Source organism: Mesorhizobium sp. ES1-4 (assembly GCF_020164745.1).
Classification (GTDB): Bacteria; Pseudomonadota; Alphaproteobacteria; order Rhizobiales; family Rhizobiaceae; genus Mesorhizobium.
In genome coordinates, this window is sequence record NZ_JAIUGV010000006.1 from 229,838 (window position 1) to 393,624 (window position 163,787).

Here is a 163,787-nt window from a genome sequence, read left to right on the forward strand (position 1 = left end):
CTGGCTTGGGCAGCCGCTCCTTGGCATCCCACAGCACCGGTACCTGCGGCTCCGCCGCGCACGCCCCTCGAACCGATGAGAGCGCCGCGATCAGCGCCACTGCCAGGATCTGGAACCTCCATTGGAACGCCAAGATAGAACTCCGCACCCGTGCTCGCGCCGGTTCTGGTACGAAAACGGTGCAGGCACAATGCTTTTTGATTTCAACGCGCCGATTTCAGGATATGGTTTGGTGGGTTGCAAACAGCGGTGGCTGCCCTGGTGGGGGTACCAGGGTCGAGAACCACAACCGGAAGCGGGCGCTTTGCAATTCGTGGTCGGTGGCGAAGTGCCGGCAAGGCGCGGATCATGGACTTCAATGCGTGAGGCAACATGGGGTTGATGTTGCGATGGGTCAGTTCGATCGGACGCTGGAATACATAGACCAAGTGCAGCACGCCGGAACGGCGGCCGCGGTCTGCGAGAAACTGTTGGGCGTAACGTCGGAGTTCGGCCTGACCGCGCTGATGGCCGGAACCGTTCCGCAGCCGGGCACGCCGACGGGTCAGCAAAAGCAGCATGTGCTGCTTTGCGACTGGCCGGTCGAATGGCTCGAGCGCTATGTGACGCGCAACTATGTCGATCACGATCCGGTCGTCAGTCACATGAAACAGCTGCAGGCGCCGTTCCAGTGGCGGGAAGCCGCTCAGGGCATTCGCATCGACAAGAGCAGCGGCGAAGTGATGGGTGACGCCGGCGCCTTCAAGCTGCGCGACGGGCTGGCCTTCCCGCTGATCACGCTCGACGGCGAAATCGTCATGGTGTCGCTGGGCGGCGAGGCCGTGGAACTGTCGGCGGCCGAATTCGGCCTGGTCTCGCTGGTCTCGACCTATGCCGTCGGCCGCGCCATGCAACTCCACACCATGGCTGCCACGACCATCGATCACATCGAGCTGACACCCCGCGAACGCGAGTGCCTGCAATGGGCCGCGGTCGGCAAGTCCGAATGGGAGATTTCGCAGATCCTCGGCATCTCCGAGCACACGTCGGAGAAACATCTTCTTAACGCCAAAAGCAAACTCGGTGCCGTCAACCGGGTGCAGGCAGTCGCCGAGGCGATAAGGCGCGGCTACATTAGCTAGGTCGGCCGTGCAGGCCTAGAACTTCTTGCCTACGTGATCACGCAATTTTCGCATCAAAGCACGGCCGTATCTTCCCTGAAACACAGGAGACTACGGAATGCTTTTTTGTCTTTCGACCAAAGAATTGATGGAACGCACCGACCTCTGGGAGGCCGTCCATCGGCTGCGCTACAGGATATTCGTCGAGGAAATGGGATGGGAGGACCTGCGGCGCCCGGACGGGTTTGAGGTCGACCAGTTCGATCACGACGAGGCGGTGCATCAGATCGTCATCAGGGGCAATGAAGTCGCGGGCTATCAGAGGATGCTGCCGACCACACGACCGCATCTGTTGACCGAGGTGTTGACCGATCTGTCCGAAGGAACGCCACCGGCGGGTCCTGACGTCTGGGAACTGACCCGCTATGCAGTGGCTCCGGGCTTTCGCGATGGCCGGCGCGGCGTTTCGACCGTCGGCACGGAATTGATAGCCGGTTTCGTGGAGTGGGGTCTGAAGCGCGGCGTCGACAAGGTGATCATCGAGTTCGAGCCGATGTGGGTGCTGCGCGCATTGCAACTGCATTTCCTGGCGACGCCGCTGGGCTATCAGCGCACCTATGGCAACCAGCAGGTCGTGGCGACGCTGCTCACTTTCAACGAGCACACGCTGGACGTCGTGCGTTCGCGCCGCAATCATCATGCACCCGTCCTGGCCAGGGGATATCCCGACCTGTTCGGCCAAAGGAGGGCGTCATGAACGCGCACCCCCAGCCAGAACTGCGCAACCACGCGCTGATCGTCACCGTGTCATCGAATGACGGCCGGCCTGTGCTCGACAGGAGAGCCTATGAGAGCCTTGCCAGGACGTTCCACGAAGCCGTCGGGAATGACGAGGTGCGGGTCGTCGTGTTGCGCGGCCTTGCGGGCTGCTTCTGCCTTGGCGGCGATTTCTCCGAATTCCTGGATGCCACCAAGCATCAGAAGCTGATCGCCGCCGTCACCGACATGTTCCGCATGCTGGCGACATTTCCAAAGCCGATACTTGCCTGTGTCGACGGCGATGCCGTCGGCGTCGGCTGCACCATCCTGTTCCATTGCGACATGGTGATCGCCTCCGGCAGAAGCACGTTCCGGGTGCCGTTCGTGGATTTCGGCCTGGTGCCGGACGCGGCGACCAGCATCCTGGCGCCGCAGAAGCTCGGCTATGCCGGTGCTTTCCGCTTCTTCTGCCTCGGCGACACGCTTCATGCCGAAGACGCCAGGGCGCTCGGCCTCGTCGCCGAGCTCGTCCCGGAAGGCAGCGTCGAGGAAGCGGCGCTTGGCCGGGCAAGGCAGTTGGCCAAGAAGCCAGTTGCCGCCTTGCTGCAGACGCGTGGGCTGCTCAAGGGCAACACCACGGCACTTTGCGAGCGCATCGATGAGGAGATATCGCTGTTCCAGCAGGCGCTGCAGGACGACGCTACGCTGCGACGGTTGCAGCGGATCGCGCGCCTGGCGGCATAGATCAGGATGATTTCACGCTTCTCGGCATGACGCTTTGGCCGCCAGGCCGAAGGTGAAGGGCGTCAAAAATCAATTGCGCCGCGCTGCCTTTGGCTGCGCGGCGCCAACAAGCGTCAGTCGTGCCTGCCCAGGAATGATGGGCCTTCGCCGATGATCTTCTTGTCTTCCTTGCCGATCATGTCGAGATCGCGTCCATCATAGGGCAGCGACAAGAGGATGCGACGCATCACCGCCAGCCGCGCGCGGCGCTTGTCGTTGGCCCGCACGATGATCCATGGCGCGAACTCCTTGTGGGTCCGCTCGAACATGGTGTCGCGCGCCTTGGTGTAGTCGTCCCATTTGGTGATGCCGGCTACGTCCATCGGCGAGAATTTCCAGCTCTTCAGCGGGCTGTGGCGGCGATCGTGAAAACGTTCGAGCTGCGTTTCCTGGCCTATGTTCAGCCAGAATTTGAAGAAGTGGATGCCGTCGTTGACGATCATCCGTTCGAAATGTGGCGTCTCGTCGAGAAACTTCTCGTGCTGTTCCGGTGTGCAAAAACCCATCACCGGCTCGACACCGGCGCGGTTGTACCACGAACGGTCGAAAGTGACGAACTCGCCGGCGGTCGGGAAGTGGTCGACATAACGTTGGTAGTACCATTGCCCCAACTCGGTCGGGGTTGGCTTGGTCAGCGCCACATTGCGTGCCGTGCGCGGGTTGAGGTACTGGCGCACCACGAAGATCGTCCCGCCCTTGCCGGCAGCGTCACGGCCCTCGAAAAGCGCCATCACACGCTTGCCGGTCGCCTGTAGCCATGCCTGCGCCTTGACCAGCTCGACCTGCAATTTCTCGAGCGTCTCGTCATACTCCTCGCCTTTCATCTTCTTGTCGTAAGGATACCCGCCCGCGCTCAGCTTGTTCTCCTCGACCCAGTCCGGAAGCTCCGGGTTTTCAATATCGAACTCCCGTTCCTTGCCGCCGATCCTGATCTTCAGCGGACCTGAAGTTGGCGTGACGGAATTTTCCTTGGCTTTTTTCATGCAGGCGAACCCTTTTAAGTGTCTGGACTCATGCTATTGGGAGCCACTACAGCGCCGCGCGTTCGTTCGGACGCGCAAAGGACGCTGTAGAACTTTTGATTTTGCGCATGATCCTTTCCGAAAATCGATTCCCGATTTTCGGGATTATGCGCAGTAGCGGCCGGCGGAGGTTTCCGTCGCCGTGTGACCGGTGGGAGGTTGGGCGTGGGGCGCGCGAATGACTGACCTGAACGCTGAACAGAAAGGTACGGCGCAAGCGATCGCCGCCCGGCTGTGGAACAGCCGCCGGCTGCTGGCGGCCGGGGTCGTGGCGGTTCTGATCACCTTTGGCTTCGCGGGTATTTCCGCCTATGCCCTGGTACCGGCGCTGCTCCTGCTGCTGGCGGCGGCAATATTGCCGGTAACCGGTGCGCGCCATGCCGCCGAGAGCGCCGGGGCAATCGAGGCGATGGGGTTGCAGCGCCTGTCCGGCGAATATCTCGCCGCCGCCGTCGCCGACCCACTCATCATCTTCGACCAGGCTGCCACCATCGTCCACGCCAACGCCGCCGCCTTTGCCGCCTTTGGCGGCATCGCACCCGGCATATCCCTGCCGCTGAAATTCCGGGCGCCGGAAATGCAGGCGCTGCTGGACAGTGTGCTGTCGGGCACCGTCGCCTCGGATGTTGTCGACTACACCGAGAAACTGCCCGTCGAGCGGGCTTACCGGGTCAGCGCGTCCTCGGTCGGTCATGGCACCGACCTCTACGTGCTGGTCTTCAAGGACCAGAGCGAGGCACGGCGCATCGACCGCATGCGCGCCGACTTCATTGCCAATGCCAGTCACGAGTTGCGCACTCCGCTGGCCTCGATCGCCGGCTTCATCGAAACGCTGCGCGGACCGGCCCGCAACGATCCGGCGGCGCGCGAGCAGTTCCTCCAGATCATGCAGAACCAGACCGGCCGCATGGCGCGCCTGATCGATGATCTCCTGTCGCTGTCGCGGTTGGAGATGAAGCCCTACCTGAAGCCGGGAACCGAAGTCGATCTGCGCCAGACTGTCGACAGCGTCATCGATTCGCTCGGACCGCTCGCCCGGGAAAACAATGTCGCCATCGAGCGCGATTTCGCCAACGGGCCGCTTGACGTGCCAGGCGATCGTGATGAGCTGTTCCAGGTCTTCGAGAACCTTTTGGAAAATGCCTGCAAATACGGCCAGTCGGGCGGGCGCGTCGTGGTGTCGATCGCGCGCGACGATGACGGTTCCGAACCCGGCATCGACGTGACGATCAGGGATTTTGGCCCCGGCATTCCCGAGGAGCATATCCCGCGCATCACCGAGCGTTTCTACCGCATCGACGTCGAGACCAGCCGGACCCAGAAAGGCACGGGACTTGGCCTGTCGATCGTCAAGCACATCCTGACGCGTCACAACGCCAGACTGACAATCAAGTCCGAGGTCGGCAATGGCGCTGCTTTCTCGGTCCATTTGCCGGCGCACTGATGCCGCCCTTGTTTTCCACGGGGCGGTTTCTTTTTTCTGTCATCCGGTTAGCGTATCAGCGGGGATTCGAGGAAACGACTCAAAACAAGACACACCGTGGGAAGGCATTTCGTCCATGCAGTCCGTTCACATAATGAGCGCCTACGACGAGGAACTGAAGTATCTCTCCAAGCGCATCGCTGCGATGGGCGGCCACGCCGAGCGCATGGTCGAGCAGGCGGTCGCCGCCCTGGTCAATGCCGATCCGGGACTGGCCCAGAAGGTCATTCGCGATGATGTCGTGCTGGATGAGGGGCAGCGTGAGATCGACGACAAGTCGATCATCATCATCGCCAAGCGCCAGCCGATGGCGACGGATCTGCGCGAAATCGTCGGCGCCATCCGCATTTCGGCCGACCTCGAGCGGGTCGGCGATCTCGGCAAGAATGTCGCCAAGCGGGTGGTTGCGGTGACCGACGGCCGTCAGCCGACCAGCCTTTTCCGCGGCCTGGAGGCCCTGGCCGACCTGGCGCTGACCCAGCTGAAGGAAGTTCTCGACGTCTACGCGTCGCGTTCGGTCGACAAGATCGGCTTCGTGCGCGACCGTGACGACCAGATCGATGCCATGTACACGTCGCTGTTTCGCGAATTGCTGACCTACATGATGGAAGATCCGCGTAACATCACGCCCTGTACGCATCTGCTGTTCTGCGCCAAGAACATCGAGCGTATCGGCGATCACGCCACCAACATCGCCGAGACCATCTACTACATCGTCACCGGCGAGCAGATGCCGACCGAGCGACCGAAGAGCGACAAGACGGACAAGATCGGCCTCTCCGCGGCGCTGCCGAGCAAGTGAACGCACGCCTCTCGAACGCTTGATCATATTGCGCTAGACTATCCCGAGATAAGCTTGCTGGCTCCCCGGGGGAGGCAACGCTTTCGGGAGGCCGCGATGGAATATGTCCGCGAGTTCAAGCCCGCGCCGCCGACATCGGGTATCATCGCCTGTGGCGTCTATACAACTGGGCGCCGTATCGCCGATATTTCGATCGAGGAAGCCGGCGACTGGGCCAAGAAATCGGGACACGTCGTCTGGATCGGGCTGCTTGAACCCGACCGCGAACTTCTGCTGCGCGTCCAGGCGCAGTTTCATCTGCATGAGCTGGCGATCGAGGATGCCGAGCATCCGCACCAGCGGCCAAAAATCGAGCAATATGGCGACGCGCTGTTCATCGTCGCCCGCACGGCGCAACTGATCGACGGGCGCGTCACCTTTGGCGAAACACATCTGTTCGTCGGTTCAGGCTACATCGTCAGTGTCAGGCACGGTCCTTCGACATCCTATGCCGCCGTGCGCCAGCACTGGGAAAGCTGCCCGCATTCGCTGGCCAAGGGCGAGGATTTCGTCCTCTACGCCATTCTCGATTTCATCGTCGACAACTACATGCCCGTGCTCGAGCAGATCGAGGACGAGGTCGAGGCGATCGAGGACAAGGTCCTGCTGAAGCCGATGACAGGCCCCGACATTGAACGCCTTTACATGCTGCGCCGCGACCTCCTGCGCCTGCGCAACGCGGCGTTGCCCCTGGTGGAAGTTTGCCGCCGGCTGACCAGCGCCGACCTGCCGCAGATCCATTCGGCCATGCACCCGCTGTTCCGCGACGTGACGGATCATATCCGCACCGTCCAGGAGAAGATCGACAGTTTGCGCGAGGTCTTGGCGTTCGCCTTCGAGGCCAGTCTCCTGGTTGGCCAAAGCCAGGAGACGGCGATCTCGAAGAAACTCGCCTCATGGGCGGCCATCCTGGCGGTGCCGACCGCATTCGCCGGCATCTACGGCATGAACTTTACCGACATGCCGGAGCTGAAGATGGAATATGGCTACCCGATCGTGCTGGCCGTCATCGCGCTGATCTGCTGCTTCCTGTATTGGCGGTTCAGGAAGAACGGCTGGCTGTGAAAAAGGGAGTAGCGAACAGGCCATAGCGGGCAGCGCAAAACCCCTTGCCTCCTATCGGAGCGTTCAAGCCTATTCGCTATTCGCTATTCGCTATTCGCTATTCGCCTATCGGCTCCTGCGCCGCTCCGCCGCTGGCTGGAACGCCACGCGGGCATGGTACTTGCAGTAAGGACCGGTCTCGGCGGCTTCGTTGCCGCAGAAATTGAAATCCTCCGAAAGCGGGTCGCCGTTCGGCCATTTGCAGGTGCGCTCGGTCAGTTCGACGAGCTGCAGATGCCGCGAGATCGGCACCACGACGTTCTCGACCGGGCGTATGTGATGTCTTGCCACGGGTTCGGCATCGAATTGCGTCTGAAGAGCCGTCGCGCCGATCGAAGTCGTGACGTGGCGTGCCGTGCTTGCGGCGCGCGCCACCGACTTCTGGACGGTCGAGCCTTGCGACGCCTTCTTCTGGCGTGCCGGCGTCGCCGTCGCACGGCCGCGGCCCGACAGCTTCAGCCGGTGCACCTTGCCGATCACCGCGTTGCGGCTGACGCCTCCAAGCTGCGCGGCAATCTGGCTTGCGCTCAGACCCTCCGACCACAGTTTTTTCAAGAGTTCTACCCGCTCGTCAGTCCAGTTCATGAGACCGCGCTCCTCATCAGCGTGCGGCAATCAGAATCCTTTCCCGACCCAGCACCACTGCTGGGGCAGACACCACATATATCTGGTGATTAGGTCCGCCGCACGAAATCTAGTTATTTCTCGTCTACAACTACTCTATGCGCTGACTCGGTGACAAGAGTCCCAAGTGCAACACGAATCGGTTTTTTCGGTTTTCCCCAACTTGCCCGCTCGCTCATGAGCCGGCGTCGCGTCGGAGGCTTGCCGCGCGCCACTGCGCGACGTTTTCGTTGACTTCATGACCGAAAAACACGATAAGCCGCAGAAGGCCGCCGCTTTGGCGGCTTTTTTGATTTTCCGGTACCGGAGACGCATATAATGAGCGGTTCGGCGCTTTACGAGACCTTTGCTCGCGCACCCTTGGCCTTCGACCACGGGGAAGGGACCTGGCTGGTCACCGACAAAGGCGAGCGATATCTCGATTTTGCTGGCGGCATCGCCGTCAATTCGCTGGGCCACAGCCATCCGCACCTGGTCGCGGCCCTCACCGAGCAGGCGGCAAAACTCTGGCACGTCTCGAATCTCTACGAGATTCCGGGACAGAGCCGGCTTGGCGAGCGGCTGGCCGATGCCACCTTCGCCGACAAGGTGTTCTTCACCAATTCCGGTGCCGAGGCACTGGAATGCGCGATCAAGACGGCGCGGCGCTACCACTTCGTCAAGGGACATCCCGAGCGCTTCCGCATCATCACCTTCGAAGGCGCCTTCCATGGCCGCACGCTGGCAACCATCGCCGCGGGCGGGCAGTACAAATATCTCGAAGGCTTCGGACCCAAGGTCGAAGGCTTCGACCAGGTCGGCTTCGACGACATCGACGCCGCTGAAAGGGCGATCACGCCCGAGACCGCCGCGATCCTGATCGAGCCGGTGCAAGGCGAAGGCGGCATCCGCCCGGTGCCGGCGCAGTCGTTGAAGCGGCTGCGGCAACTCTGCGAGCAGCACGGCCTGCTTCTGATCTACGACGAGGTCCAGTGCGGCATTGGCCGCACCGGCAAGCTGTTCGCGCACGAATGGTCTGGCGTGACGCCCGACATCATGGCAATCGCCAAGGGCATTGGCGGCGGCTTTCCGATGGGCGCCTGCCTTGCCACCGACGAGGCGGCCGTTGGCATGACCGCCGGCGTGCACGGCACCACATTCGGCGGCAATCCGCTGGCAATGGCGGTTGGCAACGCCGTGCTCGACGTCGTGCTGGAGGACGGTTTCCTGGAGGAAGTCCAGCGCAAGGCGCTGCTGATGAAGCAAGGGCTGGCGTCAATAGCCGATGAATTCCCCGAAATCGTCGAAGACATCAGGGGCGCCGGTCTGATGCTGGGCCTCAAATGCGCGATGCCCAATGCCAAGGTGAACCTGGCATTGCGTGACCAGCATTTGCTGGCGGTCCCTGCCGGCGACAACGTTATCCGCCTGTTGCCGCCGCTTACCGTCACCGATGCCGAGATTCACGACGCGCTCGGCCGCATCCGCGCCGGCGCCAAGGGCTTGTCCGAGGCGATCGCTGCCGCCGCCGCGAAGTAATCCGGAACCATTCCTGATGTCAGTTCGCCACTTTACCGATCTTTCCACCGTTTCCGCAGGCGATTTGCGCTTCATGCTGGACGACGCGGTGACGCGCAAGGCGCGTCTCAAGGCCGGCGAGCGGACCAAGCCGCTCGAAGGCAAGGTGCTGGCCATGATCTTCGACAAGCCGTCGACGCGCACGCGCGTTTCTTTCGACGTCGGCATGCGCCAGCTTGGCGGCGAGACCATCATGCTGACCGGCACCGAGATGCAGCTCGGCCGCTCCGAAACCATCGCCGACACCGCCAAGGTGCTGTCGCGCTATGTCGACGCCATCATGATCCGCACCACCTCGCATGAGCGGCTGCTGGAGCTTACCGAGAACGCCACCGTTCCGGTAATCAACGGCCTGACCGACGACACCCACCCTTGCCAGCTGATGGCCGACATCATGACTTTCGAGGAGCATCGCGGCCCGGTGGCAGGCAAGACGATTGCCTGGACAGGCGACGGCAACAATGTGCTGCACTCGCTGCTCGAGGCCTCGGCACGGTTCCGCTTCAACCTCAATGTCGCCGTGCCCGAAGGCAGCGAACCGGCGCAGAAGCATGTCGACTGGTCCAGGGCGCATGGCGGCAAGCTGCATTTCACCCGCTCGCCGGAGGAGGCCGTCGATCAGGCCGACTGCATCGTCACCGACTGCTGGGTGTCGATGGGCCAGGAGCATCGTGCGCGCGGCCATAATGTGTTCTCGCCCTATCAGGTCAACGCGGCGCTGATGGCCAGGGCAAAGCCAGACGCATTGTTCATGCACTGCCTGCCTGCGCATCGCGGTGAGGAAGTCACCGACGACGTCATCGACGGGCCGCATTCGGTGGTGTTCGACGAGGCCGAGAACCGGCTCCACGCCCAGAAGGCCGTGCTTGCCTGGTGTCTCGGTGCTTGATGTGTCTCGGTGCTTGATTTGCCTTGGGCGCTTGCAATGCCTTGGCGCCTGAAATGCCCAGGCGCTTGATCCGCGAGGGTGCGATGCCTATCTGCGCCGCATCACGCAAATCAAGCGCGTTTGGACGCATGTGCCCATCAGGGCCGCATGGCCGCGCCCTGGAGCTTTGTCATGTTGGAAAGCCATCAAGTGACTGAACATCACCCCAAACTCGGCGAGTTCGGCTACGCCGGCGACGATCACGTCGTTCCGTTCGAAGTCGGGCCGCTCGACGTGCGTGGCCGCACGGTCCAACTCGGGCCGATGCTCGACGCCATTCTTGGCCGCCACGACTATCCCGAGCCGGTCGCCCGCCTGCTGGCGGAAGCCTGCGTGCTGACGGTGCTGCTCGGCACCTCGCTCAAGTTCGAAGGCAAGTTCATCCTGCAGACCCGAACCGACGGGCCTGTCGACATGCTGGTCGCGGACTTTTCCACGCCCTCGGCGCTGCGTGCCTATGCACGTTTCGACGCCGATCGGCTGGAGGCGCTGATTGCGGCGGGTGAGACCTCGCAGCAAACGCTGCTTGGTAGCGGCGTGCTGGCGCTGACCATCGACCAGGGTGCCCATACCCAGCGCTATCAGGGCATCGTCCAACTCGACGGCGAGACGCTGGAAGAGGCGGCGCGCACCTATTTCCGGCAGTCGGAACAGATTCCGACCGACATCAGGCTCTCGGTCGCCAAGCTGCTGACGCCCGGCCCCGGTGGCGCGCGCGAGCAGTGGCGCGCCGGCGGTATCCTGGCGCAGTTCCTGCCGCAGGCCTCCGAGCGCATGCGCGTTCCGGACCTTCCCGGTGGCGACGGCGATCCCCGCGAGGAGATCCATGATCCCGTGGACAATTCCTGGCAGGAGTTGCTGGCTCTGCTCGGCACCATCGAGCCCACCGAATTGATCGACCCGACCATTGGCGCCGAGCGGCTTCTCTATCGCTTGTTCCACGAGCACGGCGTGCGCGTTTTTGGCGGCGTCCCCGTAGCCGACCAGTGCTCATGCTCCCGGGAAAAGATCCGTGGCATCCTCGAGGGCTTCTCCGCACAGGAGATCGAGGACAGCACCGAGGATGGTGGCATCCACGTCGCTTGCGAGTTCTGCTCCACGCAGTACGACTTCGATCCGGCCGAGTTTGCGGCTCAATGATTGGTTCCTTCTCCCCGTGTAGTGACGGGGAGAAGGAAGCTAATTCACGGTGCGCCTTGTCCCCGGCAGATCGAGCGAGAAGGCGGGGATGGCGATATCGAACGTCTCGCCGCGCTTGTTGCGCATCGTGTAGCGTCCGACCATGATCCCGGACGGTGTCGAGAGCGGGCAGCCGGACGTGTACTGATAGCTGTCGCCGGGATTGAGTTCCGGCTGGTCGCCGACAACGCCGGGCCCGCGCACTTCTTCGATCCGGCCGGCACCATCGGTGATGTGCCAGTAGCGCGACAACAGCTGCACGAATTCGTCCGACTGATTGTCGATTGTTATCTGATAGCCCCAGACATAGCGGTTCTCCGAGGGATCCGAACGGTCCTCGAGATAGAACGGCCTGACCTGCACTTCGATGTTGCGCGTCACGGCGCGATACATTGAGCGGCTCCAAAACAATCCGATGACTTTCGGCGCTCCCGGCGAGCAGGTCAACGTGCGCGTCTTGTCGCGCCCGACCTTGAACCGCGGGTGACGGCAAAGAATGTCATTTAAGTGACACATGACAATGGTGGTGTGCGCGAACCGGGCGACTCGGCGCTCTGTCGAACTGTTGAAAACGGCCGCGACGCGGGCCGCCTTTCCGGAGTGACCAGATCTCGATGGAACTCACCTTCATAGCCGCCTCGCTTTCGACCGCACTCATCCTTTCAAACGCCGTCAGCATTTCGCTCGCCGCTTCACAGTTGAAACGGCGCACCACGATCGCCCCGCCAGCCGGCAAGTCGCAACCGGTCTCGATCGTCGTCCCGTCGCGCGGCGTCGAGCCGTTCACGCATGAGACGCTGGAACGTGCCTTCGCGCTCGACTGGCCGCGCTATGAACTGATCTTCTGCGTAGCCCATGCCGACGACCCGGTGGTCAAGCTGATCGGCGCGGCCATTGGCCGCTTTCCAAAGATTCCAGCCCGCCTTTTGATCGGCGATGACCGTGTCAGCGCCAATCCCAAGCTCAACAATTGCGTCAAGGGCTGGGAAGCGGCGCGCCACAACTGGGTCATCCTTGCCGATTCCAACGTCTTGATGCCGAGAGACTATGTCCAGCACATGATGGCGGCATGGCGGCCCGACACCGGCCTTGTCTGCTCGACGCCGATCGGCTCGCGACCCGAGGGATTCTGGGCCGAAGTCGAATGCGCCTTCCTCAACACCCTGCAGGCCCGCTGGCAGTATGCCGCCGGGGCGCTCGGCCTCGGCTTCGCCCAGGGTAAGAGCATGTTGTGGAACAAGCCGATGCTGGACGCCAATGACGGCATCCGCGCGCTGGCGGCCGAGATCGCCGAGGACGCCGCCGCGACCAAGCTCGTGAACGGCCTCGGCCTGCGCGTCAATCTCGTTGCAGCACCCTTCGAGCAGCCGCTCGGCCAGCGCACGCTTGGCGAGATCTGGTCGCGCCAGGCCCGCTGGGCACGCCTGCGCCGCGTCACCTTCCCGCGGTTCTTCGCGCCCGAAATCCTGACCGGCGCGGCGGTGCCCCTCGCGCTTGCGCTGGTTGCGGCGGCGAGCGCGGGCGTGAGCCTCTGGGCAACCGCGATTGCCGTATTGTCGGCCTTCTATCTTCCGGAATGCGCGCTCGCCTTGTTCAACGGCTGGTACCTGTCGCCGCGCATGGTCGCTGCGATGATCGCGCGCGACGTGATGCTCCCCACCATCTGGGCGCGCGGCTGGCTCGGCGGCCCCGTCGACTGGCGCGGCAACGCCATGACCATCCGCACCAAGGCAGCCGAATTGGAAGAGACGCCCTCTGGCGCCTGAGGCGCCGCCGCCGAGGCTGCCTGGACGAACCCTATTTGGTCGCCTTCAGCGCCTGTGCAATGTCTTCCAGCAAGTCGTCGGCGTCCTCCAGGCCGACAGACAGCCTGAGCGTACCAGGCCCGATGCCAAGTTCGGCGCGTGCCTCGTCGCTCAGGTTCTTGTGCGTCGTCGTTGCCGGATGCGTGATCAGGCTCTTGGCATCGCCGAGGTTGTTCGAGATCAGCACGATGTCGAGCGCGTTCTGCAGGGCGAAGGCCGCCGGCTTGCCGCCCTTGACATCGAGGCAGATCAGTGTCGAACCGCCCGACATCTGCTTCTTGACGATATCAGCCTGCGGGTGGTCGGCGCGGCCGGGATAGATGACGCGGGCGATCTGCGGCTGCTCGGCCAGGAAATCGGCGATCTTGCCGGCGCTTTCCGTCTGCTGGCGCACGCGCAGCGGCAGCGTCTCCAGGCCCTTTAGCAAGGTCCAGGCATTGAACGGTGACAGGCTGGGGCCGGTGTGGCGGAAATAATCGTGCAGGTTCTCGTCGATCCACTTCTTGTCCGAGAGGATGACGCCGCCCAGACAGCGGCCCTGGCCGTCAATGTGCTTGGTGGCCGAATAGACGACGATGTGCGCGCCAAGTTGCAACGGCTTCTGCTGCAGCGGCGTGGCGAAGACATTGTCGACGACAAGCCGCGCACCGATCGAATTGGCAAGCGAGGCAACGGCGGCGATGTCGACGACTTCCAGCGTCGGATTGGTCGGGCTTTCCAGGAAGAACAGCTTGGTGTTCGGCCTGACCGCCTTTTCCCAATTGGCGATATCGGTGCCGTCGACCAAGGTCGCCTCGATGCCGTAGCGCGGCGCCAGTGTCTCGACCACCCAGCGGCAGGAGCCGAACAGGGCGCGCGCCGCCACGATATGGTCGCCGGCCTTGACGCTGCACAGAAGGGCCGCCGTCACCGCCGCCATGCCCGACGCCGTGGCGCGCGCGTCTTCGGCACCTTCGAGAGCGCACATGCGCTTTTCGAACATGTCGACGGTCGGGTTGGCGTAGCGCGAATAGATGAAGCCCGGCTCTTCGCCCTTGAAACGGGCTTCCGCCGCCTGGGCGGTCTTGTAGACATAGCCCTGCGTCAGATACATCGCCTCGGAGGTTTCGCCGAAGCCGGAACGCAAGGTTCCTCCATGTACGAGTGCGGTTTGAGGCTTCCAGTTGCGCGTCTTGCTCGTCATCGTCCTATCCAAACACAAAAAAACCGGCCGCGAAAAGTCGCAACCGGTCCATACGGCCTTGCGGCCCGACGGTCCTTTAGCGACTTGTTTAACGTGGCTGCAAGCCGACCGGCCAAATCACCACGGGATAACGACCCTTTAGACCCGCGCCACGCTTGCGTCAATTGGCGGCTTGATTAAGAGGTTTGTACCAACGGCCCAGGAGCGGAGCTTTGCGGCAGACAGGCATCCTTCCCGATCAGGACATCTCGGCGCTGTTCCAGTCCGGCGCGCTGAAGTCGCCGCGTGCGCTCGACGCGGATCAGATCCAGCCGGCGAGCCTCGATCTCAGATTGGGTGAGAAGGCCTGGCGGGTGCGCGCTTCGTTCCTGCCCGGTCCCAACCACAAGGTCTCGGAAAAGCTCGATCGGCTGCAACTGCACGAGATCAATCTGAGCGAAGGCGCGGTTCTTGAAACCGGCTGCGTCTATATCGTGCCGCTGCTCGAAAGCCTGGCCCTGCCGGCTGATATTTCGGCCTCGGCCAATCCCAAGAGCTCGACCGGGCGCCTCGACATCTTTACCCGCGTCATGACCGACCGTGGCCACGAGTTCGACAAGATCGCCGCTGGCTATCACGGTCCGCTCTATCTCGAAGTCAGCCCGCGCACCTTCCCGATCATTGCGCGCACCGGTTCGCGCCTGTCTCAAATCCGCTTTCGTACCGGCAACGCGCTGCTTTCGGAAGCCGAACTGCACGAGTTGCACCGTGCCGAGATGCTGGTCGCCACCGATCCGCCGAACATTTCGGGCGGCGGCATCGCGCTGTCCATCGATCTCAACGGCGACAGTGACGGGCTGGTCGGCTATCGCGGCAAGCACCACACGGGGCTGGTCGATGTCGACAAGCGTGCGGCCCAGGATGTCCTCGACTTCTGGGAGCCGATCCACAAGAGCGGCGCCGGCGAACTGGTGCTCGATCCCGACGAATTCTACATCCTGGTCAGCCAGGAGGCGGTGCATGTGCCGCCGCTCTACGCCGCCGAGATGACGCCGTTCGATCCGCTTGTCGGCGAGTTCCGCGTCCACTATGCCGGCTTCTTCGATCCGGGGTTCGGCCATTCGGCCGCCGGCGGAACCGGCAGCCGAGCGGTGCTCGAAGTGCGCAGCCACGAAGTGCCCTTCATCCTCGACCATGGCCAGATCGTCGGCCGGCTGGTCTACGAGCACATGCTGAAGCGGCCGCAGGCGCTTTACGGGACCGACCTCGGCTCGAACTATCAGGCGCAGGGCCTGAAGTTGTCGAAGCATTTTCGCCCGCGCTGAGATCGAATCTCCCCCCGCAGGGGAGATCACGCGATCATGACGTCACAGCGCCTTCACCACCACCTTCACCGGCTTCTCGATCTCGAGCGGGTTGCGCAGCGGCAGCCCGAAATCCCCGGCCTCGATCTCGAAGACGTCGCCGGCTTCGGTCTTGACGCCGTCGGCGAAGGATAGCGTCGCGGTCCCGAACATATGCACATGTACATCGCCCGGCTGGCGGAACGCCGAATATTTGAAGTGATGATGTTCGAGATTGGCGATGGTGTGGGACATGTTGGCCTCTCCCGACAGGAACGGCTTTTCCCACAGCGTCTTGCCGTCGCGCACGATGCGCGACGTGCCGCGGATGTCGGAAGGCAGGTCGCCGATCAGGATTTCGGGCCCGAACGAGGCGTTGCGCAGCTTGGAATGGGCGAGGAAGAGATAATTCACGCGCTCCGTCACATGGTCGGAAAACTCGTTCGACAGCGTGAAGCCGACGCGGAAAGGCGCGCCGTCGTCGCCGATGACATAGATGCCGGCCACCTCGGGTTCCTCGCCGGCATCCTTGGCGAAGGCCGGTGACAGGAGCGCGGCACCTGGCGCCACGGCCATCGTGCCGTTGCCTTTGTAGAACCATTCCGGTTGCACGCCGACCTGGCCTTTCGCCGGCTTGCCGCCCTCCAGCCCCATGCGGAACATCTTCATGGAATCGGTGAGCTGCTCCTCGCCGTCGGTGCTGAGTTTCTTGTGCATGGAATCGCGTGTCGCCGCCGAGCCGAGATGCGTCAGGCCCGTGCCCGTGAGATGCAGGTGCGCAGGATCGGGGTGATTGATCGGGGACAGGAGCCGCCCCTTCTTGTAGGCCGCGTCGAGATCGACTGTCTCGCCGAGCCCCTTGCGCTCGATGAGGGTGGCAAGGCCGACGCCGGTGCGGGCAGCCTCCATCGCCAGTGAATAGACACTGCGCGCCCCGTTGATGATCCGGGTCTTGCCGCCGCTGCGGGCAACGACACGGATGGTCTCGGCGTCGTCGAGAATCTGCGAGATCAGCATGATCAATCCTCTCTCATTCATCTGTGTCCGGCTGCCAACGGGCCAACCCCAGCCGGCGCGGCGCGGGAACACGCCACGGTTGAAACGCTTCGTCCGGATTGCGTTCGCGAGCCTGGTCCTTCCCCCGGACTTCTTGGCGCCGGCGGGCTGCCGCAGCTTCGCGATCTAGAACCCGTATGCCTCCTAGTCCTCGCCCGGCCTTAAGCCTTGTTCTTGTTGTAGACGTCGAAGATGACGGCGCCGAGCAGCACCAGCCCCTTGACCACCTGCTGCCAGTCGACATTGACGCCCATGATCGACATGCCGTTGTTCATCACGCCCATGATGAAGCCGCCGACCACGGCGCCGATGACCTGGCCGACGCCGCCCATCGCCGAGGCGCCGCCGATGAAGACGGCGGCGATGACGTCGAGCTCGCTGCCGAGGCCCGCCGCCGGCACGGCCTGGCCGAGGCGGGCAGCGATGATCAGGCCGCCGAGCGCCGACAGGACGCCCATATTGACGAACACCAGAAGCGTCAGCCGCTCGGTGTTGATGCCCGACAGCTGCGCCGCCTTGGGATTGCCGCCCATTGCGTAGATGCGGCGGCCGACGGTCATGCGCTTGGTGACGAAGACGAACAGCGAGATCAGCACGCCCATGACGAGCAGCACCACCGGCAGGCCCCTGTAGCTGGCGAATTCATAGACCAGGAACAGCGCCAGCGCGCTGGCGACCAGCGTCTTGATCACGAACAGGGTGAAGGGTTCGGCCTCATAGCCATGGCGCTCGCGCTTGCGCCGGGTGCGGAGCCCGAAATAGGCATAGGCCAGCACGGCGACCAGGCCGAGCACGACCGTCGTCATGTGCAACGTCAGGCCGCTGCCCAGGATGGTCTTGCCGGCCGCGTTCACCGTCGGCGGGATCAGCGTCAGCGGGCCGATGACATCCGGGATGAAGCCGGAGCTCAGCGCCTTGAAGTCGTCCGGAAGCGGCCCTACCGAGGACCCGCCGCCCAGCAGCGCCTGGCAGATGCCGCGGAAGATCAGCATGCCCGCCAGCGTGACGATAAAACTCGGTATCCGGTGATAGGCGATCCAATAGCCTTGCGCCGCGCCGATCAGGCCGCCCACGATGAGGCAGACAATCGAAACCACCAGCGGATTGCTGAGCGGTCCAAGCTGCCAGATCACCATCATGTTTGCCGCCAGCGCGCCGATGAAGCCGGCGACCGATCCGACGCTGAGGTCAATATAGCCGGAAACGATGACCAGCAGCATGCCCAGCGCCATCACGATGATGAACGAGTTCTGCTGTACCAGGTTGCTGAGGTTGACCGGCTTGAACAGCGTACCCGACGTGGTGAACTGGAAGAACAGCATGATGACGATCAGCGCGATAATCAGACCGTATTCGCGCAGGTTCGTCGTCAGTGCCGAGACGGCGATGCGTGGACGTTGTTCTTCCGCGACGTTGCCCTGCGGGGCGGGTGCGCTTTCGGTGCTCATGCTGCTTTTCCTTCTCCCCGAACGATGGCGCGCATTATTTTTTCCTGGCTCGCGTCAGCCGCCGGCATTTCGCCCACCATGCGCCCTTCGTTCATGACATAGATACGGTCGGTGATGCCGAGCAATTCCGGCATTTCCGACGAGATCACCACGATGGCCTTACCCTCGGCGGCGAGCCGCGCGATGATCGTGTAGATCTCGTACTTGGCGCCGACATCGATGCCGCGCGTCGGCTCGTCGAGGATCAGCACTTCAGGGTCGGCGAACAGCCATTTCGACAGCACCACCTTCTGCTGGTTGCCGCCCGAAAGATTGCCGGTCATCTGGTAGACGCTCGAAGCGCGGATATTGGTCTTCTTACGATAGTCGTTGGCAACGGCGAGCTCGCGCAGGTCGTCGATCACGCTGTGGCGCGATACGCCGCCGAGATTGGCCAGCGTGATGTTGTGCTTGATATGATCGATGAGGTTGAGACCATAGGTCTTGCGGTCCTCGGTCACGTAGGCGATGCCGTGCTGGACCGCCTTGCTCACCGAGGAGACATCGACCGGCTTGCCCTTGAGCAGCACCTCGCCGGTGATGCGGCGGCCATAGGAGCGGCCGAACAGGCTCATGGCGAATTCGGTTCGGCCGGCTCCCATCAGCCCGGCAATGCCGACCACCTCGCCCTTGCGCACGTTGATGTCGATACCCTTGATCACCTGCCGCTCGGCATGGATCGGGTGATAGACCGACCAGTTCTTCACTTCGAACACGACCTCGCCGATGGCGGGCTCGCGCGGCGGATAGCGGTCGTCGAGCGAGCGGCCGACCATCGACGTGATGATGCGGTCCTCTGAAATGTCCCGCCTGGCCAGCGTCTCGATGGTGCGCCCGTCGCGGATGACGGTAACCTTGTCGGCGACCCGGTTCACCTCGTTGAGCTTATGCGAGATAAGGATCGAGGTCATGCCTTGCCGCTTGAATTCGAGCAGCAGGTCGAGCAGCGCCTGGCTGTCCTTTTCACTGAGCGACGCGGTCGGCTCGTCGAGGATCAGCAGCTTGACTTCCTTGCTCAGCGCCTTGGCGATCTCGACCAGCTGCTGCTTGCCGACGCCGATATTGGTGATCAGCGTCTTGGGGTCCTCCCTGAGGCCCACCTTCTTCAGCAGGGCGCTGGTGCGCGCCTCGTTCTCGTCCCAGTCGATCACGCCGTATCTGGCGTGTTCGTTGCCGAGGAAGATGTTTTCGGCAATCGACAGCATCGGCACCAGGGCGAGCTCCTGGTGGATGATGACGATGCCCTTGTGTTCGCTGTCATGGATGCCTTTGAAATGGCATTCCTGGCCCTGAAAAATGATCTGGCCGTCATAGGTGCCCGCGGGATAGACGCCCGACAGGACTTTCATCAGTGTCGACTTGCCGGCGCCGTTCTCGCCGACCACGGCGTGGATATCGCCTTCCTCTACGCTGAGGTTGACGTTCGACAGCGCCTTCACGCCGGGGAACGTCTTGGTGATGTCGCGCATCTCCAAAATCGTCGAGGTCATCAGGGCAAGCTCCTCCGAGGCCGGCAGAAACAATACCGGGGTCGCTTGTGAACGAAAAGGGGCCCTGCGTTGCGCAGGACCCCTGACTCTGTAACCGGAATTACTTCAGGTCTTCGGCCTTGATGTAGCCGGAGTCGACGACCAACTTCTGGTAGTTCGACTTGTCGACTTCATGCGGCGTCAACAGGATCGAGGGGACGACCTTGACGTCGTTGTTGTAGGTCTTTTCATCGAGGCCTTCCGGCTTGCCGCCCGAGAGCACCTTGTCGACCAGTTGCACCGTGGCCTTGGCGAGTTCGCGGGTGTCCTTGAACACGGTCGAATACTGCTCGCCCGAGATGATCAGCTTGACCGAGGCGGTCTCGGCATCCTGGCCGGTCACGATCGGCCAGGGCTGAGCGGCCGTGCCGTAGCCGACCGCGCGCAGCGATGCGGTGATGCCGCGCGACAGGCCGTCATAGGGCGACAGAACGCCATCGACGCGGCTGCCGTCGGAGTAGTTGGCCGACAGAAGATTGTCCATGCGGGCCTGGGCGGTTGCCGCCAGCCAGCGCAGCGTGCCGACCTTGTCCATGCCCATCTGGCCGGACTTGATCTTGATCGAGCCGTCGTCGATCATCGGCTGCAGCACGGAGATCGCGCCGTTGTAGAAGAAAAAGGCGTTGTTGTCGTCGGGCGAACCGCCGAACAGTTCGACGTTCCACGGCTTGGTGTTCGGGAATCGCTCCTTGAGGCCCTTGACCAGGGAGTTCGCCTGGATAACGCCGACGCCGAAATTGTCGAAGGTGGTGTAATAGTCGACATTGGGGGTCTTCTTGATGAGGCGGTCATAGGCGACGACGACGACGCCTGCGTCATTGGCCTTCTGCAGCGCATCCGACAAGGTGGTGCCGTCGATCGAGGCGATGATCAGCGCCTTCGGACCCTTGGTGATTTCGTTTTCCAGCTGGCTGAGCTGGTTGGGGATGTCGTCCTGCGCATACTGCAGATCGACAGTGTAACCGAGAGCCTCGAGCTGGGATTTGACGGCGTCGCCGTCATTGATCCAGCGCTGCGAGGTCTTGGTCGGCATCAGCACGCCGACAAGACCCTTGTCGGCCGCATGCGCCTGATAGCTGATGGCAGCGATGCCAAGGGCCGCGACGGCGGCCAGTGTCTTGATGATCTTCACATTACTCTCCCTGGTTGATGGACGCGACACCTCGGGGCTTCGCGGGCCGCGCAGCCAAGCAGGAGCGCAGGACGCGCCGCTGTCGGCCTTATCGATCTCCGGTATCCTCCCAATCGGCTCCGCGGCGCGGTTTCAATCGATACGATTTTTGCTCGTTACCGACCCTTGCGCCTCGAAACGCGCGAAGGGTCGGTCTCTTTGACATAACTGTCAAATGCGATCTTTGGTGGTTGCTATACCGAAACCGGTATGATCTAGCATGTGGAAGGGACTGGCGGAAAGGCGGGACGATGATGGCGGCATTGCGTGATCCTGATGCGATTCCAGTAAGTTACGAGAAGCTCCCGGGAGATGGGGAGGCAATCCTGCGCAGCGGATTGAGCCTTCGCCACATGCGCATGATCGCCGCCCTCGACGATCACGGACGGGTGAGCGCCGCCGCCCAGGTCATGAACATCTCCCAGCCGGCCGCTTCGCGCATGATCGCCGAGATGGAGGCGGTGCTCGACGTTAAGCTGTGCGAACGGCTGCCGCGCGGCGTGACGCTCACCCCTTATGGCCAGGCGCTCGCCAGGCGGGCTCGCTCGATCCTGCTCGAGATGCGCGAAGCCGACCGCGAGATTGCCGAACTCAAGGCCGGCAAGGGCGGCTCGGTGTTCCTCGGCGCCGTGACCGCGCCGGCGATCGAATTGGCCGTGCCGGCTATTCGCGAGATCCGCCGTATCTATCCGCGCATCGAGATCACCATGCAGGTCGAGACGTCGAACGTGCTCGCCCGCGAGCTGATCGCCTCGCGTCACGACTTCATCATCGCCCGCATTCCCGATGACCTCAATCCGCGGCTGTTCGAATCTCGCGTGATCGGCGTCGAGAAGGCCTGCCTGATCGTGCGCAGCGGCCACCCGCTCGCGAGGGGCAATGTGGTGCGGCTGGAAGACACCGCCGCATACGACTGGGTCTTCCAATCTGGCGGTTCGCCCTTGCGCCAGGCGATGGAGAGCAACTTCCTGAATCGCAACATCGCGCTGCCGGACCGGATTCTCAACACCAGTTCGCTGCTCCTCACGCTGGTCATGGTCGCGCAGTCCGACGCCATAGCGCCGGTCTCGGTGCAGGTGGCGAAGTTCATCCAGAATCCGGACGGGCTTGCCGGCGCCATCGACGTCGTCCAGACCGAATTCGATATCGAGGTCAGGCCCTACAGCCTGATCACGGTCAGGAATCGTGTGCTGTCGCCGGCTGCCAAGATGCTGCATGATTTCATCCTGCGCGAAGTGGGGTGATGGAACGAGAACCGCTGCGGCGCGTTCAGGCCTATCGGCATGCGCGCTGCAGCCTTTTTTGGGCGAGGGAACGAGGTGTCGGTGGTCAACAACTCGGGAGGTTTTTATGGAACGTCGGTTGTTTCTTACTGGAATGCTTGGCATTGCGGGTGCGGTGGCGCTTGCGGGCGTGGCCGGATCCGGCCGCGCTGTTGCCGGTGTTCCCCAGGGCAACGGAATTCTCGACCAGCTGGACAATCCGGATCCGGCCCTCTTCGAAGGGGATGACGGAGCGGAACTGGAGCAGGTCTCCGATCGAAGCGGGCATCACTGGCGCCATTACGGCCACCGTGGCCACTGGCGGCGTCGCCATGGGCGCCGCCGCGTCTGGCGCAGGGTTTGCCGCCGGTACTGGCGCCACGGTCGCCGCCATGTCCGCTGCTGGCGCGAGCGTGTATGGGTCCGGGTATGGCTGTAACGAACCCTTTACGAAAGGCCAGCAACCCGACGTCGCCGGTATCGCCGCGATAGCTCCGGGCAGATCTGCGGGGTCCAATCCTTGCAGTTGCGATCGGTGCCAAATTGGCGCCGATCGCGCACCTCTGACGGAATCGTCCGCCCCACTTGGCCCAAGAACGACGCCACTCAGCCTAGACGAATTGACGAAGTCGTATTAGGAATTACTAATGGAATCCTGTCAGGCAGAGGTGTGACAGCGCCAAGGGGCGATGAAGGAGCAGAACCATATCCTCCAACACGGGCTATACGTTTGCAGACCCAGGGCAATCGGCACAAATGAAAGGTGTGGCGATATTAACCGAAGCCCGAAGTGGCTCCGAATGGCTTGGCAGCCTGGCAAACAGCACCGGAACATTGGGGCAGTCGGGCGAATGGCTCGACCCCAGCAGGCTGGGGTTCAAGCCAAAATCCTTCGACGAACTTCTTTCCGCGGTGATTGATCGGGGCAAGACCCCGAATGGCAGGTTCGCTGTGAAGATCTTTTCGCGGCACCTTGAGGGTACGCAGGCGAAGTACGGCGTCGATTTCCTCACCGAATGCATCAGGCGCCATAGCATCGGATTGGTCTTGCTGGAACGGAGAGACCGACTTCGTCAAGCAATTTCCTATTGTCGGGCGAAAGCGACAGGCCGTTGGCAGAGCACGACGAGTGGTACTGATCTGGTCCCGGAATACGACTTCGCCAGCATCTGCCAGGTCTACTTCCGGATCGAGCAGAGCCATGCCTTCTGGGGTGCCTACCTGCGCATGGCCGATCTGCCCTATGACCATTTCTTCTATGAAGATCTGGTGAGCGATCCCCGTCCGTATGTCGCCTCGTTGGCGCGCCAGTTATCGGTTGAAATGCCGGATTGCGAGTTCAAGACGAATTTGCGATTGCAGCGGGACGCCTACACCGAGGAATGGGTGGAGCGGTACCGCAATGACGCCAGGTCGAAGAATTTGCTGGCTCATCTCCCCGAAAAGATGGCGCCGCGCAACGTCGACAATCTCGCTCGGTTCCTTCTGAAGAAGCAGATGCGAATTAGTCAACTCTAGGCAGTGGTGAGAATTTTGATTTCTATCTCAGGGACTGGATGGCGGCGAGTCGGGGTTCGTACCCTGAATATCAGGCGTAGCATCCTGTTGGAGCGGGTAGCGGGAATCGAACCCGCGCGTTCAGCTTGGGAAGCTGACAGGCTACCATTACATCATACCCGCGCAGCAGCCTCGTTATCATGACGGCATGGCCTCGGGCAATCGCAAACCGGTCTCACAATGCGGGCTCCGCCAACTCATCTGGTGACGGTCGGCGTTTGCTGCCTGGCCTTTGCGGCTTCGCCGGCCGTGGCGAAGCCTGGCCAGTATTTCGAGGTGGCCAGCGTCGCGCCGGCGGAAGAGAAATGGCTACTGTCGAATAGAGGAACTGCTTGCTGGCGGCATCCGGAACAGCGGGTGTCGTCGTACGGCTATGTGAGCGGATCCATGAAGGTCGCTCCCTTCGCACGCAGGCCACGCCGGTTTTGGGAATCAGGTGCCGGGCAGGTAGATCACGGCATACTCGTCCGCATAGGCCCGCTTCCAGCCCAGTTCAGTGAAGAACGGGATGCGGGTGTCGTCGGCCGTAAGCAGCGCCCAGCCGATGGCGTATTTCTTCAACTGGGCCTCCAGCAGCGGTTTCCCGTCGCTGTGCCCCGTTGCGTCGTCGGTTTTCGTGAACCCGGCCAGGAACAACTGGTCCGTTCTTCCGTCGATATAGGTCTTGATGTCGTGGAAAATCAGCGTGCCGCCGAAATTGTAGGAATTCAGCACATTGCCGGACAGGTGGTGATCCCTGGCGAAGGCGAGCGCGCCGCTGGCTGATGTTTTCGGGCTTGGCGTGAGCTGGTAGGCACCGCTCAGGATCAAGGCCATGCCGACCAGCAGGACGGCCGCCGCGCCACTGATCGCGTAAATCCGCCTGGCGAAGAACTTTTCCACCCTGTCGCGTTTTTCCCACAGCCAGGCCACGGCTGAAAGCGAAGGATATTGCTCTGCGATCTCGACCGCGATCACGATGGGGACCAGCAGGAAGAAAAGGTACGCGAAACGCATATGGGCGAGGAGCATGTGTACGGTGAAGACGATGAAGAGTGCCTTGGGCCAGCCAAGCCGCAGCCGCGACACCAGCAGCCCGAAAAGCGCCGCCAGCATTGCGATTTCCTGTGAAGGCTGCTCAGGCGCGTTGAAGGGTAGCCACTCCAGGATCAGGGGCACCGCCTCATTGCCGCTGGCGACGCTGAACGTGGCCAGAATGGCCTTCACCCCATAGGGATGGATCAGGCCAGCCAGCGGACAGAGCAGGCCGAACGCAATCCATTTTGCCAGAAGCGCTGGTTTCGACAGGCCGATCCGAGCCAGCAGGTCCAGACCGGCAAAGCCTGCAATAACGAAGCTCAAGGTGAAGGTGGCATGCAGGTTCGCCCACAAGACAACCAGCGCAAGCAGCCACCATGGCGGAACCCGTTCCTCGGCCGATGCACGAAACAACAGGGCCGTCCAGGTGACCATGATCGGCAAGGTGAAGACGTGAGGGCGCGCCGTGTAGATCGGGGCGATCAGGAAGGCCGCAAGGAGGGTCAGTCCTACCGACAGGATCGGCCTTAGCCACGCGCTGAGGAACCACGCCATCAGGAAGACTGCCAGGCCGATCGCGGCGATGATCAGTGTGACGACGCCATCCCAGCCGCCTACGCGGTAGGCAAGGGCCAGAAATATCTGTCCCAGCCATTCCTTGGCGATCCAGGGTTGTCCGGCGAAGGTATGAGAATAGGGGTCGACGGTCGGAAATGTCCGGTTTGCCAGGAAATCGAGCCCGGCTCTCACTTGCCACCAGCTGTCGGGATCCTGGAGGGTTGAGCCGGCGAAGGCAGCCAGTGTGGCGGCCGTGATACAGGCAGCGAGCAGGCAGAATATCAGCCTCGTCCGCTCGGCGTTTGCAGCCGTCTCCACGCTTGCCTGGGCGTTGTCCATGTAGCGCTGCCTCTCATTGTTCCCGATGGCAATTCGGTTCAAGGAACTGGACGGGGGGCACCCGCCGAGGTCCATCGGTCAGGTCCCGAGCGGTACGTTCGTTGCCACGGCCCTCGTGTCCTACGAATACGAAGTGCGCTGAACCGAGGTAGAACACCACCGAGTAGACGCAGATTCCCGCAAGGTGGGTCAGAGGGCTTTCGATCAAGCCTGCCGAACGGGCGGCGATTACGATCGCCAGATTGATGCCGTAGGCAATCAGGAAGACGCAGCCGTATCGCAGCGCGGTTCCGGGCCGGAAGCCTTCCCGCCGGGTGAAGGTCCAGCGGCGGTTGAGGAAGAACCCCAGCACAAGACCCACGGCATATCCGGTGGCGTTGGCAAGGATGTCGCCGAGGCCGAGTGCAAGCCCGGCCAGAATGACCGCGTATCCCAGTGCCGTGTTCACCAGACCGACGGCGCCGAATCGCAGCATCCTGCGATAGTCAAACGGCAGGCTTGACCACGTGCGCAAAATATTGGGCTCCTACAGGAATCTTGGTCAGGAAACGCTCGAGCGGCCGCAGCCATGAAAACAGTTTGGGAAAGAAAATCCGGTAGATGATCCGGGTGCCGGGAATACCCGCCGCAGCCATCCGCCTGCGCATCTCGGGCGCCGATATCAGGACCGCGTTCTCGTCGAAGGCGCAGTTTCTGACCGCGTGGGTGGTCAGCGGATTCCACGGATTGTGCTCGAAGAGAAAGAAACTGCCGCCATCGGCCAGCACCCTGCCGATCTCCGCGAGCAGTCCGATCTGGAGGTCTTCGGGAATGTGGTGGAAGACGCAAGCCGCGAAGGCCAGGTCGAAGCTGCCATCTGCAAAAGGGATTGTCTGGCCGTCGAATTGCGTGAACGCGGCTTGGTCGGGAAAGCGTTTGCTGGCGATGTCGAGCGATTCCCGCGAAGGATCGAGCAGGACGATCTCGCTGTCGGGAAACGCGTCACGCATATGGCCGAGGGAATTGCCGACGCCGGCACCAAAGTCGAGTATGCGCCGCGGCTTCACGCCGGCCCGCCCCAGCGTCGCCGCCACGTCATCGATCTTGTATTTTGCGAAGAAGTCGGGCGTCTCGCCGCTCAGCCTTATGCTCGCGGCATGCTGCTCCTGATATGCGCGCGCAAACTGGTCGAATTCGGCCTCAAGCACGGGCGGCCCTCTTCGCCATATCCCGCAGGCGATGAACGGCCGGATCCCGGTCCCTAGCTGACTCGCCGCGCGAAACGATCTCGTTGACGAAGTACAGCGGCCGCCGCTTCGTCTCCATGTACATACGGCCGAGATACTCGCCGAAGATGCCGAGAACGAGAAGTTGCACGCTGCCGAGAATAAGCATGATCGCGGCAAGGCTCGTCCAGCCAGGCAACACGTTGCCGATTGACCATTCGAACAGCGTATAGCCAAGCACGACCAGGCCGAGCAGGCCGAACATCATCCCCAGCAACGAGGCAAAACGCAAAGGCACGATCGAAAAACTGGTCATCGCGTCGACCGCCAGAAGAACCATCTTCTTCAGCGGATAATGGGTGGTGCCGGCAAAGCGCCGATGCCGCTCATAGGGGAAGGCGACCTGCTTCAACCCGATCCAGCTCACCATGCCGCGAATGAACCTGTAGCGTTCGGGCATCGCGTTCAGGTGGTCCAGCGCCCGGCGGCTCATCAGCCGGAAATCGCCGGAGTTCGGCGCGATCTCCACGTCGACCATCCGGCCCAGCAAGCGGTAGAACATCGAGGCGGACGCCAGCTTGAACCAGCTCTCGCCGTCACGCTTCACTCTCTGGCCGTAGACGACGTCGTAGCCTTCATCCATCTTCGCCATCATTGCGCCCAACAGTTCGGGCGGATCCTGGAGATCGGCATCGAGGATCAGAACGCGTTCGCCGCGGCAAAACTCCAGGCCCGCGCTCAAGGCGATCTGGTGGCCGTAGTTGCGAGCCAGGTCTATGGCGACCACATGGTCATCCTTCTCAGCCAGCTCGAAAATGGCCTCACGGGTGCCGTCGGTCGCCCCGTCGATGACGAGCACGATTTCGTAGGAAGGGCTTTGCTCGAGGCATACGGTGCTGATGCGCCGGTGCAGTTCAGCCACGCCGTCGCGCTCGTTGTAGCACGGCACGACGACCGACAGCATGACTGCCCGGCGCGTGTCGATTTTTCCCGTTCCCACCAAAAGTCTGGCTCCCGCTCCTGGAATGGCATAGGCTCGATTGGTTAGAAAACAAATAAACCCGACGATCTGGCCGTTGGCTTGCCGTCCGCCATTCGTGCGGCCGCCAGCCCAGTCACAAACGGCCCGGCAACTCCATCCGGATGCGGGCGCCGCGCCATGATCCTGTCAGGATCCGGATCGTTCCATCATGCAGCAGGGCGATCTGCCGGGCAAGGTTCAGTCCCAGCCCCGCCCCGCGCGACTGCGGCTGCAAGCGGTAGAAGGGCTCGAAGACATTCTCGCGCTCTTCCGCGGGAATGCCCGGGCCTTCATCGCGCACTTCGATGCCCCCAGCCTCGTCGACGGCTATCGTAATCGTGCCGCTGCCGCCGCCATGCTCGATGGCGTTGCGGACTAGGTTGGCGAGCGCCCGCTCGATCTGCAACACGTTGACCTCGACATGCGCCTTGTTCGCCGAAGGCTCGAAGGCAAGGTCATAGCCGGCCTCGATGGCGAGTGGCGCGAAGTCGGCCGCCACCCGGCTGACGAGATGGTCGAGATCGACGATCTCGCGCTGGTCCGATGGGCGGTCGAGCAACTGATGGTCGAGCAGTTGCTGGGCAAGATGCGACAGGCGCTCGATGTCATGCAGCAGCCGCATGCTTTGCGGCTCCTGCCGCAGCAGTTCGGCGCGCGTGCGCAGGATGGCGATCGGAGTGCGCAATTCGTGCGCGGCGTCGGTGAGGAAACGGTTGTGCCGGTCGTATCCCTGCGCGAGCCGGGCCAGAGCCTCGTTGAAGGCATGCACCAGCGGCGCGATCTCCTGCGGCACGTGCTTGACGGGTAGCTGCATCGCCCGGGTACCGATATCGATACGGGCAGCCTGTCGGACGGTTTCGACAAGGCCGGCAAAAGAGCGGCGGACCACGGCCGGCGTCGTGACCAGTGTCGTCGCGCCCATGACGAGGATGATGGGTAAAAGCAGGATTGCGATGACGAGCCCGAGCGCCGGCAGGGCGCGCTCCCAGTTCCTGCTGCCGTCCGGGTACCGCGCGACTTCGACGGTGGCCGAGATGTTGATTTCGAGGCCGTCGGTCTGCTGGCGCGACGACTGCGTTGCCGCGATGATCCGCACCATGCCAGCCTTGGTCGAAGCGTTTTCCAGATAGGCTTCCGGCCACATGTCCTTGTCGGAGAAGCCGATCGTCGCGTGGTCTGCTTCGCCGAGCAGGTCGCCGAAGTCTTTGGTATAGACGTCCGGTACGGTGCCGGAGCGAAGGCTGTCGCCGCTGCCGTCGCGAACGACGTACCAGACATTGGGAAAGCTTTCGCGAAACGCGGTGAGTTCTTCCGTCTCACGCACGACGAGCCTGCCGTCTTTGTCCCGGTCGACGGCATCCTTGACGGCCGCGACGGCGGCCTCGTTGTCGATCAGCAGCCGCGGATTGGCGATCCAAAGCGCTGCCGCGCAAAGTACGATGAAGATGAGCAGCGTCGCCGCCTGCAGCAGGATCAGCCGGCGGACCAGGATCCATTGCAGCGAGCGCGCGCGTGCCTTCTTCACGAGGCTGCCCGCAGGAGGTAGCCAAGATTGCGGATCGCTCGTATCTCGATGCCGGCGGCGACATCGTCGAGCTTGCGGCGCAACCGCGAGACATGCGCGTCGAGCGCATTCGAGCCGATCTCGTCGTCCAGGGCGTAGACGGCCTCCTCGAGAGCGCCGCGCATGATCGTTCGCCCCGGCCGCCGGATGAGCGTTTCAAGCACCAGCCTTTCACGCCGCGGCAAGTCGAGTGCCTGATCCTCGACCAGCGCCTCGCGATGGCGGAAATCATAGGTGAGACGGCCGACCATCGTCTGGTTCGCGCGTGAGGTGAACGAGCGGCGGTGCAGGGCGTGGAGCCGCGCGACGAGTTCGACCGTGGCGAAAGGCTTGACCATGTAATCATCGGCGCCGGCGTCGAGCCCGGCAACCCGGTCGTCCAACCCGCTCATCGCCGTCAGCGCGATCACCGGCACATCCAGATGCAAGGCGCGCAGGCGCGGGATCAGGCTGAGGCCGTCGCCATCGGGTAGCCGGCGATCCAGCACCACGGCGTCGTGATGCCCGAGACGGGCCACCGCCTCGGCGTCGGCCAAGGTCGCTGCATGGTCGACGATGATGTCCACACGCTCCAGAGCGGCCTTCAGGACCGAGGCCATTTCCGGTTCGTCCTCGATCAGCAGGACGCGCATCGACGTTCTCCCTCATCCGCGGCCGCAGGATTTGCGGCGCGGCTGTTCATTCGCATTCGAGCTTTGGCTGGCGGAAATTGGTGATGAACCAGCGGCCGCCGGAAGCGCGGGCGTAAAATGTGTAGAAGCATTCCTGCCGCTCGATATAGCCGGGCGTTTCGGTCTCTTCATAGACGGTTCCGTGCTTTGTGTGGCGAACCTCGCCGCTGGATGTCCCCGAAACCGCTGACGTCGAGACCTGGCGCCACTGATAGGCGCGCTCTCCCTGGCCGAGTTCGACGATGGCCGTCGGCGGACCGTAATCCAGAACGACCGATTCGACCGGTTGGCCAACATAGTTCTTCATGATGTCGGAGGCGCAGCCCGCCATTGCGAGTGCGATCGCAACCAACAATAGCCTGGACGTCCGTCGGCCGGGGTGATGCGTGGACATTGCTGATTCCCATGGTGAAATTCACCCGGGGGACCTAGATCGCGAAGATTACATCCACATTGCGACCAGCATGGAATGCTCTTTGCATCGAGGCGCCGCCTGCGTCCGGGCAGCGAGGGCATCAACAACAAGGTCGCGCGATGCCGTTGCGGCCATCGCGCGACCGAGGTCGCCTACTTGCTGTTTCTAGAACCGGTAGTTGATGCCGGCTTTCAGCTCATGGCTGCCGATCGTCTCCTTGGAACCGCCAAGGGCCGATGTCGTCTCCACGCCGGGGGTGCGGACATAGTCGTACTCGACCTTGGCCGAGAGGCCGCCGGCGAAGCCCTGCTCGATGCCCGCGCCGACGAGGTAACCGGCCTTCCATCCGTCGCTGCTCCTCACACCGTCACCCTTTTCGAATCTGGTCATAGCCACGCCACCGGTTCCGAACAGCAGCGTCTGGTCGAAGCTCACGCCGGCCTTCGCCTTGGCCGCGCCACGCCATTTCTCTTTGATCTTGCCGCCCCGGACGTCGTGTTCGGCACCACCCAGATAGGAACCTTCGATCTCGGCGCCGAGGACCGCCGGACCCATCTGCTGGTTGTAGCCGGCCTGCACGCCGGCGTTGAAGCCGTTCCGGCCGGCGAACGGGTTCGGCATCCCGGTGAATGCCGTGCCGCCATGGATGCCGACATAGGCGCCGCTCCACTGGAAGGCGGGGGGATCATTGTAGGCAGGTGCGAGGTCGGCGGCCATCGCTGGCCCGAGAAGGCACAGAGCGAGGGCACTCGCCGTCAGGACGATCTTTGCTTGAGAGGGCACGAGCATTACTCCAACACAAACGCGCATCCGACAAATCGATACGCGGGTTAATTCCCCAGGAGCATGACCGTTGGGTCGGTCATCCTCCGATTGGCGTCTTTCAGGGATGGTCGCGCGGTTCTGGGGACCGGCTTTCGCCGGCGGTGGTAGGGTCAGAGCGCCGCGGACCGTCACCTGAAAGACGCCTGATGTCTCGCAGGTGAAAATTGCACGCACATTGCGCAAAACTGAAAAGTGACGATTTTGTGCTTTATTTTCAATACATTAAAACGAACTTGTTTACCGCTTTTTAAGAATTCTGCTCTTGGGGAGCGGGAAGCTCGATCACTTGTTCGAGAAAAAAGCCTCCCCAGTTGCCGTTGTGGCTTTCCGCGGCAGCCCGGCGCTAGCAAGGCGCCTTGGCGCGTGCTGGCTTGATGGACGATCACCAAGCACGTATCTCTGGGCGGTGCCCGTGAGTCCCGGGCATCTCAATCGGGAGACGGCCTTGTCCGCACTGACGCGCTTTCTCGGCGACTCGCCGCTCAGGGTTGTCCTGAAGCTGCTGGTGGTATCCTTTCTCGTCGGTCTGGTCATGAACGCCTTCGGCTGGTCGCCGATGGATGTGTTCTACGGCATCCAGAAGTTCTTCATCGACCTTTGGAATCTCGGCTTCCATGCCATCGACCGCTTCCTCGGCTACATCCTGCTCGGGGCCGCGATCGTCGTGCCGGCGTTCATCCTGCTCAGGATCGCCAACTACCGCAGGTGACCTTCAGGCATAATCCGACGCCACCTCGAACAGGATGGCGTGACGCGCGGCGAGCGCCGGCACATCGGTGGAATAGCCGCCGCCGATGACACCGCAGACAGGAATGCCGAGCGCCCGAAAATGGCCGATGACCATCTCGTCGCGGGCGCGCAGGCCGCTGTCGGAAAGCGCCAGCCTGCCGAGCCGGTCCTCGGCATGGACGTCGACGCCGGCATTGTAGAAGACGATGTCCCAATGCGCGCGGCTGGAGAGTTCCGGCAGGATGGTGGCAAGTCTTTCCACGTAGGCGGCGTCGCCCGTGCCGTCGGGCAGCGCAACGTCGAGGTCGGAGGCAATCTTGCGTACGGGGTAGTTGCGCTCGCCATGCATGGAGAAGGTGAAGGCGCGCGGTTCATCGCCCAGAACGTCCGCCGTGCCGTCGCCCTGATGCACGTCGAGGTCGACCACCAGGATGTTGTGCGCGGCGCCCTCTTCGAGCAGGACCAGCGAGGCGACGGCGACATCGTTGAAGGTGCAGAAGCCGGCGCCTTGCAAGCGTCGCGCATGATGGCTGCCGCCGGCGGCGTTGCAGGCAATGCCGTGGCGCAAGGCAAGCCGCGCCGCCGCCACCGTGCCGCCGGTGGCAAGCTGCGCGCGCAGCGAGACGCGCGGGCCAACCGGAAAGCCGATCTCACGCTCGATTTTTTCCGGCACCGAACAACGGATGACCTGCTCGACATACTCCGCCGCATGAGCGAGCTTCAGCCACGACGCCGGCGCGGGTTCGGCGGTGTTGAGCGCCCCGGGTCTGGCTAGGCCGCGTGCCCGCAAGGTCTCCATCAGCAGCGGATATTTGCTCATCGGAAAGCGATGGCTGGCGGCGAAGCCGGCGTCGTAGTCGGGGTGATGGACGATCTGCAGGGGCATGAACTGGGTCGGACGATTTCGCGCCAGAGCGGAATTTCGGTTGGCCGTAGCGGAAGGGCGATTGCGCGGTGGCCGGAAAATGGGGCACATCGGTTCCCCGATCAAGCCGCAATCAGCAAGGCAGCAATCCTTGGACAAGGGTGCCATCCCAGCCGACGCCAGAGCCTTTTCCGTCACCAACCGCTCTGTGCTTGCCATCGCCGTGCCGATGACGCTCGCCTATCTGACGACGCCGCTGCTTGGCTTGGTCGATACGGCTGTGGTCGGACAGTTCGGTGATGCCGCCTTGCTTGGCGGACTGGCCGCCGGCGCGCTGGCTTTCGACGTCGTCTTCACCACCTTCAACTTCCTGCGTTCAGGCACCACCGGCCTCGTCGCCCAGGCTTTCGGGCGTGGCGATGCGCTCGGGGAACAGGCGGTGTTCTGGCGCGCAGTGCTGATCGCGGTCGTTGCCGGCATCGTGCTGGCAGCGCTTTCGCCGCTCATTGCCGTTGGCGGCCAGTGGTTCATGGATGCCGGACCGCGCGTCAGCGAGGCGATGGGCGTTTATGTCAGGATCAGGCTGCTCGCCGCGCCGTTCTCGCTGATCAACTACGCCGTCCTCGGTTACGTGCTGGGACGCGGCGAGGGAGGGCTCGGGCTCGTCCTGCAACTGGTGCTCAACGGCATCAACATCGCGCTCTGCTTCCTGCTCGGCCTCGAACTTGGCTGGGGCGTTTCCGGCGTCGCCTGGGCAACCGTCACCGGTGAATTCCTCGCCATGCTGCTTGGTCTCGCGATCGTGGTGCGCCGGTTCCGATCCAGCCCGCCCTTGCCTCGCCACCGCCTGCTCGACATGAGCGCCTTCCTGCGCATGCTGTCGCTCAACCGCGACATCATGATCCGCTCGTTCTCGCTGCTTGCCGCCTTCGCGCTGTTCACCCGCCAGGGCGCGCAGTTCGGCACGGTGACGCTCGCCGCCAATGCCGTGCTGATGAATTTCTTCCTTGTCGCCGGCTATTTCCTCGACGGTTTCGCCACCGCCGCCGAACAGCTCGCCGGCCGCGCCATCGGCGCGCGTGCGGTGCAACCTTTCCGGCAGGCGGTCCGCCTGACCCTGTTCTGGGGATTCGGCTTGGCCGGTGGCGCGACATTGGTGCTGTTGCTGGCGGGCACCAATCTGGTCGCCGTCGTCACGACATCGCAGGAGGTCCGCGCGGCGGCCGACGTATATCTGCCCTGGGCGGCGTTCACCGCGCTGAGCGGTGTGCTTGCCTTCCAGATGGATGGCGTTTTCATCGGCGCGACATGGTCGCGCGACATGCGCAACATGATGCTCTTGTCGTTCCTCGTCTTTACCGCCGCGCTGATGACGCTGGCACCCGCCTTCGGCAATCACGGCCTGTGGGCCGCGCTGCACGTTTTCCTGCTGGTGCGGGGATTGAGCCTGCTGACGATCTTGCGGCTGCGGATTCAAACCGCGTTCAGCTGAGCGGCTTCGACGCCCAGCGATCGAGATGACTGTCGCGCAACTCGCGCATCGACCTGAGTTTCTCCGTTTCGGCAAAGCGTGCCATCCCGGCGACGATCCGGCCCGGCAGCGCCGGTCCGGCATAGATCATGCCGGTGTAGAGTTGGACGAGATCGGCGCCGGCACGGATTTTTTCCAGGGCCGTCTCCGCCGAATCGACACCGCCGACACCGATGATGGCCATGTCCGGCCCAAGCAGCTTGCGCATCTTGGCCAGTGCGATGGTCGAACGCTCGAACAGCGGCTTTCCGGAAAGCCCGCCGGTCTCCCGCGCGGCATCGCCGCTGCGCAGCGCCGGCCGTGAAATTGTGGTGTTGGAAACGATGATGCCGTCGATCCGCTTTTCCATGACCTCGGCGGCGATATCCTCCAGCTCGGCCTCGACCAGATCCGGTGCGATCTTGAGGAAAACCGGTGGCTGCGCGAGCGCCGCGGCACGCGCTGCCATTACGCGTGACAAAAGTTCGCCGAGCTGTTCGCGCGCCTGCATGGTGCGCAGACCCGGCGTGTTGGGGGAGGAAATGTTGACGGTGAGATAGCTGGCATGGGGCGCGAAGCGGGCGACGCCGCGCTCGTAGTCGCCGACGCGGTCGGCGCTGTCCTTGTTCGCGCCGATGTTGACGCCGACAATACCGCCGCGCCCCTTGCGCGCCACCAGGCGCTTTTCGGCCGCGGCGTGACCTTCATTGTTGAAACCCAACCGGTTGATGACGGCTTCATCCGATGTCAGCCGGAAGATGCGCGGCTTCGGGTTGCCGGATTGCGGCAGGGGTGTGATGGTGCCGACCTCGGCGAAGCCGAAGCCCAGCCCAAGCAGCGCGTCGGGCACCTCGGCGTTCTTGTCATAGCCGGCGGCCATGCCCAGCGGATTGGGGAAGTCGAGACCGCAAAGGTCGACTTTCAGTCGTGCATCGGGCGCCATGCGGGCACCGATCGGCAGGCCGCAGCGCAGTGCCGCGATCGACAGGCCGTGCGCGGTTTCCGGATCGAAGGTGAACAGCAGCTTCTGGCCGATCCGGTCGAGCACGCTCATTGCCCCTCCAGGGCCGGGAACTGGTGGATGCCGTCGGCATCAAGCGGCAGCGGCTTGACCCAGAGCACCGCATTCAGGTCGAGCACGCCGTAGAGGTGCGGAAACAGCGCACCGCCGCGCGAGACCTCGTATTTCAGCGCATCGCCCAGCCTGCTCCCGTCGATGGCAACCAGCAAAAGGTCTGTCTGGCCCGAGAAATGCTTTGCCGCGGTTTCCCCGGCCTGAGCTGCCGTCGAAAAATGGATGAAGCCGTCGGCGATGTCGATCGGCGCTCCGGTGAAGCGGCCATTGGCTTCGGCCTCGCGCCAAGGCGCTTGCGGGGTTATCTTGTAGATAATCTGTGACATGGTTGCGCTATAGTCCGAACCAGTCGCGCGGGGAAGTCCACGCCAAGGGTCGTCCCCATTTCCGGCGCAAACATGCGATATTCAGTCCTTGGCCAAGGAGGACAACATGCGTCTGCAGCACATCTTGATCCCCGCCGCGCTCGTTTCGCTGGTCGCGGCTTCTGCTTATTCGGAAGGAACCGACCGCTACCGGCTGGAAAAGTCGGCCACCGGTTATATCCGCATGGACACCCAGACCGGCGCGATGTCGATCTGCGAGGAGCGTTCGGGTCAGCTCGTTTGCAAGATGGCTGCCGATGAACGCGCCGCTTTCCAGGACGAGGTCGATCGCTTGCAGACCTCGATGAAGGCAATGGACGAGCGCGTCACCAGACTGGAGAATTCGCTCTCCGCCCGCCTCGAATCGAAACTGCCGAGCGAGGAGGATTTCAACAAGACGATGAGCTACATGGAGCGCTTCCTGAAGGGTTTCATGGGCATCGTCAAGGATATGGAAAAGGACAACGGCGGCGGCGCCCAGCTCAACTCGCAGAAGACCTGAGCGCCGTAGACGAGGGAAAACGCGGCGCGTTGGCTTTGCTGCTTGAAAACAGCGCGCGGCCCCTCATAATCGTCCGACTGATCCCGCAAAAAAGCAGTAAATCGGGGATTCGGGGAGGAACATTTGCCGTCAGGCTATTCTTTCGTCATCGCCGACGATCACCCGCTGTTCCGTGGCGCCTTGCGCGAGGCGCTTGCCGGCATCGGCAATGTCATCGCCATCCACGAGGCCGGCGATTTCGAAAGCGCCAAGGCGCTGGTCGTTGCCAATGAAGACGTCGATCTGGTGCTGCTCGACCTGTCGATGCCTGGCGCCAGCGGGCTCTCCGGCCTGATTTCGCTGCGCGGCATCCATCCGGCGGTGCCGCTGATCGTGGTGTCGGCGCATGACGATCCGGCGACCATCCGGCGCGCTCTCGATCTCGGCGCCTCCGGTTTCATCTCCAAGTCGGCCAGCATGGAAGAAATTCGCGCCGCCGTGCAGTCGGTGCTCGCCGGCGATATCGCGGCACCTGTCGGCGTCGATCTCGGTGTCGAACGCGATCCCGAGATATCGGACCTGATCAAGCGGCTGCAGGCGTTGACCCCGCAGCAGACACGCGTGCTCGGCATGCTGGCCGAAGGCCTGCTGAACAAGCAGATCGCCTATGAGCTCGGCGTCTCCGAAGCCACGATCAAGGCGCACGTCTCGGCCATATTGCAGAAGCTCGGCGTTGACAGCCGCACCCAGGCGGTAATCCTGCTGTCCCGGATCGGCAGCGACCCGCTGCAGCCGGCGGGCTGAGCCCATCTGCCTGGTGCTCGACTATTCCCGCTGAGGCAGGTGAGGGCCTGGTCTGGCGGCTTATTCGGCGGCCGATGCCAGCGGCCTGACCCTGGCCATCATCGAGCGCAGCGCCGCCGGCTTGAGTGGCTTGTTGATCACCGCAATCTCCAGCCCGCCCGCCGCCGCCCGCACCTCGTTGGAGCGGTCGGCAGTGATCAGCATGGCCGCAAGGCTGTCGCCATGGATCGCACGCAGCGCGGCGATGATGTCAAGACCGGTTTCGCCGTCGAGATGATAGTCGGCAAGCACGATGTCGGGGCGGCGCAGCCCGGCGTTCTGCAGATCCCGTGAGCCGGACGCCGTGTCGACGTTGCACCCCCAGCCTTCGAGCAGCAGCCGCATGCCCTCGAGGATGCGGGGGTCATTGTCGATGCATAGCACATGCAGCCCGGATAGCGAGGCCGCCGCGCGGGCCGGCGTCCTGGTCTCGACCTCACGTCGCGGCTCCTGAACCGCCGCGACTGGCAAGATGACGGAAAAGCGCGTGCCCTTGCCCGGGTTGGAGAAGATGCGGATTTCGAGCCTGAGCACTCGTGCGATGCGGTCGACGATGGAAAGGCCGAGCCCAAGACCTTCGGCTTCGCGTGCGCCCTCGTCCAGTCGGGTGAATTCATGGAAGACGGTGTTGAGCTTGTCGCCTGCAATGCCGATGCCGGTGTCGATGACCTGGATCTCCGCCAATTCGCCACGGCGCCGAACACCGACAAGGATGCGGCCCCGGCGGGTGTATTTGATGGCGTTGGAAACAAGATTCTGGATCAGGCGGCGCAGCAGGTTGCGGTCCGTCGTCACGGTCAGTGAGCACGGAATGATGGTCAGCTCGAGCTTTTTCTCCGCCGCCATCGGCCGAAAATCATTGCCGATCTGGCGCAGCAATCCGTCGAGATTGAAGGCGGTGTCATCAGGCTTCATCGCGCCGGCATCGAGGCGCGAGATGTCGAGCACCGCGCCCAGGATGGTCTCGACCGATTCCAGCGAGGATTCGATGTTGATGGCAGCCTTGCCAGCCGGCCCCTTGCCGGCCTTCTCGATCAGCGAGGAGCAATAGAGCCGGGCGGCATTCAAGGGCTGCAGGATGTCGTGGCCGGCGGCGGCGAGGAATCGCGTCTTGCCGAGATTGGCTTCCTCGGCGAGCATCTGCGCCTGCGCCAGTTCCTCGTTGACCCGGGTCAGCTCGATGGTGCGGGTCTTGACGCGCTGCTCCAGCGATTCATTGGCGCGCTTCAACGCCAGGTCCTGCTCGACGCGTCCGGATATGTCGGCATAGGTGGCGACGATGCCGCCATCGGGCATCGGGTTGGAGCGCAGTTCCAGGATGCGGCCACTTGTCTTCAGTTCCATCTGCCAAGGGCTGACGAAACTGGTCAGCCGGTTGAGCATCGTCACGCGCTGGTCGCCTGGAATGTCGCCGCGCTCGGCGAGATGGCCAAGGATCTGGTCGAGCGAAACGCCGACCTGGCCCATCTCGTCGGGCAGGTCGAACAGTGCGCGGTACTGGCGGTTCCAGCAGATCAGCCGGAAATCGCGGTCGAAGACGGTGATGCCTTGCTCCATCTGGTCGAGCGCGATCTGCAGCAAGTCGCGGTTGTGCTGCAGCGCTTCCGTGGCATCGTCGAGCAGGCGGAAGGCGTCGCGGGATTCGCGGTCGCGGCGGCGGAACAGCAGCGACAGGATCAGCCGCGCCGAGGAGGAGCCGACGGCGCTGGCCAATAGCTGCTCGGAAAAGCGGATGACATCCATGCTGGCCTGCTCATTGCCGTACAGGGAGGTGCCGTTGCTCTTCTCGAAGGACTGAAAGGATCGCTCGGTGCGTTCGACGCCGAGATAGCGTGCGATCGTGTCCTTGACATCGTTGACGGTGATGGCGGTGCGGAAGCGGCGCAGGCTCGGCATCGGGCCGGCTTCGCGCGGCACGAAGATCGATGCCTGGATGCGCTCCAGCGGCACCGATGCGCGCGAGAGCGACCCGAAGACGAAGAACAGCGCGTTGACCGACAGGCTCCAAAGCACGCCATGGTTAAGCGGTTCGGCGACCGTGCCGAAAAGTGCCTGCGGCCGCAGCGCCTCGAAGCCGAACAGTCCATGCACGATGATGCCGGTATCGGGCGCGACGAGCGACGGCACCAGCAGCGTGTAGCCCCAGACCAGGATGCCGGCGACCATCCCGAGTGCCGCGCCGCGGCCGTTGGCGCCGCGCCAGATCAATCCGCCGATCAGGGCCGGCGCGAATTGCGCGATCGCCGCGAAGGACATCAGGCCGATCGAGGACAGCCGGGCGCTGTTGGTGCTCTCGCGATAGTAGAGAAAGGCGATGAACAGAAGAATGAAGATCGACGCCCGCCGCACGTTGAGGATGAGCGTCGACCAATCCTCGCTCTCGGAAGTGGTCGTTCGCAACAGCCGGCGCACGAACAGCGGAATGATCAGGTCGTTGGAGATCATGATCGACAGCGCCACGCTTTCAACGATGACCATGGCGGTAGCGGCCGACAGGCCGCCGATAAAGGCCGCCATGGCCAGGAAATCGTGGCCGCTGAACAACGGCAGCGACAACACATACAGGTCGCTGCTCGTCCTTGTGCCGACCAGCGTCAGGCCGGCAAAGGCGATCGGCAGCACGAACAGGTTGATGGCCACGAGGTAGAGCGGGAACAGCCATGTCGCGGTTCGCAGTTCGGCCTCGCCGCGGTTCTCGACGATAGTGACGTAGAACTGCCGCGGCAGGAGGATGATGGCGAAGCCGCTCAGGCAGGTCAGCACCAGCCAGGTGGCGAGCGACGTCGAATAGCCCATCGCCTGCCGGACCTGGCCATTCTCCGCCAGGCGGTCGAACATGTCGCCGGGACCGCCGAAGATCAGGAAGGTGACCATCAGGCCGATGGCCAGGAAGGCGGCGAGCTTGACCACGGTCTCGACCGCCACCGCCAGCACCAGCCCGTCCTGGTGTTCGGTGGCGTCGGCATGGCGTGTGCCGAACAGGACCGCAAACAGCGCAAGCAGCATGGCGACGACCAGCGAGATGTCGCTGACGAAGGGATCGAAGGAGGGCGGCGAGCCCGTATAGTGCTCGACCATAAGGCTGACCGAGCCGGAGATCGCCTTCAATTGCAGCGCGATATAGGGCACGGCGCCGATGGTGGCGATCAGCGTGGCGATCGCGGCCACGGTGAAGCTTTTGCCGTAACGCGCGCCGAGGAAGTCGGCGACCGAGGTGATCTTCTCGGTCTTGGCCAGCCTGACGAGGCGGTTGAGCAAGGGAAAGCCGAACACGAACACCAGTACCGGGCCGGTATAGATGCCGAGGAATTCGAGGCCGCGTTCAGAGGAAAGGCCGACCGATCCGAAGAAGGTCCAGGACGTGCAGTAAATGGCAAGACTGAGCGCATAGATGAAAGGCCGTGCCCGGCCAGGCCCTGAAACCGCCGAGCGGCGGTCGCCCAGGCTGGCGATGGCGAACAGCAGCGTCACATAGGCGATCGCAATGATGACGATGAACAGGCCCTGCACGCCGGCAACTTCCTCCCGGTGCCGAATTTCAATCCGGCTTGTCCAGACGCAATCACAGCTTGGCGTTCGAGTCCATCACGGCTTTGGGCGCATGAAGCGCCTGATTTCAAAGGGTAACGCAAGGTAAGGGGAAACCGGCTGTTTTTTCCCTTTTGTCCATGTTGCAACTTCCGGTTTTTGTTATGTTGGATTTGGGCCGGAGCCGGGAAGGTGGGAGCGGCAGCGCGGCCGGTCATAAGGAGGGACGAATGCTGAAAGAATTCCAGGAATTCATCTCCAAGGGCAATGTGATGGACTTGGCCGTCGGCGTCATCATCGGCGCTGCCTTCGGCAAGATCGTCGATTCCCTGGTCAACGACATCATCATGCCGATCGTCGGAGCTATCTTCGGCGGATTGGACTTCAACAATTACTTCATTGGGCTTTCCTCGGCCGTCAACGCCACCTCATTGGCGGACGCCAAAAAGCAGGGCGCCGTTTTTGCCTATGGCAGCTTCATCACCGTCGTGCTGAACTTCCTCATCCTCGCCTTCATCATCTTCCTCATGGTCAAGGCCGTGAACAACATGCGCAGGCGCCTGGAGACGGAAAAACCCGCGCCAGCGGCAGCCCCTCCGCCCGCTGACGTGCAGCTTTTGACCGAAATCCGCGATTTGCTGGCCAGGCGATAGACGGGACAGGGTTCTCTGGACCAAAACCCCGGTCGTTCGCGGCCGGGGTTTTCTGTTCTCGTATCTGGTAAGCAGCGCCTACGAATGCCTAAGACACGGACATGCCGATGACCCTGATCCAGACCCTGCGCCCCGAAGCTCTGGCCGCGCCTGAAAGCGGTATCGTCGCCGTCGTCAACTACGGCAGGTTGCGCGAAGGCCTGATCCCGCTCTGGGCCGGCGAGGGCGACCTGCCGACGCCGTCCTTCATCACCGATGCCGCGTCGAAGGCGCTGGCCGGCGGCGAGACGTTCTACACCTGGCAGAGGGGCATCCCCGATCTCAGGCAGGCGCTCGCCCGCTACTATGCCAGGCACTTCGGCAAGACCTTCCCCGAGGAGCAATTCATCGTCACCGGCTCCGGCATGCATGCCATCCAGCTGGCGCTCGATGCGCTTGCGGGAGCTGGCGACGAAGTGATCTACCTGTCGCCCGCCTGGCCGAATTTCGACGCCGCCGCCGCCATCGCGGGTGCCGTGCCGGTGCCGGTCACGCTCGACCATTCCGGAAATGGCTGGTCATGCGACGTCGAGAAGATCGCGGCGGCGGTCACGCCGCGCACGAAGGCGTTGTTCATCAACACGCCGTCCAATCCGACCGGCTGGACCGCCGACCACGAGGCCTTGCGGGCGATCCTCGATCTCGCGCGTGCGAAAAACCTGTGGATCATCGCCGACGAGATCTATTCGCTGTTTCACTATGGTCATGGCCGCGCGCCATCCTTCCTCGACATCGCGGAGGCGGAAGACCGCATCCTGTTCGTCAACAGTTTCTCCAAGAACTGGGCAATGACCGGCTGGCGCGTCGGCTGGATCAAGACGCATCCAAGCCTGCAGCAGGTGTTCGAGAACCTGATCCAGTATTCGAACTCGGGCGTCGCCCAGTTCATGCAGCGCGGCGCGGTCGCGGCGCTCGACGAAGGCGATGCCTTCGTCGCCGAACAGGTGGAGCGGGCACGCAAAGCGCGCGACTTGGTCTGCGGCATTCTCGGCGCCACCGGCAAGGCGCGCTTCACCGTGCCGCAGGGTGCCTTCTACCTGTTCTTCACGGTCGACGGCATCACCGATTCCCGCAGCGCGGCCTTCGACATTGTCGACAAGGCCAATGTCGGCCTGGCGCCCGGCACCGCCTTTGGCCCTGGAGGCGAAGCGTTCCTGCGGCTGTGCTTCCATCGCCGCCTCGACCAGCTCGAGGAAGCGGCAAACCGGCTGGCAGAGTGGATGAAGACTGTCTGAACAGGCGGCGGCACCCGCCGCCTGAGTTCCGCCGCTTCGCCTAGCCGCCCGACTTTGGCACCAGAAGCGGAATGATGCGGTCGCTTTTGGCCACCGAAGGGCGTCCGGCCGAGCCATAGGGAATGCCGAGCGCGTCCCAGGTTTCGACCAGCGCGTCCTGCAGTTCGGCGATCAGCGCGTCGGAGTGGAACGGCGTCGGCGTGATGCGCAGCCGCTCCGTGCCGCGCGGCACGGTCGGGTAGTTGATCGGCTGGATATAGATGCCGTGCACGCCAAGCAGGCGGTCGCTGGCCATCTTGCACAGTTCGGGATCGCCAACCAGCACCGGCACGATATGGGTCGCAGAGTCCATCACCGGCAGGCCGGCGGCCGACAGGATCTGCTTGGTCCGGCTCGCCTGCCGTTGCTGGGCGTCACGCTCGGCCTGCGAGCGCTTGAGATGGCGGATCGACGTCGTGGCCGCGGCCGCGACCGCCGGCGGCAGCGCGGTGGTGAAGATGAAGCCCGGCGCGTAGGAGCGCACCGCGTCGATGACGGCGCTGGTGCCGGTGATGTAGCCGCCCAGCGTGCCGAAGGCCTTGGCCAGCGTGCCTTCGATGATGTCGATGCGGCCGGCCAGGCCTTCGCGCTCGGTGATGCCGCCGCCGCGCGGCCCGTACATGCCCACCGCATGGACCTCGTCGATATAGGTCATGGCGTTGTAGCGCTCGGCGAGTTCGACGATCTCGCTGATCGGCGCGATGTCGCCGTCCATCGAATAGACGCTCTCGAAGACGATCAGCTTGGCGCGTTCGCGGCCCGCCGCCTGCAGCAGGCTTTCCAGATGCGCGACGTCATTGTGGCGGAAGATCTTCTTCTCGGCGCCCGAGCGCCGCACGCCCTCGATCATGGAGGCATGGTTCAGTTCGTCCGAGATGATCAGGCAATTGGGCAAAAGCCGCGCGATGGTCGAGATCGAGGCTTCGTTGGAGACGAAACCGGAGGTGAAGACGAGCGCCGCTTCCTTGCCGTGCAGATCGGCGAGCTCATGCTCGAGCTCGACCAGCGGGTTGGACGTGCCGGAGATGTTGCGGGTGCCGCCGGCGCCGGAGCCCATCTTGCCGGCCGCGTCCTGGAACGCGGCGATGACGTCGGCGTGCTGGCCCATGCCGAGATAGTCGTTGGAGCACCAGACGGTGATTTCCTCGGCGCGGCCGTTGCAACGCCAGATGGCGCGCGGAAACTTGCCCGCGATGCGCTCCAGGTCGGCGAAGACGCGGTAGCGACGCTCGGCATGGAGCTGGTCGATCGCTTCCTCGAAGAAACGCTGGTAATTCATGTCGACTTCCCAATTTTGCGCGGGATCATAATCATTGCCCGATTGGTCGTCCACCGGGCCATTTTGGTCAAAATGCCACGCCCCGCAGCTGTTCCTAACGATGGCGGATCGTGGCCTATTCCCACTTCACGGCACGCTCAGTGGATCACTTTTGTTTCAGCACGATGCCACATCAAGTGAACAAAGGTTACCAAGAGTTCTAATGGCCATCCGCCAGGCTTTCCAGTAAGGCGGTCGTTGAGACAGTTTCCGATAAATCTTGGGTAAGCGAGGATTTGGGATGACGGTTTTGGTGACAGGCGGCGCCGGCTATATCGGCAGCCACATGGTCTGGGAATTGCTGGATGCGGGCGAGAGCGTGGTCGTTCTCGACCGGCTTTCCACCGGTTTCGAATGGGCGGTGGCGCCCGAGGCAAAACTGGTCGTTGGCGATGTCGCCGACAAGGAATTGGTGGGCTCGGTAATCAGGGAGAACAAGGTCGACGCGATCATCCATTTCGCCGGTTCCATCGTCGTTCCGGAATCTGTCGCCGATCCCCTCGGCTATTATGAGAACAACACCTGCAAGACGCGCACGCTGATCGAGACCGCAGTGCGCGAAGGCGTGCCGAATTTCATCTTCTCCTCGACAGCCGCCGTCTATGGGGGCGCCGGGCTGGAGCCGGTGCGCGAGGATGCCCGCCTTGCGCCGGAATCGCCCTATGGCCTCTCCAAGCTGATGAGCGAGTGGATGCTGCGCGATGCTGCGATCGCGCACGGCCTGCGCTATACGGCGCTGCGCTATTTCAACGTCGCGGGCGCCGACCCGAAGGGCCGCACCGGGCAGTCGACGCCGGGGGCCACCCACTTGATCAAGGTCGCTTGCGAAACCGCGCTCGGCAAGCGTCCTTTCATGCAGGTGTTCGGTACCGATTATCCGACGCCCGACGGCACCTGCATGCGCGACTATATCCATGTCAGCGATCTGGCCGCCGCGCATCGCCTTGCCCTGCAGCGGCTGCGCGCGGGCGGCGCCAGCCTCGTCGCCAATTGCGGCTACAGCCACGGCTATTCGGTGCTCGAGGTCATCGACAGCGTGCGCCGCGCCTTCGGCCATGATTTCGAGGTCAGGATGGGCGACCGGCGTCCCGGTGATGCCGCGGCGGTGGTTGCGAATTCCGATCTCGCCCGGTCCGAGCTTGGCTGGATTCCGCAGCGCGACGATCTCGACCGGATCGTCAACGACGCGCTGGCCTGGGAGCGCATTCTGACCGGCAAGAACTCCGCGCGGGGCTGAGACCGCGCTGCTTCCAAGGGCTCGCAAGGCCTGCGGCGACGCGCTATGGAAGCATTCGCGACACGGCGTGGAGGCGCCGTGCGCGAGAGCCTTTGGGGGATGACATGAAGATAACAGTGCTTGGGGCCGGCGTTGTCGGTACGGCGGCGGCCTATTACCTTGCCGCCGACGGTCACGAGGTCACCGTGATCGAGCGCCATCCGGCTCCGGCGCGGGGTACCAGTCAGTCGAATGCCGGGCTGGTGTCTCCGGGCGATGCCACCGCCTGGGCCTCGCCGGCTGCACTTAAGACGTTCCTGCGCGGGCTCTACAATCATGATCTCGGCATCAAGGTGCGGCTGCGCTTCGATCCCTATTTCCTTGCCTGGAGCCTGCGCTTCCTGCGCCAGTGCACGGTGGCCCGCCTGCGTGCAAACAGCCAGGTCAAGCTGCGGCTCGCGCTCTATTCGCGCGACTGCATCAATGCCATCTCCAGCGACACCGGCATCCACTACGACGAGCGCAAGAAGGGCATCCTCTATTTCTTCCGTTCGCAGCACAGCCTCGACACCGGCACCGAGAATTATCGCTATCTGGCCGAGCATGGCCTGCCGATCGAGATCGTCGGCCGCGACCGGCTGGTCGAGCTGGAACCAGGTCTTGCCGGCGTGAAGGAGAAGATCGCCGGCGGCGTCTATTCGCCGATCGACCAGACCGGCGATTCCCGGCAGTTCGTGGAAAATCTGGCCGCCTACGCCGCCGAAAAGCTCGGCGTGACGTTTCGCTACGGCACCACGGTCGAGGGCTTCGACATAGAGGGCGACCGGGTGCGCGCGGTGATGACCTCGGCCGGGCCGGTCACCGGTGACGCCGTCGTCATATCGATGGGTCCCGAAAGCGGTCTGCTCGGCCGCCGCTACGGCATCGACCTGCCAATCTATCCGGTGAAGGGCTATACGGCGACGATACCGCTGGAGGATGAGAGCAAGGGCCCGACCATGGGCGGTGCCGACGAGGATCAGCTGATGGCCTATTCGCGCCTTGGCAATCGATTGCGGTTGGCTTCGACCGCCGAATTCACCGGTTTCGACCGCACCCATAAACCCAGCGACTTTGCAACCATGTTCAGGACCGGCAAGGACCTGTTCCCCGGTGCCTTCGACGAGAAGAAGGCGGAGCTGTGGGCAGGTTTGCGGCCAATGATGCCGAACTCTGTGCCGGTCATCGGACAGGCGAAATACCGAAACCTCTACCTCGACACCGGCCACGGTCATGTCGGCTGGACCATGGCCTGCGGCTCGGGAAAATTCCTCGCCGACCTCGTTGCCGGGCGCAAGCCGGAGATCGATCCAGAGGGATTGGTCTATAGGCGATAAACATGTCGGGACCGCAAGTCGCCATCGACCTCGGCCGCATCGAGCGCAACGCCCGCGCCATCGTGGACCGTTGCGTGCTTTCGGGCATCAAGGTGTTCGGCGTCACCAAGGGCACTTGCGGCATGCCGCAAGTGGCGCGCGCCATGCTGCGCGGCGGCGTTGCCGGCATTGCCGAATCGCGCTTCGAAAACATCCGCCGGCTACGCGACAGCGGCATATCAGCACCGATCATGCTCTTGCGCAGCCCGCCGATGGCACGTGTAGAAGAGGTGGTGCGCACCGTCGACGTCAGCCTGCAGTCGGAGCTGACGATCATCCGCGAGATATCGCGCATCGCCGAGCGCATGGGCCGTGTCCACGACATCATGCTGATGATCGACCTTGGCGATCTCAGGGAAGGCATCTGGCCGAACGACCTTATTCTCACCGTCGAGCAGATTCTCGGCATGAGGGGCGTGCGCATTGCCGGCATAGGCACCAATCTCGGTTGCTTCGGCGCCATAATGCCGACGGAGGAAAACCTCGGCCAACTCGTCGCCCACGCCTATAAGACCGAGCGTCTGTCCGGCAACAGCCTGGACTTCATCTCCGGCGGCGCCTCTTCGTCGCTGCCGCTGTTGCTTGCAGGCAAATTGCCGGCCGGCATCAACAATCTGCGCGTCGGCGAGGCGATCCTGCAGGGCGGCGTGGAAACCTTCCGCGATGTGCCATGGGCGGAACTCGAACCCGACGCCTGCCGGCTGACCAGCGACGTCATCGAAGTCAAGCTGAAGCCGTCGCGGCCGATCGGGGAGTCCGGCTACGATGCGTTCGGCAACCAGCCGGTTTTCCCCGACGAAGGCGACAGGCTGCGCGCCATCGCCAATATCGGCCGCGAGGACGTGCTGGTCGAAGGGCTGACCCCGATCGCCAACGGGATAAGAGTGCTTGGCGCCTCCAGTGACCATCTGCTGCTCGATGTGCAGGACGCCGATCCGCCGCCTGCCGTTGGCGATCGCGTCGCCTTTCGCATGAGCTATGGCGCGATGCTTTTGGCGATGACCTCGGAATATGTCGAAAAGGCCCCGATGCATGACGTCGCCGACTTTTCCGGCCGCAAGATGGTGCAGATCACGGCCGAAGCGGAAGCCTCTCGCATCCTGGCGCGCGAAGCGACCGGCGCCCGGCTGGAAGCGATGAATTTCGACGTCGTCGAACTGGCCGACATGGACCGGCCGCCCTCGGGCCTGATCCGCCTCGCTGCGGGCGCCGATCGTCGCATCGCGCACAAGGCGCTGACCGCAACGGCCCGCGCGACGCACTCCTTCGGCCTGATCTGGATCGATTCCATCGCCGCCCTGATGCCCGAGGACGAGGATGGCATCGACCTGCCGGAAGCATCAGTGCTGGCGCGCTCGCTCGGCCTCGACCACAAGGCCGGCGCGCTGCAGCCGCAGCTGTCGCCGGAAAACGTCGTCATCATCGGGCTGCGCCATGCCGACCCGGCGGAAGTGCGGGTGCTGAAGGATTCGCGCGTCTCGGCCTTCACCATGACCGATATCGACGCCATGGGCATGCGCGACCTGATGCACGAGGCGATCCGCATCGCCACATCGGGCACGCAAGGTTTTCACGTCAGCTATTCGCCCGATGTGACCGAATTCGCCGGCTGGGCGGCTGGTTCCGGCGGCCTCACCGTGCGCGAGACGCATCAGGCGATGGAGGCGATCGCGCTTTCCGGCGGGCTGCTGTCGATGAATGTCTCGGGCCTGACCGCCGATCTGGAGGCCAGGATCGGTAGCGACGCGGTCAACTTCGTCATGTCGGCCTTCGGCAAACGGATCCTCTGATCAGCCAACAGGCCCGACGGCCGTCCGCCACGCACGCGCATAGTCCGCCCAGGCCGGATCTGCCGGCGGTTCTTGTGTCTGGCCCTTGCCATGAACGCTTGCCTGATCAGATGCCAGCAGGGCGGCTCCGATGCTGGTGCCGGTAGCGGCTTCCGATGCGATGACCGCGCGGCCGGTGCCCGCGGCAAGCATCCGCGTGAACAACTGATTGCGCGCGAAGGGTCCCTCGACCGTCGTTGGGCCATCGCCGCCGATCAGGTCGAGGCATGTGGCGGTCATCAGCGCCAGGTAGAAGGAGATGGCGGCAAAGCGCTGGCCGGGAGGGATCGCCTCGCCCTTGCGCCATGCGGCGGTGTGATGCGGAAACGGCCCCGAGCCTTGCTGGATCGAAGGCAACAGCAATGTCTTGCGCGCCAGCACCGCGGCGAAATCGCTATCGTTCCAGTCCTGCGCCGAGCCTTCGGTCAGCAATGCGAATTCGCGGCCGCCCATGAACCGCGCCGAGGGCACGGGGTCGCCGAGGGCATTGACATTGACCAGCGTATCCCTTGCCGGATCGAGCGCCACCGTCTTGCCAGCGACCGCCATCGACACCACCCAGGTGCCGGTCGAGATCACCGAGAAGGGCGGCGCATCGGACAGGAGATGCGGCAGCAGGGAGGCGTTGGAATCATGCAGGCCGCAAAAGACGGGCGTTTGTGGGTCGAGCCCGGTCCGCTCCGCAAGTGCTGGCAGGATCGAGCCAAGACGCTCCCTGGCCAGCCGCACGGGCGCCATCAGGCCGCGCCAGCCCAGGCGGTCGACCAGCGAGGAAAAATCCCCCGTCCAGGGGTTCCACAGATCGGTGTGGCAGCCGAGCGACGTCACCTCGTTGGCGGCGACGCCGGTCAGGCGCAGCGCCCAGTATTGCGGGTACATCAGCATCGCGACGGCGTTCGCGAACTCCGACGGGAAGCTTTGCTGCTGCCAGAAGAACTGCGCCCCGAGATTGAGGCCGAGCGGCAGGCGCGGCGAGCCGGTCTCGGAGAAGGGCGGGCGGATCGCGTCATAGTCCGCAGCGAGTTCATCGGGGCCGTCGAATTCGTAATCGAGAACCGGCAGCACGAGTTCGCCGGACGCATCGACCAGCGCGCCGGTCGCGCCGTGGGTCGTGATCGAAATGGCGTCGACGAGCCGTTCGCGATTGAGTTCGGCGAGCCCATCGAGGACGAACGCCCACAGCGCATCGACATCGTGATGCGGGTAGGGCGCGCGCCGCACGGGCGCGTTGGCCATGCGGCGCAGCGCAACCTCGCTCAATGTGGCGAGATCCACGAGCGCCACCTTGGCATTGGTCTTGCCGATATCGATGACGGCGACGTGGCGGATCGCGCTCATTTCATATGGAACATTGTTTCCAGGGGCACCGCCACCGGTTCGTTGTCAGGCCTGGTTTCCATGATGTCGGCCATTTCAGCCCACCAGCGCTGCATCACCGGATGCTTCGGCAGATCGTCCATGCCATGACCGTCGCGACGCCACAGCACGCCGAACAGGATATTGGTCTCTTCGTCGAGATGGATGGAGTAGTCGGAAACGCCAGCCTGCTTCAGCAACGCGACCAGCGACGGCCAGATTTCATCGTGGCGCTTTTTGTATTCAGCCTTCATGTCGGGTTTGAGCGTCATCCTGAATGCGTATTTCTCGGACATCAGGTCAGGCGTCCCCCGTTCAACCGCCGCCAGACGATCGGCAGCGCGATGACGACGATCAACAGCAGGCCGATGAAGATCGACATGACGATGCCGGGCACGTTGAGCAGGCCAAGCCCGAAGGTCACCAGCCCCATGATGAAAGCGGCGAGCACGACGCCCAGGATGCTGCCGGCGCCGCCGAGGATGCTGACGCCGCCGAGCACCACCATGGTGATCACCTCGAGTTCGTAGCCTTGTGCGATCGACGGCCGCGTCGAACCGAGCCGCGAGGTGATCAGCACCGAGGCGATGCCCGACATCAACCCGGTCAAGCAGAACAGGATGAATTTTATGCGGCCGACGCGCACGCCGGAAAATTGCGCCGCGACCGGGTTGTTGCCGATCGCGAAGACGCGGCGGCCGAAACTCGTGCGGTGCAGCACAAACCAGTAGACGATGGCCGCTACAAGGAAGAGCACCAGTTCGAAAGACACCACCCACCAGACGTAACCCTGGCCGAAGAAGGCGAAGCTTTCGGGGTAACCCTTGTAGGCCTGGTCGCCGAGGATGATGAAGGCGATGCCGCGAAACAGGCTCATCGTGCCGATGGTGACGACGATGGAAGGCAGACCGAGGCGCGTGACCAGCAGTCCGTTGAAGGCTCCACAGCCGAGCCCGACGACGATGCCGATCAGGACAAGCACGGGCGTGCCGGCGCCGGCCTGCACCGCCATGCCCATCATGGTCGAGGCGAGTGCGATGATGGCGGCCACCGACAGATCGATCTCGCCCGAAATGATCAGCAGCGCCATGGCAAATGCGATCAGCCCCTTCTCGGTGAAATTGAAGGTCAGGTCCGACAGCGAATAGGGGTCGAGGAAATAGGGCGAGGCGAAGCTGTTGATGGTGAAGATGGCAACCGCCACCATGATCAGCAGCGCTTCCCAGGAAAAGATCGCCGAACTGAACGGCTTGTCCAGCCGGTCGGGAATGTGGCGCGGGGCAGGAACGTCGCTCATACCGCCTCCGCCTTCCTCAGGATGATACGGCCCTGCTGGCGTTCGCCGCGCGCGTTGAGCATGACGGCCAGGATGATGGCGCTGCCTGAAATCGCCATCTGCCAGAAGGGCGAGATGTTGATGACCGGCAACGCATTGGAGATGATGCCGAGGAACAGCGCGCCGAGCACCGCGCCGCCGACAGAGCCGATGCCGCCGGCGATCGAGATGCCGCCGATGACGCAGGCGGCGATGATGTTCAACTCATAGCCGTTGGCGACCTCGACCGAGGCAATGACGTAGCGCGAAATCCAGAGATAACCGGAGAGGCCGCCGATCATACCGGAGATGCAGAAGACGACGAATTTCGTGCGGCCGACATCGATGCCGGTATAGACGGATGCGGTCGGATTGACGCCGATGGCATAGATCGAGCGGCCGAGCGCCGTGCGGGTCATAAGCAGGAAGAACAGCGCGATGACCAGGATGGCGATCCAGGATAGAACCGGAATGCCGAGGAAAGCAGCGCGCTGGAAGCCGATGAAATCCGGGCTCATCTTGTCCGCATTGACCCAGGCGCCGCCCGAGATGACGAACGTGGCGCCGCGATAGATGGTCAGCGTGCCCAGCGTCACCACGATGGAGGGGATGTTCAGGCGCCAAACCAGAAGGCCGTTGATAGCGCCCAGCACCAGACCGACGACCAGCGCGATGACGATCAGCAGCGGGATCGGGATCGCCGGATGGGCGGCGTTCAGCATGGCTACAACCATGCCGGTGAAGCACAGATTGGAGGCCATCGACAGGTCGATGGAGCGCGTCAGGACGACCACCATCTGGCCGAGCGCTAGGATCATCAGGATCGAGGTGTCGTTGAACACCTGGCGCAGATTGCCTGGATCGGCGAAGGCGGGAAAGCGCGTCGAGATCAACCCGATCAGCAAGACGATCGCCGCGAGCAGCCAGATTTCGCGGTATTTCAGCAATGCCGTCATGCCGCGATCCCCGCTGCTGTCCTTACCAGCGTCTCGGCGTCCAGCCCCTTGTTGTCGTAGACCGCCGCGACGAGACCCTCGCGCATGACGATAACACGGTCGGACATGCCGAGGATTTCGGGCAGTTCCGACGACACCATGATCACCGACAGGCCCTGTGCGACGAGTTCGGCCATGAAACCATGCACGGCGGCCTTGGAGCCGATGTCGATGCCCTTGGTCGGTTCGTCCAGGATGATTACCTTGGGCGCCGTTGCCAGCCATTTGGCGATGACCACCTTCTGCTGGTTGCCGCCCGATAGCGTGCCGACATCCTGGCTGAGCGAGGAAGCGCGCAGGTCGAGCCGCTCTGTGTAGGAGCGGGCAAGCGAAAACTCTTCCGCCAAGCGCAGCAGGCCGGTTTTCGAAGTGCGCTTGAGCGAAGGCAGCGAGACATTCTGGAAGATCGGCAGGCCGATCACCACGCCCTGCTTGCCGCGTTCTTCCGGCACATAGACAATGCCGGCCTCGATTGTCTCGGCCGCCGATTTCGGCGCGATCGTCTTGCCTTCCAAGATGATCGTGCCGGCTGATGTGCGGGTGATGCCCGATATCGCCTGCATCACTTCACTGCGTCCGGCGCCGACCAGACCATAGAAGCCGAGGATCTCGCCCTTGTGCAGTTCGAAGCCGACGTCGTTGAACTCGGTCGGATGCGACAGGCCGGAAACGGAAAGCACCGGGGCGCCGATTTCGGCCTTGCGCTGCGGAAAGATGTGGTCGACCGAACGGCCGACCATCATGCGCACGATCTGGCTCTGGCCTGCGTCCTTGATCAGGCCTTCGCCGACCATCTCGCCGTCGCGGAAGACCGTGTAGCGGTCGGCGATGCGGTAAATCTCGTCGAACTTGTGGCTGATGAACAGGATCGCCTTGCCCTGCTCCTTCAGGAACTCGATCAGAAGGAAGAGCTCCTCGATCTCTTTCATCGAAAGGGCGGCTGTCGGCTCATCCATGATGACGATCTGAGAATCGATCGACATGGCGCGCGCGACGGCAACCAGATGCTTGTTGGCGATACCGAGATCCCTGAGCCGGGCGTCGGCGTCGATATGACCGGCATGCATGATGTCGAGCACTTCTCGCGCATTTTTGCGCATCGTGCGCCAGTCGATGGTGCCGAAGCGCGAGCGCGGCGCATGGCCGAGGAAGATATTTTCGGCGACGCTGAGATCGTCGAACAGCACCGTCTCCTGATGGATGGCGGTGACGCCAATCCCGAAGGCCGCGTGCGCGCTGGGCAAGGTGACGGCCTGACCGTCGATGCTGATTGTGCCTGCATCAGGCTGGTAGATGCCGGTCATTATCTTGACCAGCGTCGACTTGCCCGCGCCGTTCTCGCCGATCAGCGCGGTCACCTGACCCGGATAAAGCGAAAGGCTGACATTGTGCAGGGCACGGACGCCGGGAAAGCTCTTGGAGATGCCAGACAAGGTCAGGCGCGGAGCTGAGGCTGGAGGCCGCTCCTTGGGCTCGCTATGTTGGGCGGTCGTGTCCATATCCGTATCAAGCCCTGAAACAAGGTCCGTTTGAAGACGCGGCGGGGTCAAGCCCCGCCGCATCAGCGTGGAAGGCGCCAGGATCAATAGATCTTGGAGAACTTCTCGATGTTGCTCTTGTCGAACTGGAAGGGCGGAGCCATCGCGGCCGAGTTGGTGTCGTCCAGCGTCACCTTGCCGACACGGCCGATCGACAGCGTGGCGCCCGGCTTGGCTTCTTCCTTCTTCACCGCCAGGTCGTGGGCGAGGTAGACCGCCGAATAGCCGAGGTCGATTGGGTTCCACAACGCAACCGCCTGGCTGGCGCCATTGTCGATGAACTTCTTGAACTCCGACGGCAGCGCGAGGCCAGTGACGTTGACCTTGCCGATCAGGTTCTCATCGGTAACGACCTGGGCGGCGGCGACGACGCCGACGGTGGTCGGCGCGATGATGGCCTTGAGGTTCGGATAGGACTTCAGCAGGCCCTTGGCCTCGTCGGTGCTCTTGGCTGAGTCGTCATCGCCATAGACCGTGGCGACGAGCTTGATCTTGGGGAACTTCTCCGGCAGCACCTTCTTCGCCGCTTCGATCCAGGCATTCTGGTTGGTCGCGGTCGAAGAGGCCGACAGGATGGCGACGTCGCCGCCTTCCGGCAGATAGTCGGCCGCGAGCTTGACGATGGTCTCGCCGATCAGGGCGGTGTCGGATGGGTTGAGGTGAAGCTGGCGGCCTTCCTTGGCGACGCCCGAGTCCCAGGAGATGACGGTGATGCCACGCTCCATGGCCTTCTTCAGCACCGGCACCAGCGCGTCGGCGTCATTGGCGGAAATCGCGATGGCGTTGACCTTCTGCGCAATCAGCGAATTGACCACTTCGATCTGCGCCTCCGCGGTCGCCTTGGTCGGGCCGGTGTAGATGATGTCGACGTCGCCGAGTTCCTTGGCGGCCTCTTCCGCACCCTTGTTGGCGGCATCGAAGAAGCCGTTGCCGAGCGACTTCACCACCAGCGCGATCTTGACGTTCTCCGCATAGGCGGCATTCACGAACATGGCGGCCGAGAACGCGGCCGTCACCATCAACTTCTTCAAAAAGCTCATCGAATTTCCTCCCTTAGCGTTGCATTCCATCGCCGCCGCGGGCGTGAGGTGTCTCAGGCCTGCAGTGAAGATTCTTCCTTTACTGATTTGCGGGCGACGATCAGCGCCACTCCCGCGGTCTCCAGCATCTTGGCTTCGCGGTCTTCGATGCCGTCGTCCGTGATGACGGTGGCGATGCGCGACAGGCCGCACAGGATCAGGCTGGAGCGTTTGCGGAACTTCGAGGAATCGACCAGCACCACCAGTTCGTCGGCCTGGTCGATCAGCTTCTGCTCCGCCTGGATGAGTAGCGGATCGCCTTCCATCAGGCCGAGCGGCCCCAGCCCTTGAGCACCCATGAACATGCGGCGCGCGTAGAAATTGCGCGTCACGTCATTGTCGAAGGGCGACAGGATGATGTTCTGCTCGCGGTAGATCGTGCCGCCCGACAGCATCACCGTGTTCTTGGAGTGTTTGAGCAGGTGCTCGGCGATCGGGAACGAATTGGTGAAGATGGGCATGCGGCGTCCGGTCAGGAAATGCACCATCTGGAAAGTGGTGGTGCCGCCATTGATGATGATCGGCTCACCATCCCCGCACAGCTCGACCGCTTCACGAGCGATCGCCCGCTTCTGCGCGGCGTTGAGCGTTTCGTTGACGGAGAACGGCCGGCCAGCCAGCCCGATGAACTGCGGCGGCGAGATCGCCTCGGCGCCGCCGCGCACGCGGCGCAGACGTTTCTGGACATGGAGAGCCGCGATATCGCGCCGGATCGTTGCCTCGGAGGACTCCGTCAGGTCGACCATTTCCTGCACCGTCACCACAGGTTTTTCCTGGACGGCGGACAGAATGATCCTGTGGCGCTCTTTTTCGTGCATGGTTCCTCCCTGCCGGACCATCTAGGCACCCAAAACGAGCAATGTCAATCATTTCCGATCATATAATTCCATTGTGCAGTGCAATATGATTGATATTGATCGTTTCTGATTGACAAGTTGGCGTCTTGCGTAGACATTCCGGGGCGAAAAAGGAGTGCATCGTCAGCACTCCAAGGGAGGATTACCTATGCTCGACAAGCGCTCCGGCTCGCGCCTCGCCAATCTGTGGGATGATGCGAAGGCCCAGGGAATGAGCGAGCCCGAGCTTCTGGTCTATCGCTCGAACACGCTCGGCTCCGACAAGCGCGTTACCAATTACGGCGGCGGCAACACGTCCTCCAAGATATGGCAGAAGGACCCGCTCACCGGCCAGGATGTGGAAGTGCTGTGGGTCAAGGGCTCGGGCGGCGACAGCGCCTCGATCAAGCTTGACGGCTTCGCTACCCTCTACATGGACAAGCTGCAGGCGCTGAAGGGGCTTTATCGCGGTGTCGAGCATGAGGACGAGATGGTGGGCTATCTGCCCCACTGCACCTTCAACCTCAATCCACGCGCGGCCTCGATCGATACGCCGCTGCATGCCTATGTGCCGAAGCCTTTCGTCGATCACATGCATCCCGATGCCATTATCGCGATTGCCGCGGCGAAAGATTCCAGGGCGCTGACCAAGGAGATCTTCGGCGATGCCATCGGCTGGCTGCCGTGGAAGCGGCCGGGCTTCGAACTTGGCCTGTGGCTGGAGAAATTCTGCCTCGAACATCCCACCGCCAAGGGCGTCATCCTTGAAAGCCACGGGCTGTTCAGCTGGGGCGATACTCCTCGGGAGTGCTACGAGACGACGATTTCTGTCATCAACCAGGCGATCGAATGGTTCGAGCGCCGCTCCGAAGGCGTGGCGATCTTCGGTGGCGAGGTGGTGAAGTCGCTCGACGCCACCCAGCGGCGTGCGATCGCCGCCAAGCTGATGCCCAGGATTCGCGGCCTGATCTCGGAAAAGGGCCACAAGCTCGGCCATTTCGACGACTCCGCCGCCGTGCTCGAATTCGTCAATTCCAGGGATTTGCGGCCGCTGGCCGCGCTCGGAACCTCGTGCCCGGATCATTTCCTGCGCACCAAGATCCGGCCGCTGGTCATCGAGTTCGATCCGGCAAAGCCCGATGTCGATGCCGTCGTCGCGCGCCTCGCCGATGATGTTGCCGAATATCGCGTCGGCTATCAGGCCTATTACGATAGTTGCAAGCATCCGGACTCGCCCGCCATCCGCGACACCAATGCCGTGGTCTACCTGATGCCCGGCGTCGGCATGTTCACTTTCGCCGGCGACAAGGCCACCGCGCGCATCTCTGGCGAATTCTATGTCAACGCCATCAACGTCATGCGCGGCGCGTCCACTGTCTCGTCCTATGTCGGCCTGCCGGCGCAGGAGGCTTTCGACATCGAATACTGGCTGCTCGAGGATTTGAAGCTGCAGCGCATGCCGAAGCCGAAGTCTCTCGCCGGCCAGATCGCGCTGGTCACCGGCGGCGCCGGCGGCATCGGCCGGGCCACCGCCAGCCGCCTGCTGCGCGAAGGCGCCTGCGTGGTGCTGGCCGATATCGACGAGGCGGCGCTCGCCAATGCCAATGAGGAACTGGCGCAAGCCCATGGCAAGGATTTCGTCCGGCCGGTCCTCATCGACGTCACCTCGGAGGACCAGGTCGTCGCCGGTTTCGTCGAGACGGCGGTCGAATTCGGCGGCGTCGACATTCTGGTTTCCAACGCGGGCCTTGCGTCCTCGGCGCCGATCGAGGAGACGACGCTGGCGCTGTGGAACAAGAACATGGACATCCTGTCGACCGGCTATTTCCTGGTCGCGCGGGAGGCATTCCGGCTGTTCCGGGCACAGAAGATCGGCGGCAACGTCGTCTTCGTCGCTTCCAAGAACGGCCTTGCCGCGTCACCCAACGCCGCTGCCTATTGCACCGCCAAGGCCGCCGAAATCCATCTCGCCCGCTGTCTCGCGCTCGAAGGCGCGGAAGCCCAGATCAGGGTCAATGTCGTCAATCCTGACGCCGTGCTGCGCGGCTCGAAAATCTGGACTGGCGAGTGGAAGGAGCAGCGCGCCGCCGCCTACAAGATGTCGACCGACGACCTGGAAGAACACTACCGCTCGCGCTCGATGCTGAAGCGCTCGGTCTTCCCGGAAGACATCGCCGAGGCGATCTATTTCCTGGCCTCCGACATGTCGGCCAAATCGACAGGCAACATCATCAACGTCGACGCCGGCAACGCACAGAGCTTTACGCGGTAACTTGTCGAAGGTGGCGCTGCCCTCACCCATACCCTTTCCCGTGAAGAACGGGGAGAGGGGGATCATCGGCGCCGGAGCGCTTCCCTTCTCCCCGTCACTATACGGGGAGAAGGTGCCGGCAGGCGGATGAGGGGCAGCGCCCACCGAACGCATTTTGGGAGGAAGAGCAGTGTCCGAATCCATCATTTCCGCCGACGTCGTCGACAAGGACAACGCCGCGCGCAAGGCCGACCTCGAGCGCGACTACGCCTCGCTCGGTGAGCGCCTCGACCGCCGAGGCATCGCGATCGACGCCATCCGCGACAAGGTGGAAAAGTTCGCGGTGGCGATCCCGTCCTGGGGGGTCGGCACCGGCGGCACGCGCTTCGCCCGTTTCCCGGGCGCCGGCGAGCCGCGCGATATCTTCGACAAGATCGAGGATTGCGCCGTCATCAAGCAGTTGACGCAGGCCACCCCGACCGTCTCCTTGCACATTCCATGGGACAAGGCCGATCCGAACCGGCTCAAGCAAGCGGCCTCCCGCTTCGGTCTCGGTTTCGATGCGATGAACTCCAACACCTTCTCGGACGCGAAGGATCAGAAATTCTCCTACAAGTTCGGCTCGCTGTCGCATGCCGATGCCGGCACCCGGCGGCAAGCCGTCGAACACAATCTCGAATGCATAGAGATCGGCAAGACGCTGGGCTCCAAGGCACTGACGGTGTGGATCGGCGACGGCTCGAATTTCCCCGGCCAGGTGAATTTCGCCAGGGCCTTCGAGCGTTACCTCGACGCCATGCGGCAGGTCTATACCGGGCTGCCTGACGACTGGAAGCTGTTCAGCGAGCACAAGATGTACGAGCCGGCCTTCTATTCCACTGTCGTCCAGGACTGGGGCACCAATTATATCATTGCCAGGGAACTCGGCGACAAGGCGTTCTGCCTCGTCGATCTCGGCCACCATGCGCCCAACGTCAACATCGAGATGATCGTGTCGCGGCTGATCCAGTTCAAAAAGCTCGGCGGCTTCCACTTCAACGATTCGAAATACGGCGACGACGACCTCGACGCCGGCTCCATCGACCCCTACCGGCTGTTCTTGGTCTTCAACGAACTGGTCGATGCCGAGCTTTCCGGCGCCGAGGGTTTCGATCCCGCCCATATGCTCGACCAGAGCCACAACGTCACTGACCCCATCGAAAGTCTCATGCTGTCGGCGGTCGAGGTGCAGCGCGCCTACACGCAGGCGCTGCTGGTCGACCGCAAGGCGCTCGAAAGTTTTCAGGACGACAATGACGCGCTGATGGCGACGCAGACGCTGAAAGCCGCCTATCGCACCGATGTCCAGCCGATCCTGGCCGTGGCGCGGCTGAACACCGGCGGCGCCATAGATCCGGTCGCCGCCTACCGGGCGGCGGGGTATCGCGCCAAGGTCGCGGCGGAACGCCCGGCGGTCGCCGGTGGCTCCGGCGGGATTGTTTAACACGCCTGACATCTGAATTGATCCGGCTGGCCCACCTCCGGCGGTGGACACGGTCGACTTCAGAGGTTCTTCTAGGTGTTCCCCGCCTTGGAGCACCCGCCATGCCCTTGACCCGTCGAACTCTGCTCGCCATCAGTTTTTCCCTGGCAATAGCCTCTTCGCCCTCGGGAGTGGCCTTTGCCGCCTCGCCCGCGCCGGCCAAGGGCGAGAACGGTATGGTCGTCACCGCCCAGCACTTGGCCTCGGAAGTTGGCGTCGAGGTGTTGAAGAAGGGCGGCAACGCGGTCGATGCGGCTGTCGCGGTCGGCTATGCCTTGGCTGTCGTCTACCCCAACGCCGGCAATATCGGCGGCGGCGGCTTCATGACCATCCGCTTCAAGGACGGCAAATCGACCTTCCTCGATTTCCGTGAGCGCGCGCCGCTTGCCGCGACCAAGACCATGTATCTCGACAAGGACGGCAACCCGGTGAAGAGGGCCAGCCTCGACGGCTATCTTGCGGTCGGCGTGCCGGGTTCCGTCGCCGGTTTCGAGGTGGCGCGCGAGAAATACGGCACCTTGCCCAGGCAGGACCTGATGGCGCCGGCGATCAATTTTGCCAAGGACGGCTTCATCCTCAATCAGGGCGATGCCGCCTCATTCGCCGGCAGTGCTGAAAGGTTGGCGAAGGACCCGGCGGCGGCGGCCATCTTCCTGAAACCGGACGGCAAGCCCTATGGCATCGGCGAGAAACTGATTCAGCCCGACCTTGCCGCGTCGCTCTCGGCCATTTCCGAGAAGGGTGCCGATGCCTTCTACAAAGGCGCCATAGCCGACGCCATCGTCAAGGCGAGCGGCGCCAAGGGCGGCATTCTTGCCAAGGGCGATTTCGAGCAATACGCGGTACGCGAACTCAAGCCGGTGACCTGCAATTACCGCGGCTACGAGATCATCTCTTCGCCGCCGCCGAGCTCGGGCGGCATCATCATCTGCGAAATCCTCAACGTGCTGGAAGGCTATCCGCTCTCTTATCTCGGCGCGGGCTCGGCCGAGACCGTGCATGTCATGGTCGAGGCGATGCGTCACGCCTATGTCGACCGCAATTCTGCGCTCGGCGATCCCGATTTCGTCGACAACCCGGTCTCCAAGCTGCTGGACAAAGCCTATGCCAAGGGAATCCGCGACAAGATCGATCCGTTCCGTGCCGGCGTGTCGCAAGACCTGATGCCGAAGGGCTTTGGCGAATCGAAGGAGACCACGCACTATTCGATCATCGACAAGGACGGCAACGCGGTCGCGGTCACCTACACGCTGAACGGCTCGTTCGGCGCTGGTGTCGTCGCCGACGGTACCGGCATCCTGCTCAACAACGAGATGGACGATTTCACCCAGAAACCCGGCGTGCCCAACCTCTACGGCCTGGTCCAGGGCGAAGCCAATGCCATCCAGCCGAAGAAGACGCCGCTGTCCTCGATGAGCCCTACCGTCGTGTCCAAGGACGGCAAACCGTTCATGGTCATCGGCAGCCCGGGCGGCTCGCGCATCATCACCATCACGCTGGAAGCGATCGTCAACGTCATCGACCACGGCATGAACATCCAGGAGGCTATCGACGCGCCGCGCATCCATCACCAATGGCTGCCCGACACGGTCTACATCGAGCCGTTCGGACTTTCGCCCGATACCGAAAGGCTGCTGGCCGGGATGGGCTATCACCTCGATCTCAGTGACCAGAACTGGGGGCAAGCGGCGGGCATTCTCGTCGGCGGCAAAAGCCTGGCGGAAATCGAGAAGGGCGGCGGCGCCCGCTACAATGGCGCCATCGACAGCCGCGCGGCATCGGGCGAAGCACTTGGATATTGACAGGCCGCAAGCCTGTTCCTTGCCGGACGAGGCCGGAGTCCGCCCATCGGGACCAGCCTCCGCTTGACACCCCGGCTGGAACCGTCAGGTCACCAGCGTGACGGTCGATGCAATCAGCATCAAGGCGGCGATGCCGACGAAGAGCGCATAGATGCGTGGCCGGTCGAGCAGCAGCGCGTTTCCCGATATCCAGGCCGACGTGGCGCCGCCCAGAGCGAAGAGGAAGCCGTTGCGATGGCCGAAAGTCATCGACGCGGCCATCAGCCCGCCGATGATCAAGGCGCCGAACACGATGATCACGGCGACCGCGTATTTCTCGAAGTCGTTGTTGCCGATCCCTGGTCCGATCGCGTTCAAATTCGGCAGGTCGTCCGGATCGAAGGGGCTCGCCGACCCGTATTCGTCTTGACCCATGGATTCTCGCATCACTTGATCTCCGCTGACCGGCAACAAACCATCAACGCCTGCCGAGCGCAACCCGATCGCGCTGTGGCGGATGCGTCCGGCACCGCCTTCGGTGTCTTTCCGGGATGGTTTGCTGAAGATTTTCGGAGCTGTTGCCGGATCGCGTCACCTGCCTTTATCGGTTTGTGGCCTCCGACCCCTGCCGGTGACGGTTAACCGTGCGGTACAGGCGGCTTTCGCGGTGCGGCAAAGGAATACCGCCCTTGCTGAACACCTGCCTCGGTAAGAAGCACCTTGCGCCATCATTCCTGTAAAGGGGAGGCGCTCAGTCGACGATAGGGGATGCCATCAAATCTTGCCGTCACAAAATCGGTGACGGACATCTTGCGCTTGCGTCCGTCGCTGCAGGCGTAAACCGGCCAACCGGCATCGCTGCATTCGCTGGCTGCGCAAATACGCGCCAGGCAGTTACCGATAGTCAACCGGAAGCCGCCTTTGCCGGCGAAGCCTTGCAACAAGCTGCCGTCCGCCGAGCGCCATGTCCGCGCACGGAATTCCGCCCGCAAAAGCAATGGTTCGAGGGGGATCGCAAGATTGGTTTCGCCGGCACGCCCTGCGAACCACAGACGGAAGCGCGCCATTGCAGTCGTGTATGCGGTCACAAGATCCGGTTCGCGAAAATAGGCGATCGGCAGGTTGGAGCGGTCAAACAGATGAGACATGCGCTCGCTTGCCTCTACCGGCGTCAGCAAGGCAACAAAGGTAAGAAAGGCGAAGCAAGCTCGCGACATTTTACAGCAGCCATTTCTATCTCGGCCTGCCGGTTTGGCCCCGGTTGCCCTCCAGCAACATCCCGCCGATCGTCGCCCTACGCAAGCCGCTTGCTGAGGCGGTCCATAAAGCGGCCGAGTGCGCAATTCGCAAGGCAGCCGAGTTAAAGCGATTGGAGCCGAAGGCGGTGACCCGCATCAACAAGTTTGCGCGGGCGGGCGAGATACAGTCGGCATTAGAGCGGTTCAGCGTTTGATAGAATCGCTGCACCGCTCTAACTCTTTGTTTCACGCAATTCCGGACGGAAAACCGCTACGCACTTTTCCTGAAATTGCTCGAGCGGCAAGGAGGAACACCCGCCGCAGCCTGAGTTCCTCAGCCGAGGCGAGCCGGCGGCAGTACGAACAGACTGGCGCCGTTCTCCCGGCCGCGCTCGACATAGCCGATGATGCCGAACCATCTGGCGACGTCGGACCCCTGGAGCCAGCTGCGCGAGCGGATGGGAAGGTTGCCGGCGAGCGCCTGGATATGCCTGATATGCCGCTTGCAGAAGCGGATGGTTGAGGCGCGGAAGAAATCCTCCTGCGCTGCAAACAGTGTATCAGCGGCCTCGCTGCTCTCGTGCCAGGCGATGATCGCCACGGCTTTCTCGCCCTCGACAAGCGCGTGCGCCCGGCCTTCCTTCAAATTCATCATCAGATTGTCATAGGCGATCTTGCTGTCCTTGCCGGCCGCCGCGTACTCGTCCGACATCCGCTTGGACAGGCTATGGAAGACATCCTCGAGATCCCCCAGCGTCGCTGCGCGTGCTCTCATTTCACCTCCTGCAGCCCCGGCAGGAAGTTTGCCCTAGGGACGGCGCATCACCAAGCAAAAGGAATCCGCTGATATGGCGATGGGAGCAAAGTCATTCCGTGCAGAAGCGCGGTGCGACATATAGAGTTAAACTCGGGAAGGCGAGCGCATCACAAAATGGCTAACGTCAACTTTTGCATCATAGTCCGTTGTCCTAACAGCATCTGTCGCAAGGATAGCTTCGGCTTGAGCGGCGTCGAGACATGAGGCCCAGCCTGATCCTTCTTTCAGCGGCGGCCATGTTGTCGGCCGGCCTTGGCGCATACGCTGCGGAAGTCAATCTGAGCACCCTGCCATGCGACAGGGCGGTCAAGCGTTACGTGGAATACCAGCCAAAAATTCCGCGCGACTATCGGGTGGAGCGACGGATCGGAACACATCGGCTCTTTATCCCATGGGCATATTTTCTGGGCCGCCCCGGGCCTTGGTCCCTTAATTGCCAGCAGCGGTACGATTGGACCTCGATTGCATTTTGGGTTCCGGATCTCCAGCCGCCCGAAAAGGATTTGTCCGGCATGTCCATGCTGCCGGCAGCGCCGGTGGAGAGCGACAGACCATCCCCCGGGCCCGACGAATGGGTACTCCGGATCATCCGCCTTGCGCCAATACGCGACGATGACACTAGCGTATCGGAAATGGTGGCGAATTCACGAAAGTTCATCTGGAGGGGACAGCGAGAGCTTCCAGACGGCATATTGACACGAGGGGGCGCGAACAACTGGTTCCGCCTCGCTGCGCAAGACGATGTTCTGATTAATTGTTTTGAGGCGTCAGGCGGATTCTGCTCTGTCACCCTCGATCTAAAGGATTTGCGATTGCGAATCTGGACGAGTTACAGAAGGTCCGGTGTTCATCAGCATGATATAATTTTGGCGGGCATAAGAACATTGCTCACCGAGTGGCAAACAAAGGAACCACGGACTTGAATGCAGAAGGCTAGAATGGTCGCGCTTGCCGATGCTCAAAAGAAATGCGATGGATCCGGCGCCCTCATTGATCTCCAAAAGATATTCTCGGTCGGCATTGTGCCTGGAATTGGGTCTGCGCCCCTCCACTCCCGTAACCGGATCGAACGAAGGCAGGGATACACGCCGGCCTTCCGATGTTTGACAGGACGGCTCATTGCAAGGACCATGTGTAACACCCGTGTGTGGCACTCGGGCAGACCTAAGCACTTAATTTTGCTAGTTTTTCAGCTAAGTCAACACCTTAGAAAGGTGCTGGTGCCCAGAGGCGGATTCGAACCACCGACACGCGGATTTTCAGTCCGCTGCTCTACCAACTGAGCTATCTGGGCCTGTTCCGGCTAACGAAAACTCGTGTTCCGGGTTTCATGGCGACGCCGTGGCGCCCCTTGAAAGCGCGTGGGTTATAGCACGGGAATCCGGCCTGTCCAGCGCCCAGATGTGGATTTTCCTGCAGGAAAACAAATGCCGCCCGACGGGCTGGTTTCCGTGCCGTGCGTCCGCCTATCTGGCGCTTGCCAGGCCTTTGCGAAAGTCGGACGGCGTCATGCCGGCCAGCTTGCGGAAGGATTTGTTGAAGGCGCTGAGCGAGCCGAAGCCACTGTCCATGGCCACGCGCAGCACATTGGCGTCCTGATGCATCAACAGCGCCTGCGCATAGCTTAGCCGCAACAGGTTGACATATTCGTTGAGCGTCATGCCGGTCGATTTCTTGAACAGGCTCATGGCGTATTTCGGGTGGATGTCGGCGGCCGCCGCTATGTTCACGCAATCGATATCGTAGAGGAAATTCTCGGCGATGAAATCGCACATGCGCCCGACATTGCGCGATGACTGCTGGTCGAAGGGGCTGCCCGCATCCTGCCCGGCGGCGTTTTCCGGAACCAGCCTGTAGGGCTCGAACCGCACCCGCTCCAGCCTGAGCAGAAGTTCATTGACGGCGTGCTCGGCTTTGGCCGGATCGCCCGAACGGGCATAGCGGTTCCATCGGGCGAAATTGTCCCTGTCGGATTGATCGGTTGCGCTGGTCACCAGCGTCGCACCGGTCATCAGTCGGTGGCGTATATCCGCCGGCAGATGCAGCCGGAAGAAATGCACCAGCGGCAGATGCGCGCCGGCATAGACGGCGTCGTCGGAGAGATCGTCCATCTGGTGCGGCAAGCCGCCCCAGAACAGGCACATCTCGCCGGCCGAAAGCGAGACTTCGTGCTCGTTCATGCGGTAGTGGACGGAGCCGCGGACGATGAAATTCACCTCGACCTGGGCATGCCAATGCGGCTTGAGCATTACCAGCGGACTGGTGTGGAACATCTGCAGCAGCAGCGGCAGGCCTTCCACGCTGCTCGCGCCGGGCTGGTAAAACGGCCTTTCAGACATCTTACTTTCCGCCAATTTCATATTCCCTCTGTCGGGGACAGGCCTTTGCCGGTGCCTAGTGTAGCCACGCTCGCAAAGAGAGCAAATGAAATGGGAGGATTTCAATGCGCATCACACTGTCCTGCGCCGCGCTCGCGCTTGCCCTGGGCTCCGCCCCGGCCTTCGCGCAATCTGGCGAAATCACGATCTGGAGCTGGAACATCGCCGCTTCTTCGCTGAAGTCGACCATTGCCGGCTTCAACAAGCTGCATCCCGACATCAAGGTCACGGTCCAGGATCTCGGCAACCAGCCGACCTATGACAAGTCCATAGCGGGCTGTGCCGCTGGTGGCGTCGGCCTGCCCGATATCGTCACCATCGAGAATGGCGAGGCCGAGAACTACTGGAGCCAGTTCCCCGATTGCTTCGTCGATTTGCACACGCTGGGCTACACGGCCGAGGACCAGAAGAAATTCCCCGATTTCAAGCGCACCGAGCTCGAAGTCGGCGACAAGGCCTATGCCATGCCGTGGGATTCCGGTCCGGTCGCCGCCTTCTATCGCCGCGACTTCTATGAGAAGGCCGGCGTTGATCCGGCATCGATCAAGACCTGGGACGATTTCATAGCCGCCGGCAAGACAATTCAGGCGGCCAATCCAGGCGTCTCGATGACCAACGCCGATTTCAACGGCGACAGCGAGTTGTTCCGCATGATCTCCAACGAGCAGGGCTGTGCCTATTTCGCCGAGGACGGCCTGTCGATCACGGTCAACCAGCCCAAATGCGTCGATGCCATGACCAAGCTCAAGGAGATGAAGGACGCCGGCATTGTCTCGTCGGCCGACTGGAGCACCAAGATCACCAACAACACCGCCGGCACCGTCGCCACCCAGGTCTATGGCGGCTGGTACGAGGGCACCATCCGCACCGAATCGCCCGGTGAAAGCGGCAAATGGGGCGTCTACCTGATGCCGAGCCTGACCGCGGACGGCCCGCGCGCCGCCAATCTCGGCGGCTCCTCGCTCGCCATCACCTCGGCGTCGAAGAACAAGGAAGCGGCCTACGAGTATTTGAAATACGCGCTCGGGACCAATGAAGGCCAGATCACCATGCTGAAGGAGTTCGGCCTCGTTCCCTCGCTGGTCTCGGCGCTGAACGACCCCTATGTCAGCCAGGGCCTGCCCTACTGGGGCGGCCAGGCGGTGTGGAAGGATATCCTGGGCACCTTGCCCAAGGTTGTTCCGAGCCGCGGCACGCAGTTCCAGAGCGATGCCGAGATCATCGTGCGCGCGGTGCAGACCAAATATCTCGCCGGCGGCTATCCCGACGCCAAGGCGGCACTCGACGATGCCGCCAGCCAGATCGCATCAGCGACTGGGCTGCCGATCAAGTCCTGAGGTGCCGACAGCTTCCCTCTCCCCGTCACTATGCGGGGGGAGGGTGCCGGCAGGCGGATGACGGACGGCGCCCAATTCGGCGATCGTGCCCGCACAAACCAGCAGAAAGGAGGAGAAGGATGCGCAACCGCAATGCCACGGCCTATCGCTTCCTCACGCCCTATCTCCTGATCTTTGCCATCTTCTGGGTGTGGCCGATCATCTCCTCGTTCCTGATCTCGTTCCAGGCGACGCGCACCGTTCCCTGGCGCTTCGCGCCCGGCTTCAACTGGGGCCGCTTGATCGGCGACCCTGCCTTCTTCAACGCGCTGAAGAATACGCTGCTTATCCTGGTCATCCAGGTCCCGGTGATGATCGCGCTGGCCATGGTGATGGCTGTTCTTCTGAATTCGCCGTTGCTCAAGGCGCGCGGTCTCTACCGCTTCGCCTTTTTCGCCCCGGTGGTGGTCGGCGAGGTCGCCTATTCGGCTGTCTTTCGGCTGATGTTCAGCCTCGATTTCGGCATCGTCAACAAGCTCCTGAACAGCATCGGTCTGCCTAAGGTCGACTGGTTCTCCAATGTCACGCCGGCCATGGCGCTGATCATGATTGCGGTCACCTGGCGCTGGGCCGGCTACAACGCCATCATCCTGCTGGCCGGCATGCAATCCATTCCCGAGGATGTCTATGAGGCGGCGACGCTCGACCGGGTGAGCAAGCTTAAGCAATTCTTCCACATCACTCTGCCGCTGTTGAAGCCGGTCATCGTCTTTTGCGCCGTGCTGTCGATCATCGGCACCATGCAATTGTTCACCGAGCCGTTCCTGATCACCGAGCGCGGCGGGCCAGGCGGCGGCACCGAGACGCTCGGCCTGCTGCTTTACCGTCAGGGCTTCCGTTCGCTCAATTTCGGTTACGCCTCGGCTGTTGCTTACACCATGGCGGGGCTGGCGATCGCGATCACGCTGGTGCAACTGTGGCTGATGAGGGAACCGAAATGACCTCGCTTTCCTCGTCCCGCCTGAGACGCAGCATCGCGCTGCACCTCTTCCTGACGCCGCTGGCGCTGATCTGGCTGTTTCCGCTGTGGATGATGGTGGTGTTCTCGACCATGCCCGACAACGGCATCTTCAGCCCCGGCATCGAACTGTTGCCGCACGGCAATTTTATCGACAATTTCAACAATCTGCAGCGCGACACCGACTTCGTCGGCGCCATCATCATCTCTGTCGGCGTTGCGGTGACCTACACCTTCCTGTCGGTGCTTTTGACCTCGATGGCCGGCTGGGCGCTGGCCCGCTATCAGTTCTTCGGCAAAAGCGTGGTCGTTGCCATCATCCTGGGCACCATCACGCTGCCCTATGCGGTGGTGCTGATCCCGCAATTCATCATGGTGGCGCGCGACTTCAAGCTCGCCAACACATGGGTGGCGCTGATCGTGCCGCCGCTGTTCAATTCGCTCGGCGTGCTGTTCATGCGCCAGAGCTTTTCGATGATGCCCGATGACCTGTTCGATGCCGCCCGTGTCGAGGGTGTCAAGGAGTGGCGCATCTTCGTCTTCATCGCCCTGCCGCTGGCGCGCCCGATGCTGGCAGCGCTCTGCATCATCCTGTTCCTCGCCTCGTGGAACAATTATCTCTGGCCGCTTTTGATCAACAGCCAGCCGGGTTCGATGACCGCGCCGGTGGCGCTCGGCACGCTGATCGGGCTGACCAAGGTGTCGTGGGGCGGCATCATGGCGGGCGCCGTGATGCTGACCGTGCCGATGCTCATCGTCTTCGTGCTGCTGCAGCGCCATTTCATCGCCGGCATCGCCGCCGGCGCGGTCAAGTAAGGGGCAGAATGGCAACCGTCACGCTCATCAATGTAGCCAAGCGCTTCGGCGCCTTCGAGGTCGTCCATGGCGCCGATATCGACATCGCCGATGGCGAGTTCGTCGTCTTCGTCGGTCCGTCGGGCTGCGGCAAGTCCACGCTGCTCAGGATGATAGCTGGGCTGGAGGACATCAGCGGCGGCGAGATCGCCATCGGCGGCAAGGTGGTCAATGATGTCGAGCCGGCCGACCGCGGCATCGCGATGGTGTTCCAGTCCTACGCGCTCTATCCGCATATGAGCGTCGAACAGAACCTCTCCTTCGGACTGCGCATGACCGGCAATCCGAAGGCTGACACCGACCGGCGGGTGAAGCGCGCGGCCGAGATCCTGCGCATCAGCGAATTGATGGACCGCCGTCCCAGGAAACTTTCAGGCGGCCAGCGCCAGCGCGTCGCCATCGGCCGCGCCATCGTGCGCGAGCCGCAGGTGTTTCTGTTCGACGAGCCGCTCTCCAATCTGGACGCCGAACTGCGTGTCCAGATGCGGGTCGAGATCTCGCGGCTGCACAAGGAACTCGGCGCGACGATGATTTACGTCACGCACGACCAGACCGAAGCGATGACGCTCGCTGACCGGATCGTCGTGCTGCGCGGCGGCCATGTCGAGCAGATCGGCCGGCCGCTCGATCTCTATGAAAATCCCGACAATATTTTCGTGGCCGGGTTCGTCGGTTCGCCGAAGATGAATTTCATAAAGGCTCACATTGTTGGGCGTGACGCCAGAGGTGTCGTCGTCGAACTGGCAGGCGAAAAGAAGACGCGGATCAGGCAACCCCTGACAGATGCCGCGCCGGAGCCCGGGCGCAAGGTCATCGTCGGCGTGCGGCCCGAACATTTCGGCGACGCGGGGGAGGGCGATGCCGATCTCGCCGTTGCCATCGACGTGGTCGAACACCTGGGCGGCACGAGTTTCCTCTACGCCAGGACGGCCAATGGCGAGGACGTGGTGATCCAGCGCGATGCGGCAAAGGTTCCCGACACGCCCGCTGTCACCGTTTCCATCCGCAAATCCTACCTGTTCGATGAAAAAGGGCTGCGGCTGCGCTGACCGGCCGCCCCTTTCCCAGCCCGCAAGGAGAATGACATGACTTCAACCACACCCATTCGCTGGGGCATTCTTGGGCCGGGCGGCATCGCCAAGGCCTTCGCCGGCGGCGTCGCCGGTTCGCGCACCGGGAAACTGGTCGCCATCGGTGCGCGCAACCCCGGCAAGCCTGGCTTGGCCGAGAGCTTCCCCGGCACCCGCATCCTCGACGGTTATGACGCTCTTCTCTCCGATCCGGAGATCGACGCGATCTATATCGCGGTCCCGCATCCCGGCCATGTGCACTGGGCGATCTGGGCGGCGGAAGCCGGAAAGCATGTGCTGTGCGAAAAGCCGCTCGCGCTGACCGCCTTCGAGGCCGACGCCATGATGCACGCCGCGCGCAAGGCAGGCACTTTTCTCGGCGAAGCTTTCATGTACCGGCTGCATCCGCAGACGTTGAAACTGGTGGACCTGGTCAAGTCGGGCGTCATCGGCGAGATCAGGATGATCAAGTCGAGCTTCGGCTTTGCCATGCCTGATTTCATGCCGGAGCACCGGCTCTATGCCAATGACCTCGCCGGCGGCGGCATTCTCGACGTCGGCGGCTATCCCGTCTCGATGGTGCGGCTGATTGCGGGTGCCGCCATCGGAGCGCCTTTCGCTGAGCCCGACAAGGTGGTCGGCGCGGCGCATCTCGGTCAATCCGGCGTCGATGAATGGGCCTCGGCCATCTTGCATTTTCCGGGCGGCATCGTCGCCGAAGTCTCCTGCAGCATCTCGCTCAACCAGGACAATGTCCTGCGTATCTTCGGCACAAAGGGGCGTATCGAGGTGCCCGACTTCTGGTTCGCCGGCGGCGACCGCGATGTCGGCCTCGGCCGGATCGACGTGATCGGTGCCGACGGCGCGCAAGAGACCATCAGCGTCAACGAGAAGCGCCATGTCTATTCCTTCGAGGTCGATGCCGCCGGCGAGGCGATCCGCGCCGGGCGGCAGGAATTCGCCTGGCCGGGCATGGGCTGGGCCGAAAGCCTCGGCACCTTGCGCGTGCTCGACAGATGGCGCGCGGCGGTGGGGCTGGAATATGAGATCGAGAAGGCGTCGCTGCGCACCAACACCATCTCCGGGCGGCCTTTGCGTTCGGGTGGCACGGCGATCGGCAAGCGCACCATTCCCGGTCTGTCGAAGCTGGCGTCGGTGGTGGCGCTCGGCTTCGAGGATTTCCGCACTTTCTCCTCGGGTTCGATCCTGCTCGACGCTTTTTTCGAGGCCGGTGGCAATCTGTTCGACACTGGCTATGTCTATGGCGGCGGCTACACCGAGACGCTGCTTGGCCAGTGGCTCAAGAACCGGGGCGTGCGCGGGCAATCGGCGATCATCGCCAAGGGAGCGCATTCGCCGCTGTGCTATCCCGACGTGATCGGCAAGCAGCTTGCCCAGTCGCTCGACCGTCTGCAGACCGACCATGTCGATATCTATTTCATGCATCGCGACAATCCGGACGTGCCGGTCGGCGAGTTCGTCGACGCGATGGATCGCGAGGTGAAGGCCGGCCGTATCCGAGGTCCGTTTGGCGGCTCGAACTGGACGATGCAGCGCATGGACGAGGCCATTGCCTACGCCGAGCGGACCGGCAAGCAGAAGCCCGGAGCCCTCTCCAACAACTTCTCGCTGGCCGAAATGCTGGAGCCGATCTGGGCCGGCTGCGTCACCTCGTCCACCGATGACTGGAAAGCCTGGCTGACAACCAGGCAGATGCCGAATTTCGCCTGGTCGAGCCAGGGACGCGGCTTCTTCACCGATCGCGCAGGACGCGACAGGCATGACAGTGACGAACTGGTGCGGGTCTGGTATTCGGAGCGGAATTTCGGTCGCCGCGACCGGGCGATCGAACTGGCCGCGAAGCTGGGCAAGAGCCCGATCCACATCGCGCTGGCCTATGTGCTCAATCAGCCCTTCCCGTCGGTGCCGCTGATCGGCCCGCGCACGCTGGGCGAACTGGACGACAGCCTGCGAGCGCTCGACATCACGCTGTCGCGCGACGACCTCGAATGGCTGGACGGCGACACCTTGCACGCTGCCTGATGCATGTCGCCCAAAACTGCGCAGCGGTTTTGCGACAACGACATGCGTAAAAGTCAAGGCCGGCGTCAGTCCCCGTCATTCGACGCTCTGACGCCGCGTCTGGCCGGAGTTCTTATGCTGGCATACATGCCGGTGGTGCGGAATTGGCCCGGACTAATGCCGTATAAGCGACGAAAGACTTTCGAAAAATAGTTCGGGTCCTCGAAGCCGCACAGAATGGCGACTTCCTTCACTGGCAGGAAGTCTGCCTTGGTCAAGAGCTTGGCCGCGCGTTGCAGACGCTGCTGCAGCACGAACTCGGCGGGCGGGATGCCTTCGCTCTCGGCGAAGCGGCGCGAGAAGTGGGCCCGGCTGAGCCCGCTGATCTCAACCAGATCCGCCACCGGCAGCGGCTTGTCGAGATTGGCGTTGATGTGATCGATGATCGGCTGCATGGCGCTCTGTTTTTCGGCGAAGGCGTGCGAGCCGAACACATCGTCATAGAGCGCCATCGCAGCCTCGTAGGCGATGGCCGAAGCAGCGCCTGGCGACGCGGCCCCCTTGATCAGGCGAAGACTGCAATCGGCGAGATGATCGACCGTCGCCGGCTGCAGCCTAAACACCGGCCCCGACACGTCGAGGATCGATTTGTGGATGCGCAACGCCTCCTCGCCGTTCATCGAGATCCAGAAATATTCCCAGCGCTCGTCCCTGGCCAGCCAGTAGCGGTGGTTGTGCGGCACCAGAACCAGCAGCGTGTCGTTCGCCTGCAGGCGGTAATCGCGGTTCTCGTAGCGCAGCCTGCCGATGCCGCTGATCGTGTGCTGGAGCACGGTGAACGGTGTCTGGCCGCGCTTTCGCCCGTCCCAGTCATAGGTCACGTCCTCACGCACCTCATAGCCCGTGCTGGTCGGCATCGCATGCAGGCGCTGGCGGCCGCGCGGCAGCGAGACCGTCCGCATCGACTGTCCATTGGCGATCAAATCCCGCAGCACAAAATTACCCCTGAAAGCATAATCCTTCTCTGGCCGCGCCCGCGAATAAGCGCATAATCCCGCCTCGAAGAACGCGCGCAACCCGTGATCGAGGAGCGGGCGGGAGGAGAGAAGGCCGGATTTCGGTTTGAATGGCCTGCATGCCAAGGCGTGTGGCGTTTTCCTCCCCTTACTGCTCCTTGCCTAACATTCGATTGGATCGAGGTGAAGGTGATGAGTTTCAAAATCGCTATTATCGGCGCCGGCAGCGTCGGCTTCACCAAGAAGTTGTTCACCGACATCCTGTGCGTGCCGGAATTCAAGGACATTGAATTCGCGCTGACCGACATCAGCGAGCACAATCTCGGGATGATCAAGGCGATCCTCGACAGGATCGTCGAGGCGAACGGATTGCCGACCAGGGTGACCGCGACAACCGCTCGCCGCAAGGCGATCGAGGGCGCGCGCTATATCATCAGCTGCGTACGGGTCGGTGGTCTCGAAGCCTATGCCGACGATATCCGCATTCCCTTGAAATACGGTATCGACCAGTGCGTCGGCGACACCATCTGCGCCGGCGGTATCCTCTACGGTCAGCGCAACATTCCGGTGATTCTCGATTTCTGCCGGGATATTCGCGAGGTCGCCGAGACGAACGCGAAATTCCTCAACTACGCCAACCCGATGGCGATGAACACCTGGGCGGCGATCGAATACGGCAAGGTCGACACGGTCGGCCTCCGCCACGGCGTCCAGCACGGCGCCGAACAGATCGCGGTGGTGCTGGGTGCGAAATCGCCGCGGGAACTCGACTACGTCTGTTCCGGCATCAACCACCAGACGTGGTTCATCGAGTTGCGGCTGAACGGCCGTGAAATCGGCAAGGACGAACTGATCGCCGCTTTCGAGGCGCACCCGGTCTATTCCCGGCAGGAGAAGCTTCGCATCGATGTGCTCAGGCGTTTCGGCGTCTATTCGACCGAAAGCAATGGCCATCTCTCCGAATACCTGCCCTGGTACCGCAAGCGCCCCGACGAGATCACGCGCTGGATCGACATGTCGGACTGGATCCATGGCGAGACCGGCGGCTACCTCCGCTATTCCACGGAAACCCGCAATTGGTTCGAGACCGAATATCCGCAATTCCTCGAAGCGGCTTCGAAGCCGATCGATCCGCAAAAGCGCTCCAACGAGCATGCCAGCCACATATTGGAGGCGCTGGAGACCAACCGCGTCTACCGTGGCCACTTCAATGTCAAGAATAACGGCGTCGTCACCAACCTGCCACCGGATGCCATCGTCGAATCGCCGGGCTTCGTCGATCGCTTCGGCATCAACATGGCCGCCGGCATCACGCTGCCGGAAGCTTGTGCCGCCACCTGCATGGCCTCGGTCAATGTCCAGCGCATGTCGGTCCATGCCGCCATATCCGGCGACATCGATCTTCTGAAGCTCGCCGTGCTGCATGACCCGCTGGTCGGCGCGGTCTCGACCCCGGAGGAGGTCTGGCAGATGGTCGACGAAATGGTCGTCGCCCAGGCGCAATGGTTGCCGCAATATGCTCATGCTGTTCCGGCGGCCAAGGAGCGGCTGTCGAAATCCTTGGTCAAGACAAGCGAATGGGCCGGCGCCGCGCGGCGCAACGTGCGCTCGATCGAGGAATTGCGCGCCGAAAAAGCCGCATTGAAACAGACCGGCTGAAAAATCGGGCGCCGCGGGGGGATCCAGGGAGGCAGGTCCACCGCAGTCAGTCGTCCTGGAGCAATTCCAGAAGAAATGCAGTGCGGTTCTCCGTCAGGACTGCGTACAGGCATGGACTAGACGAGCAGCAAACGTCTGAACACGAGGGAGGAGACAATGAGGAACCTACGCAGCATTGGCATTGCCGCCGGACTGGCGCTGAGCGTCTCCGTTTGGGCGCTCAACGCTTTCGCTTCCGAACCGACCGTCCCGCCGGTGCCGGCGACGTTTCCGGCGGAGGGCAAGATCAGGTATGTGGCGCGCGACTCCATCCTGGAGTTCAAGGCGCTGCCCGCCTATCACGAGCCCGACTGGGTTACGGAAAAATACGTCAAGACCGGCAAGCTGCCGCCGGTGAAGGACCGGCTGCCGAAAGAGCCGCTGGTCTTCAAGACCGCCAACATGCCTGACGGTACAGGCGTCTATGGCGATACGATGCGCCATGTCATCGGCGGCCGGCCGGAAGGCTGGAATTACGGCGCCGGCCAGACCCAAGGCTGGGGCGGCATCGACATCGGCCTTTCCGAATGCCTGACGCGTACCGCGCCGCTTTTCCAGGTCGAGGCCAAGGACACCGAGCCGCTGCCCAACCTGGCCAAAAGCTGGGACTGGTCGACGGACGGCCACAAGCTGACCATGCACCTGATCGAAGGTGCCAAATGGTCGGATGGCGTTCCCTTCAACGCCGACGACGTCATGTTCTACTGGGACGACGAAGTCATGGACCCCAACGTCTCGCCGCTCAATGGCGCCACTCAGGATACCTTCGGCGTCGGCACGACGCTCAAGAAGATCGACGACTACACCGTCGAGTGGACCTTCAAGGACGCCTTCCCGAAACAGCACCTCTACGCAATGGCCTATGGTACCTTCTGCCCTGGCCCCTCTCATATCTTGAAGCCGCAGCACCCGAAATATTCGAAAAACACCTACGAACAGTTCAAGAACGCCTTCCCGCCGGAATACATGAACATGCCTGTCATGGGCGCCTGGGTGCCGGTCGAATATCGGGCCGACGACATCATCGTCATGCGCCGCAACCCCTACTATTGGAAGGTGGACGAGAAGGGCAACCAACTGCCCTATCTCAACGAGCTGCATTACAAACTGTCGACCTGGGCCGACCGCGACGTCCAGGCGGTGGCTGGCTCGGGCGACTTCTCCAACCTGGAGCAACCGGAAAACTTCGTCGCTTCGCTGAAGCGCGCGGCGGAGGCGAATGCGCCGGCGCGCCTTGCCTTCGGCCCGCGTCTGATCGGCTACAACCTGCGCCTGAACTTTTCCGCGAACGGCTGGGGCAACCCGGACGAACGCGGCCAAGCGATCCGCGAGTTGAACCGCAACGAGGATTTCCGCAAGGCCGTCACCATGGCGCTTGACCGCAAGGCGCTGGGCAGTTCCCTCGTCAAGGGACCGTTCACCGCGATCTATCCGGGCGGCCTCTCCTCGGGCACCAGCTTCTACGACCGCAAATCCACCGTCTACTATCCTTTCGACCTCGAGGCCGCCAAAGCCGAACTCGCCAAGGCCGGCCTGAAGGACACCGACGGCGATGGTTTCGTCAACTTTCCATCCGGGACCGCCGGCGGCAAGAATGTCGAGATCGTGATGCTGGTCAACAACGACTACACAACTGACAAGAGCCTCGCCGAAGGCGTGGTCGCGCAGATGGAGAAGCTTGGCCTCCGGATCGTGCTTAACGGGCTTAACGGCACCCAGCGCGACGCCACGCAATATTCAGGCCGCTTCGACTGGCTGATCCGGCGCAATGAGCAGGAGCTGACCTCCGTGGTGCAGAACACCGTGCAGCTCGCTCCAGTCGGTCCCAAGACCAGCTGGGATCACCGCGCGCCGGAAAGCGGCGAGGTCGATCTGATGCCTTTCGAGAAGGATCTCGTCGACATCGTCAACAAGTTCGTCTCGTCAAAAGACAATGACCAGCGCGCCAGCCTGATGAGAGACTTCCAGAAGATTTCGACCGAGCACGTCTATAATATCGGCCTGACGGAATATCCCGGTGCCTTGATCGTCAACAAGCGTTTTTCCAACATTCCTCAGGGCACGCCGATCTTCATGTTTAACTGGGCTGAGGATTCGATCATCCGCGAACGTGTCTTCGTCGCGGCGGACAAGCAGGCGAAATATGAACTGTTCCCTGAAGAGCTTCCCGGCAAACCCGGAGACAAGGGTCCGATGTAAGTTTACCTCCCCTGACCGAGAGAGACCCGGCCGCGCCGCGGGGGGGGCCGGGACAAGCCAACCCTCCGAATGCCGCTCCAAGGGGGCGGCCGGCGAGATGAGGAAGCGGACCGTCCATGTTGCGATTCCTGCTCATGCGCATAGCGTCGGCAATACCGGTTCTCGCAATCTTGAGCCTGGTCACCTTTGCCATCATCCAGGCGCCGCCTGGCGACTATGCCGATTATATCCGCTCGCAACTGATCAACCAGGGCGGAGCCTCCTTCGCCGAGGCCGACGCACAAGCCCAGGCGTATCGTGTCGAACACGGCCTCGACAAGGCGCTGCCCGTCCAATATCTCAACTGGATCGGCGGCATCGTCACCCGCGGCGATTTCGGCTACAGCCTCTACTACAACAAGCCGGTGGCCGACGTCGTCGGCGAGCGCCTGCCGCGCACGCTGCTGCTCGCGCTGGTTTGTCATCTGCTCGCCTCGGTGCTGGGCATCACCTTCGGTATATTGGCGGCGACAAGGCAATACACCTGGATCGATACGACGCTGTCGGCCATCTCCTTCCTCGGCATGACGGTGCCGCGCTTCCTGATGGCGCTGATCATCGTCTATCTCCTGGTCTTCCAGTTCAATGTCTCGGAGATCGGCTCATTCTTCTCGCCGCAATATGGCGGCGCGCCATGGTCGTGGGCCAAGTTCGTCGACCTGGTCAAGCATGTCTGGCCCGTGGTGGCGATCGCCACCTTTGGCGGCCTCGCCTACAATATGCGGGTCATGCGCGGCAATCTGCTCGATACGCTCAACGCGCAATATGTCGAAACGGCCAAGGCCAAGGGCCTGACCGGCGGCGCCGTCGTCATGCGCCACGCCGTGCCCAACGCGCTGCACCCGCTCGTCATGTATCAGGGCGTGGTGCTGCCCTATATGCTGACCGGCGAGATCGAAACGGCGATCATCTTCGCGCTGCCGACCGTCGGTCCGGCGATCGTCGGCTCGATGGCGGTCGGCGACGTGTATGTCACCGCGACCTTCATGATGGTGCTGTCGGCGACGCTGATCGTCGGCAATATCATCGCCGACATGCTTCTCGTCCTGCTCGATCCGCGCGTGCGCCAGTTCGGGGAGGACTAGATGCTGGCACGCGACCCTTCACCATCGCCACTGCCGGACGAGCGAGCCACGGTGGCGCCCGCACGCGGCAATGAGAGCTACATGGCGCTTGTCTGGCGCCGGCTGCAGCGCTCCTGGACCGGTATGGCCGGGCTTTGGCTGGTCGTGCTGCTGCTGGTCATGGCGACGTTCGCCGAATTCCTGGCGCCGATGGACCCGAAGGCGACCGATGTCGGCTTCGCCCCGCCGCAAGTGCCCGTCTTCCACGACAAGGACGGCAATTTCACCGCGCGACCGAGGGTCTACGCGCTGGCCGATTCGGCCGACCTCGATCCTGTCACCTTCCAGCCCATCGTCGGGCCCGACTACGATCATCCGAGGCTGCTTGGCTTCTTTGTCGAAGGCGCACCCTACAAGCTCTTCGGGCTGATACCGTCGAGCCTGCATTTCTTCGCCTCGACGGACGGCCAGCCGGTGCACTTTCTCGGCACCGACAAATTCGGCCGCGATGTGCTGTCGCGCGCCATTCACGGCTCGCGCGTTTCGCTGATGATCGCGCTGACGGTCGTCTTCATCATTACCGTGATCGGCACCACCGTCGGCATGGTCTCGGGTTATTTCGGCGGCCGGTTCGACGTCTGGATGCAGCGCTTCGTCGACCTGGTGCTCGCCTTCCCGCAACTGCCGCTCTATCTGGCGCTGACGACGCTGATCCCGGTCACCGCGCCGACCAATGTGTTCCTCGCCTTCGTCATCATCGTCATGTCCGCGCTGGGCTGGGCGCAGATGTCGCGCGAGGTGCGCGGCAAGACGCTGGCGCTGGCACGCATCGAATATGTGCGCGCCGCCATGGCGGTCGGCGCCACCGACCGGCGCATCATCATGCAGCACATCTTCCCCAATGTGATGAGCCACGTGATCGTCGCCGTGACGCTGGCGATCCCGACAGTGGTTCTCTTGGAATCCTTCCTCGGTTTCCTCGGCTTCGCCGTCAAGCCGCCGCTGATCTCGTGGGGCCTCATGCTGCAGGACACCGCGACCTATTCGGTCATCGGCACCTATCCCTGGATCCTGTCGCCGGTCGGTTTCGTGCTCGTCACCGTCTTTGCCTTCAACGCACTCGGTGACGGCCTGCGCGACGCCGTCGACCCCTATTGAGGTGGCAGGGATGACCGTCGCGCTCGCCGAATCCTTCGCCCCGGTCGTCCGGCACGACCATGACGCACGCTAGGGCCAGCCCGTCATCGATGCCCGCAACATCGAGGTTGCCTTCAAGGTCGTGCATGGCACCGTCGAAGCCGTCAAGGACATCTCGTTCCAGCTCTATCGCGGCGAGACGATCGCCATCGTCGGCGAATCCGGTTCCGGCAAGTCGGTGACGGCACGCACCGTCATGGGTCTGTTGTCGCGGCGCGCCACCGTGTCGCCCAGGTCGAGCGTGGAATATGACGGGCAGGACATCCTGAAGTTTCCCGAACGCGCCCGGCGCAAACTGCGCGGCAACCGCATCTCGATGATCTTCCAGGAGCCGATGAGCTCGCTCAATCCGATCTATACGGTCGGCAGCCAGATCGTCGAGGCTATCAGGGTGCATCGCCAGGTGAGCCGCAAGCAAGCCTGGGCGCGGGCACTCGAGCTGCTGCGGCATGTGCAGATTCCTGAACCCGAAGCGCGGCTCAAGCAATATCCGCACCAGCTCTCGGGCGGACAGCGGCAGCGCGTGATGATCGCCATGGCGCTCGCCAACAATCCCGACGTACTGATCGCCGATGAGCCGACCACCGCGCTCGACGTCACGGTCCAGGCGCAGATACTCAACCTGATCCGTAACCTGCAGAAAGAACTGCGGATGGCGGTGATCCTGATCACCCACGATCTCACCGTGGTGCGCAAGTTCTCCGATTATGTCTATGTCATGCAGCATGGCGAAATGCGCGAACACAACGTCACCGAACGGCTCTTCACCGATCCGCGGCATCCGTACACCCAGCGATTGCTCGGCTCCGCGCCACGCGGTCGACCGCAACCGCTACCGGAGGGCTCCGGCACCATCCTCGAAGCGAACGGCGTGCGCGTCTGCTTCATGCTGCGCCACGGCACGTTCCTCAAACCGGACTGGCGCGAACTGGTTGCCGTCGACGATCTCGGCCTCAAGCTTTGCCGCCACGAAACGCTGGGGTTGGTCGGAGAGTCCGGGTCCGGCAAGACCACCTTCGGCCAGGCGCTGCTGAGATTGACCGATGCCAAGCGCGGCGAGATCCGTTTCGATGGCCAGCCGATCCAGAGCCTGTCGCGGGCGCAGATGCGGCCGCTGCGGTCGCGCATGCAGATCGTTTTCCAGGATCCGTTCTCCTCGCTCAATCCGCGCATGACGATCGGCCAGATCATCGAGGAAGGGTTGGTCGTCAACAGCATCGGCGCGACGCGGCGCGAGCGGGTCGAGCGGGTGCGCGAGGCGCTGGTCAGCGCCGGCATGCCTGGCGATATCCTGTCGCGGTTCCCGCACGAATTCTCCGGCGGCCAGCGGCAGCGCATCGCGATTGCCCGCGCCATCGCGCTCGAACCCGAGTTCATCCTGCTCGACGAGCCGACGTCGGCGCTCGACCTGTCGGTGCAGGCGCAGATCATCGATCTGCTGCGCAAGCTGCAGGATGAGCGCGGCTTGAGCTACCTCTTCATTTCGCACGACCTGAAAGTGGTGCGCGCCCTGTGCCACCGCGTCATCGTCATGCAGCACGGCAAGATCGTCGAGCAGGGACCGGTCGACGACGTCCTTACCAATCCCAAGACCGCCTACACCGAACGGCTCGTCAGGGCCGCTTTCGACGTGGCCTGAACACATGCCGGAGGTTAGCGTGGCAAGACATCCCAGGATCACTTTCATCGGCGCCGGATCGACGGTGTTCATGAAGAATATCGTCGGCGACGTGCTGCGGCGCCCGGCGCTTTCGGGCGCCACGATCGCGCTGATGGATATCAATCCGCAGCGGCTGGAGGAAAGCGCCGTCGTGGTCAACAAGCTGATCGCCACGCTCGGCGTGAGGGCGAGGGCCGAGACCTATTCCGACCAGCGCAAGGCGCTCGCCGGCGCCGACTTCGTCGTCGTCGCCTTCCAGATCGGCGGCTATGAACCCTGCACGGTCACGGATTTCGAGGTGCCGAAGACTTACGGCCTGCGCCAGACGATCGCTGACACGCTCGGCGTCGGCGGCATCATGCGGGGCCTGAGGACCGTGCCGCATCTTTGGAAGGTCTGCGAGGACATGCTTGCCGTCTGCCCGCAGGCGATCATGCTGCAATACGTCAACCCGATGGCGATCAACACCTGGGCGATATCAGAGAAATTTCCCGAGATCAGGCAGGTCGGTCTGTGCCACTCGGTGCAAGGCACGGCGATGGAACTGGCGCACGACCTCGACCTTCCCTACGACGAGATTCGTTACCGCTCGGCTGGTATCAACCACATGGCTTTCTACCTGAAATTCGAGCATCGCCAGCCGGATGGTTCCTATCGTGACCTCTACCCGGACCTCGTGCGCGCCTATCGAGAGGGCCGCGCGCCCAAGCCTGGCTGGAACCCGCGCTGCCCCAACAAGGTGCGCTACGAGATGCTGACCCGGCTCGGCTATTTCGTCACCGAAAGCTCGGAGCATTTCGCCGAATACACCCCCTATTTCATCAAGGACGGCCGCCCCGACCTGATCGAGAAATACGGCATTCCGCTCGACGAATATCCCAAGCGCTGCGTCGAGCAGATCGAGCGCTGGAAGGACCAGGCGCAGGCCTACCGGTCGGCCCAACGCATCGAGGTCGAGGAGTCCAGGGAGTATGCGTCCTCGATCATGAATTCGGTCTGGACCGGCGAGCCGTCGGTCATCTACGGCAATGTCCGCAACAATGGCTGCATCACCTCGCTGCCCCGCGATTGCGCCGCCGAAGTGCCGTGCCTCGTCGATGCGTCCGGCATCCAGCCGACCTATATCGGGGACCTGCCGCCGCAGCTGACGGCGCTGATCCGCACCAACATCAACGTGCAGGAACTGACGGTGCGGGCGCTGATGAGCGAAAACCGCGAACACATCTACCACGCGGCGATGATGGATCCGCACACGGCGGCCGAACTCGACCTCGACCAGATCTGGTCACTGGTCGATGATCTCCTGGCCGCTCACGGCGACTGGCTGCCTGCCTGGGCGCGCGTGAAACGCAAGAACGAGGCCGCCTGACCGGCGGCGCTCGTCTCATTTCGGCTCGTCGGCGTCCGGTTCTTCCTCGTCGTCGCGGGCGGAGATGACATAGGCGCCCTTCAGCCAGCGATTGAGGTCGATGTCCTTGCAGCGCGTCGAGCAGAACGGATAGGTCTCGCGCGCTGAGGGCTTGCCGCATTCAGGGCAAGGGCGCTTCGGCCGTAGCGGCGTGACTTTGTCGTCCACGCTCATGGTCGCGTGGACGACCAGTTTTGATGGGTCTTGAAACCTTCGCCCGACAGCAGCGCCACCGTCTCATAGAGCGGCAAGCCGACGATGTTGGTGTAGGAGCCGACGAGCTTGACGACGAAGGCGCCGGCCAACCCTTGCACGGCATAGCCTCCGGCCTTGCCGCGCCACTCGCCCGAGGCGACATAGGCGTCGATCTCCGCGCGCGGCAGCCGCTTGAAGCGCACCCGGGTCTCGACGAGCCGCTGGCGCAGTTTGCCGCCCGGCGTGATCAGGCATATGCCGGAATAGACCCGGTGCGAACGTCCGGACAAGAGCCCGAGGCAGTTGGCGGCATCGTCGAGCGTCTCGGCCTTGGGCAGGATGCGCCGCCCGACGGCGACCACCGTGTCGGCGGCCAGCACGAAGCTCGGCGCATGATCCGTCTCGGTCTTCAGCGACGCGAACGCCTTCTCGGCCTTTTCCTTCGACAGGCGTTTGGCCAGCGAGCGCGGATGCTCGGCACGCAGCGGCGTTTCGTCGACGTCGGCTGGCAGGACGCGGTCGGGTTCTATGCCGGCCTGCTGCAAGAGTTCGATACGGCGCGGCGAACCCGAGGCAAGCACCAGCTTTTGCAAAATGCTCATTGCTTTACCGGCCGGGCTTGATCTTACTTGAAGCGGTAGGTGATGCGGCCCTTGGTCAGGTCGTATGGCGTCATCTCGACCAGAACCTTGTCGCCGGTCAGCACGCGGATGCGGTTCTTGCGCATGCGGCCGGCCGTATGGGCGATGATCTCGTGTTCGTTTTCGAGCTTCACCCTGAACATCGCGTTGGGCAACAATTCCGTGACGATACCCGGAAACTCGAGGACTTCTTCCTTCGGCATTCGATACCTTTGCTTGGATGGCGGTTTCCGGCGCCTAGATCATGATGCCGAAAAGTGTGAAGCGGTTTTCGGACGACATCGTGCTCTGCTTCTTTGACCTGGAGGCGGATTCAGATTTCAGGTCGAACGGATCTGAAATCACCCGACTCCAGCCGGAATTTCGGCGGAACCTATATGATAATCGTTCGCTTGTGAACACGCTTAATCCGTTGCTTTTTTTGCTTCTGGAAGCAAGAAACGCCGGCTTATGCGCGACTTCAGCCGCTCGCGCACGTCGCGATAGCTGGCCATGATCTGTTCGCGCGTGCCGCCGGCGCCGGTCGGGTCCGCCGTCGGCCAGTATTCCACCTCGACGGCGAGAGAGCGGGTGAGTTCGAGCGCGGCATGGTGCGCCTCCGGCGCCAGTGTCACGATCAGGTCGAAATAGTCGTCCTCGAGATCGTCCAGCGTCCGTGGATGACGTTCGCCCAGCGTCAAGCCGTCCTCGGTGAGCACGGCATCGACGAACGGGTCGCGCTCGCCGGCGCGCACGCCGGCCGAGGCGACGAAAATGGTGGCGGGCAGCATCCGGCGCGCCAGTTGCTCGGCCATTGGCGAGCGCACGGCATTCATGCCGCACAGGAAGAGGATCGAGCGGGGCAGGGCGCCGGAAACCAGGATCAGCCCCGCCAGTGCAGCACGCAGACCAGCGTGAACAGCCGTCGCGCGGTGTCGAAGTCGATGTCGATCTTGCCGGACAGCCGATCCATCAGGGTCTGCGAGCCCTCATTGTGCAGGCCGCGGCGGCCCATGTCGATCGCCTCGATATGGCTCGGCGTCGAGGAGCGGATGGCGTCGTAGTAGCTCTCGCAGATCATGTAGTAATCCTTGACGATGCGCCTGAGCGGCGTCAGCGACAGGATGTGGGTGACGACGGCGTCGCCGTCCTCGCGCGCCACGGCAAAGACCAGACGGGATTCGGCCAGCGACAGCTTCAGCCGATAAGGACCCGTGCCGCTGTCGTTGACGGGCTGAAAACGGTTTTCCTCGATCAGGTCGAAGATCGCCACCGCCCGCTCATGCTCGACGTCGGGCGTCGAACGGCCGATCGATTCATCGAGTTCGACATCGATCAGTTTTGCGCGGGTTTGATCGGAGCCCGTCATATCGGCCTACATGTTCAGCCGGATCGTGACGGAGCGGCCATGCGCGTCGAGCCCTTCTGCCCGGGCCAGCGTAATGGCTGCTGGCGCCAGCATCCGCAACTGCTCCGGTCCGAGCTTGAGGATCGAGGTTCGCTTGACGAAATCGAGGACCGACAGGCCCGACGAGAAGCGCGCCGAGCGCGCCGTAGGCAGCACATGGTTGGAGCCGCCGACATAGTCGCCGATGGCTTCCGGCGTGTGGCGGCCGAGAAAGACGGCACCGGCATTGCGCATTTTCGCGAGGAAGCCCTCGGCATCGTCGATGGCCAGTTCGACATGCTCGGCCGCGATGCGGTCGACCAGCGGCAGCGATGCTTCGATCGTCGGAACAAGAATGACGGCGCCGAAATCGCGCCAGCTCCGCGCCGCCGTCTCGCCACGCGGCAGGCTCTGCAACTGGCGCTCGACCGCCCGTTCGACGGCTTTGCCGAATGCCGGATCGTCGGTGATCAGGATCGACTGCGCCGACACGTCATGTTCGGCCTGGGCCAGCAGGTCGGCGGCGATCCAGTCCGGATCGTTGTCGCCGTCCGCCACGACGAGCACTTCGGAAGGGCCGGCGATCATGTCGATGCCGACCGTGCCGAACACCTGCCGCTTGGCCGCGGCGACATAGGCATTGCCAGGACCGACGATCTTGGCGACCGGCTTTATCGTCGCGGTGCCATAGGCAAAGGCGGCGATCGCCTGCGCACCGCCGACACGGTAGATTTCGGACACGCCGGCTATGTCGGCGGCCACCAGCACCAATGGCGGTATGGCGCCGCCAGAGGCGGGCACGCAAATGGCGATGCGTTCGACGCCGGCAACCACGGCCGGTATGGCATTCATCAACACCGAGCTCGGATAGCTTGCCGTGCCGCCCGGTACGTAGAGCCCGACGGCTTCGATCGCCGTCCAGCGCCAACCGAGTTCGACCCCCGCGGCATCCGTATAACGATTGTCCTTCGGAAGCTGCCGCTCATGGTAGGCGCGAATGCGGTCGCGCGCGAATTTCAGCGCCTCGATGGTCGGCGCATCGGCGCCATCATAGGCGCTGGCGATTTCGTCCTTCGAGACGGCAATGCCGATGCTTTCGAGGTCGGCACGGTCGAATCGCCTGGAATAGTCGATCAGCGCCGCGTCGCCCTCGGCGCGCACCCGCGCGATGATCTCGCGCACCGCCGCATCGACATCGGCGGACACTTCCCGCTTGGTCGTGAGAAAGGCGGCGAAACGCTGCTCGAAATCGGCGTCGGACTGGCGAAGCGTAATGGCCATCGTGTGCTCAAGCCCTGTGGACGGGGCGCGACGTGGCTTCCCACGCGCCGCCGATATCGGCAAGGCGGGCCTCGATGCACTCGACATCGAGCATGATCGTGCCGCCGCCCGAAAAGATCAGTTCCACGATGCCGGCCGGCTTGCTGATCTCGATGAAGCTGATCGCCAGCAGGGAGAGGATCTCGGCCGGCTTGTCGCGGGCGATGCCGTTGGTCTTGGCGCCCAGCACCCGGTCGAAATGCAGCACGGCCTGCCGTCGTTCATTGTGCTGGCGGAACAGGCCGGACTTGGCCTCCCACACGAAACGGTTCATGGTCAGCACGAAACGCTTGGCCTTGGGCAGGAATTCGAGGTCCGAGACCTTCATCACCGCGTCCTGGAGATGGGCCGAGACGATGCTCAGATCCTGATCGTCGAGCGCAATGAGTTTTAGGGCCATGCGGATTTCACACCTGAAGGTTGGCAACCAGCCTTTCTGTTAGGCGGTCTTTCCGATCGGTGCAACCGCGACAGGAGTCGTGCTGGAGGCAATTGCCGCAGGTTTGCGCTGCCTATCGTCGCCCTGCCGGACGTTCTCTCCGTACAATGACGGAGAAGGACGCTTCGCGGATGATTTCGCCTAGCAACCGCGGGTCGCTAGGCTGAAATACGCTCGATCACCGCGCCGCAATTGGAAAGCTTTTCTTCCAGCCGCTCGAAGCCGCGGTCGAGATGGTAGACACGGTTGACCGTGGTCTCGCCTTCGGCCGCCAGTCCGGCGATGACCAGCGAGACGGAAGCGCGAAGATCGGTCGCCATGACAGGCGCGCCCTTCAGCTTCGTCACGCCGTCGACGATCGCCGTCTGGCCCGAAAGCGTGATGTGGGCGCCGAGCCTTGCCAGTTCCTGGACGTGCATGAAGCGGTTTTCGAAGATCGTCTCGGTGATGCGCGACTTGCCCTTGGCCATGGTCATCAGGCCCATGAACTGCGCCTGCAGGTCTGTCGGGAAAGCCGGGAAGGGCGCCGTCGTCACGTCGACCGGCGAAATGCCGGCGCCATTGCGCTTCACGCGGATGCCGGAATTGGTCTGGGTGATCTCCGCGCCTGTCTGCGAAATCACGTCGAGCGCGGTCTGCAGCAGCTCGGGACGCGCGCCTTCCAGCACGACGTCGCCGCCGGTCATCGCCACCGCCATGGCATAGGTGCCGGTCTCGATGCGGTCGGGAATGACGCGCACGCGCGCGCCTGACAGCGCTTCGACGCCGTCGATGCTGATGGTGGGCGTGCCGGCGCCGGAAATCCTGGCGCCCATGGCGTTGAGGCATTCGGCGAGATTGACGATCTCGGGCTCGCAGGCGGCGTTTTCGAGCACCGTCTCGCCCTTGGCGAGCGAGGCCGCCATCATCAGCACATGCGTGGCACCGACCGAGACCTTGGGGAAGACGTACCGGTTGCCGATGAGACGGCCGTTCCGGGTCTTGGCGATGACGTAGCCGGTGTCGACGTCGATGTCGGCGCCCAGCGCCTGCAGGCCTTCGAGGAACAGGTCGACCGGACGCGTGCCGATGGCGCAGCCGCCGGGCAGCGAGACCTTGGCCTCGCCCATCCGGGCCAGCAGCGGCCCGATCACCCAGAACGAGGCGCGCATCTTGGACACCAGTTCGTAAGGGGCGGTGGTATCGACGATGTTGCGGGCGGAAAAGTTGATGGTGCGCGAATAGCCCTCATTCTGCTTTTCACGGCGGCCATTGACCGAATAGTCGACGCCGTGATTGCCCAGGATGCGGATCAGCTGCTCGACATCGGCCAGATGCGGCACGTTTTCGAGCGTCAGCGTGTCGTCGGTCAGAAGCGAAGCGATCATCAGCGGCAGGGCGGCGTTTTTCGCGCCCGAGATCGGAATGCTTCCGGCAAGCTCGTTGCCGCCGACAATTCTGATGCGATCCATTGGAGAATGTCCCTCTCGGCCAGAAAAGGCCGCTTCAATCGTTTGAGTGTCGGCCCGTCTAGACCATCGGCCGGTTTGGTTCAAGAAATAGGATTTCGTCCACTCCGGCCCAAGAGCGACCGGTTGAGCTAATCTTTCTGCATGTCCTTTGCCGCGCCGAGCCCGTCGGGCCGCTGGTCGGCCTCACCTGTGCGGCGCGAGCGCGACTGCGCCTTGCGCTTCTGCAGATTGGCGCGCAACTGCTCGGCGAGCCTGTTCTTGCGGGTAGTTTCGCTGTTCTTCGGTGGATTTGTCTTGCCGCTCATCATCCCGCCCCGGTTGGCGACCAGCCAACCCGCCATTCAGGGATAGCCAACATTGTGGCGCCGCCATGTCCTGAAAAGCTATCCGGCAAAGCCTTCCACAGAAGCGTTGTTGTTGGCCTTGCGCTTACCGGTTCGATATGGCAGAAGCCCCGCCATCGGCGGCTGCGGTAGCTCAGTGGTAGAGCACTCCCTTGGTAAGGGAGAGGTCGAGAGTTCAATCCTCTCTCGCAGCACCAGATTTCTCCGTCCGGATGGCGCACCAGTTAGCTACGGGGCTGTTGCACCGGAACCACCGTGAGAGGGCGCTTTAGAAATCCCGGCGAAACAGACCAGCCCTTCTTAAGCTCCTCGGCCCGTTCGGTAGCGAACATCAGGACCCCAAAGGAATCCCTGAAGCTGGCAAAGTGACCCGACATGTAGCCGCTTTCGTCGGGAACCACGCTGGCCACCCGAAACTGGTCGCCCACCTGGAAATTGCCCTGGCGAAGGGTACGGCTGGGGCCGCACAACACGATGAAGTCCTTGGGCAATTCCCCGCTGTAGGCGGCAAGGTTCGAGTACCATTGGACCGCAATGGCCCCCTCTGCGGGAAGAATGCGTCCAGTCGTGGTCGCGTGTAACGCAAGCGCCAGCTTCGAGGCGAAGATAGTGAATGCCCTTGCGACTATCGGGCCATCGAGCCGGACGAAGTTCCAACTCGGAAGGCGTGACGCTACATCCTGATAGCGCTTCAAGACGCCAAGTTGGTTCCATTCGGGGTACACTTCCCTGGCGAATCCCGGAATCCTAAGCGCTGAATTGATGAGCCTCTTTACCTCTGCACGCCCGGCTGCCGTCTTCGCGTCGGGCATCATCCGGCTGAAGGTGGCGATCACGAGGTCTGCCTCGCGGGATGCCTCGTTGCACTCCCTACAGGCCCCGAACTCCATACCTTGAGGTCGATGCTTGCCGTCGAAGATGCTGCGGGGAGGGTAGTGCTCCACGGTCTCGCTCGGAGTGTGGCCGCCACAAAAGATGCAGAAGGGTTGTTCCCTTCGGATTCGCTCGGAGAACGTCTCCCGCCGTTTGGCCTCTCCCATCCTATTTTGTACCCCCGTGACAATTAGACATCACGCTGAATTCGTCATTTTCGCAACAAGGAATCGACAACTTGCAGCCAGCAACGCTAGACTTCGGCTAGGGGTAGTGCTTGGGGCCATGTTTCGCGTTTTTTCAATCCTGATTCTGTTGTGTACCGTATCGGCGTTGCTAGGTGCTTCGTCTGCTCGCGCCGGTTTGCAGTTCCAGGCTGGAGAGACTGACGGCGGGCTCCACTACATTTTGGTGTCGGGCGATTTCGCCTATCAAGATGACCTGTCGGTCTTTGAAGCACTGGCGCTGTCGAGTACTGCCAAGGCAGTTACATTTCGCTCTCCCGGCGGCAACATTCAGAAGGCAATGGAGCTGGGTCGGCTAATTCGAAGGCTGGGTTTGGGAACTGCGCAGTTTAGGGTCTCTGAGTGTGCATCCGCTTGCTCATTGGCGTTTCTGGGCGGAGTGATGCGCTTCGCCGAGGCCGGCTCCATTGGCGTCCACAAGTCGTCGTTTCAGGGTGACGTTCCCTTTAGCACTCAAGAGGCGGTGTCCGCCGTCCAGCAAATCACGGCGGACGTTATTACTTACATGATCGAGATGGGCGTGGACCCGGCTCTGCTCCAACTTTTCGCTGCAATACGACAGCAACGACATACGCTACCTCTCCATGAGCGAGATGGCGAAGTACAAGGTTGTCACCCTCACTCCCGACTCGGGGCAACCAACTGTGGCAAGTGCGGTACCATCTCCGATGCCGCCGCCACCGCCCACGCCGCCGACCTTGGCCTCAACGCCGCCGCCCTCTGCCAATCCCTCGCTCGTGATTCCTGAAGCTCATTCCGGCCGGGTAGGGCACCCTAAGGGCTCTGCACCCCTCAAGGCGTTGCCGGAGGGAAAGTCCACGAATGTCGCCATGCTGCGGAATGGGAGCCCAGTGGTGGTCCTGGGCAGTAGCGGCCGCTGGTACCGAGTCCAGGCTGGCAACCAGATCGGCTACATGCACGACACCTGGGTCCATGTTGATCAGTACGATAGCGGCCCATTTGGACGGCGGCACATCCAGGTCAAGAGCTTCAGCAACTACGCAGAGGCCGAGGCTTATGTCCGAACCTCTTCGATACCACTCTCCGCCTATCTTGCAACCAACGGGTGGTATGCGATCACCCTCGCCAACACCTTCGATGAGTCCATGGCGAAGAGCTTGGTCAGTGAGATGAAGGCAAGAGGAGCAATCCCCGACGACGCATACGCAACATTCGGTAACACCTACGTTCGCAAAGTGTGCTGCCAGTAGCCACCGCCAAGGCGGGATCATGACAGCGAGGCAACGGGTACTTTCAGGAGAAGCTTGATGCCGTCGTCCTGGTGCTCGCGCCGTCTGGTAGGGCGAGGAGCGAGCCGCGGGTACTTGCAACCTTGATGCCGCCGCCAAGGCGAACTGCACTCGGATCCCCAAAGCTCATCGCCCACCGCGACGTGCCGGATATGCAATGATGCGTAGGTTTGGGGTGTGGCAGTTGCCTTCTAGTCCCCCAGCCGGCGGACCGCGCTCGCAATCGCCTTGAGCTTTGTCATTGCATCGTCAAGCTCACGACGCGCCTTGCGGATGTCCTCCTTCTTTAGTGCACGGTCGCAATCATCGAGTTCCTGACTGACCACCCTGAGTATTCGCGAGGCGAGATTCGTTGCCGTCACTATGATTACCCCTCCCGTTCTAAACCAAATCGGACGCAGTCAGACGTACTGGGATGTGACAATCGGAATGGCCTCGGTGAAGCCGCATACTAAAGCAAATGCCTCTTGGAGATAGACACATGTTTGCGATTGTCTACTGCACGACCTGAGGGCAGACTTGTAGCCAGGAATCGAGAATCACCAATGGCCAATCTTCCATCGTCGTCCGTACCGCTAGTTCAAGAGGATGCGGCAAGCGGTCTTCGCGAGCCGGGGCATCGAACCGAATACCTTCCCGCCTTCAACAGGACAAAGTTTAGGTGCCCGAGGTGCGGCGTGGTTGCCACGCAATCTTGGTTTGGTCCGTATCTGAAGGACTTTAGAAAGACCAACACTGGATTTGCGCAAGTCGAGGAGCGCATTAGCGATCTCGGTCTTTCCAAATGCGGCGCATGCTCGGCCAAATGTCTGTGGTTTGAAGGCCAGTTGGTTTATCCGTCGCAGTTGACCAACCATGAGGTTCCGGCCGATTTGCCGCCAGAGGTGAGAAAGGATTTCGAGGAAGCGGCTGCAATAGCTGAAGCAAGTCCAAGGGCCGCTGCCGCGTTGCTACGAATGTGCATTGAAGGGCTTTGCAAGAAAGTCGGCGGCAAGCCGAAGTTCGAGGATGCCATAGTTGAACTCGAACAACAGGGCATTCCTAAAGCCATCACAGTGGCAATGGACGTGGTGCGGCTGACGGGAAATGAGGCGCTTCACGGCGGGATTCTCCACGGTTCGGACGACGCGAAGACCGTGGCGACACTGTTTCGTCTCGCCAGCCTGATCGTAAGTTGGGCTATCACTGAGAAAGACGAGCTTCAGGAACTGATATCGAGCATCGGGCCTGAGAAGTTCGCGGGCATCGAAGAACGGCGCGGAAAACCGCCGACAAAACCCCCAAGGCGAAATGAGGAACGACACCGACCGCGATGCTAGATGGTGGCTGACACATTAACATTGCGAGAAAGGTCGACTGTGAATGAATTTTTGGGGACGAGGCCCTACAGTTGCATATGTTGTGGTCCGCTGTTGTGGGGCTGGATACGTTGGCCCTGAAAGCTTTTTATTTTCAATACTGAGGTGTTGCCTCTGAGGGAACTTCAATCCTCTCTCGCAGCACCAGATTTCTCCGAATCTCGAAGTTACCTGCTTTCACGCCCGGCGTGTCGCGCAACCGCAGTTTGGCGCCGCGACATGCCCGTCTCCCTCATCGCACCGGCCATCCATGTCGTTTTCACGCCCCAACGACTTGTCGCGGGCCCGGGTCGATGGCTAAATAAACGCTCACAGGGGAAGGGACCATGGCACTTCACCTTTCGGCGGATGCCCCGGCTTCCGTCGCGGCCGCGCCGCAAAAATATCTGTTTGGGCCGTTCATCGACTTTTTCATGCTTGGCGGCAGCGCGCTTCTGATCCTGCCGGTCCTGTATTTCGTGCCGCTCAGATACGAAGCTGCGCTGACGCTGACGATGTTCTTGCTTTCCCATCTTATAAATCAGCCGCACTTCGGTCATTCGTATCAGATCTTCTACCGCGATTTCGCCCGCAAGGTGCGCGGCGACAGTTACGGCCGCAATCTTCAGATCCGTTACATCGTTGCCGGCATTGTCGTGCCGTTGGCCATGGTCGCCTTCTTCGCCTATGGCGCGGCGACGGAGAACACCCGGCTGCTCGGCTATGCGACCAACGCGATGGGCTTTTTCGTCGGCTGGCACTACGTCAAGCAGGGCTACGGCATGCTCATGGTGGACGCCGTGTTGAAGCGCAAATTCTTCAGCGATCAGGACAAGAAGGTGCTGCTGTTCAACGGCTATGCGGTGTGGCTGTTCGCATGGCTGCAGACCAATGTGGTGATCACCGAAAGACAGTTCTGGGGCCTGAACTACTACACCTTCGCGGTCCCGCCATGGCTCATCACCATCGCCATGGCGGTCGCCGCCGCCTCCTCGGCGGCTACCGCCGTGATGTTCATCAATCGCTGGCGCAGGCATGGTGGCGCGCTGCCGTATAATGGCGTCGTTGCCTATGTCGTGTCCCTCTATGCCTGGATCCTGTTCGTGACGTTGAACCCGCTCTGGCTGCTCGTCGTGCCGGCGATGCATTCCTTGCAGTACCTGGCGGTGGTGTGGCGCTATCAGACCAATGTCGAGCGCGACCGTGCCGATGCCGTCGAGAAGCCGGCATTGAAGAGCCTGTCCATTTTTGGGCCGCTATACAGGTTGCGCGTGCTGGCGTTCATCATCGTGGGCGCAATTCTGGGGGCGCTCGGTTTCTGGCTGGTGCCGATGGCGCTGGCCGACCTCATTCCTTACGACAAGGCAGTGTTCGGCTCATCGCTTTTCCTCTTCATCGCCTGGATATTCATCAACGTGCACCACTACTTCCTGGACAATGTGATGTGGCGGCGAGGCAATCCGGAAGTCTCGAAATATCTGTTCCGCTGAAGCGACCGATCGAACGCATTTCGGCGACCGCCACTTTCGGGCATCCTCGGCACGATCACGATTCGTTAACCAAGATGCTGTTCATCGACAGACGTGTCGTGGGACGGATGACCCGTCGGCCTGGTCAAGCCTGCTTGCCAGGCCGAAGGCTCCGAAAAAGGCTCCGCACCCGGCGAAGACGTCAAATCGCCCGAAACAGGAACCCCGAAACAGGAACAATGTGCAAGGCATGAACGGGATCGAAAGCGAACAGAACGGCGCCTCCCACCGTTGGACACGGTTGCCGGCCTTCATGGTCGCTTTCTTCTGCATGTGCATCACCGATGCCTTTGCCGAAACGCGCGCTCTGCGAATTCAGCATCTCCATACGGGCGAGAAGGCCGAGATCGTTTTCAAGCGCAACGGGCGTTACGATCAGGCGGGATTGAAGAAGATCAATTTCATGCTGCGCGACTGGCGCCGCAACGAGCCGACCCGGATGGATCCGCGCCTGCTCGACCTCGTCTGGCAGGCTTATCGGGCCAGCGGCTCGACGGCCTATATCCATGTTGTCAGCGCCTATCGTTCGCCGGCGACCAACGCCATGCTGCGCGGCCGCTCGAAGGGCGTGGCCCGGGAAAGCCAGCACATGGTTGGCCGCGCCATGGACTTCTTCCTGCCGGATGTGCCGCTGAAGAAGCTGCGCGACATCGGCCTCAAGATGCAGGGCGGCGGCGTCGGCTATTACCCGACCTCCGGTTCGCCCTTCATCCACCTGGACGTCGGCAATGTGCGGCATTGGCCGGGCATCAGCCGCCAGGAGCTTGCCAAGGTCTTCCCGGACGGCAACACGCTGCATGTGCCCAGCGACGGCAAGCCGCTGCCTGGCTACGAACAGGCATTTGCCGCCTACAAGTCACGCAAGGCCGCCGGCACGCCCAGCATCGAACTGGCAAGCGCCGATGGTGGCCAGCGCAGGCCGCCGCGCGGCCTGCTGGCGACACTTTTGGGTGGACGCGGCGCGGACGATGCCGACGATGTCGCGGAAGCGGCGCCGGCGCCACGCAAACCGGCCAGGCCCGTCGAACCCAAACAGACCGAACAGGGCATCGCCATCGTGCCTCCGCAGGATGCCCAGCGCGCTGATATCCAGATCGCTTCCGCCGATCAGGCCGAAGAAGCGACAGCTGGACAGAACGGGAAGTCGCCTGAAGCGATCGTCATGGCGATGGCCCCCGGCACGGTCCCGGTGCCAGCTTTCGCACCGCGCGCCGGGCTCACTGCCAGCATTCAAACCCCGCAAACCGTGCCTTTCGGCACAACCAGCGCATCCACGGCGCGTTCTGAATCGGCGGCGACGGACACCAGGATTCCCTTGGGCAAGGCGGATGCCGCTCCCGCGATTGCCGGCCCGGACATGGTGGCGCTCGACATTCCGTTGCCGACGTGGCGACCGGAAAGCCAGACAAGGCTGACGCGTCGGCCGGAGGCGGGCAAACCTGCCGATGCAATCGGCGCCTTGCTTGCCATGCGTCACGTCGATGACGGTCTCGATCGGCTGGCCGGCCAGCGGATTGCTGCCCCTGCATCGAAACTCGAAGGTCGTGTCAGGACCAGCCCCAAGGCCGACCGTGTCCAGCCACGCCTCGACTCTGAAGCCACCGCCGTCGTCGGGCCCGCGGCGTCGACCGCCCGTCCGCGTGAAAAAGGTCGCGGCATTGCCGGGGGCGCCGGGTCGACACCAGCGACCATCATTGCCGCCAATTTCATCCGCACGGCGCCGGAAAAGGTCTATCTCGATGGATTCCGGCCACGGGGACAGACATCCGATCACCGCCGCTTCACCGGCTCCGCGGTGAAATTCCTGCCCGTCGCCAGCTTCAGATAGAGCAAGAACGCATCCGTTCACTGGCACGCGAGAAACTTCGGCCTCGACCGGTATCGTTGGCAAACCGGCACCGGTTTTCCGTTGGAGCGCAACATGTCCGTATTTACACGCCGCGCACTTCTGAAAACTGCCGCGGTTGCCGGCGCGGGCGGAGCCGGGCTCGCCGCCATGGGCAGGATTGGCGGCTGGGCCGCGGCCGCGCCTGAGCCGGTGATGCTGCGGACGGCGAAAATCCAGGCAAAGCTCATGGATGTCGGCCAGACCAACAATGTGCTGACTTATGGCAATGCGGGAATGCCTCCGGTGCTGCGAATGAAAAAAGGCGAACTCTTCGCCGCGCGCCTTGTCAACGCCATCGACGATCCGACGACCATCCACTGGCACGGCATTCGCCTGCCGAACAAGATGGATGGCGTCCCCTTCCTGGTCCAGCCCTACGTCTACACCGGCGATCATTTCGACTACGCCTTCACGCCGCCCGACGCCGGCACCTTCTGGTACCACCCGCATTGCAACACGCTGGAGCAGATGGGGCACGGCCTGACCGGCGTGATCGTGGTCGAGAACCCGAACGATCCGCAATTCGACGCCGAATTTGTCCTCAACCTGCGTGACTGGCGCCTTGGCGACGATGCTCAATTCAGCGACCAGTTCCGGCCGCGCGATGCGGCGAGGACTGGCACCTACGGCACTGTGCGTACCGCCAACTGGCTCGACCAGCCGCAATATGACGCGCCGGCCGGCGGGTTGGTGCGGCTGCGGATGGCGATCACCGATGTCACCAGAATCTACGCCTTCCGCGTCGACGGCGCCGAAGCTTATGTCATCGCACTGGACGGCAACCCGGTACCGGAGCGTTTCGCGCCCGATGCGCTGCTGCTTGGACCGGGTCAGCGTCTGGAACTCGCTGTCCGCATGCCTGACGACGAGGGTGCGCTTGTGAGCTTGCGGGACGTCAGGGGCACCAAGCCGAAAGCCCTGGCGACGCTGCGCGCGGTTGGAGCCTCCCTCAAACGCGACAGCCGCGATCTCGCACCCCTGGAAATCAATCCGGTGAAAGAAGCGGATCTCGGCTCGGCCCAGCATGTTTCGCTGGCGCTCAGCGCCACGGCGGAGAACGTCCCGAGCGACAGCATATGCGGTTCACTCGGCTACAGTTTCTGGGCGATCAACAAAGTGCCATGGTCGGGCGACACGCCCGATCCGACCGCCCCCTTAGCCGAACTGAAGCTTGGCAAAAGTTACATCATCGACATGGAGAACCTGACGCCGCAATCGCATCCGATGCATCTGCACGGCATGAGCTTCAAGGTGCTTTCGTCCTCAACCCGACCGGTGCGGCCGCTGATTTCGGACACCTACCTCATGCAGCCCAACGAGAAGGTGAGCCTGGGCTTCGTCGCTGACAATCCCGGCGACTGGCTGCTGCACTGCCACATCATCGAGCACCAGAAATCCGGCATGACGAGCTACGTCAGGGTGGTCTGAAGCCAGGCCATTGAAGGCCGCGTTGCCCGCGATCTACTTGCGCAGTTGCGCCTCGATTTCGTCAAGCACTTTGTCCTTGCCGATGCCTGTGAGGAAGGCGAGCCCCTTGATCACCTTGGGCGAATACACTCCGATCCATAGTATCGATGAACATTTGCCTTTGTTAGCAAACGAATGTTTCATTCCGATCGTTCACAAAAATGTCAATTGCCAAGCCTTTGGGCCAATCGGCCAGAGTGAAGGCGTTTTTCCCGGAGCACTTTCGCCGGGAATTGCCGCTCGCGAGCGGTTTCGTTGGCACAGGGGACCTGTCCCTGCTAATCCGGCCCCAAATCAAGAAGCTGTGGACATCCCTGCATGACCAATGTCGCCTTGACCGGGCTAGCCCGCGATCTCGCCAGCCGTGCCGCCGAGGGCCGTCCGGTGCGCATCGGCGTCATCGGTTCGGGCGAAATGGGCACCGACCTTGTCACCCAAGGCATGCTGATGCCGGGCATTGCGGTCTGCGCCGTCTCCACCCGCCGGCCGCACACCGCGCGTGACGCCATCCGTATCGCCTATGGCGATGAAGCGATGGCGGTCGAAGCGGACACCGCGTCGAAAGTCACCGCGGCGATCGAGGCGGGAAAAATAGCCGTCACCTCCAATGAGATGCTGGTCACCAATCCACTGATCGACGTCGTTATCGACGCCACTGGAAAACCGGGCGTCGCCGCCGATTTCGACCTGATGGCGATGGAGCATGGCAAGCATCTGGTGATGATGAATGTCGAGGCCGACGTCACCATCGGCTGCTACCTCAAGCAGCAGGCCGACCGGCTTGGCGTCGTCTATTCTGTCGGCGCCGGCGACGAGCCGTCCAGTTGCATGGAACTGATCGAATTCGCGTCCGCACTCGGCCTGACCATCGTCTCGGCCGGCAAGGGCAAGAACAACCCGCTCAACCATGATGCCGTGCCTGACGACTATCGCGAGGAAGCGACCCGCCGCAACATGAACCCGCGCATGCTGGTCGAGTTCGTCGACGGCTCGAAGACCATGGTCGAGATGTGCGCCATCGCCAACGCCACCGGGCTGGTGCCAGACGTGCCCGGCATGCATGGCCCCAAGGCCGAACGCGACGATCTCGCCAAGGTGCTCATCCCGCGCGCGGATGGCGGCCTGTTGCTGAAAAAGGGCGTCGTCGACTACACCATCGGCAAGGGCGTGGCGCCTGGCGTCTTCGTCATCGTCGAGGCGACGCATCCGCGCATCGTCGAGCGGATGGACGACCTTCATATCGGCCATGGTCCCTACTACAGCCTGTTCAGGCCATATCACCTGACGTCGCTGGAAGTGCCGCTGACTGCGGCCCGCATCGTGCTGTTCGGCAAACCGGACATGGTGCCGTTGCCGCGGCCGGTCGCCGAGGTCTGCGCCGTTGCCAAGCGCGACCTCGCCGCCGGCGAGGCCTTCGATGCGATCGGCGAAACCTGCTATCGCTCCTGGACGATGACCGTCGGCGAAGCCCGCGCCCAGCGCGCCGTACCGGTCGGCCTGCTTGAGGGCGGCAAGGTGCTGAAGCCGGTCAGGAAAGGCGACTTGCTGACCGCCGACAATGCGGCGCCCGACCAGACGACAAGGCTGTCCGCCTTGCGCCGGCTGCAGGATGAGATGCTTTACGGAAAATAGGTCGTTGTGGCGCCGTCATGACAAATGCACTACACTGTAGTGGCAAATATCGCCGAGGATCGACCAATGAACCTCCAGATCAGAGACCCGCGTGCACGTGAACTGGCACAGCGGCTTGCCGCCAAACGCAAGATCTCGATGACCGAAGCGGTTATCGAAGCGCTTGAGTCTGAATTGAAACGGCAAAGCGGACACATTCCCCTGGCGAAACGGCTGGCCGCCATCGCCGATGACCTTAAAGCCAAAGCCGGCCACGGCGGCCGACCTGTGAGCAAGGATGAGATCGACGACATGTGGGGACATCCCTGATGTTCGTCGACACCTCCGTAATCGTCGCAATTCTTTCGGGAGAAGGGGATGCCGGCGAGTGGAGCGATCGGATCGCAGCTGCACCTCGCAAGATTACGTCCGCGCTGGTGGTGCTCGAAGCGTCGATGCGGCTTTCCACGATGCTTGCCATCGAGCCGGTGGTCGCGGAAATGGCGATAGAGGCGCTTCTGCATGAGGCTGAAATCGAGATCGTGTCGATCGACGCCGCCGATGCCAAACGCGCGATCAGGGCATTTTCAAATTATGGAAAAGGACGCGGGCATCCCGCGCAGCTCAACCTCGCCGATTGCCTTTCGTATGCTTGCGCAAAGAGCCACGGCTCAGTCTTGCTCTACAAAGGCAACGACTTTTCGCATACCGATCTCGCTTAGGGGAACTATTTCCCCAGCTCGATCGATCGCAGCCGCGCCGCCTCGACCGCCTGCGTGAGCAGGTTGGTCAGCCGGTCCTCGCCCATCAGCACGCCAAGCGCGGCCGCCGTCGTGCCGTTGGGGCTGGTCACTTGCTGGCGCAGGGCGCCAGGGTCCTCCCGGCTTTCGGCGGCAAGCGAGGCGGCACCATAGACGGTCTGCATGGCAAGCAGCCTGGCGGTCGCCGCCGGCAGGCCCGCCTTCTCCGCGGCCACCGTGAGCGCCTCGATGAAATGGAAGATGTAGGCCGGACCCGATCCGGACACGGCGGTCACCGCATCCATCAAGCCCTCGTCGTCAATGGTGGCCACTTCGCCGCTGGCCGACAAGAGGTCGGCGACGAAACGCTTGGCATCGTCGGAAACCAGGGGATTGGAAAACACCACCATCATGCCCTTGCCGATGGCAGCCGGCGTGTTGGGCATGCAACGCGCGATCGGCGCACGGTTGCCCAGGATTTCCTCGAAGGTGGCGACCGGCGTGCCGGCGGCGATGCTGACGAAAGTGGTGCGGCCGTCGCCGAAACGCTTGTAGGCGGCGGTGACCTCACGGATCACCTGCGGCTTCACGGCGATGACGACGAGATCGGGCACGGCATCGGCCGGAATGGCGCCGGCATCCGCCGCCGTGCCGCAGCCGAGTGCGGCGGCTCGATTGCGCAGGTCGGCATTGGGCTCGACCACGAAAACGGTCGAAGGTGCAAGCTTGCCGGACTTCAGCCAGCCCGAGAGCATGGCGTAACCCATATTGCCGCAGCCGGCGAGAACAAGCCTGATCGTCATCGAGAGCCTCCGTGGAAAGGCCAAGACATAGACGCTCGCGGATCGGCGGGGAAGCCCTCTCAGGACCGATGCGAAGGCGTGCGCATCGCGATCGGTCGCAGGCGGGCGGTATTGCTCATTGGCATATCCGAATGCGCTGCAATTCCAGCGCTTGAGGTCATGAAAAGCTTATGCACTGGCCTGCCGAAGTTAACGTTTTGTTTCCTATGCTTGTTTAGCGTGGCTTAACGAGTGGCCGACCGCCGCTGCCAGGTGGCCAAAGAGTGAAGCTCCAGGAAATGGTCGACAGGGAAAACCGTGAAGACTGGAGGCGCGAGCGTTCGTTGTTGGCGCTCGGCCAGGCTATACGCGGTGAGGACGGCGAGGACGCGTCCCTGCTCTCGATAGGGGATCGGGCGGATCCGGCATGGCGCGAAGACGCCGCCACGCGCCATCGCCTGGCCCGTCTACGGCGGGAGACGGGGACGGACCCGACACTGTCGACCGTCGAAACAGATTGGCTTCGGGGGGACGGACAGCTGGCAGCGACCGCACAGCACGACGACCTCGTGTCGATGCGCGAACCGGAGCATGAGGCCGCCGCCGAGCGCACCGTCCATGAACAGTTCCTGCTGGGCGCCAAGGAAACCGGCGAGCGGAAGGACATCGACACCGCCAACATGAATGTGATCTCCACGGCCCTTGCGCCGATCGAGGTGAAAGCCCCGTCAGCTGCCGTGAAAGCGCTTGCAGGCCGGCTCTTGGGTTTTGCCTCCGGTGTCGGCCTTGGCGCCATCCGTGCGCTGATGGCTAGGCTGCGCAATGCCCTGTCCCAAAAGGCATCCGACGAGGCTGACGACGGAATTTCCAGCGTGTTAGCCGCCTTTGGTGAAAACGCTCGGGCGGCGGATGCCGCCACGCCCTCCGGCCACTCGAATCCGGATTCGGTCTTCATGCCTCGGCCAGCGGTGTCGGACTATCCGCGGCCGTTGTTGCCCCCAGGCTTCGATGCGACTTATTCAAGGTCGATGGGACCGCCGTCGCGGTCACCCCTGCTGCCGCTGCAATCGGTCTATCGGGCTCCGCCGCTCTATCCCCATGCACGGCAGGCGGGGTACCCGCGGATGCGGCCGTGGCAGGCGCCATCGCCGGCAGACTACCCCTACACTCCGGCCATGGCGGCGCCCTATGCCGGGCACATACCGTATCCACCGCCGCCTCCTGCAACGCCGCAACCGTCGGCCTACCCGGTGCAGCCGCCGCTGGAACCCCCGCAAGCCGAGGAGGGTGGCGAACAATCGTCGGTCGATGAGATTCGCGCCAGCCTGCGCGAATTCCGCGAAGCGGTTCGCGAACTCACGGAAAGCCGCACCCGTCGCCGTTACTTCTGAGTCATCGGATAGGTTGGCGAGGCCGAACAAAACCGTGCCGGTTTCGCGTAAACGGCATGGGAAGGCGCTTTGACGGGATTGCGGGCCTGGATTTTCGTGACAATGCCGCGCTGCAGATCGCCGGCGCCGCTAAATGGTGTTTTCCGAAGGCGGCAGGCGGAACGAAGGTGAGGGTGGTTCATGGCCGAAGTGATTGACGGAAAGAGCGTTGCCGAAGGCGTGGTGGGAACGGTCAAGGCGCTAATCGCCGAGCTGGTCGCCATGGGCAAGGCCAAGCCTGGCCTGGCCGTGGTCATCGTCGGCGAGGATCCGGCCAGCCAGGTCTACGTCGCCTCGAAATCCCGCACGGCCAAGGAATGTGGGTTCCATTCGCTCCAGCACACGCTGCCGGCCGACATCTCGGAGAAGGCGCTGCTCGAGACCATCGGGGAACTCAACGCCGATCCGGCTATCAACGGCATCCTGGTGCAGCTCCCGCTGCCTTCCCATATCGATGCCGGCAAGATCATCCAGGCCATCGCGCCGGAAAAGGACGTCGACGGCTTCCATTTCATCAATGTCGGCAAGCTCGGCACCGGTGAACTCGACACCGCCTTCGTTCCCTGCACGCCCGCCGGCTCGATGCTTCTGATCGAGCGCGTGCGCGGCAAGGATCTGTCCGGTCTCAACGCCGTGGTCGTCGGCCGCTCCAACATCGTCGGCAAGCCGATGGCCAATCTGCTGCTTGCCGCCAACTGCACCGTCACCATCGCCCACAGCCGCACCAAGGACCTGCCGGCGCTTGCCCGCACGGCCGACATCCTTGTCGCCGCCGTCGGCCGGCCGGAAATGATCAGGGGTGACTGGGTCAAGCCTGGCGCCACTGTCATCGATGTCGGCATCAACCGCATTCCCGCGCCCGAGAAGGGCGAGGGCAAGTCGCGTCTCGTCGGCGATGTCGCCTATGCCGAAGCGGCAAAGGCCGCCGGCGCCATCACCCCGGTGCCAGGCGGTGTCGGTCCGATGACCATTGCCATGCTGATGGCCAATACGCTAGCTTCAGCCTACCTTGCGGCCGGACTGAAGCGGCCCTCCTTCTGAGCCCGGGTTGACCCTGAAAGCCGCAGCATTGCCGAACCCTACCATTTCCCCGGAACGGCCGGTCACGAATGATCCCGTTCAAGGTGGCCGGCAGTTTGCCTTCCTGCTGGTCGACAAGTTTTCCATGTTTTCGCTGGCTGCGGCGATTGACACGTTCCGATCGGCGAATCGCCTGCTTGGCCGCGATTTCTACGGCTGGACGACGGTATCCGCCGATGGCGATCCGGTCATGGCCTCCAACGGCCTGCCGCTCAAGATCGACTATGCCGTCGCCGACCTGCCGCCGGTCGACATCCTTTTCGTCTCGGTCGGCCTGACCACGGAATTTCCCGGCAAGAGCAAGGTGCTGGCGGCGTTGCGCAGCTGGGGCAGGCGCGGCAACGCGCTTGGCGCGCTTTCGGTCGGATCCTACCTGCTGGCCGAGGCCGGCCAGCTCGAAGGCTATCGCTGCACCATCCATTGGGAAAACCGCGCCGGCTTCGTCGAGCGTTTTCCCGACATCAACTGTACAGGCAACGTCTTTGAGATCGACCGCAAGCGCTACACCTGCGCCGGCGGCACCACCTCCATCGATCTGATGCTGGAGATCGTGCGTGGCGATTTCGGCTCCAACCTCGCCAACGGCGTCGCCAACCAGTTCCAGCACGAACGCATCCGCTCGGCCGGCGACCGCCAGCGCGTCGGCCCCGAGCGCGACCTGACCGGCAAGTCGGAGAAGCTGCGGCGCATCGTCGAACTGATGGCCGATCATCTCGACGAACCGCTTTCGGCGGTGCAACTCGCCAAGTCGGCGGGTCTTTCGGTGCGCCAGGTGGAGCGGCTGTTTCTGCGCCACCTCAACGTCACGCCCGGGCGCTACTACATGCGCCTGCGGCTGGAGCGGGCGCGCGAATTGCTGCGCCAGACCAACATGCCGATCCTCGACGTGGCGATCGCGACCGGCTTTACGTCGCATTCCTACTTTGCCCAGAGCTATCGGCTGCAGTTTGGCCGCCCGCCCTCCGAAGAGCGCCGCACGACGTACTGAGTGGCTTCGCTTGGTCAGGCGGCCGTGCCGCAACTGCGGGCTTGTGTCCCGGCGCCACGTCAAATAGCTTTCCTGCGCGGACGAGGTGGCTACTCAGGAGATTTCGATGGCGGGACTGGCACGGAGCGTCGCTGCGGTGATCCTCCTTTTGTCGATGACGACGTTCGGCTTCGCCGCCAACAAGGTCATCGTCATTCTCGATGCCTCCGGATCGATGTGGGCGCAGATCGACGGCAAGCCCAAGCTGGAAATCGCCCGTGAATCGCTGAGGACCGTGCTTCAATCGGTTCCCGCTGACGACGAGATCGGCTTCATGGCCTATGGCCATCGCGAGAAAGGCAGCTGCGACGACATTCAGCTCATCGTGCCGCCTCAGCCAGGCTCGGCAAGCGCCATCTCAGCCGCGGCCGACAGTCTGAAATTTCTCGGCAAGACGCCTTTGACGGCGGCCGTCAAGCAGGCGGCCGAAGCGCTGAGATACACCGAGGACAAGGCGACCGTCGTTCTCATCACCGATGGGCTCGAAACCTGCGGCGGCGACCCTTGTGCGCTAGGCAAGGAGTTGAAGGCGTCCGGCGTCGACTTCACCGCCGACGTCGTCGGCTTCGGCCTGACCGCCGACGAAGGCAAGCAGATCGCGTGTCTCGCCGAAAATACGGGCGGCAAGTACATCCAGGCCTCCGACGAGAAGGCGCTGCAGGAAGCGCTCGTCGAGACCGTCACTGCGCCCGCGCCCGAGCCGACGCCGGCCCCCGCGCCGGAGCCGGCAAAGCCCGAGTTCAATTTCATGCCGACCGTGGTGCTGGCCGAGGGCGGCGATCCCGTCACAGACGGCAACGCCTGGGAAGTCTACAAGGCCAAATCAGACGGCACGCGCGGCGACAACATCACCACCGAATACGGCAACTACAAAGCCAACCTGGAACCGGGCGACTACGTCGTCGTCGCGCGCGACGGCGAGGCCAAGGTGGAGCAAAAGATCAAGATCGAAGCAGGCCAGGTCTACAAGCCGCTTTTCATCTTGAATGCCGGCATGCTCATCCTGCACCCGCGTCCCAGCCAAGGAGCCGAGGTGGCCAGCGGGGCGGCTGTCGTGATCGCCTATCCGGGCGTCGACACTCCCCCGACCTACTATGGAGAGACGAAAGTCGTGTTGCCCGCCGGAGACGAGAAAGTGACCGTCACGATCGGGCAGGGCGTGGTCACCGAAACGATTCCGCTCACTGCCGGCAGGGTGGTCGACAAGGACATCATCGTCGGCGTCGGCCATGTCGTGGCCAACGCATATTATACAGCCGGCGGCGACAAGGCCGACGGTTCAGGAATCGGCTTCAAGGTGCTCAAGGCCAAGAAGAAGATCGATGGCACCCGCGACGAGGTCACATATGCCTATGGCCCCGACAGCAAGTTCGACGTGCCGCCCGATGACTATGTGCTGGTCGCCACGGTTGACCTCGCCGTCGCCGAACAGCCTTTCAGCGTCAAGGTCGGCGAGTTTCAGGACCTCAAGGTCGCCATGAATGCCGGCGTGCTTGCAATCACGGCGCCCGGCACCTCCAAGATCGAGATCTTCGAGGCGAAGAAGGACATCAATGGCAATCGCAAGTCGATCGGCTACGCCTATGACGAGAAGTATCAGGCCGCGCTGGCGGCCGGCGACTACACGGTGGTCTCGGAGAAATCGGACAACACCAAGAAGGAGGGCGCCGTGACCGTGAAGGCTGGAGAGCGGGTTGAACTGACGGTGCAATAAGGATCGCGACTTCGACCAGAAAAAGGGCGGCCACGAGCCGCCCTTCTTCATGCCGCATGGGGAACATGCCGCATAGAATAGGTCAGGCGGTTCCGAAGGCGCTGGCGCCGTGATCCGCGCGGCCCACCAACTGCCGGAAGCCCGCGAAAAGCTCGCGTCCGAAGCCGAATTCATTGCCGATGAGATCGGCTTCGGCGGTGCGGCGCAGCGCGAATTCCGTTCCGGGCACCAGCACCTCCAGTGTGCCGGCATCGGCATCGAGGCGGATGACGTCGCCGTCATGGATCCGCGCTATCGGTCCTTCCTCGACCGCTTCCGGCGTCACATGGATCGCCGCCGGCACCTTGCCGGAGGCACCGGACATGCGCCCGTCCGTGACCAGCGCCACGCGCTGGCCGCGATCCTGCAGGATGCCGAGCACGGTGGTCAGCTTGTGCAGTTCCGGCATGCCGTTGGCCTTCGGTCCCTGGAAGCGGATGACGGCGATGAAGTCGCCGGTGAGCGTGCCGGCCTTGAAGGCGTCGTTCAACCCCTGCTGGCTGTCGAATACCCTGGCCGGCGCCTCGATGACGCGTCGCTCAGGCTTTACGGCCGAAGTCTTGATAACGGCATGGCCAAGGTTGCCTGAAAGCACCTTGAGGCCGCCGGTCGGCTGGAATGCCTTGTTGAACGGTGCCAGCACCTTTTCATCGCCGCTCGCGCGCGGTGACGCCTCGCGCACCACGGCGCCGTCTGCGCCGAGCTTTGCCTCGACCGCATAGGGCCGCAGCCCTTCGCCCCACACCGTCTGCACATCCTCGTGCAGGACGCCTTCGTCGAGCAACTCGCGGATCAGGAAGCCGAGCCCGCCTGCGGCGTGGAAATGGTTCACGTCGGCAAGCCCGTTCGGATAGACTCGTGCCAGCAGCGGCACGGCTTCCGAGAGGTCGGAAATGTCCTGCCAGGTCAGCGCGATGCCGGCGGCCGCCGCCATGGCGATCAGGTGGATGGTGTGGTTGGTCGAGCCGCCGGTCGCATGCAGGCCGACGACCCCATTGACGAACGAACGCTCGTCGATCATCCGGCCGACCGGCGTATAGGCATTGCCGAGCGCGGTGATCGCCAGCGCCCGCTTCGTCGCTTCGCGGGTCAGGGCATCGCGCAGCGGGGTGCCTGGATTGACGAAGGACGCGCCCGGCGTGTGCAGGCCCATGATCTCCATCAGCATCTGATTCGAGTTCGCCGTGCCGTAGAAGGTGCAGGTGCCAGGCCCGTGGTAAGACTTGGACTCTGCTTCCAGGAGTTCGGCGCGGCCCGCCTTGCCCTCCGCATAGAGCTGGCGGATCTTGGCCTTTTCATCGTTGGGGAGACCTGTCGTCATTGGCCCAGCCGGAATGAACACCGCCGGCAGATGGCCGAACGTCAGCGCCGCGATCACCAGTCCCGGCACGATCTTGTCGCAGACGCCGAGATAGACGGCGGCGTCGAACATGTTGTGCGACAGGCCGATCGCCGCGGCCATGGCAATCACGTCGCGCGAGAACAGCGACAGCTCCATGCCGGGCTGCCCTTGTGTCACGCCGTCGCACATCGCCGGCACGCCGCCGGCGACCTGGGCGATGCCGCCGGCCTCGCGCGCGGCGTCCTTGATCAGGGCGGGGAAGGTCTCGAAGGGCTGATGCGCCGACAGCATGTCGTTGTAGGAGGTGATGATGCCAAGATTGGGCACCTTGTCGGCGCCGAGCGCCAGCTTTTCCGAAGGGCTGCACACCGCAAAGCCATGGGCAAGGTTGCCGCAGGACAGCACCGACCGGTTGGCGGTCTGGTTCGAGGCTTCGGCGATACGGCTGAGGTAGCGCTCTCGGCCCGGTTTGGAGCGCTGGCGAATCCGCTCCGTGATGGCTTCGATGTCGCGTCTTGCGGTCATGGCATCAGGTCCTTTCGAGCGAGGTCCCGGAAACATCCTCCCGCCGTTGCCGGGACCACTTGTAAACTTGCAATCAGGGCGCCCAGAAAACCTCCACGGGCTTGGGCGATGCGTCGAGCACGGCGCGGATCGGCTTGCGTGGTCCGGGCGCCACGGCGTTGTCGAAGGCGACGCGTTTTTCCTCGCCCTCTATGTGCAAGGCGAGGAAGTCCGCATCGATGATGCGGGCGAGCGTCAGCGTCAGCCGCGGCTCTCCGGCGCTTTTGGCATGAACGGGCAGGATCATCCTGTCGGAGGCCGGGTCGAGCAGCTTCGGCAGATCATCGGCGTCGGGAAAGAACGAGGCGGTGTGGCCGTCTGGCCCCATGCCGAGGATCACGATATCGAGCGGCCATGGCAGGGATCGCAGTGCCGCATCGTCGGATGCCGCGGCATCCTCGATGCCGGCCGCCTCGTGGTAGAGCGGAACGAAACGGGCAGCCTTGGCCGCGTTCTGCAGCAGGTTTGCGGCAACCAGCCCGGCATTGGATCGCGGCGAGGAGACCGGCACGAATCGTTCGTCGACCAGCGTCACGATCACCTTGTCCCAGGCGATCGGCGTCGCGGACAGCGCGGCGAAGAATTTTGCCGGCGTCGTGCCGCCGGAGACAGCCAGCAACGCCGTCCCGCGCCGTTTGATCGCCATCATTAAGCGATCGGCCACCTCCGCAGCCAGCGCCGAGGCCAGTTGCGAACGGTCGGGAAAGGTATTCCAGTTGTAGCTGGCGCTGTTCAATTGCTCTCGTGCCATGTCCGCCCGTCACGTTCGATCAGCGCTATCGACGCCGACGGCCCCCATGTGCCTGCCGTATAGCCCTGTGCTTCCTGCTTGGCGCCTTCCCAGGCATTCTGGATCGGGTCGATCCATTTCCACGCCGCTTCCACTTCGTCGCGACGCATGAACAGGGTCTGGTTGCCACGGATGACATCCATGATCAGCCGTTCATAGGCGTCGGGCGCGCGGCCGTCGAAAGACTGCGCGAAGCTCATGTCGAGCGAGATCTGGCGCAGCCGCATGCCACCCGGGCCTGGGTCCTTGATCATGATGAACTGCTTGACGCCTTCGTCCGGCTGCAGCCGGATGACCAACTGGTTGGCGAAGATCGGGCCGGCGCTGTCGCCGAAGATCGAATGCGGGATCGGCTTGAACTCGATGACGATTTCCGAAACCCGGGTCGCCAGCCGCTTGCCGGTTCTGAGATAGAAAGGAACGCCCGCCCAGCGCCAGGTGCCGATCTCGGCTTTGATTGCGACGAAGGTCTCGGTGTTGCTGTCCTTGCCAAGCTCCTCGACATAACCCTTCACCGGGCCGCCAGCCGACGCACCGGCGCGATACTGGCCGCGCACCGTGTGCTTCGGCGCTTCGTTGCCGTTGATGCGATTCAGCGCTCGCAGCACCTTCAGCTTCTCGTCGCGCACGGCGTCGGCGTCCATCGACGACGGCGCTTCCATGGCGACGAGGCAAAGCAGTTGCAGCATATGATTCTGCACCATGTCGCGCAGCGCACCGGCCTTGTCGTAGTAGGTGACGCGATCCTCCAGGCCCACGGTCTCGGCTACGGTGATCTGCACGTGGTCGATATGGGCGGAGTTCCAAAGCGGCTCGTAGAGCGCATTGGCAAAACGCAGCGCCATGAGGTTCTGCACCGTCTCCTTGCCGAGATAATGGTCGATGCGGAAAATCTGGCTTTCGTGGAAGTCGTCGCCGACGAGGTCGTTGAGGGCCTGCGCCGAGGCGAGATCGCGGCCGATCGGTTTCTCCAGCACGATGCGCGAATTCGGCGTGATCAGATTGTGCTCTTTGAGCTTGTGCGAGATATCGCCGAACAGCGCCGGCGCCACGGCTAGGTAGAAGGCGCGGATTTGATCGCTCTCGCCGATCGCCTTTTTAAGCTTGTCGAAGCCGGCACCGCTCGTCGCATCGGCCGAGACATAGGAAAGCCTGGCGAGGAAGGTCTTCAACTCCTTGGCATCGATGTCGGAAGGTTTGACATGGTCCGAAATCGCCTGCTTGGCGAAGGCGCGGAATTCCTCGTCGCTCATTTTCGAGCGCGACGTGCCGATGATGCGCGTCGGCTCGGAGAATTGATGGTCGCGCTGGCGATAATAGAGCGATGGCAGCAGTTTGCGCTCCGACAGGTCGCCGGTGCCGCCGAAGATGATGAAGTCGAAAGGGTCGACGGGGATGATCTGGCTGGTCATGGTCTGTCCGCTCTGACGCCGGTCGCGAGTACACGGCTGATATATTCTAATCGATTTAAATTTTCCAGTGCCATGGTGTCACATCGAGGACCAATCGCTGGACGATGATTGGGTCCACATGTGCGCTTGACACTGGTGCCAGCCGGAGGCTTGTCGACAGGCGACGACTCCCGCGAGCTTTCGCAGTTGCAGCATAGAACGTGAATGTGACGAAAGCTAAGGGAGAAATCGGCGCTGTTTCCGTGGTGGCGACGGCCGGGCTGGCCGATCTTTCGTGCAAGCCGCACGATGAACTCGAGGAGTGGTGAAAGCATGCGTCTGGAAAACAAGGTCGCCATCATCACCGGTGCGGCATCCGGGTTCGGCGAAGGCATGGCCAAGCGCTTCGCTCAAGAGGGTGCCAAGGTGGTCGTTGCCGATCTCAACGCCAAGGGGGCGGAACGCGTCGCCGGCGAGATCGGCGACGCGGCGATCTGGACGCAGACCGATGTTTCGCTGCGGTCCGAATTCGACGAGATGATCTATGCCGCGAAAAGCGCCTTCGGCCGCATCGACATCATGGTCAACAATGCAGGGTTCACCCATCGCAATGGCGACATGCTCAAGGTTGACGAGGAAACCTTCGACCTGATCACATCGGTCAACATGAAGGCGATCTATCACGCTGCCCTTGCCGTGGTACCAATCATGGAGCGGCAGGGCGGCGGCGTCATCCTGACCACGGCGTCCACCGCGGGCCTGCGGCCCCGGCCCGGCCTCACATGGTACAATGCCTCGAAAGGCTGGGCGATCACCGCCACCAAGTCGATGGCGGTGGAACTCGCGCCCAGGAATATTCGCGTCAACTGCCTCTGCCCGGTCGCCGGAGAAACCGGCATGCTGGAGAAATTCATGGGCGCCGATACACCCGAGATCCGCGAGGCATTCCGCGCTTCGATCCCGCTCGGCCGGCTGTCGACGCCGCTCGATATCGCCAATGCGGCTCTATGGCTGGTCTCGGACGAGGCCGCCTTCATCACAGGCGTGGCGCTGGAAGTCGACGGCGGGCGCTGCATCTGAAACGCATCGATCGGGGTCGGCAGCGCCCGCGACCGGGTTTGACTCGGGGTTCCCATGGCCCGATATTTCGGAGGATCACGGGGGCATAACGCGATGGGCGCGAGATTGCGTAAGCTAGGCGAAGAGCTGCGGCGCCGCGTCAGGGTACACAGAGCTAGGCGCGCCCGGGCAAGAAGCAAGGCGACCTTCATCGGCGTCACCGGCAGTTCGGGAAAATCGACCGTCACGGGGCTCCTCGGGCACGTATTGGCCGCCCATGGGCCGACCCATGCGCGCTTCCTTGCCAATACCATGCCGTCGCTGCTCAGCACGCTTTACAAGCGCATGAAGCAAGCGGGCGAGGTCGACTATGTGGTTTTCGAAGCCGGGGCCTCTGGCCTCGATACGATCCGGCCGATGGCGGAAATGCTGCAGCCTGATGTGGCGATCATCACCATGGTTCGCCTCGAGCATGTCGCCAGTTTCAGGACCCTGGAAAACGTCGCTGTCGAAAAACGTGCCTTGGTCGAGGCGCTGCGGCCGGGTGGCCTCGCGATCCTCAATGCCGACGACCCCCATGTGGCCGACATGGCCGCAAGCGCAAGGTGCCGTGTCGTTACCTTCGGTACCGCGGAACGTGCCGACTATCGTGTGACCGATATTCATGCCGCCTATCCCAGTCGGCTGGCGCTGTCGATCCACTGGCGAGGAGGCCGGCTCCAACTCGAAACGCGATTTCCCGCCGAACATTTCTGGCTGCCGACCGCCGCCGCCGTCGCGGCAGCGCTGGAACTCGGCGTTCTCCCGGACAAAGTTGCCGCTCAGGTGGCGACTTTCCAGCCATTGGCAAATCGCTGTTCCGTGATTGTCACCGAAGGCGGCCCGCACTTCATCCTCGATGCCGCCAAGGCGCCCTGGCACTCGATCAACCTCGCTCTGGAGATGATGACCAAGGCCACCGCCGGTCGCAAGCGCATCGTCCTAGGCCAGATTTCAGATTACGCCGGCTCGAGCAGGAAATATGCCCAAGCCTATCGAACCGCGCGGGAAATCGCGGATCAGGTCATCTACACCGGCGACAATGCACATCGCTCGCGAGCGAGTCAGGCTGACCGCGACGGCGGCCGGTTTGTCGAGCTTCGCACGCCGAAGGAAGTCGCGGACCACATCAAGCGAACGGCGGTGCCGGGCGAACTGATACTCGTCAAAAGCTCTTCGAACCTTCACCTGGAGCGCATCGCGCTCGCTTGGACGCATGATGTCAAATGCTGGGTCCCTGTCTGCGGCAAGCGGGAGGGCTGCAATACTTGCGGCCTTTATGAAGTACCGTTTGAGCAACATCGCGACCATGTCAGGCAAAGCAGGCGCGGCAGGAGATGGCGGCGGCTGCGGCGGGTGTTCGGCAGTCGCTCGGCATAGCCCGTCTCGGCCGCTCCACCGCGGAGGCCCATTACGCGCCGGTCTTGATATAGCTCTTGTAGATCCAGCCGGTCTTGCCGTTGTAGATGACCTGGCACCACTGCTTGCAACTCATCACCTGCACCGAGGTTCTGGCCGGCACGGTGGCGATGGCGGCCGCATTCTTCTTTGGACCGCTGCGCATGGTCACGGCCCGCAGGACACGTCCAGAGCTGGCTGCCGCCACTTTCCGGGGCTTGGCCTTGCCGCCAGCATCGTCTCTCGCCGCCGGCTGTTGGTCGGGTGACTGAGGCTGCACTTGCGGGATGGCGGCGGTCTGCGCCCCGTCCGGAATGCTGCTTGCCGCCGGCGCCGGTGCTGCGACCTTGGCAAGTTCGGTGGTGGCATCAGTACCGGTAGAGAGTTGGGCGAATGCTGCCGCTGTTTTGTCAGACGCTGGCTCACCTTGCTTCGCCACCTGACTTGGGGCAGCCACCTGGTCGGCGCCAGTTGCCCGGGCCTTCGGCTGTGTCCCGGCCCAGCGGGGATCATTGGCCGCGAGCGCCTGTACGTTGCCTTCCGCCGCCACCATGGTCGGTGAAACCTGGCTGGATTTGACCGGCTTCGGCACCACCGCCGCAGTCACCGTGGTTCCGGCGGGGACGATCTTCGTTGTCTTCACCGGAATGCTCGGAATGCTTTGGTCGGTGCTGGCGACAGCTTGCCTTTCGCTGGTCGGCAATGCCAGCCAGAGCGCCACCGCGGCAACACCAAGCAGCGCGGCGGTGCCGATCGCGGCGATGACCAGGTGCGCGTTCGAACGCACTCCCTGCCAGAATGACGGGCGCATGTCATAGCCGAACTGCATGGCAAAGCGCCGACGTTCCGGCGCACCGAAACTGAAGGGCTCTTTCACTCTTGCCACCTCCATGAGCGGGCCGGTGTTCTTCGATCAAATATCGCAAATCACGCGATCGATCAGCATCGGTCCCAAAACGCGGGCAGGCCCGCAACAATCCCCGAACAATCGCCCAGATGCGGACCTTTCGCCCGCGATTGTGGCATCACTACGCCATTGCCAACGATTCTGCGCCTTTGCCGGCAAATCCGCAATGCGTCGCCCGGGCAACAAATATTACATGGATATTACAATATTACATGAGATCGTGATCGCACGGGATGGTGGTTATCCGATCCCAGCCTAAGGGGCGTCGCGCCGAAAGGGCGTTATCCAAGGTACTTTAAGTCCTTGTTTTGATGCATCCCGCTCTCCCGAACCAAAGGTCACTTTCGGGACACCCATTAGATTCTGTCCCGCAGCGCGAACCAGTTGAGCGCGAGGAAAAGCAGCGGCGCCCGGAACCGGCGGCCGCCAGGAAATGGCGGAATCTTCAAGTCCTCTATCAGCTTCAACCGGTCGCGGTTGCCGGTGACGGTTTCGGCATAGAGTTTGCCGAAGAAATTCGACAGCATGACACCGTGACCCGAATAGCCGCCGGCCGAGATCACATTCGGCATCACTTCCCGCACAAACGGCTTTCTTGGCACCGTGATGCCGACATAGCCGCCCCAGCCATGGGTGATCTCGACATCCCCGAGCGCTGGATAGAGCTCAGCGATCTGACGGCGAATGTGGATGTGGATGTCTTTTGGATCGTTGACGCCATAGACCTCGCGTCCGCCGAACAGCAACCTGCCATCCCTGGATTTGCGGAAATAGCGCACGACGAAGCGGGAATCGTCGACCGATTCGCCTCCTGGCAACACGTTCGAATCCACCCCCAGCGGCACGGTCGCGCCGATGAACGAGCCGATCGGCATTATGTGCGCGGCACTCACCGGCTCGAGCGTTCCGCCATGGGCATTGAGCGCGATCAGGCATTTTTGCGCCGAGATCGTCCCTCTCGGCGTGGAGACCATGACCTTGCCGCCGGCGGAGACGATGCCGGTCGACGGCGTCTTTTCAAACAACTGCGCACCGGCCTGTCTCGCCACCCGCGCCGTGCCGATCACCAGTTTCATCGGATGGATATGGCCGGTGCCGGTGTCGCGCGTGCCGCCGAAATAGGCGGTCGAGCCCAGCCGCTCCGCCGTCTCCTTCACATCCATGAATGAGATGTGCGGATAGGAAAAGCGATTGGCCAGGATCTCGGCATGCGCCTTGTAGTCGTCTGCATAGCGCGGCTTGTGCGCAACCGAAAGCTGACCCGGCATGTAGTCGATATCGATCTGGTTGATGGCGGCGAAGTCAAGCAGGTGGGCCTTGGCCTCTTCGGCGAGATCGAACAGCGCCTTGGCACGAGACAAGCCGTATTCGGCCTCCAGGTCCTCGGCCCAGGCGCGCTGCCCGGTGCCGAGCTGGCCGCCATTGCGCCCGGAAGCGCCGTCGCCAAAACGATACGCTTCGATCAGGACAACGCTTGTCCCGGCCTTGGCCAAATGCGTCGCCGCCGACAGGCCGGTAAACCCGCCGCCGATGATGACGACGTCGCAGGTCCGGTCGCCGTCGAGCGCCGGATATTCGGGCCGTGGGCCGGCCGTATCCTCATACCAGGAGCGGCCGGGGGAAATTGGGGATTGGTAGTTCATGACGGGTCAGACGTTGAGCAACAAATACTCCCGCTCCCACGGACTGATCACTTCCATGAACGTCTCGAATTCCGCACGCTTGATCGCCGCGTAGGTGGCGGCGAAGGACTTGCCCAGCAGCGCGCCGAGTTCCTCGTCGGCCTCGAACAGGTCGACGGCTTCGAGCAGGCTGCGCGGCAGGTCGATCTCGTCCGCGTTGGCGGTCGTCAGCACGGGAGGCTCGGCCTTGACCTTCCTGGTCATGCCGATCAGCCCGCAGGCGAGCGAGGCCGCCAGCGCCAGGTAGGGATTGGCGTCGGAGGACGGAATGCGGTTTTCGACGCGCCGCGCCGCGGGGTCGGAACGCGGCACGCGAAACGCCGTGGTGCGGTTGTCGTAGCCCCATTTGTTGTTGACGGGAGCTGATGCCGCCTGCGTCAGCCGCCGGTAGGAGTTGACGTAGGGCGCGAACATCACCAACGCGTTCGGCACGTGCTTCTGCATGCCGCCGATGAAATGGAAGAAATCCTCGGTTTCGGAACCGTCCTCGGCCGAAAAGATGTTCCTGCCCGTTTTCTTGTCGACGATCGACTGGTGGATATGCATGGCCGAACCTGGCTGGCCCTGGATCGGCTTGGCCATGAAGGTCGCGTAGATCTCGTGCTTGAGTGCGGCCTCGCGGATGGTGCGCTTGAACATGAACACCTGGTCGGCAAGCTCGATCGGGTCGCCATGGCGCAGATTGATCTCGAGCTGGCCGGCACCCTCTTCGTGGATGAGGGTGTCGATCTCCAGGCCCTGGCTTTCGGAGAAATGGTAGATGTCGTCGATCAGTTCGTCGAACTCGTTGACGCCGGCGATCGAATAGCCGGCGCCGCCGCCGATCGCACGCCCCGAGCGGCCGACGGGCGGGGTCAACGGATAGTCCGGGTCCGGATTCTTGCGCACGAGATAGAATTCGATCTCGGGCGCCACGACCGGCTTGAGACCAAGCTTGTCGTAGGCGGCAATGACGCGTTTGAGCACGTTGCGCGGCGTGAACTCGACCGATCGGCCGTCCTGGTGGACGAGGTCGCAGATGACGGCGGCTGTCGGATCTTCTTCCCAGGGCACCACCGTCAGCGTCGAAAGATCCGGCATCAGCTTGAGGTCGCCGTCGTCTTCCGGATAGTGGAAGCCGTTGCCGTCCTCTGGATAGCCGCCGGAAATCGTCGTCATGAAGACGGCCGAAGGCAGCGCCAGCGAGGTGTTGGAGGTGAATTTCTTCGACGGCATCATCTTGCCGCGCGCCACGCCGGCCTGATCAGGCGTGATACATTCGATATCCTCGATGCCGCGCCACTCCAGCCAATCGCTGACTTCCTTCCAGTTCTTCACACCACGGAGGTTTTTCACGAAAGCAGGCGTGCGCGCCCGCCCTCCGCGGCTCGACGGACGGACTTCCTTTTTTGCAGGCGGCATCATTCACCAGATTTTGTTGCGGATTTCGGAGTATAGCCGTGCCGAGCGACCGAAGGGAAGGGGAGCCGGTGAAAGGAGCTGGGTGTGGAAGGCCGCCGTCATGCGGGCTTGCCGGGCCGGGTCTCCAGCCAGCGGCGCAAGGCGGCCGCGTAGAGCCTGCGCCATCCGCGCTGCGGCGTGGTTAGAAACCAGGATTGGCGCAGATCCCACGTTTCGCCGCACAAGTCTCTGAGCCTGGTATTGATTATGCCCTTGCCGGACAACGGATAGACGGAGAATTCGGAAAAGAAGATGTCGCCGTTCTTCTCGTAGAAATCACAGCGCATATGGTCGAATGGCGCGGTCAGCGTTTCGGCGATCTCCCGCATGCGCGCAAACGAGGCCGGCAGGTCGATACGCACCCACTGCTTGCCGCTGCCGTCAGGTGGTGGAGCATAGATGCCGTCGCGGTCGAAATGACACTTCTGTTCGTTGCCATGTTCATCCCGGCGCGCGGCATAGACATATGCCGTCGTGCCGCTCGAAACATGAAATTTGTATTCGAGACGGATCGGCTGGCCGTCCTCCAGCAGCATCTCCTCTACGAACACTTTTCGCTCGGCGCCTTTGTAGCCCCATTCGCCGAACTTCCTGCCGTAGCGGCTGCGCATCCAGCGCGATGTTCTTCGCATCAGCTTGGCTTTGTCCACGCGACCGTTGCGGATCATGATGTTCCAGCGGCAGCCGTGATTGGCCTTGACCACCACGTCACCGGCCAGCAGATCAGCCGGAATCTCTCTCGCATCGTGACCGGACCACAGGACCTTGGCGCTGCGAAGTTCAGGGCGTGTGGACAGGGCATATGCCTTCGAAGCGAGCTTGTCACACGCCGTGGCGAAGAAGGGATTGTGGTCGAAGATCTTGCGCCACAGGAATTTGTCGACGTAGGTGGCCGGCCTCGCCGGATGGGGCAACATGCCACTGTGATTGAATGTGCGCATGCAGATCGCTGGATGGCGCAGAAAGCACCATGCTCTCGCCAGGTGCAAAATCGCTTGGTCGCTCATCCGCAGCGATGGCATGCCTACCTCTGAGGTTCGTGCATGACAGTTGTGCGTCGTCTCACGAACACGTCCCTGGTCATGTTGCGCGAGATGCTGGTGCGACCGGTGACTTCGAGGCGGGGATCGAGCTCCCGTTCGGCGCTTTCCGACCAGAGCCGCGCGAGGGAACAGGGCTCCCACAGAATGATCTGCACACCATCCGGCGCGGTGTCCGCAATGCGCGACACAACGGCGGCCTTCGGTGAAACCATGCTGGCGACATAGACGATCTGCGCTGCGCTATAATCATAGTCGCAACCGTTGCAAAGCTCCACGCGCAAGCGCGTATAGTTCAGCTTCGCCGCGAGCCTGTTCGCGGTCTCCACCGCCTCGGGAACGATGTCGAGACCGACAATTTCAGGAACCGTTGTCTGGTCGTGAATGCGGAACATGGTAAACGGCCGTCCGCCGCAGCCGACCATGACAGTGCGGCGGCAGTCATCGAAATTGGCATGATCGAACACTTCATCGAGGCGTTTGTAGGCATCTCTTGAAGACAGCACGCCAATGTCGGTCTTCTCTGCCGCGATCTGTCCGAAAGACTCTCCGCTCTGCAGATCCTGTCGCAACATCTGCGCAATTTCTGCCACGTCCTGCGCATGGACCATGTCGGCGAAAATCTGGGTCAGGGCCGGTCGGTAGGCGAAGAATTCCGGATGGCTGTCGAGCAGCGCTTCGCCCGCATCGGGGCCCATGGCGATGCCGAGGTCGCGAATGCTGTTGATCACTTCGGTGGGCGTGCGGTCCCACGAGCCCTGCAAAAGCCGCTCGAGGTCAACCTTCCAGGACCTGATTTTCTGCATGTGCCCACACGCTTTATGTTCCTCTTGCTAGCAGTGCCTGATAACGACGTCCATATAGCCACCTTCATCACGCTGGAACGGTCACGATCATGCAGTCCTTGACCACGATTGGCTTCGATGCCGACGACACGCTTTGGCAGAACGAACAATTCTTCCGCATGACGGAAAAGCGCTTTGCCGCCATGCTGGCCGACCATGGCGAGGAGAAGCAGATCTCGGCGCGACTGTTGGAGGCCGAACGGCGCAACCTTGCGATCTATGGTTTCGGCATCAAGGGATTTACGCTCTCGATGATCGAAACGGCGATCGAGGTCACCGACGGGCGGGTGCCGGCCTCGGTCATATCGGAGATTCTCGACGCCGGTCGCGAGATGCTGGGCCATCCGATTGATCCCTTGCCGCATGCACGCGAGACGGTCGAGAAACTCGCCGGCACCTTCCGCCTCGTGCTCATCACCAAGGGCGATCTGTTCGATCAGGAACGCAAGCTGGCCGGCTCCGGCCTGGGCGACCTGTTCGATGCCGTCGAGATCGTCAGCGACAAGACCGCCGCGACCTATGCGCGCCTCTTCAGCCGCCATGGCGACGGTCCGGCAAGGAGCATGATGGTCGGCAATTCGCTGAAGTCGGACGTGGTGCCTGCCATCGAGGCCGGCAGCTGGGGGGTCCATGTGCCGCACGAACTGACTTGGGTGCTCGAACATGTCGAGGCGCCGGTCGCCGAACCGCGGTTCCGCCAGATATCGGATCTCGGCCAATTGCCGGACCTGATAGAAAGCATCGCCAAGATCGAAAGCATCGCGAAGCCAGGCTGACGGCGACTTCGATTATTTGCTTTCTTGCATAGTTCCGGACAGAAAAACCGCTGCACGACTTCCCGGGATTGCCTCAGCGGCTGATCAGACGATCGATCACCGGTTGCAGCCGTTCGGGCGTGATCGGCTTGGCCACAACCGCGTCGATGACATTCGACAGGCCAAGGCTCTCCGGCGTGCCATTCATGGTTGAAAGCAAGATCACGGGAGGGAGCGATTTGCCAGAAGCCCGGCGCAACGTTTCGATGCCGGGCATCAGATGGTCGCAGTCCTTGTTGTCAGGACCGCCGTCGAGCACAATCGCCCCTGGCACCAGCGTCAGCAAGGTTTTCGCCGCGATATCAGGGGGTTCCGAAATTGGTCTGAGCCCGGACCGCTCGACGATCTTCGACACGACGACCCGGTTGATCGGCGATTTCCCGACAACAAGCACCCGCGAGAGATCGCGGATCGTCTCGGTGCTTGAATCCCGGGTCAGCAGATTCACATGTCTTGCGGTCTCGCCCTCGCGATTCACTGGGCACCCAAGTTGGCCAAGAAGTTCGCCCCCATTTCAATGCAGAGTTGAAATCTGAGCGACAATTGGCGTGAGATCGCATCCTATGTCAAGTTGAAATAAAACAACCTGCTGGCATCCTCCACGACAGTCGATTCAAGCAAAAGTACTGTACTGCTCTGTCCATGCTCCGCTCTCCGTAAAGATAAAATTCACCTGCGCACACTTTGCGCAGGTGAAGGGGCGGCCTTGACGATTTCCGGTCAGCCTTGGCTCTGCTGCGTGACGATGACCGGGATCAGCAGATCGCCCCAATTGCCGTCGCCGCCATGGTGCCTTGCGGAGCGCACGAGCTCCACCGAGACGCCCGCCTCGACCGCCTTCATCACCGACTGATTGAGCCTGTGCAGATCGTTTGCCAGCATGCGGATCGTCGCCTGTTGGTCGACGCTCATCGTGGTCGATTGCTCTTCGGCCCGTTCCTTGACGCGGCTTATCGATGCCATTGGTCTTCTCCTATGTCGTTGCCCTTCTCGGGCGTTTCCTCTGTTGGCCGTCTTTTTTGGCAAGCTCATTCCGCTGCCGGCTTGAACTGCGCGTGCTCGGTTGATTCATGCATTGCGGTTGTCGACGACCGGCCCCCGGTGATCGCCATCGAGACGGCGTCGAAATAGCCGGTGCCGACCTCACGCTGGTGTTTGGTCGCGGTATAACCGTTGGCTTCCGCCGCGAATTCCGCTTCCTGCAACTCGGAATAGGCCGACATCTGCCGTGCCTTGTAGCCGCGGGCGAGTTCGAACATGCCGTAGTTGAGCTGGTGGAAGCCGGCCAGCGTGATGAACTGGAACTTGTAGCCCATGGCGCCCAGTTCCCGCTGGAACTTGGCGATCGTCGCGTCGTCGAGATTCTTCTTCCAGTTGAACGACGGCGAGCAATTATAGGCGAGCAGCTTGCCGGGATGGTGCTTGCGCACGCCCTCTGCGAACTTTTTGGCCTGTGCCAGGTCGGGCTTCGAAGTCTCACACCAGATCAGATCCGCATGGGGTGCATAGGCGACGGCCCGCGCGATGCAGGGCTCGATGCCGTTCCTCACCTGGTAAAAGCCTTCCACTGTGCGGCCGGCATCGTAGTCGACAAAGGGCTGGTCGCGCTCATCGATATCGGAGGTGAGCAGCTTCGCCGCTTCCGCGTCGGTGCGCGCCACGACCAGGGTGGGCGTGCCCATCACGTCGGCCGCGAGCCGCGCCGCGTTGAGGTTGCGGATATGCGCGGCGGTCGGGATCAGCACCTTGCCGCCGAGATGGCCGCACTTCTTCTCCGACGCCAGCTGGTCCTCATAATGGACGCCGGCGGCACCTGCCTCGATGAACGCCTTCATGATCTCGAAGGCGTTGAGCGGACCGCCGAAGCCGGCTTCGGCGTCGGCAACGATCGGCGCGAACCAGGTGTCGACCGACAGCCCCTTGCCTTCGGAGGTCTCGATCTGGTCGGCGCGCTGCAGCGTGCGGTTGATGCGCTTGACCAGTTCGGGCGCCGCATTGGCCGGATAGAGCGACTGGTCCGGATACATCGCCGAGGCGGTGTTCGCGTCGGCGGCAACCTGCCAGCCCGACAGATAGATCGCCTTCAGCCCGGCGCGCACCTGCTGCATCGCCTGGTTGCCGGACATGGCGCCCAATGCGTTGACGAAGTCCTCCTCGTGGATGAGCTTCCACAGCCGGTTGGCGCCCATTTCTGCCAGGCTCTGGCGAATCTGCACCGAACCGCGCAGCCGCCTCACATCCTCAGGAGAATAGGGACGTTCAATGCCGTCGAAGCGACCTTCAGGCGCCGAGGGGACGAGGTTGTAAAAATCAGTCATTGGGTCACTCCGAAGGGGTTCTGCACGATGTCCACGCACCAATTTTCAGGGCGCGTCTATGTGACTGAATTTACATTGCGGCGCAAAATAAGCCAGGAAAATCAGGAATTCCGGCTTTAGATAAGAGAAAATCTGTCTTGTCTTTGACCGGGAGGCGCTGTAAATTTGTTAATATTGTAAAAACAAGAGGCGGGACCTGCGGCGAGTGTCGTGTAAATTCCTGTCAAGGATAGTCGATGGCTGACCAGAAGATTTTCGCCGGGCCGCGCATTCGCCGCATCCGCAACGCCAAGGGTCTGACCCAGACGGCGATGGCCGAGGGGCTCGGCATCTCGCCGTCCTACCTCAACCTGATCGAGCGCAACCAGCGGCCGCTGACGGTGCAACTGATCCTGAGGCTGGCCTCCGTCTACAAGGTCGATCCGCATGAGCTTCAGGGCGAGGCAAGGGGATCGGTCGCTGCGCTGAAGGAGGTGTTCACCGATCCGCTGCTGGTTGGCGAACTGCCGGGAGATCAGGAATTGATCGAGCTTGCTGAGGCTGCGCCCAATGCCTCCGCCGCGGTGATAAAACTGTTTCGCGCCTATCGCGAGCAGGCCGAGCGGCTGTCGGACCTCAACGAACTCCTGGCGCGCGAGGGCCGTGCGACCGCGCTCTCCGGCGCCCGCCTGCCGATCGACGAGGTGCACGAGATTTTCGAGCGGCGGCCGAACCATTTTGCCTCCCTCGAGGAAGAAGCCGAGGCGTTCACGTCGGTGCTCGATCCTGGCGACGACCTGTCTGGCGCCTTGAAGGCGTGGCTGAAGCGCGAATACGGCATCGTGGTCAAGGTTCTGCCGGTCGCCACCATGCCGAACTGGCGCCGCCGCTACGACCGCCACTCGCAGCGGCTGTTCCTGTCCGAGCGTCTGTCGCCGTTCGACCAGTTGCGTGAAGTCGCGATGGAGGCCTGCCTGATCCGCATGACAGTCGCGGTCGCCGGCGAGATCCAGGCGCTGAGGCTGAGCACGGACGAGGCGCGCCGCCTTGCCCGCTTCGAACTCGGCCGCTACGCCGCCCATGCGCTGATGATGCCGTATCAGCCCTTTCACGCGGCGGCCGCCCGCTCACGCTACGACATCGACGTCCTGCGCTCGCGCTTTGGCGTTTCCTTCGAGCAGGCGGCAAACCGGCTGACAATGCTGCAGCGACCAGGCGCTTCTGGCGTGCCCTTCTTCATGCTGGAGGTCGACAATGCCGGAAACCGCTTTCGCAAGGCCGGCAGCCAGGGCTTTCCGCAAAGCCGGTTTGGTGGCGGCTGTCCCAAGCTTCCTGTGCATGTCGCCTTCACCCAGCCCGGCCAGATCTTCGTCGAGGCGGTTGAAATGCCCGATGGCGCCGAGTTCCTGTGCATGGCCCGCACGCTGGAGGGGCCGCAAGGCGCGTTCTCTGAACGCCCGCGCCGCACGGCACTGCTGCTCGGCTGCGACATCGGCTTTCGCGACGACATCGTCTATGGCGCTGCCCTGCCTGGCGCGGCGGGCGGCGCAAAGATTGGGGCGGGCATTGTCGCGGCGACGCCCGTCGGCCCGGCCTGCCGGCTTTGCGAGCGTGTCGGCTGCCTCGCGCGCGCCGAGCCGCCGGTGACGCGCCCTCTCGGCCTCGACGAGATGGTGACCGGCCTGAGCGCGTTCGACTTCCAGTAACGCTGCGGCGAAGGTGCCACAATCCTCGCCGGTCTCTGGATCACCCGCGGTCAGCGTCTTTGCGTTACGCGAACAGAGTATTTTTCTGTCGTCCCTTGCGCATCGTCCCGTCCACAAAAGCTCGACAGTCGCGCCCATGACACGCACGGCATCATCCCGGACCCCTGTCGAGTCGACCGCCTCGCCACGCGAGGAACGCGTCGGCATGCTATTGGTCTTCCTGTCGGCGCTGATGTGGAGTTTCGGCGGCACCATCGCCCGCTTCATCAGCGTCGGTGACAGCTGGACGGTTATTTTCTGGCGCTCGGCTTGGGCTGCCGCCTTCCTGCTCTGCTTCATGGTCTGGCGTGACGGCTGGCGCGGCATGGTGAAGTCATTTCGCGACATGGGCCTGCCAGGCATTGCGGTAGGATTCTGCTTCGCCATCGCGTCGACCTCGTTCGTCGTCGCCCTTGCCTATACCACCGTCGCGAACATCCTCTTGATGCAGGCCGGCGTGCCGCTTCTGGCGGCCCTGTTTGCCTGGGTGCTGTTTCGCGAAAGAGTGACTGTCGCAACCTGGATGGCGATTGCCGCCGTCATCGCCGGCGTCGCCATCATGATGTCTGAATCTCTTGACGGCGCCGTCTCGCCCATAGGCGATGGATTGGCACTCCTCATCGCGTTCATGTTCTCGGTCGCCACCGTCATCACCCGGCGCTTCTCCAGCGTGCGCATGACGCCGGCGACCTGTCTAGGCACGGTCCTGGCGGCGGGCTTCGCTGCCTCGCAGGCCTCGACCTTCACTGTGGCGGCCGGTGACATGGGCTTTCTCTTCGTCTTCGGCGTGGTCAATCTCGGCCTTGGCCTTGCTTTCTTCGCCACCGGCGCGCGCCTGATCCCGGCGGCGATCGCGGCATTGCTCGGCACGTTCGAGCCGATCCTGGGCCCGATATGGGTCTGGCTCATCCATTCCGAGGTGCCGTCCGGGCGCACCATCGTCGGCGGCGCGGTGGTGGTCACGGCGCTGCTTGTCCATATCGGGCTCGAATTCAAGCGCCAGGCGCGGCCGCAGCGGGCTGGTGTCACCGGCGTGCCTTCGCCTAATTGATGCTGGCGCTGAAGCTTTGCCATTGACAACGTCGCTGCCGCCCGGGCAGGCTGGGAATACGGCAACAACAAGACAGGCGTATCTTGCCAAGTCTCCCCGGCGGCCCGATCGAGACCGGACCACATTCTTGTATATCTGTCCGCGCGGCGGCGAAAGCTTCTGACGGCACCGCAATTCCTTCCCGCCCCGAACAACCGGGCGGTCGCGGGCGTGCCAGATGGCGCTTGTCGGCCTCTGGAAAGCTCAATAGTCTGAAGCAAATGCCCGGCCGCGCGAGCATATCGCGACGCGCCGGCAATGGAACACTCACCAAAGGAGAATAGCATGATCCGCAAAGCGCTCTGGCTTTCGGCAACCTCGGTATTTCTGGCGCTTTTGACGCCCGCCGGTCACGCCGAGGACCGCGTCGTCAACGTCTTCAACTGGTCGGACTATATCGACAGTTCGATCATCGATGATTTCACCAAGAAGACCGGCATCAAGGTCGTTTACGACACCTTCGATTCCAACGAAATCCTCGAAACCAAACTCCTCGCCGGCGGCAGCGGCTACGACGTCGTCGTGCCGAGCGGCAACTTCCTGGCCCGCCAGATCCAGGCGGGTGTGTTCCAGAAGCTTGACAAGTCGAAGCTGCCGAATCTCTCCAACATGTGGGATACGGTTACGGAGCGGACCGCCAAATATGACCCCGGCAACGAATACTCGGTCAATTACATGTGGGGGACCGTTGGCATCGGCTACAACATCAAGAAAGTGCAGGCGGCACTCGGCACCGACAAGATCGACAGCTGGGATACCTTCTTCAATCCGGACAGCCTCGCCAAATTGAAGGATTGCGGCGTCTATGTGCTGGATTCTCCGTCCGATATCCTGCCGGCGGCGCTGAAATATCTCGGCCTGGACCCCAACAGCACCTCGCCTGACGATATCGCCAAGGCCGAGGAAGCTCTTCTCAAGATCCGTCCCTATATCAGGAAGTTCCACTCCTCCGAATACATCAACGCCCTTGCCAATGGAGACATCTGCCTGGCGGTCGGCTGGTCGGGTGATGTGTTCCAGGCTCGCAACCGCGCGGTCGAGGCCAAGCAGGGCGTGGAAATCGGCTATTCCGTGCCGAAGGAAGGCGCCCAGATGTGGTTCGATCAGATGGCGATCCCCGCCGATGCGCCGCATGTGCCCGAGGCGCTCGAATTCATCAACTACATGATGACGCCAGAAGTGATCGCCAAATCGTCGAACTATGTCCTTTATGCCAACGGCAACAAGGCATCGCAGCAATTCGTCGACAAGACGCTGCTCGACGATCCGTCGGTCTATCCTGACGCCGCGACCTTGCAGAAGCTCTATACCGTCCAGCCTTACGATCCCAAGACCCAGCGCATCGTCACGCGCAGCTGGACCAAGATCGTCACCGGTCAGTAGTCAATCCGACGCGACCCCGGCAGCCGACTGCCGGGGTCGATTCTTTTGAGGAATAAAAGCACGGAGTGGGACAATGAAATCGCTTGGCAGCATCCGCAGGGATTTCGTGCCGTGGAACGACCCGAACGCCAAGCCGTATATCCAGTTCGACAAAGTCACCAAGAAGTTCGGTGACTTCACCGCCGTCAACAATCTGTCGCTGACCATTTTCGAGCGTGAATTCTTCGCTCTGCTTGGCGCCTCGGGTTGTGGAAAGTCGACGCTGCTCAGGATGCTTGCCGGCTTCGAGGAACCGACAGCCGGCCGCATCCTGCTCGACGGCCAGGATCTGCGTGGCATTCCCCCCTATCGCCGGCCGGTCAACATGATGTTCCAGTCCTATGCCCTGTTCCCGCATATGACGGTCGAGAACAACATCGCCTTTGGCCTCAAGCAGGAAGGCATGCCGAAGCCTGATATCGAAAAGCGCGTCGCCGACATGCTGAAGCTGGTCAAGCTCGAGCAGTTCGCCAAGCGCAAGCCGCACCAGCTCTCCGGCGGCCAGCGCCAGCGCGTCGCGCTTGCCCGCTCCGTCGCCAAGCGGCCGAAAGTGCTGCTGCTCGACGAGCCGCTCGGCGCGCTCGACAAGAAACTGCGCGAGGAAACCCAGTTCGAGCTGATGGATTTGCAGCAGGAACTGGGTCTCACCTTCGTCGTCGTCACCCATGACCAGGAAGAGGCGATGACGATGGCTGATCGCATTGCCATCATGGACAAGGGCGAGGTCATGCAGGTGGCGACGCCGGCGGAAGTCTACGAGGCCCCGACGTCGCGCTTCGTCGCCCATTTCGTCGGCAACGTGAATATGTTCGAGGGCAAGGTTGCCGAACAGTCGGCCAACACGACGCGCATTACGGGCCCAAGCGGCGCGCAGATCGTCGTCGAGAATGGTGGCGCGGCCGCAACGGCCGATGCCGATATCGTCTTCGCCATCAGGCCGGAGAAGATCAGGGTCTCGTCGAAGAAGCCGGCCGATGCCGTCAACGCGCTGGAGGGCGAGGTTTACGACATCGCCTATCTCGGCGACATGACTGTCTATCACGTGAGGCTGGACGACGGGCAGATCGTGCGGGCTAGCGCCCTGAACGCGGCCCGTGTGACCGAGGATCCGCTGACCTGGAACGACCGTGCCTGGGTGTCCTTCCGGCCCGACGCCGGCGTCGTGCTGGCGCGGTAGGGGCGGTCATGTCCAATATCGCCGTCGCCGATGCCGCCGCGCCATCGACTGCCGCCCAGCCGTTCATGACGCGCCTTGGTGCCGGCTTCGTCAGCCGGCTGGTCATCATCGTTCCCTATCTCTGGCTCCTGTTCTTCTTTCTCGTCCCCTTCATCATCGTCTTCAAGATCTCGCTGTCGCAGACGGCTATCGCGATGCCGCCCTATACACCGGTGCTCGATTTCAGGGACGGCATTTCCGGTTTCTTCGCCGGCTTTCGCGACCTCAACTTCGACAACTATGTCTGGCTGACGCAGGACGCGCTCTATTTCAGGGCTTACCTCACCAGCGTCGTCATCGCCGCCATCTCGACGGTGCTGACCTTGTTGGTTGGCTATCCCATCGCCTATGGCATGGCCCGCGCTCCGGCCACGATCCGTCCGACATTGCTGATGCTGGTCATCCTGCCGTTCTGGACGTCGTTCCTGATCCGCGTCTATGCCTGGATCGGCATCCTGAAGCCGGAGGGCCTGCTCAACCAGTTGCTCTTGTCGCTGCACATCGTCAACCAGCCGCTGGTGATCCTCAACACCTATACGGCCATCTTCATCGGCATCGTCTATTCCTACCTGCCGTTCATGGTGCTGCCGCTCTATTCGTCGCTGGAAAAGATGGACTATTCCCTGATCGAGGCAGCCAAGGATCTCGGCTGCCCGCCGACCGCTGCTTTCTGGAAGATCACCTTTCCGCTGTCGCTGCCCGGCGTCATTGCGGGTTGCCTGCTGGTGTTCATCCCGGCGGTGGGCGAGTTCGTCATCCCTGACCTGCTCGGCGGCTCGCAGACGCTGATGATCGGCAAGACGCTGTGGAACGAATTCTTCGCCAATCGTGACTGGCCGGTGTCGTCCGCGGTTGCCGTCATCCTGCTGTTGCTGCTGATCGTACCGATCGTGTTGTTCCAGCAAGCCCAGGCCCGCGCGCAGGAGCAGGACAAATGAACACCACCTGGAGCCGCTTCAACATCACCTCGATCACGCTCGGCTTTGCCTTTCTCTATTTGCCGATCGTGCTGCTCGTCGTCTTCTCCTTCAACGAGTCCAAGCTCGTCACCGTCTGGGGCGGGTTTTCCACCAAATGGTACGTATCGCTGTTCCACAATCAGGGGCTGATGGACGCCGCATGGGTGACCATCCGCGTCGGCCTGATTTCAGCGACTGTGGCCACGGTTCTCGGCACCATGGGGGCCTTGGCGCTGACCCGCTACACTCGCTTCCGGGGCAGGGTCCTGTTCTCCGGCATGATCTTTGCACCATTGGTCATGCCTGATGTCATTACCGGCCTGTCGCTGCTCCTGTTGTTTGTCGCCATCGGCATGGATCGCGGCATGACGACCGTGATCCTCGCGCATATCACCTTCACGATGTGCTTCGTCGCGGTCGTCGTGCAGTCGCGGCTTGTCAGCTTCGATCGCTCGCTGGAAGAAGCCGCCATGGATCTTGGCGCGCCGCCGGTGAAGACCTTCTTCCAGATCACGCTGCCAGTCATTCTGCCGGCGATCGTGTCGGGCTGGATGCTGGCCTTCACGCTGTCACTGGACGATCTGGTCATCGCCAGCTTTGCTTCGGGCCCTGGCGCCACCACGCTGCCGATGAAGATCTACAGCCAGGTCCGTCTCGGCGTGACGCCGGAGATCAATGCGGCCTGCACCATTCTGATCGCGATCGTCACGATCGGCGTTATCATCGCTTCGATCGCCAACAAGCGGCGTGAGGTTCAGCGGCAGCTCGACGAGCGGGCCGCGCAACGCGGTTAAACCCGGGCGCAAGGCCTTATTCGCCCGAAACGCCGCGGCTTATGGGTGAAATGAATGGCGTGCTCCACGTTCCGCCGACGAAAAACGATGACTGGTTGGGCCCCTGCTGGCCGCTCTTTTGCGTTGCGGACTGATCCGCCTGGATGACGCCGCCCGACAGTGCCAATCCGCGTCCTGCGTAAGATGCGATGCCGGAAAGCCAGATCTTGTATTTCGCCGAATTGGCCTCGGCCTTGTCGAGTCTGGCCACGCCTTTCGAAATGGTTGCCTTCACCTCGGCGCCATCGATGGGCAGCGTCCCGTTCGAGACATCGTCGAGCGCGAAGAAGCCGCCTTGTTCGGTATGCTTGAGAAAGGCCGGCAGGTTGAACTTGCTCAGCGCGCCAGGGCCGAAGGTCGCCGAGACCGAGCCGTCGGCGTTTTCAAAGATCGAATCCCAGGTCCTTCCCGGTCCCTTGAGAATGACCGAAACAGTGCCCGTGCCGACCGGCACCAGCCGGGTCATCCCGGCCGCGGTACCGAACGCGCCGCCATCGATATCGGAGGCCAACAGCCGGATCTCGACCTGGGTGCCCTCGGGTTTGCGGTCGAAACGAAGGCTGGTCTGGACGTTGCCGCCAAAAGCCGAGGCGTCGGAGATATCGAAGACGGAAAGACCATCCTTGACCTGGGCGGTGGCCGCGACGTCGGCAAGCTGGATCGTCCCCGCCGTGGCATGGGCCGCCGACAGCCTGAGATCGAGATTGACCCGGTCGGCAAAACTCGTGTTGACCTGACCCGGCTCGCCGCTGCTCGCCGGTCCAAGCGACGTGAAGGCGGATAGAAACGACCTGAGGTCGAGCGTGTCGAAAGCAAGTGTGCCCGAGATCACCGGCTGCGTCTCACCGAGTGACAGATCCAGCGCGCCCATGCCCGGGTTGTTGTCCAGCGCCAGCGCCGTGTTTTCGAATTTGACGCGCCCGGCCGAGGCCGTGACCTTGCTCGAAATGCTGACCGAGCCGATCGCCGCGGTCGGAGCGATGCCGGCCTGCGACCATTCCAGGACGCGGCGCAGCGACGGGGCCGCGAATTTCACCTGGCCGTCGAAATATGCGTTATCGGACATGCTGGCCATGCCGTCGAAGGAGAAGGTGGCGGGTGCTGCCTTGAAGGACAGCGTGAGCGGCGCCGTGCCTCCGGCAAACAGCACCAGCGGTCTCGGCGAGGCGGCATCCACGGTCACGCTTTCGCCACGCCAGATTCCGGTCGCGGACAGCGTCGCATTGCTGTTCATCGCCGCCCATGTGGCCTGACCGCTAAGACTGCTCAGGATTTCCACATCCTTGCCGTTGACGGACGCCACCATGCGGCCATCCCTGAACTCCACGGTGCCGAAAGTGTCGGCCGGCAGCTTGTCGAGATCGGGCTTGGCGGGGTTGGAGTTGACCAGGGCACGGGCCGCGTCGATGGAGCGCGCGATGCGCCCGCCGGTCGGCGCCGTGGGCAGGAACAGCCCGTCCTCCGTGCGCTGGACCCTGATCGTCGGCCGCACCAGCCGTGCCGTGGAAAACGCCACATCCCCCTGCAATGCCGCCATGGCCGAGAGGTCGATCTCGACCCGTTCGGCTTCGACGACCGGCGGCGCATCGGCGTCCGTCCACTTCGACAGCGTCACATCGGTGAGGATCGCGCGGAATTTCGGCCAGACCTCGATGCGCGGCGACCCCTCGATGGCAACCCGAAAGCCGCTCCATGCGCTCAATTCCCAAGCGATGCGGTCACGCACGATCCGCGTCGAGGCGATCAGCGGCAGGGCAGCGACCACCAGGGCGATGACGATCGCGGCAGCGCCGATCGCCCAAACTCCGCGGCGGATCAAGGATGATGGCATATAGCCCCGTATGCTTCCATTCCGATAAAAACGATCGTCCGACGGGTGTAACCCCTGTCGTCACTACGACTTAGCGCTGACGAATTTCAAGTCTTTATGGCCCGGCGATGGCATTTGCGCACAGCTGGCCGCATCGGCCCAACAAAATCTTGCTCTGCTGCGCCGCGATATGCATAAGCGATGATGACCGTGGGAGGATCGATCATGGCCGGCGAAGTACCGCTCTGGAGCCCGACTCAAGACCAGATTGATGCCTCCCCCCTGACGGCCTTCATGAAGGCCGCGGCGGCGAGTGCCGGCAGTCCATTTTCTTCCTATGCCGATCTTCATCACTGGTCGGTCGAGAACCGGGAGGCGTTCTGGGACCTCGTCTGGGATTTCTGCGGTCTTCAAGGCGACAAGGGTGAACGACTGCTGCGCGATGGCGAGAAGATGCCCGGCGCCATTTTCTTCCCGGACGCGTCGCTGAATTTCGCCCAAAACCTTCTGCAGAAGACCGGTGCCGGCGAGGCAATCGTCTTTCGCGGTGAGGACAAGGTCGAACGGCGGCTGTCGTGGAACGAATTGCATGGCCTTGTCTCGCGGCTGCAGCAGCTTTTCCTGTCGCTCAAGGTGAAGAAGGGCGACCGCATTGCCGCGATGATGCCCAACATGCCCGAAGCCGTCGCCGCCATGCTTGCCGCCGCCTCGATCGGTGCGGTGTGGTCATCCTGTTCGCCCGATTTCGGCGAGCAGGGCGTGCTCGACCGGTTCGGCCAGATCGAGCCCGTCATCTTCATCGCGCCGGACGGCTATTGGTACAATGGCAAGGCGATCGAGGTCGCCGACAAGGTCAAGGCGGTCGCGGCCAGGCTCGGCAGCGTCCGCAAGGTCCTGCTCGTCGACTATCTCGGCACCTCCGCCGATGTTGCTGATACCATCGACAAGGCGGTGGCGATGGAAGAGGCGCTGTCGCCCTTCGCAGTCAAGCCCGTCACCTTCGAGCGGCTGCCATTTTCGCATCCGCTCTATATCCTGTTTTCCTCCGGTACCACCGGCATTCCCAAATGCATCGTCCATTCGGCCGGCGGCACGCTGATCCAGCATGTCAAGGAACACCGGCTGCATGCCAGCCTCTGCGACGGCGACCGCTTCTTCTACTTCACCACCTGCGGCTGGATGATGTGGAACTGGCTGGTATCAGGCCTGGCCTCCGGCGCTACGCTGCTGCTCTACGACGGCTCTCCCTTTTATCCCGACGGCAATGTGCTGTTCGATCTCGCCGACGCCGAGAAGATGACATTCTTCGGCACCTCGGCCAAGTTCATCGATTCCGTGCGCAAGGCCGGCCTCAAGCCGATCCGCAGCCATGATCTGTCCACGGTGCGCGCCATATCCTCCACCGGGTCGCCGCTTTCGCCCGAGGATTTCCGCTTCGTCTATGACGGCATCAAGAAGGACGTGCATCTGGCCTCGGTATCCGGCGGCACCGATATCGTTTCGTGCTTCGTACTCGGCGTGCCGATCCTGCCGGTCTGGACCGGAGAGATCCAGGGGCCGGGCCTAGGCCTCGCCGTCGACGTCTGGGACGATGACGGCAGGCCGGTCAGGCAGGAGAAGGGAGAACTGGTTTGCACCAAGGCTTTCCCGTCCATGCCGATCGGCTTCTGGAACGATCCGGATGGCAAGAAATACCAGGCGGCCTATTTCGAGCGTTTCGACAATGCCTGGTGCCATGGCGATTTCGCCGAATGGACCGATCATGGCGGCATGGTCATCCACGGCCGCTCGGACGCGACGCTCAACCCGGGCGGCGTGCGCATCGGCACGGCGGAGATCTACAATCAGGTCGAGCAGATGCCCGAAATCCTGGAGGCGCTTTGCATCGGCCAGGATTTCGACAATGACGTGCGTGTCGTTCTGTTCGTGCGGCTGGCCGCGGGCATCAAGCTCGACGACGAACTGGAAAAGCGCATCCGCACCAAGATACGCACCGGCGCCAGCCCGCGCCACGTGCCGGCCAGGATCGTCGCCGTATCGGACATCCCCCGCACCAAGTCGGGCAAGATCACCGAACTCGCCGTGCGCGACGTCGTGCATGGCCGCGCCATCAAGAACAAGGAAGCGCTCGCCAACCCGGAAGCGCTGGAACTCTTCAGGAATTTGCCGCAGCTTGCCGAGTGACCGGCATGCTTAACGAAATATGTCGAGCGAATTTACCTAGATTTCACGAGTGGTACACATTCGTAAATTTTTCGGCGACCTGGTAAGGACTTGTTAAGGCCCGGCGTCGATAGTCGCACGCAACTTGAGGGAGAAATCCCGTTCCTCAGCCCCCCGAGGATCTGAATTCAGCTCAAGCCCCCGTTGTGACAGCAATCCCATCTCTTAAGGCGTCCTTTGGGCGCCTTTTCTTTTGGACGTGCTATTCCGCCAGCACCCGGGTCGACGGGAACGCAACCTCCACAAGCGTGCCTTCGCCGGGCGTCGAATTGATGGTGAACCGGGCGCGGTTGGCTTCCACCATAGCCTTGGTCAACGGCAGGCCAAGGCCAGTGCCGTCGCCGCGCCCGCGCTTCAGGGCGTTGATCTGCTTGAACGGCTTCAGCGCCTGCTCGATCTCGGCCTGGCTCATGCCGATGCCGGTGTCGCGCACCCGCATGACGACGTCTCCCGAGGTCTCATAGGCGGTCGAGACGATCACCTGGCCGCCGGCCTGCGTATAGCGCACGGCGTTGGACAGGATGTTGAGCGCGATCTGGCGCACGCTGCGCAGGTCGGCCACCACTTCCGGCAGCCGTGAGGCGAAGCTGGAGCGGATAATGACGCGTTCGCGGTTGGCCTGTGGCTGCATCATCGCCACGGTTTCGGCCAGCGTATCGTTGAGGGACACTGCCTCATAAGCCATTTCTTGCTGGCCGGCCTCGATTTTCGAGATGTCCAGCAGGTCGTTGACCAGGTCGAGCACGTGGTTGCCCGAGCGGTTGATGTCGCGCAGATAGTCGCGGTAGCGGTCATTGGCGACCGGCCCGAACTTCTCGTCGACCATCAGCTCGGAAAAGCCGATGATGGCGTTGAGCGGTGTGCGGATCTCGTGACTGATGCGGGCGAGGAAGTCGGTCTTCTGCGAGGAAGCGCGTTCGGCCACCGCACGCGCCTGGGTGAGATCCTCCTCGGCCCGCTTCCACTGCGTGATGTCGCGTACCACGGCGCAGAAGCCGCTGTCGTTGGGCAGCCGGCCGATGGTCATGAACAGCGGGATGAAGCGCCCCTGCGCTTCGCGGCCTATCACCTCGCGGCCGTCATTCAGGACGCTTGCCACACCAGGTTCCGACAGGCCGCTGAGATAGTCGCGTGCCGCGCGCTGGCTCTCGATGGCAAACAGCGAGGCGAACGGTTTGCCGGTCACCTCGTCGCTGTCGAAACCGAACAGCGCCTCGGCCGGGCGGCTGATCGAACGGATGGTGCCGTCGCTGCCGATCAGCACGACGCCGTCGGTGGCGGTATCGATGATGGTGCGCATCTCGGCGATGCGTGCCTTGAGCTCGGAAATGTCGGGCTGCGTCGGCTCCTCGCCGATCGCGTGCAGTGCTGCGGGCGCATCATCCTCGCCGGAACGGCGTACGACAAGCATCAACGCCTTGCCATCACGCCAGGGCACGGAGCGCAAGATGGCGTCTATCGGGAATTCCTGTCCATCACGCGTCTTGAGCCGCAACGCTCGGTCGCTGCCGTCGGAGGCGCTGTCATCGGCAAAAGGATCGGCAAACAAAGCCCCGAGGCCACCCGCATCCTCCAGGTCCTCCAGCGTCTCGTACCCGGTCAGATCGAGGAATTCCTCGTTGGCGTAGTGCAACTGGTCGCCCGAATGGATGATGAGCGGCACCGGCAGCTTGCTGAGCAGCGAGGTATCCGGTGTCCTGTTTTCGTTGCCGGCGGAAAAAGCCGACGGCATGAACCCTTCGCTTTTGAGTGGCGGAACTTGCAGGCGCGGTCGCTCGGCAAGTGTCTCGGCCGCCTCATGCGTGCCGCCGGTTTCGCTGGCAGCCGTGGGCGCTTCCTCGCCGGATGCAGCCGCTCCCTCGTTGGCCCAATCCTCGTTGTCCTCGGCGTCGCGAAAATCGTCTGACGTCATATCGTCGTCATCGGCCGGTGCTGCCTTGGCAGGACCTGACCGCGCCGGGGCCTCGCCATTCTCGGCCGTCGTTTCCGCCGTGATTATTTCCTGCGCCTCGGGTGCTCGCGCCTCGCCGCTGTCGTCGGCGACATCAGCAGGCTTGTCCCCTTTATCGGCGTAGTCGAGCAGGGAGCCCGAGGCCGCAGGCCGCGAGGATTCGGAGGTCGGCGCCTCTTGTTCGCCCTGGTCCGTGTGCGCACCGTCGAGCCGCGCCAGATCCTTCTGATCATCGGCATCGCTCGAAGAAGGTTCGCCTGCATCCGGCTCGGCTTCCGCACCTGTCACAGACCCGGTCGTGTCGTGCGGCTCCGGCAGAGAGCCTGTTCCGGCAGCTGGTTCAGCCTGCCTTGCGGGCTCCGCCGCTTCCGCTTCAGGCGGCTCCGCCGCGGAGCTGTCTTTCTTCAGCCGCTCGCCGATTTCGCGGAACGCGCTGCGTTCCAGTGTCGACAGCCCCTCGTTCGCCGGTTGCCTGTGTTCGGCCAGTCGGATGACCTTGTCGGCGAAGCGCCGCTCCGGTTTCGGTACGATGGTAAGCGCCGGCACTTCGCCCTTGAACGGATCCGATGCCTCGGGCTCCTCGGCCTTTGGCGCTTCAGGCACCGTCTCCACCGGTTTCGGTGTCGCCGGCGTCTCGCCATTGGGCACCAATGCCATGCCGATCGCTTCCGGATCGACGACCGCATCCCCGGTTCGCGCGACGCCGAAGCCGCGGAAGCCTTCGAAGGCGCGGCTGCGGCCATAGACAGGCAGCGCCGCCAGGTCGACCGGGATCTTCAGGTCGGTGCCGACGACCGGCCACAGCACCGACCGGCCGGACCAGGTGTCGCGCCGCTCCAACAGGCCGGCGATCTCGCCGGAGGCATCAAGGCCGAAGGCCGCCGCGACATCCCTGAAGCGTCGGCCGATCACGTCGGCGGCCGGATGGCCGACGATATCGGCGAATTCCGGCGACAGCGCGCTGAACTTGCCCTCGGCGTCGGTGCGCCAGACAAAACGCGCCGGTGCCGCCGAGCGGTCTATGGTCCGGATGGCCGCGGTTTTGGGCGGAACTGCCGGGGAGGTGGCCTCGTCCTGCTTCAAGCTGTCCACCGAAACCTCGGTGCCGATCGCCTCGGCCACGCTTTTTGGTTCCGGCGCGACCGGCGCGTTGTCTTCTCCGGCATTGAAATACCAATGATCGTGCTGTGCCGGCGTGCCCGCTGCTGGCTGATCATTGTCGGCGGCGACTGATGTCGGCGCGGCAGGCTCCTCGGTCTCTCGCAGTGCCCGTTGCGGGGTGTCGTCAGCCACGGGCTCGGGAGGGGCAGGCTCCTGTTCGGTCTCGGCAGCGGCCGGCAACCGCTCGATCCCTGTCCTTGAAACACCTGTTGTCGGCTGATTGTCTCGCCGAGACTCGGTTTCTGGCGCGGCGGTCTCCGCCGCCTCCACTGTCCCGCCAATCTCTTTGGCATGGCTTTCCGTTGCTGCGGGCTCGTCTGTCGAAGCTGCCGCGCCAGGTGCGCCGTCCCCGAGTTGATCCTCGTCGATCACCACCAGCAGGTGCCGCTCCGGCGTCAGCCGGGCGAGGCCGGCCGGGTAGGAGGTCCTGCCGCCTGGAACGAGGCGCTTGACAATGCGCTCGCCCTCGGCCGCGACGTCGGTCACCAGGGCCGCCAGTGTCGCGGGCTGGATGCCGAGCGCCGAAAATCCCTCCGAGGCCGCCTCGACATTGCCCTTGGCATCGATGAAGGCGATGAAGTGGCCGTCTTCGGTAAAGCCGCTGATCGCCCGGCCGGCGATCTCGGCGGCACCGCGTGAGCCGGTCTGCGCCGCCGGCACCGCCAGCATGATGGCATTCTCGCCATCGGGTAGCGTCACGGCACTGGCAAGAAAGCCGACGGCGCGGCTGGTCAGGCCGGTCGCCAGGCGTACCGTGATCGAGCGATCGCCGCCGATCTGGGGAAAACCGCTGGTTGCCATGATCTGGCGGCGCGCGATCAGCGGCAGCCGCGCCGAGGCGCCGATGATCGCTTCAATATCGGGATAGCCGAACGTGGCGGCGCCCGGTCCGTTGGCCCAGATGACCTGCTCGAGGTCCACCGACAGGATCGCGATTGCGTCGCCAGCGGCAAACCGCTGGCGGACCGCGTCGAGCACGGCGACGTCGAGGAAGGAATATTCGGACGGCATGCGCTTGGCGGACCCTCACGGAGCGGCGAATTTGCAGTTAACGCTTTGTTAATAAAAGCCGCAGCCACGAAGGTCCACAAGCCAGAACGTGCAAAGGTTGAATTTTGGCCGTTTGGTTAACGGCCGAAAACATTTTTTGTGCACTGCAACAAAGATATTGCAATGCACAAGATTTGCCTTTATATTGCCATCATACATGAACGAGACGGCTTTCTGTCAAAGCCGCTGCCACTGAAAAAGGATGGAAAATGTCCAGGACCAAATCTGCCGAGACGATCGAAAACGTTGAATTCCCGAGCTTCGACGCTTCCAAGGCCACCGACCAGATGCGCGCTTTCGCCGAAAAGGGCGTTGAGCAGTCGAAAGAGGCCTATGCCAAGCTCAAGACCGGCGCCGAGGACACCCAGAAGGCCCTGGAGTCGACCTACGAAACCGCCAAGACTGTTTCCAGCGACCTGTCGCTCAAGACCATCGCCGCGCTGCGTGCCAACGCCGAGGCCGGCTTCTCGCATCTCGAAGCCCTGATCGGCGCCAAGTCGCTTTCGGAAGTCGTCGAGTTGCAGACCGCCTTCCTGCGCAAGCGCGTCGAACTGACCGTCGAGCAGGCCAAGGACTTCCAGGCCGTTGCCTCCAAGGCGGCCGAGGATGTCTCGAAGCCGATCAAGACCGCCTTCGAGAAGGCGATCAAGGAAATCAAGGCCGCCTGATAATCGCGCATCGTTCGCGGATGCAACAAAACGTCGCATTTTGTCGGACAAATCGATGTGAGATGGTGACGGTCAAGTGAATACCCGGCGGGTGGAACCTCCTCCCTCCACCTCCGGGGTGACCAGCCAGCACCTCCTCCCGCTGGCTCGTAACAGGAAAAGGCCGGCACCTCCTCCCGCCGGCCTTTTTCTTTGCCCTACGAAAGCGGCACCGCTGTGGGGAAGTGGCCTTTGCTTTGCAAAAGCCTTGAATTAGAATCCATAAGCCCGTAAGGACGCATCGCCGAACGACAGAGCGGATCGCGGAGATGAACCTTCCACCTCGATCCCGCTACTGACGTTAAGACGTGCCGTTGTAGCTCAGATGGTTAGAGCGCCGGATTGTGGATCCGGAGGTCGCTGGTTCGATCCCAGCCAACGGTACCATAATTAAACAAATGATTTCAATGACTTGCAGGCTATGCCGTAGCCCAGCCGACTTAAATGTCAATGCCGTCTGTAGGCGCGTACCATTCTGGTACCATACGGCGGTAGTCCAGCCATGCCTACGACGGTCAACAGAGTTGGCGATTAGGCGGGAGAGAATCCTGCCAACGACGTCGGCACGGTTCTGCGTTGAGGTCTTTGCGCAGTCGAAAAATGCCGATGGCCACGCTAGCCCTAACTGAAATGTGGAGGTTTAACTAGGCAGTCGATGGTTGTCCTTGACGTCGCAGATGCCTGACCTGCTATAGAAGGAGCTGGCGCTGGTCGTGGCCGACACGCTGCCCACGCAGATTGACCAGATGAAGGAAGGATACTCCCTGGCCAGGTCGGTCAGCGCCCGTTTGAAATGGGCTACAAGACTATGTTCGCGCTCAAGGACATGAAGGACGGCAAGCCGGCTCCAACCGACCCGAGCTACACGGGACTTGACGTCTGCACACCGGAAACGGCCGATACCTGTATCGCGAAGTAAGCAGGAAAAGGGGCGGGAGAAAATTCCGCTCCTGACGTATCCGGAATAGCACCTTGTGAATCACGGGAAGCATGGCATTGGACAAACCTAAACTGCCGATTGGCTTGATCGGCTCAGGCTTTATGGGCAAGATCCATGTGTTCGGCTTGGCAACCGCCCAGCGAGCGTTCATGAGATCGTCCTTCACACCATCGCCCCGTGGTCGGCGCGACCGAGCCTTCCTGCTCTTCTTGGCACGGACCGGCGCCGGGTCTCCGAAGCACCGGCCTCAACGCAAACGACCTTCAGTTGGAGTGGTGGTGTGAGAGGGCGGCCTGCTAATCTCCTCGATTGCGTGGCGACTTCCGCCGAGGGCGACGGGGGTGCATTGTCGCGGCCACGCCGGCTATGACTGTGAGCGCTGATCCCGGAAGCGGTTCCAGACATGCATCCGGTTGGCGATCTGCACAGTGATCGGGTGAAACGGAACCGGCTTCATGTTCGTAACTGGCAGCGGCATCTGTTCATCCGTGCGCCGCCCTGCCGCCCAGCGGCCGATTTCCTGGCCAAGGGACATTGAAAGCGCCACGCCACGACCGGAATAGATGCCCCCGAAGACAAGACCCGGCGCAAGGCGATAGAGCCGCGGCCGGCGATCCGGCACCACGGCGAACGTTCCGTGCCAGTATTCCGTCACAGTCGGCTCGCCGCCAAACGCGGCAAAGGCTTTGCCCAGCATGCTCGATGCCTTGGCGCGGCCGCGGTCGGCCTCGTCGAACCAGAATGTATGCGTGCCGCCGCTCACCAGCCGGCCGTCGACGTCGTAGTGGAAATAGCGGATGTCGTTGCGCATGTCGGACACTGCGGGGTTGCCGACAAGGATCTTGGTGCGCAGGCCTTCCGGCAGCGGGTTTGTCGCGGCCTGGAAGACCTTGAACGGCATCAGGGTCTTCTTCAGCCCAGGCCAGAGGTCGCCGGTAAGCGCATTCGTGGCAAGCACCACTTCCGGCGCCGTGACGCTTCCCGCTGCGGTGAAGACCCGCCAGCCGCCGTCCACCTTCTCGATGCGAGACGCCGGGGCGTTCTCGAAGATGGTCACGCCTTCACGCTCAAGGGCGCCGGCAAGGCCAATGGTCATGGCGAACGGATTGATGTGACCGGAATTGTGCACCATCCAGCCGCCGAGATAGGGGCTGCCGATGCGCGCGGTGGCCTCCGCCCGGTCAAGCCAGGAGACATTGGCGCCGAAGGCTTTCCACTCCTCGTGGAACTGGCGCGCGCGGGCAAGCGTGGCCTCGGTGTGTGCGGGCTGGATCCAGCCTTCCTGAACCTGGTGGGCGTCGATGTTGAAGCGCTGCATCAGGCCGAAGGCGACGCCGGCCGCATCCGCAACCATACGATTGTAGCGCTCACCGATCGTCTTGCCGTAGACCGCCTCGAACTCCGCCGGCGAGGCCTTGGAATGGTGGGAGATGACAAGGCCGTTGTTGCGGCCCGACGCCGCCGATCCGATCTCGTTGCTCTCAAGCAGGATGACGTTGACGCCGCTGTCGCGCGCGCCGAGTGCCGCGGCCATGCCGGTGAAGCCGCCGCCGACCACCAGCACGTTCGTCTTCAGGTCGCCTTGCAGCGCCGGTGCGGCCGGGCGCCTGTTCGCGGTCTTGCGCCACAGATGCGGGGTCTTCCAGTCGACCTCAAACATGAAGGACGTCCTCGCTGGCGCCGCCGAGATAGTGTTCCCTTAGGGCCGAATGCGCGGCCATTTCCTGCGCCGGGCCATGCAGCTTCACCTTGCCGGTGTTGAGCAGGTAGGCGTAGTCGCCGCATTCGAGCGCCAGCTGAACGTTCTGCTCGACGAGCAGGATCGAAATGCCGTTGCGCGACAGGTCGAGGATGATGCGGAAGATCTGGTGGACGATCTTCGGGGCGAGACCGAGAGACGGTTCGTCCAGCATCAGAAGCTTCGGCTCGGCCATCAGCGCGCGCCCGATCGCCAGCATCTGCTGCTGGCCGCCGGACATGCGGCTTGCCATGCCGTTGCGCCGTTCCTTGAGAACCGGAAACAGCTCGAACACCTCGGCGCGCAACGCCTCGAAACTCTTCCCGCCGCGACCGATATGGGCCGCGACCATGTTTTCCTCCACCGTCAGGCGCTGGAAGATCTGGCGGCCTTCCGGGCAGTGGGTGATGCCGAGACGCACGACCTGTTCGGGGCGCATCCCGGTGATGTCGCGGCCTTCGAAGGCGATGCTGCCGGCGATCGGCCGCGCAACGCCGGAGATGGAGTTGAGCAGCGTCGTCTTGCCGGCGCCGTTCGGGCCGAGCACAATGACGATCTCGTGCGGATCGACCTCGAGGTTTATGCCCTCAAGAACGCCGACGCGTCCGTATCCCGAGCTGAGCCCGGCGATTCTGAGCAGCGGCTCGGATGTCGTCGATGTCATTGGCGGTTCCCAGATAGGCGAGTTGGACGTCGGTGCTAGCCTGCACCTCGGCGGGCGTGCCCCGGAAGAGCAGCTTTCCGTGATGCATGACGATGATGCTGTCGCAGAGCGTCATGACTAGATCCATATCGTGCTCGACGACGATCATGATCCGGTCGGGCGAACGCAACGCGGTGAGTTTTGCCGTCAGCTCCGCCGTCTCGTGGTGGTTCAATCCGGCGGCGGGCTCGTCGAGCAGCAGGACGCGCGGATTGGCGACCAGGGCGCGGGCGATTTCAAGCATGCGCTGCCGGCCATAGGGCAGGCCGCGGGCATCAACGTCGGCATAGCCCTGAAGGTCAAAAACTCGCAGGATTTCCATGCATTTTTCACGCCGGCGCCGGCGCTGGGCGTTGGCATAGGGTGGCCAGATCACTTCCCTCCAGGCGGCAGCAACCTCGGCGGGATAGAAACAGACCTCGAGGTTTTCGATAGCCGTCATCTGGTCGAAGAGGCGGATGTTCTGATAGGTGCGGGCAATTCCCGAATTGGCGATCTGGTATTTCTTGAGCTTGTCGAGACGTTTGCCGTCGAGCGTGATCGAACCGGAGGAGACGGTGTAGGAACCCGCCGTCATGTTGATGAGCGTCGACTTGCCGGCGCCGTTCGGTCCGATCACGCCGTGGATCATACCGGGGGCGAAGGCGGTCGACACGTCGTCGATGGCGACGACCTCGCCATACACCTTGCGAAGGCTCTGAAAGACCAGCGTCATTTTCCGAAAAGCCCCCGGATCAGTTTCTCCGGCCCGAAGCTGCGCGGCACGATGCCGGCCGGGCGCACGATGATCAGCGAGATCATCAAAAGACCGAGGAAGAGGATGCGCCATTCGGCGAATTCGCGCAGCAGCTCCGGCAGCAGGATCAGGATTGCCGCGCCGGCGACGATGCCGAAGATGTTGCCAATGCCGCCGACCACGATCATCAGCACGATCAGCACCGATTCCTGCAGCGTGAAGCTTTCCGGGCTCACGAAACGCTGCGATGCGGCGAAGATCGCGCCGGCGATGGAGCCGATTGTGGCCGAGGTGGCGAAAGCGGCAAGCTTGGCATTGGTGGTGTTGATGCCGATGCCGCGCGCGGCGTCCTGGTCCTCGCGGATCGCCGCCCACGCCTTGCCGAGGATGGAGCGCTCGAGCCGCCAGACCACGGTGCCGACGAGGAGCACGGTGATCAGCAGCAGCCAGAAGAAATCGATCGGCCGGGCAATCTGAATGCCGAGGATCGAGGCCTTGTCGAGGCGGGCGATGCCTTGCGGCCCTCCGGTCAGCCAGTCGAGATTGTTGATGATGATGCGGATGATCTCGCCGAAGCCAAGTGTGACGATGGCCAGATAGTCGCCGCGCAATCGCAACACCGGAATACCAAGCAATATGCCGGTGACCGCGCCAAGGCAGGCGGCGACGAGCAGGATGACCAAGAACGGCATATGCAGGCCGAGCTGGGGGCTTGCCAGCAGCCCGTAGCTGTAGGCACCGACCGCGTAGAAGGCGACGAAGCCGAGATCCAGCAGTCCCGTATAGCCGATCACGATGTTCAGGCCGATGCCGAGCAGGATGTAGATCAGCAGGCTGTTGAGGACACGCACATGGTAGTTGGGCAGGAAGGGCGTGGCCACGATCAGCGCGATCGCAATGGCTAAGACGAGCCAGGAGATGGTCCGGTTCGCACGCGGCCGGGCCGTGGCGAGGGTGTCGACGGCGGCCATCAGAATTCCCTCTTATACACGATGCTTTCCTCGGAGACGGCCTCGCCGAGTATGCCAGCGGGACGGACTAGGAGCACGAGTATGAGGATCGCAAAGGCGAGAACGTCGCGATACTCGGTGCCGAGCACGCCGTTTGTGACAATGGGCAGCAGCGCGGTTCCCCACACTTCGATGAAAGCCAGGATGAAGGCGCCGAGCATGGCGCCGGGGATCGAGCCGATACCGCCCAGGATGGCCGCGGTGAAGGCCTTCAGCCCGATGACGGCGCCCATGCTGGGCGACATGATGCCATAATAGCTGGAATAGAGGATGCCGCCGGCGGCGCCGAGCAGCGGCCCGACGAAGAACACCATCGAGATGGCGCCGTTGACGTTGATGCCCAGCAGCTGCGCGGTCGGGCGGCTTTCCGACACGGCGCGCACGATGACGCCGATACGGCTCCGGTTGACTAGGACATGCAGGCCGAACATCAGCACGAAGGCGGCGATCAGGATGCCGATCTGCATCAAGGTGATGGTGCCGCCCATCACCTGATAGCGGACGACGGGGAAGAAGCTGGGAAAGGCGACCGGCTGTGGGCCGGCCAGGATCTGCACCCCGGTGACGAGCGACAATGAGACGCCGAGCGAGGAGAGCATCGGCGCGAGCCGGGTGGAGCTTCTCAGCGGTTTGTAGGCGACCCTTTCGATGCCGACGCCGATGAGGCCGACGAGGAAGATCGCCACGAGAAAGGCCGCGGTCAGCGCGAGCGCCCCCGACATCCCGACATCGCCGACCAGCAGGCTGAGCGCCAGAAACGCGACATAGGCGCCGAGCATGAACATCTCGCCATGGGCGAAGTTGATCATGCGCAACACGCCGTAGACCATGGTGTAGCCGAGCGCGATCAGGGCGTAGATCGAGCCGATGGTCAGGGCATTTACCGTTTGTTGGATAAGGTTTCCCAGCATGGGCCGGCGTCCTGTGCCTGCAACCCCATGGACCGGTCGAACCGGGAAGGGGAATGGTCGACGAGGCCGCCCGTACTTGCGGCAGGCACGCCCGTCAACAGGTGAGGGAGCCGCTTCGCGCGTCGCGATGCGGCTCCGGCGGTCTGGCTGCTACTTCGAACCGACGAGCTTGAAGCCCGTTCCTTCCGCCTTGTAGAGGTAGGATGGGGCGACTTTGAGTTCGCCGGTGTCGTCGAATTCCAGCTCGCCGACGACCGTCTTCGCCTTGACCGCATGCAATGCCGCGTTGAGGTCCTCACGCGTCAGGCCTTTCGTCGTCTTCAGCACCTGTTCCAGGATCTGGCCCTGCACGTAGCCGTAGATCGAATACGGGCCGGCTTCCTCGCCATACTTCGCCTTGTAGAGCTTGGCGAAATCGGCGATCTCGGGGGAGGCATCCATCGGCGGCACCTGGATCGCGACAAGCGTGCCCTGGATATTGGCTTCACCGGCCTGTTTGATGAGGTCCGGCGTGTAGCCGCCGTCCGGCACCATCAGCGCGGCCGCGATGCCCTGCTCGTGCATCTGCTTGGCAAACAGCGCAAGCTGCGGCATGACGGCGCCGAGATAGATCGCATCGGGCTTCTTGGACTTGATCTGGGCCAGCACGGCGGTGAAGTCCACGTCGGACGGCGCCACGGCAATGGTATCGAGAACCTTGCCGCCGCCGGCTTCGAAGTTCTTGGCGAAGATTTCGGAAATGCCCTGGCCGAAGACCTGCTTGTCGTTGACGATCACGGCAGTCTTGGCGCCGAGCTTGCCCAGCGCATATTCGGCTGGCAGCAATGCCCCGGCCAGATCGTTGGCCACCGGGCGCACCATGAACTTGTAGCCCTGCTTGGTGAGAGACGGATTGGAGCCGAAGGTCATGGTTGGCAGCGTGCAGTCTTCATAGATCGGCAGCGTCGACTGGGCGACGCCGGAATTGAAGTTCACCAGGCCAAGCACGACCTTGTCGTTGTCGCAGAATTTCTGGGCCACGAGCGTTCCCTCGCGCGGGTCGGCCTTGTCGTCCTGCTGGTCATAGGCAATGGTGACGCCATTGACGCCGCCATCGGCGTTCAGCTTGTCGACGTAGAGCTTGAAGCCATTGTGCCAGGTGCTGCCGAAATAGGCCTGCGCGCCTGAGAGCGGCGCGGACATTCCGACGGTGATCTGCTCGGCCATGGCCGGCGCCGCAAAAAGCGAGGCGCCGAGAAGAAGTGTGGCGATAGATTTTTTCATCATGGTTCCCCTTAGCTGCTGACTACGACAGGGGAGGCCGTTCCGGTCTTCTTCCCCGTGTAAGCCCATCGAAGCAGACAAAGAGAGCGCCGTCAAGAAAGTGTCGACACTATTGCGTTCAATTTTGTGCTCAGATATCGATTATGCGTCGCGAGCCCTTCTGCGACGCTTCAACTCGGCGCCATTGTCGGGCGCGAAAACCTTGAGCAGGGCGTCCTTGAGCGCCTGCTGCGTGGCGGAGACGGTCATTTCGATATGTTCGCGCAACAGTTTCGCGCCGTTCTCGGCATCGCGCTTGACGGCGGCTTCGACGATGGCCGAATGGGAGGTGATCTGTGCCTTGTCATGCGAGGGGTGTTCGATCTGGATGCGCCGGATGAAGCGGATGCGGGCATTGATGGAGCTGAGCTGTCCGACGAGTTCGGGATTTCCGGACAGTTCGGCGATGAGCAGATGAAAGCCTTCGTCCTCGGCCAGGATGATATCTGGCGGCTGGTTCGGGTAGACATCGACGATTGCTTCCCAATACTGCCGCAAACGGTCGATCTCGCTGTCGTCCGCGCGCTCGCACATCAGCCTGAAGGCGGCGGATTCGATGATGGAGCGCAGTTCATAGAGATCGAGCAGACCCTCGGTGCTGAGGCTCCGGACGAAGAAGCCGCGATTGGGTGTGAGCGAAACGAAGCCCTCGGAGGCAAGCCGGTTCAGCGCCTCGCGGATCGGCGTGCGCGACACGCCGAGGCTGCGAGAAAGCTGGACCTCGTTGATGCGTTCGCCAGGCTTCAGCTTGAACTCGACCAGAAGCTTGCGGATGGTGAGATAAGCGCGTTCGCTGCTGTCGGCGCTGCGGCGCGTCTCGGCCTCGTTGGCGACGGACGGGCCGCTGTCGGCGCCGGTCTCGACTCGTCCGGTCATGAAGGTTCCAATCGGGTTTGTCTGCAGGCTGTGTCGACACTTTGTGGTGCATCTTTCTTTCCCAACTTCACAGGAATGGCAAGCCACAGGTTGCAACTCGGGAGACAAGTATGATCATCGGTATTCTTGGCGTCGGGCATCTGGCGGCATCCATGCTGGCCGGGTTCCTGCGTTCCGGGCTTGACCCCGCGGCATTTATCCTGTCGCCGCGCGGCAAGGCCGCGGCACTTGCCGCCCGCCATGGCTTTCAATTGGCGGTGGACAATCGCGATCTCGTCGAACGGTCCGATGTCGTCATTCTGTCCGTGCGGCCCACCCATGCGCCGGATGCGGTTCAAGGCTTGCCGTGGCGTGAAGGTCAGGTGGTGGTTTCGGTCTGCGCCGGGGTTCCGCTGTCATGGCTCGATGTCGCGCCCGCGCGCGCTGTGCGCGCCATGCCGTTCACCGCTTCGGAGATTGCCTCCAGTCCGACGGTCTATTTCCCCGATATCGAGCAGGCGCGGGCGGTCCTTGACCGGCTCGGCCCCTCGATCGCTCTTGCCAGCGAAACGGACTTCGAGGTGGCGACGGTCAGCGCCGCCGTGTACGGCTGGGCGCAGGATCTGATCCGCAACACGGCCAATTGGTCAAGCGCCAGAGGTCTCGACCCGGCAATCGCACGCCGGCTGGCGGCAATGACCTTCGTGGCGGCCGGGCGGCTGATTGCGGAGAAGAGCGAGCCGATGGACCAGATGCTCGAAGAGCTGGTGACGCCGGGCGGCATCACCGAGCGGGGGCTGCAGGTTCTTTCGGCGCGCGGCGTGCCTGAGGCCTGGGAAGAGGCCTGCGCGGCCGTGCTCGACAAATTGACCCGACCTGGCTGATGCGCGGCCTCTTTGAGGCGCGGTCACCGCTGCGGGGCTGGTGGGTAGGTGTGGCCGCCGGTGGCTTGTTCGCTGGGCGTGACGGTCAGTTCGGCAATGTCGACATGGTCCGGCATCCGCAGCGCTGCGACAAGCACGGCCGCGATATCGGCCGGGCCGAGCGGCCGCTGCTCGCTGTACATGCGCTTGCGCAGGCCCTCGCGGTCGCCGTCGAAGGCCTTCAGGTAGAAATCCGTTTTCACACGGCCGGGCGCGATCTCGGTCAGCCGCACGCCGGTGCCAGCGAGATCGAAGCGCAGGATGCGGCCGGCCTGGGAGAGACCGGCCTTGGCCGCGCCATAGGTCGTCGTGCCGGGAAACACGGCGCCGGCCGCCGTGCTGGTCAGGTTGAAGATGTGGCCACGCTTGCGCGCGATCATGCCAGGCAGCAACAGGCGGATGAGTTGCAGCGGCGCGGTGAGGTTCAGCGCCACCACCTCGGCTGTTTCCTCGGCGCCCTGGTCTTGAAGGGGACGCACCGTGGCCAGACCGCCGGCATTGTTTACCAGCACATCGATTTCCGCCGAACCGAGTGCCGAGGCGATCGCCTGATGGTCGCGCACATCGGCGACAAGCGGCTTGACGCGGGGTCCAAGCCGTTGCTGCAAGACCCGCAGCGCGTCATCGCTGCGCGCCAGCGCATGGACGGTCAATCCTTCGGCCACCAGGCTCTCGACGATCGCCGCGCCGATGCCCTTCGAGGCGCCGGTGACAAGGGCAGTGCGGTAATCCATGGTTGCTCTCCAAAGCCGCTATGATCAAAGCGCGCCGCGTTCGGTAACCGTTTTCAAAATGTCGACGAGGCCGGCCTCGCGTGCCGCCTTCAGTTCGCGCTGGCTGCGCTCTCCCACGGCTGCATCCGTCGAATCCGTGATCGCGCGGATCGTCTCGCCGTCGAGCTTGGCATCGAGCAGCGTGTCCCAGATCGCCTGATAGGTCGGGCCATATTTGTGCAGGAAATCCTCGATGCCATCGGCGTTGAGGCTGTTGGAAATGAACGAACCCTGCAGCGTCCACTTCGGTCCCGGCCCATACATGAAGGCGCGATCCACGTCCTCGACGGAGGCGATGCCGTCGCGCACCAGCGCGATCGCCTCGCGCCACATGGCGCCCATCAGGCGCAGGGCGATATGACCGGTCACTTCCCGGTTGAGCGTCACCGGCTTCTTGCCGATCGCCTCATAGAGGGCGCGCGCCCGGGCGATCGCCTGAGGATCGGTCGCCTTGCCGCCGACGATCTCGACCAGCGGCATCAGATGCGCCGGGTTGAAGGGATGACCGAGCACGATGCGGCCGGGCAGGCGGCACTCGGCCTGCATTTCGGACACCAGCAGCGCCGAGGAGGAGGAGGCGATGATGACTTCGTCACTGACATGGTCTTCGATTTCGGCGAGCAGCCGACGCTTGAGTGGGAGGTTTTCCGGGCCGTTTTCCTGCACGAAGCCGACGCTTTCGAGCGTCTCGGCGAGCGTCGGGAAAAGACGGAGCGCACCGGGCGCCGGCGACGGGCCCTTCAGCGCCTCGAGGTCGGCCATGAGGGCGGGCAGCACCTCGATGAATGCCGTCTCGCGCCGCTCCGTGGGATCGAATACGCGAACCGCATGACCGGCATGGGCAAAGCAAGCCGCCCAGCGCTGACCGATCACGCCGAAGCCGACAATGCCGATAGTCAGCTTTTCCATCAGCTGGCCTTTCTGCCATCAAGCGCGGCGCGAAAAGCCTCGTTGAGGTCGTTCCATGGGATCAGGAGATCGAGCCAGGCTCCGATCCGGCCGGCGACCAGGATTGCCTCGTCGATCAGGGCATCGAAGGAATGGCCGTCGCCCATCGCCGCCTCGAGCCGGAAAAGCAGAGCCGGCGTTTCTTCCATGTGGCAGAAGTCGCGCAGGCGGGTGCCGGTCTTGTTGAGCGCGAGCGCGGCCGTCTGCCGCCGCACGGCCTCGTCCCTGCCGCGCGCCGCGCGGATCCACCACAGTAACTCGTGCAGCACCCGCGCTTCCGACTCCGCCGTGAAAACGGGACCGGCCGGGTGCATGATCGCACGGGACGCGGTGACATTGCCGATATCGGCGGGACAAGCCGCCCACAACGCCTTGCTCGCGGCGATGATATCTTGCGGGAGCGGCGACGGCGCCGACGGCTCGGGTGCGCCGCCATCCGATTGAACCAGCGTGCCTTCCAGAATGCGTCGGCCCTGGTCCCGCTTCAGTGTCGCGGCGAGTTCGGCAATGCCTTCCACCGGTGCGTCAAGATGGCCGAGAATGGTGATCTCGGCATTCTCCGCCTGAAGCGGCGCGAAGGTGATTTCGAGGAACTGCCGCACCGGCCAGTAGATGAAGGCGCCGGCGCTCGCGGCGAGCACATGTGTGGCGCCCTCCAAATCCTCCACGAAAGGCGCATGCCAGTAGATATGGCTGCCGGCGATCTTGGGCGTATGGAGTTGCAGGCGCATCGGCAGCGCCGAAAGCAAGGCACGGCGGGTGCGGTCGGCATGGCCGCTGAGCCGCAGCGGCCAGCTTTGCCCCTCGGCCGAGAAAATCAGGTCCATCTTATTTTCCCGGATTGAAGAACGAAACGGGCTTGAGGATCTGGTTGCGCATGTCGAGCAGATAGTCGGTCTCGATTACCTTGCGCCGGTAGGCCTGCCATTCGGGATCGGCCTCCATGCGGTCGCGCCGCTCTTCCCGGTCGGCAAGGCTGTCATATTTCCACAGATGCACGGTGCGCGAGAGGTCGCCGATATGCGTCTGGAAGAAGCCGAAGGGCTCGCCCAGATAATGCCGCTGCATCGGCAGGCCGACCTCCTCGTAGAGAGTGAGGAAATGCGACAGCTTGTTCGGGCGGGCGGTATAAATGCGGTGGTCGAAGATCATCTCTGGCACTCCTTCTGGCATCTGCTCCGGCGCCCCGGCGCCGGTCAAAATGGTCTGTCTGCCTTCCGCGGCTGCCGGCTCAGCCGGCGCTTCGCACCGTCTCGGTTATCAGCCGGGCCGTGAGCGCCGGCGCCTCAATCTGCGCGACATGGCCGATGCCATCGAGAAGATGGACGGCGGCAAAGCCTGGCGCGCGGGCCGCGTGGGCGGCCGGAATGATGCGGTCGAGCCTGCCCCAGATGAGCCGCGTCGGGACGGCGAGTTCCGCGAGCGCGCCGCCAAGATCGAAGCCTTGCGTGCCGTCGGGGAACAGGCTTTCGGCCATTGCCACTAGCGTTTCGCGATTGCCGGTCTTTTCGATCTGCCGCAGCGCGGCCTGCGCGTAGCCGCCCGGCAAAGCCGAGGGGTCGCCGACCATGGCCGCCAGCCACCGCTCCAGCGCCTGGACGGTTGTTGCGCGGGCGAGCCCGGCAATGAAGCCCGCATTGATCTCGGGGCCGAGCCCGCCGGGAGCGAGAAGCGTGACGGAGCGGACCGCAAGGCGGCCAAGCCGAGTGAGCGCGAGAGCCGTGGCGCCGCCGAGCGAATGGCCGACGAGATGGGCATTGCCCACGCCCATTTCCTCCAGCCGGTCGGAAAGGAGGAAAGCGATCTCTTCGATGCTGCTCGCCGTCGTGGTGGCTTCACCGCCGTGGCCGGGCAGGTCGAGGCTGATTGTCTCGATCCCCGATCCGAGCAGCGGAACGACCTGCCGCCACACGGAGCGATCCGCCCCGAAGCCATGGATGAAAACCACCAGCATGGCTTGTCTGGCCACCATCGGCGCGGCAACAGACGATGTCCGACCCGGGGCCGGCGTCCGTTGGACCGCGGCATCCTGTTCGTTCGTGCGAGCGGCAAGGGCGGCATCGATGTCGCGTTTCTTGATGCGTCCGCGCGGCCCGCTTCCCGAAATAGCGGCAAGGTCGAGCCCGGCCGCCGCGGCAAGCCGCCGGGCAAGCGGGCTGGCGATCAGGCGGCTGCCGGGCTGCCGGATGGAGGAAGAGGCTTCGTCAGCCACAAGCTCGCGCGGATTGGCTGCCGTGGCGGCTGCTATCGCCGGCCCAGGCGAGGCCGGCTGGCCAGCCATCGGCTTCTCGTCCGCGATCGTGCCGAGCACGGCGCCCACCGGCGCTTCCTGTCCTTCGGCGAAGAAGATGTCAGCCAGCCAGCCGTCGCGGTCGGCTTCGATTTCGGTCGCGGCCTTGGCCGTCTCGACGGTGACGACCAGATCACCGGCCTTGACCGGATCGCCTGGCTTCACCGCCCAGGCGATCACGAGCACGGCTTCCATGTATTCGCCGCCGGCGCTGTCGATCGTGATCGGATGGGTTGTCATCGCTGCCTCCGTCACTTCAGCGTCTTCAGCGCGGCGGTGCGGATCTTTTCGGCATTCGGCAGCATCGCCGTTTCCAGCGGTTCGGAGTAGGGGATCGGCATGTCCGGCAGGGTGACGCGTGCGACCGGTGCATCGAGCTCGTCAAAGGCGTGGTCCATGATCGTTGCCGAAAGCTCGGCGGCGTAGCCGCAGAAGCGCCAGCCTTCGTTGACCACCACGGCATGGTGCGTTTTCGAGATGGAGGCGACGATGGCGTCGACATCGAGCGGGCGCAGCGACCGCAGGTCGACGATTTCGGCCGAAACGCCGTCAGCGGCCAAGATGTCGGCGGCCTTCAACGCCTCGACCACCATCTTGGAGGTGGCGAAGATCGAAATGTCGTTGCCCTCGCGCATGGTTGCGGCCTTGCCGAGCGGCACAGTCACATCGCCGTCCGGCACCTCGCCGCGAATGTTGTAGAGCAGCTTGTGTTCGAGGAAGACCACCGGCTGGTCGTCGCGGATCGCGGCCTTCAGCATGCCCTTGGCGTCGGCGGGCGTTGAAGGCGCGACGACCTTGATGCCGGGGATGTGGGCAAGCATGGAATCGAGCGCCTTGGAGTGCTGCGCGCCGGCACCGGCGCCGCCGCCGCCCTGCGTGCGCAGCACGAAAGGCATCTTCACCTGGCCGTTCCAGATGTAGTTGTAGATCGAGGCCTGGTTGACCAGGGCATCGAGCGTCAGCGGTATGAAGTCCGCATACATGATTTCCAGCACCGGACGGGTGCCGGTCATGGCCGCGGTCACCGCCATGGCGGTCATCGCCTGTTCGGAGATCGGCGTGTCGCGCACGCGCGTCTCGCCGAACTCCTCCATCAGCCCCTTTGTCACCTTGAAGACGCCGCCATAGCGGCCGATGTCTTCGCCGAAGAGGAAGACGGAAGGATCGGCCTGCATCTCTTCGCGCAGCGCCGCGTTGAGCGCCTCGGCGTACCGCATCATGGCCATGTCAGTGCGCTCCGCTGTAGGGATTGCAGGCTTCGTCGACGGAAAATTCCGGCAGGGGATCCGACAGCGCGGTCTCGAAGGCCTCGGCCACCTCGGCCTTGGCCGCCGCCTCGATGTCGGCGAGCTTGGTCTCGTCGACATCGCCAAGAAGTGCCTTGCGCGAAACCAGCAGCGGGTCGCGTGCCTTCCAGGCGGCTATGTCCTGCGGCTTCTGGTAGCCGCCCATGTCGGAGGTGGAAAAGCCTTCGATGCGATAGGTCTTGCATTCGACCATGCCAGGGCCTTCGCCGCGCCGGGCACGCTCGGTCATGGCTGACACGGCGCGGTAGACAGCGACAGCATCGTTGCCGTCGACGATCTCGGCCGGCATCGCGTAGCCGGCGGCGCGGATCGACAGATCTTTGACCGGCGACTGAACGTCGGACGGGACGGTCAGGCCGAACTGGTTGTGCTCAAGCACGAAGACGACGGGCAGCTTCCACAGCCCGGCCATGTTCATCGCCTCGTGGCAGATGCCGGTCTGGGCGGCGCCGTCGCCGAAGATGCACATGGCGACATTGCCGGTGCCGAGGATCTGCATGGAAAGCGCCATGCCGGTTGCCGCCGGGATGCCCGCGCCGACAATGGCATTGCCGCCGATGACGCCCTTCTCGGCATCGGCGATCAGCATGTGGCCGGCGCGCCCGCCGCAGGCGCCGGTGGCGCGGCCGAGGATTTCGGCGACCACGGGACGCATGGCCATGCCCTTGCCGATATAGACAGCGTGGCCGCGATGGGTGGTGGCGACCTTGTCACCCGCCTCCAGCACCGCCGTTGCCGCGACACCGACAGCTTCCTGGCCGTCGCAGCGATGGATCGGACCGCGCGTGCGTCCTTCCTTGTGGAGCGCGCCAAGGCTCTCTTCCAGATGCCGCACCAGCAGCATGCGGCGATAGATTTCCAGGTGCTGTTCGACGGAAGGAGTGTTTTTCACTGATATCTCCGATCTCGTGCCGAAATTAAATACAAAAGTGTCGACACTTTGCAAGGGGTTCTGCAAGATGGAGACGAAACAATCTGGAAAACAGGATCAACAATGCGTTTGAAGGACAAGATGGCGATCGTGACAGGCGCGGGAGCCGGCATCGGCGCGGCCGTGGCGGAACTGTTCGCGCAACAGGGCGCGCGTGTCCTGGTCGTTGACCGGGACGGCGCCAAAGCACGAGATGTTGCGCACAGAACGGGTCAGCTGGCGATGGAGGCCGATGTCTCGGACGAGAGTTCCGTCATGGCCATGGTGGCGTGCGCGCAGGAGGCGTTCGGGCGCATAGACGTGCTCGTCAACAATGCCGGCTACGGCATACGCGGCTCCGTCGTCACCAGCGCGGCGCAAGACTGGGACGCGCTGATGGCCGTCAACCTCAAGGGCGTTTTCCTCTGCTCCAAATATGCCGTTCCGGTCATGGCCGCGGGCGGCGGCGGCGCGATCGTGAACACCGCCTCCAACGTCGCCCATGTCGGGATTGCCGATCGCGCGGCCTATGTCGCATCGAAGGGCGGCGTCGCGGCGCTGACACGCGCCATGGCGCTCGACCACGCGGCGGAGAAGATTCGCGTCAATGCCGTGGCGCCCGGGACTACCTGGTCGAGCTATTTCGACAAGATTCTCGAAACCCATTCCGACCCCCAGGGCTTCGTTACGGCGTTGAATGCACGCGCGCCGATGAACCGCGTCGCCCAGCCGGTCGAGATCGCGCAGGCGATCCTGTGGCTTGCCAGCGACGAATCCTCCTTTGCGACCGGCTCGATCCTGACTGTCGATGGCGGCATGACGGCCTGGTGAGATGCGCGCCCGTCTGGACCATGGCGGACGTCACCGGCCGCTCGGGATGGAGCGCAGGGCACCGAGCATCGCATCGAGATCGGCGCATGGCACGCAGCCAAGCTTTGCGATGTCCTCGGTCACATCCACCGGCAGGCCGGAATTGGAGTCCTTCGGCACTTCGTTCAGCCTTCCGCCGATAAGCACCGACAGGACAAGTCCGCGCGCCGACATCGCTGCCTTCACCGCCTGCGCGTAACGAAGCGCCACGCCATTGTAGGTGCTGACGGCGATGGCATTGGCCCCGGTCTCAGCCGCGTGGGCGACAAGCGCTTCGGGATCGACGGCCACGCCGGCATCGGCAATGGCAACGCCCAGGCCAGCCAGCGCCTGCTCGACGAGATACTTGCCGTGCTCGTGCACATCGGTCGTACCGATGCAGACGATTAGGGGTTCTCGGCTTGCCAACGGTGTCTGCGTCGAAACCCAGTCTGCCGCCTTGTGGTTGAGCTCGCGGGCCCATTCGGCATGGATCAGTGGCGTGCGTCCGCGTCCGCTTGCCGCGCCCGGGCCGAAAAGATCCTCCAGGCGCTTCGGTCCCATGCGGCGGATGGCGAGCATCAGCGCGGCCGGGTCTTCGGTATCCACCCCCCGCTCGGCCAGCCCCTTCATGACGGTGTCGGCAAAACGGCGTCCGCCTTCGACCAGCACATCGGCCATTGCCTCCGCCTTGGTCCAGTCGAAGACCGGGTCGTAGAAAGGGGCGTGCAGTGTCAGCCGGTGTGCGAAGGTCTGCGCATCGATGATCTCGTCGACATCGGGAATGCGCTGATTCTCGGTCACCGGCACGGGATTGATCGCATGGCCGGACGGCCACCGACCGACCGCCAGTATGTCGGCCAGGAGATAGCTTGCCAGGCTGGCGTAGTTGCCCGCTGGGGTCGATTGGTAGGAGACGGTGTTACCGAAGATCATGGTGCCCGGCGTGTCGTTGACCCGCACCAGCGCGGCATGGAAGGCGGTGCGCGACAGCGGATCGCTGAAATGGTGGCCGTAGCAATGGGCGAGGCGCGCCCCGATCAGCCCCTCGACGATATGCTTTTCGATCAGCACCATGCCCAGCGCGCAGGCCATGTCGATAAACAGTCCGGCAAATCCGTCGTCGAGATTGGAATGCACGAGGATCTCGGCATCCTGCGCGGCGATCAGGCCGAGCGCGGTGACGGTCGTCTCGGTGGTCACCACATCGTCGTCCCAATAGGGCAGCCGGAAAGTGAAATACTGCCCCAGATTGCCGACCGCCGTCGCCCCGGCGGCGATGGCCGAGCGGGTGTTTTCCAGCGCACCCGGCAGGCCGAGCATGAAGTCGCCGAAATGCGCGGCGGCGGGTGCGGCATTGGTGATGCGCGCAAAATCCTCGGGACCGGTGAGCACGATGCCGGTGCCGCGCGCCGCCTTGGCGCGCATGGCTTGCGGATAGCCCATCGACCAGTCGAGGGTGATGCCGAAACGGTCGACCGTCACACCAGCCTTGCGGCATTGCCCGTGCACCTCCCCGATCGCCGCGATGGTGCGGTCGACGCTTCTGAAGCCGATATGGGCGTGCTGCATGACGCGCTTCTCGGTCGCTGCCTTGCGCTTCCAGGCGGCCTCCGAAGGCATTCCGGTTTCGGTGAGGAAGAGGCAGTTGCCGAGTCGCCAGTCGCGCGCCATGGCGCGCCCTTCGGCGAGGAGGTCGGCGCCCGGCTTCAGCCGCGGATCGATGAGAGCGGCGGCAATTTCAGCGGTCATGATATTTGCTCTCGGCTCCGGCGATGAACCGGCGAAGGATGACGGCAAAACCCTCGGGATCGGCGAGAGGATGAAAATGCGCGCCGGGAACAGTTACATGGTCGGCACCCGGTATTGCCCTGGCGATAGCCTGCGAAAGGGCGGGCGGCGTCAGGATATCGCAAGCGGCCGCAATCACCTGCACCGGGGCGGCGATGCGCGGCAGGTCGGCAAGGCGATCGTGGTTGAGCAGCATGCGCACGCGCGCCGCGGCCACGGCGAGTGGCGCCAGCGTATGCGGGGCGCCTGCGACCGCCGCGTCGAGTTGCCCGGCATGTGTCTCGAGGTAGGACGGTTCGTGGCACAGCACATGGCCAAGGCGCTGAAAGGTTTCGGCCATGCCGGCATCAAGCAGTTCGGCACGGGCGCCAAAGAGCGTGCGGAAGCGGACGTCGGCCCGCGCCCAGGAGCTGCTGATCGTATAGCTCAAGCCGATCTCGGCATGATCGAGCGCCAGCACCTGCGCGATGGCGCCACCGGTCGAATGCCCGACAATATGAGCGAGACCGCCCGTCTGCGCCAGCAGGCCGGCAATGTCGCTGGCGATCAGGGGAATGGAATAGAGGCTGTTCGGGCGATCGCTGCGACCCGCGCCGCGATGGTCGGTGACGATGATGCGATGGTGGGCATCGAGCAGCCGAACGACGCCGGCCCAGAACCTCCCATCACCGCCGAGCCCGGGGATGAGGATCAGGCGCGGGCCATGGCCGCCGAACGTCTCGTAGTGGATGCGGCAACCATCGGCGGCGGCGAAGAAGGGCATCAGTGATGGCCTTCCCGTTCGAGCAATTCGCGAAGGGCTGCGACGAGGCTGAGCGCGGTGAGCGCCGAAGTCTTGGGATTGTCGGGCGAGGGCGCGTTGACGAGATGGAAGGAGGCGGTGCCGGCGGCACTCTCGACTTCGATTTCGTGGGTGTTGCCGCAAGCCGCCGGATCGGCAACCACACGCACCGTCACCTTGTCGGCGCCCGCCGCCAGCGCCACGGCGAAAGCCGCATTGAGGTTTTTTGGATAGCGCCTTACCGCCTCGGTGGGCGTGCCCTCGAAGAGGGTTATGGCGCCATTGTCGGCTGAATGGCCGGCGGAAGCCAGCTCCGCCGCCCAGGCGGCCGGCGGCTTGCGCGAGGTACAGCGGACGCGCGCATCGGGAAGTACCGCTATCGCCCGCAAATAGTCTAGGCCTCCCAGGGCGCCCGACGGCAAGACCAGGCGCGCGCCTCCGATGCGTGCGGCATCAGTCAGTCGGGCGGCAAGCGCCGGATCGGACAGCGCGCCCACCGAAGCGATGATGGCCGGGATGCCGGCTTCAAGAAGCGCGGGCACGCAGGCGGCCACCGCTTGCTGGCTCGCCGCCTCCACCACCGCCGTGGGGCGTGCGTCGATCAATGCGTCAAGCCGCGTCACCGCGCTGACATGTGCCGGCAATGCCCGGCTGGCGCCTTCGCGCAACAGCACCACCCAGCGAACCGCATCCGGCGGGAAGGCGCGGACGATCTCGTGCGCGATCGCACCGTAGCCGATGAGCCCAATCATCAGCATCCTGGCCTGCTTCAGGAGGTCTGTTTCGTGGGATCGAACTTGTCGGCGAGATCAGCCCCGAACACCGTCTTGCGCTCGATCTCCAGCACGTTTTCCGGACGCGGAAAGTTGGACGGCACGCGCTCGCCTGGCTTGCGCGGTTTGCCGATCAGGCGGAAGAAGTCCTCCAGACCATTGGGCACGATCAGCCAGATCCAGCGCAGCCGCGTCTCGCCATCGTTGATGAACATGTGCCTGACATTTTTCGGCAGGAACACCACGCTGTCCGGGATCAGCGGATATTCTTTGCCGTCGATGACGGCACGGCCATGGCCTTCGATGACATAGACCGTCTCCTCGTTTCGGTCATGCGTGTGCTCGCGCACATAGCCGCCTGGCGCGACCGATTGCGTGCCCAATGCGAAAGGGTGCTCCATGCCGACGACATGCGGCGCCAACGCCACGTCGATATGGCCGTTTGCCGGTACCGGCTGCCAGTAGCTTTCGCGGGATTCAGATCCGGAAACATGGATGCCTGTCGGAGCGGGTTGAAGGCGGGTGTCGTCCATGGCTCTGCCTCTCGAAAGGAGCTGCGAAGGTCGTGCGGGGCACGCTGCTGACCAAGAGAGGGTACAGCGCAAAAAGTGTCGACACAATAGTAGACAGATTAAATTTCCTGTCTCTATAGTGCCGTGATGATCATGGCAGGGGAATGCCGATGGGCGAGTACGACGTTCTGGTGATCGGTTCAGGATCGGCGGCCTGCTCGGCGGCGCTGCGGGCCGCCAAGGGCGACCTCAAGGTGCTCGTCATCGAAAAGAGCGAATGGCTGGGCGGCACCTCGGCCATGTCCGGGGCCGGGGTCTGGATACCCGCCAATCATGTCGCGGCCGAAGTCGGCATCGCCGACAGCCGCGAGGATGCGCTCGCCTATCTGCGTGCGGTCGCGCCCGAAGGGTGGGAGCAGAAGGAAGATGCGCTCTGGAGCGCATTCGCAAAGGCCGCACCGGACATGCTGCGCTTCCTGTCAATCAACACGCCGCTCGACTTCCGCCTGATCAACGAGCCGGACCCATTTGCCGAAGCGCCGGGCGGCAAGCTCTACGGCCGCATGCTCTCGCCCAGACCGCTCAGCCGCCGGATCCTGGGCCGGTTCGCGGCCCGACTGCGCCGTTCCACCTTGCCGCACAGCTTCACCTACCAGGAAGTGGTCGACCTGGATCTCTATCACCACCCCATCCGGGCCGGCTTCAAGCTCTGGCCGAGGCTCCTTTGGCGATGGCTGACGAATTCAGGTGGACAAGGTACCGCGCTCATGACCGGGCTCATCAGGGGCTGCCTCGATGCCGGCGTCACCTTCCGGCTCGGAACACGCGCCATCACCCTGCTCCAGGACCCAGACTCGCGCATCATCGGCGCGGAAGTGGAGAGCTCAGGCCGACGGATGACGATCCTGGCACGCCGCGGCGTGGTGATCGCCACTGGTGGCTTCGAATGGGACGCCGAGATGCGTAAACGCCATTTTCCCGGTGCATTCGACCGGATCGGAAGCCCGCGCGGCAACGAAGGCGACGGCCAGAAACTCGCAGCTTCCGTTGGCGCGCACTTGGACCGCATGGATCAGGCAAACGTCTATCCCTGCCTACCGACGCGTTACCAGGGCCAGCCGCATGGCTTACCCATGACTTTCCAGGCAGAGCCGCATTCGATCGTGGTCAATCGCGAGGGAAGGCGCTTCATCAGCGAAAACGACTTTAACATCGGCGAGGCGATCGATGCGCGCGAGCCCGATGGCGCCCCCGTCAATCTGCCCTGCTATCTCGTTGGCGATCACCGGTTCATGAAGACGTCGCTGCCTTTCCGCTGGTACGCATCCTACGAGCGCGACTGGGTCAAGAAGGCCGATACGATTGCTGGCCTTGCCACCAAGCTCGGGCTGCCGCCAGCGGCGCTCGAGGAGACGATCGCCCGTTGGAACGGCCTCTGCGCCAAGGGGCGTGACACGGATTTCCACCGCGGTGAGAACGGCTGGGAGGAATACAAGGCCCACAGCCCCGAGGGTCGGCTGAAGGCCATCGACAAGCCCCCCTATGTCGGCATGACGATCAATCGCTCGATTCTGGGCACCAAGGGCGGCGCCCGCACCAATGAACGCGCACAGGTGTTGAGATCGGACGGCTCGATCATTTCGGGCCTCTATGCGGCAGGGCTCGCCATGGCCAACCCCATTGGCACGCGTGCCGTGGGAGCCGGCACGACCCTTGGCCCTAACCTGACATGGGGTTTCATCGCTGCCGAGACGATCCTATTTCAGAACCGATGATCCAATTGACCTCCACCCATGGCGGTCCGATTAAATAAGGAACACATCCCGCAAATGCCAGCGAGCACATGTTGCGCTATCGGCTGTCTTGCGCCGAACACGGCGGGGCACGTTGAATGATGCATGCTGCCGCCAATATTTCCTCCAACTCGTGGTCGGAAACCTTGCAGCCTTGCCATCAGTGTTTGGACGGCGCGGATCGCCTATGCGGTGGAAACGAATCGGGCCTTGCCTCTGGCATGAACAAATTTCTGGCCGTTGTGCACAGGCGGCTTGCCGTTGATGAGCGGCAGCGTCTTCCACTGGCTCCGGCAGGGCGTGCTCGGTTTCCAAGCCTGCCAGCGCCGCACGCTCGATGCGATCCGTTATCTGGAACACAGCGTTGCCACCTCTGCGGCACCCGAAGGCGTCGTGCTGCGCCACGGCGCATTCTACGCCCCGACACCGGCATGTTCGATGCGGCGACGATCGAGCAAATCCGCAAGCGGCGCGTGCCAGCGAGCAGTTCTCTGGCGGAGCAGGGCTCTTTCAGTGCTGGCCGCGCCATCAAGCAGGGCATGGTCAAGGCCATGGGCATGAGCGGTATTTCCAAGAGCCAGGTCAGCCGGCTGTGCGAGGAGATCGACGGCAAAGTGAAGGCCTTCCTCGAGCGGCCGATCAAGGGCGACTGGCCCTACATCTGGATCGATGCCACCTACTTGAAGGTGCGCCGCGGCGGCCGCATCGTCTCGGTCGCCGTCATCATCGCCGTCGGCGTCAACGCAGACGGCCGCCGCGAAGTTCTCGGCATGGAGGTCGGCACCTCGGAGGCCGAGCCGATCTGGACGGAGTTCCTGCGCAAGCTGACGCGCCGCGGGCTGCGCGGGGTCAAGCTGGTCGTCTCCGATGCCCATGAGGGTCTGAAGGCCGCCGTGACCAAGGTGCTCTCAGCCACATGGCAGCGCTGCCGGGTTCACTTCATGAGGAACGTGCTGGCGCACGCCGGCAAGAGCGGCCGCCGTGTCGTCTCGGCCTTCATCGCCACCGCCTTTGTCCAGGAGACGCCGGAGGCCGCAAGCAGGCAATGGCGCGCCGTCGCCGACCAGATCCGGCCCAAGGTGCCCAAGCTCGCCACCATCATGGACGACGCCGAGCCCGACGTACTCGCCTACATGACTTTCCCCAAGGAGCATCGGGCCAAGCTTCACAGCACGAATCCGATCGAGCGTCTCAACGGCGAGATCAAGCGCCGAACCGACGTGATCGGCATCTTCCTGAACGACAACGCCATCGTCCGCCTCGTCGGCGCGCTGCTACTCGAGCAGAACGATGAATGGGCCGTGCAGCGGGCCCGATACATGACCCTTGAGACCATCAGCCAGATGAGCGATGATCCGCTCATCAGCCTGCCAGCCGTGGCGCGCTGATCAGCCCGGCTTCCTGCCGGAGAGCGCGGCGACCAGCGCCGTCAGCTACACCACTTCCTGAGACGCGATCATGTGTCCTGGTTTACAAGAAGAGTTCGACCGCAGACCATCTTTGGGTGGCAGATGGCAGCGGCCGACCCGCAACCGCCTCGCATGTGAGGATTGTCGCATACCTAAGAAATCGCTAACATAGCGATCTCGCGCCCAGAGGGCTTCCGATGTCGACCCACGAGGAATTGCAGGCTTTCTGGAATGCCTATGTGGCTGCCTATCGTGCCGGCGACACCAATACATGCGGCTCGATGTTTACGGTCGATGCCGAATTACATTCGCCCTACGCGCCTCCGGCTAGAGGCCGCGACGCAATCGAAGCTCTTCACGCAACCTGGACGAACGGGCACAGCGAGGCGACCGACAAGAAAATGAAAGTGATACATGCGGGCAGATCCGGTGACCTGGCTTGGTGCCTGGCGACGTATACCGAGGGCTTGGAGGTCGGAAACGGTACGTCGGTCGACGTCTTCGAGCGACAGGCCGACGGGTCATGGCTGATACGCATGTGCAGCCTTAACAGCACCGACTGAGGAATAGGTTTGTTGCCGATTTGGCGCGGCCGCGGAGGCGGAGGGGAATGAAGCAGATCGACTTCTTCTATTTCTTCGGCAGCGGCTACGCATATCTGTCGGTGATGCGTATTGACGCTATGGCAAAACAGTCGGGCGTTGCCGTTCGATGGCGCCCCTTCAATGTCCGCACCGTGATGGCCGAGAACAACATTGCCCTTCGCACCCAGGCGGCAAAGGTAAAGTACATGTGGCGTGATGTGGAGCGGCGTGCGGCGACGCACGGCGTTCCTTACGTCAGGACTCCCATCTGGCCGACCGATCCAGACCTTCTGGCCAACCGGGTCGCCATGGTGGCGGCAGAAGAGGGCTGGTGCGAGGTCTACACCGTCGCAAGCTTCAGGGCCTGGTACCTGGAAGGCATGGGACTGGGCAGCCGCGCCCATCTGGGGCATGTGCTGGCTCCCCTCGGTCAGGACGTCGACGATGTGATTGCCAAGGCCGACGGCGCCCGAGCCCATGAGCGTCTCAAGGCGGAGACGGACGCGGCGCGCAGCTATGGCATTTTCGGCTCCCCGGCCTTCGTCGTGGATGGCGAAACATTCTGGGGGGACGACCGGTTAGAAGAGGGGCTTGCCTGGGCCGCTGGGCGACATGAACTGCAAACGTTGAAGCATGACGAAGAGGACTACTAAGGACGCGAGGCATTGGTGAAAGCCATGCGCTGATCGTCAGTCCCAAGGGGAGGATTCAAGTGCCAAGCCGCTGGACCATTCTTGCTGTCTTGTTCGTCGCTCGTGCCGCCTTCGCCTTCCAGTTCGGCAGCGTGGGGGCCGTAGCGCCGCAGCTTAGCGAAGGTCTCGGGGCCAGCCTGGCCGACATCGGCATCCTTATCGGAGTCTATTTTGCGCCGGGCGTCCTGCTCGCCTTCCCCGCTGGCACCATCGGACGCCGCTATGGCGACAAGGCGACGGTTCTCGCCGCACTCCTGGCGATGCTGGCAGGCGAATTGCTGATGGCTGCATCGGCATCATGGAGTGTGCAAATCGCAGGCCGATTGATTGCGGGCACTGGCGGCATTCTCCTGAGTGTTCTGATGACCAAGATGGTCGCCGACTGGTTTGCCGGCCGCGAAATCGCAACCGCGATGGCCATTTTCGTCAACTCGTGGCCGGTGGGCATCGCGATCTCGCTCATGCTCTTGCCATGGATCGGAGCGAAATTCGGCCTTCATGCCGTCAACCTCGCCGTCGCAGAGTGGATCCTGATCGGCCTCGGCCTGATGGCGTTTTTCTATCGCGCACAGGAGGCGGTCGTCTCCGTTGAAGGCGAACGAGGCAGTGTGACCTCGGAAACGATCTATGCAGTGATTGCCGCTAGCTCGATCTGGTGTCTCTACAATCTCGGTTTGGTGATGATCTTTAGTTTCGGGCCAACGATGCTCGTCGAGCGAGGCTGGTCCTTGGCTGCAGCGGGATCAACGATCAGCATCGTCCTCTGGCTCACGGCGCTTTCGGTTCCCATAGGAGGCTTGCTCGCTGATCTGACCAAGCGCGGCGAAGCTATCATTGTCGCAGGCTGCATTGGCTTTGCGCTGCTGACGGTTCTCCTGTCGCGAAGCGGCCAGGTGCTTCCTGCCGTCATTGCCGTCGGGACCGTTTGCGGCCTGCCTGCCGGCGCCATCATGAGTCTCACCGCGCGCGTGCTCGAGCCGAAGACGCGGGCGATCGGAATGGGAATATTCTATACGGCTTTCTATGCTGGAAGCCCGGTTGGGTCCGCGATCGGCGGAAAGCTTTCCACGTCGCTCGGCTCCGCGAGCGCCGCGCTCGACTTCGGCGCCCTCATGCTCTTGGTTTGCCCAGCAATTCTGTGGGTCTTCCACCGTATCGTTGCTGGCCAAAATCGCCCGGGATTTTTGCGCGGGTGACCAGGGCAAAGGCTCGAAACGGTCGCATAGCGGGTCGGGGCACCCGGGCGACGAAGACCAGCGCGGATACAGACCAAGTGCACGAGACACTTGTCACATCACTTCCGATCCAACAATCGACCAATATCCCCTAATGACGTCAGTTTGTTCATCAGGCCAGCATTAGAAAGCCTGGGCGCATGGTCGAGACGCGGCCCATGTTGCGGTCGCTGTGGTAAGGACGCGTTGATGGCGCCGAGCGTTTCCTCAAGCGTGCGGGCAACGCCGTCGGTGCCAAGCAGAAGCATAGGCAGACGGTAGGCATCGGCCCAGGCACGCCAGTCGGCGGCAACAAGCTCGAGCTCGTCAGACACCAGTAGCGGCACCGTCAGGGTCGGATCATTGTGCAGAAGCTTGAGCTCCGATGTGATTTTTCCGTCCGGATACACCATCGCGCAGGCGGCCACGCCGCGGAAAAGCTTAGCGGGAAGAGCAATGATTGTCGGTAGGCTGCTTGAATCCTGCATGCGTCGGACCACCACGCCACGCTGGTTGAGCGTGAAGGTCACGTCGCCATAATTGTCGCGCGTGGTATAGCTCACCGTCTTCGGCAGGCGCGATGGGTCGAGACGCCTGTTGCGTCCGGTCCAAGAGCTCGCCTCCGGTTCAGTATGAGTCCGCTCACTATCTTCCATCACTGGCACCTGGAGAGAGAAGGGTCCTGAAGCACAGCACGCAACCGATCCCCCCCGAGTGAGCCCCAATCCTTTGCGTCGCCGCCGTCTTCGGCTTGCGTCCAGCAGCAGCTGCGTGCCTTGGCAATCTGTACCTTCTATCGAGGCGGAACCGGATGTACCCGGCTCGAACTCTCAGCATATGTCCTTGCCAATAAAATAGGAGCGCATTCTGTATTAGTCATTACTAATTCATGTAAATTTTTTGGTACTCAAGCAAAAAGACCGTCGGCCGAGTTATGCAACATGCTGCTGTCCCGCGGCGTTTGCGCCATAATGCCGGATCGGTGGCCGTCAACCCGTCTTGGCCTAGACTAGGGTTCGATGCTCCCCCGCCGCGCACGACAGCGAAAATAGGTGCGGCATTCGGTGGACTCTTTCCTTCCTCGGGGACTTTTCGTACGCCTGCCGGCGCCCGAAGCTCTTCACGGGGCCCGACCGTCAGATTTCGGCGTGTACCGTCGACAAGCGATCATCGCGCCGCCGATATCAGCCACCCATCTGCCCATTCTTAAAGGCGGGCGAAGAATTTAGCGCGGCGCCTGCTTTTAAAAAGCGTGTCGCGATTAATTGGCCTCATATCCGGCAGCTTTGAAGAAGTTTCTGCATTCGGCTGGCTCGAACAAATT

The 163,787-nt window shown here is 62.9% G+C and carries 146 protein-coding genes, 4 tRNA genes, 3 pseudogenes and 1 riboswitch (1 of these 154 cut by a window edge); of the genes and pseudogenes, 71 read left to right on the forward strand and 82 right to left on the reverse strand.

Going from position 1 to position 163,787, the window contains the following annotated elements:
• Nucleotides 1-94, reverse strand: the beginning of a protein-coding gene (locus LB556_RS13770; protein WP_411908591.1) for a transporter substrate-binding domain-containing protein. The gene continues 719 nt to the left of window position 1, outside the view; 94 of the gene's 813 nt are visible here — the first part of the coding sequence; it begins with the start codon at nucleotides 92-94; its stop codon lies off the left edge, out of view.
• A gap of 295 nt (nucleotides 95-389) precedes the next feature.
• Here LB556_RS13770 and LB556_RS13775 point away from each other — a divergent pair, with 295 nt between their 5' ends.
• The 3 genes from LB556_RS13775 to LB556_RS13785 all read left to right on the forward strand — a co-directional run bounded on the left by LB556_RS13775 (nucleotide 390) and on the right by LB556_RS13785 (nucleotide 2,603).
• Entirely contained in the window at nucleotides 390-1,121 is a 732-nt protein-coding gene (locus tag LB556_RS13775; RefSeq protein WP_224567844.1) for a helix-turn-helix transcriptional regulator, read from the forward strand.
• Nucleotides 1,122-1,218: 97 nt separating this feature from the next.
• Nucleotides 1,219-1,857 carry an acyl-homoserine-lactone synthase gene (locus LB556_RS13780; protein WP_224567846.1) on the forward strand — a complete coding sequence of 213 codons (639 nt, stop codon included), beginning with the start codon at nucleotides 1,219-1,221 and terminating at the stop codon, nucleotides 1,855-1,857.
• Nucleotides 1,854-2,603, forward strand: coding sequence for an enoyl-CoA hydratase-related protein (locus tag LB556_RS13785; RefSeq protein WP_224567848.1), 750 nt, complete (start codon nucleotides 1,854-1,856; stop codon nucleotides 2,601-2,603). The genes LB556_RS13780 and LB556_RS13785 overlap by 4 nt, the downstream gene beginning before the upstream one ends.
• Before the next feature lie 113 nt (nucleotides 2,604-2,716).
• Here LB556_RS13785 and ppk2 read toward each other — a convergent pair whose 3' ends face one another.
• Nucleotides 2,717-3,625, reverse strand: a complete 909-nt coding sequence (gene ppk2, locus LB556_RS13790) for a polyphosphate kinase 2 (protein ID WP_224567850.1) — start codon at nucleotides 3,623-3,625, stop codon at nucleotides 2,717-2,719.
• 217 nt (nucleotides 3,626-3,842) lie between these two features.
• On the opposite strand from ppk2, the gene LB556_RS13795 reads away from it, so the two are divergent.
• From LB556_RS13795 to LB556_RS13805, 3 genes are all read left to right on the forward strand, one after another.
• Nucleotides 3,843-5,108, forward strand: coding sequence for an ATP-binding protein (locus LB556_RS13795; RefSeq protein ID WP_224567852.1), 1,266 nt, complete (start codon nucleotides 3,843-3,845; stop codon nucleotides 5,106-5,108).
• A gap of 115 nt (nucleotides 5,109-5,223) precedes the next feature.
• A complete protein-coding gene (gene phoU / locus LB556_RS13800; protein ID WP_224567854.1) occupies nucleotides 5,224-5,949 on the forward strand; it encodes a phosphate signaling complex protein PhoU in 726 nt (241 codons plus the stop codon).
• Nucleotides 5,950-6,045: 96 nt separating this feature from the next.
• Entirely contained in the window at nucleotides 6,046-7,053 is a 1,008-nt protein-coding gene (locus tag LB556_RS13805) for a magnesium and cobalt transport protein CorA (protein ID WP_224567856.1), read from the forward strand.
• Nucleotides 7,054-7,158: 105 nt separating this feature from the next.
• Here the strand turns inward: LB556_RS13805 and LB556_RS13810 are convergent, their stop codons facing one another.
• Complete coding sequence (locus tag LB556_RS13810) at nucleotides 7,159-7,677, reverse strand: GcrA family cell cycle regulator (RefSeq protein WP_224567858.1); 519 nt, start codon at nucleotides 7,675-7,677, stop codon at nucleotides 7,159-7,161.
• Nucleotides 7,678-8,034: 357 nt separating this feature from the next.
• On the opposite strand from LB556_RS13810, the gene LB556_RS13815 reads away from it, so the two are divergent.
• The 3 genes from LB556_RS13815 to LB556_RS13825 all read left to right on the forward strand — a co-directional run bounded on the left by LB556_RS13815 (nucleotide 8,035) and on the right by LB556_RS13825 (nucleotide 11,341).
• Nucleotides 8,035-9,234, forward strand: a complete 1,200-nt coding sequence (locus tag LB556_RS13815; RefSeq protein ID WP_224567860.1) for an aspartate aminotransferase family protein — start codon at nucleotides 8,035-8,037, stop codon at nucleotides 9,232-9,234.
• Between the two features lie 16 nt (nucleotides 9,235-9,250).
• On the forward strand, nucleotides 9,251-10,162 hold the full coding sequence (gene argF / locus LB556_RS13820) for an ornithine carbamoyltransferase (protein ID WP_224567862.1): 912 nt from the start codon (nucleotides 9,251-9,253) through the stop codon (nucleotides 10,160-10,162).
• 147 nt (nucleotides 10,163-10,309) lie between these two features.
• Nucleotides 10,310-11,341, forward strand: coding sequence for an Hsp33 family molecular chaperone (locus LB556_RS13825; RefSeq protein WP_224567864.1), 1,032 nt, complete (start codon nucleotides 10,310-10,312; stop codon nucleotides 11,339-11,341).
• A 39-nt stretch (nucleotides 11,342-11,380) separates the two neighbouring features.
• Here LB556_RS13825 and apaG read toward each other — a convergent pair whose 3' ends face one another.
• Nucleotides 11,381-11,773, reverse strand: a complete 393-nt coding sequence (gene apaG / locus LB556_RS13830) for a Co2+/Mg2+ efflux protein ApaG (protein ID WP_224567866.1) — start codon at nucleotides 11,771-11,773, stop codon at nucleotides 11,381-11,383.
• Between the two features lie 221 nt (nucleotides 11,774-11,994).
• Here apaG and LB556_RS13835 point away from each other — a divergent pair, with 221 nt between their 5' ends.
• Nucleotides 11,995-13,146, forward strand: a complete 1,152-nt coding sequence (locus LB556_RS13835) for a ceramide glucosyltransferase (protein WP_224567868.1) — start codon at nucleotides 11,995-11,997, stop codon at nucleotides 13,144-13,146.
• Nucleotides 13,147-13,177: 31 nt separating this feature from the next.
• On the opposite strand, the gene LB556_RS13840 is transcribed toward LB556_RS13835, so the two are convergent.
• Nucleotides 13,178-14,368, reverse strand: coding sequence for an O-succinylhomoserine sulfhydrylase (locus tag LB556_RS13840; RefSeq protein WP_224567870.1), 1,191 nt, complete (start codon nucleotides 14,366-14,368; stop codon nucleotides 13,178-13,180).
• A gap of 56 nt (nucleotides 14,369-14,424) precedes the next feature.
• A riboswitch (SAM riboswitch) is annotated at nucleotides 14,425-14,502 on the reverse strand.
• Nucleotides 14,503-14,580: 78 nt separating this feature from the next.
• Between LB556_RS13840 and LB556_RS13845 the strand changes: the two genes are divergently transcribed.
• Nucleotides 14,581-15,672, forward strand: coding sequence for a 2'-deoxycytidine 5'-triphosphate deaminase (locus LB556_RS13845; protein WP_224567872.1), 1,092 nt, complete (start codon nucleotides 14,581-14,583; stop codon nucleotides 15,670-15,672).
• A 42-nt stretch (nucleotides 15,673-15,714) separates the two neighbouring features.
• Here the strand turns inward: LB556_RS13845 and araD1 are convergent, their stop codons facing one another.
• From araD1 to chvE, 4 genes are all read right to left on the reverse strand, one after another.
• Nucleotides 15,715-16,707 (reverse strand): AraD1 family protein, encoded by a 993-nt coding sequence (gene araD1, locus LB556_RS13850; protein WP_224567874.1) that lies wholly within the window; start codon nucleotides 16,705-16,707, stop codon nucleotides 15,715-15,717.
• Nucleotides 16,708-16,907: 200 nt separating this feature from the next.
• On the reverse strand, nucleotides 16,908-18,194 hold the full coding sequence (mmsB, locus tag LB556_RS13855; RefSeq protein WP_224567876.1) for a multiple monosaccharide ABC transporter permease: 1,287 nt from the start codon (nucleotides 18,192-18,194) through the stop codon (nucleotides 16,908-16,910).
• Entirely contained in the window at nucleotides 18,191-19,723 is a 1,533-nt protein-coding gene (mmsA, locus tag LB556_RS13860) for a multiple monosaccharide ABC transporter ATP-binding protein (protein ID WP_224567878.1), read from the reverse strand. Before mmsA ends, mmsB begins: the two co-directional genes overlap by 4 nt.
• A gap of 100 nt (nucleotides 19,724-19,823) precedes the next feature.
• Nucleotides 19,824-20,894 (reverse strand): multiple monosaccharide ABC transporter substrate-binding protein, encoded by a 1,071-nt coding sequence (gene chvE, locus LB556_RS13865; RefSeq protein WP_224567880.1) that lies wholly within the window; start codon nucleotides 20,892-20,894, stop codon nucleotides 19,824-19,826.
• Nucleotides 20,895-21,187: 293 nt separating this feature from the next.
• Between chvE and LB556_RS13870 the strand changes: the two genes are divergently transcribed.
• Nucleotides 21,188-22,177, forward strand: a complete 990-nt coding sequence (locus tag LB556_RS13870; RefSeq protein WP_224568118.1) for a LysR family transcriptional regulator — start codon at nucleotides 21,188-21,190, stop codon at nucleotides 22,175-22,177.
• A gap of 85 nt (nucleotides 22,178-22,262) precedes the next feature.
• On the opposite strand, the gene LB556_RS13875 is transcribed toward LB556_RS13870, so the two are convergent.
• Nucleotides 22,263-22,589, reverse strand: coding sequence for a hypothetical protein (locus LB556_RS13875; RefSeq protein ID WP_224567882.1), 327 nt, complete (start codon nucleotides 22,587-22,589; stop codon nucleotides 22,263-22,265).
• Nucleotides 22,590-22,951: 362 nt separating this feature from the next.
• Here LB556_RS13875 and LB556_RS13880 point away from each other — a divergent pair, with 362 nt between their 5' ends.
• Nucleotides 22,952-23,713 (forward strand): Stf0 family sulfotransferase, encoded by a 762-nt coding sequence (locus tag LB556_RS13880; RefSeq protein ID WP_224567883.1) that lies wholly within the window; start codon nucleotides 22,952-22,954, stop codon nucleotides 23,711-23,713.
• Nucleotides 23,714-23,801: 88 nt separating this feature from the next.
• Here the strand turns inward: LB556_RS13880 and LB556_RS13885 are convergent.
• The 9 genes from LB556_RS13885 to LB556_RS13925 form a co-directional block, all read right to left on the reverse strand.
• Nucleotides 23,802-23,875 (reverse strand) — tRNA-Gly (locus LB556_RS13885).
• A gap of 309 nt (nucleotides 23,876-24,184) precedes the next feature.
• Complete coding sequence (locus LB556_RS13890) at nucleotides 24,185-25,666, reverse strand: hypothetical protein (RefSeq protein WP_224567885.1); 1,482 nt, start codon at nucleotides 25,664-25,666, stop codon at nucleotides 24,185-24,187.
• Between the two features lie 13 nt (nucleotides 25,667-25,679).
• Nucleotides 25,680-26,180 carry a GtrA family protein gene (locus LB556_RS13895; RefSeq protein WP_224567887.1) on the reverse strand — a complete coding sequence of 167 codons (501 nt, stop codon included), beginning with the start codon at nucleotides 26,178-26,180 and terminating at the stop codon, nucleotides 25,680-25,682.
• Nucleotides 26,152-26,853: a class I SAM-dependent methyltransferase gene (locus LB556_RS13900; RefSeq protein ID WP_411908587.1), complete on the reverse strand. Its 702-nt coding sequence runs from the start codon at nucleotides 26,851-26,853 to the stop codon at nucleotides 26,152-26,154. The genes LB556_RS13895 and LB556_RS13900 overlap by 29 nt, the downstream gene beginning before the upstream one ends.
• Nucleotides 26,846-27,835 (reverse strand): glycosyltransferase family 2 protein, encoded by a 990-nt coding sequence (locus LB556_RS13905; protein WP_224567890.1) that lies wholly within the window; start codon nucleotides 27,833-27,835, stop codon nucleotides 26,846-26,848. Before LB556_RS13905 ends, LB556_RS13900 begins: the two co-directional genes overlap by 8 nt.
• Before the next feature lie 151 nt (nucleotides 27,836-27,986).
• Nucleotides 27,987-29,417 (reverse strand): ATP-binding protein, encoded by a 1,431-nt coding sequence (locus LB556_RS13910; RefSeq protein WP_224567892.1) that lies wholly within the window; start codon nucleotides 29,415-29,417, stop codon nucleotides 27,987-27,989.
• Nucleotides 29,414-30,088, reverse strand: a complete 675-nt coding sequence (locus tag LB556_RS13915) for a response regulator transcription factor (RefSeq protein ID WP_224567894.1) — start codon at nucleotides 30,086-30,088, stop codon at nucleotides 29,414-29,416. Before LB556_RS13915 ends, LB556_RS13910 begins: the two co-directional genes overlap by 4 nt.
• 46 nt (nucleotides 30,089-30,134) lie before the next feature.
• A complete protein-coding gene (locus tag LB556_RS13920) occupies nucleotides 30,135-30,458 on the reverse strand; it encodes a hypothetical protein (RefSeq protein ID WP_411908592.1) in 324 nt (107 codons plus the stop codon).
• A 249-nt stretch (nucleotides 30,459-30,707) separates the two neighbouring features.
• On the reverse strand, nucleotides 30,708-31,325 hold the full coding sequence (locus LB556_RS13925) for an outer membrane protein (RefSeq protein WP_224567898.1): 618 nt from the start codon (nucleotides 31,323-31,325) through the stop codon (nucleotides 30,708-30,710).
• A 487-nt stretch (nucleotides 31,326-31,812) separates the two neighbouring features.
• On the opposite strand from LB556_RS13925, the gene LB556_RS13930 reads away from it, so the two are divergent.
• On the forward strand, nucleotides 31,813-32,076 hold the full coding sequence (locus LB556_RS13930) for a DUF6460 domain-containing protein (protein WP_224567900.1): 264 nt from the start codon (nucleotides 31,813-31,815) through the stop codon (nucleotides 32,074-32,076).
• A gap of 3 nt (nucleotides 32,077-32,079) precedes the next feature.
• On the opposite strand, the gene LB556_RS13935 is transcribed toward LB556_RS13930, so the two are convergent.
• Nucleotides 32,080-32,982: a histone deacetylase gene (locus LB556_RS13935; RefSeq protein ID WP_224567902.1), complete on the reverse strand. Its 903-nt coding sequence runs from the start codon at nucleotides 32,980-32,982 to the stop codon at nucleotides 32,080-32,082.
• 130 nt (nucleotides 32,983-33,112) lie between these two features.
• On the opposite strand from LB556_RS13935, the gene LB556_RS13940 reads away from it, so the two are divergent.
• A complete protein-coding gene (locus LB556_RS13940) occupies nucleotides 33,113-34,453 on the forward strand; it encodes an MATE family efflux transporter (protein ID WP_224567904.1) in 1,341 nt (446 codons plus the stop codon).
• Here LB556_RS13940 and LB556_RS13945 read toward each other — a convergent pair.
• Together LB556_RS13945 and LB556_RS13950 are read right to left on the reverse strand one after the other, a co-directional pair.
• Nucleotides 34,446-35,525, reverse strand: coding sequence for a quinone-dependent dihydroorotate dehydrogenase (locus tag LB556_RS13945; RefSeq protein ID WP_224567906.1), 1,080 nt, complete (start codon nucleotides 35,523-35,525; stop codon nucleotides 34,446-34,448). The genes LB556_RS13940 and LB556_RS13945 overlap by 8 nt on opposite strands.
• Nucleotides 35,522-35,872, reverse strand: coding sequence for a DUF952 domain-containing protein (locus tag LB556_RS13950; protein WP_224567908.1), 351 nt, complete (start codon nucleotides 35,870-35,872; stop codon nucleotides 35,522-35,524). The genes LB556_RS13945 and LB556_RS13950 overlap by 4 nt, the downstream gene beginning before the upstream one ends.
• Before the next feature lie 106 nt (nucleotides 35,873-35,978).
• Between LB556_RS13950 and LB556_RS13955 the strand changes: the two genes are divergently transcribed.
• Complete coding sequence (locus tag LB556_RS13955) at nucleotides 35,979-36,413, forward strand: hypothetical protein (RefSeq protein WP_224567910.1); 435 nt, start codon at nucleotides 35,979-35,981, stop codon at nucleotides 36,411-36,413.
• Nucleotides 36,414-36,536: 123 nt separating this feature from the next.
• Nucleotides 36,537-37,196: a response regulator transcription factor gene (locus LB556_RS13960; protein ID WP_224567912.1), complete on the forward strand. Its 660-nt coding sequence runs from the start codon at nucleotides 36,537-36,539 to the stop codon at nucleotides 37,194-37,196.
• Nucleotides 37,197-37,256: 60 nt separating this feature from the next.
• Here LB556_RS13960 and LB556_RS13965 read toward each other — a convergent pair whose 3' ends face one another.
• Nucleotides 37,257-40,745, reverse strand: coding sequence for a NahK/ErcS family hybrid sensor histidine kinase/response regulator (locus tag LB556_RS13965; protein ID WP_224567914.1), 3,489 nt, complete (start codon nucleotides 40,743-40,745; stop codon nucleotides 37,257-37,259).
• Between the two features lie 248 nt (nucleotides 40,746-40,993).
• Here LB556_RS13965 and mscL point away from each other — a divergent pair, with 248 nt between their 5' ends.
• Both mscL and LB556_RS13975 read left to right on the forward strand, forming a co-directional pair.
• Complete coding sequence (mscL, locus tag LB556_RS13970; protein ID WP_140749249.1) at nucleotides 40,994-41,416, forward strand: large conductance mechanosensitive channel protein MscL; 423 nt, start codon at nucleotides 40,994-40,996, stop codon at nucleotides 41,414-41,416.
• A 107-nt stretch (nucleotides 41,417-41,523) separates the two neighbouring features.
• Nucleotides 41,524-42,690 (forward strand): pyridoxal phosphate-dependent aminotransferase, encoded by a 1,167-nt coding sequence (locus tag LB556_RS13975; protein WP_224567916.1) that lies wholly within the window; start codon nucleotides 41,524-41,526, stop codon nucleotides 42,688-42,690.
• 40 nt (nucleotides 42,691-42,730) lie between these two features.
• On the opposite strand, the gene hemA is transcribed toward LB556_RS13975, so the two are convergent.
• Nucleotides 42,731-44,008 (reverse strand): 5-aminolevulinate synthase, encoded by a 1,278-nt coding sequence (gene hemA, locus LB556_RS13980; RefSeq protein WP_224567918.1) that lies wholly within the window; start codon nucleotides 44,006-44,008, stop codon nucleotides 42,731-42,733.
• A gap of 280 nt (nucleotides 44,009-44,288) precedes the next feature.
• On the opposite strand from hemA, the gene galE reads away from it, so the two are divergent.
• From galE to LB556_RS13995, 3 genes are all read left to right on the forward strand, one after another.
• Nucleotides 44,289-45,284: a UDP-glucose 4-epimerase GalE gene (gene galE / locus LB556_RS13985; RefSeq protein ID WP_224567920.1), complete on the forward strand. Its 996-nt coding sequence runs from the start codon at nucleotides 44,289-44,291 to the stop codon at nucleotides 45,282-45,284.
• 104 nt (nucleotides 45,285-45,388) lie between these two features.
• A complete protein-coding gene (locus LB556_RS13990; protein WP_224567922.1) occupies nucleotides 45,389-46,639 on the forward strand; it encodes a D-amino acid dehydrogenase in 1,251 nt (416 codons plus the stop codon).
• 2 nt (nucleotides 46,640-46,641) lie between these two features.
• Nucleotides 46,642-48,468 carry an alanine racemase gene (locus tag LB556_RS13995; protein ID WP_224567925.1) on the forward strand — a complete coding sequence of 609 codons (1,827 nt, stop codon included), beginning with the start codon at nucleotides 46,642-46,644 and terminating at the stop codon, nucleotides 48,466-48,468.
• On the opposite strand, the gene LB556_RS14000 is transcribed toward LB556_RS13995, so the two are convergent.
• The 7 genes from LB556_RS14000 to LB556_RS14030 all read right to left on the reverse strand — a co-directional run bounded on the left by LB556_RS14000 (nucleotide 48,469) and on the right by LB556_RS14030 (nucleotide 55,608).
• Nucleotides 48,469-49,845, reverse strand: a complete 1,377-nt coding sequence (locus LB556_RS14000) for an FGGY-family carbohydrate kinase (protein WP_224567927.1) — start codon at nucleotides 49,843-49,845, stop codon at nucleotides 48,469-48,471.
• On the reverse strand, nucleotides 49,842-50,159 hold the full coding sequence (gene rhaM, locus LB556_RS14005) for an L-rhamnose mutarotase (protein WP_224567929.1): 318 nt from the start codon (nucleotides 50,157-50,159) through the stop codon (nucleotides 49,842-49,844). Before rhaM ends, LB556_RS14000 begins: the two co-directional genes overlap by 4 nt.
• Nucleotides 50,159-51,160, reverse strand: coding sequence for an ABC transporter permease (locus LB556_RS14010; RefSeq protein WP_224567930.1), 1,002 nt, complete (start codon nucleotides 51,158-51,160; stop codon nucleotides 50,159-50,161). Before LB556_RS14010 ends, rhaM begins: the two co-directional genes overlap by 1 nt.
• Complete coding sequence (locus LB556_RS14015) at nucleotides 51,157-52,134, reverse strand: ABC transporter permease (protein ID WP_224567932.1); 978 nt, start codon at nucleotides 52,132-52,134, stop codon at nucleotides 51,157-51,159. The genes LB556_RS14010 and LB556_RS14015 overlap by 4 nt, the downstream gene beginning before the upstream one ends.
• A complete protein-coding gene (locus LB556_RS14020) occupies nucleotides 52,131-53,672 on the reverse strand; it encodes a sugar ABC transporter ATP-binding protein (RefSeq protein WP_224567934.1) in 1,542 nt (513 codons plus the stop codon). Before LB556_RS14020 ends, LB556_RS14015 begins: the two co-directional genes overlap by 4 nt.
• 83 nt (nucleotides 53,673-53,755) lie before the next feature.
• Nucleotides 53,756-54,751 (reverse strand): rhamnose ABC transporter substrate-binding protein, encoded by a 996-nt coding sequence (rhaS, locus tag LB556_RS14025; RefSeq protein WP_224567936.1) that lies wholly within the window; start codon nucleotides 54,749-54,751, stop codon nucleotides 53,756-53,758.
• Between the two features lie 53 nt (nucleotides 54,752-54,804).
• Nucleotides 54,805-55,608 carry a DeoR/GlpR family DNA-binding transcription regulator gene (locus LB556_RS14030; RefSeq protein WP_224567939.1) on the reverse strand — a complete coding sequence of 268 codons (804 nt, stop codon included), beginning with the start codon at nucleotides 55,606-55,608 and terminating at the stop codon, nucleotides 54,805-54,807.
• Nucleotides 55,609-55,795: 187 nt separating this feature from the next.
• Here LB556_RS14030 and LB556_RS14035 point away from each other — a divergent pair, with 187 nt between their 5' ends.
• From LB556_RS14035 to ggt, 3 genes are all read left to right on the forward strand, one after another.
• On the forward strand, nucleotides 55,796-57,898 hold the full coding sequence (locus LB556_RS14035) for a bifunctional rhamnulose-1-phosphate aldolase/short-chain dehydrogenase (RefSeq protein WP_224567941.1): 2,103 nt from the start codon (nucleotides 55,796-55,798) through the stop codon (nucleotides 57,896-57,898).
• 169 nt (nucleotides 57,899-58,067) lie between these two features.
• Entirely contained in the window at nucleotides 58,068-59,360 is a 1,293-nt protein-coding gene (gene rhaI, locus LB556_RS14040) for an L-rhamnose catabolism isomerase (RefSeq protein ID WP_224567943.1), read from the forward strand.
• Nucleotides 59,361-59,461: 101 nt separating this feature from the next.
• The gene (ggt, locus tag LB556_RS14045; protein WP_224567944.1) at nucleotides 59,462-61,201 is read left to right on the forward strand and encodes a gamma-glutamyltransferase; all 1,740 of its coding nucleotides are present in this window, start codon (nucleotides 59,462-59,464) and stop codon (nucleotides 61,199-61,201) included.
• Between the two features lie 84 nt (nucleotides 61,202-61,285).
• Here ggt and LB556_RS14050 read toward each other — a convergent pair whose 3' ends face one another.
• The 5 genes from LB556_RS14050 to LB556_RS14070 form a co-directional block, all read right to left on the reverse strand.
• Nucleotides 61,286-61,627, reverse strand: coding sequence for a hypothetical protein (locus LB556_RS14050; RefSeq protein WP_084636831.1), 342 nt, complete (start codon nucleotides 61,625-61,627; stop codon nucleotides 61,286-61,288).
• A 281-nt stretch (nucleotides 61,628-61,908) separates the two neighbouring features.
• On the reverse strand, nucleotides 61,909-62,328 hold the full coding sequence (locus tag LB556_RS14055) for a hypothetical protein (protein WP_224567946.1): 420 nt from the start codon (nucleotides 62,326-62,328) through the stop codon (nucleotides 61,909-61,911).
• Nucleotides 62,329-62,752: 424 nt separating this feature from the next.
• Nucleotides 62,753-63,193 (reverse strand): hypothetical protein, encoded by a 441-nt coding sequence (locus LB556_RS14060; protein WP_224567953.1) that lies wholly within the window; start codon nucleotides 63,191-63,193, stop codon nucleotides 62,753-62,755.
• A gap of 1,260 nt (nucleotides 63,194-64,453) precedes the next feature.
• Nucleotides 64,454-64,529 (reverse strand) — tRNA-Phe (locus tag LB556_RS14065).
• A gap of 172 nt (nucleotides 64,530-64,701) precedes the next feature.
• Nucleotides 64,702-65,574 carry a helix-turn-helix domain-containing protein gene (locus LB556_RS14070; protein WP_224567954.1) on the reverse strand — a complete coding sequence of 291 codons (873 nt, stop codon included), beginning with the start codon at nucleotides 65,572-65,574 and terminating at the stop codon, nucleotides 64,702-64,704.
• Nucleotides 65,575-65,678: 104 nt separating this feature from the next.
• Between LB556_RS14070 and LB556_RS14075 the strand changes: the two genes are divergently transcribed.
• The 5 genes from LB556_RS14075 (at nucleotide 65,679) to LB556_RS14095 (ending at nucleotide 71,915) form a co-directional block, all read left to right on the forward strand.
• Complete coding sequence (locus LB556_RS14075; protein ID WP_224567955.1) at nucleotides 65,679-66,950, forward strand: ABC transporter substrate-binding protein; 1,272 nt, start codon at nucleotides 65,679-65,681, stop codon at nucleotides 66,948-66,950.
• Between the two features lie 119 nt (nucleotides 66,951-67,069).
• A complete protein-coding gene (locus LB556_RS14080) occupies nucleotides 67,070-67,930 on the forward strand; it encodes a carbohydrate ABC transporter permease (protein WP_224567956.1) in 861 nt (286 codons plus the stop codon).
• Entirely contained in the window at nucleotides 67,927-68,763 is an 837-nt protein-coding gene (locus LB556_RS14085) for a carbohydrate ABC transporter permease (RefSeq protein ID WP_224567957.1), read from the forward strand. The genes LB556_RS14080 and LB556_RS14085 overlap by 4 nt, the downstream gene beginning before the upstream one ends.
• A gap of 8 nt (nucleotides 68,764-68,771) precedes the next feature.
• Nucleotides 68,772-69,851, forward strand: coding sequence for an ABC transporter ATP-binding protein (locus tag LB556_RS14090; protein ID WP_224567958.1), 1,080 nt, complete (start codon nucleotides 68,772-68,774; stop codon nucleotides 69,849-69,851).
• A gap of 36 nt (nucleotides 69,852-69,887) precedes the next feature.
• The gene (locus LB556_RS14095; RefSeq protein ID WP_224567959.1) at nucleotides 69,888-71,915 is read left to right on the forward strand and encodes an aldo/keto reductase; all 2,028 of its coding nucleotides are present in this window, start codon (nucleotides 69,888-69,890) and stop codon (nucleotides 71,913-71,915) included.
• Nucleotides 71,916-71,980: 65 nt separating this feature from the next.
• Here LB556_RS14095 and LB556_RS14100 read toward each other — a convergent pair whose 3' ends face one another.
• The gene (locus tag LB556_RS14100; protein WP_224567960.1) at nucleotides 71,981-72,889 is read right to left on the reverse strand and encodes an AraC family ligand binding domain-containing protein; all 909 of its coding nucleotides are present in this window, start codon (nucleotides 72,887-72,889) and stop codon (nucleotides 71,981-71,983) included.
• 213 nt (nucleotides 72,890-73,102) lie between these two features.
• Between LB556_RS14100 and LB556_RS14105 the strand changes: the two genes are divergently transcribed.
• The 6 genes and pseudogenes from LB556_RS14105 to LB556_RS14130 all read left to right on the forward strand — a co-directional run bounded on the left by LB556_RS14105 (nucleotide 73,103) and on the right by LB556_RS14130 (nucleotide 82,136).
• A complete protein-coding gene (locus tag LB556_RS14105; protein ID WP_224567961.1) occupies nucleotides 73,103-74,569 on the forward strand; it encodes an alpha-glucosidase/alpha-galactosidase in 1,467 nt (488 codons plus the stop codon).
• 156 nt (nucleotides 74,570-74,725) lie between these two features.
• Entirely contained in the window at nucleotides 74,726-76,807 is a 2,082-nt protein-coding gene (locus LB556_RS14110; RefSeq protein ID WP_224567962.1) for an ABC transporter substrate-binding protein, read from the forward strand.
• A gap of 116 nt (nucleotides 76,808-76,923) precedes the next feature.
• A complete protein-coding gene (locus tag LB556_RS14115) occupies nucleotides 76,924-77,931 on the forward strand; it encodes an ABC transporter permease (RefSeq protein WP_224567963.1) in 1,008 nt (335 codons plus the stop codon).
• A complete protein-coding gene (locus LB556_RS14120; protein ID WP_224567964.1) occupies nucleotides 77,932-79,068 on the forward strand; it encodes an ABC transporter permease in 1,137 nt (378 codons plus the stop codon).
• A 10-nt stretch (nucleotides 79,069-79,078) separates the two neighbouring features.
• Nucleotides 79,079-80,746, forward strand: a pseudogene (locus tag LB556_RS14125) (ABC transporter ATP-binding protein).
• Between the two features lie 19 nt (nucleotides 80,747-80,765).
• The gene (locus tag LB556_RS14130; protein WP_224567965.1) at nucleotides 80,766-82,136 is read left to right on the forward strand and encodes an alpha-glucosidase/alpha-galactosidase; all 1,371 of its coding nucleotides are present in this window, start codon (nucleotides 80,766-80,768) and stop codon (nucleotides 82,134-82,136) included.
• A 15-nt stretch (nucleotides 82,137-82,151) separates the two neighbouring features.
• Here LB556_RS14130 and yacG read toward each other — a convergent pair whose 3' ends face one another.
• The 9 genes from yacG to LB556_RS14175 all read right to left on the reverse strand — a co-directional run bounded on the left by yacG (nucleotide 82,152) and on the right by LB556_RS14175 (nucleotide 87,928).
• Nucleotides 82,152-82,349: a DNA gyrase inhibitor YacG gene (yacG, locus tag LB556_RS14135; RefSeq protein ID WP_224567966.1), complete on the reverse strand. Its 198-nt coding sequence runs from the start codon at nucleotides 82,347-82,349 to the stop codon at nucleotides 82,152-82,154.
• Nucleotides 82,346-82,972: a Maf-like protein gene (locus LB556_RS14140; RefSeq protein WP_224567967.1), complete on the reverse strand. Its 627-nt coding sequence runs from the start codon at nucleotides 82,970-82,972 to the stop codon at nucleotides 82,346-82,348. Before LB556_RS14140 ends, yacG begins: the two co-directional genes overlap by 4 nt.
• A 23-nt stretch (nucleotides 82,973-82,995) precedes the next feature.
• Entirely contained in the window at nucleotides 82,996-83,214 is a 219-nt protein-coding gene (gene infA / locus LB556_RS14145) for a translation initiation factor IF-1 (protein WP_006329283.1), read from the reverse strand.
• Between the two features lie 201 nt (nucleotides 83,215-83,415).
• On the reverse strand, nucleotides 83,416-83,886 hold the full coding sequence (locus tag LB556_RS14150) for a low molecular weight phosphatase family protein (protein ID WP_224568120.1): 471 nt from the start codon (nucleotides 83,884-83,886) through the stop codon (nucleotides 83,416-83,418).
• The gene (locus LB556_RS14155; RefSeq protein ID WP_224567968.1) at nucleotides 83,874-84,359 is read right to left on the reverse strand and encodes a UPF0262 family protein; all 486 of its coding nucleotides are present in this window, start codon (nucleotides 84,357-84,359) and stop codon (nucleotides 83,874-83,876) included. The genes LB556_RS14150 and LB556_RS14155 overlap by 13 nt, the downstream gene beginning before the upstream one ends.
• A gap of 6 nt (nucleotides 84,360-84,365) precedes the next feature.
• Complete coding sequence (hisD, locus tag LB556_RS14160) at nucleotides 84,366-85,658, reverse strand: histidinol dehydrogenase (RefSeq protein ID WP_224567969.1); 1,293 nt, start codon at nucleotides 85,656-85,658, stop codon at nucleotides 84,366-84,368.
• Nucleotides 85,659-85,665: 7 nt separating this feature from the next.
• Complete coding sequence (locus LB556_RS14165) at nucleotides 85,666-86,097, reverse strand: DUF2948 family protein (protein ID WP_149904320.1); 432 nt, start codon at nucleotides 86,095-86,097, stop codon at nucleotides 85,666-85,668.
• 197 nt (nucleotides 86,098-86,294) lie between these two features.
• Entirely contained in the window at nucleotides 86,295-87,587 is a 1,293-nt protein-coding gene (murA, locus tag LB556_RS14170) for a UDP-N-acetylglucosamine 1-carboxyvinyltransferase (RefSeq protein WP_224567970.1), read from the reverse strand.
• A gap of 128 nt (nucleotides 87,588-87,715) precedes the next feature.
• Entirely contained in the window at nucleotides 87,716-87,928 is a 213-nt protein-coding gene (locus LB556_RS14175; protein WP_224568122.1) for a hypothetical protein, read from the reverse strand.
• A gap of 125 nt (nucleotides 87,929-88,053) precedes the next feature.
• On the opposite strand from LB556_RS14175, the gene LB556_RS14180 reads away from it, so the two are divergent.
• Nucleotides 88,054-88,128 (forward strand) — tRNA-Thr (locus LB556_RS14180).
• Between the two features lie 27 nt (nucleotides 88,129-88,155).
• On the opposite strand, the gene LB556_RS14185 is transcribed toward LB556_RS14180, so the two are convergent.
• Nucleotides 88,156-88,767 carry a hypothetical protein gene (locus LB556_RS14185; protein ID WP_224567971.1) on the reverse strand — a complete coding sequence of 204 codons (612 nt, stop codon included), beginning with the start codon at nucleotides 88,765-88,767 and terminating at the stop codon, nucleotides 88,156-88,158.
• Nucleotides 88,768-89,089: 322 nt separating this feature from the next.
• On the opposite strand from LB556_RS14185, the gene LB556_RS14190 reads away from it, so the two are divergent.
• Both LB556_RS14190 and LB556_RS14195 read left to right on the forward strand, forming a co-directional pair.
• Nucleotides 89,090-89,797 (forward strand): hypothetical protein, encoded by a 708-nt coding sequence (locus LB556_RS14190; protein WP_224567972.1) that lies wholly within the window; start codon nucleotides 89,090-89,092, stop codon nucleotides 89,795-89,797.
• A 106-nt stretch (nucleotides 89,798-89,903) separates the two neighbouring features.
• A complete protein-coding gene (locus LB556_RS14195; RefSeq protein ID WP_224567973.1) occupies nucleotides 89,904-90,260 on the forward strand; it encodes a hypothetical protein in 357 nt (118 codons plus the stop codon).
• Between the two features lie 230 nt (nucleotides 90,261-90,490).
• On the opposite strand, the gene LB556_RS14200 is transcribed toward LB556_RS14195, so the two are convergent.
• Nucleotides 90,491-90,661: a hypothetical protein gene (locus tag LB556_RS14200; protein WP_224567974.1), complete on the reverse strand. Its 171-nt coding sequence runs from the start codon at nucleotides 90,659-90,661 to the stop codon at nucleotides 90,491-90,493.
• 183 nt (nucleotides 90,662-90,844) lie between these two features.
• Between LB556_RS14200 and LB556_RS14205 the strand changes: the two genes are divergently transcribed.
• The 4 genes from LB556_RS14205 (at nucleotide 90,845) to LB556_RS14220 (ending at nucleotide 96,481) form a co-directional block, all read left to right on the forward strand.
• Nucleotides 90,845-91,618 carry a DUF4145 domain-containing protein gene (locus LB556_RS14205; protein ID WP_224567975.1) on the forward strand — a complete coding sequence of 258 codons (774 nt, stop codon included), beginning with the start codon at nucleotides 90,845-90,847 and terminating at the stop codon, nucleotides 91,616-91,618.
• Between the two features lie 365 nt (nucleotides 91,619-91,983).
• A complete protein-coding gene (locus tag LB556_RS14210; RefSeq protein ID WP_224567976.1) occupies nucleotides 91,984-93,126 on the forward strand; it encodes a hypothetical protein in 1,143 nt (380 codons plus the stop codon).
• 229 nt (nucleotides 93,127-93,355) lie between these two features.
• Complete coding sequence (locus LB556_RS14215; RefSeq protein ID WP_224567977.1) at nucleotides 93,356-94,993, forward strand: DUF882 domain-containing protein; 1,638 nt, start codon at nucleotides 93,356-93,358, stop codon at nucleotides 94,991-94,993.
• Between the two features lie 93 nt (nucleotides 94,994-95,086).
• Nucleotides 95,087-96,481, forward strand: coding sequence for a multicopper oxidase family protein (locus LB556_RS14220; protein ID WP_224567979.1), 1,395 nt, complete (start codon nucleotides 95,087-95,089; stop codon nucleotides 96,479-96,481).
• Between the two features lie 33 nt (nucleotides 96,482-96,514).
• On the opposite strand, the pseudogene LB556_RS31855 reads toward LB556_RS14220, so the two are convergent.
• Nucleotides 96,515-96,595, reverse strand: a pseudogene (locus LB556_RS31855) (PTS galactitol transporter subunit IIB); the annotation flags it as partial.
• Between the two features lie 243 nt (nucleotides 96,596-96,838).
• On the opposite strand from LB556_RS31855, the gene LB556_RS14225 reads away from it, so the two are divergent.
• The 3 genes from LB556_RS14225 (at nucleotide 96,839) to LB556_RS14235 (ending at nucleotide 98,853) form a co-directional block, all read left to right on the forward strand.
• The gene (locus LB556_RS14225; protein WP_224567981.1) at nucleotides 96,839-98,152 is read left to right on the forward strand and encodes an NAD(P)H-dependent oxidoreductase; all 1,314 of its coding nucleotides are present in this window, start codon (nucleotides 96,839-96,841) and stop codon (nucleotides 98,150-98,152) included.
• 66 nt (nucleotides 98,153-98,218) lie between these two features.
• Nucleotides 98,219-98,461, forward strand: coding sequence for a type II toxin-antitoxin system VapB family antitoxin (locus LB556_RS14230; RefSeq protein WP_224567983.1), 243 nt, complete (start codon nucleotides 98,219-98,221; stop codon nucleotides 98,459-98,461).
• Complete coding sequence (locus LB556_RS14235) at nucleotides 98,461-98,853, forward strand: type II toxin-antitoxin system VapC family toxin (protein WP_224567984.1); 393 nt, start codon at nucleotides 98,461-98,463, stop codon at nucleotides 98,851-98,853. Before LB556_RS14230 ends, LB556_RS14235 begins: the two co-directional genes overlap by 1 nt.
• 5 nt (nucleotides 98,854-98,858) lie before the next feature.
• On the opposite strand, the gene proC is transcribed toward LB556_RS14235, so the two are convergent.
• Nucleotides 98,859-99,674, reverse strand: a complete 816-nt coding sequence (proC, locus tag LB556_RS14240; RefSeq protein WP_224567986.1) for a pyrroline-5-carboxylate reductase — start codon at nucleotides 99,672-99,674, stop codon at nucleotides 98,859-98,861.
• A 278-nt stretch (nucleotides 99,675-99,952) separates the two neighbouring features.
• Between proC and LB556_RS14245 the strand changes: the two genes are divergently transcribed.
• From LB556_RS14245 to LB556_RS14260, 4 genes are all read left to right on the forward strand, one after another.
• Nucleotides 99,953-101,044, forward strand: a complete 1,092-nt coding sequence (locus tag LB556_RS14245) for a hypothetical protein (protein WP_411908593.1) — start codon at nucleotides 99,953-99,955, stop codon at nucleotides 101,042-101,044.
• A gap of 180 nt (nucleotides 101,045-101,224) precedes the next feature.
• Nucleotides 101,225-102,124, forward strand: coding sequence for a bifunctional methylenetetrahydrofolate dehydrogenase/methenyltetrahydrofolate cyclohydrolase FolD (gene folD, locus LB556_RS14250; protein ID WP_224567990.1), 900 nt, complete (start codon nucleotides 101,225-101,227; stop codon nucleotides 102,122-102,124).
• 28 nt (nucleotides 102,125-102,152) lie between these two features.
• Nucleotides 102,153-103,151, forward strand: a complete 999-nt coding sequence (locus LB556_RS14255) for a GlxA family transcriptional regulator (protein ID WP_032922464.1) — start codon at nucleotides 102,153-102,155, stop codon at nucleotides 103,149-103,151.
• A gap of 106 nt (nucleotides 103,152-103,257) precedes the next feature.
• The gene (locus LB556_RS14260; RefSeq protein WP_224567992.1) at nucleotides 103,258-104,904 is read left to right on the forward strand and encodes a vWA domain-containing protein; all 1,647 of its coding nucleotides are present in this window, start codon (nucleotides 103,258-103,260) and stop codon (nucleotides 104,902-104,904) included.
• A gap of 82 nt (nucleotides 104,905-104,986) precedes the next feature.
• Here LB556_RS14260 and edd read toward each other — a convergent pair whose 3' ends face one another.
• The 3 genes from edd to zwf form a co-directional block, all read right to left on the reverse strand.
• A complete protein-coding gene (gene edd, locus LB556_RS14265) occupies nucleotides 104,987-106,810 on the reverse strand; it encodes a phosphogluconate dehydratase (RefSeq protein WP_224567994.1) in 1,824 nt (607 codons plus the stop codon).
• Between the two features lie 73 nt (nucleotides 106,811-106,883).
• Entirely contained in the window at nucleotides 106,884-107,600 is a 717-nt protein-coding gene (gene pgl, locus LB556_RS14270) for a 6-phosphogluconolactonase (RefSeq protein WP_224567996.1), read from the reverse strand.
• Nucleotides 107,582-109,051: a glucose-6-phosphate dehydrogenase gene (gene zwf / locus LB556_RS14275; protein WP_224567998.1), complete on the reverse strand. Its 1,470-nt coding sequence runs from the start codon at nucleotides 109,049-109,051 to the stop codon at nucleotides 107,582-107,584. The genes pgl and zwf overlap by 19 nt, the downstream gene beginning before the upstream one ends.
• 312 nt (nucleotides 109,052-109,363) lie before the next feature.
• On the opposite strand from zwf, the gene LB556_RS14280 reads away from it, so the two are divergent.
• Nucleotides 109,364-110,110 carry an SDR family oxidoreductase gene (locus LB556_RS14280; RefSeq protein ID WP_224568000.1) on the forward strand — a complete coding sequence of 249 codons (747 nt, stop codon included), beginning with the start codon at nucleotides 109,364-109,366 and terminating at the stop codon, nucleotides 110,108-110,110.
• 93 nt (nucleotides 110,111-110,203) lie between these two features.
• Nucleotides 110,204-111,508, forward strand: coding sequence for a Mur ligase family protein (locus tag LB556_RS14285; RefSeq protein WP_224568002.1), 1,305 nt, complete (start codon nucleotides 110,204-110,206; stop codon nucleotides 111,506-111,508).
• A 31-nt stretch (nucleotides 111,509-111,539) separates the two neighbouring features.
• Here the strand turns inward: LB556_RS14285 and LB556_RS14290 are convergent, their stop codons facing one another.
• Nucleotides 111,540-112,355 carry an SH3 domain-containing protein gene (locus LB556_RS14290; protein WP_224568003.1) on the reverse strand — a complete coding sequence of 272 codons (816 nt, stop codon included), beginning with the start codon at nucleotides 112,353-112,355 and terminating at the stop codon, nucleotides 111,540-111,542.
• On the opposite strand from LB556_RS14290, the gene LB556_RS14295 reads away from it, so the two are divergent.
• Complete coding sequence (locus LB556_RS14295; protein WP_224568005.1) at nucleotides 112,354-112,692, forward strand: hypothetical protein; 339 nt, start codon at nucleotides 112,354-112,356, stop codon at nucleotides 112,690-112,692. The genes LB556_RS14290 and LB556_RS14295 overlap by 2 nt on opposite strands.
• 97 nt (nucleotides 112,693-112,789) lie before the next feature.
• On the opposite strand, the gene LB556_RS14300 is transcribed toward LB556_RS14295, so the two are convergent.
• The 4 genes from LB556_RS14300 to LB556_RS14315 all read right to left on the reverse strand — a co-directional run bounded on the left by LB556_RS14300 (nucleotide 112,790) and on the right by LB556_RS14315 (nucleotide 117,293).
• The gene (locus LB556_RS14300) at nucleotides 112,790-114,076 is read right to left on the reverse strand and encodes an NAD(P)/FAD-dependent oxidoreductase (RefSeq protein ID WP_224568007.1); all 1,287 of its coding nucleotides are present in this window, start codon (nucleotides 114,074-114,076) and stop codon (nucleotides 112,790-112,792) included.
• Between the two features lie 6 nt (nucleotides 114,077-114,082).
• On the reverse strand, nucleotides 114,083-115,519 hold the full coding sequence (locus LB556_RS14305; RefSeq protein WP_224568009.1) for a glutamine synthetase family protein: 1,437 nt from the start codon (nucleotides 115,517-115,519) through the stop codon (nucleotides 114,083-114,085).
• A gap of 95 nt (nucleotides 115,520-115,614) precedes the next feature.
• A complete protein-coding gene (locus tag LB556_RS14310) occupies nucleotides 115,615-116,577 on the reverse strand; it encodes an ATP-grasp fold amidoligase family protein (RefSeq protein ID WP_224568011.1) in 963 nt (320 codons plus the stop codon).
• Between the two features lie 2 nt (nucleotides 116,578-116,579).
• Complete coding sequence (locus tag LB556_RS14315; protein ID WP_224568013.1) at nucleotides 116,580-117,293, reverse strand: class I SAM-dependent methyltransferase; 714 nt, start codon at nucleotides 117,291-117,293, stop codon at nucleotides 116,580-116,582.
• A gap of 197 nt (nucleotides 117,294-117,490) precedes the next feature.
• On the opposite strand from LB556_RS14315, the gene LB556_RS14320 reads away from it, so the two are divergent.
• On the forward strand, nucleotides 117,491-118,216 hold the full coding sequence (locus tag LB556_RS14320; protein WP_224568015.1) for an HAD family hydrolase: 726 nt from the start codon (nucleotides 117,491-117,493) through the stop codon (nucleotides 118,214-118,216).
• Between the two features lie 73 nt (nucleotides 118,217-118,289).
• Here the strand turns inward: LB556_RS14320 and LB556_RS14325 are convergent, their stop codons facing one another.
• From LB556_RS14325 to aceA, 3 genes are all read right to left on the reverse strand, one after another.
• Nucleotides 118,290-118,733 carry a response regulator gene (locus tag LB556_RS14325; protein WP_411908588.1) on the reverse strand — a complete coding sequence of 148 codons (444 nt, stop codon included), beginning with the start codon at nucleotides 118,731-118,733 and terminating at the stop codon, nucleotides 118,290-118,292.
• Nucleotides 118,734-118,975: 242 nt separating this feature from the next.
• Complete coding sequence (locus LB556_RS14330; RefSeq protein ID WP_224568019.1) at nucleotides 118,976-119,218, reverse strand: hypothetical protein; 243 nt, start codon at nucleotides 119,216-119,218, stop codon at nucleotides 118,976-118,978.
• Between the two features lie 65 nt (nucleotides 119,219-119,283).
• Complete coding sequence (gene aceA / locus LB556_RS14335; RefSeq protein WP_224568021.1) at nucleotides 119,284-120,573, reverse strand: isocitrate lyase; 1,290 nt, start codon at nucleotides 120,571-120,573, stop codon at nucleotides 119,284-119,286.
• Between the two features lie 236 nt (nucleotides 120,574-120,809).
• Here aceA and LB556_RS14340 point away from each other — a divergent pair, with 236 nt between their 5' ends.
• From LB556_RS14340 to LB556_RS14365, 6 genes are all read left to right on the forward strand, one after another.
• Nucleotides 120,810-122,258 (forward strand): short-chain fatty acyl-CoA regulator family protein, encoded by a 1,449-nt coding sequence (locus tag LB556_RS14340; RefSeq protein ID WP_224568023.1) that lies wholly within the window; start codon nucleotides 120,810-120,812, stop codon nucleotides 122,256-122,258.
• A gap of 136 nt (nucleotides 122,259-122,394) precedes the next feature.
• Nucleotides 122,395-123,348 (forward strand): DMT family transporter, encoded by a 954-nt coding sequence (locus LB556_RS14345; protein ID WP_224568025.1) that lies wholly within the window; start codon nucleotides 122,395-122,397, stop codon nucleotides 123,346-123,348.
• A gap of 324 nt (nucleotides 123,349-123,672) precedes the next feature.
• Entirely contained in the window at nucleotides 123,673-124,770 is a 1,098-nt protein-coding gene (locus LB556_RS14350) for a polyamine ABC transporter substrate-binding protein (protein ID WP_224568026.1), read from the forward strand.
• 73 nt (nucleotides 124,771-124,843) lie between these two features.
• Nucleotides 124,844-125,986 (forward strand): ABC transporter ATP-binding protein, encoded by a 1,143-nt coding sequence (locus LB556_RS14355; RefSeq protein WP_224568028.1) that lies wholly within the window; start codon nucleotides 124,844-124,846, stop codon nucleotides 125,984-125,986.
• Between the two features lie 8 nt (nucleotides 125,987-125,994).
• A complete protein-coding gene (locus LB556_RS14360) occupies nucleotides 125,995-126,963 on the forward strand; it encodes an ABC transporter permease subunit (protein ID WP_224568030.1) in 969 nt (322 codons plus the stop codon).
• On the forward strand, nucleotides 126,960-127,778 hold the full coding sequence (locus LB556_RS14365) for an ABC transporter permease (protein ID WP_224568032.1): 819 nt from the start codon (nucleotides 126,960-126,962) through the stop codon (nucleotides 127,776-127,778). The genes LB556_RS14360 and LB556_RS14365 overlap by 4 nt, the downstream gene beginning before the upstream one ends.
• Before the next feature lie 16 nt (nucleotides 127,779-127,794).
• Here the strand turns inward: LB556_RS14365 and LB556_RS14370 are convergent, their stop codons facing one another.
• Nucleotides 127,795-129,648, reverse strand: a complete 1,854-nt coding sequence (locus LB556_RS14370; protein ID WP_224568034.1) for an AsmA-like C-terminal region-containing protein — start codon at nucleotides 129,646-129,648, stop codon at nucleotides 127,795-127,797.
• A gap of 204 nt (nucleotides 129,649-129,852) precedes the next feature.
• Between LB556_RS14370 and LB556_RS14375 the strand changes: the two genes are divergently transcribed.
• Nucleotides 129,853-131,811 (forward strand): acetoacetate--CoA ligase, encoded by a 1,959-nt coding sequence (locus LB556_RS14375; protein ID WP_224568035.1) that lies wholly within the window; start codon nucleotides 129,853-129,855, stop codon nucleotides 131,809-131,811.
• A gap of 241 nt (nucleotides 131,812-132,052) precedes the next feature.
• Here LB556_RS14375 and LB556_RS14380 read toward each other — a convergent pair whose 3' ends face one another.
• Nucleotides 132,053-135,973: a PAS domain S-box protein gene (locus LB556_RS14380; protein WP_224568037.1), complete on the reverse strand. Its 3,921-nt coding sequence runs from the start codon at nucleotides 135,971-135,973 to the stop codon at nucleotides 132,053-132,055.
• Between the two features lie 248 nt (nucleotides 135,974-136,221).
• On the opposite strand from LB556_RS14380, the gene LB556_RS14385 reads away from it, so the two are divergent.
• The 3 genes from LB556_RS14385 (at nucleotide 136,222) to LB556_RS31605 (ending at nucleotide 137,638) form a co-directional block, all read left to right on the forward strand.
• Complete coding sequence (locus tag LB556_RS14385) at nucleotides 136,222-136,680, forward strand: phasin (protein WP_224568039.1); 459 nt, start codon at nucleotides 136,222-136,224, stop codon at nucleotides 136,678-136,680.
• A 349-nt stretch (nucleotides 136,681-137,029) separates the two neighbouring features.
• A tRNA-His gene (locus tag LB556_RS14390) sits at nucleotides 137,030-137,106 on the forward strand.
• A 406-nt stretch (nucleotides 137,107-137,512) separates the two neighbouring features.
• On the forward strand, nucleotides 137,513-137,638 hold the full coding sequence (locus LB556_RS31605; RefSeq protein ID WP_263485256.1) for a hypothetical protein: 126 nt from the start codon (nucleotides 137,513-137,515) through the stop codon (nucleotides 137,636-137,638).
• Between the two features lie 385 nt (nucleotides 137,639-138,023).
• On the opposite strand, the gene LB556_RS14395 is transcribed toward LB556_RS31605, so the two are convergent.
• The 7 genes from LB556_RS14395 to LB556_RS14425 all read right to left on the reverse strand — a co-directional run bounded on the left by LB556_RS14395 (nucleotide 138,024) and on the right by LB556_RS14425 (nucleotide 144,935).
• Nucleotides 138,024-139,319: an NAD(P)/FAD-dependent oxidoreductase gene (locus tag LB556_RS14395; protein WP_224568041.1), complete on the reverse strand. Its 1,296-nt coding sequence runs from the start codon at nucleotides 139,317-139,319 to the stop codon at nucleotides 138,024-138,026.
• Nucleotides 139,312-140,061 carry an ABC transporter ATP-binding protein gene (locus LB556_RS14400; RefSeq protein WP_224568043.1) on the reverse strand — a complete coding sequence of 250 codons (750 nt, stop codon included), beginning with the start codon at nucleotides 140,059-140,061 and terminating at the stop codon, nucleotides 139,312-139,314. Before LB556_RS14400 ends, LB556_RS14395 begins: the two co-directional genes overlap by 8 nt.
• Nucleotides 139,985-140,815 (reverse strand): ABC transporter ATP-binding protein, encoded by an 831-nt coding sequence (locus LB556_RS14405; RefSeq protein ID WP_224568045.1) that lies wholly within the window; start codon nucleotides 140,813-140,815, stop codon nucleotides 139,985-139,987. The genes LB556_RS14400 and LB556_RS14405 overlap by 77 nt, the downstream gene beginning before the upstream one ends.
• On the reverse strand, nucleotides 140,812-141,807 hold the full coding sequence (locus LB556_RS14410) for a branched-chain amino acid ABC transporter permease (protein ID WP_224568047.1): 996 nt from the start codon (nucleotides 141,805-141,807) through the stop codon (nucleotides 140,812-140,814). The genes LB556_RS14405 and LB556_RS14410 overlap by 4 nt, the downstream gene beginning before the upstream one ends.
• Entirely contained in the window at nucleotides 141,807-142,757 is a 951-nt protein-coding gene (locus tag LB556_RS14415) for a branched-chain amino acid ABC transporter permease (RefSeq protein ID WP_224568049.1), read from the reverse strand. The genes LB556_RS14410 and LB556_RS14415 overlap by 1 nt, the downstream gene beginning before the upstream one ends.
• A gap of 150 nt (nucleotides 142,758-142,907) precedes the next feature.
• Entirely contained in the window at nucleotides 142,908-144,023 is a 1,116-nt protein-coding gene (locus LB556_RS14420; protein WP_224568051.1) for a branched-chain amino acid ABC transporter substrate-binding protein, read from the reverse strand.
• Between the two features lie 138 nt (nucleotides 144,024-144,161).
• Entirely contained in the window at nucleotides 144,162-144,935 is a 774-nt protein-coding gene (locus LB556_RS14425; protein ID WP_224568053.1) for a GntR family transcriptional regulator, read from the reverse strand.
• Nucleotides 144,936-145,045: 110 nt separating this feature from the next.
• On the opposite strand from LB556_RS14425, the gene LB556_RS14430 reads away from it, so the two are divergent.
• Entirely contained in the window at nucleotides 145,046-145,798 is a 753-nt protein-coding gene (locus tag LB556_RS14430; RefSeq protein WP_224568055.1) for a pyrroline-5-carboxylate reductase family protein, read from the forward strand.
• 23 nt (nucleotides 145,799-145,821) lie between these two features.
• On the opposite strand, the gene LB556_RS14435 is transcribed toward LB556_RS14430, so the two are convergent.
• The 7 genes from LB556_RS14435 to LB556_RS14465 form a co-directional block, all read right to left on the reverse strand.
• Nucleotides 145,822-146,571, reverse strand: coding sequence for an SDR family oxidoreductase (locus LB556_RS14435; protein WP_224568057.1), 750 nt, complete (start codon nucleotides 146,569-146,571; stop codon nucleotides 145,822-145,824).
• 24 nt (nucleotides 146,572-146,595) lie between these two features.
• Nucleotides 146,596-147,519: a 3-hydroxyacyl-CoA dehydrogenase NAD-binding domain-containing protein gene (locus LB556_RS14440; RefSeq protein WP_224568059.1), complete on the reverse strand. Its 924-nt coding sequence runs from the start codon at nucleotides 147,517-147,519 to the stop codon at nucleotides 146,596-146,598.
• Nucleotides 147,519-148,385 (reverse strand): hypothetical protein, encoded by an 867-nt coding sequence (locus tag LB556_RS14445; RefSeq protein WP_224568061.1) that lies wholly within the window; start codon nucleotides 148,383-148,385, stop codon nucleotides 147,519-147,521. The genes LB556_RS14440 and LB556_RS14445 overlap by 1 nt, the downstream gene beginning before the upstream one ends.
• Nucleotide 148,386: 1 nt before the next feature.
• Nucleotides 148,387-148,710: an NIPSNAP family protein gene (locus tag LB556_RS14450; RefSeq protein ID WP_172349171.1), complete on the reverse strand. Its 324-nt coding sequence runs from the start codon at nucleotides 148,708-148,710 to the stop codon at nucleotides 148,387-148,389.
• A 79-nt stretch (nucleotides 148,711-148,789) separates the two neighbouring features.
• Entirely contained in the window at nucleotides 148,790-150,088 is a 1,299-nt protein-coding gene (locus LB556_RS14455) for an alpha/beta fold hydrolase (RefSeq protein ID WP_224568063.1), read from the reverse strand.
• Between the two features lie 11 nt (nucleotides 150,089-150,099).
• Nucleotides 150,100-151,074, reverse strand: a complete 975-nt coding sequence (locus tag LB556_RS14460; protein ID WP_224568065.1) for an alpha-ketoacid dehydrogenase subunit beta — start codon at nucleotides 151,072-151,074, stop codon at nucleotides 150,100-150,102.
• A 1-nt stretch (nucleotide 151,075) separates the two neighbouring features.
• Complete coding sequence (locus tag LB556_RS14465) at nucleotides 151,076-152,047, reverse strand: thiamine pyrophosphate-dependent dehydrogenase E1 component subunit alpha (RefSeq protein ID WP_224568067.1); 972 nt, start codon at nucleotides 152,045-152,047, stop codon at nucleotides 151,076-151,078.
• Between the two features lie 102 nt (nucleotides 152,048-152,149).
• Between LB556_RS14465 and LB556_RS14470 the strand changes: the two genes are divergently transcribed.
• Nucleotides 152,150-152,896, forward strand: a complete 747-nt coding sequence (locus LB556_RS14470) for an SDR family oxidoreductase (protein WP_224568069.1) — start codon at nucleotides 152,150-152,152, stop codon at nucleotides 152,894-152,896.
• A 30-nt stretch (nucleotides 152,897-152,926) separates the two neighbouring features.
• Here the strand turns inward: LB556_RS14470 and LB556_RS14475 are convergent, their stop codons facing one another.
• The 4 genes from LB556_RS14475 to LB556_RS14490 are packed head-to-tail and all read right to left on the reverse strand — an operon-like array spanning nucleotide 152,927 to nucleotide 156,792.
• Nucleotides 152,927-154,666 (reverse strand): hypothetical protein, encoded by a 1,740-nt coding sequence (locus tag LB556_RS14475; RefSeq protein ID WP_224568070.1) that lies wholly within the window; start codon nucleotides 154,664-154,666, stop codon nucleotides 152,927-152,929.
• Complete coding sequence (locus LB556_RS14480; protein WP_224568072.1) at nucleotides 154,656-155,468, reverse strand: alpha/beta fold hydrolase; 813 nt, start codon at nucleotides 155,466-155,468, stop codon at nucleotides 154,656-154,658. The genes LB556_RS14475 and LB556_RS14480 overlap by 11 nt, the downstream gene beginning before the upstream one ends.
• Entirely contained in the window at nucleotides 155,468-156,244 is a 777-nt protein-coding gene (locus tag LB556_RS14485) for an aspartate dehydrogenase (RefSeq protein ID WP_224568074.1), read from the reverse strand. Before LB556_RS14485 ends, LB556_RS14480 begins: the two co-directional genes overlap by 1 nt.
• Nucleotides 156,245-156,255: 11 nt before the next feature.
• The gene (locus LB556_RS14490) at nucleotides 156,256-156,792 is read right to left on the reverse strand and encodes a cupin domain-containing protein (RefSeq protein ID WP_224568076.1); all 537 of its coding nucleotides are present in this window, start codon (nucleotides 156,790-156,792) and stop codon (nucleotides 156,256-156,258) included.
• Nucleotides 156,793-156,941: 149 nt separating this feature from the next.
• Between LB556_RS14490 and LB556_RS14495 the strand changes: the two genes are divergently transcribed.
• The 5 genes from LB556_RS14495 to LB556_RS14515 all read left to right on the forward strand — a co-directional run bounded on the left by LB556_RS14495 (nucleotide 156,942) and on the right by LB556_RS14515 (nucleotide 162,445).
• Nucleotides 156,942-158,546 (forward strand): FAD-dependent oxidoreductase, encoded by a 1,605-nt coding sequence (locus tag LB556_RS14495; RefSeq protein ID WP_224568078.1) that lies wholly within the window; start codon nucleotides 156,942-156,944, stop codon nucleotides 158,544-158,546.
• Between the two features lie 449 nt (nucleotides 158,547-158,995).
• On the forward strand, nucleotides 158,996-159,952 hold the full coding sequence (locus LB556_RS14500; RefSeq protein ID WP_411908589.1) for an IS256 family transposase: 957 nt from the start codon (nucleotides 158,996-158,998) through the stop codon (nucleotides 159,950-159,952).
• Nucleotides 159,953-160,170: 218 nt separating this feature from the next.
• Nucleotides 160,171-160,536, forward strand: coding sequence for a YybH family protein (locus LB556_RS14505; RefSeq protein ID WP_224568080.1), 366 nt, complete (start codon nucleotides 160,171-160,173; stop codon nucleotides 160,534-160,536).
• Between the two features lie 47 nt (nucleotides 160,537-160,583).
• On the forward strand, nucleotides 160,584-161,210 hold the full coding sequence (locus LB556_RS14510) for a 2-hydroxychromene-2-carboxylate isomerase (RefSeq protein ID WP_224568082.1): 627 nt from the start codon (nucleotides 160,584-160,586) through the stop codon (nucleotides 161,208-161,210).
• A gap of 59 nt (nucleotides 161,211-161,269) precedes the next feature.
• Nucleotides 161,270-162,445 carry an MFS transporter gene (locus tag LB556_RS14515; protein ID WP_224568084.1) on the forward strand — a complete coding sequence of 392 codons (1,176 nt, stop codon included), beginning with the start codon at nucleotides 161,270-161,272 and terminating at the stop codon, nucleotides 162,443-162,445.
• 163 nt (nucleotides 162,446-162,608) lie between these two features.
• On the opposite strand, the pseudogene LB556_RS14520 reads toward LB556_RS14515, so the two are convergent.
• Nucleotides 162,609-163,119: pseudogene (locus tag LB556_RS14520) on the reverse strand (DUF6101 family protein); the annotation flags it as partial.
• Between the last annotated feature and the right edge of the window lie 668 nt (nucleotides 163,120-163,787).

What these genes read in the sequence shown, in the direction of transcription:
- LB556_RS14220 (WP_224567979.1), top strand. Translation starts at nt 95,087, where the DNA reads ATGTCCGTATTTACACGCCGCGCACTTCTGAAAACTGCCGCGGTTGCC.
- LB556_RS31605 (WP_263485256.1), top strand. Translation starts at nt 137,513, where the DNA reads ATGGGCTACAAGACTATGTTCGCGCTCAAGGACATGAAGGACGGCAAG.
- LB556_RS14320 (WP_224568015.1), top strand. Translation starts at nt 117,491, where the DNA reads ATGCAGTCCTTGACCACGATTGGCTTCGATGCCGACGACACGCTTTGG.
- LB556_RS14105 (WP_224567961.1), top strand. Translation starts at nt 73,103, where the DNA reads ATGAGTTTCAAAATCGCTATTATCGGCGCCGGCAGCGTCGGCTTCACC.
- argF (WP_224567862.1), top strand. Translation starts at nt 9,251, where the DNA reads ATGTCAGTTCGCCACTTTACCGATCTTTCCACCGTTTCCGCAGGCGAT.
- LB556_RS14155 (WP_224567968.1), bottom strand. Translation starts at nt 84,359, where the DNA reads ATGACGGGCTCCGATCAAACCCGCGCAAAACTGATCGATGTCGAACTC.
- LB556_RS14110 (WP_224567962.1), top strand. Translation starts at nt 74,726, where the DNA reads ATGAGGAACCTACGCAGCATTGGCATTGCCGCCGGACTGGCGCTGAGC.
- LB556_RS14400 (WP_224568043.1), bottom strand. Translation starts at nt 140,061, where the DNA reads ATGACATCGACGACATCCGAGCCGCTGCTCAGAATCGCCGGGCTCAGC.
- LB556_RS14290 (WP_224568003.1), bottom strand. Translation starts at nt 112,355, where the DNA reads ATGCAGTTCGGCTATGACATGCGCCCGTCATTCTGGCAGGGAGTGCGT.
- proC (WP_224567986.1), bottom strand. Translation starts at nt 99,674, where the DNA reads ATGACGATCAGGCTTGTTCTCGCCGGCTGCGGCAATATGGGTTACGCC.
- LB556_RS14085 (WP_224567957.1), top strand. Translation starts at nt 67,927, where the DNA reads ATGACCTCGCTTTCCTCGTCCCGCCTGAGACGCAGCATCGCGCTGCAC.
- murA (WP_224567970.1), bottom strand. Translation starts at nt 87,587, where the DNA reads ATGGATCGCATCAGAATTGTCGGCGGCAACGAGCTTGCCGGAAGCATT.
- LB556_RS14280 (WP_224568000.1), top strand. Translation starts at nt 109,364, where the DNA reads ATGCGTCTGGAAAACAAGGTCGCCATCATCACCGGTGCGGCATCCGGG.
- LB556_RS13775 (WP_224567844.1), top strand. Translation starts at nt 390, where the DNA reads ATGGGTCAGTTCGATCGGACGCTGGAATACATAGACCAAGTGCAGCAC.
- zwf (WP_224567998.1), bottom strand. Translation starts at nt 109,051, where the DNA reads ATGACCAGCCAGATCATCCCCGTCGACCCTTTCGACTTCATCATCTTC.
- LB556_RS13780 (WP_224567846.1), top strand. Translation starts at nt 1,219, where the DNA reads ATGCTTTTTTGTCTTTCGACCAAAGAATTGATGGAACGCACCGACCTC.
- yacG (WP_224567966.1), bottom strand. Translation starts at nt 82,349, where the DNA reads ATGAGCGTGGACGACAAAGTCACGCCGCTACGGCCGAAGCGCCCTTGC.
- LB556_RS14090 (WP_224567958.1), top strand. Translation starts at nt 68,772, where the DNA reads ATGGCAACCGTCACGCTCATCAATGTAGCCAAGCGCTTCGGCGCCTTC.
- ggt (WP_224567944.1), top strand. Translation starts at nt 59,462, where the DNA reads ATGCCCTTGACCCGTCGAACTCTGCTCGCCATCAGTTTTTCCCTGGCA.
- LB556_RS14010 (WP_224567930.1), bottom strand. Translation starts at nt 51,160, where the DNA reads ATGAGCGACGTTCCTGCCCCGCGCCACATTCCCGACCGGCTGGACAAG.
- LB556_RS13920 (WP_411908592.1), bottom strand. Translation starts at nt 30,458, where the DNA reads ATGGCGGGCTGCGCCTCCGACATCATGAAGAACTATGTTGGCCAACCG.
- LB556_RS13995 (WP_224567925.1), top strand. Translation starts at nt 46,642, where the DNA reads ATGTCGGGACCGCAAGTCGCCATCGACCTCGGCCGCATCGAGCGCAAC.
- LB556_RS14495 (WP_224568078.1), top strand. Translation starts at nt 156,942, where the DNA reads ATGGGCGAGTACGACGTTCTGGTGATCGGTTCAGGATCGGCGGCCTGC.
- LB556_RS14020 (WP_224567934.1), bottom strand. Translation starts at nt 53,672, where the DNA reads ATGGACACGACCGCCCAACATAGCGAGCCCAAGGAGCGGCCTCCAGCC.
- LB556_RS14245 (WP_411908593.1), top strand. Translation starts at nt 99,953, where the DNA reads ATGGTCGACAGGGAAAACCGTGAAGACTGGAGGCGCGAGCGTTCGTTG.
- ppk2 (WP_224567850.1), bottom strand. Translation starts at nt 3,625, where the DNA reads ATGAAAAAAGCCAAGGAAAATTCCGTCACGCCAACTTCAGGTCCGCTG.
- LB556_RS14385 (WP_224568039.1), top strand. Translation starts at nt 136,222, where the DNA reads ATGTCCAGGACCAAATCTGCCGAGACGATCGAAAACGTTGAATTCCCG.
- LB556_RS14460 (WP_224568065.1), bottom strand. Translation starts at nt 151,074, where the DNA reads ATGGCCATGATGCGGTACGCCGAGGCGCTCAACGCGGCGCTGCGCGAA.
- LB556_RS14505 (WP_224568080.1), top strand. Translation starts at nt 160,171, where the DNA reads ATGTCGACCCACGAGGAATTGCAGGCTTTCTGGAATGCCTATGTGGCT.
- LB556_RS14030 (WP_224567939.1), bottom strand. Translation starts at nt 55,608, where the DNA reads ATGCACGAAAAAGAGCGCCACAGGATCATTCTGTCCGCCGTCCAGGAA.
- LB556_RS13880 (WP_224567883.1), top strand. Translation starts at nt 22,952, where the DNA reads ATGAAAGGTGTGGCGATATTAACCGAAGCCCGAAGTGGCTCCGAATGG.
- LB556_RS14480 (WP_224568072.1), bottom strand. Translation starts at nt 155,468, where the DNA reads ATGCCCTTCTTCGCCGCCGCCGATGGTTGCCGCATCCACTACGAGACG.
- rhaM (WP_224567929.1), bottom strand. Translation starts at nt 50,159, where the DNA reads ATGTCCGAGAAATACGCATTCAGGATGACGCTCAAACCCGACATGAAG.
- LB556_RS14445 (WP_224568061.1), bottom strand. Translation starts at nt 148,385, where the DNA reads ATGGACCTGATTTTCTCGGCCGAGGGGCAAAGCTGGCCGCTGCGGCTC.
- hisD (WP_224567969.1), bottom strand. Translation starts at nt 85,658, where the DNA reads ATGGCCATTACGCTTCGCCAGTCCGACGCCGATTTCGAGCAGCGTTTC.
- LB556_RS14360 (WP_224568030.1), top strand. Translation starts at nt 125,995, where the DNA reads ATGTCCAATATCGCCGTCGCCGATGCCGCCGCGCCATCGACTGCCGCC.
- LB556_RS14260 (WP_224567992.1), top strand. Translation starts at nt 103,258, where the DNA reads ATGGCGGGACTGGCACGGAGCGTCGCTGCGGTGATCCTCCTTTTGTCG.
- LB556_RS14300 (WP_224568007.1), bottom strand. Translation starts at nt 114,076, where the DNA reads ATGAACTACCAATCCCCAATTTCCCCCGGCCGCTCCTGGTATGAGGAT.
- LB556_RS13815 (WP_224567860.1), top strand. Translation starts at nt 8,035, where the DNA reads ATGAGCGGTTCGGCGCTTTACGAGACCTTTGCTCGCGCACCCTTGGCC.
- LB556_RS14210 (WP_224567976.1), top strand. Translation starts at nt 91,984, where the DNA reads ATGGCACTTCACCTTTCGGCGGATGCCCCGGCTTCCGTCGCGGCCGCG.
- LB556_RS14235 (WP_224567984.1), top strand. Translation starts at nt 98,461, where the DNA reads ATGTTCGTCGACACCTCCGTAATCGTCGCAATTCTTTCGGGAGAAGGG.
- LB556_RS14395 (WP_224568041.1), bottom strand. Translation starts at nt 139,319, where the DNA reads ATGTTTGAGGTCGACTGGAAGACCCCGCATCTGTGGCGCAAGACCGCG.
- LB556_RS14485 (WP_224568074.1), bottom strand. Translation starts at nt 156,244, where the DNA reads ATGCTGATGATTGGGCTCATCGGCTACGGTGCGATCGCGCACGAGATC.
- LB556_RS13870 (WP_224568118.1), top strand. Translation starts at nt 21,188, where the DNA reads ATGGCGGCATTGCGTGATCCTGATGCGATTCCAGTAAGTTACGAGAAG.
- LB556_RS14430 (WP_224568055.1), top strand. Translation starts at nt 145,046, where the DNA reads ATGATCATCGGTATTCTTGGCGTCGGGCATCTGGCGGCATCCATGCTG.
- LB556_RS14315 (WP_224568013.1), bottom strand. Translation starts at nt 117,293, where the DNA reads ATGGGCCCCGATGCGGGCGAAGCGCTGCTCGACAGCCATCCGGAATTC.
- LB556_RS14075 (WP_224567955.1), top strand. Translation starts at nt 65,679, where the DNA reads ATGCGCATCACACTGTCCTGCGCCGCGCTCGCGCTTGCCCTGGGCTCC.
- LB556_RS14070 (WP_224567954.1), bottom strand. Translation starts at nt 65,574, where the DNA reads ATGTCTGAAAGGCCGTTTTACCAGCCCGGCGCGAGCAGCGTGGAAGGC.
- LB556_RS14120 (WP_224567964.1), top strand. Translation starts at nt 77,932, where the DNA reads ATGCTGGCACGCGACCCTTCACCATCGCCACTGCCGGACGAGCGAGCC.
- LB556_RS13975 (WP_224567916.1), top strand. Translation starts at nt 41,524, where the DNA reads ATGACCCTGATCCAGACCCTGCGCCCCGAAGCTCTGGCCGCGCCTGAA.
- LB556_RS13805 (WP_224567856.1), top strand. Translation starts at nt 6,046, where the DNA reads ATGGAATATGTCCGCGAGTTCAAGCCCGCGCCGCCGACATCGGGTATC.
- LB556_RS13990 (WP_224567922.1), top strand. Translation starts at nt 45,389, where the DNA reads ATGAAGATAACAGTGCTTGGGGCCGGCGTTGTCGGTACGGCGGCGGCC.
- LB556_RS14450 (WP_172349171.1), bottom strand. Translation starts at nt 148,710, where the DNA reads ATGATCTTCGACCACCGCATTTATACCGCCCGCCCGAACAAGCTGTCG.
- LB556_RS14095 (WP_224567959.1), top strand. Translation starts at nt 69,888, where the DNA reads ATGACTTCAACCACACCCATTCGCTGGGGCATTCTTGGGCCGGGCGGC.
- mmsB (WP_224567876.1), bottom strand. Translation starts at nt 18,194, where the DNA reads ATGAGCACCGAAAGCGCACCCGCCCCGCAGGGCAACGTCGCGGAAGAA.
- LB556_RS14355 (WP_224568028.1), top strand. Translation starts at nt 124,844, where the DNA reads ATGAAATCGCTTGGCAGCATCCGCAGGGATTTCGTGCCGTGGAACGAC.
- LB556_RS14375 (WP_224568035.1), top strand. Translation starts at nt 129,853, where the DNA reads ATGGCCGGCGAAGTACCGCTCTGGAGCCCGACTCAAGACCAGATTGAT.
- rhaS (WP_224567936.1), bottom strand. Translation starts at nt 54,751, where the DNA reads ATGAGCTTTTTGAAGAAGTTGATGGTGACGGCCGCGTTCTCGGCCGCC.
- LB556_RS13905 (WP_224567890.1), bottom strand. Translation starts at nt 27,835, where the DNA reads ATGCTGTCGGTCGTCGTGCCGTGCTACAACGAGCGCGACGGCGTGGCT.
- LB556_RS14175 (WP_224568122.1), bottom strand. Translation starts at nt 87,928, where the DNA reads ATGGCGGGTTGGCTGGTCGCCAACCGGGGCGGGATGATGAGCGGCAAG.
- LB556_RS14000 (WP_224567927.1), bottom strand. Translation starts at nt 49,845, where the DNA reads ATGAGCGCGATCCGCCACGTCGCCGTCATCGATATCGGCAAGACCAAT.
- LB556_RS13785 (WP_224567848.1), top strand. Translation starts at nt 1,854, where the DNA reads ATGAACGCGCACCCCCAGCCAGAACTGCGCAACCACGCGCTGATCGTC.
- LB556_RS14055 (WP_224567946.1), bottom strand. Translation starts at nt 62,328, where the DNA reads ATGTCTCATCTGTTTGACCGCTCCAACCTGCCGATCGCCTATTTTCGC.
- LB556_RS14425 (WP_224568053.1), bottom strand. Translation starts at nt 144,935, where the DNA reads ATGACCGGACGAGTCGAGACCGGCGCCGACAGCGGCCCGTCCGTCGCC.
- LB556_RS14380 (WP_224568037.1), bottom strand. Translation starts at nt 135,973, where the DNA reads ATGCCGTCCGAATATTCCTTCCTCGACGTCGCCGTGCTCGACGCGGTC.
- LB556_RS14490 (WP_224568076.1), bottom strand. Translation starts at nt 156,792, where the DNA reads ATGGACGACACCCGCCTTCAACCCGCTCCGACAGGCATCCATGTTTCC.
- LB556_RS14455 (WP_224568063.1), bottom strand. Translation starts at nt 150,088, where the DNA reads ATGACAACCCATCCGATCACGATCGACAGCGCCGGCGGCGAATACATG.
- LB556_RS13810 (WP_224567858.1), bottom strand. Translation starts at nt 7,677, where the DNA reads ATGAACTGGACTGACGAGCGGGTAGAACTCTTGAAAAAACTGTGGTCG.
- LB556_RS14230 (WP_224567983.1), top strand. Translation starts at nt 98,219, where the DNA reads ATGAACCTCCAGATCAGAGACCCGCGTGCACGTGAACTGGCACAGCGG.
- folD (WP_224567990.1), top strand. Translation starts at nt 101,225, where the DNA reads ATGGCCGAAGTGATTGACGGAAAGAGCGTTGCCGAAGGCGTGGTGGGA.
- LB556_RS13935 (WP_224567902.1), bottom strand. Translation starts at nt 32,982, where the DNA reads ATGCCCCTGCAGATCGTCCATCACCCCGACTACGACGCCGGCTTCGCC.
- LB556_RS14420 (WP_224568051.1), bottom strand. Translation starts at nt 144,023, where the DNA reads ATGATGAAAAAATCTATCGCCACACTTCTTCTCGGCGCCTCGCTTTTT.
- LB556_RS14225 (WP_224567981.1), top strand. Translation starts at nt 96,839, where the DNA reads ATGACCAATGTCGCCTTGACCGGGCTAGCCCGCGATCTCGCCAGCCGT.
- LB556_RS14435 (WP_224568057.1), bottom strand. Translation starts at nt 146,571, where the DNA reads ATGGATTACCGCACTGCCCTTGTCACCGGCGCCTCGAAGGGCATCGGC.
- LB556_RS13955 (WP_224567910.1), top strand. Translation starts at nt 35,979, where the DNA reads ATGCGTCTGCAGCACATCTTGATCCCCGCCGCGCTCGTTTCGCTGGTC.
- LB556_RS14500 (WP_411908589.1), top strand. Translation starts at nt 158,996, where the DNA reads ATGTTCGATGCGGCGACGATCGAGCAAATCCGCAAGCGGCGCGTGCCA.
- LB556_RS14140 (WP_224567967.1), bottom strand. Translation starts at nt 82,972, where the DNA reads ATGAGCATTTTGCAAAAGCTGGTGCTTGCCTCGGGTTCGCCGCGCCGT.
- LB556_RS14405 (WP_224568045.1), bottom strand. Translation starts at nt 140,815, where the DNA reads ATGACGCTGGTCTTTCAGAGCCTTCGCAAGGTGTATGGCGAGGTCGTC.
- LB556_RS14205 (WP_224567975.1), top strand. Translation starts at nt 90,845, where the DNA reads ATGGCCAATCTTCCATCGTCGTCCGTACCGCTAGTTCAAGAGGATGCG.
- LB556_RS14295 (WP_224568005.1), top strand. Translation starts at nt 112,354, where the DNA reads ATGGCAAAGCGCCGACGTTCCGGCGCACCGAAACTGAAGGGCTCTTTC.
- LB556_RS13950 (WP_224567908.1), bottom strand. Translation starts at nt 35,872, where the DNA reads ATGTCACAGATTATCTACAAGATAACCCCGCAAGCGCCTTGGCGCGAG.
- LB556_RS14050 (WP_084636831.1), bottom strand. Translation starts at nt 61,627, where the DNA reads ATGCGAGAATCCATGGGTCAAGACGAATACGGGTCGGCGAGCCCCTTC.
- LB556_RS13875 (WP_224567882.1), bottom strand. Translation starts at nt 22,589, where the DNA reads ATGGCGGCGACCGTGGCGCCAGTACCGGCGGCAAACCCTGCGCCAGAC.
- LB556_RS14015 (WP_224567932.1), bottom strand. Translation starts at nt 52,134, where the DNA reads ATGACGGCATTGCTGAAATACCGCGAAATCTGGCTGCTCGCGGCGATC.
- mmsA (WP_224567878.1), bottom strand. Translation starts at nt 19,723, where the DNA reads ATGACCTCGACGATTTTGGAGATGCGCGACATCACCAAGACGTTCCCC.
- LB556_RS14440 (WP_224568059.1), bottom strand. Translation starts at nt 147,519, where the DNA reads ATGGAAAAGCTGACTATCGGCATTGTCGGCTTCGGCGTGATCGGTCAG.
- LB556_RS13890 (WP_224567885.1), bottom strand. Translation starts at nt 25,666, where the DNA reads ATGGACAACGCCCAGGCAAGCGTGGAGACGGCTGCAAACGCCGAGCGG.
- pgl (WP_224567996.1), bottom strand. Translation starts at nt 107,600, where the DNA reads ATGGCACGAGAGCAATTGAACAGCGCCAGCTACAACTGGAATACCTTT.
- LB556_RS13825 (WP_224567864.1), top strand. Translation starts at nt 10,310, where the DNA reads ATGGCCGCGCCCTGGAGCTTTGTCATGTTGGAAAGCCATCAAGTGACT.
- LB556_RS14470 (WP_224568069.1), top strand. Translation starts at nt 152,150, where the DNA reads ATGCGTTTGAAGGACAAGATGGCGATCGTGACAGGCGCGGGAGCCGGC.
- LB556_RS13795 (WP_224567852.1), top strand. Translation starts at nt 3,843, where the DNA reads ATGACTGACCTGAACGCTGAACAGAAAGGTACGGCGCAAGCGATCGCC.
- LB556_RS13840 (WP_224567870.1), bottom strand. Translation starts at nt 14,368, where the DNA reads ATGACGAGCAAGACGCGCAACTGGAAGCCTCAAACCGCACTCGTACAT.
- phoU (WP_224567854.1), top strand. Translation starts at nt 5,224, where the DNA reads ATGCAGTCCGTTCACATAATGAGCGCCTACGACGAGGAACTGAAGTAT.
- LB556_RS14415 (WP_224568049.1), bottom strand. Translation starts at nt 142,757, where the DNA reads ATGCTGGGAAACCTTATCCAACAAACGGTAAATGCCCTGACCATCGGC.
- LB556_RS14190 (WP_224567972.1), top strand. Translation starts at nt 89,090, where the DNA reads ATGTTTCGCGTTTTTTCAATCCTGATTCTGTTGTGTACCGTATCGGCG.
- infA (WP_006329283.1), bottom strand. Translation starts at nt 83,214, where the DNA reads ATGCCGAAGGAAGAAGTCCTCGAGTTTCCGGGTATCGTCACGGAATTG.
- LB556_RS14305 (WP_224568009.1), bottom strand. Translation starts at nt 115,519, where the DNA reads ATGATGCCGCCTGCAAAAAAGGAAGTCCGTCCGTCGAGCCGCGGAGGG.
- hemA (WP_224567918.1), bottom strand. Translation starts at nt 44,008, where the DNA reads ATGAATTACCAGCGTTTCTTCGAGGAAGCGATCGACCAGCTCCATGCC.
- mscL (WP_140749249.1), top strand. Translation starts at nt 40,994, where the DNA reads ATGCTGAAAGAATTCCAGGAATTCATCTCCAAGGGCAATGTGATGGAC.
- LB556_RS13915 (WP_224567894.1), bottom strand. Translation starts at nt 30,088, where the DNA reads ATGCGCGTCCTGCTGATCGAGGACGAACCGGAAATGGCCTCGGTCCTG.
- galE (WP_224567920.1), top strand. Translation starts at nt 44,289, where the DNA reads ATGACGGTTTTGGTGACAGGCGGCGCCGGCTATATCGGCAGCCACATG.
- LB556_RS14350 (WP_224568026.1), top strand. Translation starts at nt 123,673, where the DNA reads ATGATCCGCAAAGCGCTCTGGCTTTCGGCAACCTCGGTATTTCTGGCG.
- LB556_RS14115 (WP_224567963.1), top strand. Translation starts at nt 76,924, where the DNA reads ATGTTGCGATTCCTGCTCATGCGCATAGCGTCGGCAATACCGGTTCTC.
- LB556_RS14215 (WP_224567977.1), top strand. Translation starts at nt 93,356, where the DNA reads ATGAACGGGATCGAAAGCGAACAGAACGGCGCCTCCCACCGTTGGACA.
- LB556_RS14080 (WP_224567956.1), top strand. Translation starts at nt 67,070, where the DNA reads ATGCGCAACCGCAATGCCACGGCCTATCGCTTCCTCACGCCCTATCTC.
- LB556_RS14165 (WP_149904320.1), bottom strand. Translation starts at nt 86,097, where the DNA reads ATGGCCCTAAAACTCATTGCGCTCGACGATCAGGATCTGAGCATCGTC.
- LB556_RS14035 (WP_224567941.1), top strand. Translation starts at nt 55,796, where the DNA reads ATGCTCGACAAGCGCTCCGGCTCGCGCCTCGCCAATCTGTGGGATGAT.
- LB556_RS14370 (WP_224568034.1), bottom strand. Translation starts at nt 129,648, where the DNA reads ATGCCATCATCCTTGATCCGCCGCGGAGTTTGGGCGATCGGCGCTGCC.
- LB556_RS14365 (WP_224568032.1), top strand. Translation starts at nt 126,960, where the DNA reads ATGAACACCACCTGGAGCCGCTTCAACATCACCTCGATCACGCTCGGC.
- LB556_RS13945 (WP_224567906.1), bottom strand. Translation starts at nt 35,525, where the DNA reads ATGAGCGTGCTCGACCGGATCGGCCAGAAGCTGCTGTTCACCTTCGAT.
- LB556_RS14340 (WP_224568023.1), top strand. Translation starts at nt 120,810, where the DNA reads ATGGCTGACCAGAAGATTTTCGCCGGGCCGCGCATTCGCCGCATCCGC.
- LB556_RS14060 (WP_224567953.1), bottom strand. Translation starts at nt 63,193, where the DNA reads ATGAGAGCACGCGCAGCGACGCTGGGGGATCTCGAGGATGTCTTCCAT.
- LB556_RS14330 (WP_224568019.1), bottom strand. Translation starts at nt 119,218, where the DNA reads ATGGCATCGATAAGCCGCGTCAAGGAACGGGCCGAAGAGCAATCGACC.
- LB556_RS14510 (WP_224568082.1), top strand. Translation starts at nt 160,584, where the DNA reads ATGAAGCAGATCGACTTCTTCTATTTCTTCGGCAGCGGCTACGCATAT.
- LB556_RS14285 (WP_224568002.1), top strand. Translation starts at nt 110,204, where the DNA reads ATGGGCGCGAGATTGCGTAAGCTAGGCGAAGAGCTGCGGCGCCGCGTC.
- LB556_RS14475 (WP_224568070.1), bottom strand. Translation starts at nt 154,666, where the DNA reads ATGACCGCTGAAATTGCCGCCGCTCTCATCGATCCGCGGCTGAAGCCG.
- apaG (WP_224567866.1), bottom strand. Translation starts at nt 11,773, where the DNA reads ATGTATCGCGCCGTGACGCGCAACATCGAAGTGCAGGTCAGGCCGTTC.
- LB556_RS13835 (WP_224567868.1), top strand. Translation starts at nt 11,995, where the DNA reads ATGGAACTCACCTTCATAGCCGCCTCGCTTTCGACCGCACTCATCCTT.
- aceA (WP_224568021.1), bottom strand. Translation starts at nt 120,573, where the DNA reads ATGACTGATTTTTACAACCTCGTCCCCTCGGCGCCTGAAGGTCGCTTC.
- LB556_RS14310 (WP_224568011.1), bottom strand. Translation starts at nt 116,577, where the DNA reads ATGCCATCGCTGCGGATGAGCGACCAAGCGATTTTGCACCTGGCGAGA.
- LB556_RS14410 (WP_224568047.1), bottom strand. Translation starts at nt 141,807, where the DNA reads ATGGCCGCCGTCGACACCCTCGCCACGGCCCGGCCGCGTGCGAACCGG.
- araD1 (WP_224567874.1), bottom strand. Translation starts at nt 16,707, where the DNA reads ATGCTGATCTCGCAGATTCTCGACGACGCCGAGACCATCCGTGTCGTT.
- edd (WP_224567994.1), bottom strand. Translation starts at nt 106,810, where the DNA reads ATGACCGCAAGACGCGACATCGAAGCCATCACGGAGCGGATTCGCCAG.
- LB556_RS14345 (WP_224568025.1), top strand. Translation starts at nt 122,395, where the DNA reads ATGACACGCACGGCATCATCCCGGACCCCTGTCGAGTCGACCGCCTCG.